Below are 230686 nucleotides of genomic sequence, written 5' to 3' on the forward strand. Positions count from 1 at the left end.
GGAAAGATCATGCTGTTTGCCGCCAGCATAATGACAGAGATGGCCGTAAGCATCCAAAAGATCCCTTCGTACCCGGCTGCTCCGCCGATCAATCCCCCGAGGACAGGTGCGATAGCCGGCGCGGCGGAAAGGAGCATTTGATACGTTCCCATGGCACTTCCGCGTTCCCTGCCTGTAAAAAGCTGTCCGATCGTAGTGGCAGCAATAAGAGGCAGTGCTGCGGACCCGGCTGCCTGTATCATTCTGAATATCAGAAACAAAGTAAAGTCAGTGGTCACCGCACAGCCGATGCTGGCGGCTGCCGTTGCCAGAATACCGGCAATCAATACAAACCGCGCGCCTTTAAAATCGATGATAGTCCCTAATATAATTTGCATAATCGCTGTCACAATCATAAAGACTGAGACTGACAGATTGACCATTGCTGCGGAAACGTGGAACGATTCTTTAATAATCGGGATAATAGGTGAATAAATGTTTTGGCTTAAAGACGCAAAAAATGCGCTGAAGCAAACAATATATAAGATCAATACCGCCTTTGATTTCGTTTGAGCCATTGTGTACACCGCCTTTTTGTTTACTTTACAGGTTTATCCGGAGCCTCGTTGGTTTGTTCTGCTTCAAGTGAAGACGTCAGGTTCTCTAAAAATTTCAATACAGCATTTTGCTCATCTTGTGAGAATGAATCGAGGAATTGGTAAAAAGCCAGTTCCTTTTTTTTATGCAGTTTCTCATGCAAGTCGAAAATCCGTCTGCCTTTACGAGTTAACTTGAAATACACTTCTTTCTTGTTATCTGTCAGCTGATAGCTGTTAATGAATTCTTCCTTAATCAGTTTTGTGCTGATTTTCGTTACATTTGCCTTCGATAAATTCATTTTTCTGGCGATTCCTGCGTTGTTAATGGGTTCATGCCGGCCGATACAGTCAATGACATGAATGCTTGTCATGTTTTTAGGAACATCCATCACATCCTTTTCTGCGGCCTCCTTAAAAAACTGCTGAAGTGAAGTGTTCGCTTTTTGTTCATTAAGGTGCAGCAGCCTCACGTATATGTCGTATATCATCTGCTTTGTCAAATTAGACATAGGCAACCTTCTTTCTTAGAAATTATAGTTTACAAAGAAATAATAATAATATTGTTTACTGGTGAACTATTCAATTTTATCTTTTCTTGTTTTCGTTGTCAATTGCTGGTGTTTAAACTTTATTTGCTGTTAGTCATGCTGAATATAAGTGTAAAAAGTGTGTGAAAAATGTGACATTAACATTTATTTTCAATTGTTTGGGTACTGATCGTATTGACGAAAGGAAAAATAAGGGATAAAATAACTAATGTTTACTAGTAAACATTTATTAGGCGTACATTGTAATGAATCCAAAAAGAAGTTGAAATCTGAACAAAATTCATTTGGAAACTTTAAGTGCTGCCTGCCATTCGTCTTGTTCAGTTGTACCAGTTGTTCCATCCCATGTTTGAGGGTGAAGACTTAAAGCGGGATAAGTTTTTTAGGGGTGAATGAGATGACTGAAATGGTGACGGAAAAAAAGCCTGTGTATTTTACTGCTGAGTCTCTGACACAAAACTGCAGAGAAATATTTGAACGGCGCCGGCATGTTTTAGTGGGTATCAGCCCGTTTAACAGCAGATTTTCTGAGGATTATATTTACAGATTGATTGGTTGGGCAACCGCTGAATTTAAGAGTGTTTCTGTTTTGCTTGCGGGGCATGAGGCGGCTAATCTTCTTGAAGCGCTCGGAACTCCCAGAGGCAAGGCGGAACGAAAAGTAAGGAAAGAGGTATCGCGAAACAGAAGGTTTGCAGAAAGGGCTCTTGCAGCTCATGGCGGGGACCCGAAGGCGATTCATACATTTTCTGATTTCACGGAAAACAAAGCCTACCAGCTGATGAGACAAGAAGTTGAACATGCGTTTTTTGAACAGCCTCATTTTCGGCAAGCTTGTTTGGACATGTCTCGTGAGGCGATGATCGGGCGTGCGCGCGGCATCAGCTTGATGATGGAAGAAGTCAGTGAGGATATGCTGAATCTTGCTGTGGAATATGTCATAGCAGAGATGCCGTTTTTTATTGGAGCACCGGATATTTTAGAGGTGGAAGAGACGCTCCTTGCTTATCATCGTCCGTGGAAGCTGGGTGAGCAGATCAGTAATCATGAATTTTCTATTCGTATGCGGCCGAACCAAGGATATCTCATTGTGCAGGAAATGGAGCAGATGCTTTCTGAATCACGGATCACATCTGAAGGATGACAGGGGGAGTAAACATGAGTCAATCCATTAAATTGTTTAGTGTGCTTTCTGATCAATTTCAAGAAAATCCATATGCTTATTTTTCACAGCTGCGGGAGGAAGATCCTGTTCATTATGAAGAGTCGATAGACAGCTATTTTATCAGCCGCTATCACGATGTCCGCTATATCCTTCAGCATCCGGATATCTTTACGACAAAATCACTTGTTGAGCGTGCTGAACCGGTCATGCGCGGCCCTGTGCTCGCCCAAATGCATGGAAAAGAACACTCCGCAAAAAGAAGAATTGTAGTGAGAAGCTTTGTCGGGGACGCATTGGATCATCTGTCTCCATTGATTAAACAAAATGCAGAAAACTTGTTAGCTCCTTATCTTGAAAAAGGGAGAATCGATCTCGTCAATGATTTTGGAAAGACGTTTGCGGTGTGTGTCACGATGGACATGCTCGGGCTGGATAAAAGAGATCATGAAAAAATCGCCGAGTGGCACAGCGGAGTTGCCGATTTTATTACGAGTATCTCTCAGACTCCTGAAGCGCGGGCGCATTCTTTATGGTGCAGCGAACAGCTTTCCCAATACTTGATGCCTGTCATCGAAGAACGCCGCCTCAATCCGGGATCAGATTTAATTTCTATCCTATGTACTTCTGAATATGAAGGCATGGCGATGTCGGACAAGGATATACTGGCCCTGATTCTCAATGTGCTGTTAGCCGCAACGGAACCGGCGGATAAGACGCTGGCGCTGATGATCTATCATTTGCTCAACAATCCTGAGCAGATGAATGATGTTTTGGCTGACCGTTCGTTAGTGTCAAGAGCCATTGCGGAGACGTTGCGTTATAAACCGCCGGTTCAGCTGATTCCGCGGCAGCTGTCCCAAGAAACGGCGGTCGGCGGTATAGAAATCAAAAAAGATACGATTGTTTTTTGTATGATCGGAGCAGCTAACCGGGACCCTGAAGCGTTTGAACATCCTGACGTATTTAATATTCATCGGGAAGACCTCGGTATCAAGAGCGCTTTTAGCGGCGCCGCCCGGCATCTCGCTTTCGGATCCGGCATCCATAACTGTGTAGGAGCAGCTTTTGCCAAAACCGAAATCGAGATTGTAGCCAATATTGTACTGGATAACATGCGGAATATCCGATTAGAGGAAGGTTTTCGTTATGCTGAGTCCGGTTTGTATACACGCGGACCCGTTTCACTTCATATTACGTTTGACAGAGTTTAATAAGATTCAAAGGTCTCTCCCATGCGGGCGAGGCTTTTTTACATATGTTTTACCCATAAGTTGAAAAACGCAGTCACTGTTTTTAAATCATCAATCGAAAATTCATTGAAGAGCCGCTTGTACTGCTCCTTAGCTTTTTCATGAAGCTGGTCATGGAATGCCGCCAGTCCTCTGCCGCTTTCAGTTAACGTATAAAAAGTTTCTTTTTTATTGCCGGGCTTTTTTTTCACTGTGACGATATTGTGTTTCAACAAAGCTTGAACCGCTTTTGAAACAGCTGCTTTTGAGATATGTAAGCGGGATGCCAGAAAGCTGTTATTCACATTTTGGCTGGTGTGTATGCAGGAAACAATATGAAGCTGGGTCAATGTCCAGTCTTTTTTGAGGTGACCAAGATGTTCTGAGGACATATCGCTGGACGGTATTTGCACCTTTTGCAAGACGCGTTTATCCCTTTTAAATGCGAATTGTTGTATCGCTTGAAATAATTCATCATGAATGCTGTTGTTCATCAATCTGCCTCTCTGATTTAATTGTTAACTGGTTAACTATCCTTAGTTTACTGGGTAATAGTGGGATTTTCAAGAGGCAGATGCTTTTTTGTTCTTTTTGCACAAAAATGAACTCATAAGCTTCCCTGTTCAGACGCAAAATACATGAAAAGGGAGGTGCTTTGATGAGGAAATACACAGTTATCGCTTCTTTATTCTTGTCTTTTCTTTCAGTTTTGTCTGGCGGCCATCATGAACCGAAAGTTTTCCCTGTTACAAAACAGGAACCATTCCAAACGCCTCATTACATACCCTTGCTTGAAAATCCTCCTCAAATCGATGTGAAAGCTGAAATGAAAAGCAATCTGATGATTGAGGCTCAAGTGCGTGACAATGAGTATCAAGCATTTTCTGCCTTTCTTTTTTATAAACAAAGTAATGAGCTGGGCTACAAAATGGTGCCGATGGACCCGACACCCGGAGCGATTCACAAGTTTTTGACGCAAATTCCAAAACGATTGATTTGGAACAGCGAGCTTGAGTATTACATTGTGATTTCGAATGGGAAGCAGCGGGCCGAGTCGGGAACGAAAAAACTGAAGCTTGAAGGCTATCAAGCGGATCTTGCCCATATTCCGGAGCTTCTGATTACAGAGCTGGCGGTTGATACGAAGAATACGGGACGTGCAGATGGTTATGAATTTATTGAGATTTACAATACGACTGACAGAACGATTGATTTTAAAGACTATCATATCCGTTACCGCTATCCGAAAGAAGGGCCTGATTCGGATCTGATTTGGAGACCTGAAGAAAGGATCACGATTCCATCCGGTGAAACGTTTGTGGTTTGGCTGAAGCCTGCCGGTCATCCAGAATTGACGGCGGGGGATTTCAATCGATATTACCAGACACAATTAACGGAAGGGAAAAATCTGGCGGTGATAGAAGAGACAGAGGGCATGGCCAATACCAGGCCGCGGGCAGTTGTGATATCAACGAATACAGGAAAAGATATCTCAGTTGCGCATTATCGGAAACATGCGCTTCGCCGGCTCTCGTCTGTGCTTTACAAATATCCTCTGGACGGAACCGCAGAACTTCTCAATATTTCAATCGGAGAAAAGAATCCGTCTCCGGGAACCGTATTACAGGCGCAGGTGCCTGAGCAGAAACGAAAAATCAAGCTTGATAAAGAAAAGCCGGTTATTGAGGATTTGACTGACCGTAAGCCTGTCCGTCCTGCTGAAAGCATTGAGCTGCGGGCTGACATACGGGATCGCAATCTTGTGAAAACTGCGGCCTTTTACTATCGAACAGATGAAAACAAACCGTTTAAGCGCATTCTCGCTGAAAAAGACCGCAACGACAATCTCTACCATTATATTGTGTATTCGCCTGAACTGATCGGGAAGGATCAGCTTGAGTATTACGTGGCGGCTGGGGACGGGAGCAATGAAGCGAAAACGCCGGTCAAAATGATTGATATTAAACAAACAAGCAAATCGCACGGTTTGCGTATGAACATTGAAAACAGAGACACGCTGTCGAGAACCCAGTTCCTCAAAGCGACAACAGACGGGCACACTGACAGCATTAAGCTATGGATTGACGGAAAAAAACAAGTGCCAGAGCCTGCTATGGAAAAAGAAGTGTATTTTGCGTTCGATACGAGAAAAACAAATCTCTACTTTAAAAACGCGGTCACAATGGAAGGCAAAGTGCTAAAGGTGTTTGATGATACGACAAATAAATACCGCACCTATTCTGTTCCATTGCCAGAAACGCTGCTTCGGAAAGGAAAGCAGCTGCAGCGTATTACCATACGTTCAGGTTCGAAGGTGTCTCCATTTGATACGGCTGAAAACCGTGATGATTTCTTAGTCAAAAACGCCCGATTGGTGTTATCGGATGGGACGGTTATCAGGGATCCGAGGGTTTCTCCCGAAAAGGAACTCTTTATTGGAGATAATCAGCGCTCGAAAAAAAGCTGGCAATTTCAATTCAATCTGCCTGACGGCCTGTTTACGTCACAGCTGCTGGAGTGGGATACATCAAAACTTTCTGAAGGTGCTCACCATATTCAAGCAAGCGACGGCAAGGAAAATGTAAGTTTGGTTGTGCGGGTGGATAATTCAGGGCCTCACATTGAGCCGAATGTCACCGAGGGACAAACGTATAAAGGAAATCTTATCTTGCAGGCGGATATCTATGATAAATGGAGCAAAATTGAGGAAGTGGAGGCGTCTTTAGATGGCGAAAGCATTACACTCCCATATCATACGTCATCTTCTGAACTATCGCCGGGAAAACATTCTCTAAAAGTGACAGCAACGGACCTCGCGGGCAATAAAACGGTCATAGAGCGCACGTTTAAAACAGAACGGGAGCATCCGGATCAGCCGGAGGTCATAGACAGTGAAGCCGATACACATAGGGCAAAGCTTTCTGTACGGGTGAAGGACCCGACGAATGACGCCATGAATGTCGCTTTTTATAGAGGATTTCAATATACAGCGCGAAACAATGTGAAGATATTCAAGCACGCGTCACTGACTGAACCGCCGAAAAGCTTTGTGCCGGAAAGTGAGACCCCGTTTACGAATCAAGAATTGGAGCGGGTATCAGCCGCTGACGGAAAAACAGTATCGACAGAAAAGAAGGAGCTTTTCCCTTATCATCGCTTTGAAGTGACGGTTGATCCGTCAGTTGATGAGAATGACTTGGCGGAAGCGGTCTGGCAGGGGAGTTCTTTATCGGGGAGAAAGGTGACGATGTATGCTTGGAATTACCGGACAAACGAGTGGCAGACGGTTGACAGCTGCGTTGCCAAAGATGACAAACCGTTTACGCTGAAGGCGTCTGTGATCGTCTCAGATTTTGTACGGCAGTCGAAGATGAATGTGATTGTCCAGGATGAAATTCCTCCAGCGAAGGATATGTATACATTTGTCTGGATGTCTGATACACAGTATTACGCCGAAAGCTACCCGCATATTTTTGATAAACAGACCGCATGGATCAAAAATAATCAAAAGCGGCTCAATGTCAAATATGTGTTTCACACGGGTGATATTGTAGATGATTCTGCCGATATCAGACAGTGGAAAAACGCTGATCGGTCAATGTCTGTTCTGGATAAGAACGGAATTCCATACGGCGTGCTGGCTGGCAACCACGATGTCGGGCATAAGGACGGCTCCTATAGGGCGTTTGGCAAATACTTTGGCAGCCACCGTTTTGATAAAAAATTGCATTATGGCGGTTCCTATAAAAATAACCGCGGACATTATGACTTGATTTCGAGCAACGGCAATGATTATATCATGCTGTACATGGGGTGGGGCATTACCGATGAAGACATCGCGTGGATGAATCAGGTACTGAAGAAGCACCCTGACCGGATGGCTGTGTTAGCTTTTCATGAGTATTTGCTGGTCAGCGGAAACAGAAGCCCGATCGGAGAGAAAATATTCAAAAAAGTGGTTAAGGCGAATCCGAATGTCGTGATGGTGTTGAGCGGGCATTATCATAGTGCGATGAGAAAAACAGATGAGCTTGATGATGATGGTGATGGAAAGCCGGATCGCCTCGTGCATCAAATGCTGGCCGATTATCAGGGCGGACCGGAAGGCGGACAAGGATATTTGCGTTTGCTGCAATTTGACCAGGCGAATGATATGGTGCATGTGTCGACGTACTCTCCGTATTTACATGATAAGAACTACTATGATACGGATACCTACGGAAACAAGGATGAGTTTTCTCTTTCACTTGATTTGAAGCCGAGGATCAAAAAGGTGGAAACCGATTATTTTGAATGTAATGTATATACCAATGAAGAGCTCGGAAAACGGGAGCAAGTGAAGAGCGGGGATACTGCTGAGTTCCGCTGGGATCATCTTGAGCCGCACTCTGTTTATTATTGGTACACCATTGTGGAAGACAGTTTTAACGGCAAAACGAAATCACCGATCTGGAAGTTCAAGACGAAAAAAGAGACCTATCGTCCCGCGCCAGACCAGTTTGATTTACGCCATGTCTCCAATCCTTAAAAAGGGTTGGAGATTTTTTTATGAAAGCCGATCCATGTAATGGACAAATGTATAACGGTCGCCCCTGTATACAGATTTTGCATGTTCAAAAGCAGTTCCGTTCTGTAAATACGTTGTTCGTTTGATTAAGAGGACAGGCGCCCCCTTTTGAATGCCGAGAATGCTTGCTTCATCAGATGTTGCAGCGCTTGGTTCAAGCTCCTGTTTTGCGCGGGAAATCGGTATGCGGTTGTACTTTTCAATATGCTCGTAAATCGACGACTGAAAATGCGATTCGTTTAACTCACCCGCAAGCTCAAACGGAATATGCGAGGATTCAATCGCCATCGGAATATCATTTGCCAGCCGCACCCGAGTGATTTTATGGATAAGGGAGGGGTGCCCGCAGCCTAATATAGCGGCGAGCTCCTCCGTTGAATCAATAAGCTGATAATGAAGGAGCCTGCTGCCGGATGTCATCCCGCGGCTTTTCATATCCTCGGTAAAGCTTGTCAGACCTTGTAGTGCTTGTTCCATTTTTGGCTTGCTGACAAAGGTGCCCCGGCCTTTGAGGCGATAGAGAAAGCCTTCATTGACTAAATTAGAAAGCGCCTGTCGAACCGTCATCCGGCTGATTCCAAATTGTTCGGCATATTCACGCTCGGAGGGAAGAGGCATATCCGGCTGCAGCTCTCCGCTCTTCATTTGGGCTTTTAATTGCTCCATAATTTGATAATAAATCGGAATGGGCGATTGTTTATCGATATTCATAAGTCAGCATGTTCCTTTCAAGATCTTAATGCCGCTGCTTCACGATCTATTAAAACCGTAACATCAGAATGCAGGTGCAAAGCAGATGCGGGGAAATCTTCGCTTATGTCTCCTACTAACAGCTTTTTCACGGCAGCTGCCTTGCTTTCGCCGGAAATAAGCAGCAGAATGCGTTTGCTTGAGAGAATCGTCTGTATGCCCATTGTGAGCGCTTTTTTCGGCACACTGTCTATTGAAGAAAAATATCTGGCATTCGCCCGACGGGTTTGTTCATTTAATGTCACAATGTGTGTTCGCGACTTGAAAGGCGTTCCTGGTTCGTTAAAGCCGATATGTCCGTTCCGGCCGATGCCGAGAAGCTGAATGTCAGTGCCGCCGAGACATTCGATTAATTGTTCGTACCGCCCGCATTCGGCTTCCAGATCGTCTGCATTTCCATTGGGAATAAAATGCCGGCTTGGCTGACTGTCAATATGCTGAAAAAAACGATGATTCATATAGAAGTGATAGCTGTTCGGGTCATCACTTGAAAGTCCGGCGTATTCATCCAAATTAACCGTAGTGACGTTTTGAAATGAGAGGTTCTCAGTTTGGTGCAGGCGGATCAGCTCGCGATACGTGCCTTCAGGTGTGCCGCCTGTCGCTAAACCGAGAACGGCGCCTGGTTTTTGCGTGATCGTGTCTGCCGTTATTTTGGCTGCTTTTTGGCTTAGCTCTTCATATGTTTGACATTCCATTAGTTTCATATCTGGTCAGCCTCCTTGGATATAAATGCAATGTTTCCGCGGCAGATGGTGAGAATGACCTCGCAATCGCTGCTGACAACCACAAGATCCGCATCTTTTCCCTCTGTCACACTGCCTTTACGGTCAAAGATGCCCAGCTGTTTGGCCGCGTTTGCAGAAGTTATATTAGCTATATCCGTCCAAGAACAATTTGTAAACTCACGCATATGCCGTGCGCCTTCGTTCATTTTGAGGATTGAACCGGCAAGTGTTCCGTCTGAAAGAAGAGCTGTTTTTCCTCTTACCGTCACACTTTGGCCGCCGAACTCATATACACCGTCTTTCAGGCCTTTCGCCCTCATTGAATCAGTAATTAAAATGAGCTTGCTGCTGCCTTTTGCCAAAAAAGCCAGCTTTGCCGCTAAAGGATGGGAGTGGATGCCGTCGGCAATAAGCTCTGTCACAAACCCATCATGGGCAAGCGCCGTTCCGATCACTCCGGGCTCTCGGTGATGAAACGGGCTCATCGCGTTGTAAAGATGAGTCATATGGCTCGCGCCTGTTTTCGCAGCCTCCGACAGTAATGCGGAGTCGGCATCTGTGTGCCCCATCGACGCGATAATCGATTCGTCTTTCAAATAGCGGATCAGTTCAAAATGCCGATCCTCTTCAGGCGCAAGTGTGACAATTTTGATCAGTCCGCCCGCCTCCTGCTGCCACTTTTTGAAAAGGGCAACATCCGTAGGCCTGATCCATTCCTTTGGCTGCGCTCCGGCTCTTTTAGGTGAAACAAAGGGTCCCTCTAAATGAATGCCGAGCAGTTCCGCACCTAATAAAGAGGATTCTTCAGCTGCTTTCCAATCTCTTGCATTCACCAAAGCTCGAGATATGTGCCCGTGTTCCTGGGTAATGGTTGTTGCTAAAAAGCTCGTCGTTCCTTCTTCGGGCAGTCTCGACGACATGGTGTCGAGGGCGGATAAGTTTGCATCCATCGTATCTGCGCCATAGCCGCCGTGAATATGAATGTCAATCATGCCGGGAAGCAAAACGGAATCTGCCGGTGCTTGAATCTCTTTTGAATAAGACTCTTTAGGCCGTTCTGTTGTGACTGTGCTGATCTTTCCGTCATTGATTCCGACATAGCCTTTTTTGATTCCTTCATTTTCTGTCACGATCGCGACGTCTTTGATAAGAAGACTTTCTGCCATAGGTCATCCGCCTTTCTGGAATATGAATACACTTATTTTACTCCTTTTCAGACTAGTGATCTAGACCAGCTGAGGTGTTTTCCTGTCTTTTATAAAATCTGTTTTGGGTTCAAGTCCGAAAGTGATAAAATGAAAGTATTGTGAGCAAGCTCGGGGCAGCCCGGAACAGGAGGAACAGATCGTGGCAAAAGTTCGCACAAAAGACGTAATGGAACAGTTCAATTTGGAACTAATCAGCGGAGAAGAAGGGGTTAACCGCCCGATTACCATGAGTGACTTATCAAGACCAGGCATTGAAATTGCCGGATATTTTACATATTACCCGAGAGAACGCGTGCAGCTTCTCGGAAAAACAGAGCTTTCTTTCTTTGAGCAGCTGCCGGAAGAGGATAAAAAGCAGCGAATGGAATCTCTGTGTACGGATGTAACACCAGCTATTATTCTTTCTAGAGATATGCCTATCCCGCAGGAGCTGATTGACGCTTCCGAGAAAAACGGTGTGCCTGTCCTCAGATCGCCTCTGAAAACGACTAGGCTGTCAAGCCGTTTAACCAACTTTCTAGAGAGCCGGCTGGCGCCTACCACGGCGATTCATGGCGTTCTTGTTGATATATACGGTGTCGGCGTGCTGATCACAGGAAAAAGCGGTGTCGGGAAAAGTGAAACCGCGCTGGAGCTTGTGAAAAGGGGACATCGCCTCGTTGCCGATGATTGCGTTGAAATTCGGCAGGAGGATCAGGATACCCTTGTCGGAAACGCTCCGGAATTAATTGAGCATCTTCTGGAAATCAGGGGGCTCGGCATTATCAACGTGATGACGCTGTTTGGTGCCGGCGCTGTCAGAAGCAATAAACGAATCACGATTGTCATGAATCTTGAACTCTGGGAGCAGGGCAAGCAATACGACCGTCTCGGACTTGAGGAAGAAACCATGAAAATCATTGATACGGAAGTGACAAAACTGACGATTCCCGTCCGTCCGGGCCGAAATCTCGCAGTTATTATTGAAGTGGCAGCAATGAACTTCAGATTGAAACGGATGGGTCTGAATGCCGCTGAGCAATTTACCACTAAGCTGGCGGACGTCATTGAAGACGGTGAACAAGACGAATAGGAGTTGGCGTTAAATGAATGAAGCGATAGAACCACTCAATCCAATAGCTTTTCAGCTGGGGCCGTTAGCCGTCCATTGGTACGGAATCATTATCGGTCTCGGTGCTTTGCTTGGACTTTGGATTGCGATGAGGGAAAGTGAGAAACTGGGGCTGCAGAAAGATACGTTTATCGATCTTGTCCTGTTTGCCATTCCGATTGCGATTATTTGTGCCCGAATTTATTACGTTGCATTTGAATGGGATTATTATGCGGCGCATCCGGGAGAAATCATTAAGATTTGGAAGGGCGGCATTGCCATTCACGGCGGGTTAATCGGGGCCATTTTAACAGGTTATGTGTTTTCAAGAGTAAAAAACCTTTCGTTCTGGAAGCTTGCGGATATTGCCGCGCCAAGCATTTTACTCGGACAGGCGATCGGCCGCTGGGGAAACTTCATGAATCAGGAAGCACACGGCGAGGCAGTCAGCAGAGCCTTTTTGGAAAGCCTGCATCTGCCTGACTTTATCATCAATCAAATGTACATCGACGGACAATATTATCACCCTACTTTTTTATATGAATCACTATGGAGCTTTGTCGGCGTCATTGTTTTGCTGTTCCTGCGCAAAGCCAACTTGCGGAGAGGCGAGATGTTCTTGATCTATATCATCTGGTATTCAATCGGAAGATACTTTATTGAAGGAATGCGGACGGACAGCTTAATGCTGACTGATGCGCTTCGCATCGCTCAGGTGATTTCAATCGTATTGATTGTTTTGGCTGTGGCAGCCATCATTTTCAGACGTGTCAAAGGATACTCGAAGGAGCGGTACACGGAGTAGACGCCAACAAAGGGGGATGAGGGATGAAGAAGATCTTTCTGGCCGGTCTAGCGGCAGGTCTTCAAACAACATGGACACTCGGTAAAGTCATTTTCCCGGTAACACTACTGGTTACATTGCTTCAGCATACGCCTGTCATGGATTGGCTGGTACGGCTGATCACACCGGTTATGGGCCTGTTCGGGCTTTCTGGTGAAGCGGCCATTCCGCTTGTGCTGGGGAATATACTGAATCTGTATGCTGGAATTGCCGGGATTTTACCATTGGATTTATCTGTGAAGGAAGTCTTTATTTTAGCTGTGATGCTTTCATTCTGTCATAACTTGATTATCGAATCGACAGTCGCCGCAAAGGTTGGCATCAGAATTGGCGTCATTTTGGCGGTGCGCATCGGTTTGGCCGCTGTGTCAGCAATTGTCATCAATCTCATTTGGCATGGCGGACAGGAAACGGCGCAGTACGGTTTTATCGCTGCGAAGAGCACGGCGCCTGACGGCTGGCTGGCAATGCTGGCCGAGGCTTTAATGAAAGCCGGACTTGGTGTTTTGCAACTGGCGGCCATTGTGATCCCGCTGATGATCATCATTCAGTTTTTAAGAGATTTAGGCTGGCTGCATCGGTTTTCGAGGTGGCTGTCTCCGTTTACGCAGCTGCTTGGCATGAATAAAAATACGTCCATGACGATGGTGGCGGGACTGACGATCGGTCTGGCCTACGGAGCGGGTGTCATGATCAAAGCTGTCGAGGATGACAGCGTGAGCAGACGGGATATGACATTGGCATTTATTTTTCTCGTCGCCTGCCACGCGGTCGTGGAAGATACGCTCGTCTTTATTCCGCTCGGCATACCGGTTTGGCCTCTTCTTCTGATACGTGTCACTACAGCAGTGCTGCTGACAATTGTCATTGCGCGCACATGGAAAAAATGGAAACCCTCAGCGGTTGGAAAGGAAGCAATATGAGTCACAAACAAGTAACGACGATTCTATTTGATTTAGACGGAACTCTAATTAATACGAATGAATTAATTATCGCGTCCTTTTTACATACACTGGAGCATTATTACCCGAGCAAGTATAAACGAGAAGATGTGCTCGCGTTTATCGGACCGTCTCTTTTTGACACATTCTCTTCGATGGACGCTGATAAATGCGATGATATGATCGCCATGTACAGAGCGTACAATCATGACATGCATGATTCACTTGTGACTGAATATGAAACCGTGTATGAAACCCTGGATGCATTGAAAAAAGCCGGGTTTAGATTAGGGATTGTAACAACGAAATTAAGAGATACTGTCAATATGGGCCTCAAGCTGACGGGAATCGGCGAGTTCTTTGAAACGGTCGTCACCCTCGATGATGTGACAAATGCAAAGCCTGATCCCGAGCCGGTTCTGTTAGCGCTGAAACAGCTTGGAAGCGAGCCTGCGGAAGCCATTATGGTCGGAGATAATTACCACGATGTGCTGTCGGGGAAAAACGCCGGAACAAAAACGGCCGGAGTCGCATGGACGATTAAAGGGCCGGAAATGCTGGCGAAGCATGAGCCAGATTATATGCTTGAGAAAATGAGTGATCTATTACAAATCGTTGGAGTGAATTAATCTGTGAGAAAAACAGATCGTCATCCGGTCTCAGGGGCTAACTCACTATGGCATGTCTATCAAACGGTGCCTTTTTTAAAAGTTGTCAAAAATTTCATTGTCATTCAAATGGCGAGATATACACCGTTTATAGGGATGAAAAACTGGCTGTACCGTACGTTTCTGCGGATGAAGGTTGGGAAGCAGACATCCTTTGCCCTGATGGTGATGCCGGATATTATGTTTCCGGAAAAGATCTCAGTAGGAGCAAATTCAATCATCGGGTACAATACGACCATTTTGGCCCATGAATATTTGATTCAGGAATACCGGACCGGCAAAGTCCTGATCGGAGACGAAGTGATGATCGGTGCCAACACGACCATTTTGCCCGGGGTGGAAATAGGGGATGGCGCAGTTGTGTCCGCCGGAACGCTTGTCCATAAGGATGTGCCTGCCGGCGCATTTGTCGGCGGAAACCCGATGCGGATCATCTATACGAAGGAAGAAATGAAAGAAAGATTGAAAAGGCCCGCTGAATAAACATCAGCGGACTTTTTTATATTAAAATTGAGTATTGTTATTTTCATAAATATGCTGAACGCCAATCCATTTCTGGCCGACATTGGAGTAGCGTGTATTTGTCATTCCGACCGTACTTGTTTTGCTGTCGGTCCGGAATATCGCTTCTTTCATATTCGTGATGGTGCACTTGTCGATGATCACATCAACGTGGAAGGTTGAACCGCCAAGCTGTCTTATGAATTTACCGCCATTGTCCGCCGTGAAATTTTTCACTGTAAATGTGCTGGCTTTATTGATCTGAAAAATTTTATCAGACGCTTTTTGGGCAGAGCCGCCATCGATGGTCACTTTTCCTTCCTTCTTTACTGTTAACGCATCCTCCCCAACATCTTCCCACTTCACATTCTGAATGTTAACGTTTCCATAAGTGTGCACGCCATCAGCAGCAGGTGCGCCGAGCACCACGTTTTTTAGAGTTGCGCCATCCTCTACACGAAAAACAGGTTTTTGGTTTTCGGACTGGCTTCCGTCACCTAATTCTTTCCCTGCTGCAAACCGCTGTCCCTTCCCGTCATATGTTGTATTTTTGGGTACGATAATTGTTTCGTGAACCACTTTGTCAGCTGCGAAAGCAGTTGATGTTTGAAACTGGCTGAAACCGATAACCAAACTGAACATAAATAGGATAGACACGATTTTTTTCAAAGATAAAATCCTCCCCGGATATCTATGATTTTTGTAAGAGAAGCCTCAGCGTCTTGCTCCGGCTTCTCTCACATAGATCGGGGCAAGGCTGAATCTGCTTTAATCATAAAAACAGACAGCCTGAAAGTAAAGACAATTTTGGATGATAAATGGAAAATGAATCGATATGACCGATTGAAACAAAAAACATGAATATTGTCGTATTTGCTCAAGATAGAACATAGGCACTGGGAAGGCGGGAGGTACCAGCTGTTTACTTTTGAATAACGATGGCCTGGCTGCCCATTTGTTCCCACGCTTTTTCGAAACTGGTTCTGTCGGTTTTTCTGTTTTTATAGCCATAAGGATCATTGAGATACACGTATTTTTCATCATATCCCGTAACGGCGACACTGTGTACACTGTACGTGATATCGATCGTTCCGTTTGGCGTTTTCCACGTCTGCATGTTGTCAACTGGCGTAAAGTTGGCAGTTGTAATGACCCAAACAGGATTGCCTTTCTCAAGCTGTTCATAAACAGAAGAAATGTTTTTTCCAGTCAGGTCAGACACTTTGTCTCCGGCATAGGTTTTCGCCAATTGATAGATCGGTCCGTGATAGACACCGAGACCCGGGCCATTCGCCATATCCCCGACAAACCCATCATTCGGATCCCCTTTTAATCCGCTGCTGTACGTCAAAGGCACTGTGGCAAGCTGGTTTGCCAGTGTGTTTTTTGTCACGTTGTATCCCGCGTAATTCAGCACCATCGCAAGACTTGTTACTTCACAGCCGTTATAGAGCCGAGGTGCGTCCATCTGATTGTAAAGGACGACATCCAGCGGTTTTGCGCTTCCTTTCAGCTCGTTTGTGCTGTTTGCGGCTGTTGATTCTTTTTCAGCCTCTCTTTTATCGCTATTGAAAAAAGGGATATCTATATCTTTTGCATATATCTTAAGTCCGAAAAAAACGACGCCTGAAAGAATAATCATGACACATAGAGTTCGCAGTGTTTTCATCTTTATCTCCTTGTTCTCTATTTGATTTGTATTATAGCATGCCAACCATAAGAATTTGAGATATGACGCACCTTTAATGATTTGTTCATGATTTTTTCATAATTAGGAGGAGGACAACTGAGATAACATATCCTGACTAAAGTTAAGCATTGATTTTCACTCTTTCATCTGCTAACATATTATCATATTAGCGAACTAAAGGATTCGGAATTTTCCTTCAAACGATGGCAACGGAGGTGCACGGGTTGATGTTTATGTTTGAAAAACCGCACGGCATGAGAGATACACTGCCCGGTTTATACGAAACGAAAAAAAAGGTGAGACAATCGTTAACCGATTTGATCGATAAATGGGGATACCGATTTATGGAAACACCGACATTGGAGTTTTACGATACCGTTGGTGTGCAGTCAGCGATTGAAGAGCAGCAGCTGTTCAAGCTTCTTGATCAGGACGGCAAAACATTGGTGCTTCGCCCGGATATGACAGGGCCCATTGCAAGGGTGGCGGCATCCAAGCTTCTGAAACACGATCATCCGCTCAGAGTCGGCTATGCGGCAAATGTCTTCAGGGCTCAGGAACGCGAAGGCGGACGTCCCGCCGAATTCGAGCAGGTCGGAGTGGAATTAATCGGTGACGGCACGACAAGCGCGGATGCGGAGGTCATTGCCTTAGTCGTCGGCGCCTTAAAGAGCGCGGGGCTGGCTTCCTTTAAAATTGCCATCGGCCATGCCGGCATTGCGGATGCTTTGTTTGTTGAAGTGCTCGGAAACGTTGAACGTGCCGATGTGCTGCGGAGGTTTTTGTACGAGAAGAACTACGTCGGCTACAGAGAACATGTCAAGTCTCTCCCGCTTTCCTCCATTGATAAAAGCAGGCTGCTTGAGCTTCTTGAGTTGCGGGGCGGCATAGAAGTATGCGGACGTGCTGAGGAAATCGTCGATTCCGCGCAAGGAAAAAGCGTTGTTGATGAGCTGAAGGCGCTGTGGGACATTCTTGAGGATTATGGATGTACGGAAAATGTCCGTCTGGATCTGAATATGGTCAGCCACATGAGCTATTACACGGGGATTTTATTTGAAGTGTACGCCGAAAATGTCGGCTTTGTCATTGGAAGCGGGGGCCGTTATAACAAGCTCTTCGGCTATTTTGATTCACCCGCGCCGGCGACAGGCTTCGGGCTTCGGGTCGACCGGCTGATTGAAGCGCTCCATATGAAAGACGAAGCTTGTGAAATAGACGCTGTTATTTTCAGCAAAGAGCAGCGGGCACAAGCCATCGCTTATGCGAATGAAGAACGGATGAAAGGGAACAAAGTGGTTCTTCAGGATTTATCGGGAATCGAAAATATCGATCAGATGACAAAATCTTTTGCACACGTCACCTATTTTATCGGTGCCAGAAAGGAAGAGCAAAATGGGTAAGTTACTCACAATGGCGATGCCGAAGGGCCGGATATTTGAAGAAGCGGCAGGGCTGCTTCGTCAGGCGGGCTATAAGCTCCCTGAGGAGTTTGAAGATTCAAGAAAACTGATCATCGATGTGCCGGAGGAAAATCTCCGTTTTATATTAGCTAAGCCGATGGACGTGACCACATATGTGGAGCATGGCGTGGCCGATGTCGGAATTGCGGGCAAGGATGTCATGCTGGAGGAGGAACGCGATGTGTATGAGGTGCTGGATTTGAAGATCAGCAAATGCCACTTAGCGGTCGCCGGACTTCCGAATACAGACTGGAGCGGCGTAGCCCCGAGAATCGCGACAAAGTATCCGAATGTGGCTTCCAGCTATTTTAGAGAGCAGGGAGAACAAGTCGAGATCATCAAGCTCAACGGTTCAATTGAGTTGGCCCCGCTCATTGGGCTCGCAGACCGGATTGTGGATATCGTTTCCACAGGGCAGACGCTGAAAGAAAACGGGCTTGTTGAAACGGAGCACATTTGTGACATTACTTCCCGCTTTATCGTGAATCCGGTAAGCTATCGCATGAAAGACGATGTGATAGACGAAATGGCATCCCGCTTATCCCTTGTTGTGGAAGGAGAAACGGCAAAATGAAGATCAAATCCATCAGCGGCACAGAACGGCTTTCTCTCAAACGGTCCATAGATGCCGGAACGGAAGAGCAAAGAAAAGCGGTTCGATCCATTATTGAAGATGTCAAAGCAAACGGTGATCAGGCGGTCCGCAGCTACACGGCGAGATTTGACGGCATCGAAATAGACAGCCCGCTGGTCACAAAAGAAGAAATTGAGGAAGCATACACCTTGCTGGATTCACAGCTGCTTCAGGTGATGAGGCAGGCAATTGAAAATATAAAGGAATATCACGAAAGACAGCTGCAATCCTCCTGGTTTTATCACAGAAAGGATGGCACAATGCTGGGGCAGAAAGTGACGGCGTTAGATTCCGCGGGCGTATATGTGCCGGGGGGGACAGCGGCATATCCTTCATCTGTTTTGATGAATGTCATTCCGGCGCTGACAGCCGGTGTGGAAAGAATCGTTCTTGTGACGCCTCCGGGGAAAGACGGGCGGCTGTCTTCAGGGGTTTTAGTCGCTGCTGCCGAGCTAGGGATAAAAGACATTTACAAAATGGGCGGCGCTCAGGCGATTGCGGCGCTGGCGTACGGAACAGAGACAATTGAGCCGGTGGATAAAATCACAGGTCCGGGAAATATTTATGTCGCGCTTGCCAAACGAGAGGTGTTCGGTGATGTCGATATTGACATGATTGCCGGACCGAGTGAAATCGTCGTGCTGGCTGATGAAACTGCGATTCCGAGCGAAATCGCAGCCGATCTTCTGTCACAGGCGGAACACGATAAACTCAGCTCATGTGTGTGTGTCACAGATTCCGTGGCGCTGGCCGAGGCGGTTTCAGCAGAGGTGAACGAGCAGCTGAAAACCTTGCCGCGAAGAGAAATAGCGGAAGCTTCAGTGAACGATTACGGTTGTATCTATGTGGCGGAAACAATGGATGAAGCGATTGATACTGTCAATACGCTCGCACCGGAGCATTTAGAAATTATCACACAGTCTCCCGAAGCTCTGCTTGGCAGCATCAAACATGCGGGTGCGATCTTCTTAGGCAGATACAGCCCTGAGCCTGTCGGAGATTATTTTGCCGGGCCGAACCATGTGCTTCCGACAAACGGAACAGCCAGATTTTCAAGTCCATTAAACGTAACGGATTTTCAAAAGAAATCGAGCATTATTTCTTACAGTCAAACAGCCTTTGAAGAATATGCCGAAAGCATCGCGGCTTTTGCCAGACTTGAAGGGTTAGACGCCCATGCCAGATCAATCGAAGCGAGAGAACGGAGGAATTCAAAATGAGAAAAGCGGAACGCGCCAGAAAAACAAACGAAACAGATATTGAGCTGGCATTTGCAATAGACGGCGAGGGAAAAGCTGATATCAAAACAGACGTGCCGTTTATGACGCATATGCTGGATTTATTCACGAAACACGGGCAATTCGATCTCTCCATTCACGCAAAAGGCGATGTTGATATAGATGATCACCACACGACTGAAGATATCGGCATCTGTCTAGGGCAGGCGCTGCTCGAAGCCTTGGGCGATAAAAAAGGAATCAAACGCTACGGATCGGCGTTTGTGCCGATGGATGAGGCGCTTGCCCAAGTCGTCATCGATTTAAGCAACCGGCCGCACTTGGAAATGCGCGCGGATTTCCCTGCGGCTAAAGTCGGAACATTCGATACGGAGCTTGTACATGAATTTTTGTGGAAGCTGGCGCTTGAAGCTCGGATGAACCTGCACGTCATCGTTCATTACGGGACAAACACCCACCACATGATAGAAGCCGTTTTTAAAGCGCTTGGACGTGCGCTTGATGAAGCGACAATGATCGATCCGCGTGTTAAAGGAATCCCATCAACGAAAGGGATGCTGTAAATGATCGGCGTAATAGATTACGGAATGGGCAATTTATACAGTGTCTCAAAGGCGCTTGAGCGCGTCGGCGTCCCGTACTTTGTTTCTGAAAAGCCGGAGGAGCTGAAAGAAGTTGATGCCTTTATTTTGCCGGGCGTCGGTTCATTTGGAGACGCGATGGACAATTTGCGCAACGCGAAGCTTGATCAATTGATTCATGATATGGTCTCAGAGGGGCGATTGCTGCTCGGGATCTGCCTCGGCATGCAGCTTTTATTTGATGAAAGCGAAGAAAACGGCACCGCGTCAGGCCTTGGGCTGTTAAAAGGAAAAGCAGTCAGGCTGAAAGCAGAAGATGAGGAAGGAAACAAGCTGAAGGTTCCGCATATGGGCTGGAATCGCCTTTCCTTTCATACTGAATCTCCGCTGCTGGCTGAAACAGAAGAAGGCTACGCTTATTTTGTGCATTCGTATTACATTGACGGGATGGAGGAGGATGCGCTTCTGGCAAGCGCTGATTATAGTGTGCGAGTGCCTGCTGTCGTCGGAAAAGGAAATGTCTTCGGCGCCCAATTTCATCCGGAAAAAAGCAGCACGGTCGGAATGTCTATCTTAACCCAATTCACGAAAATGGCAGCAGAACAGAAGGTGAAAAAATGAGTGCTTTTACATTATATCCGGCAATTGATATGAGAAACGGCAAATGTGTCCGTCTTGTTCAAGGAGATTATAGTCAGGAAACGATATACGGCGATTCACCGTACGACATGGCCGCGTTATTTGCGCGTGAGGGTGCCGAATGGATCCATCTTGTTGATCTTGATGGTGCCAAAGAAGGAAAAAGAGTAAATCACCGCCACGTGATCGAAATTGCGCAAAAGCTAGAGCTGAAGGTGGAAATCGGCGGCGGGATCCGTTCCGAAAGTGACGTCTATGAATACTTATCGGCAGGAGTCGATCGGGTGATCCTCGGAAGCTCAGCTGTTTCTAACCCCCCGTTTGTCAAAAAAATGCTGAAACAATATGGGGGAAAAATTGCAATCGGCCTGGACGCGAGAAACGGTTTTGTTTCAACTGAAGGATGGCTGGAAACATCAAGCCTTAGAGCAACTGAACTCGGCAAAGAGCTTGCCAATGAAGGAGCGGAGGTCTTTATTTTTACAGACATCTCGACAGACGGAATGCTGTCAGGCCCTAATATTGCAAGCACGGTCGAGCTTGCAAAGGAAACGGGGAAATCTGTGATTGCTTCCGGCGGCGTCAGCTCGGTGGAGGATCTCGAAGCCCTCGCCCGCTATCAGGCGGATGGCGTTTCTGGAGCGATCATCGGAAAAGCGCTATATACCAATCAGTTTACACTGAGCGAGGCGCTTGAAAGGGTGAAACGCAAATGATCACAAAACGGATTATTCCATGTCTTGATGTCAAAGAAGGACGCGTTGTCAAAGGAATTCAATTTCTCGAATTAAAGGATGCCGGTGACCCTGTTGAACTGGCGGAAGTGTACGACCAGGAAGGCGCGGATGAACTGGTTTTTCTTGATATCTCCGCCTCGTACGAAGGCCGAAAAACGATGGTTGACGTTGTGGAGCAGGTTGCCGCGAAGCTTGCGATTCCGTTTACAGTCGGCGGCGGCATCAATCAGCTCAGCGATATGAAAACGATTCTGCGTGCCGGCGCGGATAAAGTTTCAGTGAACACGGCAGCTGTTCTCCGCCCTGAGCTGATTACAGAAGGAGCCGAGTTTTTCGGTTCTCAATGCATCGTACTTGCCATTGATGCCAAGTATGACCAGGAATCTGCCGCATATAAGGTCTACACGCACGGCGGCAGAAAGAAAACAGACTGGGAAGTCACCGCATGGGCAAAAGAAGGCGTCAAACGCGGAGCAGGAGAAATATTGCTGACAAGCATGGACTCTGACGGTGAGAAAAAAGGTTTTGACCACAGGCTGACAAAGCTAGTTTCTGAAGCTGTTCCCGTACCTGTTATCGCCTCGGGAGGAGCGGGAAACGCGCAGCATATGCTTGAGGCTTTTACAAAAGGAGAAGCCGACGCCGCGCTGGCCGCTTCTATTTTTCATTATAAAGAAACGTCGATTAAAGAAGTGAAATCATACTTGAAAGAGCACGGGGTGAATGTGAGATGAAACAGGCAGATGAACTGCGTTTTAACGAGAATGGATTAATTCCCGCCATCGTGCAGGATGCGGCAAGCAAAGAAGTGCTAACACTTGCCTATATGAACAAGGAATCATACGAAAAAACATTGGAAACGAAAGAAACATGGTTCTACAGCCGCTCGCGCCAAGAGTTATGGCATAAAGGAGAAACCTCAGGCAACACGCAAGCCGTTAAGGGCATCCGGTATGACTGTGACCAAGACGCGTTGATCGTACTCGTAGAGCCGTCAGGTCCGGCATGCCACACTGGCAGCTACAGCTGTTTTACAAAGGAACAAACAGAAGAGCAGGCTGCGGGCCGATTTGACATCATGAACGAGCTGGAGCGCGTGATCGCGGAACGCCAAGCGGAAATGCCTGAAGGAGCTTACACCACTTATCTTTTCCGTGAAGGTGTCGATAAGATTTTGAAAAAAGTCGGTGAAGAAGCATCCGAAGTGATCATTGCCGCGAAAAACCAAGACCGCGAGGAACTCAAATGGGAAGCGGCAGACCTGCTGTATCACCTGCTTGTCCTGCTCAGAGAACAAGCTCTGCCGCTGGATGATGTGCTTGACGTTTTGAAAAAACGACATTCTGACAAGTAAGAGGATTGGAGCTGTACATATGGCAGCTCCTTTTTTATGCATCTTTTCGCCTGATCCATTTGTCGTGTTCCAGTAAATGAAATGAAAAAAAGCAATGTTCACATAAAAATTACATAAAAAAACCAATCGAATTCCCTATTCATCGAAAATTTTCCATGATGTAACATAACTAAGGATGAAAATCCCTGTTGGATAGCAGGTCTTTAGCATGATTTTGTGGAAACTGGTAAGGAGAGTAAAAAAAGGCATATCATGAAAAAGCAAGTAAATTCGAAAATGGGGAGAGAATGGTGAACGATAAAATTGATGAACTGAACAAAAGAGTTGGACGTTTGGAACAAGAACTGGCCAATGTCAAAAAAGAGATCGCATATCTCATGGCAGGCGCGCAGGAACAAACTATAGTCAAAACGGAAGAGCATTCAAAAATCAGCAAAGAAACCGAAGTGCCAAAACAGGCACCGGCTCCGTCAAAGGAAGAGAAACGAACTTTAGAAAACATGGCAGGAAATTGGCTTCCAAAAATCTTTATTTTTGTTTTTCTTCTTGGTATGATTTGGGCGTTTACAGCGGCTGCTGAAAAAGGTTGGATCAATACATATATGAGGGTGGCGGCAGGACTCATGGTCTCCATTGTGCTATATGTTCTCGGCAGCAGGCAATATAAGAAAAATGCCAGTGTGCTGGGCGTTTCATTATTGGCGGGCAGTAATATTGTCTACATCGTTTCCTTATTTGCGGGGAACATGCTATACGAGATTATCCCGACCCCGCTTACAGTGATCCTTCTTGCTGCAGGCGTTGCGGGCGGTGTGTACATATCAAGAAAATATCGGTCACAAACACTAATTGCGATTATCGGCGCAGGTGTTTACCTGTATCCGTTTTTATTTGGCGGGGAACAAGGAAACGAATACATCTTTTATATATATGAGTCATTGGTTTTCTCAGGCTTAATGTATGAGACAGTCAAACAAAAGTACAGTGTGGCATGGAATATAGCAAACTATGCGTTCATATTAGCGATTTTTGCTTTCTTATCATTTACCGATGCACAGGTATCGGTTTGGACACTTGCTGTATTTACGATGCAGCAGGCGATCATGATCTTCTCGGCTTTACGATCGCACAGCCCATTTAAAAAAGCCGTCTATCTCACAGCCGTTTCAATCGGAGCTTTTGTCGTTTTCATCACAGGGTTAGTCCTGTATCTAAAAAACGATACGGCGTTATACGCCTTTTATACTGCTGCTTTTGTGTTGTACCTGTTGTTAAGCTTATGGAAAAGAAAAGAATTTGCCGAAATCAAACATACGTTTTTTCTCACTTCTATGATTTATTTCAATATATTAGCAGCGGATGTATTAGATGAAAATGAGATTTTGCTGTACATCATATTCACGTTACAAGGAATCATGATGTGTTACGTGTCATACCGCAAAAAAAGCTGGCTGATCGGCATTGCCGGGGCGATTGTAGTACTACAGGCATCGTGCGGCCTCATGCAATACCCGGCACGCTCATTACACATTCTCAGCATTGTCTCTTGGCTGCTGCTGATCAGCTCACTTTTTGCCGCCTATCTGTATTCGAAAAAAATACAATATAAACAAGTCAAGATTGTTGTTTCATACACCGTTTCATTCCTGATGCTTGTATTCTTCAGCAAATTATCCATTTGGATGACGGCTAAGATTGACGGCCTATCCAGTAATGTCGGGGTATCTCTGTCTTGGTTTATATTTGTCATCGTGATGTACGCTGTTTATTACGCAACCAAAGACAAGACATGGAACCGAATCGGGCTGATATTTTTATTCATTACACTGGCCAAAATGATTTTAATAGATTCTGCTTCGATTGATATTGTTTGGAGAGCGGTCTTATTCATCTTGTTAGGGGTCATTGGACTGTTTATCTCCAGAATATTTTATTCGAAAAAAGAGAAACCATAATGCCTGGCCAAGACTGCCGAGAGAACTCGGCGGTTTTTTGTTCGTTTGATTCTATCAGTTAACGATATGGAGGTTCGTCATGAAAAAAATCATCTTGATCAGCTTCAGCTTATTACTAGCCCTAACAGGCGGATGCAGTACGAACGACAATGAAACCAACAGCACAGAGGACTATAAAACAAAAGCCGTAAAACCAAAAGACATGGATCCAAAAGACCTGCCGCAAGTTCCCGCGTTTCAGGACGAGAAAACGAGAGAGTACATGGTGTCAACGAAAGAAGAGGAGCCGGGGTATTATTTGCTGGAGTCTAAGCTGAAAGGGTTTAGGATGTTGTTTCCGGAGGATGCGAAATATCTATCAAGAAGATCCTCGTTGACTGGGAAAAATAAAGAAAGTATTGGATTTAATAGTTATGAGAAAGACACCAATGTAATGTTTGATGGTCATGTAACATATTACAAAGAAGAAAGTTTTGTGAATGAACCTGAAACAATGCTAGATATTGTAAGTGGAAAAAATGATTATAAAGGTGAATACAAGAAAAGTAGTAACAAGAACACGGATATCTATTTTGGTAAGAAAAAAGACATCTTTGAAAATATTGATAGAAAATATAATGATTCATACAGTTACTTTGGATATGTGAAATCTCTAGAAGAAGATAACCTAGGAGTTGAATACGCCTTTACTTTCGGATGCAAAAATGAAAATCGACCATGCTCCCTAGAAGAAGAAAAGGCTAAAAATAAAGTTGAGAAATTAATACATTCTATCAGCTTTTTAATAGATAAAAAGGACAAATAAGATGAAATGAGGATGAGGGCGTAAAGTTACGGATAATTGATTTAGAATATGACTATTAACAACAGTTTGCCTCAATGAATGCAAGGAAATGATAGAAACCCAATAAGGTGATTGTATTATTCGGGTAAACAACGAAAATCTGCGGAGGTTCGTCATGAAAAAAACCATCTTGATCAGCATCAGCTTATTATTTGCCCTGACAGGCGGTTGCAGTATAAACGACTATGAAAAAAACAGTACAATTGACAATAAAACAGAAGCCGTAAAACCAAAAGACATGGATCCAAAAGACCTGCCGCAAGTTCCTGCGTTTCAGGACGAGAAAACGAGAGAGTACATGGTGTCAACAAAAGAAGAAGAGCCGGGGTATTATTTGCTGGAGTCTAAGTTGAAAGGGTTTAGGATGTTGTTTCCGGAGGATGCGGAGTTCTCAAGCTATTTGTCTAGCCGTGATGAAAACGAAGAAATCATTCCATTTGATAGTTATGATGAAACAAAAAATAAAATGCTAAATGCGCATATAGAATATTATCAAGGAACATCTTTTATTAACAATCCTGAGACAATGTTAGATCAAGTTAGTAGTGAAAATGGTTATAAAGGCAGTTTTGAAAAGCTAAAGAACGAAGATAAAGATATTTATATTGCTCATAAGAAAAATCATTTTCAAAACGATAAAAATAAATACAGCTTTTCATACAGATATTTCGGCTATATCAAGTCACCCGAGAAAAAACAAGCAGGTATCGTATTTTCGTTTATGTTTAGATGTCCAAATAATGAGAAGCCTTGTACGTTAGATAAAGACAATTTAGGAGATAAGGTTAAAAAGCACGTAAAATCCATCACCTTTTTAAATCATTAACAGGAGAAATAACACGAAAAACAAAAATATATTGGAAGATGAGAATGTAAAATTAAGAATAAAAATCACTTTGTAATAAGGTCATAAAATGATTTAGGTAAATTAGCCGAAAACCCATGGAGGTTCGTCATGAAAAGAATCATCTTGATTTGCATCAGCTTATTACTTGCCCTGACAGGCGGATGCAGTATAAATGACAATGATAAAAATACGGCAAATGACAATAAAACAGAAGCCGTAAAACCAAAAGACATGGATCCAAAAGACTTGCCCCAAGTTCCTGCGTTTCAGGACGAAAAAACGAGAGAGTACATGGTGTCAACGAAAGAAGAGAAGCCCGGGTATTATTTGCTTGAATCTAAGCTGAAAGGGTTTAGGATGTGGTTTCCGGAGGATGGGGAGTACTCAGACTCTGAAACTTCAAAGAAAAACGAGTCACTATTTTTTGACAGTATGAATAAAGAAACGAATATAGTAATGAATGCTTCAGTAAAGTTTTATCAAAATGAATCATTTATAAACGATCCGGAGACTATGTTGGATATCGTTAGCGGTAAAAGTGAATACAAAGGTAATTTTGAAAAATTAGAAGCAAAGGATAAGGATATTTATTTTGCTTTAAAACAAGAAAACTTTGACAACGAAGAAAAACCATCTTATATCTATCTTGGTTATATAAAATCAAAAAAACAAGATTATTTAGGGATGGAATACTCTTTTATGTTTAGCTGTTCTGCAAATGCTCAGGCCTGTAAACAAAATTCAAAAGACAATGAAGAAAAGGTTAGAAAAATATTAAACTCTGTTATCTTTTGCGATGTGTAAAAAAATACAAACACTGATGTATTAAATATTAGAAGATAGTTGAAGATTCCCGATATGCGCGTGTTCACCTACCCGAAACTTTTTTCGATAGTATTAGGGTAACTACAAAAGGGGCTAAAACAGTTTTGTCGTGGCTGTTCCATTGTGATTGTTTTGTGATCCTGTTAGTGGTCAAAGGTTTGTTTATCTCAAAGATGTTTTTGAAAAAAGGACAGTAATGACTGTCTAAGATTGCCGAGGGAAAACAGTGGTCTTTTGGTATGTGAGTTATTTAGCCTATTTCTTAAGTCCTCCCTTATGTTTATTAGTGTAAACCAAGTCCAATTCCCTATTTATCAAATTTATTCCATGTTGTAACATGAACAAGGATAAAATAATCACTTTTTGACAGGGTCATTAGTATGATTTTGATAAATCAGCTTAAAAATCCGTGGAGGTTCGTAATGAAAAAGATCCTATTTATTTGTTTTAGCTTATTACTTGCTCTGACAGGAGGATGCAGTATGAACGACAATGAAAAAAACAGCACAAATGATAATAAAACGGAAGTCGTAAAACCAAAAGACATGGATCCAAAAGACTTGCCGCAAGTTCCGGCATTTCAGGACGAAAAAACGAGAGAGTACATGGTGTCAACGAAAGAAGAGGAGCCAGGGTATTATTTGCTTGAGTCAAAGCTGAAAGGATTTAGGATGTTGTTTCCGGAGGATGGGGAGTACGCACCTGATCTTTCGAGTACAGGAGAAAATGAAGAAACAATAGTATTTGATAGTTTTAATAAAAAAACTGACATTCAATATGATGGTCAACTGGATTATCATCAAGACAAAAGTTTTGCAAATGACAAGGATACAATGCTGGATATTGTAAGCGGTAGAAATAGTTATAAAGGAAAATACGAAGAAAGAGAGCTATCTGACAAAATTGTATATTCTGCTCAAAAGAAAAGTGTTTTTGATGATGTAGAGGGAAAGAATAATTTTTCTTATAGATTTTTTGGTTATGTTAAATCGACAAAAGAGGATTATCTGGGGATAGAGTATTCTTTTCGATTTGCCTGCTATAAAGATAAAGAGTCTTGTTCACTAAAAGAAGAAGATGCCAGAAAAAAAGTTCAAAAAATAATAGACTCTATTACCTTTTTAAAAGTTAAAAAGGAGAAATAGAAGAAATGGAACATAAGAATATATTTGAAAATGAAAATGTAAAACTGCGTTTAATTAACTTAGAGTACGATTATAAAGAAAGATTTGCTTCTGATAAAGAAAGTGAAATAAAGAAAGCTAAAACAGATTTTGAAGCCGATGTGCGCCGAATATACAAAGAAGAAACACATAAAGATCTTCCAAAAAATGTGGAAATATACACATCTAATGAACTTATTAAAAAAAATTCAAAAGTAGATACATCAATTAGAGAGTCCGGATATGATGGTACAGCTATTTATATTAAGGACGATAAACAACACATTAATCAGCTTCATATTATTTCAGAGGGCAGTGCTGATAACGAGGACTGGTCATACAATTTTTTTGGTCTCTTTTTAGGGATGGATGACAGCCAGTATCAAGCGACAAAAGAGTTTACAAGAAATGCAAAAAAAGAAACAAATGACTCTAATGATTTAAAGACCTTTGCTATGGGTCACTCACTGGCTAATAATAATCAGGTGATGGTTCAATTAATTGATGGAGAATTTGATGAAGTATATGGAGTTAACGGAGCTCAAATAAGCGTTGATCACCTTTTAGCAACTGATTTAAATTTGAGAGATACGATAATGCATAAATTTCATATTAGACGCTTAAAAGATATTAATGAGATCCCACCAGAAAAGCTAAAAAAAGAGATCCAAAAATACTACAAAGACAAAGGCGTAACAGCAAATATCACTCAGCGCATCTCAAAAGATGACCCGCTGTACGGTGCGAGCGGCAAGGCGGACTTCATTACATTCGGCGATGTGAAGATGGCAGATACAAATACAAGTGTAGAAGGCATCCGAAACATTATGGATGGGATCCCTGATGAAGACGTGAGAGCGATTCAAGAATTCCTTCAAAAATATAAGGGTGACTATAAAAAAGACGGCTTGAACGGTTTTGTAAAGGCTGCAAGCGGGATTGACATAGAGCTGATAGATAAAGTGAAGTACACAGATGGTGCTTTAGCGAAAGCGAGTGTCATTTATGAAAACTTTGATGACGTTAAGCAAATGTATGGCCGAATTAAAGAGAATTTGCCAGCGTTTTTAGGTTTTCTCCATACCTTATTGGGAAACAGCGGACCGGTCGTAGATCAGCTAGCTGAAAATGGGTATATTGATGAAACGCAAAAGAAAGTGATCAAAAAAGAATTATCGAATATTAATGCGAGTATGCGAGGCATAGAATCACGGTATGAACATTTTATTGATCATCTAAAGCATGGTCAATTTACGCACGCTTTAAAAGATGTTGGTGAAATAGTAGATTACGTAAAGTCAATTTTGTCCTCTATAGAAACACTCGACACAGAAACAAAAGACGCGTTAAAACTCATCGTCGACGGCCACAGCATCGTGCAAATGCTGAACGCATTATCAAAGGAAAAAGGCTTCAGCTATAAAGGCTCCGATATTTACTTTACAGGGAAGAGCGGCTCGGGAGAAACGATTAAAGTTAATATCTCATCTGCTGTCAGAATCTATCAAAACGGTATGAGGATCGTTGAAGATATGGAAGATGCGATTTCTAAGTACCAGAAGGTTTACAGCCAGGAAATCAATGAAGACTTTATAGACAAAAAACAGGCGATCATCACGGCTATTCATCACATGGAAGAAAATCCTTCGCATTATGCCTTCGATCTTCAATTCCGGCTTGCGGCCGGTTTCAGTCACACATTTGATAAATTGGAGAAAATCTCAGTTCATGAATCGTTCCACACAGGTGCGCTCCCTGCTAACGATGGGATTGTTGCTGAATTAAAAAAACAGGCAACAGAAAAAAGAGATTTCAGCAAAAACATCCGCGAGAGTATTGAAAAGCTGTTTGAAAAAGAAGAAATGATTTCTCAGTTATTTGATTTTCAGCTTTAGGAGGAATATGAAGAGTGACTTCCTTATTTTCAGAAAGTGAAACAGAAATTGTATCAACCACCTATATGTTTCTTACCCAGGACGAAATGAAGGGGAAAGCAGGCAGCCTCAATCAACCGATCAACGACATCCTCAGCCTGACAAAGAAATTTGAGTCTTCGCTAAAAGAAGAAATCAAAGGACAAAAAGGATTGATTGTCAAAAAAATAAAAGAAGAGCTTGAATCAAAAAGTGAAAAACAAAAAGCCGCACTTCAAATGATAAAAGAAGAACATACAGCAAAAGTGGATCGGTACAAAATGATAGTTGAAGACCTGCGAAAGCAGGATGTGACATTGACTTACAGGAAAAAGAAGCCTGTTAAGGATGTATAAGACCATACCTCTCCTATTCAAATCATGAGTGGGAGATTTTTATTTTTATTATGGCAAAAATATACTGAAAAAGTCTCTCTCCATTGATATGATTGAGAAAGAGTAAAAAACATCCTTTTGATACGACATTTCACCTTTCTGAACGCTGAAACAGGAGGAAAAAGTATATGCCAACCCAGCAACAAAAATCGAAAAGTAAATTAAAACCCTTTTTTACATTAGTGAAGCAGACCAATCCTTCTTATGGAAAGCTTGCTTTTGCGCTGGTTCTCAGTATTGTGACCACACTGGTCAGCCTGCTCATTCCATTATTAACGAAACAATTAGTCGATGGCTTTTCCATGTCAGCTCTTTCAGGGACACAAATCGGGCTCATCGCGCTTGTTTTTTTCGTTCAGGCCGCTTTGAGCGCTTATGCCACCTACGCGCTTAACTATAATGGGCAAAAAATCATCTCCGGGCTGCGGGATTTATTGTGGAAGAAATTAATTAAGCTCCCTGTCCCTTATTTCGATACAAACGCTTCCGGAGAAACCGTCAGCCGTGTGACAAATGATACGATGGTGGTCAAAGAACTGATCACAACCCATATTAGCGGGTTTATTACAGGCATCATTTCGGTCATTGGATCACTGACAATCTTGTTTATTATGAATTGGAAGCTGACACTGCTTGTATTAGTTGTTGTACCGCTTGCCGCTCTAATCTTAATCCCGATTGGGCGAAAGATGTTCACCATTTCCCGCGAAACGCAAGATGAAACAGCCCGTTTTACCGGCCTGCTGAATCAAATTCTTCCGGAAATCAGACTCGTCAAGGCTTCAAATGCGGAGGTTGTCGAATATGGGCGGGGGAAACTGGGGATTTCTTCATTATTTAAACTAGGAGTTCGTGAAGCCAAGGTTCAGTCGCTTGTCAGTCCGCTCATCTCACTTGTATTAATGGCAGCGCTTGTGGCAGTCATCGGATACGGCGGCATGCAGGTCTCATCAGGCGAGCTTACCGCCGGAGCGCTCGTGGCTTTTATTTTATATTTGTTTCAAATTATTATGCCGATGGGCCAGATTACAACGTTTTTCACACAGCTGCAAAAATCAATCGGCGCAACAGAACGGATGATTGAGATTTTGGCAGAAGAAGAGGAAGATACAGTCACAGGAAAACAAATCGAAGACGCGCATTTGCCTATTCAGCTTGATCGCGTGTCTTTTGGATATAAGCCCGATCAGCTGATTTTGAAAGAGATCAGCGCCGTCATTGAAGCAGGGAAAGTAACAGCGATTGTCGGTCCGAGCGGCGGAGGGAAAACAACACTGTTTAAGCTGCTTGAACGTTTTTATTCACCGACTGCGGGGACCATTCGGCTGGGGGAAAAGCCGGTTGATACTTACTCGCTTGAATCGTGGCGGGAGCACATCGGGTATGTATCACAGGAAAGCCCGTTAATGTCAGGAACGATCAGAGAAAATATTTGTTACGGGTTAGAACGTGATGTTACGGATGCCGAGATCGAAAAAGCCGCGGAGATGGCATACGCGCTCAACTTTATAAAGGAGCTTCCGAATCAGCTTGATACAGAGGTGGGCGAACGCGGCATTATGCTGTCAGGCGGACAAAGGCAAAGAATCGCGATTGCGAGAGCGCTTCTCCGAGATCCGAGCATTCTCATGCTTGATGAAGCGACCTCAAGTCTTGATAGCCAATCTGAAAAATCAGTTCAGCAGGCGCTCGAGGTGCTGATGGAGGGCCGCACAACGATTGTCATCGCTCACCGCCTATCTACTGTTGTAGACGCGGACCAGCTTTTGTTTGTTGAAAAAGGAGAAATTACCGGCCGGGGCACACATCATGAATTAATGGCTTCGCATGATCTATATAAAGATTTTGCTGAACAGCAGCTGAAAATGAATTCAGATTTAGAAAACAAAGCCGGGTAAATTTTGGTCGAATCAGCCAGTAAAAAAACGGAGGGATTTTCCCGATCCTTCCTTTTGAACTATTGAGGAGCTGATGATTTATGGTATACTACTGACGGTAACATTGTATAAAACGGAGGGTAGTTGTGGGAAAACACACTTCTGAACATAAAAATCACGCACAAATTGTCCAGCTGCTTCAAGATGGACAATATTTTTTTCATAAAGGCTTGAAAGCGTATAAAGAGCGCAATCTGAAACGGGCAAGCAAACTGATTCAGCGCGCGGTTCATTTGGAGCCGGAGGATTCAGAGATGCTTTCGCAGCTTGCGGTCATTTATTCAGAAATGGGCCAATATCAAGAGTCGAACGATCTTCTTGATTATATTATGGCAAATCTGGAGATCGAAATGCCGGAGTGCCATTACTTTAAAGCGAATAACTTTGCCCACCTGGGGCTCTTTCAAGAAGCTTATAAAGAAGCGGCCGCTTATTCAGATGCGGATCCGGACGGTGAATTCGCTGAAGAAAACGATAGTCTGCTTGAATTGCTAGATTTAGGAGACGGCGGGCCTGAGGATTCTTTGTATGATCAGGATGAATTGCTGGTGAAACAGGATCGGGCAAAGTCCCTCTTGGAAAGCGGCCAGCTTGCTGAAGCTGTGGCGGCGCTTGAGGAAATCACAGCTGAATATCCGGAGCTTTGGTCAGCATACAACAATCTGGCGCTCGCCTATTTCTATTCAGGCAACATCGTTAAAGCAAAGGAAACCGCTTATCAAGTGCTCAGTCATAATGAAGGAAACCTTCACGCCTTATGCAATCTTCTCGTTTTCTACTATTATGAAAGAGAAGACGAAAAAGTGGCGGAATTGAGTGACCGGCTTTCCAATGTGTATCCGATGCTATTGGAACAGCGATACAAACTGGGAGCTACTTTGGCGCTTGTCGGCCGCTATGAGCTCGGATATAAATGGCTCAAATCATTATATAAAAGCGGCTTTGAAGGTGACGATACATTCTTTTACTGGCTCTCGTGCTCCGCTTATTTTACAGGGCATACTGAATTTGCCGAGACGATCTGGAGAAAAGCCGAGTCGCAATATCCCGGAGAGGACCGCCCGGCTCCCTGGGTTGAGCGGAGGGAAGCACTTCCTTCATCCGTAGAACAACGTCTCGCAGCCTATTATATCAGCAGCACAAAGGGTGAAACGGAGCATCTAGAAGCGGTGATACACTCGAAGAGAATGACCGCTCCTTTCGAAAATCATTTTGTGCAGCTGCTCTTGAATGGAGATTCCGCGGCTGCTGACGTATCAGAGGATGCACTTTTCGCTTATCAAACCGTCAAATTATTAGAGCAAGCTGAAAAAGAAGAGATGAAAACAGAAGTCATGAGCTGTTGGGTGTTCCATGTCATCCAGCAAATCCGCGCAGCCGCTCCGTTGAAAAATGAGAAAGGCTGGGCAGCCGCGATTTGTTATATTTGGAAAGAAGCGCACGGCAAACATGATACGAAAAAAGACACAGCAGCTCGATTCGGCATCTCTCCGGCAACATTGACGAAATATATGAAATATATTGATGATATTCTAGAATAGAATATTTTAAAGAGTTGATTCTTAGAATCGACTCTTTTTTTGGTTTGATAGATTATATTAAGAAAATAATATCGACAGTTTTTTTACTCGTTTAAGAAAAATGACAAATGATGAACGACTTGACATCTGTTTGAAACACAAATGTAATAAAATTTATCGCTAATTTGTCGAAACTTGATGGTATAATGATTCTCGTACATAAGGAATTAGTGTTTTTTACATATGATGTGAAATAAACGCTATACAGCCAGAATAAGAGATGCGCAGAATAATTAACCATAAACAACCATCATTCCTCGTAGAGTATGAGGAACGAAACTTGATGTTTAAAATACGATTCCACATGAGAACAGGTTCACAGTAAAGGGAGGATATAAAAAGTGAGAAAGAGTTTATTGACACTTGGTTTGGCTTCCGTCATCGGTACAAGCAGTTTTTTGATCCCATTTACAAGTAAAACTGCATCGGCGGAAACATTAGATGAAAAGAAAGAAAATATCGAAAGCAAGCAATCTGAGGTTGCTTCCAGCATCGAAGCGAAGGAAAAAGAATTAACTGAGCTTCAGCAAAATCAATCAAAGATTGAAAAAGAACTGAAAGACATTAACGATAAGGCGCTTGATACAAGCAACAAGATCGAAGATAAAAAAGAAGAAAACGATAAAACAAAAGAAGAAATCAAAAAACTGAAAAAAGAGATTAAAGAGACAGAAGCCCGCATTGAAAAGCGCAACGAAATCTTGAAAAAACGCGTTCGTTCTTTACAGGAAAGCGGCGGATCTCAAGGGTACATAGATGTCCTTTTAGGATCAACTAGCTTTGGTGACTTTATCTCTCGCGCGACTGCGGTTTCATCTATTGTGGATGCAGACAAAGATTTAATCAAGCAGCAAGAGCAGGATAAAGCGAAGCTTGAAGATTCTGAAGCGGATTTGAATAACAAGCTGAAAGAAGTTCAAGCTGCATTGGCTAAATTAGAAACCATGCAAAAAGACCTTGATAAACAGCTTGATGATAAAGACAAGCTGTTTGAAGAAGCAAAAGCAAGCCAGAAGAAAACGGCTGACGCGATTTCTGAATTAAAATCAGAAGCGTCTGAGCTTGCTAACCAAAAAGCAGATACCGAAGCAGAACAAGCACGCATCAAAAAAGAACAAGAAGCAGCGGCTGCTTTGATCAAAAAGCAGGAAGAAGCGCAAAAAGCATCTGATGAGACACAAACAGCTACAACTGAAACAGCAACAGCAAGCTCATCTCATGATGATTCTTCAAACAATTCTTCTAAGGGTTCATCAAACAGTTCGTCTAACGGCTCATCTTCTAAGAAGAGCAGCGGTTCAAACAGCAATTCAGGCGGCACTGTCATCAGTAACTCAGGCGGAATTGAAGGCGCGATCAGCGTTGGTTCAAGCATTGTCGGAAGATCTCCGTACAAATTTGGCGGCGGACGCTCTCAGTCTGATATCAACAACCGTATTTTTGACTGCTCATCATTCGTACGCTGGGCATACGCTTCTGCAGGTGTCAACCTTGGACCTGTCGGCGGAACAACAACTGACACGTTAGTTGGAAGAGGAAAAGCTGTCAGCGCGTCAGAAATGAAGCGCGGAGACTTAGTTTTCTTTGACACATACAAAACGAACGGTCACGTAGGAATCTACTTAGGAAACGGTACTTTCCTTAATGACAATTCATCTCATGGTGTATCAGTTGACTCTATGAGCAATAGTTATTGGAAAGATGCATTCAAAGGCGTTGTAAGACGTGTTGTTCAATAATAAATAAGACAAGGGCCTTCTTGAACAGAAGGCTCTTTCTTTATTAATACATATACCCCTAAAAAAAACATTTAATCATGATCAGAAAAAAATGAGCAAAAAAATAGCGTATCACCGTGAGATTTTATAGGATATGGGTAAGGAATACGTTAGATGGGGACTCTTATCATATAAAGAAGCGCCCCAACTTGAAAAAGACGTGTTAAGGAGTGAATAGTGTGTCAGAAGAAAAAGTATATGACGTGATTATTATCGGCGCGGGTCCAGCTGGGATGACGGCCGCTGTATACACATCAAGAGCAAATTTATCGACATTAATGATTGAAAGAGGAATTCCTGGCGGGCAAATGGCAAATACGGAAGATGTAGAAAACTATCCTGGGTTTGAAAGCATTCTCGGACCTGAGCTTTCCAACAAAATGTTTGAACACGCGAAAAAATTTGGTGCTGAATACGCTTATGGCGATATTAAAGAAGTCGTTGACGGCAAAGAGTACAAAGTGGTGAAAGCCGGTTCAAAAGAATATAAAGCACGTGCAGTCATCATTTCCGCGGGTGCGGAGTATAAGAAAATAGGCGTGCCTGGCGAAAAAGAATTAGGCGGCCGCGGTGTTTCTTATTGTGCAGTATGTGACGGCGCTTTCTTTAAAGGCAAAGAGCTTGTCGTTGTTGGCGGGGGAGATTCCGCGGTGGAAGAAGGCGTGTATCTGACACGTTTCGCTTCAAAAGTAACGATTGTTCACAGACGTGATAAACTCCGTGCGCAAAGCATTCTCCAAGCGAGAGCATTTGATAATGAAAAAATTGATTTCCTATGGAACAAAACTGTGAAGGAAATTCATGAAGAAAACGGCAAAGTCGGTAACGTAACGCTTGTCGATACGGTAACCGGTGAAGAAAGTGAATTCAAAACAGACGGCGTATTCATTTACATCGGCATGCTTCCTCTGTCTAAACCGTTTGAAAATCTGGGCATTACGAATGAAGAGGGCTACATCGAAACAAACGACCGGATGGAAACAAAGGTTGAAGGGATTTTCGCTGCCGGAGACATTCGCGAAAAATCACTGCGCCAAATCGTAACAGCTACAGGAGACGGAAGTATTGCGGCACAAAGCGTCCAGCATTATGTCGAAGAGCTCCAAGAAACGCTGAAAACCTTAAAATAAAAAGGCTGTCATACGAGTTTCATATTACGTTACTGGGTTTTAATTCCGCTGTAACACATGTGTAATGCTTTTCGGTTATGATTAATAACGTAATTGACCCCCTTTTTATAATGAATACACTTTTTTGGCACGGATTCTCCAGTTATCCGTGTCCTTTTTTTGTGTGAAAATAAAGGCGGATGCCTGTTACAGCAAAATCACCTGAGCTCAGAAATGAATATACTGTAAAATAGAAGGAAAGATTGTCAATGTCTCTTCATTGTGGGAGGCATCTTGAAGCGGTATAATAAAGAGACGATGACAGGACGAGAAGGTTAGGTGAACGTACTTGCAAAGAGTGACAAATTGTGTGCTTCAGACGGATGACAAAGTCCTTCTGCTTCAAAAGCCGAGACGCGGCTGGTGGGTCGCGCCGGGAGGCAAAATGGAGAGCGGGGAATCAGTCAGAGACTCCGTCATCAGAGAGTACAGAGAAGAGACTGGTATCTATATCATAAACCCTCAGTTAAAAGGCGTTTTTACCTTTATCATTAAAGAAGGTGACCAGATAGTTTCTGAGTGGATGATGTTTACGTTTGTCGCTGATTCTTATACCGGACAAAATGTATCTGAATCAGAGGAAGGCAAATTGCAGTGGCACAATGTCGAGGAGATTCAAAACCTCCCAATGGCCCCGGGAGACGGCCATATTCTTGATTTTATGATGAAGGGACAAGGGCTGCTGCACGGTACATTTACGTATACACCGGACTTTAAGCTGCTCAGTTATCGTTTAGACCCGCAGCATATTAAATAGAAAGTACAAGTCAGGGGGGAGTTAGATGAGTGTTAGTGAATCACATGATATTCAGCTTGTCATTATAACCGGAATGTCGGGAGCGGGAAAAACTGTCGCCATTCAAAGCTTTGAAGATCTCGGCTATTTCTGCGTCGATAATCTTCCGCCTTCATTACTTCCGAAATTTTTAGAGCTGATGAAGGAATCAAATTCGAAAATGAGCAAGGTTGCGCTTGTGATGGATTTGCGAGGACGTGAATTTTTTGACCGAATGATTGAAGCGCTGGATGAAATGGCGGAAAATCCGTGGATTACACCGCGAATTTTATTCTTGGACGCGAAGGATTCCATTCTCGTCACGAGATATAAAGAAACGAGACGTTCACATCCGCTGGCATCGACTGGCCTTCCGCTTGAAGGCATCGGCCTGGAACGTGAACTGCTTGAGGAATTAAAAGGCCGCTCTCAAATGATTTATGATACGTCAGACATGAAGCCGCGTGATTTGCGTGAAAAAATCGTAAATCACTTTGCGTCAAACCAAGGAGAAACATTTACTGTGAATGTCATGTCATTTGGTTTTAAATACGGTATCCCGATTGACGCAGACCTCGTCTTTGATGTCAGATTTTTGCCGAATCCTTATTATATCGAAAGCATGCGGCCGCTGACTGGCAAGGATGAAGAGGTTTCCTCTTACGTCATGAAGTGGAATGAAACGCAGAAGTTCAATGAAAAATTGATCGATCTGCTGAGCTTTATGCTTCCATCTTACAAAAGAGAAGGAAAAAGCCAGGTCGTCATTGCGATCGGCTGCACAGGGGGCCAGCACCGCTCTGTGACACTTGCCGAACATTTAGCTGATTATTTCAAGAAGGATTACTATACTCATGTTACTCACCGGGACATTGAAAAGAGAAGCCGGAAATAAGATGGGACAAAAACCGAAAATCGCAATCTTTGGCGGGGGTACGGGTCTTTCTGTATTGCTTCGAGGCTTAAAGCATAAACCAGTTGACATTACGGCCATTGTGACAGTTGCCGATGATGGGGGGAGCTCTGGCCGTCTGCGGAATGAACTGAAAATTCCGCCTCCCGGAGACATCAGAAATGTGCTTGCCGCTTTATCCGATGTGGAGCCGCTTGTTGAAGATCTCTTTCAGCACCGCTTCAATAAGGGGAATGACTTAACAGGCCATTCTCTCGGGAATTTGATTTTGGCAGCGATGACAAATATAACCGGTGATTTTTTTCACGCTGTCACAGAAATGAGCAAGGTGCTGAATGTAAGAGGAAAAGTTTTGCCGGCTGCCAATGCCAGTGTTGTTCTGCATGCTCAGATGGAAGACGGCCGCGTGGTTTCAGGCGAGTCCACGATTCCGGCTTACGGACAGCGCATTAAGCGTGTTTTTCTCACGCCTGAACATATTGACCCGCTGCCGGAAACGATAGACGTAATCAGGGAAGCGGATTTGATTATCATCGGCCCGGGAAGCCTCTATACAAGCATTCTTCCCAATTTGCTCGTCCCAAAAATCGGGGAAGAAGTGATAAAGGCGCAGGCGAAAAAGGTATACATTTGCAACGTGATGACTCAGCCCGGCGAAACGCTTCATTACACCGCTGCTGATCACGTGAAAGCGCTCAATCAGCATATGGGCTGCGGTTTTATTGATACGATATTAGTGAACAGCGAAGACATTCCTGACGAAATCAAACGTAAGTACGAAATGGAATCGGCGCGCCCTGTTGATTTTGATATCGAAGAGCTGAAAGCGATGGAGCTGGAAGTCATCAGAGATCAAATCGTAACGTATAAAAATGACGTAATTCGTCACGATACACATAAAGTGGCTTCTCTTCTTGTCGATTTACTGAAAGAATGAAGCCTTGAAATGAGGTGGCTATATGTCATTTGCATCGGAAACAAAAAAAGAATTAACGAATCTGGAAGTGAAAGACTGCTGCATTAACGCAGAGCTGTCTGCTCTTATCCGGATGAATGGAGCATTATCATTTACAAACCGCCATCTCGTACTTGATGTTCAAACCGAAAATGCGGCGATTGCCCGCCGCATCTATACATTGCTGAAAAAACAATATGATGTGTCGGTCGAGCTTCTGGTCAGAAAGAAAATGCGGCTGAAAAAGAATAACGTCTATATTGTGCGTTTTTCCGAAAATGCAAAAGCGATTTTAGAGGATTTAAAAATACTTGAGAAGAATTTTGTGTTTGAACGAAGTATTTCGGAAGAGCTGGTCAAAAAGAGATGCTGCAAACGCTCTTATATGAGAGGGGCATTTTTGGCGGGAGGTTCGGTCAATAACCCGGAAACCTCCTCGTATCATTTAGAAATCTTCTCTCTTTATAAGGAGCATAACGATTCATTATGCGACCTGTTAAATGAGTTTCAGTTAAACAGCAAAACGCTCGAACGTAAAAAAGGCTATATCACCTATTTAAAAGAGGCTGAAAAGATTACCGAATTTCTTAACGTAATCGGCGCCCACAATTCGCTTCTGCGATTTGAGGATGTCAGAATCGTCAGGGATATGAGAAATTCGGTCAATCGCCTCGTTAATTGTGAAACAGCCAACTTAAACAAAACGATCGGCGCTTCGCTCAGACAGGTGGAAAATATTAAATACATCGATGAACGGATCGGCCTTGATGCACTTCCTGAAAAACTTCGGGAAATCGCGCAGCTGCGGATTGATTATCAGGAAGTGACGCTGAAAGAACTAGGGGAAATGGTAACAAGCGGAAAAATCAGCAAATCAGGGATCAATCACAGGCTGAGAAAACTTGATGAAATCGCGGAACAGCTGCGGACAGGGCAAACCGTCACTTTAAAATAACCGTAAAGAAAAGGGGAGATCTTATGGTTCAACAGAAAGTGGAAGTTCGATTAAAGACAGGACTGCAGGCGCGTCCTGCTGCTTTGTTTGTGCAAGAAGCAAACCGTTTTACGTCAGATGTGTTTCTTGAGAAGGATGGGAAAAAAGTAAACGCAAAAAGCATCATGGGACTGATGAGCCTTGCGGTAAGCACAGGCACTGAGGTGACCTTGATTGCCCAGGGAGAAGACGAACAAGAGGCGCTGGAAAAGCTGGCTGCTTATGTTCAAGAAGAAGTTTAGGTGATAAAGATGAGTGACTTTCTAAATGACTGCTTTCAGAAAATCGGCTGGGAGAAAGACCATGTCAGCTTCGGCGATCTCCCCCTTTTTCTCGAAGCAATGGCATACCGTTTCCCATTTGAAAATCGTGCCGTACTCGCAAATGAGGATTATAAGGTAACAAAAGAAGAGCTATGGCGCCGTCTGGTCAAAGAACAGCGCGGCGGTCTGTGCTACGATTTAAATGGTTTCCTTTATTTTGTCCTGCGGGAGGCCGGGTTTCAAGTGAAGCTCATTCGGGGGACGGTTTATGCAGGACATCAAGAAGAGTGGGCGTTAGACGGAACGCATGCCGCTGTATTGCTTTCTGCGGAAAAAGGTGATTATATCTTAGATATCGGCTTCGGCATCAACCTGGCGCTCCAGCCGATACCGCTTTCCGGAGAAACGGCACAATCACCTGTCGGGTCATTCCGAATCATAGAAGAAGAGACAGAAAAGGGCAGTCATGTGCTGTGGATGGATAAAGGCGAAGGTTGGCAAATCGGTTACGCTTTTACCCTTGATGAGAGCGATGCCGGTGATTTAGATGACATGAAGGACATGATTCATTCTCATGAAAAATCTCCTTTTAACAAATCACTGCTCGCTTCAAAGCTGACATCGAACGGACGGATGGTCATGTCTGACCGCCATTTGACGATTCAGGAAAACGGCGGAGAGAGCCAAAAAAGTGATATTGTCTCTTCAGAGTTTGAAGAGAAATTAAATACTTATTTTTTGTAACATGAAAAGCTTGCAGACATACTGCAAGCTTTTTCTTATGAACAAGTATTGATAACTACATCAAATGCATCTTCCGGGATATACAGTTTCCCTTTTTCATATTGATAAGGAATTTGATGCTCTTTAAAGCACTCTTTTTCGTATTCAGTTAGTGAATCCCCAATTTCTATGTATTTCCCGGTATAGTTCGGCTGACATGCTGAAAGAATTGACGTAATGGTGACAAAGAGCATGATTTTCTTCATAATGACACCTACTTATCAAGAAGTTTTTTCCTTTTTTTATTCTACCATAACGAATAGAAAAAGACCGATTTACGATCCCGACACATGCTATAATGAATTTTGGAATCTTCTAGAAAAGTCATCACGAAATACATGTAAGGGGGGATAAACGTGTATCGGATTTTGCTTGTGGAAGATGATGAACGCATTGCTTCTTTGCTGGGCGGTCATCTTCAAAAATACGGATATGAAGTGAAAATTGCTGAACAGCTGAATGATATAAAATTGGAATTTATAGAAATGAAGCCGGATCTTGTGCTGCTTGATATTAATCTTCCTTTTTTTGACGGGTTTTATTGGTGCAGGCAAATCCGTACCATTTCCAATGCGCCGATTATCTTTATATCGGCACGAACCGATGAGATGAATCAGGTGATGGCGATTGAAAATGGCGGCGATGATTATATCACGAAGCCATTCCATTTAGAGGTAGTGGTGGCCAAAATCAAAAGCGTCCTGCGCCGCACATATGGTGAATACTCGCCCTCTTTGTCACAGGAATCAAGAATAATGGAGCTGGGCGGGCTCACGATTTATCCGGAACAGAACGAGGCGGAGTGGAACAGCACCCGCATTTTGTTTTCACAAAAAGAATTTCAGCTCCTATCCATTTTCGTGAAAAAACATAAAAAAATTGTCTCTCGTGATGAATTATTGGAGGCGTTGTGGGATGACGTTGATTTTGTCGATGATAATACGTTAACGGTCAATGTCAATCGGCTGCGGAGAAAACTGGAGAATGCAGGACTGAAAGATTGCATTTCAACGATAAGGGGACAAGGTTATCAATTTCAAGTCAATCGGAAGGATGAACCGGAGTGTTAAAGACGTATCTCATTGACCGCTTAGCCATAATTTTATTTTCATTATTAGGGATAGGGACGGCTATGCTGATTGCGTATTTAAGCATCATAGAGAGCGGCGCAGAACCTCCCGCAGAAAATATGATGTACATATGGGTTTTGCCCGGTGTTCTTTTAGCCGCCGGTTTTGCTGCTGATTATGTTCGGCAATTTTCCTTTCTGACTTATGTCAAAAAGCTTGCAGAACGAGCGCCTTCTTCGAATGACATCGGACAGGCTTTGAAAGCCCGAAACCCAAGAACTCGAGAGCAGGCGCTTTGGACGAAAATGATCAACACACTCGGGCAGCAATACGAAGGCAGGCTCTTACAATATATGAATCAGCAAAAACAGCATTATACTTTCACCAATCAGTGGGTCCACCATATGAAAACACCGGTTTCTGTTATTTCCTTAATGATTCAAGAAGGAAAAAACGGAGCCTCTTCTTCTTTTTCGACGTTTTTAGAGGAGCTTGAGGATGAAAATGAGAGATTTCGCCACGGTCTTGATATGATGCTGCAAACAGCCCGGCTGGAGGAATTTGCATTTGATGTAAAGCCGCAAACCTTTGATTTGGCCGAGCTGGTCCGTTCACTTATTAATCAGGAAAAACGGCAGTTTATCAAACGGCGCCTTTTTCCAACATTACATGTGCCGCCAAACGCCGTTCAGATTTCCAGTGATCAAAAATGGCTTTCCTTTGTCGTCGAGCAAATCCTTTTCAATGCCTTGAAATACTCAAAGCAAGGGGTGGGAGACCATATTACAATCCGGATAGAAACGCAGGGGCGTGAGACGCGTCTGTCGGTTGCTGATGAAGGCATCGGCATACCGCCGCAGGATCTGCCGCGGATTTTTGACGCGTTTTTTACCGGAGAAAACGGACGAAGCATGAAAGAGGCAACGGGAATGGGTCTTTATTTAGCAAAACAGGTATGCAGCCGGCTTGGCCACCACCTGTATGCGGAATCAAAAGAAGGGGCTGGCACGGTGATGACCATCGTGTTTTCAAGTGACACCCTAGTGAATGTGACAGCATTGTAAGGTTGGAGCGCGGAATTGCAAGAAAGTTCGATGGGAGGCTGCTGACTTCCTTTTTATAATAAAGAAAAAGGAGGAGCAGAACATGAACGTGTTACAAACAACGAACCTGTCGAAAACGTACTATTCAAATAAAGGAACGATATCATATCAAGCGCTCAGCGACTTTGACCTCAGTGTGGCAAAAGGAGAATTTGTCGGCATTATGGGGCCGTCGGGAAGCGGAAAAACCACGCTTCTGAATTTGCTGGCCACCATTGATAAGCCGACCCAGGGTGAGTTGATGATTAACGGCATTCAGCCGAAAGCGTTAAAGGACCAGGAGCTGGCTCTGTTTCGCAGAAGAGAACTCGGCTTCGTCTTTCAGGATTTTAATCTGCTTGATACGCTGACGGTTCGGGAAAATATTCTGCTGCCGCTCGCACTGGATAAAGTAAAGCTGAGAGAAATGGAAGCCCGTCTGGATGAATTGGCCAATGCATTGCAAATCAAGCATATTCTCGATCACCGGACATACGAGGTGTCCGGCGGGCAGCAGCAGCGGGCCGCTTGCGCCAGAGCTATTATTCACAATCCGGCGCTCATTCTAGCTGATGAACCGACAGGAAATCTTGATTCAAAATAGGCAAAGCAAGTGATGAACACGCTGGCTCAGCTGAATGAAGAAAAGGAAGCGACGATATTATTGGTCACGCATGATGCGACAGCGGCGAGCTTCTGTAAACGGATTGTTTTTATTAAGGATGGCCGTTTCTTTTCAGAGATTCACAGAGGGACAAATCAACAGGTGTTTTATCAAAGTATATTGGATACCTTGAGTGTGTTGGGAGGCGATTTTCATGAATTTGAGAACCATCGCCCGTAAAAACATTCTTGGGAATCTGCAACGGTATGTCGCCTACTTTTTAAGTTGTGTGTTTGCCGTTTCCGTGTTTTTTGTCTTCACATCTTTCATTTTTCATCCGGATGTCAATGAAGACAATATATATGGCGGAAGCCTTGTCAAAACGTGCTTAAGCGCAGCCCTTGTCGTCATTATTGTGTTTTGTCTATTTTTTATCTCATATTCGAATTCGGCGTTTTTGCAGGCGAGAAAGAAAGAGTTTGGGCTGCTGACACTGTTCGGAACATCAAAGCAGCAGCTCCGCAAGATGATTTATTATGAGCAGTCTCTGATCTCTCTTGCGGCGATTGCGGCAGGTATTGGAGCAGGGCTGTTATTTTCAAAGCTGTTTTTTATGATCATGACATGGATGCTCAGCGTGAAGGTGCCGATTTCGTTTGTCATTGTGCCGAAAGCGTTTGAGCTGACGGCTGCGGGCTTTCTCATCCTGTTTCAGACGCTGCTCATTTTATCGCTGGGGCGGATTCGCAAGCTGGAAATCATTGAGTTGATGAAATCGGCTCAAAAGCCGAAAAGCTTGCCGGCCTATTCGAAATGGCTCACTGTGCTGTCATTGCTGTGCCTCGGCGGAGGTTATTATCTCGCTGCGACTGCAAATGTGATCGACATGGTGTTTCGGGTCTTTCCGATTCTGATTTTAGTGTTAATTGGCACGTATTTCTTTTTTACCCAAAGCAGTGTGGCGTTTTTCCGGATGCTGTACAGAAAAAAACACAGCTTCTATAAAGGCACCAATATCATTGTGCGTTCCAATATGATCTTCCGACTCAAGGATCACGCCAGCATGCTGTTTTTAACCTCTATCATTACAGCGGTTATACTCACAGCTACAGGTGTCATCTATATGTTTTATGCCGATTTGCAAAGGCAGGAGGAGCAAAGCATTCCTCAGTCTGTTGCATGGGTGGAAAAAGACGCTTCCCGTTTTCAGGTGATGGAGCCTGCGAGAGCGGAGAGCACACTGAGAAAAGCAGATGCTGAGATTAAGTATAAGGTGAATGCCACAGGGATTCCTGTCACTTTTCAATCAGACCTGCCGTATGGAAACAAGAAAACGGAAGCGGAAGCCTTGCTGATTTCAGAGAAAATCTATAATCAAGTCGCAAAGGAAAAAGGTTACCCTGTTATTCATTTACAAGAAAATGAAGCGTTTATCAATGTTCCTTTTCAGATGATGGTGAAAGATACATTTGGAGAAGGGGAAACAGCAGCATTTCATATGAAGTCAGAAAAAACACTTTCCTATGTCATGAAAAAGCAGCAAAACAAAGGGGTATTGATGTCAGTCGGAGGAGTCAGCCGTTTATTGGTCGTCAGCGAAAAAAGCTTTGACAGCCTGACACGGGATGTGCCGCTGAAGGAACAGATGAGAGTGGTAGGTTACGAGCTCGAGCATTGGCAGGAGACGGTGGATGTCTCTGAAAAACTTGAAAACATGGTGCCGAAAGAACATACATCTGATTTTCAAACACGTGCTCCAAGTTATCAGATTGTAAAGCAGGCCGTGGCATTAACGCTGTTTATAGGAATGTTTGTCAGCGTGTTGTTTTTTATCGTGCAAGGAAGCATGCTGTATTTGCGGATGTTTACGGAAATAGAGGATACGAGATTGCAGGTGTTAGCGTTAAAGAGGATAGGGATTACGGACAAAGAAATTCACTCCATCCTTGGAAAACAAATTGGATTTTTATTCTTCATCCCGTTTATCGCGGGTACCATTCATGCAGGCTTTGCGTATGCAGCGTTAAGCAATATGCTGCATTCCAACTTATTTCTGGAGGCTGTACTGGTCATCATCATTTATTTTGTGTTTCAGGCAGTATACTATCTTGTCACCCGCTACATCTATAAGCGTGCTGTTCTGCAGCATATCACATTTTAACATCAGTCTGTTTCAGACCGGATGTTTCAGCGTGTCGACAAACCCTCGCATTCGTTGTCAGGCCTGCGCGTCGGTGCTCACGACTTACGAAAGGAACGGCGGCTAAATGCTTAGGCGTCCTGCCTAAACGCCGCCGTCATCACATCCTATGAAAGTCTGCTCCGATGCTCGTCCTTCCTAGACTTCAAGGGTTTTCAATCACGCTGAAAAGATGACAAAGACCTAAAACGAAAACCGTTTTAGGTCTTTGTCAACAATCTGTAACACCCGGTCTGTATCAGACCGGCTGTTTTTTTATTATTGAAATTCTCTTGTGAGATTTTTCGGCGTTTGTCCTTGGATGGCTGCGATCATGTTTTCGGCAGCCTGTTTGCACATGTTGAAGCGCACTTTTGCTGTTGCTGAACCGATGTGCGGGAGCAGTGTCACGTTATCCAGCTGTAAGAGCGGGTTATCTTGTGTGACAGGTTCTTTTTCGTATACATCTAAGCCGGCTCCTCTGATCCAGCCTTCTTGCAGGGCGCGAATCAGCGCTTTTTCATCAACTGTCTTTCCCCGTGAAATATTGACGAAAATTGCTGAATCCTTCATCATCTTAAATTCGCGTTCCCCTATCATGTGATACGTTTCATCAGTCAGCGGCGTAATGAGCAGAATAAAGTCAGATTGTTTGAGCAATGTATCGAGCTCAGCGTACTCGACGCCGATGCTGTTTTCAGTTTCTTGTTTGCGATGGCGGTTATGATAAAGCACTTCCATATCGAAACCGAATTTGGCGCGTCTTGCGGCTTGTTCGCCAATTCTGCCCATGCCGATAATGCCTAACATTTGATGATGAACGTCAATGCCGAAAAGCGCTTCTTCTTCAACGGTTCCCCATTTTCCGGCTCTGACGAAACGGTCCAGTTCGGCAACACGTCTGGCGGAAGATAGAATGAGAGAAAAGGCCAGATCCGCGACGGTATCATCCAGTGTATAAGGCGTATGAGTGCCGGCGACTCCACTTTCTTTCATCGCTTCTATATCGAAGTTATCATAGCCGACGGATTGGTTGCTGACCACTTTGAGCTTTGGCGCATGTTCAAGCAGTTCACGATTGATGGACGGTCCGGACGTTCCTGTAGTTAAAAGCCCTTCCGCATCTTTTAATTTCTCAAATAGCACATCACTCGGAAGCGTATCTTCCTGCCATATTTCATAACGGCAATGTTCATCGATGAATGATTCAATCTCTTCAGGAATCGGTTTTGTGATGAATACAAATGGTTTCAACAAGGCTCCCCCTTTATGGCTGTTGTCTTTTTTATTATATCGGAAATAAATAGATGTTAAAAATATAGCTATGTTCATTTTGGTTTCTGGTTCTTTTGAACTTAAAATGGATATGAAAATCGGATGAACAGCTAAATTGGCTTAAATAAGTTTTTTAATTATCTGAATTCACCTATATTTTTTGTCAGACAAATCATCCATATCGAGTTGAAGCCAGATTATAGGGATCAATAAATATAAATTTTATTATCTTTGAAAGATATAAATGTTTCTGTTTTTATTCTACAGTTCAATTATAGTGTCTTTTTGTGAAAGCCTTTTCGAGGCGTATTCCTATGCTATAATTCCTTACTGTAAGCTGGGTAAGAAGGCTTGCGAAATCATATGGATGGGAGATGAATCAAATGGTTTCTTTAACATCAATTTTGGAACACAATCAGCGGTTTGTCAGAGAGAAGAAGTACGAACCGTACAAAACGACAAAATTTCCTTCAAAAAAGCTCGTCATTGTCACCTGTATGGATACAAGGCTCACCGAACTTCTTCCGCAAGCAATGGGGCTTAAAAACGGCGATGCTAAAATTGTTAAAAACGCGGGAGCCATCGTTTCCCACCCATTTGGAAGCGTGATGCGCAGCATACTGGTCGCGATTTATGAATTGCAGGCTGAAGAGGTGTGCATTGTCGGCCACCATGAATGCGGGATGTCGGGACTGAATGCGTCCTCGATTCTCGAGAAAGCAAAGGAACGCGGAGTGGAAGAAAGCTGCCTGAACTTGCTGGCTAGCGCCGGACTTGATTTGAAAACATGGCTGACTGGTTTTCACAGCGTAGAAGAAAGCGTTTCCCATAGTGTGAATTTGATCAAGCATCATCCGCTGCTGCCGAAAAAGGTGCCGGTTCACGGACTTGTCATTCACCCTGAAACAGGAAAACTTGATGTCGTCATTAACGGTTATGAAACTGAGCTCATAAACACTCAATCATAAGGGAGGTTATAGCAAAATATGCGATTCTCAGGGAGATTCAAGTCCTATAATTTACAGAAATTTCAGAAAGACTTGATTGCAGGTATCGTAGTAGGTGTCGTGGCAATTCCTTTAGGGATGGCGTTTGCCATTGCTTCGGGAGTTCAGCCTGAATACGGGCTGTACACTGTTGTTGTGGCGGGGATTTGTATTTCTTTGTTTGGGGGCTCCAAATATCAAATTGGCGGTCCGACAGGCGCCTTTGTCCCGATTCTATTTGGCATTGTGATGCAGTACGGCTTTGAGAACCTGTTGATTGCAGGGTTTATGGCAGGAGTCATGCTGGTGCTGTTCGGGCTGTTTAAGCTCGGAAAGATCATGAAATTCGTGCCGAAACCTGTTATCGTCGGTTTTACAGCCGGGATTGCCGTGCTGATCTTTACAGAGCAAATCGCTAATTTTCTTGGTTTAAGTAATATTGAGAAACATGAGAATTTTCATCACAACATGTTTGAAATTGCACAGAATCTCGGCACCTTCAATGTGTATGCCATTTTGACAGCGGTGATCGGGCTCGTCATTTTGCTTGTATCCGCCAAGGTGATGCCTAAAGTACCTGGCGCTTTATTGGCGCTTCTTATTTCGACATTGGTCGCGGTTGTCTTTTTCCCTGACCGTATGGCAACGATCGGGTCAACATATGGAGAAATTCCCCGCCATTTGCCTGAATTTCAGTTTCCTGAGCTTACATTCGATAAAATGGTCATGCTGTTTCCGGCAGCCCTTGTCATCGCGCTTCTTGGCGGCCTTGAGTCGATTTTGTCCGCGATGGTCGCTGATAATATGAAGGGCTCAAAGCATGACAGCAACAAGGAGCTTGTCGGCCAGGGAATTGCGAATATGGCTGCGCCGCTGTTCGGCGGAATCCCGGCAACAGGAGCGATCGCCAGAACGGCGACCAATATTAAAAACGGAGCGGTGTCTCCTGTTTCAGGCGTTGTTCACGGTGTAGTCGTTCTTCTTGTCCTGCTCGTATTCGCGCCTTATGCATCCCATGTGCCGCTTGCCAGTATGGCGCCGATCCTCATGGTTGTCGCATGGAATATGAGTGAGCGCAAGGAAGTCGCAAACATGCTGAGACTGAAAACCGCTGATTCCTTTATTTTGGCAGCAACCTTTGCGCTAACCGTTCTGTTTGACTTAATCGTCGGTGTGGGAATTGGCTTGCTGCTCGCATTTGTGTTCTTCATCAGAAGAATGAGTGAAGCAACCCGCATCCACAATCAGGAATCGCATCCTTTTTTGGCGAAGACAACAAAGAGAGAAGACCCATCTGTCAGCATGTATGCCATAGAAGGACCGTTGTTTTTCGGGTCAATTGATTCGCTTGAATCTTCACTGCTGGAGCATGTACAGAAAAAGCCAAAGACCCTTATTCTGCTCATGAATAAGGTGCACTACATGGACACGTCGGCCGAAGCTGTGCTTGGGAACATTATGAACCGAATTAAACGCCACAACGGAAAGCTGATGATTGTAGGACTGCAATCGCAGCCGAAGGAACTGCTGCATAAAACAGGCCTATTTCACAAAATAGGGAAACAGCATTTCTTTGATCACCACGATGAAATCAGAGGTTAAAAAAAAAGCGGTCGTTGCGGCCGCTTTTTTATGCATGCTCAAATCGTTTTGTCAGTTTTTCTTGGTGTGCCTTCATCACCTCTTCTAAGGATACACCGTACATGTCAGCAAGAATGGCGATATTTCCGATGACATCTCCCATTTCCTCAATCAATTCTTGTTTTTGCTCAGCTCGTGATGATTCTTTCTCATCCGGCCGGTCTCTGCCGATTTCATATGCTCTGACAGCCCGTGCCAGCTCTCCTGCTTCCTCCATTAAAAAGCTCACCCGAATAAACGGTCCGTACTCTGTCCAGCCTCTTTTTTCGTAAAAATCTTTCATCCATTTCTCTGCATCAGTCAGCTGCAACATTATCACTCCTGCATTCTTTATGTATTTCATATTGATATTATCACATGAAGGTGGGACAATATATAGTGTGTTTTTTGAACATTTGATACGATATATAGATGCGGAGATGAAAAAATGAAAACAATATGTGTATTTGCGGGATCAAACCCGGGGGGAAATGAAGCGTATAAAACAAAAGCGGCAGAGCTAGGCGCATACATGGCTGAGCAGGGAATCGGCCTTGTCTATGGGGGCTCCCGCGTAGGTTTGATGGGCGCGATTGCCGACGCGATAATGGAAAACGGCGGAACTGCGATCGGGGTCATGCCGAGCGGTTTGTTCAGCGGGGAGGTCGTCCATCAAAACCTGACTGAGCTGATTGAAGTAAACGGCATGCATGAACGAAAAGCCAAAATGAGCGAGCTGGCGGACGGCTTTATCGCCATGCCGGGCGGCTTCGGTACATATGAAGAATTATTTGAAGTGCTTTGCTGGGCGCAGATCGGCATTCACCAAAAGTCGATCGGACTGTACAATGTGAATGGATATTTTGAACCGATGATGAAAATGATCAAATACAGCATTCAGGAAGGGTTTTCTAACGACTCGCACCTTAAACTGATCCACAGCTCTTCACGGCCGGATGAGTTAATTGAGCAAATGCAAAACTACTCGTATCCGATTTTAGAGAAAAAGTGGACGGAAATTTAAAAACCTTCAAGTGAGCCACCTGCCGTATTTGGTCTGAGTCTGGCCGTGCATCCACGGCCTTGATCCTCTATTCTATGGGAGTATTTCAGGTGGAAAATGAACTGAAAATCGAGTTTTTTCAACAAAGGAGGTTTCCTGAAGGAAATCTCCTTTTTTCTATTCTTTTTGCTGCTAGTCTATTCAGTTGTAAATAAAGGACTTTTTCACTAGTTTGGATAATATGCACAGGTAAGGAGGGGATGAAAATGGCAACATTGTCAGATGTGGCGAAAAAAGCAAATGTTTCGAAAATGACGGTATCACGAGTGATAAACCATCCTGAGACGGTGACAGATGAATTGAAAAAGCTTGTTCATTCTGCGATGAAAGAGCTGAATTACATCCCTAATTATGCGGCAAGAGCGCTCGTGCAAAACAGAACACAGGTTGTCAAACTGTTGATTCTTGAGGAAATGGATACGACAGAACCATATTACATGAACCTGCTGACCGGAATCAGCCGGGAGCTGGATCGCAATCATTATGCTCTGCAGCTTGTGACAAGAAACTCTCTCAATATTGGCCAATGCGACGGCATTATTGCCACCGGCTTGAGAAAGACTGATTTTGAAGGTGTGATCAAAGCTTTTGAGAAGCCGCTGGTCGTATTTGGACAAAATGAAATGGGCTATGACTTTATCGATGTAAATAACGAGAAAGGAACTTTTATGGCAACACGTCATGTGATGGGGCTGGGGGAGCGGGAAATTGTCTTTATTGGTATTGATTTAGATGAGCCTTTTGAACGTTCAAGAGAACAGGGATACATTCGGGCAATGAATGAAAGCTTTAGAAAAACGAAAATATTTCGGATCGACAACAGTTCTAAGAAAAGTGAATGCCTTGCAAGCGAAGTGCTGAAATCTCTGGATCATCAGGCCGCGTTTGTCTGCGCATCCGATCGGATCGCGCTCGGCGTCATTCGTGCCGTGCAGTCGCTTGGAAAACGAATACCGGAAGACGTCGCGGTGACCGGGAATGACGGTGTTTTTCTTGATCGCATCTCCTCGCCCCGGTTGACTACGGTCAGACAGCCTGTTGTTGAAATGGGGGAAGCCTGTGCGAGAATGTTACTGAAAAAAATGAATGAAGACGGTGCCGCTCAAGGAAATCTATTTTTTGAGCCGGAGTTGATTGTACGGGAATCAACACTGTAAGCGGATTATTCTGTTATCGGTAACAAGGTGAAAAGGATTGTTCCTGATATTTCATCATGATACTTTCAAGCTAAGAGCCGGCCTAATGAAAACGGAATTCAAAGGGGGAGACATGATGGAATATGCAGCGATTCATCATCAGCCGTTCAGTTCTGATGCTTATTCTTATGACGGGCGGACGGTGCATATCAAGATTCGGACAAAAAAAGGTGATGCAGATCACATTCGATTCATTTGGGGTGATCCTTATGAGTACAACGGCGGCAGGTGGTCGGCAAACGAGCAGCCGATGAGGAAAATTGCCGCAACAGACATGCATGATTATTGGTTTGCTGAAGTGGTGCCGCCATTTAGGCGTCTGCAATATGCGTTTGTTGTTTCAGACCGTCATGAAGACATCTTTTTCGGAAGTTCAGGTGTATGCCCTTATAACGAAAAAACGCTGGAGACGATCCATTATTATTTTAAATTTCCATTTGTTCACGAAGCTGATACATTCCAAGCGCCTCAGTGGGCCAAATCAACGGTTTGGTATCAAATTTTTCCCGAGCGTTTTGCGAATGGAAGAGAAGACTTGTCACCGGAGAATGCATTGCCGTGGGGAAGCAAGGATCCGGACGTCAATGATTTTTTTGGAGGAGATTTGCAGGGGATTATTGACAAGCTTGATTATTTAGAGGATTTAGGGGTGAACGGGATTTATTTAACGCCGATCTTTTCCGCGCCTTCTAATCACAAATACGACACGCTGGATTACTATTCTATTGATCCGCATTTTGGAGATCCGGAGCTTTTTCGCACATTGGTCAGCCAGCTTCATCAGCGGGGGATGAGAATGATGCTTGATGCTGTTTTTAACCATATAGGAAGCGCTTCTCCGCAGTGGCAGGATGTCGTGAAAAACGGAGCTCAATCACGCTATAAAGACTGGTTTCATATTCACTCCTTTCCTGTCAAAGAAGACAATTATGATAGGTTTGCGTTTACACCCGATATGCCGAAGCTAAATACGGCTAATCCCGAAGTACAGAGATACTTGCTAGATATTGCTTTGTACTGGATTCGCGAATTTGACATTGACGGCTGGCGTTTGGATGTGGCAAATGAAGTGGATCACGTTTTTTGGAAGACATTCAGGCAAGCTGTATCAGCGGAAAAGCCGGATGTTTATATTGTAGGAGAGATTTGGCATTCCGCCGAACCTTGGCTTAGAGGAGATGAATTTCACGCGGTGATGAACTATCCCTTTACAGAGCCTATGATTGAATATTTTGCTGATGGGACGATTCCAGCCTCGCGTATGGCCCACCGTGTAAATGCCCATTTGATGAATGGAATGAAGCAGGTCAATGAGGTGATGTTTAATGTACTGGATAGCCATGATACAAAACGCCTTTTGACCAGATGCCGCAATGACGAGAAAAAAGCACGCGCTTTGCTGGCCTTTATGTTTGCCCAGATAGGTTCACCATGCATCTATTACGGAACGGAAATCGGGCTGGACGGCGAAAATGATCCATTATGCCGGAAATGTATGGTTTGGGAAAAAGAGAAGCAGAACCAAGACATGCTGCGATTTATGAAACGGTTAATTGCTTTGCGCAAACAGGAAAACACTTTATTGACTGAGGGACATCTTGAGTGGAATCTGCTGGATGACCAAAACCATTTTATTCGTTTTTCGCGGACTCTTGAGGAAAAAACACTGATTTATTTCTTTAACCAGGGGGACGCGGCTCGACATGTCAGTTTGCGAGATTTGGATATTGAAAGGAATAAGAAAATCTACGATGTATGGACAGATCAGCCGCTTCATCATCACGATGTCATTGCCGTTCAGCCGGGAGAATTTTTTATTTTGGGTGCTGCCGTTCCTGTTTAAATTCTGTTATCGGTAACAAGTTAAAATATGTTGTAACCGCTTTCTGGAGAACCATACAATTGTTGTAGATTCATAAATAAAGGGGGAAAAGGGATGATACTTGTTAAAAAGGGGTTCGTCTTATTGGCGGCATCAGTCCTGACATTCGGCCTTGCCGCCTGCTCAAGTTCAAAAGATCCGGCAAGCTCTGACGGCAAAAAGGTACTGACTGTATCTGTTGAAGAAACCTATAAAGATTACATTGAAAGCATCAAAGCAACATTCGAAAAGGAGAATGATGTCACAATAAAAATGGTTGAAAAGCAAATGTTTGAGCAGTTGGAAGCGCTTCCTCTTGATGGCCCGGCGGGGAATGCACCTGATGTGATGCTCGCTGCCTACGACCGGATAGGCGGTTTGGGCCAGCAAGGACATTTGCTTGATATTAAGCCATCTCACACAAAAAGTTTTGGAGATAAAGAGATGCAGCAAGTAACGGTTGACGGCAAGGTGTATGGAATGCCGCTAGTGATTGAAACACTTGTTTTGTATTACAACAAAGATCTCTTACAAACAGCACCAAAAACATTTAAAGATCTTGAAACATTAACAGAGGATTCCCGGTTTGCGTTTGCTTCGGAAAAAGGGAGATCAACCGGATTTTTGGCAAAATGGACTGACTTTTATATGTCGTACGGTTTGTTGGCCGGTTACGGCGGATATGTATTTGGAAAAAACGGCACAGATTCCGGGGACATCGGCCTAAACAATAAAGGGGCTGTAGAAGCGGTGAAATATGCGGAGAAATGGTTTAAAACCTATTGGCCAAAAGGCATGCAGGACAATTCAAGCGCAGACGATTTTATTCAGCAGATGTTTTTAGATGGCAAAGCGGCTGCGATCATCGGCGGACCTTGGTCAGCTGCCAACTATAAAGAGGCTGAATTAAACTACGGAGCGGCTCCCATTCCGACATTGCCAAATGGAGAAGAATATGCCCCTTTTGCCGGCGGGAAGGGATGGGTTGCATCAAAATATACAAAAGAACCCGAACTGGCTGAAAAATGGCTTGAGTATGCTGCAAATGATGCCAATGCTTACGCTTTTTATGAGAATACAAACGAAGTTCCGGCCAACACAGCTGCGAGAAAGAAAGCGGATGAGCAAAAAAATGAGCTGGCGTCAGCTGTGATTAAACAATATGAAACAGCGACACCGACTCCGAATATTCCTGAAATGGCTGAGGTATGGACAGGAGCGGAAAGTTTGATTTTTGATGCGGCTTCAGGAAAAAAAGCGGCGCAAACGTCAGCGAATGATGCTGTAAACGTCATAAAGGAAAATATCAAAGAAAAATATGTGAAATAAACGGCGGGACAGCGTCCGGAAGAATAGAGGGCGAAAAAATGAATAAACACTACACACTTGCAAAGCAAAAACGAAAGGCAGGGCTTTTATCAATCATTCCAGGACTTGGGCAGATTGCGAATCAGCAGTTTTTAAAGGGGATCTTGTTTCTTGCCGTCACAGGCTTGTTTGCTTTTGAATTACACGTTTTCGGTATTCAGGCGCTCACCGGATTGATTACATTGGGAAGTGTTCCCGGTGTTGACCACTCACTGTTTATGCTGATTGAAGGCACGCTGCAATTGATCGTGACAGTGATTTTCCTCATGTTCTATATCTTTACTATTTATGATTCGCGTAAGATCGCCGCTATGAAAGCGGCGGGTTTGGAAGTCAATACAACGGCCAAGGATATGATCTGTCATGCGGGTGATAAAGGGTTTCCATATTTTTTTACACTGCCGGCGTATATCATGATGGTGTTTGTGATTATTTTTCCGGTTTTGGTGACTCTGTTTATTGCATGTACAAACTATGATTTTTATCATATCCCGCCTAACAGTCTGATTGACTGGGTCGGTTTTAAAAATTTCTTGAATATTTTTTTCCTCGGCTCCTATCGTGAAACATTTCTGAATGTACTTGGCTGGACGATCATCTGGACAATCTGTGCGACAACGCTGCAAATCATTTTGGGGATCGTGACGGCACTTTTCGTTAATCAGGATTTTATAAAAGGAAAGCGGATATTTCGAATGATTTTCTTATTGCCATGGGCTGTTCCGGCTTTTATTACAATCATGAGTTTTTCCAACATATTTAACGACAGCATAGGGGCGGTGAATGCACAGGTGATTCCTTTATTAAATTACCTGCCGTTTGTAGAGCTGCCTGCGATCGCGTGGAAGACTGATCCTTTCTGGACAAAGACAGCCCTCATTATGATTCAGACCTGGCTTGGCTTTCCCTATATTTATGTCATGGTAACGGGAGTGCTTCAGGCGATTCCAGGTGAACTGTATGAAGCGGCAAAGATTGACGGGTCCACTTTTATCCAGCGTTTTCAACATATTACATTGCCAATGATTTTATTTGCGACAGCACCCGTGATGATTACCCAGTATACGTTTAATTTTAATAATTTCTCGATTATCTACTTATTTAATGAGGGAGGACCGGGCAGCGCGGGAGCCGGGGCTGGGTCGACCGATATCTTAATTTCGTGGATTTATAAACTGACAACAGGCACATCACCGCAATATTCCGTTGCGGCGGCTGTTACACTGTTAATTTCTTTCATTGTCATTGGAATTTCCCTGATTGCTTTCAAAAAATCGAATGCTTTTGGCAATGAGGAGGTTATGTAAGTGAACGCGGGAACGGCCAGAATGCTGAATAGAATCTGTACTTATTTATTTTTGACGCTGTTAAGTATAGTCATTATATATCCATTGCTGATTACGGCATCATCCGCTTTCCGTGTGGGAAATGCGGCGGCTTTTCAGCTTGATTTTTCGGGTTCGTGGACTTTAGATCATTTTAGGCGGCTATTTGACGAGACGCTTTACCTTCATTGGTACAGTAATACACTTATCATCGCGTTATCGGTCATGGTCTTGCAGGTTACGATCGTGACGCTTGCCGGATATACGTACAGCCGCTATCGGTTTGCAGGCCGAAAAAAGAGCCTGGTCTTCTTTCTCATCATTCAAATGGTGCCGACGATGGCAGCGCTTACTGCTTTTTATGTCCTAGCGATGCTGATAGGCGCACTCGATCAGTACTGGTTTTTGACAGCGATCTATATCGGCGGCGGAATTCCGATGAACACGTGGCTGATGAAAGGTTATTTTGATACTGTGCCGAGAGAAATTGATGAAGCGGCGCGAATTGATGGAGCGGGACATCTGAGGATTTTCGCATCAATTGTTCTCCCGCTTGTTAAGCCGATGCTTGCAGTACAAGCGCTTTGGGCGTTCATGGCGCCGTTCGGCGACTATTTGCTGGCGAAGTTTTTGCTCCGCTCACCGGAAAGGCTGACCATCGCTGTAGGATTGCAGTCCTTTATTTCAAATCCGCAGCAGCAAAAAGTCGCCCTGTTTGCAGCCGGAGCTATACTGGCCGCATTGCCGATATGCGTCTTATTCTTTTTTCTCCAAAAGAACTTTGTGTCCGGGCTGACAGCCGGCGGAACAAAGGGGTAATTCGATGAAGAATCTACAAAAAGAAAGTTTTATGATCCGCTGTCTAAAAGCGGCTGCGTCTCCATCAGGTGTATGCCGTTACGGGAATACATTCAGCTGGCTGCAGCTCTGTTTTCTCTTTATGTTTTTAACGGCCTGCTTGATGGCGCCGATTACGGTTTCGTTTATGAAAATGGATCGCTTCAGTGTTACATCTTTCATGCCGTCAGCGATTCAAAAGCTTAATCATCAATTTGCTGATCAATTACAAGGTTATCAAATCAGAAACGGAAAACTGACGGGGGGGAAAAGCTCTGATCGAATTGAAGAGGGAGAGAGTTTGCTGGCGATTGATATGAAGCATCAATATCAGACAAGCGGTGAAAATGGGCGATTGAAAGTAACCGGATATGATAACGCCATCGTCTTTCAATCCGATCAACTGGTGATCACCGATCAAAACGGAACGGGGTTTTCTGTTGGCTATGCGAAAATGGACGCTGAATTTAAGAAACCGAACGTCCATGATATAGAGGCTTTGATCGATACATTGTGGCTGGCACAGTATAAGCCGATGATCATGATGCTGGCATACGCGGTGATTTTTGTGATTCAGCTATTTGTAACGGCTGTTCTTGCGGGGGGCCTCTGGATCACAAAAATATCAAACATGATCTCTATTGCGTCATACAAGGAAGCGGCATCTGCGGCGGTTTGCGCATCCGCACTGCCGGCATTTGCCGCAGCTGTTATCGGTATGGTTCATTTTAACTTGATCACTGTATTGATGATCCATTCGTGCGGCGTCACTTTGATGATCTCTTTTGCGTTTAGATATTTGACGAAAACCCGCCGTGATCATGGAAACTTACATTCGGGAGGAAATTATGACAAATCAGCGGTTATTTGAGATTGATGAATGGAAAGTCAAAACAAATACATTTCGAAAGGAACATACACGGCTGCAGGAGAGCCTGACTTCTCTTGCCAACGGCTATATGGGAGTCAGAGGGAATTTTGAAGAAGGCTATTCAGGCGACAGTCACCAAGGCACATATATTGCAGGCGTGTGGTTCCCTGACAAAACGCGAGTAGGCTGGTGGAAAAACGGGTATCCTGAATATTTCGGAAAAGTGATCAATGCGATGAACTTTATAGGCATAGGTTTATATATTGATGGTGAAAAAGTTGACCTTTACCAAAACCCAATCGAATCATTTGAGTTAGAACTTAATATGAAAGAGGGGATACTGCGGAGAAGCGCTGTTGTCCGTATTCAGGATAAAGCCGTTAGAATCAGAGCGGAGCGATTTATTAGCCTTGCACTAAAAGAGCTTTGCGCAATTCATTATGAAGCGGAGTGCCTGACAGAAGATGCTGTCATTACACTTGTTCCTTACTTGGACGGAAATGTCGCAAATGAAGATTCGAACTACCAAGAACAATTTTGGCAGGAAGAAGCGAAAGGGGCTGATTCCCACCGTGGCCATTTAGCGGCAAAAACGATCGAAAATCCATTTGAAACACCGCGCTTTACCGTTTCAGCCGCAATGGCAAACGTAACAGAGGGGTTTGTCAATGAAAGCTATAAAACAGCTGAAATGTATGTCGAGAACCGCTACAGTTATCAAACGAAGGCTTCTTTGAAAAAGTTTATTATTGTCACGACTTCCCGTGATTGTCGTGAGGCAGAGCTTTTAGCGAAAGCCAAGGAGCTTTTGGCGGGTGTACTTGAGAACGGATATGAAGAAGCAAAACGAAGGCACATTGAACAATGGAAGGAAAGGTGGGCAAAAGCGGACATAGAGATTAAAGGGGATGAGGAACTTCAGCAAGGAATCCGCTACAATATCTTTCAGTTATTCTCGACATATTACGGCGGCGATGCCCGTTTGAATATCGGGCCGAAAGGATTTACTGGCGAAAAATACGGAGGCGCCGCCTATTGGGATACGGAGGCGTACGCGGTTCCGATGTATTTGGCGACAGCCGAACCAGAGGTCACGAAAAACCTGCTTTTGTACCGCTATCATCATTTGGAGGCAGCGAAACGGAATGCCGCCAAACTGGGGATGAAAGGGGCACTTTACCCGATGGTGACCTTTACAGGCGATGAATGCCACAATGAATGGGAGATCACCTTTGAAGAAATTCACCGCAATGGCGCGATCTGCTATGCGATCTGCAATTACGTCCAATATACAGGTGACCATGACTATATAAAGGAATACGGGATAGACGTTCTTGTGGAAGTCAGCAGGTTTTGGGCAGACCGCGTTCACTTCTCGAAACGAAAAAACAAGTATATGATCCACGGCGTCACAGGGCCGAATGAATACGAAAACAATGTCAACAACAATTGGTATACAAATGTCATTGCGGCTTGGACGTTGGAATATACATTGGAAAATCTCGAAAGGGTTTCAGCGGAAAAACGCCGCCTGCTTGATGTGCAGGAAGAAGAACTGAACGTCTGGAGAAAAATCATCCAGCACATGTACTATCCGTATAGTGATGAACTGCAAATTTTCATTCAGCATGACACATTCTTGGACAAAGACCTGCGATCAGCGGATGAATTAGATCCAGCTGAGCGGCCTCTTTATCAGAATTGGTCCTGGGACAAGATTCTCCGCTCCAATTTTATTAAACAGGCAGATGTGCTTCAAGGCATTTATCTTTTTCATGACCGTTTTACAATGGAAGAAAAACGGCGAAACTTTGAATTTTATGAACCAATGACTGTTCATGAATCAAGCCTGTCGCCCTCTGTCCATGCCGTTCTCGCAGCCGAACTTAAGATGGAAAAGAAAGCGCTTGAATTATATAAGCGTACAGCAAGGCTTGATCTTGACAATTATAATCATGACACGGAGGAAGGTCTGCACATCACATCAATGACGGGAAGCTGGCTCGCGATCGTTCAGGGCTTTGCAGGCATGCGCATCGCGAATGAGGCGCTGTCATTTGCCCCGTTTTTGCCGAAAGAGTGGGACAGATATTCGTTCAAAATCAATTATCGAAACAGGTTAATCAATATTACGGTTGATGAACTGAGCGCCGTCTTTGAGCTTGTAAAAGGCGAGCCGCTGCACATGAAAGTGTATGAGGAACCAGTTGTCCTAAATGGACGATGTGAAAGGAGCACGCCTGATGAATGAATGGTGGAAAGAAGCTGTCGTTTATCAAATTTACCCGCGCAGTTTTTATGATGCCAATGGAGATGGATTTGGGGATTTGCAAGGTGTGATTCAAAAGCTGGATTACATCAAACATCTCGGGGCGGATGTGATCTGGCTCTCCCCGGTGTTTGATTCCCCGCAGGATGACAACGGCTATGATATCAGCGACTACAGAAACATGTACGAAAAATTTGGGACAAATGAAGATATGTTTCAGCTGATTGATGAAGTGCACCAACGCGGAATGAAAATCATCATGGATTTGGTTGTGAACCACACGTCGGATGAACATGCCTGGTTTGCTGAAAGCCGCAAGTCGAAGGACAATCCTTACCGGGATTATTATTTTTGGAAAGATCCGAAACCGGACGGCTCAGAGCCGAATAATTGGGGGTCGATCTTCTCAGGCCCGGCGTGGACAATTGATGAAGGGACAGGGCAGTATTATTTGCACTACTTTTCAAAAAAGCAGCCTGATTTAAATTGGGAAAATGAAGCGGTGCGCCGGGAAGTTTATGATGTGATGAGATTTTGGATGGATAAAGGCGTTGACGGCTGGCGGATGGATGTGATCGGCTCTATTTCCAAGTATACTGATTTTCCGAACTACGAAACAGATAACAGCCGCAGCTATATCGTCGGCCGTTATCATTCGAATGGCCCCCGCCTTCATGAATTTATTCAGGAGATGAACAAGGAAGTGCTTTCTCATTACGACTGCATGACGGTCGGAGAGGCAAACGGCTCTGATATTGAAGAGGCGAAGAAGTACACGGATGCAAGCAGGCAAGAGCTGAATATGATTTTCACATTTGAACATATGGATATTGATACAGAACAAAACTCGCCAAACGGAAAATGGCAGATCAAGCCGTTTGATTTGATTGCTTTAAAAAAGACGATGACAAGATGGCAGACCGGGTTAATGAATGTCGGCTGGAATACCCTATATTTTGAAAACCATGATCAGCCGAGGGTTACATCCCGCTGGGGCAATGACGGCAAGCTGCGAAAGCAGTGTGCAAAAGCATTTGCAACGGTTCTCCATGGCATGAAAGGAACGCCGTTTATTTATCAGGGAGAAGAAATCGGCATGGTCAACAGTGATATGCCGCTGGAGATGTATGATGATCTTGAAATAAAAAATGCGTATCGTGAACTAGTCGTCGAAAACAAAACGATGCCGGAAAAAGAATTTTTACAAGCCGTGATGAAAAAAGGAAGGGATCATGCCAGAACACCGATGCAATGGGATGGCGAAAAACATGCGGGATTCACAGCCGGAGACCCTTGGATAGCAGTAAATTCCCGCTATCAAGAGATAAATGTGAAGGAGTCCTTGGAAGACCAAGATTCGATTTTCTATTACTATCAGAAACTCATTCAATTACGAAAGCAATACAAGACCATCATATATGGAGATTATCAGCTGCTGAATGAGAATGATCCGCAAGTCTTTTCTTATCTCCGTGAATACCAAGGAGAAAAGCTTCTCGTCGTTGTGAATTTGTCGGAAGATAAGGCTCTGTTCGAAGCGCCTCCTGAACTGGCCCGTGAGCATTGGAAAGTGCTGATTTCCAACTATCCGGAGGAGCGGGCTGACTTAAAACGCATTTGCCTCGAACCTTATGAAGCTGTGATGGGCATTCGCATATGAAAGCGGCCATTTTTGATTTAGACGGTGTGATAACAGATACCGCTGAATATCATTATCTCGCTTGGAAGCATATCGCGGAACAAATCGATATTCCCTTTAACAGAAGTGTGAATGAAAGCCTAAAAGGAATCAGCAGAGCAGAGTCACTTGAAAGCATGCTTATCATTGGCGGTGCGCAAACAAAGTATACAAATGCGGAGAAACAAGCACTTATGGATCAAAAAAACCAATACTATCAAATGTTGATCAGCAAATTGACGCCGGAAGATCTTTTGCCGGGAATCGGCAGGTTTCTTTGTGAATTAAAAGGTGAAAATATAAAAATCGGGTTAGCGTCTTCAAGCCGTAATGCTCCTGCGATTTTAAAACGTTTGGAGATTATGGATGATTTTCATGCTATTGTTGACCCGACAGCTCTCGCGAAGGGAAAACCTGATCCCGAAATCTTTCTGACAGCCGCAGCGCTGCTCGGCGTTTCCCCTGCTGATTGTGCGGCAATAGAAGACGCTGAAGCAGGGATTTCCGCAATTAAATCTGCCGGGATGTTTGCGGTGGGAGTCGGTCATGAACAGTCAATGCTTGATGCCGATCTGATTGTGAGACAAACCAGTGATTTGACGCTTGAACTGTTGAACGAAGAATGGGTGCAGTATGGAATAAGAAAGATTAAAGAATGAATTCATAAATGAAAAAACCTGCAAGAGACATAGCTCTTGCAGGTTACAGTATTACTTTTGCTCTTCTGTGTTGCGAGTCAGAATTTTATCAATCAGGCCGTATTCAAGCGCTTCTTCAGCAGACTTGAAGTTATCGCGGTCTGTGTCGCGTTCGATTACTTCAAGCGGCTGGCCGGTACGTTCAGCAAGAACTTTGTTTAATTTGTCACGAAGCAAGAGAATGCGTTTCGCGGCAATTTCAATTTCTGTCGCCTGGCCTTGCGCACCGCCAAGCGGCTGGTGAATCATGACTTCACTGTTTGGAAGCGCATAGCGTTTGCCTTTTTCGCCGGCAGCAAGCAGGAACGCGCCCATTGATGCAGCCATACCGATACAAATGGTAGATACTTTCGGCTTAATAAACTGCATGGTATCATAGATCGCCATACCGGCTGTAATAGAGCCGCCCGGGCTGTTGATGTAAATAGAAATATCTTTTTCAGGGTCTTCCGCTTCTAAGAATAAAAGCTGTGACACGATGGAGTTCGCAACGTTGTCATCAATCGCAGATCCAAGCATGATGATACGATCCTTTAATAGACGAGAATAAATGTCATACGCTCTTTCCCCGCGGTTCGTTTGTTCAATGACTGTAGGTATTAAATTCATAATGCTCCTCCTTCACCTTTTAGGTAAGTATGTAGTTACATGATACATTTTTGGTCAATAAAGGTCAAACAAAAAGCTGGCTTGACACGCAAAGTCTTCTCTTTTTCCCATTTTCCCCAAATTTATATGGGTTCAAACCATCGTATGTCAGATTGCCAAATAAGATGATGTGTTAGATGTGAAAAACGGCCTCTTGAAATAGAGGGTTGTTATTTGAAGGGAATTATCGTATAATGAGTTGTGCTGACGTTCTCATCACGCAGTGAATATGCGCTCGTAGCTCAGTTGGATAGAGCGGTGGTTTCCGGTACCACGTCTGTCGGGGGTTCGAATCCCTCCGAGCGCGTCCAATAGAACAACAGGAAAGACAAGGGTTTGGCACTTTGCCGCTCTTGTCTTTTTTGTTTTATGTTAAAAATCTTTTCTCATCGGAACATAAATTTTCCTCCTGCCGGGCACTTTATGAAATGTGCGATATTGAATTTACAAGGAGGATGAAATTGGGTATTTTAAGCGGAAATCCGCAAGAGGAACCGATGCATTACGGTGAGGTTTTCAGCTTGTGGAGTTATGTAATGGCAGGCAATAAAATGGTCGGCAATTACCAGATGTTATTGCATCATGTCGGTGATGACGATTTGAAAAAGCTGCTTCATGAGGCCATTGAGAAGTGCCAGGATGAAATGAAACAAGTCAGCAGCATCCTGAAGGAAAACGGTGTGGCGCTCCCGCCGGCTTCTCCTGAACCGCCGGCAGCGGATCTTAAAGATATTCCGACGGGTGCGCGGTTTCTCGATCCGGATGTGGCGGTCTCTGCGGCAGCGCAAAATGCTGCAGGCCTTATGGCATGCAGCAAAATTATGGGTGAGTCAATTCGTGAGGATATTGCCATGATGTTTGGGCAATTCCATTTATCGAAAGCGGCAATGGGAGCAAAATACTTAAGGCTGCTAAAAAACAAAGGCTGGCTCATCCCGCCGCCGCTTCATCTTCACAACCATCAAGACGAAGCTTAATGGCAAGGGCATATACAGCTGTATGTGCCCTTATCTTATGATGAAGCCGTAAGACGCAGGCCGATGACGCCAGCGAGGATAAGGCAAAGAGAAATCACTTGTGAAAGCTGAAACCGCTCCTTAAACCAGACAAAGCCGACCGCCGAAACGCCAATGCTGCCAATGCCGGTCCAGACGGCATAAGCGACGCCGGCAGGCAGGATCAGCATCGCTTGTGAAAGGCAGTAAAAGGATAAGCCAAATCCAACAGTCATCACAATAATCGGCCATTTTTTTCTTGTTCCGTCAATATATTTCATGGCAACGGCAGCTATAATTTCTTCTATGCCGGCAATCACTAATAAAAACCATGCCATTACGAGTCACCTCCCGATTGCGTTTTGCTTTCTTTCGTGAATAGCTTCATTCCTAAAATGCCGGCCAGCAATAAAGCTAAAAAGAACATTTGGGCTGCTGAGAAGGATTCGCCCAAAACAATTCCGGTGATATATGTTCCGACGGTTCCGATTCCGACAAATACAGTGTACGCCGCGGCCATCGGGATTTTTTGGTAAGAGCGGATTAACAGGATAAAGCTGACCGCGATCAAAATAAAAATAATGATCCAATCCAAAAGCGAATCGGCATGTTTGAGGGAAGAGGCCCAAACAACTTCTAAAAGCCCTGCAATGAAAACAAGCACCCAATTCAAATGAAACACCTCTCTATTTTTATGAATGAACGTCAGTCATTTTTGAGGCGTTAAAAAATGAGCGGTTTTACCCAGTCATTTTTTACGCTGCAGCTAAGCTTCGTTTTAAGAAAGTAAAGATTTCTTTTTTATACACTTCAACATTTTCATCTTGTTCAAACCCGATATAGAATCGTTCTGCTGTGTTCTCGACCAAGTTAATAATCGTTCTGGCCGTCCATTTTGCTTTGATTTCTTCAGTTACCTCGCGGCTTTCAATCGCCTTATGAATGATTTTTTCGAGCCAGGAATAATAAGGCTGATAAATCGTCTCCCATTTTTCCATGGAGTGGTCGATCGCAAGCCCGGAGTAACAGAGGACGATAATATCCTTATGGCGTTCTGTAATGAGAAATGTCTCATCAATTAATATATCTAAAACGGTCCAAAAACCTTCGTCTCCATGCAGTCTTCCTTTGATTTGATCCAGCGTATGGGTAAGCAGATTTTCTGCGATTGCCGGAATCAGGGCGTTTTTAGATGAGAAGTACAAATAGAACGTTCCTTGTGCAGTGCCGGCCTTTTTGACAATATCAGAAATAGAGGCTTTGTCGAGACCTTTTTCAGATATAACGTCAATGGCAGCGTGCAGAATTTTTTCATATTTGCCCGAAGTTTGTTTTGGCATAAGGAATACCTCCTGTAATGACTGACTATCATTCATTTTATCTCGGGTATGTGCGTTTGTAAAGAATAAAGAAGCAAGAAAACCTCTTGCTTCTTTATTTATCATAATCAATAGCGGCTTTCGGGAGCCCGGTATACTTTGCCCAGTAGTAAATCGCAAGTGAGCCGATGGCGACCAAAATAAGGTCGACGGGATTGCTGATGATGCCTAAACCATGTCCGAAAGAACCGATGTAGGAAAAGACCAGCATCATGATATAAAACCCGATAAGCCACCAAGCTGATTTCAGCTGCTGGGCCAGACTGACATCTTCTTGAGGCGCATATTTGCTGAAACAGAGATAGACCAAAAACATGATGAGCTGTGAACCGAGCAGCCAGGAAACGGTCGTCCATCCTGACCAGTAAACGATAAACGCCGTGAAAATAAAGGAAAGCGGCCCGATAATACCCATCCCTTTTAAATAAAACGGCCTGTTTAAATCCTTCGCATTGACCCTCAGCGCTGCTGAACAAATGGGTGCAATCGCATAAGAAAGGATGAGCGCTACAGAACAGACATTGACGAGTGCGTTCCACGAAGGGAAGGGGAGCGTCCAGAAAATGGACAAGGCAAATGAAAGCCAGAGTGAAGCACGGGGGGTTCCCGTTTCTTTATTGACCTTTGAAAATATGCCAAATAATGTGCCGTTCCGCGCCCAGGCGTAGACGAGGCGAGATGTCGTATTCATAAAAATATTCCCGTTTCCTCCCGGAGACAGAATGGCGTCTAAAATGACAAGCGTTGCAAGCCAGCCTAAACCGAGCATGACCGCAATATCTTTAAACGGCAATGAGAACTCCCGTCCGATTGCGGGCCAGCCATTTTTAAGCGTTTCTGTCGGAATTGCACCAATAAAGGTGACTTGCAAAACAGTGTAAATGATGGTGGAAACAATGATGCAAACGATTAAAGCGATCGGGATGTTGCGTTTTGGATTTCGCACTTCGCCTGCAACAGCCACAATCGGGTGCAGGCCAAGATATGCAAACATTACGCCGCCTGTCGATATCGCAGCCTGAATACCTGTAAAACCGAACGGCGCAAATCCTTCAACAGATAAATTCTGCGGGTTAAAATGAAAGATCAGCACGATAATGATGGTAATCGGTACAATATATTTAAAAATCGATATGATGAAATTTGCCTTAGCGAATGTTTTGACGCTCCAATAATTCAGCAGGAAAAACAAGCAGAGCAAGGCAAACTGTAAGAGCCAGCCGGCAATGGTCGGTGAATCAGAGCCTTCTTTGGTCAGGCCGGGAAACCAATAGGCCACGTATTGCCGGACTGCCGTGACTTCAATCGAAATCAGGCTTGTGTAAGCGACGATTGTGACAAATGAAATTAAATAGCCGACAAGGTGCCCATGTGAATAAACGGGGTATCGAATGATGCCTCCGGTACGGGGCAGGGCAGCTCCAAGCTCCGCGTACACGAGCCCAATTAACAGAATGATGGCTCCGCCGATGATCCAGGAAAAAGCGCCGGAGGGTCCCGCTTTAGATGCGACATTACTGACAGCGAACAGCCACGCTGATCCAAAGATGGCTCCCATCCCAATCAGAATCAGATCAAACAGCGACATTGATTTTTGAAAATTTCCTTGTTTAGACATCCGCTTCCTCCTTAGCAACCAGCCTTATATTCCTTACAATGCCCAATATGCAACAGAGAATACCGCTCTAATAAAAAACAGATGCAGCCTGCGCTGCATCTGTTTTTTATTCATGAATCGTATCGAAGTGTTTCACCGTTATATTTTTAAATGAGGCTGTGCCGCCTTCAGAATAAAGGGTAATGCCTTTATCTTCGGGTTTTGGAAACACTTGATTTGAAAAAACGGTTTTCCCGTCGCCGACAAATACTTCTATCGTTGTTTTATCGGCGAGAATTTTCAAATGGGCCTTCTGTTTGCTTACATCGAAGGGAGCCTTGCTTTCAACATAGGTGTTGCTTTTGTCAGGCTGATTTGTAGCCGCTCTGTTGACATATGCATAGCCGTCTTCGGCGAAAATGCCGACATCAATATGGCGTTTTTGGTCTTTCGATTCTCTCAGTCTGACGCCTGCGTTCTTTAGCTCTGACCAAGAAAGATCCATATCAAGCTGGTACGTATCACCAGTGATCGACAGTGTTTTTGATCCGCTCACATCTTGATCCTCTACTTTGTCAGTTGAAACGGTCAGCTGCTCCAAAGCTTCGGTCGGCTGTGAGACGAGGCTGTATGTGCCGTCCTGCTCCTGCAGCCGGAGTTCGCGTATGACAGAATCTGTGCCGTTAAAGCCGTTCTTCATTGTCGGTGTGTTGTTGGCGTAATCCCAATTGTTCATCCAGGCAAGTGCATACCGCTTTTCTAATGGATCTGTGCTTTTGCCGTCTTCGAACGTCACGCCGCCGTACCAGTCAAAGCCGTAGTCAAGCCATTGGGCTTCGGTTTGATCCGCTGTAAATTCTTTTCCGTCAAAGCTTCCGGTCCAGTAGGCGTACGTATTTGGTTTGCCCCACGGTTTGCCGTTCGCGCTCGCGCCGAGAACCCATTTAGTCGTTCCATCGCTTGCCCGCATCATGTAGAGGTCAGGACATTCCACAATTCCCGCCTGCTCCGTTAAGAATCCGCTTGTGTAATGCCAGTCCTTTAGATTATCGGATTCATAAAAGCCGATTTTTGTTCCTTCAGCCATGGCTATGACCCATTTGTTATTCTGGTCATCCCATATGACTTTCGGGTCTCTGAAATCGTCTGTGCCGGGATTAGGCATAACGGGATTATCACTATAGGACTTAAATGATTTTCCTTTGTCTGTGCTGTACCACAAATGTTGCTCCTGTTTTTTATCTTTGGCTGAAGGCTGGGTCACGATTGCGACGAGCGCGTTTCTCCCGAATCCGGCTGTGTTTTCTTTATCGAGCACGACAGAACCGGTCCAAATGTCCCCGTCTGGGTTTGTGTATTTCGGGATCGCCACGCCTTCATCGGTCCAGTGCACCAAGTCCTCTGATACGGCATGGCGCCATTCTGTGCCGTTCCCGTTTGGGTAATCCCGGTTATAAAGGTAGAAATAATGATACTTGCCCTCAAAATAGACCGGTTTTTGGGGATCATTTTTCCATTTATCCGGCGTCGTAAAATGATAGGCCGCCCGGTAGTCCGGCTTCTGTGTTGATTTTGTTTTGTTGACAGGTTCTTCGTTTGGCAATAGGTTGATAAACAGCAATATTCCTAAAAAGCTCAGGATTACTGTTAGCCATTTGCCTGTTTTTTTATAGTTCATCTGGGATTCACCTTTATGATGTTGATAAGAAATAAAAGAAAATGCCAATAAGATATCGGCATTTTCTTTTGCGTCTTTATTTGTTAACTGTTAATTGCCCTTGTTCAAGGATGCTGTCTTTTACAACAGATGTTTTCTTGCCTTTGATGTTTAATAGGAAGCTTGGCGCAAACGTTGCTTTTTTGTCTGCAAAGAAGCCTCTGTTTGTCATGTAGCTTGTAATGACGACATTGTTTCCTTTAGCTTGAGGCACAGCGAAGTGTGAATAAGTAAAGGTCACATCGTTAGGATCAAGATCCATTTTTAACACAAGGCCTGTTTTGTTCAGCGGCTTGTATGGGCCGGTTAAGGAATTAGAAACATAACCGAGCATGTAAATGTCATTAGATGTAATGCCGTCAATTGTCATTTTTGATCCGCGGGAGTCAGTGAATAGGTACCATTTTCCATTCATTTTAAAGACATTCGCGCGTTCAATTTCATCTGTAACTGTGTTAGATGCAAGCAGTGGTTTCATCACTTTTTTCAGTGTGTAGTCATCGTTTAGCTCGATCATGCCGAGTGCGCCGTTCGCTAATTCAGCCGTGCGTTTTTTATCGCTTTGCAGAAGCTTTTTGCTTTCTTGACGGAAGAATGATGTGCTTTTGCCGTAGTATGCTTTATTAAATAAAGATTCTTCGCCTTGGTAGCCGTTTTCAGTACCAGTGTTCGCTTCAAATACTAAGTATTTGCGGCCTTTATCTTCTACGTAGTGAGGATCTCTCAGCGTGTGGTTATCGCCGGAGCTGTAGTTGCCTTCATCGATGAACTGCTGTACATTTTGATACGTTTTGCCGTCACCATCAAAGATTGATTTATAATCCTCTACACCGTCGATGTTCAGAGAGCTGTCTGACGTTGATACGTTAACCTGTGCCGTTGTCAGGGTTTGTTTGCCGTAATGTTTACCGGAGAAATCAGTGTAGAACAAACGAATGTGACCGTCAGATGTGAATGTCGCTGAACCTGACCATTCTTGTGTTTGGTCTTTCAGGATAGAATCATTTGCATCGAATTTGTCGCTGTCTTTAAAGACGCGGCCCGCGTTTTTCCAGCTGTCGATAGACGTTTCGCCGACTTTTTGATAGAACATGTAAATGGATGTGTCATCCGCATTTTTAGGGTCTCCGGCTAATGCAAAGACGATGTGGTAGCCGTGATAGTTTGCGACTGTGCCGTCAGCGTTTTGCAATGGCCAGCTGTCCCAAACGTCCAGGCCTTTTGCAGAAGAGATATTTTTAATTGTGGATGGATCGAATTCAGGCACTTGATATTTTTCATTTTTTTGCTGTTCAGGGATTTTCAGCATATCATGGCGTGTAATATGGGTAATGCCGTACGTTTCCTTATGCGGTTTATGGTTCGTTTCTTTCGCAAACGCTTGAGTCGCGCCTCCTGCCAGCAGTGCAGTTGTAAAGGTTAATGCTGTCGCTTGTTTTGCAAACTTTTTGATGTTCATCGTTCATGTCTCCTTTTTTATGTACTGTGTTAGCGGTTTGCTTCTCCCGGCCCTCCTGTTTGAAGATGGCAAGTCAGTTACGCACAATAAAAAAAGACCTAAAATATGTAAGGGGTGACGCCAAAGAATATACTTTGCCCTTTACACATTTTAGGTCTTGCCTGCTTTATCAGTAACAAACCTGCGTGATTTACTTTTCGACATCATTCTATTAAACTCTCGTTTAGATTACAACGGGTCTATTTTCCTCTTTTGTTTGATAGAAAATGAAAAAAGACCTTCGCGGATATGAGTCGAATAGACTAATGGGTGTTACGGAAAGTCAGGGGGATTCTCTATAACAATGTGGTGAAAGCTCTTTTCTTTTCTGGGAGATCGGCTGTTTTAGAGACTGGTCGCACGGGTCAGATGTCAAAGGGTCTTTTCGCAACCGTTGAATTCGGGGGCTTCGACTTCAGGGTTTGCGGAAGCGATTGTGAAACGGATTCAGGATACAGGCCATTATCACTCTTTCTCTCATATTTTTCAAATTTTTGAAACATAGAAGGGTAAATATCGTAGGTATTAAGGGAGGTGTAAAAATGAAGCAAGAAAAAAGGAAACATCTTGGCACATTATTCTCTGTGTTGGCGGAAAAACAACAGTTCAACGGGACGGTTCTGGCTGCGGAGGATGGCGATATTTTATATCATCACTCTTTCGGTTATGCGGAACTGGCGGAAAAAAGCCCTTTGCAAACCAGCTCTTTGTTTGAGTTAGCGTCTCTGTCAAAGCCTTTTACAGCTTTAGGGATCATATTGCTCGAGGAGAAAGGAATTCTTGGATATGAAGACAAAGTCGAGCGCTGGCTGCCGGGTTTTCCATATCAGGGCGTCACGATTCGACATTTATTGAACCATACGTCAGGGCTGCCTGATTATTTTGAATGGTTTCTTGCCAATTGGGACAAACACAAGATTGCGGTGAATCAGGATATTGTGGATATGCTGATGAATGAGGGGCTGCCTGGTTATTTTGAGCCGAACGAAGGCTGGCAGTACAGCAATACGGGGTATGTGCTGTTGGCGGTTATCATGGAAAAAGCCTCCGGCATGAGCTATTCGGATTTTATGAAAACACATATTTTTTCACCGGTCGGCATGAATGAAACGAAAGTGCATAATAGGAGGCTTCGGCCTGAGCACATGGATCATTATGCATATGGATACGTGTATGATGTACATTCCGAAACGTACGTCCTTCCTGATGATCTGGAAGAAACGAACTATGTTGTGTACCTCGATGGCATACAGGGAGACGGTACGGTGAACTCTGTCACAAGCGATTTGTTTCGATTTGATCAGGCTCTATATCAGGACGATTTAATTAGTAACACTTCTAAGGAGGCCGCATTTTCTCCGGTGCGGCTGAACAATGGTGAAACGTTCGATTACGGCTTTGGCTGGGTGCTGCAACACAGTCCTGAAAAAGGGAAGATTGTCAGCCACAGCGGTGGGTGGCCAGGTTATTTGACGATGATGATCCGGTATATAGATCTGCGTAAAACGCTGATCTATTTGAGTAACAAGGAAGAGGATGCGGAATATGAACAAGCGATTCTGAAGGCGGCGGAACATATTTTATTTGGCCAGCCGTATGAGATCCCGGAACGTCCTGCTGATAAAAAGAAAAAAGAAGTTGATCCGGCGATATACAGCCGCTATGTTGGCAGCTACTCGTTTCAGGATGGGACGGCTGCACGGGTGACAGCCGAGAATGAAAAGCTTTATTTGCAGATCATAGGACAGATGAGGCTTGAATTATTTCCTTCCTCGGAAACCCGTTTCTTTTTGCGGTCATTGTCTGTTGAAATCGAATTTTTGTTAGGCGATGATGTTGCGAAAAGCTTTATCCTCTATGAAGATGGCACAGAAGAAGTAGTAGTCCGTACGAATTAGAAAGAGAAAGGAATGAACGTGATGATCGGAATATTAGCCGGAATGGGGCCGAAATCAACCTCGCCGTTTATTGATAAGGTGATTGATTACTGTCAGAAGCTGTATGGGGCTTCAAATGATATCGACTTTCCACACATGATGATTTATTCGTGCCCGACCCCATTCTATGCAGATCGTCCCATCGATCATGACGGGATGAAAAGAGCGATTATCGATGGCGCGGTAAAGCTTGAAAAGACAGGCGTTGATTTTATCGCTCTTCCTTGTAATACGGCACATGTGTATTATGAAGAGATTCAGCAGGCGTTGGCGGTTCCTTTGTTACATATCATAAAGGAAACGGTAAAGGAAATTCCGCATACTGCAAAAAAAGCGGCTGTTTTAGGAACAGATTCAACCATCCAATCGGGCATCTACCAAAAAGGGCTGAAGGCAAACGGGCAAGAAGTTGTTCACAAGGATCATTGGCAGCAGGCTGTGAATCAGCTCATCGCCGCTATCAAACAGCCGAACAATATGATGCATACACATGCATTGTGGCAGAAGCTATATACCGAAATCAGCCAGCATGCAGACATCATCATTTCAGCCTGCACGGATTTAAATGCGGTGTTAGATCATGTTCAAAGCGAGATTCCGATTATAGATTCCTCTGAGTGTCTGGCGAAAAGCACTGTCAGCATATATCTTGCCAATCAAAGCTAGCTTCAAACAAGGACTGTCTTCAACCAGTCCTTTTTTTATGTTCCTATTGTTTGACAGTTGTAAGAAACAGTGTTAAATTTAACATGTAAATAGTTACATGATTTTCTGGATGTGAGGTGGTGCTCATGAAGAAGCCGATTTTAACATTATTCGCCTCTTTAGAAATCAAGGTAGAGCCGCCTATCACCATTGGTGAGACAGGCCTGGGAATGAGACGATGGATTCCGATTCGTTCGGGAACAATAACAGGGAAAGTAAAAGGGCGTATTTTGCCGGGCGGTGCCGATTCACAAATCATTCGCGCTGACGGCAGAACAGATTTATCTGCCAGGTATGCCATCGAAACAGCCGATCATGAACTGATTTACATTGAAAACAATGGAATACGGCAAGTCAGCGAGCCGTTTCGAAAACAAGCCGCAGCCGGGGACATCATTGATCCGGCACATGTTTATTTCCGTACGGTGCCGACATTTGAAACAGGTAGTGAAGCTTATCAATGGCTGCATGACCGCTTGTTTATCGGTTCCGCAGAAAGAACCCCTGATTGCGTTCGACTAGACATTTATGAAGTACAGTAAAGACTAAGGAGAGTGTGAAAGATGGAAGACTTTATCGGAAGCCACATGATTTATACTTATGAAAACGGATGGGAATACGAGATCTATATAAAAAACGATCATACCATCGATTATAGAATTCATAGCGGAATGGTTGCCGGACGCTGGGTTCGGGATCAGGAAGTCAATATTGTTAAACTGACAGAAGGCGTATATAAAGTGTCTTGGACAGAACCGACAGGCACAGATGTTTCATTAAATTTTATGCCGAATGAAAAACGCATGCACGGCATTATTTTCTTCCCGAAATGGGTGCATGAACACCCTGAAATTACGGTCTGCTATCAAAATGACCACATTGATCTTATGAAAGAATCCCGCGAAAAATATGAAACGTATCCGAAATACGTTGTACCTGAATTTGCGGAGATTACATTTCTGAAAAATGAGGGAGCCGACAATGAAGAAGTGATTTCGAAAGCTCCTTATGAAGGAATGACAGACGATATTCGCGCCGGAAAATTGTAAAAAACAAAAACCCGGGAAAGAGAGAAATTACTTCTCTTTTCCGGGTTTTCTTTTTGCTGCGTATGCCGGAACCATTACAATTCCCGTAAAAAACAGTATGATTCCAGTCCAGCGGAAGGGATCGTAATAGGCTGTGCCCCGCAATAATACGACTGCCGACGAAATGATGATGCAAGCTGCCACAACGATGACAGCACCAATGTACCCTGTTTTCCCCATGTTTATTCTCCTTTTGGAAGGAATAGTTTTTGCCTTTTATCAGATTCAGGATCGTTTTCAATCGTAATCTCTGAATCTAAAATCAGCGTCTTTCTTGTTTCTTCATGATACGCCGGCCATTTTACATCCTCAGTGCTTGGGTTTCCTGTTTTGGCGAACGTGATCCATGCTGATTGTATGGTGTGAGAAAGTTGTTTCACCTCATCCGTAATCTCCGCTTTTGCCATTTGTTCTAAGCCGCCCAGATTTCCGAAAACAAAAGGAAGCTCTAATGCGTGAAACGCTTTATTGTACGGCGGCTTATTCGAGTGCCAGTCGAATCGGTACATCCAGACAGGCGCGAAATGGGACTGGGCGGCGGCATAGGCGACGGCCGGGCGCCAAAATAATAAATCAGTCATCATATGGATTTGGCTTTCAAGCGAACGCGGATACAGATCGGCGGCTTTCTCCGCCAGCGGCTGTCCTAATAAGTACTCGAGCGCGGCATCAAACGTTTCCTGAGAATGAACATCTGAATCCGGGGTGAAAAATAAATATCCTTCATCGCGATTTGTTCCGATTAACAGTGGAATGCCGGCCGCAGCACCTTCTGCGATCGCTTTTTCTGGTTCAGCAGGCAGCGTTTTCGGATCAAGGGCGGGCTGGAAGAACAGCTGAAAGATATTTTCATTTTCTGCTTTCCGAAGCTGATCGGCCGCTTTAAGCAAATCTTCCGCCGATAGCGTATGCAATCTGTCCAATTGACTCTCATCAATCTCAAGGACCTGTAAAAAGGCTGCCGCGGTGCTTGCCGCTTTCTCTTTCGTCATCGTTCGGGAAGCGCCGCTTTCCATAATCGCTTTCTGGAACAGGCCTTTTGCCGCAGGCATAGCGAGCAGCGCGGCAATGCTCATGCCGCCTGCGGATTCTCCAAATACCGTTACGTTCTCCGGATCACCGCCAAACGCTGAGATATTGTCTCGCACCCATTTCAGCGCGGTGGCTTGGTCCAAAAGCCCGAGGTTATCGGAATACGCCTCATCAAACGAAGACAAATGTAAAAATCCAAACGGCCCCAGCCGGTAATTCAATGTAACGACAATGACGTCTCCCTGCGCCGCAAGGCTTGATCCATCGTATAATGGCTCACTGCCCGCTCCGAGATAAAAAGCGCCGCCGTGAATCCACACCATGACAGGCAGGTTTTGATTCTCAGTGTCAGGCGCGAATACATTGAGATACAGACAATCCTCAGACTGGCGGGGAGGCTCAGCATACGAAAGTGACATTAAATCCGGCGGCTGCGGGCAAATCGGGCCGTACGCTGTTGTGTCCAATTCGTCCTTCCACGCATCCGGGGGCTCCGGTGCTTTAAAACGCAACTGTCCGACAGGCTGCTTGGCATAGGGGATGCCTCTCCATATATGTACGCCGTTTTCTGTTGTGCCTTTTACTTTCCCGTATGAAGTTGTTACTGTTGTATGTGACATCGCTCTCTCTCCCTTTTTACCCCATTATAAACAGATTTACCCTGATCATGCGAACGTCAGCCCTTAGCCGATATTCATCTTCCCATCGTTTTGAAAAAGGATTTGACTTCCTGCACGGTCAAGCCGATTTCTCTTGCTTCCTCCATCAGCGTTTTCCATTCCTCTATATTGGATTCCGTCAGTTTACGATTTCGGTAGGAAGCGGTTTCAGGCTGTTCTTTCTTTAGTATGTTCGTAAAAGTGAACAGTTCTTCCTTTTCCATTCCGGCTTGTACGGCTTGCACAAGATGCACGCGCCATTCTTCTTCACCGCCGCTGATTTTCTCGTACATCATCGTTTCCGCGTCGAACAATTCTGTTAATTCCACCTCCAGCGTGACGGAAATTTTCTTTAAAAATTGAACGGACGGATTCGTATGAACGCCTCTTTCAATCTTGCTTAAATAGGATTTAGATACACCTGACTCAACGGCCAGCTGATTTATAGAATAGCCTTTTCTTTTGCGGTACAAACGGATAATTCTTCCAATCATAATTAAAATTCTCCTCTATTCCTGTCGTTATTTCGTTCATTATAAGGAATTGTTCGTTCTTTATAAAATTTAAAATAATAAGGGAAGTGCAGTAAATAAGAGGAAAATCATGAATTTGTTCTCTAAAGAGAACTTATTGGCTTATTTTGCAATTTTTAAATAATATCTTTTTCTTTTATAATCCAATCATTAACAGAAAGGGGCGCGGGAAGCCAGCCGAAGGCTATGAATACATGAATGAGAATATGAGTTTTAAAGAATTATATGCGATTGTCAGACACAGATTCGTGCTGATCCTGCTCATCACAATCGGCGTCACCCTTATGACGGGTTTTATGCAATTTAAGGTCGTTTCACCGACCTATCAGGCGTCGACGCAAGTGCTGATTCATGAATCAGATGGTGAAAAAAACTCGAATCTCAGTGACATCCAGCGAAATCTTCAGTACAGCAACACGTTCCAAGCGATCATGAAAAGCACGGCCTTGATGGAAGAGGTCAAGGAGGAATTGCATCTTTCTGAATCGGCTTCCTCGCTGAAAGGAAAAGTGATAACCAGCAGTGAAAATGAATCAGAAATTATCACCGTTGCCGTCCGGGACCACGATCCGGCGGAAGCGGCTGAGATTGCGAACACGTTAGTGAACAAGTTTGAAAAAGAAGTAGATAAAAGATTGAACATACAAGGCGTACATATTTTATCAGAGGCAAAGGCTTCTGAAAGCCCAATGATAAAGCCGGCCCGGCTGCGAAATATGGTCATGGCTTTTGGCGCTGCTGTCATGGGCGGCATTACACTGGCATTTTTTCTGCATTTTCTCGATGATACGTGCAAAAGCGCACGGCAGCTCAGCGAGAGAACCGGATTGCCATGCTTAGGCTCCGTCCCTGATGTCCAAAAAGGGCGGAATCGCGGGATAAAACACTTCGGGGAGTGAAGCGAGTGATCTTTAGAAAAAAGAAAGCAAGGCGTGGTTTGGCTCAAATATCCGTTTTACACAATAAATCAATTGTTGCGGAACAATATCGCACCATTCGGACAAACATTGAGTTTTCATCCGTTCAGACCAACTTGCGGTCTATCCTCGTCACCTCCTCTGTGCCTGGAGAAGGTAAATCGTTCAGTGCGGCAAATCTTGCGGCTGTCTTTGCGCAGCAGCAGGAAAAGAAAGTGCTGCTGGTGGATGCCGATTTAAGAAAGCCGACCATCAATCAGACGTTTCAGGTTGGGAATGTAACCGGGCTGACAAATGTGCTGGTCGGTAATGCTTCACTCAGTGAGACGGTGCAAAAGACGCCGATCGATAACTTATATGTGCTGACAAGCGGACCGACCCCGCCGAATCCGGCTGAACTGCTGTCTTCAAAAGCGATGGGAGATTTAATATCTGAGATCTATAAACAATACAGCCTTGTCATCTTTGATTCTCCTCCGCTTTTGGCTGTTGCGGATGCTCAGATTTTAGCAAACCAGACAGACGGCAGCGTGCTCGTCGTTTTAAGCGGAAAAACAAAAACCGATACCATCCTAAAAGCGAAGGATGCACTGGAACAATCCAACGCAAAGCTGTTAGGCGCTCTTTTAAACAAAAAGAAAATGAAAAAATCGGAACACTATTCCTACTAAATAGATGGTAAAGGTGATGTCTCCTGACCTGTATCAATGGAGGCACTCGGCTCTGCTGTGGGCAGCTGGTGTTGCTGCCTTAGATGCTGGTCGTCACTGGCGGGGCGTGAGGATGGGTTAAATGCCCACTTATTTGATATATACATAGGACGTGTTGTCGGTTTAGCTGCTGCCGATGTTTTGGAGGACGAAAGCCGCCGCAGCTAAACCGATAAAAGAATTAGGGGGGAAAAGGTTGAGTTACCGGAGAAGACTGTCAATGATTATTGCGCTGGACACTTATCTCGTTTTAAATTCAGTTATTGCAGGATATCAATTTTTAAAAGATTCCTATCAATTTTATGACTCCGGAGCATTATTGCTTACCGCTGTCAGCTTGCTCCTCAGCTATCATGTATGTGCTTTTCTGTTCCATCAGTATAAACAGGTGTGGACATACACCGGAATCGGCGAGCTGATCGTCCTGCTTAAGGGCATCACGCTTTCGGCCGCTGTGACCGGCTTCATTCAGTATGCTGTGTATCATACGATGTTCTTCCGTCTGTTAATCGCGTGCTGGGTGCTGCAGCTTTTGTCCATCGGAGGAACCCGTGTTTTGTCGAGAGTGTTAAAAGAAAGCATCAGAAAAAACCGCAGCGCCTCATCCCGCGCGCTGATTATCGGGGCGGGCTCAGGCGGGACTCTGATGGTCAGACAGCTGCTTTCAAAAGATGATCCTGACATCACGCCTGTCGCTTTTATTGATGATGACCAGACAAAACATAAATTAGAAATGATGGGGCTGCCCGTGATCGGCGGAAAAGAAAGTATCATGCCTGCGGTGCAAAAGCTCAAAATTAACTATATTATTATTGCGATTCCTTCACTCCACACCCATGAGCTTCAGGTTTTATATAAAGAATGTGTGCGGACTGGAGTCAACATCAAAATTATGCCTCACTTTGATGAAATGCTGCTCGGCACACGAACTGCCGGGCAAATCAGAGATGTAAAAGCTGAGGATTTGCTTGGCAGAAAGCCGGTAACCCTCGACACAAGCGAAATTTCGAACCGCATCAAAGGAAAAACAGTTCTCGTCACGGGAGCGGGCGGATCAATCGGCTCGGAAATCTGCCGGCAGATCAGCGCGTTTCAGCCTAAAGAAATCATTCTGCTCGGCCATGGAGAAAACAGCATTCATTCGATTTATACAGAGCTGAACGGGCGATTCGGCAAACACATAGTGTTCCATACGGAAATTGCGGATGTGCAGGATCGCGATAAAATGTTTACCTTGATGAAAAAGTACGAGCCGCACGTGGTCTACCATGCAGCTGCCCATAAACATGTGCCTTTAATGGAGCACAATCCCGAAGAGGCTGTCAAAAACAACATCATCGGAACAAAAAATGTCGCGGAAGCAGCCGATATGTCGGGGACAGAGACGTTTGTGCTGATTTCATCGGACAAAGCGGTGAACCCGGCCAATATAATGGGGGCGACAAAACGATTCGCCGAGATGATTATTATGAATCTTGGTAAAATGAGCAGAACCAAATTTGTCGCTGTCCGCTTCGGCAATGTACTCGGGAGCCGCGGCAGCGTCATTCCGATTTTTAAAAAGCAGATTGAAAAAGGCGGACCGGTGACGGTCACACACCCGGCGATGACCCGCTATTTCATGACGATTCCCGAGGCCTCAAGGCTTGTCATTCAGGCCGGGGCACTTGCGAAAGGGCGCCAGATTTTCGTTCTCGACATGGGAGAGCCCGTAAAGATTGTGGACCTTGCCAAAAATCTCATTCATCTGTCCGGCTATACGACTGAGCAGATTCCAATCGAATTCACAGGCATTCGTCCCGGTGAAAAAATGTATGAGGAATTGCTGAACCAAAATGAAGTACACGCTGAACAAATCTTTCCGAAAATTCATATCGGCAAAGCGGTTGACGGCGATTGGCCAGTGCTGATGCGCTTTATCGAGGATTTTCATGAGATGCCGGAAGACGATCTGAGAGCGAGGCTGTTTGCGGCGATTGATACATCAGACAAAATGACGGCTGCCAGTGTTCAATAGGGGGAGTGAAGATGACGAAAAAGATCTTGTTTTGTGCGACTGTTGATTATCATTTTAAGGCCTTTCATCTTCCTTACTTTAAATGGTTTAAACGAATGGGCTGGGAGGTTCATGTCGCGGCGAGCGGACAAACCAAACTGCCGTATGTGGACGAGAAATATTCCATTGCGATTCGCAGGTCACCCTTTCATCCTCAGAATCTGGCCGTTTACAGACAGCTGAAGGAAGTGATTGACACCAATCAATACGACATTGTCCATTGCCATACGCCGGTTGGCGGCGTGCTTGCCAGACTAGCGGCGAGGCAAGCGAGGCGGCATGGAACAAAGGTGCTGTACACCGCGCACGGATTTCACTTCTGCAGCGGAGCGCCGGTCAAAAATTGGCTTCTTTACTATCCGGTTGAGAAATGGCTCTCGGCCTATACGGACTGTCTGATTACGATCAATGAAGAGGATTACATACGGGCGAAAGGACTTCAAAGGCCGGGCGGCATGACGCGGAAAATTCACGGCATCGGGGTGAATACAGAGCGGTTTCGGCCTGTCAGCCTGCAAGAGAAGCAAAGCCTCAGAGAAAAACACGGATTCAGCGAAGACGATTTTATATTGGTTTATCCGGCTGAGCTTAATTTCAACAAAAATCAGAAGCTGTTAATTGAAGCCGCGGCCTTGCTGAAAGAAAAAATACCGTCGCTTCGCCTTGTTTTTGCCGGAGAAGGGGCGATGGAACAAACGTATCGAACGTTAGCTGAAAAGCTTGGCGCTTCCGGCAATGTCTGCTTTTACGGCTTTTGCCGAGACATTCACGAGCTGATTCAGCTTGCAGATGTATCTGTGGCATCCAGCATGAGAGAAGGCCTCGGCATGAATGTGCTTGAGGGGATGGCCGCGGAAAAACCGGCGATTGCCACGGATAACCGCGGGCACCGGGAAATCATCCGGGACGGAGAAAACGGTTTTCTGATCAAAGTCGGTGATAGTGCCGCGTTTGCCCGCCGGATCGAACAGCTTTACCGTAAACCGGAACTCTGCATAAATTTGGGGCAGGAAGGCCGAAAAACAGCCTTGCGCTTTTCGGAGGCGCGCACGGTAGAAGAAATGGCAGATATTTATTCCGCGTACATGGATATGGATACAAAGGAGAAAAGCGTATGAACTCAGGACCGAAAGTTTCTGTCATTATGGGTATTTATAATTGTGAACGCACTTTGGCGGAAAGTATTGAATCCATACTCAGCCAATCTTATAAAAATTGGGAGCTGATTATGTGCGATGATGCGTCAACAGACGGCACGCTCCGCATCGCGAAGCAGTATGCCGCTCATTACAGCGACCGCATCAAGGTGATTCAAAACAAAACAAACAAGCGGCTTGCCGCTTCATTAAATCATTGTCTTTCAAATGCCACAGGCGAGTATATCGCCCGCCAGGACGGAGACGATCTTTCGTTTCCGCGCCGTCTGGAAAAGCAGGTCGCATTTTTAGAAAAGCACCGCCACTATCAGGTGGTTGGCACCGGCATGCTTGTATTTGATGAATGTGGCGTAAGGGGCACACGCATCCTGCCTTCTGTTCCGGAGCCGGGCATCATGGCAAAAGGGACCCCGTTTTGCCACGGAACGATTATGATGAGAGCGAGCGCCTACCGCACGCTGAAAGGCTACCGTTCGGTGCGGCGGACGAGACGGATGGAGGATATTGATTTATGGCTTCGCTTTTTTGAAGAGGGCTTCAGGGGCTACAATCTCCAGGAAGCCTTGTATAAAGTAAGGGAAGACAGCGATGCTTTCAAACGGCGGTCATTTACGTATTCCATTGACAATGCCATCCTTGTCTATCAGGCATGCAGACGCTTGAAGCTTCCATTATCTGATTACCTATATATCGCAAAACCGTTAATCCGCGCGCTTATGCCTCCAGCCGTGATGAATCGCTACCACAAAAAAAGAGTGATGAACCAAAAGGAAGGGCTTGTCAAACATGAATAGCAGCCAAAAACGCGTGCTCCATGTTCTCAGCGGCATGAACAGGGGCGGCGCGGAGACCATGGTGATGAATTTATATCGGAAAATGGACAGAAGCAAAGTACAATTTGATTTTTTAACGTATCGAAATGATCCGTGCGCTTTTGATGAAGAAATTTTATCTTTAGGCGGGCGGCTTTTTTATGTCCCGAGCATCGGGCAAAGCAATCCTCTTACATTTGTGAGGAATGTAAGACATACGATAACAGAAAACGGGCCGTTCAGCGCGGTTCATGCGCACACGGATTTCCAAACGGGCTTTATCGCCCTTGCGGCAAGGCTAGCCGGAGTGCCGGTCAGGGTATGTCATTCCCATAATACGTCGTGGAAGACCGGCTTCAATTGGAAGGATCGCCTGCAGCTGATGGTGTTCAGGCGGCTGATTTTGGCGAACGCGACAGCACTGTGTGCCTGCGGAGAGGATGCGGGCAAGTTTTTATTCGGACCGTCCAACATGGAGCGTGTTCATCTCCTTCCAAACGGGATTGATCTTGATTTGTTCGCCCCAAATGTGCAGTGGGATGATGAAGAAAAAACAGCACGCGGCATTGCAGTTGACCGTCTCATTATTGGCCATGTGGCCCGGTTTCATGAAGTGAAAAACCATGCGTTTCTGCTGAAGCTTGCCGCACATCTCAAAGACCGCGGGGTTCGCTTTCAGCTCGTACTTGCAGGAGACGGGCCGCTGCGCGAGAAAATGGAAGAGGAGGCGCGGCGGCAGAACTTGCTTTCAGATGTCCTCTTTTTAGGCACTGAAGACAACATTCATGAATTGATGCGCACATTTGATGTGTTTGTCATGCCGTCTCTGTACGAAGGCTTGCCGGTTGTGCTGGTGGAAGCGCAGGCATCGGGGCTTCCATGCATCATTTCAGACACCATCACAGAAAAAGTCGATGCCGGTCTAGGACTTGTGACAAGATTGAATCTTTCTGAGCCGATCGGCATCTGGGCTGAAACCATTGCAAGGGCGGCCGCCGCAGGCAGGCCGAAGCGGGAGCTTATCAAAGAAACACTCGCCGAACTTGGCTACGATGCACAGCAAAATGTAGGAGCGCTGCTGAATGTATATAACATTAGCAGCGGAAAAGGACAATAAACGATGATTGTATATGCCGTCAATATGGGAATTGTATATATTTGGTCTTGGTTTGCCAAAATGTGCGGCGGCCGTGACGATTCGCTCGCTACGGGGTATCGGCCGAATAAGCTGTTAATCTGGATTCCGCTAGTGTCACTTGTGCTTGTGTCGGGTCTCCGTTACAGAGTCGGCACGGATTTTCAGACGTACACGCTGCTGTATGAATTGGCGGGCGATTATCAAAATGTGTGGCAGATATTCGGTTTCGGCACAGCGAAAATGGCGACGGATCCGGGCTTTACCGCACTCCTTTGGCTGATGAATGTCATCACGGCAGATCCGCAAATCATGTATATAACAGTTGCGGCCGTGACCTACAGTTTGGTTATGAAGACACTCGCTGATTACGGAAGGCCGTTTGAGCTGAGTGTCTTTTTATTTTTAGGAACCTTTCATTATTACGCGTCTTTTAACGGCATCAGGCAATACATGGTGGCAGCCGGTTTGTTTTGGGCGATTCGTTACATCATTAGCGGGAACTGGAAGCGATATTTTCTGATCGTGCTGATCAGCTCGCTCTTTCATTCCTCGGCGCTGATTATGATTCCAGTATATTTTATTGTCAGAAGAAAAGCCTGGTCACCGGCGATATTCGGGCTATCCGTTTTATTTCTTGGCATGACGTTTTTATATCAAAAATTCATTTCCGTGTTTGTTGTTGTGCTTGAAAACAGCTCATACAGCCATTATGAGAAATGGCTGATGACGAACACAAATGGAATGAATGTGATCAAAATCGCTGTCTTGGTTCTGCCGCTGTTTCTCGCCTTTTGCTACAGGGCGCGTCTGCGGAAGCTGTGGCCGCAAATCGACATCGTCGTCAATCTGTGTCTGCTCGGTTTTTTATTCGGGCTTTTGGCCACAAAAGACGTGATCTTTGCCAGATTCAATATTTATTTCGGCCTGTATCAATTGATCCTAGTCCCTTATTTCGTCAGGATATTTGATGAAAAATCGAATGCCCTTATCTATATCGCGATCGTTGTTTGTTATTTTCTTTACAGTTATTTGCTTATGCCGGTTGATTCGTCCGTTCTGCCTTACAGAACGATTTTTTCCCGGTAATTTACGCAAGAGGAGCCGGTCATTATGGAAATACCTGCGGTTAGTCTGCTAGTCGCTGTTTATAACACAGAAACATATATCAAAACGTGCCTCGAATCGCTGCGGAACCAGACGGTGGACAATATTGAAATCATCATCGTCAATGACGGTTCGGCAGACGCCAGCCCGGATATCGCGGAGGAATACGCCAAAAAGGATCACAGGTTCAGGGTGATTCATCAGGAGAACAAGGGTCTCGGCGCGGTTCGGAATAAAGGGATCGAGGCGGCACGCGGCGAATTTATCGCGTTTATCGATTCAGACGATTGGATCGAGCCTGATTATTGCGAGCGGATGCTCCAAGCAGCGGGCGATGAAACTGATCTGGTCATTTGCAATTACGCCGCGGAGTTTGAGGACACTGGAAAAACCATGATCTCTGACATTGCGGAAACCTACCAGGATCAGCCGAAAGAGCACTATATTAAGGCGTTATTCGAAGGGAAGGTCAGAGGGTTTTCGTGGAACAAACTGTACAGAAGAAGCATGATTAAAGCACATCGGCTGTCGTTTCCGCTCCGAGGCGAGCTGGAGCATGTCGAGGATCAGTTTTTCAGCTTCAGGACTCATTTTTTCGCCCGTACAGTATCCTATGTCAAAGCGCCGCTCTATCATTACCGCATTCACCTATCATCCATCGTGCAGCGCTATCAGAAAAAACTGTTTGAATCGGGGCTTGCGCTGTATGAGGCGAATGCGGCGTTTTTACAGGAGAACAACAAACTGGAGGAGTACGGTAAGGAGCTTGATACCTTTATCGTGCTTCACAGCAGCATCTGTATGCTGAATGAATGGAAAACAAGCGGCAGCTGCCGGCTGTTTGACAAGTTTAGAAATGTCGGCGTGATTTGCGGGGATCCCATATTTCAAGAGAGCCTCTCAAAAACGGGTACCGCGCCTTTTGACGCAAAACGGTCATGCCTGCTTCTGATGGCGAAATACAGAATGATCCCGTTCGTCGCTATGGCGTCGGCCGTGTATCAGCGGGTAATCGAGTACAAAATGAGAAACAGAGGGTGAGGACATGTCGTTACAATCGTTGAAAATCAATCTTGCAGAATGGCTGCTGCTTAAGGTCAAATACCCGTCCCAATATTGGCTGGGTGCGGCCGATCAGCCGGTCAAGGCCGCAGCACATCAGAAAAAAATCATACTGACCCTGCTGCCGTCCCATGACAATTTGGGGGATCACGCGATTGCTTATGCCAGCAAGGCATTTCTTGAGCAGGAATACCCCGATTTTAACATCGTCGAGGTTGATATGAAGGACATTTATAAATCAGCAAAAGCGCTGTTCCGCTCGCGCCATCCGGCGGACATGGTCTTTATCATCGGAGGCGGAAACATGGGGGACTTATACCGTTATGAGGAGTGGACGCGCCGCTTCATCATTAAAACATTTCACGACTATCCAGTTGTCCAGCTTCCCGCAACGGCTCATTTTTCTGACACGAAAAAGGGACGCAAAGAGCTGAAACGGGCGCAAAAAATTTATAACGCGCACCCCGGCCTATTGCTGATGGCCAGGGATGAAACAACGTATCAATTTATGAAACAGCATTTTCAAGAAAAAATGATTTTGAAGCAGCCGGACATGGTGCTGTACTTAGACAGAAGCAAGACCCCCGCAGAGCGCGAAGGGGTTTATATGTGTTTGCGCGAGGATCAGGAAAGCGTGCTTCAAGAAGATGAGAGAAACAATGTGAAGGCTGCGCTATTTGAAGAATTCGGCGACATTAAAGCCTTTACGACAACGGTCGGGCGCCGGGTCAGCCGCGATTCCCGGGAGCGGGAGCTTGAAGCGCTGTGGTCTAAGCTGCAAAGTGCAGAAGCTGTTGTCACTGACAGGCTTCATGGCATGATTTTTTGCGCGCTGACAGGAACGCCGTGTGTCGTCATCCGCTCCTTTGACCATAAGGTGATGGAAGGCTATCAATGGCTCAAAGACATCCCATACATGAAGCTGATTGAACATCCGGACCCGGAGCGCGTGACAGTCGCAGTAAAAGAGCTGTTAACAAAAGAAACAATCCGTTCCGGCTTTCCGAGAGACGTGTATTTTAAAGGGCTGCGTGACAAAATCAGCGGTGAAGCGCAATGACCCCGCTCGTCAGCATTATTGTCCCGATGTATAACGTTGAACCATTTATAGAAGAGTGCATTGACTCACTGCTTCGCCAAACGCTTTCTGATATGGAAGTCATCCTTGTGAATGACGGATCGCCGGATCGTTCTGGCGAGATTGCAGAGGATTATGCAAAACGGGATGCGAGAATCCGGGTCGTTCATCAGAAAAACGGCGGGTTGAGTTCAGCGCGTAATACGGGAATAAAGGCCGCCCGGGGGACTTACATCGGCTTTGTGGACGGTGACGATTATGTATCTTCCGCCATGTTCCAAAGGTTGATTGAAGAAGCGGAACAGCACCGGCTCGACATCGTTGGCTGCGGTTTTTACAAGCAGTCAGCGGACAGGCGGACTTATGTGCCGCCGCAGCTTGACACAAACCGCGTGCTGACAAAATTTGAAATGGCTGAATGGCTCAAATATGCTCACGAAACGAGATTTATCTGGTATGTATGGCGTTATGTTTATCGCCGTGAGCTTTTGGAGAGAGCCAATCTGATGTTTGATGAAGACATCCGTTTTGCTGAAGACTCTCCCTTCAATTTGTCCGCTTTTTGCGAAGCGGAGCGGGTGAAAATGCTGGATGAAGGCTTGTACGTCTATCGCGAAAACCCGAACAGCCTGACAGAAGTCCCTTATAAGCCGGCGATGGATGAACATATTCAAAAGCAATATCAGGCGAAAATCGCATTCTACAATCATTACGGTATAGCAGGCGCATGCAAAGAAGATTTGAATGTGTACATTTGCAAGCACCAGCTTCCGATGCTTCTGGCAAACGCCTGTGCTTCTCCAAATTCGCCGAAAGACATTAAAAAGCAGATCAAACACATTTTATCCTATGAGATGGTGCGGCAGGCCGTCAGACATACACCGTTTCAGCATGAGAAATTATTAAGAGGCGAGCGTTTGGTATTAGGACTGTGCAAATTGCGGCTCATTTTTCTCATCAAGCTGTTTTTCGAGCAGCGGGGAACGATGAAAGGCAGTGCGAAGCAGGCATGAAATTCACGATCAACTTCAGCGCAAATCTCACGGCTTTTCTCTTGTCCGTTTTCTTGTCGGTCTGGATGACGCCTTTTATTGTCAAAACGCTTGGTGTGGAAGCGTTCGGTTTTGTTCATTTGACCCAAAACGTGATTAATTACTTTTCAATCATCACCGTCGCGCTCAGCTCGGTTGTCGTGCGTTTTTTTTCTGTCGCCGCACACCGGGGGGAGCGGGATAAAGCAAATGCGTATATCAGCAATTATTTGGCGGCTTCTGTTCTGATATCATTGCTTCTTTTGCTGCCTCTTGCGGGTTCAGCTTTCTATATTGACCGGGTCATGAACGTGCCGCAGGCGATTTTGGCTGATGTGCGTTTGTCGATTTTGATCGGTAGTGTACTGTTTATTTTAACGTTTCTGATGGCGGGTTTCGGCGCTGCCCCATTTTATGCCAACCGCCTTTACATCACCAGCTCCATTCAGGCGGTGCAAATGCTTGTACGCGTGCTGTCTGTGCTGCTCTTGTTTGCATGCTTCACACCGAAAATCTGGCAGATCCAACTTGCCGCTTTAGCTGGTGCTGTCATCGCGGCTGTGCTGTCTTTCTATTTCTTCAAAAAGCTGATTCCGTGGTTTACGTTTCGGGTGAAGGATCTTTCATTCCGCATAAGCAAAGAGCTGTTTCAGGCGGGCACATGGAGCTCCGTCAATCAAATCGGCGTCCTGCTTTTTTTGCAGATTGATCTATTAACCGCCAATTTGGTGCTGGGAGCGTCTGAAGCCGGAAAATACGCGGCGATTATCCAGTTTCCGCTGCTGCTGCGCAGCTTGGCTGGAACGGTCGCATCTCTGTTTGCGCCTCTCATGACGTCGTATTATTCAAAAGGCGATATGGACGGATTGGTGAATTACGCCAACAAGGCAGTAAGGCTGAACGGTCTTCTGCTTGCGCTTCCTGCTGCCTTATTGGGCGGGCTGGCTGGGCCTTTTCTGACGATCTGGCTCGGACCGTCCTTTTCGTCTATCGCACCGATTTTATATATTCATGCCGGATACTTGGTGGTCAGCCTCGCCTTTATGCCGCTGTTTTATATCTGGACCGCCTTTAATAAACAAAAAACACCGGCGATCATTACCCTGCTGTTAGGCGTGTTAAATGTAGTGCTGGCCGTCACACTGAGCGGGCCGGCTCATCTCGGTCTGTACGGCATTACGTTGGCCGGAGCGATTTCTCTTATTTTGAAAAACGCCATTTTTACGCCGCTTTACGTATCCCGCATGACCGGCTACAAAAAGCACGTGTTTTTTAAAGGCATAATCGGGCCTCTTTCAGCGGCTGTGTTTGCCTGGGTGGTCTGTGAGGCAATCAGGTTCGCTGTGAAGATTGACGACTGGACATCATTGATTGCGACGGGAATAACAGTCAGCTGCTGCTACGCCATTTTCGCGTTTGCGCTCGTTTGTACGAAAGAGGAAAGACAGTTGGTACTGAAACGATTTCGAAAAACGAAAGGGGCTGTGAATCTTTGATCCTGAAACGACTTTTTGATCTGACGGCCGCCATTTTTTTATTGTGCTGTACAAGTGTCATCATTCTATTCACCATCGCCGTTGTCAGGCTGAAAATAGGATCACCTGTCTTCTTTAAGCAAGTAAGGCCGGGCCTGAACGGCAAGCCGTTCACCCTTTATAAGTTCCGAACGATGACGGATCAAAGGGACAGTGAAGGAAATCTGCTGCCTGATGAAGTTCGGCTGACGAAAACGGGCAGGCTGATCAGAAAACTGAGCATTGATGAGCTTCCGCAGCTGCTGAATGTCCTAAAAGGCGACTTGAGCCTTGTCGGCCCGCGCCCGCTTTTGATGGACTATCTGCCTCTTTATACAGAAAAGCAGGCCCGGCGCCATGAGGTGAAGCCGGGCATCACAGGCTGGGCGCAAATCAACGGCCGGAACGCGATTTCTTGGGAAAAGAAATTTGAATTAGATGTGTGGTACGTTGACAACCGGTCATTTTTTCTCGATTTGAAAATTTTGTGTTTGACGGTGCGAAAAGTGCTTGTTTCAGAAGGGGTTCAGCAAACCAATCATGTGACCGCGGAACGGTTTACAGGAAGCGGAGATGTGTCCTCATGAGAAACGTTGCCATTGTGGGTGACGGCGGGCACGGAAAGGTGATCAGAGAGCTGATAAACGCCCGGTCAGATACGCGCTTAGCCGCGGTGCTGGATGATAAATTCCGAACATTTGAAGCCGGAAAAGAGTGGTACACAGGCCCGCTGGAAGCCATTTCTGAAGTACGCAGGCTGGTTCCCGACGTGTTGTTTCTGATCGCCATTGGAAACAACAGTGTCAGAAAACACCTGGCGGAGCGGCTGGGACTGAAAAAAGAAGATTTTATTACATTGATTCACCCGTCAGCCATCGTCAGCAAGTCCGCTGTCATCGGGGAAGGGACAGTCATTATGGCGGGCGCGATCATTCAGGCGGATGCGCGGATCGGCGCCCACTGCATCATCAATACGGGCGCAGTGGCAGAGCACGACAATCAACTCAGCGATTATGTTCATCTTTCCCCGCGTGTCACGCTGTCAGGAGCGGTTGCCGTTCAGGAAGGCGCTCACATCGGAACCGGCGCAAATGTCATACCGCAGCTCACAATCGGATCTTGGAGCGTTGTCGGCGCCGGCTCGGCGGTGATCCGTTCCATACCGGACAGGGTAACGGCGGCCGGTGCCCCGGCGCGCATTATTTCTCCCATTCAAACATAAAACAAAGGATGATTATATGCATAAAAGAATCTATTTATCTCCCCCTCACATGAGCGGCAGAGAGCAGCACTATATTTCAGAAGCCTTTCGCTCAAATTGGATTGCGCCGCTTGGGCCTCTCGTGAATTCATTTGAAGAGCAATTGGCTGAACGTGTCGGCGTAAAAGGGGCGGCGGCGGTCAGCTCAGGAACAGCGGCGATTCATCTGGCGCTGCGTTTGCTTGAGATAAAAGAAGGAGACAGCGTGTTTTGCCAGTCCTTCACATTTGTGGCGACCGCCAATCCGATTTTATATGAAAAAGCGGTGCCCGTCTTTATTGATTCCGAGCCTGATACGTGGAATATGTCGCCGCAAGCCCTAGAAAGAGCGCTGGAGGAAGCGAAAAGAAACGGAAAGCTGCCTAAAGCGGTTATTGCCGTCAATCTATATGGGCAAAGCGCGAAAATGGATGAAATTGTAAGCCTGTGTGATGCATATGGAGTTCCTGTCATTGAGGACGCAGCCGAATCTCTCGGCACAGTTTATAAAGGGAAGCAAAGCGGGACATTCGGGCGCTTCGGCATTTTTTCATTTAACGGGAACAAAATCATCACCACATCAGGCGGCGGGATGCTCGTTTCAGATGATGAAGCAGCTATTGAAAAAGCAAGATTTCTCGCTTCACAGGCACGTGAGCCGGCTGTACATTATCAGCATAGCGAAATCGGGCACAATTACAGGCTGAGCAATATCTTGGCCGGCGTCGGCATTGCCCAGCTTGAGGTGCTGGATGAACGGGTGGAGAAAAGAAGGGCCATTTTCACGAGATACAAGAATGCACTCGGTCACATAAACGGAGTCCGCTTTATGCCGGAACATGCAGCAGGTGTATCCAATCGCTGGCTCACCACACTTACACTTGATAACGGGCTGAGCCCGTATGACGCGGTTCAGCGTCTTGCGGAAGAAAACATTGAAGCGCGCCCGCTGTGGAAGCCGCTCCATACCCAGCCGCTGTTTGAGCCGTCTTTATTTTATGCTCATGAAGATACAGGAAGCATATGCGAAGATCTTTTCAAGCGGGGAATCTGTCTCCCATCAGGGTCAAATCTGACGGAAGAAGAGCAAGACCGGGTTATTGATGTACTCGTACACTTATTCCAAACTGGAGAGGTGAAGAAATGGACAGCAAGCATTCGATGATCAGCCTGAAACAGAAACTGTCCGGGCTGCTCGACGTCATTCCGAAACAATCCGAGATCATCTATGCCGATTATCCTCTATACGGAAATGTAGGGGATTTATTTATTATGAAGGGAACAGAAGCTTTCTTTAAAGAACATGGGATTCAGGTCAGAAAACGCTGGAATCCCGACAACTTTCCAGTCGGTCGAACGCTGGACCCGAATCTCATCATCGTCTGCCAGGGAGGCGGCAACTTCGGAGATTTGTATCCGTATTACCAAGGCTTTAGAGAGAAAATCGTCCAAACCTATCCGAACCATAAAATCGTGATCCTGCCGCAATCGATTTATTTTCAAAACGAAGACAATCTTAAACGGACGGCGGAGATATTTTCTGCACATGCGAATCTCCATATCATCACAAGGGAAAAAGCCTCCTATGCTACGGCGCAGGCTTATTTTACAAGCAATCACATTAAGCTTCTGCCTGATATGGCTCATCAGCTGTTTCCCGTCGTTCCCACGCAGCAGCCGTTCAATAAAAAGCTGAGATTTATCAGAACAGATCACGAAGCGAATAAGGAGCTTCAGGAACACGCTAAAGCGGAAAGCTACGACTGGCGTACGGTGCTGTCAGCTTCAGACCGCCGGACAATCGCTTTTCTGCAAACGCTGAACGTCCTGAACAAAAAAGCGGGCAATCCTCTGCCCATCGCGTATATATGGGAAAAATACTCGGATTATATCGTCAAAAAAGCGATTCGGTTCTTCAGCCGTTACGAATCGGTGGAAACGTCAAGGCTGCACGGCCACATCTTTTCATCTCTTCTTCAAAAAGAAAACACGGTTATTGATAATTCCTATGGGAAAAACGCCAATTACTATCACACCTGGATGGAAGAAGTACCGAACACCCGACTCATCCAGAACGCCTCAAAGAAGGAAAACCTTCCTGCTCACATGTGAGCGGAAGGTTTATTTTGTTTCTCCCCGTTTGACTTTATTGTACGCTTCATCTAAATGCTGAATCCGTTTCAAGACAACCGCGTTTTTCGTCAGCTGGTCCTGAACAAGCGTTGAGACGACGGAACGGTAGTAGCTGTTCATCGCATGGATTTTATCCTCAGACGGATTCATTTCAATATGCTGTTTTAAATTCTCAATAAAATAAGGGACGGAAAAAAGTTCAGACATTCTTTTGGCAGCTCCTTTTTCATAAATGTATACGGTGTGATCTCAATCATGTACAATGAAGAAAGGGGAGTGAGCAAGATGGATATGAAACTTCAGCAAGTACAAGTATTAAAGCCTCAACTGACACAGGAGCTCAGGCAGGCCATCACGCTGCTTGGCTATCATTCGGCAGAACTCGCCGAATACATTGATGAGCTCTCACTGGAAAACCCTCTTATTGAACGAAAGGAAACAGACACACCGCCACTATCTTACCATAAAACAAATAAAAACAGGATGAATCCACAGGAAGCAGGCCTTCAATTAAGTGATCCGCAAAAAACATTGCAGGATGTGTTAAAACAGCAGTCACTCGATATGAATCTGACAAACTCCGAAAAAAAGATTTTCAATTATCTGATTCATTCGCTTGATTCAAACGGGTACTTGGAAGAAGAGGTGGAGGAGGCAGCCCGGCGCCTATCTGTTTCGGCCAAGGAAGCGGAAGCTGTTTTGGCAAAACTCCAGTCGTTAGAGCCAGCTGGAATCGGCGCAAGATCTCTGAAGGAATGTATCCTTCTTCAATTACAGCGGCTGCCGGACAGAAATGAGCAAGCGGAAATGCTTGTTTCAGCTCATTTTGATGCTTTTGCGCAAAAAAAGTGGAAAGCGCTTTCAAATGAGACCGGGATTCCGCTTCATACCATTCAAGATATCTCTGATGACATCGCGGCTCTTCATCCGAGACCAGGCCTTCTGTTTGCCCGGCCAGAGCAAGATATGTATATCGAGCCTGACATTTTTATCTCTGTGAAAAACGGGCACATCGCAGCGGAGCTGAATACCCGCTCGTTTCCGGAAATAGAACTGCATTCGCAGTACAGACCGCTTTTATCGTCGGGCTCCTGTCAGGATACCGCCTCTTATTTATCCGCGAAATATCAGGAATGGCGCTGGCTGAGCCGCGCGCTGCGACAGCGAAAACAGACGATCACAAGAATTGTCAATGAGCTGATCACACGGCAAAGGGAGTTCTTTCTGAAAGGGAGAAGCGCAATGAAGCCGCTGACCCTCAGAGAGGTAGCCGACTGCCTAAGCCTTCATGAATCAACTGTAAGCCGGGCAATCAAAGGAAAAACGCTACAAACGCCGTACGGACTATTTGAGATGAAACTCTTTTTCTCAGCAAAAGCCGAGGCATCAGGAGATGGAGATGCGTCTAACTATGCAGTCAAAACACAGCTTGAAGACTTGATCAATCAAGAGGACAAAACAAAACCGCTCTCAGATCAAAAGATTGCCGATTTGCTATATGAACAGCACGGCATTCAAATCTCCAGACGCACCGTGGCAAAGTACCGCGATCAAATGAGCATTCCGTCATCGGCAGCGAGAAAACGGTATAAATAAAATCCTCCCGAAAAGGGAGGATTTTTATTGCGTAATTGCGGTGCTACATTCACAAATTGTAAAGCAAGCTTTACGTTATAATGAATTTATTGTACAATTAATGGAAAAAGAGGTAATCCCTTTGAAAAATAGGTTAATAGAATACAGAAAGAAATATGGATATTCCCAAGATACATTAGCTGAGCTACTAAACGTTAGCAGACAAACGGTTATATCAATTGAGAAAGGAAAATATAATCCTTCTTTGCCGCTGGCATTAGCAATCGCGAAAACGTTTCATACAACTGTCGAAAACATGTTTTATGAAGATGAGAACGAGAGGTGAAAATCATGGCATTACGAAAAGTTTACTTCATCATTGGCGCTTTATTCACAATGATTTTACTGATGAAAGCTTTTTTTCAAATTGTGACTCATTCTGTTTCCATTACTGAATTATTAATGTGGGGAGCACTGTCTTATTTAAGTTTTGCTGCGGGCTATATTTATCCGCATTTCAAAGAAAAAGATGAAAGAGCAAACTTGATTAAGCAAAAAGGAATGCAGTACGCACTTTATTCTGTATTGATTTATTGCGTAATAACCTTGTTCAGTATTCAGTTCAGCGCAGTGGCGTTATCGGCAGTTGAAATCATGAGGATTTTAATATCCTTAACAATCATTACAACCTTCACTTCGTGGGTGATATTATCAAAAAAATATTAAGAAATAAAACTGGCAGAACATCAATCTGCCAGTTTTGTTTTTATTTCTTGATAATCTTGACTGTTCATACTGCATCATCCTGCTGGAATCATCCAGCTGAACACGTGATGCTGTAAAAAAGTGATGATACAAACGAGCAGCAGTAAAAACAAGCTGTGCTTAATCGTAAAGCGGAAAAGATCCGACTCTTTCCCGGCGAGCCCTACCGCGGCGCACGCGACCGCGATCGACTGCGGCGAGATCATTTTTCCTGTGACACCGCCTGATGAATTGGCGGCGACAGACAGAACAGGGTCCATGCCGACTGATAACGCGGTGACTTTCTGCAGGTTGCCGAACAGCAGGTTGGCAGACGTATCCGAGCCGGTAATGAAGACGCCGAGCCAGCCGAGAACAGGCGAAAAGAAGGTAAACATCGAACCTGTCAGCGCAAGTGTCATCCCGAGGGTCGTGCTCATCCCCGAAGAGTTGGTGACATAGGCAAAACCAACGACAGAAGCGATGGTCAAAATCGGAAACTTCAACTCTTGGATCGTTTCTTTAAAAACAGCTCCCCAGTCTTTCCATGCAATCGCCGTGATGAACTTTGACAGCACGGCCGCAATCAATATCGCTGTGCCGGCCGAACCAAGCACCTCAAGCTTGTAAACCGCTTCAATCGGCGTACCGTCAGCATTGACAATTTGATTGTTCAAAAAAGGCACACCAGGGGCGAAAGTCAGTTTTTCTCCAATACCATTCAGCCACTTCAAGAAAACAGAAGCGCCTTCATAATGCCCGGTCAGCGCGGATTTGACAGAGGGAATGCCCCATATAGAAATCATCACCGTCAGCAGCAAAAATGGCGACCAGGCCTTAAAAATCTGTCCCCCGCTGTATGCAGGCGCTGCCTGACTCGTTTTCGCCGTTTCAATCGCTGCGGCCGATTCCTGTTCACCGGCAAACCGGAATGTTGTTTTCGGTTTCCACCATTTCAAAAACACAGCAAGCGCTGCCATCGAAACAAGCGCTGACAAAACATCCGGCAGCTCAGGCCCTAAAAAATTGGAGCTAAGATATTGAACGACAGCAAAGGAAACACCGGAAACGAGAATGGCCGGCCAGACCTCAAAGGCTTTCCTGAACCCGCTCATGATGATGAGTAAATAAAGAGGAATAAATACGGATAAAAACGGCAGCTGCCGCCCGACCATTTGCGAAATCTCCATCGCCGGAATTCCTGTTGGCCCTTCTACGGCTGTAATCGGAATCCCAATCGCGCCAAAGGCGACCGGCGCCGTATTGGCGATCAAACAGATTCCCGCCGCATAAAGAGGATTAAAGCCGAGGCCGACCAGCAGCGCGGCTGAAATGGCGACCGGCGCTCCGAAGCCCGCCGCTCCTTCTAAAAAAGCCCCGAATGAGAAAGCGATCAGGAGCGCCTGAAGCCGGCGGTCATCCGTAATCGAGAGAACAGAACTGCGAATGATATCAAATTGTCCCGTTTTCACAGTGATTTTATACAAAAAAACAGACGTCACAATGATCCAGCCGATCGGCAAAATCCCGTATACGGCTCCTTGTGTCGCGGACATCAGCGCTTTTTCCGCCGGCATCCGATAAACCAATACAGCGATGAAAAGTGCGATCCCCAATGTGGACAAGCCCGCTGTATACCCCTTCATCCGTTTAATCGCGAGTGCCCAAAAAAAGAAAATAATCGGTACAAGTGCCGCAAGCGCTGATAAAAGCAAATTTCCCCCTATAGGCGTATATGCCTGTGTCCATTGCATCCCAAACCCCTCCTAGAAACATAAACTGGCGTTGTGTGTAAGCGTTTTCTATAGATGGTAGTATGATCATCTGATGACTGGGTAATAAGACCAGTTACCTAGCATTATATTTTGAAAAAAAACAAAGTACAAGACTTTTTGACAAAATTGTCAAAATCTTTTGGCTTCCCCAAAAACAGAGTATAATAGATCGTAAACAGCCAGACCTACAAGTTACGGGGTGAATTGCATTGAAATACAAACAAATTAAAACAAAGAAAATATATGAAGAAGTGGCGGACGCACTATTAGACATGATCAAAAACGGCGAATTGAAGCCGGGAGATAAACTGGACTCCGTTCAAGCGCTTTCCGAAAGCTTTCAAGTCAGCCGCTCAGCGGTTCGCGAAGCACTTTCCGCGCTAAAAGCGATGGGGCTTGTCGAAATGAAACAGGGAGAAGGCACATACCTAAAGGAATTTGAGCTCAATCAAATTTCTCAGCCGCTCTCAGCCGCCCTTCTTATGAAAAAAGAGGACGTCAAGCAGCTGCTCGAGGTTAGAAAACTGCTTGAAATCGGCGTGGCTTCATTAGCTGCTGAAAAAAGAACAGAAGAGAATCTCGAAAGAATAAATGCCGCGTTAAAGGAAATGGGCAGCATTGAAGCCGACGGAGAGCTTGGAGAGAAAGCAGACTTCGCGTTTCATCTGGCGCTGGCTGACGCTTCCCAAAACGATCTTCTCAAACATCTGATGAACCACGTTTCATCATTGCTGCTGGAAACGATGAGAGAAACACGGAAAATCTGGCTGTTTTCCAAGAAGACCTCAGTTCAGCGGCTTTATGAAGAGCATGAACGGATTTACAATGCCGTGGCTGCACAGGATGGAGCGCAGGCGGAGGCTGCTATGCTGGCGCATTTAACGAATGTGGAAGATGTGCTTTCGGGATATTTCGAGGAAAATGTGCAATAACCAACTCATTTCCCGGGCAATTCTGCCGGTGCCGAATGAAAAACCGAGACTGAGCCGGAAATGGTTCAGTCTTTTTGCTTGCAGCAGCACTTGACATTTGCGAAAAACAAAGTAAAATATTTTACTAAAATGAATATGAGCTGAATAATGGAGGCAGATGCAATGGCGACAATTAAAGATATCGCGCAGGAAGCGGGATTTTCGATTTCAACTGTTTCCCGCGTTTTAAATAACGATGAAAGCCTTTCTGTTCCTGATGAGACACGGGAGAAAATCTATGAAGCCGCGGAAAAACTCAATTACCGCAAGAAAACAGTAAGGCCGCTAGTGAAACATATTGCGTTTTTATATTGGCTGACAGATAAAGAAGAATTAGAAGATGTCTATTTTAAAACGATGAGATTAGAAGTAGAGAAACTGGCGAGAGCATTCAATGTCGACATGACCACTTATAAAATATCGGATGGAATCGAAAGCATTCCTGCACATTTAGAAGGGTTTATTGCCGTCGGAACATTTTCTGATGAAGAGCTGGCTTTTCTCAGAAATCTCACTGAAAACGGTGTGTTTATCGATTCAACTCCTGATCCCGATTATTTTGACTCGGTAAGGCCCGATTTAGCTCAAATGACAAGGAAGACGGTAAATATCCTGAGCGGGAAAGGGCATAAGAGCATCGGTTTTATCGGCGGCACATACAAAAATCCGAACACCAATCAGGACGAAATGGACATCCGTGAACAAACCTTTAGATCTTATATGAGGGAAAAAGACTTGCTGGACGAGTGCTATATTTTCTGTCATCGCGGGTTCTCTGTAGAAAACGGCTATCGTCTGATGACAGCAGCGATCGACACATTAGGCGATCGGCTTCCAACGGCTTTTTTGATCGCGGCGGACCCGATTGCAGTTGGCTGTCTGCAAGCCCTGAACGAAAAAGGAATTGCCATACCGAACAGGGTAAGCATTGTGAGCATCAACAACATCAGCTTTGCAAAGTATGTCTCACCCCCTCTGACAACGTTTCATATTGATATACATGAATTATGCAAAAATGCTGTTGAAATGCTGCTTGAACAAGTGCAGGACAAGAGAAGAACGGTAAAAACATTATATGTGGGCGCGGAATTAATCGTCAGAAAGAGTATGAATTAAGAATGGCTTAGGACACTAAGCTGTTTTTTATTGGTAAAAAAATTTACTGATAGAAGTAAATAGTTTGTTTACATATTTTCTCATCCGTGCTATATTATTTTTTAAAGCGCTTTCATTACTGGCGAAAGGGTGACAAACAATGAAAATGGCGAAAAAGTGTTCCGCACTCATGCTCTGTGCGGCTGTCAGTTTATCCTTGGCGGCTTGCGGCCCAAAGGAAAGCGGCAGCACCAAACCAAGCTCAAAAGGGGCAAAGCTTGTCGTGTGGGAGGATAAAGAAAAGAGCATCGGCATTAAAGGTGCCGTTGCCGCGTTTGAAAAAGAGCATGATGTGAAGGTCAAAGTCGTTGAAAAACCGTATGCCAAGCAGATTGAAGATTTGCGAATGGACGGACCGGCCGGCACGGGTCCTGACGTGTTAACCATGCCGGGTGACCAAATCGGAACGGCTGTCACGGAGGGATTACTCAAGGAATTACATGTTGAAAAGGACGTGCAATCGCTTTACACTGACACTTCCATCCAATCTCAAATGGTAGATCAAAAGCTTTATGGGCTGCCTAAAGCGGTCGAAACGACAGTGCTTTTTTACAACAAAGATCTTATTTCAGAGAAGGAATTGCCGCAAACGCTGGGGGAGTGGTACGACTATTCCAAAAAGACTGCTGACGGCAGCAAATTTGGCTTTTTAGCGTTATTTGATCAAATTTATTACGCGGAAAGTGTGATGAGCGGTTACGGCGGATATATTTTCGGAAAAGACAAAGATGGCAGCTATAACCCGTCAGACATCGGGATCAATAATGAAGGCGCTGTCAAAGGTGCGGCGCAGATTCAAAAGTTTTACAAGGATGGTTTATTCCCGGCAGGCATTATTGGAGAACAAGGGATAAACGTGCTGGAATCACTGTTCACAGAAGGAAAAGCCGCAGCGATTATCTCGGGCCCATGGAATGTAGACGCCTTTTCGAAAGCAGGAATCAATTATGGCATAACGAAACTGCCGGAACTGGAAAAGGGGAAAAACATGAGTTCCTTTATCGGCGTCAAAAGCTACAATGTCAGTGCGTTTTCAAAGAATGCGGAGCTGGCGCAGGAATTAGCCATTTTTCTTGCAAACGAAAAAAATGCTAAAACACGCTATGAAAAAACGAAAGAAGTTCCTGCTGTGAAATCCTTAGCCAATGATCCGGCTATTATGAAAAGCGAGGCGGCACGGGCTGTTACGGAACAAACCCGCTTCGCAGAGCTGACACCAAATATTCCGGAAATGAATGAAATATGGACGCCGGCTGATTCAGCATTACAGACGATTGCAACAGGAAAAGCAGATCCGAAACAAGCATTGGATCAAGCGGCTGAAACGGCTAAAGGACAAATCAAGGCAAAGCACAGCGGAAAATAAAGAGAAAGCTAGATTTGTATTGTGAGAGAGGTGAAAACGGTGCAGCATCGTCAAATCGCTTTGTTGCTGTCTATCATCCCGGGGTTCGGGCAATTTTATAACAAGCAATGGATAAAAGGTTTGGTCTTTCTTTTCCTAGGCGTATCGTTTTTTGCGGTCTTTGGAGATCTGCTCAATATGGGGTTTTGGGGAATTTTCACGTTGGGAACAGAGGTGCCGCGGGATCATTCCGTGTTTCTGCTGGCGGAAGGGATTATCGCTGTAATCGTGACCTGCTTTGGCCTTGCGGTGTATTATGTGAATCTTCGCGATGCGTTTCAAAGCGGAAAACAGCGCGATGAAAACAAGCCATTGAGCTCTCTCAAGGAACAATACCAACATATCATTTCTCATGGCTACCCTTATGTCGTCAGCGGACCATCTTTGTTTATTTTAATTTTCGCCGTCATTTTCCCCATCTTATTCAGCTTTGCACTAGCCTTTACGAACTATGATTTATATCATTCGCCTCCTGCTAAATTAATTGATTGGGTCGGTTTTCAAACCTTCTCAAACATTTTCACAGTTGATATTTGGAGGTCGACTTTTTTTGATGTGCTGGCTTGGACGGTGGTTTGGACACTTGCTGCATCCACACTGCAAGTCAGTTTGGGGATTTTTCTCGCGATTATTGTCAATCAGAAAGACATTCGTTTTAAACGTTTTTTCCGGACGATTTTGATTTTGCCATGGGCTGTTCCCGGTTTTGTGACGATTTTAATTTTTGCAGGGCTGTTTAATGATAGCTTCGGTGCGATGAATCATGATATCTTGGCTTTCTTCGGCATAGAGCCTCTTCCATGGATGACAGATGCCAATTGGTCGAGGCTTGCGCTGATTCTTATGCAGGGCTGGCTCGGGTTTCCGTACATCTTTCTCGTCTCAACAGGCGTCTTGCAGTCCATTCCGGACGATCTGTATGAAGCAGCCACGATTGATGGCGCTTCTGTTTTCTCGAAGCTGAGATACATCACGCTTCCGATGGTGTTCATTGCTATGGCTCCGATTATCATTACTCAGTTTACGTTTAATTTTAATAACTTTAATATTATCTATCTATTCAATGGCGGCGGTCCGGCGGTAACCGGGTCAACAGCCGGCGGGACAGATATCCTTGTTTCGTGGATTTACAAATTGACAATGCAGTCCAGTCAATATTCACTCGCCGCGGCTTTAACGATTTTATTATCTGTGTTTGTCATCTCTATCGCATTGTGGCAGTTCAGACGGACGAAGTCTTTTAAAGAGGAGGCATGAGGCATGCTGGCAGATATGAAGGTCAGAAAATGTATTCGTCTCCTTTTGTCTTACTTGTTGTTAGCCTGTATGGCGGCCATCATTGTTTATCCTCTCCTTTGGACGGCAGGCGCAAGCTTTAACCCCGGCAACAGCTTAATCAGCACATCCATCATTCCGAAGCATCCGACATTCGATCATTACAAGGAGTTATTTGCGGGCGAAGAAAGCCTTCAATATGTGCAGTGGTATCTCAACTCAATGAAGATCAGCCTGTTTACGATGGCGGGATCTTTGATCTGTGTGACGTTTACCGCCTATGCATTTTCGCGCTTTCGATTTAAAGGAAGGAAATACGCTTTAACCCTCTTTTTATTGCTGCAAATGATTCCTCAGTTTTCGGCTTTAATCGCCTTGTTTGTGCTGGCGCAAATCTTGGGGATGATCAATAGCCACTGGCTGTTAATCTTGCTTTATATCGGCGGCCTGATCCCGATGAATACGTATTTGATGAAAGGATACATGGATTCCATTCCGATGGATTTAGACGAAAGCGCCAAGATTGACGGGGCCGGCAGCACAAGAATCTTCTTCCAGATCATTCTGCCATTATCAAAACCGATGGCGGCAGTAGTCGCCATGAACGGCTTTACCGGCCCGCTCGGAGATTTTGTGCTGTCCTCAACGATATTGAGAACGCCAGAATCATATACATTGCCCGTAGGTCTATTCAATTTAGTGAATGATGTTATGGGAGCCAGCTATACAACATTTGCAGCCGGAGCCCTGCTTATCAGCATACCGGTTGCCATCATCTTTATCATGCTGCAAAAGCATTTTGTGTCCGGATTAACCGCTGGGGGAACAAAAGGGTAAGAGAATAAGGGGGAGAAAATAATGGCAAAGCTTGAAAAAACGTACGTTACTAAAGCGAAGTTTATGCTCCACGGAGGAGACTACAATCCTGATCAGTGGCTGGATCGGCCTGATATTTTAGCCGATGATATTAAGCTGATGAAGCTTTCTCATACGAATACGTTTTCTGTCGGCATTTTTGCATGGAGCGCGCTTGAGCCGGAAGAGGGCGTATATCAATTTGAATGGCTTGATGATATTTTTGAACGGATTCACAGCATAGGCGGCCGGGTCATATTAGCAACGCCAAGCGGAGCCCGTCCTGCCTGGCTGTCACAAACCTATCCTGAAGTGCTGCGGGTCAATGCCTCCCGCGTCAAACAGCTGCACGGCGGAAGGCACAACCACTGCCTTACATCTAAAGTCTACCGTGAAAAAACACGTCACATCAACCGGTTATTAGCAGAACGATACGGCAATCATCCGGCGCTGTTAATGTGGCATATTTCCAACGAATACGGAGGAGAGTGCCACTGCGACCAATGCCAGCATGCTTTCAGGGTGTGGCTGAAATCGAAATATGACAACAGCCTCAAGGCATTGAACCATGCGTGGTGGACTCCTTTTTGGAGCCATACATTTAATGATTGGTCACAAATTGAAAGCCCTTCGCCGATCGGTGAAAATGGCTTGCACGGTTTGAACTTAGACTGGCGCCGGTTCGTCACTGATCAAACGATTTCGTTTTATGAAAATGAAATCATCCCGCTGAAAGAACTGACGCCTGATATCCCTATCACAACGAACTTTATGGCTGACACACCGGATTTGATTCCGTATCAGGGCCTCGACTACAGCAAATTTGCGAAGCATGTCGATGTCATCAGCTGGGACGCTTATCCGGTCTGGCACAATGACTGGGAAAGCACAGCCGATTTGGCGATGAAGGCCGGCTTTATCAATGACATGTACCGCAGCCTAAAGCAGCAGCCTTTCTTATTAATGGAGTGTACGCCAAGCGCGGTCAATTGGCATAACGTCAATAAGGCGAAGCGCCCGGGCATGAATCTGCTGTCGTCTATGCAAATGATTGCCCACGGTTCAGACAGCGTACTCTATTTCCAATACCGTAAATCGCGCGGATCATCAGAAAAATTGCACGGGGCGATTGTTGATCATGATAATAGCCCGAAGAACCGGGTCTTTCAAGAAGTGGCCAAAGTCGGCGAAACATTAGAACAGCTTTCCGCGATTGTCGGAACGAATCGGCCCGCTGAAACTGCTATTTTATATGACTGGGAAAATCATTGGGCGCTCGAGGATGCTCAGGGTTTTGCGAAGGCGACAAAACGTTATGCGCAAACGCTTCAGCAGCATTACCGCACGTTCTGGGAACACGATATCCCTGTCGACGTCATCACAAAAGAACAAGATTTTTTATCATATAAACTGCTGATCGTCCCGATGCTTTATTTAATCAGCGAAGACACCATTTCCCGTTTAAAAGCGTTTACGGCTAATGGCGGCACCTTAGTCATGACATATATCAGCGGAATTGTGAACGAACATGACTTAACGTACACAGGCGGATGGCATCCGGATTTGCAAGCCATTTTCGGAATGGAGCCTCTTGAAACCGATACGCTGTACCCAAAGGATCGAAATGCTGTCAGTTATCGCAGCCAATCATATGAAATGAAGGATTATGCAACGGTGATTGATGTAAAGACGGCGTCTGCAGAAGCTTTGTATCAAGAAGATTTTTATGCGCGTACGCCAGCGGTGACAAGCCATCAATATCAGCGGGGCAAGGCGTATTTTATCGGTGCGCGTTTGGAGGATCAATTTCATCGGGATTTCTATGAAGGGCTGATCACAGACCTGTCTCTTTCTCCTGTTTTTCCGGTTCGGCACGGAAAAGGCGTCTCCGTACAAGCGAGGCAGGATCAGGATAATGATTACATTTTTGTAATGAATTTCACGGAAGAAAAACAGCTGGTCACGTTTAATCAGAGTGTGAAAGATATGATGACCGGAGAGATAGTATCTGGCGACCTGACGATGGAAAAATATGAAGTGAGAATCGTCGTAAACACACATTAGGCTGATGCCTCCGCTCGATATGGGCGGATTCTTTTTTATTGTATTTTGAAAGCGTTTACCAAGGAGTGAGAAGTGTCATGAAATGCAGCGTGAAAATGTTCTTTGCAGCTGCCATCGTGTGGAGTGTATTCAGTTCTACGGGATATGCCGCTGCCATTGGGGAGGAGAAACATGTGCCGAAGCCTCGGACAGAGGATCTTTTCGTTAAAAAAGTAGAGGGCATGAACAAGGACTTTATCAAAGGGGCAGATGTGTCCAGTGTTATTGCTTTAGAAAACAGCGGAGTCACCTTTTACAATACAAGCGGAAAACGCCAGGACATCTTTACAACCCTAAAACAAGCCGGCGTCAACTATGTTCGCGTCCGCATTTGGAATGATCCGTATGATTCACATGGCAGTGGATATGGAGGGGGAAACAATGATGTTCAAAAAGCCATTGAGATCGGAAAAAGAGCGACAGCGAATGGAATGAAGGTGCTGGCCGACTTTCATTATTCTGATTTCTGGGCCGATCCTGCGAAACAGAAGGCCCCCAAAGCTTGGGCGAATTTAAGCTTTGAAGCTAAAAAAACAAAGCTCTATGAGTATACGAAACAAAGCCTGCAAAAAATGATCAAGGAAGGCGTCGACATCGGCATGGTTCAGGTCGGAAATGAAACAACAGGGGCATTTGCGGGCGAAACCGATTGGGCGAAGATGAGTCAATTATTTAATGAAGGAAGCCGGGCGGTCAGAGAAACAGACCCAGGCATCTTGGTCGCGCTGCATTTTACCAATCCTGAAACAACTGGAAGGTATTCATTTATTGCAGAAACACTCCGCAAAAACAAAGTGGATTATGATGTGTTTGCCAGTTCTTATTATCCTTTCTGGCACGGCACATTGCAGAATTTGACCTCTGTGCTGAAGGCAGTTGCCGGGACGTACGGCAAAAAAGTCATGGTGGCGGAGACATCGTACACTTATACCGCTGAGGACGGTGATGGGCATGAAAATACAACGCCAAAAAGCGGGCAGACGCTGCCATATCCTATTTCCGTTCAAGGCCAGGCGAATGTGATAAGAGATGTGATGCAGGCCGTAGCGAATACAGGAACGGCGGGACTTGGCGTGTTCTATTGGGAGCCTGCGTGGATTCCAGTCGGGCCGAAAACACAGGTGGAGAAAAACAAAGTGTTATGGGAAACATTCGGTTCAGGATGGGCCTCGAGCTATGCCGCTGAATATGACCCAGAAGATGCCGGGAAGTGGTATGGGGGAAGTGCTGTGGATAACCAAGCTTTGTTTGATTTTAACGGACACCCGCTGCCTTCCTTGCAGGTATTTCAATATGCGGAGTCAGGCCATATTCCGAAAAAACGTTAAACAGAAAATCCTGAGATGTAACAAATCATTGTTGCGTCTCAGGGATCATTTTATGTCAAATCAACTAATATAAAACATTCGTCATCACTTTTATGATGGGCTTCCTTATGATCATGCAGGGATGTAAGAATTTGCTCTTTCAAGTCAGCGATAGGCAAATCGGGATGGTCCTTTAATAAATCAAATAAATAACATGACGCTGTAGGGTCCATCACGCCATCTGTATACAGCAGGAGCCTTCCGCCCTCCGTGTATGAAAGACTGCTTGACTGAAAGACTGTATCTTCAAACATCCCGATCGGAGGCGCGGTTGTATGCAGCGGATTTTGGGTTCCGCCGGCGCCCTGCCATAATGCCGGCGGATGCCCTGCATTGACATAATCAATTTTTTGCCGGGCTGTATCAATCTCGAGATAAATGGCTGTGCAATAATGTCTTGCTTCCTCATCATTTTGGAACAAGCTGTGAAGGTGGCGGTCTAATTCCTTCATGACTTTGCCGGGACTGAGACCTTGCGTGATCTGGCGCTGGAACAAAGGATGCAGAGACATCGTAATCAATGCAGATGAAATCCCATGCCCCATCACATCAAGAATAATAATGCCGTATCGATGTTCATCGATTTGATAAAATCCGTATAGATCACCCGATAATTCACTGGATGCTTTGTAATAAGCGTCAATCTGGATCTGGTCGTTTACAATCGGTTCAGTCAACGAGTTTTCCTGTGTTTTTCTGGCAAGCTCGAGCTCTCTTTTAGTGTTTAGTTTAAATTGCTGATTTTGTTTGTTGATCTCAAGAAGTTCTTCTTGTTTTGCCTTCAGCGCTTCCAAGGCCATTTCTAGCTCCGCATTGGCTTTCTGTTTGGCAAGCAAAGCTTCCTGAGCCGTGTTTCTGGCCATCAGCAGCTCATTTTCATATTCATTTCGCTTTCGCATCGGTATCAGAACACACTCGGTGACAGATAATCCGCCATCAGCTCTTGCAACAGCATTGACAAGGACGGGAATTTCTTTTCCATCTCTAGTTTGCAGAGAAATGTAGATTTCTTCAATGTGCTGCTCCAGTTTTAAAAGCGGCTCAAAATAGAGCTGGCAGAAAAGCTGTGCGGGAATTGTCAGGATCATATTCATATGCCGGCCGACAATCTCTTTCGGCTCATAATTCAGAATCTTGAGCAGGGTGCGGTTGACAGCTATGATTGAACCCTCTTCTGACAAAGTGAGGAAACCGCATGGTGCATCATTCAATTGTTTGTCCATTAAGAGGGTCACCTCTATCTCTTTCGTTCCTATATCACGAGCGCTTTCAAATAATCGCTGATCAGCTGGATCGTCTCTTCAGGATGGCTCATGTGGGGGCAATGCCCGCGAGCCTCCATTTGTTTCAGTGTACTATAAGGAAGATGCTTATGCATATACTCGCCTACTGCGGCCGGTGCGATGATATCGTCCGCGCATTGGAGAATCAGAGAGGGAACCGTTACCTTCGAAAGATTCTCCCGGTGATCAGAAAAAAACGCGGCTTTCGCGAATTGGCGGGCAATTACAGGGTCAGTAGAACAAAAACGGTTTTCAAGCTCTTCCCTGATTTCAGGCCGATCTGGCTGATTCAGAACGGTTGCTGCGAATACAGTTGCCCAGCCTATGTAATTTTTCTCCATCATCTCCAGCAAACCACGGAGCTGTTCCTCCTCAAATCCTCCGTAATACTCAGGCGGATCATTCAAATAGCAAGGAGAAGGCCCCACCATCACCAGATGGGAAAAAAGCGCCGGACGGCGGATGGAAGCAAGCATCCCAATCACAGCCCCGACAGAGTGCCCCACAAACACGGTGTCTTCCAGATCTAAAGCTTCACAAACATCAAGAACATCTTGGGCATAGCCTTCAAGTGTCTGGTAACGATCCGGGTCATATGCGTGCAAGTCTGAATGTCCCGAACCGACGTAATCAAATAAAATGACCCGATGATCTTCTTCGAAGGCCGGGGCCACGGCATTCCACACACTTTGATCACATCCAAAACCAGGTGCGAAAATGATAGATGTTTTGCCGCTTCCCTTCATCTTCACATCATTTCGAGACAAAATCGCATCGTTCATGATTGGCTCCTTTCAGCTGGAAAGTAAAATAAATTTCAATATGTATATCATAACACTCACGGTTTGAAGAGTGTGTCTTTCTATGAAAGTATATAGCAGTTTAAAAGAAAGAGGACATCCGGCATAGGCGAGCTGGAAAAATTGGAAGATGTAGAGGAGGGATGACCTAGACTTGAGAAAGAATATGACATTTGTCACCCACCATCATGACACCTCATACTAACATCATCTTCTCCGTCATTTTACAATCATTATAAGCTATCAGGAGGTGTTCATGTGATGAATGAGGCAGTATCAGTAAGCAATGTGACAAAACAATTCCAGCAAAAAACAGCTGTAAACAACATCAGCTTCAGCATTAAAAAAGGAGAAATTGCAGCCATTCTCGGGCCGAATGGGGCAGGGAAGACGACCGTTATCTCCATGATATTAGGATTGCTGAAACCAAGCGAGGGAGACATCAAACTATTTAACCGGGTTCCCGGTGATCAACAGGTGCGGGAAAAAATAGGGGTGATGCTGCAGGAAGTGAGCGTCATGCCTGGACTGAAGGTGTATGAAATCCTCGAGCTCTTCCGAAGCTATTATCCAAATCCATTATCTATGAAAGAACTCGTTTCGTTAACAGCACTCACAAAAGAAGACTTGAAAACGAGGGCAGAAAAATTATCCGGCGGACAAAAACGCCGTTTGAGCTTTGCTTTGGCTCTTGCCGGGAACCCCGAGCTGCTCATATTCGATGAACCGACAGTCGGAATGGACACATCATCAAGACATCGATTCTGGCAGACCATTCATGGGCTCGCGGACCAAGGAAAAACAATTATTTTTTCAACCCATTATTTACAGGAAGCAGATGATGCCGCGCGGCGAATCTTATTTTTTGCTGACGGACGGCTTGTGGCGGACGACTCGCCAATGCAAATCCGCTCAAGGATTCAAAAACAGTCTGTTTCCTTTACGCTGCATTCAGATGAATCATTGGAAAAGCTGTCTCGTCATCCGATCGTAGAGCGAGTGATCCAAAAGCAACAGAGAACCATCATCCAAACATCAAATACAGACAAAGTGTTAGCACTGATTTTTCAAGAAAACATACAAGCATGCGATATTCGAATTGAGCAAGGAACGCTCGATGAGGCATTTCGCCAGCTGGCTGACGGAAATAGGGAGGCGATGTGAGTGAATATGCTGCAAAAGCAAAGCGCAGCCGAAATGAAAAGGGTGCTTCGGAATAAGTATTTTGTGTTTTGGTCTCTGATGATGCCGATTGCCTTTTATTATCTCTTTACTAATGTAGTGAATACGGGCGCCTCTGATCAACGTGCATGGGACGCTCATTACTTAATGTCAATGACAGTCTTCAGCGTAATGGGATCCTCTATCATGACGCTTGGAATCCGTATGGTTCAAGAACGGTCGCAAGGCTGGACTGCCTTTATCCGCATTACGCCTCTTCCGGATCATATCTATTTATCAGCTCAGATGATCGGTCAAAGTGTGATTCACATCTTATCTATTACCGTCATTTTTCTTTGCGGCGCAATTATCAATGACATCGACTTGTCCCCGTTTGAATGGATCATGAGCGGACTGTGGATTTTGTTTGGCGCATTGCCGTTTTTAGCATTAGGCACACTAATCGGCCTTATGAGAAAAGTAGAAACAGCAGCTGGAATCAGTAATGTGCTTTACATGCTGCTGGCTTTAGGCGGAGGCATGTGGATGCCGTTTGAGGTTATGCCTGACATGATGCAGAATATTGGCCGGTGGCTTCCGTCTTATCATTTCGGGAACGGAGCGTGGGAACTTGTCCGGGGCGGGGGCCCATCATGGGAAAATATTCTGATACTAATCGCTTATTTGATGCTCTTCATGCTACTATCTAAGTATATAAGAAGAAAACAAGAAGCGGTGTAATACATGAAAATCTTAAGAACTATATTCCCTAAGCAATTCGGGTTTTTCCCTTATATCTTTCTGGTGTATACCATCATGCCGTTTCTTTCTTTATTGAGAGAAACAGGCGTCAAACAGGTGATTGGATATGGCATGCTGCTCTTTTTTGTCATGGCATATCGCCAGTTGTTCTGCAGCGCGGGCAGAGATTCATTTACGTATTGGCTTCTCGTGCAAATGGCGGTTATTTTCATCTATAGTGTGTTTTACAATATCACCTATATCTATTTAGGTTTTTTTCCGGCAAACTTTGTTGGTTATTACAAAGAGAAAACAAAGTTTAACCGTGCGTTCTGCGGTTTAATCTTTATGTTGCTTTTTCCGTGTTTTTATCAATTTCTCGCGAATTCGGTTTCGCTCCGGGAGCTTTTTTCTGTTCTCCCGTTTCTCGTCATCATGCTCATTTCTCCATTCGGCATCCGTTCTATGTTTCGGAGAATTGAACTTGAAACCCAACTTGCCCAAGCCAACGAACAGATAAAAGAACTCTCCAAAAGGGAGGAGCGTGTTCGAATCGCCCGTGATCTTCACGATACCCTCGGCCATACCCTGTCGCTCCTTACGTTAAAAAGCCAGCTGATTCAGCGGCTGGCAACATCTGATTCAGAACGGACCCGGCTTGAAGCAAAAGAAATGGAAATCAGTTCACGCGCCGCACTCAAGCAGGTTCGTGAGCTTGTTTCTGATATGAGAACGGCCACGATGGCGGAGGAACTCGCCAACATTCAGCACATATTAAGAACGGGGAACATTACCTTTCAATATGAAGGTGACGAAGACTTTTCAGCAATATCTCCCGTCACGCAAAATATTATCAGCATGTGTATGCGGGAAGCAGTGACCAATATCATCAAGCACAGCAAAGCAACCCACTGCGCCATCACCATTTCTCGGTTTGCTGACAAAATGAGAGTTGTGATACGGGATGACGGAAAGGGAGCGGCAAAGGAGAATACGTTTGGGAATGGCCTGCGGGGAATGGAAGAACGGCTGATGCTCATTGAAGGAGGATTAACGCTTTCAGCACAGAACGGAACGGTTTTGACACTGACGATTCCGCTTATTAAAAAAGCAGATTGATAGGAGGACGAAAAGAATGATTCGTCTGTTTATTGCTGAGGACCAGCGAATGCTTTTAGGCGCTCTGGGATCTCTGCTGGATTTAGAAGAGGATATGGAAGTCATCGGACAAGCACTAAACGGGGAAGAAGCGTTAAAAGCCATTCTGAAGCTGGAACCGGATGTATGCATCATGGACATTGAAATGCCGGTTCGAAGCGGGCTGGATGTGGCAGAGGAATTAATGCAAAAAGGCTGCGGCAGCAAGGTCATTATTTTAACCACTTTTGCCCGTCCCGGATATTTTGAACGCGCCGTCAAAGCCGGCGTACATGGCTATCTGCTGAAAGACGGCGAAATTGACGATTTGGCCGACGCCATCCGAAAGTGTGTAAAGGGAAAACGGGTCTTCAGCCCGGAGCTGACGTTTAATATGATGCGAGACGAAAATCCGCTCACCGTAAGAGAACAAGAAATTCTGCGGCTGGCGGCTTTAGGCAAGACAACAAAAGATATTACGCTCGAACTCTATTTATCACAAGGCACAGTCCGAAATTACATTTCAGAAATCATCCAAAAGCTCAATGCGAAAAATCGGACAGAAGCCGCCAGCATCGCTGAGGAAAAGGGCTGGATTTAACCATATGTTTTCAGCATCATGGCACTCCTGAGGGATCAGGGGTGTTTTTATAAGCCTGCAAATGAAATTATACCCAGAAAACCCTTTCCTTCCTTTGTCAGAATAGTGTACGATATTGATAGAAGTTGTTATGTTCAGGTCATCAGATGACCAGATCACATATTGGGGATGAAAGAGGGGTTCATCATGAAAGTCTCACTTTTTGTCACTTGTCTTGTTGATATGTTTCAAACAAATGTCGGAAAAGCAACGGTGGAACTGCTGGAGCGCCTTGGATGTGAGGTGGATTTTCCGGAGGGGCAGATCTGCTGCGGGCAGCCGGCTTATAACAGCGGCTATGTGAATGACGCCAAAAAAGCAATGAAACGGATGATCGAAACGTTTCAGGATTCAGAATATGTCGTCAGCCCTTCCGGTTCCTGCACCACGATGTTCAGGGAGTATCCGCACCTGTTTCAGAATGATCCGAAATGGGCCGACAAAGCGCAAAAGCTCGCGGATAAAACGTATGAACTGACTGATTTTATCGTGAACGTCCTTGGGATCGAAGATGTCGGCGCAAGCCTTCATACTAGAGCGACCTTACATACGTCGTGCCATATGACAAGGCTGCTCGGAGTTCGGGAGGAGCCGATGAAGCTTCTCAGCCATGTGAAGGGCTTAGAGTTCACAGCGCTTCCGGGGAAACACAACTGCTGCGGATTCGGAGGAACGTTCTCCGTCAAAATGGCGCAGATCTCTGAGCAGATGGTCGATGAAAAAGTCGCATGCGTGGAGGATACGGGAGCAGAGGTGCTGATCGGCGCTGACTGCGGCTGTTTGATGAATATCGGGGGGCGGCTTGACCGAAAAGACAAGAATGTCAAAGTGATGCACATCGCCGAAGTGCTCAACAGCAGATAAAACTGGATTCAGAGGGGGAAAGGATCATGGCGATGAAAATCGGTACTGACGCTTTCAATGAGCGGGTATCACAGGGGATCGATAATGAATTTATGAGGGGCGCTGTTTCAGGAGCGCAGGAACGTCTGCGGACACGGCGCCTTGAAGCAGCCGAAGAGCTGGGAAACTGGGAAGACTGGCGCTCGTTGTCAGAGGAAATCAGGAAGCATGTCCTTGAAAACCTCGATTTCTATCTCGGACAGCTTGCCGAAAATGTGGCGAAACGAGGCGGGCATGTTTATTTCGCGGAAACATCGGAAGAGGCGTCTTCTTATATCCGCGATGTCATTCAAAAGAAGAACGGGAAGAAAATCGTTAAATCAAAATCAATGGTTACAGAGGAAATCAATCTGAATGAGGTGCTGGAACAGGAAGGCTGTGAAGTCGTCGAAACCGACCTCGGCGAATATATTTTACAGATTGATGATCACGATCCGCCGTCACATATCGTAGCGCCCGCCCTTCATAAAAATAAAGAGCAAATACGCGATGTGTTTAAAGAAAGGCTGGATTATCAACATACAGAAAAACCGGAAGAGCTTGTGATGCATGCGCGCGCCATCCTCCGGGAAAAGTTTCTGGAAGCCGATATCGGCATTACCGGCTGTAACTTCGCCATCGCTGACTCGGGTTCTGTCAGCCTCGTGACCAATGAAGGAAATGGACGGCTTGTGAGCACCTTGCCGAAAACACAAATCACCGTGATGGGAATGGAGCGGATTGTCCCGTCATTTTCTGAATTTGAAGTGCTTGTCAGCATGCTGACAAGAAGTGCTGTCGGGCAGCGGCTGACAAGTTATATTACAGCACTGACAGGCCCGAAGCTGGAAGGGGAGGTGGACGGGCCGGAGGAATTCCATCTTGTCATTGTTGATAATGGCCGGTCCAACATTCTCGGAACGGAATTCCAGTCTGTGCTGCAATGTATCCGCTGTGCCGCCTGTATCAATGTCTGCCCCGTGTACCGCCATGTCGGCGGACACTCTTACGGCTCAATCTATTCGGGGCCGATCGGAGCGGTTTTATCGCCGCTGCTTGGCGGTTATGACGATTATAAGGAGCTGCCGTACGCATCTACACTTTGCGCGGCTTGTTCAGAAGCCTGCCCGGTCAAAATTCCGCTTCATGAGCTGCTCCTCAAGCATCGCCAGAACATCGTCGAAAAAGAAGGCAGGGCGCCGATCAGTGAAAAGCTTGCGATGAAAGCATTTGGGCTTGGCGCATCCTCTTTGCCGCTTTATAAAATGGGCTCAAAATGGGCGCCGGCCGCGATGACGCCTTTTACAGAGGGTGAAAAAATGTCGAAAGGACCCGGCCCGCTCAAAAGCTGGACACAGATCCGCGATTTCCCGGCACCGCATAAATCGAGATTCAGAGACTGGTTTACAGACAGAGAAACAAGTGAACGCACGAAGGAGGAACAGTGATGACGAAGGGAACCGTTCAGAATCAGGAGAGCTTTTTAAACCGGATCGCATCACGCCTTGGCCGTGAAAGAAGAACAGGAGGCGTGGCAGTCCCAGAGTGGGCGCATCAGCCGCAATATCAAACACTTGAAGGATACTCAGCGGATGACTTGGTCACAGTGCTCAAAAACCATTGCGTCAAAATCCATACAGAGCTGATTGAAACCGATTCAACCGGTCTCTGCGATGCCCTGCGCGAGCAAGTCAGCCGGTTTTCCGGAGGTCCTGTTATCCTTCCAAAGGACCCCCGCTTTGAAGCATACGGGCTAAAAAGCTTGCTCACCAAAGACTGGCCGAGCGATGGAACGCCGGTCTGGGAGTGGGATGCTGACAAAGGCGAAGAAAATATCAAAAAAGCGGAGCAAGCCAATGTAGGAATTACATTCAGTGAAATCACACTGGCCGAGTCGGGGACGGTTGTCCTCTTCTCCTCAAAAGATATCGGCCGGTCTGTCAGCCTTCTGCCGACGACCTATATTGCGATTGTGCCAAAGTCAAGCATTGTGCCGAGAATGACGCAAGCCAGTGATATCATCCGCCAAAATATTGCGGACGGCGTTACTGTTCCCTCCTGCATCAACTACATTACCGGACCGAGCAACTCAGCCGATATCGAAATGGATTTGGTCGTCGGGGTGCACGGACCTGTAAAAGCAGCATACATTCTCGTCTCTGACCGCTAACCTCAAAAGCCCGGCATATGCCGGGCTTTCAGCGTGTCGACAAACCCTCGCATTCGTTGTCAGGCAGCGTCCTGCTCAAACGCCTCTGTCACCGCATCCTGCGGAAGTCTGATTCAATGCTCATTCTTCCTAGACTTCAAAGGTTTTCAATCACGCTGAAAAAACTTCAACTTCCAATTGTTTGGCCGATGAGAAGAGTATGACTTGAAAAAGGAGGAAATGCGATGAAAAAATGGCTGATCGCAGCTGTTTCACTGGCGATTGCGATCATTCTGTTTATGTATTCAAACGCAGAAGCGAAAGCCGCTGGCATGACAGTAGGCTACACAACTCGGGATACGGACTCATACAATTCTCTTGTGAAATATCATACATACATGAATTCGATCGCCACAGATACGTTTGCGTTTGAAAAAAACGGACACATCATTGGCGATGCCCCAAGCAAGCAGCTGACTTATGCGAAAAAGAATAAAATCAAGACATGGGCTGTGATTTCAAATTATAATGACGCCATTTATGATTTTGACGGTGATTTAGCGAGCCGGGTCATGAGTAATAAAACAGCGAAAAAACGATTCACAGATCAGCTGATAGCACTGGCTAAAAAGCACTTATACTACGGTATCAATATCGATTTTGAAGCGGTGAATCCAGAAGACCGGTCCAAATATTCACGCTTCATTCAAGATGTCTCACAGGCGCTGAAAAAGAAACAGATCAAAACAATGGTTTCCGTTCCGGCCAAAAGCGCCGATGATCAAAACGATGACTGGAGCTGGCCGTATGATTATGCGAAAATCGGTCAATATGCCGATTATGTGCAAGTCATGACTTACGACGAACACGGCATTTGGGGCGAGCCGGGATCGGTGGCGAGCACAGGCTGGATCAAAAGCTCCCTGCAGTTTTCAGTTAAAAAGATCAAAGCCAATAAAGTCATCATGGGAATCCCTGCGTACGGCTATGACTGGGATGTGAAAGACGGAAGCGGCAGCACAATGAGAGCATGGAATGAACTCAAGCCCCTGATCAAAAAGCAGAAAGTAAAGCCGATATTCAACAAAAAATCAGGTTCGATGACGTTTTCTTACGTTGACAAAAAGCAGCATAAACATGTCGTGTGGTATGAAAATGAAAAAACCGTCCAAACGAAAAGCCATCTGGCAAAGCAATACAAAATAGCAGGTGTCTCAGTCTATGCATTAGGAAACGAGTCAGAATCCTTTTGGAAAGCCATTCAAAAAGGGGTAAAATAACCATTTCTTTTTTCTCTGAGGTTATTGACAGGGAAAAAAGAAGCACGTATATTATGTTAGTATATTCAGAACATAAAATTTCAGTTTTTCAGAAAACGAAAACACATAGATTGGGAGCAGTAAAAGAAGTAATCAGAAAAGAGAGCTGCGGGGCGGTGTGACGCAGCCTGATTTTTCTTTGAACTCGCCCGGGAGTGGTAAGACGAAACGGAATAGATTGAATATTCCCCATGTTTTAACGGCTAACCTTCGTTACAGGTCAAAAGCTGGATTCTTCATAAGAATCAACAAGAGTGGTACCGCGGTCAGCCTAAGGCTCGTCGTCTCTTTATCTATTAGATAAGAGGCGGCGGGCTTTTTTGTTTTTGAAAACGAGAAGGAGAGGTAGTAGAGGATGAAAAAAGACAATCAGACGTTAAAGCGCACGATGACGTCCCGCCATATTATGATGATGGCGCTGGGCGGAGCAATCGGCGCAGGTTTATTTAAAGGGAGCAGTTCGGCGATCGATGTGGCGGGGCCATCTGTCATTATCGCATACCTGCTCGGCGGTATTATTTTGCTGTTTATTATGCAGGGGCTCGCGGAAATGGCTGTGCGCAACCGAAACGCAAGAACCTTCCGGGATCTTGTCCAGCAGGTATTAGGAAATTACGCTGCTTATTTCTTGGACTGGATATACTGGAAAATGTGGGTGCTCAACATTGCGGCTGAAGCTGTTGTCGCTGCGATCTTTATTCAATATTGGCTGCCGGGCTGCCCGATTTGGGTCCTGGCATTAGGGATATCTCTTATTGTCACGGTTGTGAATTTGCTTTCTGTTAAAATCTTCGCCGAAACCGAATATTGGCTGGCGATGATCAAGATTACCGTTATTATTATTTTTATTATATTAGGATTGTTGCTCTTATTTGTATCATTCGGTGATCATACAGCTGCCGGGTTCTCAAACCTGACAGAGCACGGCGGATTTTTCCCGAACGGAGGCACAGGGCTGATTACGGCGATGCTAGTCGTGATCTACTCTTACGGCGGTACAGAAATTATTGGTGTAACGCTTGCTGAGACAAAAAATCCTGAAAAGGTTGTCCCGAAAGCTGTCCGCAGCACTCTAACACGGATTGTCACGTTCTATCTGCTGCCGTTTTTTATCATTGTCAGCCTGATTCCATGGAATCAAGTCAACTCCGTTCCGGAAAGTCCTTTCGTCATGGTCTTTAAAATGGTAGGCATTCCGGGTGCGGATCATATCATGAACGCAGTCATCCTGCTTGCGATCATTTCTTCAATGAATTCAGGTTTATACGGGTCGTCCCGCATTTTGTATACACAGGCAAGTGACGGAAGGCTCCCGAAAATCTTTTCGAAACTTTCATCGAAAAACGTACCGATGTTTGCGATTCTGATGTGCACTTCCTCCCTATATATTGGCGTATTGATTTCTCTGTTCGCGGGAAGCCAAACGTTTAATTACTTAATGGGGTCATTGGGATATACCGTATTATTCATCTGGCTGATCATCGGATTCGCCCATTTGAAATCAAGAAAATACCAAACAGAAACACCGGCTTATTATGTAAAGTTGTTCCCATACACGACATGGTTTGCGATTCTGGCATTACTCGCTATTCTGATTGGAGTCATTATGACAACGTCAATTGTGATGACCAGCATTACTGCGGCGATCTATCTTTTGATTACGATTGTGTATTTGATCAAAGGACGTAAGCATCAGTAAATAAGAAACCTCTTGTCACATCCGACAAGAGGTTTTTACTATTGTGCAGCCTTCTCTTTTACACCAATCGCCGCCGCTTTCTGTGCTTTTGATTTTGAATTCACGAGGCAGATACTCGTTACAATCAGCAGCAGCCCTGCCAAGAGGCTTAAGGTCAGCGGTTCATGCAGGAAAATGGAGCTGGCCACGATCGAAATGAGCGGAATCAAAAAAGTGTAGGAAGCGACCTTGCTTGCTTCCCCTGAACCGACAAGCGTAAAAAAGACAAGCCAGCCGAGTGCGATAACGAAGACAGAGATGAACAGCAGGCTGGTGATAAACGGAACTGTCCATTGTATCGCCGAAAAGCTTTCTGTCGAAAATCCGGATAAAAGCAGAAACACGCTTCCGATCGTCAGCTGCAAAGCGACCATCCAGATGGAATCGACGCGGCTGCCTGTTTTTTTCATAAATACTGTTCCTAACGCCCAGCTGAGTGCGGAGCCGAGGGCCAGCAGAACCCCAATGACAGAAATATGCCCGCCAAAACCCGCGGCGCTGATGACAGCTACTCCCGCAAAACCGAGGATCAGCCCGATCACTTTCATTGCAAACATCGATTCACCGAGCCACAGCCAAGAAAACACGCCCATCAGCACCGGCTGAAAGAAGACGATTGCGGAAAACAGACCGGCCGGAAGGTAATTCAGCCCGATCGTTTGCAGGCCATAGAATAACGTAATATTTAAAAATGCAGAAACAAGATAAATCGGCCACGTTTCTTTAAAACGCAATTTATGAATACGCGGCAGTGCGACAATGACTAATAAAATCCCGCCAATCAGCGTCCGGATGCCCGCGAACAATAGCGGCGGCGAATAGGAGAGCGCTGCTTTGGACAGCGGCCAATTGATGCCCCACATGATGACGAGAAAGGCGAGCAGGAGCGCTGTCCGCGTTTTTGAGAGCTGTTTCACTATTTCAATCACTCCTTGTAGAACTTTTCCATTATGATACTGTAGAATATAAGATAAATAAAATGAATCTTTTTTATAAGGAGCATAAGTAAATTGTTATGACTATTACACAATTAAGGGTTTTCGTGAAAATAGCTGAAACGGGAAGCTTTACAAAAGCGGGGCAGGCGCTGAACATGACACAGCCGGCTGTCAGCCATGCGATTTCTGCGATTGAAGCTGAACTTGACGTAAAGCTGATCATCCGTGACCGCCGGAATGGCCTGATGCTGACCGAGACAGGTAAAAAGATCTTAGTCCACATCAGAGAAGTCTTGAAAGGCGTTGAAAAAGTTGAGCAAGTCGCAGCCGCGGAAAAAGGGCTAGAACTGGGAACGGTCCATATCGGCACATTCTCAACTGCCTCGGCTTATTTTATGCCGAAGCTGATCAGTGAGTTTAAACAAAAATACCCGAAACTGGAACTCGTGCTGCACGAAGGAACTGTAAATGAAGTCAAGGAGTGGCTTCACACGCGAATGATAGATGTCGGCATTCTTCTGTATCCAACGGAGGAGATGGAGTACATTCATCTGAAAAAAGACAAAATGGCCGTCGTGCTCAGGGATGATCACCCGCTTTGCAGCCGTCCAGCCATTACGCTGAAAGATCTTGATCATGAACCGATAATCGTCTGTGACGGCGGCTATGAATCGCCTTTTAACCAGATGTTCAGGCAGGCGGGTGCTACGCTGAACGCCGCTTTCACAGTCTATAACATGAACACCTCGATCAGTATGGTCAGAGAGGGACTGGGCCTGGCGATTTTATCAGAAATGTCCATGTCGGGCATGCCGCTGCCGGAGCATGTGGTGACGCGGGATCTGGACCCGCAGGTGTACCGTGATGTGCAGCTCGCTGTTCCGTCGCTAAAGGACGCTTCTCTAGCGGCTAAACTATTCATTGATATGGCCCAGAACCTGTTTGGGGCAGAATAACGGGGCAAACCGTTCGTTTTAAATTGTTCGAATTTCATCGAATCAAATTCTTTTATTCCTGAAAGCAGTTGTGTTATGGTGTGAGAGAAGTCCTTTCATTCATACTTGACAGCTTGAGGCTGTTTACTGATAACACATTTGCAAAGGAGAACAATATGTCTAACAACCAACGCAAAGATACCTTGCTTTCTGTCTTGAATTTATCTCCGGTTGTTCAGGGAGGAACGGTTGCTGAATCATTCCGAAACAGCATGGACTTGGCGCGCCGTGCGGAGGAATGGGGCTATCATCGCTACTGGCTCGCTGAGCATCATAATATAGAAGGTGTCGCAAGCTCTGCCACCGCGGTTCTGATCGGCCATATTGCCGGCGGCACAAAGAAAATCCGTGTCGGTTCCGGCGGCATTATGCTGCCGAACCACTCTTCTCTAGTAATTGCCGAGCAATTCGGCACACTGGAAACGCTGTATCCCGGGCGGATTGATCTGGGGCTCGGACGTGCTCCGGGAACAGACCAATTGACAGCAAGAGCGCTTCGCAGAAACATCAACAGCGGTGAAGATTTCCCGGAACAATTAGAGGAACTGCGCAATTACTTTAAACCATCAGGAAATGTGCGGAATCAAGTCCGCGCTATTCCGGGAGAGGGCATAGATGTGCCGATTTGGCTGCTGGGCTCAAGCGGCTTCAGTGCCCGTCTCGCAGGCGAACTAGGCCTTCCGTTTGCATTCGCCGCTCATTTCTCGCCGGCGAATACAGTTCCAGCTTTAGAGCTGTACCGCAATTCGTTTACGCCGTCAGACGTGCTTGATGAACCGTATGCAATGGTAGGCGTCACCATTATCGCGGCAGATACAAACGAGAAAGCGCAGCACCTTGCGACTTCACATTATCAAAGATTTCTTGATCTCGTCCGCGGCACGCCGAACCAGTTGAAGCCGCCTGTAGAAGACATGGATCAAATCTGGAGTCCGTATGAAAAAGCGATGGTCAATGAACAGCTGAGCTCGACGATTGTCGGCGGTCCGGAAGAAGTGAAGGCGAAGCTTGAAGACTTTGTCAGAACGACACAGGCGGACGAAATAATGGTCAACTCAGAAACCTATGAACACGCAGACAGAATGCGTTCGTTTGAAATCATCGCAGACGTTTGGAAAAACAGATAACAGCCATAAAAAAAGCAATGCAGCGGGGAGACCCGTACATTGCTTTTTTATTCATTCCGTTTTCTGGCCGACTGGCGAATGACCAGCTCAGGCTCAAATATGACATCCTCTTGCTTCGGCTTTTTATGCTCTAAGCAGTCAATGACATATTTCGCAGCCGCTTTTCCTAGCACGGATTTTGGATGCTTCACAGAGGTTAATTTCACCTCGGAGATTTGCGCGAAATGGGAATCATCATATCCGACGATGGACATGTCCTCCGGCACCTTGATATCCATTTCCCGAAGCATATCAATCACTTTCAGTGCAATTTCATCATTATAGCAAAGAATAGCAGTCGGCATGTTTTTGCTGTTTTTCTCCAGCGTCTCTTTCACTTTCTCCAGCAGCTTCGATTCCTTTTCCTCGGTCGTAAATGTCACGATCATATCCGGTGAAGGGAATAACTCACGCTCCCGGTGCGCCTGTATAAACCCGTTCATCCGCTTCACACCTTGTGTGTCATCAGCTTTGAAAATACCCATCATATGCGTGTGGCCCAGAGAAAGCAAGTGCTCCGCCGCCATCATGCCGCCTTTCACATCATCCAAGGTAAAACTCGGTGCGGCAAGCTCGGCGTATGACGCGTTAATCATCGCAAAAGGAATGCCGTTTTTCTCTAAATTCAGATAGTAGCCGATATTGGGGGTTTGCAGGGCGCTTTTTGTCGGTTCCACAATAAGTCCGTCAATATGCTGTGACAGCAGATTTTCTAATCCTCTTCGTTCATTGTCCGGATTGTTGTTTGTGCTTGTCAAAAGCATAGAATATCCTTGCTCGCTTAAATAAGACTCGATTCCTCTAATGATGCTCGGGAAAATATAGTCTGATATGTAGGTTGTCAGAACGCCAATCGTTTTATTGGAATGCAGCGCTGACTTAGCAGAGCGTGAAGCGACAAAGGTTCCTCCGCCTTGCACGCTGTACAGCAGACCTTGTGATACGAGGTCTCCGATCGCTTTGCGAATGGTGTGCCGGCTGACGCCGAATTGCTGCATTAATTCGTTTTCGGTAGGGATCTTTTCATCGGGCAGAATTTTGCCTTGATTAATCCATGAACTGATTTCTTCTTTTACTTGGGCGTATTTTGGTAACATATCTATTCCTCCAAAATGTATACGGACAAATTTTAGTATATCACAGCGTTCTTTGTAATAAAACATTGACAGAAAATACAAACAGGATTATTCTATATTTGTACGTACTAATTAAATGAAATTTTCGTTAAATTTTAATAGAAGTACGTACAATTACAGAAGTAAATGTAAACGCTTTACTTAACATTCGGGAGGGCAGGGAAATGAAGAATACTCCAACTCAATTAGAACCAAATGCTCCTGTAACAAGAGGCCATTCAATGGGATTTGTCATTTTAATCTCATGCGCGGCGGGACTTGGCGGCTTACTGTACGGCTATGACACGGCAGTGATTTCAGGCGCCATCGGTTTTCTGAAAGATTTATACAGCCTCACTCCGTTTATGGAAGGACTCGTGATTTCCAGCATTATGATCGGAGGAGTTGCGGGCGTCGGGATATCCGGATTTTTAAGCGACAGGTTCGGCCGAAGAAAAATTTTAATGACAGCTGCTTTGTTATTTGCGATATCAGCCATCGTTTCAGCGTTATCACAAGACGTATCGACCTTAATCATTGCAAGGGTTATCGGAGGCCTCGGAATAGGGATGGGCTCATCACTCTCTGTTACGTATATTACAGAAGCGGCGCCGCCTGCCATACGCGGAAGCCTTTCTTCCTTATATCAGCTCTTTACGATATTGGGTATATCCGCTACGTACTTTATTAATCTCGCTGTGCAGCGGTCCGGAACATACGAATGGGGCGTGCACACCGGTTGGAGATGGATGCTCGCTTATGGAATGGTGCCGTCCGTGATCTTTTTCCTCGTATTGCTCGTCGTGCCGGAAAGCCCGAGATGGCTGGCGAAAGCGGGCAAAACAACAGAAGCGTTAAAGATACTGACACGTATTAATGGAGAAACAGTCGCAAAAGAAGAATTAAAGAACATTGAGAACTCTTTAAAAATAGAACAAATGGGGTCGCTGTCCCAGCTGTTCAAGCCGGGTCTCAGAAAGGCGCTTGTCATTGGAATCCTGCTGGCGTTGTTTAACCAAGTCATCGGCATGAACGCGATTACTTACTACGGGCCGGAAATCTTTAAAATGATGGGATACGGTCAAAACGCCGGATTTGTGGCAACCTGTATCGTCGGTGTTGTAGAAGTTATTTTTACCGTTATTGCGGTGTTGTTGATTGATAAAGTCGGACGAAAAAAATTGATGTCCATCGGATCTGCTTTTATGGCTATTTTTATGATCTTAATCGGAACGTCGTTCTACTTTCAGTTAACAAGCGGACTTATGCTGATCTTCTTTATTTTAGGTTTTGTGGCGGCATTTTGTGTATCTGTAGGGCCGATCACATGGATTATGATTTCTGAAATCTTCCCGAACCATCTGCGTGCGCGGGCCGCAGGCATTGCGACCATCTTTTTATGGGGAGCAAACTGGGCGATCGGACAGTTTGTACCGATGATGATCGACTCATTCGGACTCGCCTATACATTCTGGATTTTTGCGGTGATTAACATCCTTTGCTTCCTGTTTGTCGTTACGATCTGCCCGGAAACGAAGAACAAATCGCTCGAAGAAATTGAAAAGCTCTGGATAAAATGAAAACGCTTTAAAGGATCAGGCCCTTTCGATTGGAAGGGCTGTTTATGTTGGGATGCACCTTTTGGCGTTTTCTGTATAAGATAAAGATATATAGGAAAAAATATAGCTGGATAAACACCGCTGCATGAAAACTCTGCGAATATTGTCGATGAATTAGCTCTTAACAGTTGAATAAACAATTTCACCCTGTTAAAATAATTAAAGAAAGCAGAAGTAATTTTTTTTGGCTATGATGGGACGTTTTTTGTCATAGCGGGACATATAATGTCCAGCAAAAAAAGGAAGGAACGTTTGAGTCATGAACCAGTTAATACAAGCTCAAAAAAAATTATTGCCTGATCTTCTGCTCGTTATGCAAAAGAGGTTTGAAATCTTGCAGTATATCAGGCTGACGGAACCCATCGGGCGAAGAAGCCTGTCTGCCAGTCTCGAGATCAGCGAGCGTGTGTTGAGGGGCGAGGTTCAGTTTTTAAAGGAACAGAACCTGGTCGATATTAAAACAAACGGCATGACCTTGACAGAAGAGGGCTATGAACTGCTTTCGGTTTTGGAAGATACGATGAAAGATGTTTTAGGTTTGACTCTTTTGGAAAAGACATTAAAAGAACGTTTAAATCTAAAGGATGCCATTATCGTGTCCGGAGACAGTGATCAATCCCCATGGGTCAAAAAAGAAATGGGAAGAGCAGCTGTCGCATGTATGAAAAAAAGATTTTCAGGCAAAAATATCGTCGCTGTAACTGGCGGTACGACAATTGAAGCTGTGGCTGAAATGATGACGCCGGATTCTAAAAACCGCGAGCTTTTGTTTGTGCCTGCAAGAGGCGGTTTAGGCGAAGACGTGAAAAATCAGGCGAACACCATATGCGCGCATATGGCGGAAAAGGCTTCAGGCACTTACCGGCTTTTGTTTGTTCCGGGACAGCTGTCACAAGGCGCCTATTCATCTATTATTGAAGAGCCTTCTGTCAAAGAGGTGCTGAACACGATCAAATCGGCGAGTATGCTGGTTCACGGAATCGGTGAAGCTAAAACGATGGCTCAGCGGAGAAACACACCTTTAGAAGACTTAAAGAAAATAGATGATAATGACGCTGTCACAGAAGCGTTTGGCTACTATTTTAACGCGGACGGCGAAGTGGTCCACAAAGTGCATTCTGTCGGAATGCAGCTGGATGACATAGACGCCATCCCCGATATTATTGCGGTAGCGGGCGGATCATCAAAAGCCGGGGCGATCGAGGCTTACTTTAAAAAGCCCCGCGACACGGTTCTCGTCACAGACGAAGGGGCCGCAAAGAAGTTATTAAGGGATGAATAATCCCTCAATATAAATATCTCTCACTTATTTAAAGGAGGAAACAAATCATGGCAGTAAAAGTCGGTATTAACGGTTTTGGTCGTATTGGACGTAACGTATTCCGCGCAGCATTAAAAAATCCTGAAGTTGAGGTAGTAGCGGTTAACGATTTAACAGATGCTAACATGCTGGCTCACCTTTTACAATATGATTCTGTACACGGAAAATTAGACGCTGAAGTTTCAGTTGACGGTAACAACCTTGTTGTTAACGGCAAAACAATTGAAGTTTCTGCAGAACGCGATCCTGCTAAACTTAGCTGGGGCAAACAAGGCGTTGAAATCGTAGTTGAATCTACTGGTTTCTTCACAAAACGCGCAGACGCTGCGAAACACTTAGAAGCTGGAGCGAAAAAAGTAATCATCTCTGCTCCTGCTAACGAAGAAGATATCACAATCGTTATGGGTGTTAACGAAGATAAATACGATGCGGCTAACCACGATGTTATCTCTAACGCATCTTGCACAACAAACTGCCTAGCGCCGTTTGCAAAAGTACTTAACGATAAATTCGGCATCAAACGCGGTATGATGACAACTGTTCACTCTTACACGAACGATCAGCAAATCCTTGATCTTCCGCACAAAGACTACCGTCGTGCGCGTGCAGCAGCTGAAAACATCATCCCAACATCAACTGGTGCTGCTAAAGCAGTTTCTCTAGTTCTTCCTGAACTAAAAGGCAAACTGAACGGTGGAGCAATGCGTGTTCCAACTCCAAACGTTTCTCTAGTTGACTTGGTTGCTGAACTGAACCAAGAAGTAACAGCTGAAGATGTAAACGCAGCTCTTAAAGAAGCGGCTGAAGGAGATCTTAAAGGAATCCTTGGCTACAGCGAAGAGCCATTAGTTTCTGGCGACTACAACGGAAACAAAAACTCTTCTACAATCGATGCCCTTTCTACAATGGTTATGGAAGGCAGCATGGTAAAAGTAATCTCTTGGTACGATAACGAAAGCGGCTACTCTAACCGCGTTGTTGACCTTGCAGCTTACATCGCAAAAAAAGGTCTTTAATTTATAGCTGAAAAAAGGACCTGACTTGGTTCTTTTGAATAGAAGCGCTATAATGAAAGCGGACAAGGGAAGGGGACGGACTCCCTTTCCCTTTTTCCATGAAGACCGGCTTTCAGAAAACGCTCTGTGACAGAGAAACGGCCGCGTTTTTTGCAGCTTTGCCGGCGCTTTCGCCTAAGGCCGCTGCCCTGGCTTTTAGACGAACTGCCCTGTGCCGAAAAAGACTGTGATCTGCCCTAGCGGCGTTATCGCTTGACCAGACGGTTTCACGTTTTTCGTGCTGTATGCAAACCACTTTGAAGGAGGATCTCCTAGGCATGAATAAGAAAACTCTCAAAGACATCGACGTAAAAGGCAAAGTTGTATTCTGCCGCGTTGACTTTAACGTTCCAATGAAAGACGGGGAAGTAACAGACGATACACGTATCCGTGCTGCGCTTCCAACAATCAAACACCTTGCAGACCAAGGCGCGAAAGTCCTTCTCGCGAGCCACTTAGGCCGCCCGAAAGGCGAAGTGGTTGAGGAGCTTCGTTTAACTCCTGTCGCTGCACGTCTCGGCGAACTGCTTGGCAAAGAAGTGAAAAAAGCGGATGAAGCTTACGGCGATGCTGTAAAAGCACAAGTTTCCGACATGACGGACGGAGACGTTCTTGTATTGGAAAACGTACGCTTCTACCCTGGTGAAGAGAAAAATGATCCTGAGCTTGCAAAAGCATTTGCTGAGCTTGCAGATGTATATGTAAATGACGCATTTGGTGCTGCCCACCGTGCTCACGCATCTACAGCTGGAATTGCCGAGCATCTGCCAGCAGTTGCAGGTTTCTTAATGGAAAAAGAGCTTGATGTACTCGGAAAAGCGGTTTCTAACCCTGACCGCCCGTTCACGGCGATCATCGGCGGAGCGAAAGTAAAAGACAAAATTGGAGTGATCGAAAGTCTTCTTGATAAAGTGGACAACCTGATCATCGGCGGAGGTCTTGCTTATACATTCGTAAAAGCGCTTGGCTATGAAGTCGGTAATTCTCTTCTTGAAGAGGATAAAATCGAGCTTGCGAAGTCATTTATGGACCGCGCGAAAGAAAAAGGCGTGAACTTCTACATGCCTGAAGATGTACTCGTTGCAGATGATTTCTCTAACGATGCAAACGTGAAAATGGTGCCGATCTCTGAAATCCCTAGTGATTTAGAAGCAATCGACATCGGTACGAAAACACGCGAAACGTATGCTGACGTCATTAAAAACAGCAAACTTGTCGTGTGGAACGGACCGATGGGCGTATTCGAAATCGACTTGTTCGCACAAGGAACAAAAGCGGTTGCGGAAGCATTGGCAGAGGCGAAAGATACATACTCTGTCATCGGCGGAGGAGACTCAGCGGCAGCGGTTGAAAAATTCGGCCTTGCTGACAAAATGAGCCACATCTCAACAGGCGGCGGCGCGTCCCTTGAGTTTATGGAAGGCAAAGAGCTTCCAGGGGTAGCTGCACTGAACGATAAATAATCTTAAAACTGCTATAAGGAAGTGGAACAGATGAGAAAACCAATTATCGCCGGTAACTGGAAAATGAACAAAACACTCGGCGAAGCTGTCAGCTTCGTTGAAGAAGTAAAATCTTCCATTCCAGCAGCAGACAAAGCGGAAGCTGTTGTTTGCGCGCCAGCGCTTTTCTTAGAAAAGCTTACTTCTGCTGTTAAAGGCACTGACCTTAAAGTCGGCGCTCAAAACATGCACTTCGAGGAAAGCGGCGCGTTCACAGGCGAAATCAGCCCGGTTGCTCTAAAAGACCTTGGCGTTGACTACTGCGTCATCGGCCACTCTGAGCGCCGTGAAATGTTCGCTGAAACTGATGAAACAGTTAACAAAAAAGCACACGCTGCTTTCAAACACGGCATTGTGCCGATCATCTGTGTGGGTGAAACGCTTGAAGAGCGCGAAGCCGGAAAAACAAATGATCTTGTTGCTGACCAAGTGAAAAAAGGCCTTGCTGGTCTTTCTCAAGAACAAGTTGCTGCTTCTGTTATTGCGTATGAGCCAATCTGGGCAATCGGAACGGGCAAATCTTCTACAGCGAAAGATGCAAACGACGTGTGTGCGCACATCCGTAAAACCGTCGCTGAAAGCTTCAGCCAAGAAATTGCAGACCAGCTTCGCATCCAATATGGCGGAAGCGTAAAGCCTGCAAACATTAAAGAATATATGGCAGAGTCCGATATTGACGGTGCTTTGGTCGGCGGCGCGAGCCTTGAGCCACAGTCATTCGTTCAATTATTGGAGGAAGGTCAATATGAGTAAAAAACCAGCTGCACTCATCATTCTTGATGGGTTCGGATTACGAAACGAAACAGTAGGGAACGCAGTCGCTTTAGCGAAAAAACCGAATTTTGACCGCTACTGGAATCAGTATCCTCATCAAACATTGATTGCTTCAGGCGAGGCTGTAGGCCTTCCTGAAGGACAGATGGGGAACTCCGAAGTGGGTCACTTAAATATCGGCGCGGGCCGTATTGTGTATCAAAGCTTAACACGCGTAAATGTTGCCATTCGTGAGGGAGAGTTCGAACGCAACCAAACATTCCTTGACGCGATTAACAACGCGAAAGAAAACAACAAAGCCCTGCACCTGTTCGGCCTTTTATCAGACGGCGGCGTGCACAGCCACATCAATCATTTGTTCGCATTGTTAAAGCTTGCGAAAAATGAAGGGCTGACAAAGGTTTACATCCATGGTTTCCTTGATGGCCGTGATGTTGGTCCGCAAACAGCGAAGACGTACATTAAGCAGCTGAACGAACAAATCGAGGAAATCGGTGTCGGAGAAATCGCCAGCATTTCCGGGCGCTACTACTCAATGGACCGCGACAAACGCTGGGACCGTGTAGAAAAAGCGTACCGCGTAATGGCATACGGCGAAGGCCCGACCTACCGCAGTGCAATGGATGTTGTTGATGATTCATATGCGAACGGAATCTATGATGAATTCGTGATTCCATCCGTTATCACAAAAGAAAACGGTGAGCCTGTTGCGACAATCCAAGACGGCGATTCTGTGATTTTCTATAATTTCAGACCGGACCGCGCCATCCAGATTTCCAACACGTTCACAAACAAAGACTTCCGTGACTTCGATCGCGGCGAGAATTATCCGAAGAACCTGCATTTCGTCTGCCTGACTCACTTCAGTGAAACAGTTGACGGATATGTAGCGTTTAAACCGATAAATCTTGATAACACAGTCGGAGAAGTATTATCTCAACATGGATTAAAACAGCTTCGAATTGCAGAGACTGAAAAGTATCCGCATGTCACGTTCTTTATGAGCGGCGGCCGTGAAGCTGAATTCCCGGGTGAAGAGCGCATTCTCATCAACTCGCCGAAAGTTGCCACATATGACTTAAAGCCAGAAATGAGTGCGTATGAAGTGAAGGACGCGCTTGTCAAAGAAATTGAAGATGACAAGCATGACGCGATTATCCTTAACTTCGCAAACCCTGATATGGTCGGCCACTCCGGAATGGTTGAACCAACAATTAAAGCAATTGAAGCAGTGGACGAATGCTTAGGCGAAGTCGTTGACGCGATTATCGCTAAAGGCGGACACGCGATCATTACCGCTGATCACGGTAATGCTGACATTCTGATTACAGAATCAGGCGATCCGCACACTGCGCATACGACAAACCCAGTCCCTGTCATTGTGACGAAAGAAGGCATCACGCTGCGTGAAGGCGGAATCCTAGGCGACCTTGCACCAACGTTATTAGACCTTCTCGATGTTGAAAAACCGAAAGAAATGACAGGAACATCGTTAATTCAAAAATAATTTGAAATCAAAAGGAGAGACAAAACTCATGCCATACATTGTTGATGTTTATGCACGCGAAGTATTAGACTCCCGCGGCAACCCAACAGTTGAAGTTGAAGTATATACAGAAACAGGAGCTTTTGGCCGCGCATTAGTGCCAAGCGGAGCTTCTACAGGTGAATACGAAGCAGTTGAGCTTCGTGACGGCGACAAAGACCGTTACCTTGGAAAAGGCGTGTTAACAGCTGTTAACAACGTAAACGAAATCATTTCTCCAGAGCTTCTTGGCTTTGATGTAACTGAACAAAACGCTATTGATCAGCTTTTAATCGAGCTTGACGGTACTGAAAACAAAGGCAAACTTGGTGCGAACGCGATCCTTGGCGTATCTATGGCTTGTGCGCGCGCAGCTGCTGATTTCTTACAGATTCCTCTTTACCAATACCTTGGAGGATTCAACTCAAAAACGCTTCCTGTACCGATGATGAACATCGTCAACGGCGGAGAGCATGCTGACAACAACGTGGATATTCAAGAATTCATGATCATGCCTGTAGGTGCTCCTAACTTCCGTGAAGCACTTCGCATGGGCGCTCAAATCTTCCACAGCCTGAAATCAGTTCTTTCTGCTAAAGGAATGAACACAGCTGTAGGTGATGAAGGCGGATTTGCTCCAAACCTTGGTTCTAACGAAGAAGCGCTTCAAACAATCGTTGAAGCAATCGAAAAAGCCGGCTTCAAACCTGGCGAAGAAGTGAAGCTTGCAATGGATGCTGCATCTTCTGAGTTCTACAACAAAGAAGACGGCAAATACCATCTGTCTGGCGAAGGCGTTGTGAAAACGTCTGCTGAAATGGTTGACTGGTACGAAGAAATGGTTTCTAAATACCCAATCATCTCTATCGAAGACGGACTTGACGAAAACGACTGGGAAGGCCACAAGCTTCTTACTGAGCGTCTTGGCAACAAAGTTCAGCTTGTTGGTGACGATCTCTTCGTTACAAACACGAAAAAATTGGCTGAAGGCATCAAAAACGGCGTAGGCAACTCTATCCTGATCAAAGTAAACCAAATCGGTACATTGACTGAAACATTCGATGCGATCGAAATGGCGAAACGCGCAGGCTACACAGCTGTTATCTCTCACCGTTCTGGTGAAACAGAAGACAGCACAATCGCTGACATCGCTGTGGCAACAAATGCAGGACAAATCAAAACAGGTGCTCCGTCTCGTACGGACCGTGTTGCGAAATACAACCAGCTTCTTCGCATCGAAGATCAGTTGGCTGAAACTGCTCAATATCACGGTATTAACACTTTCTACAACTTGAACAAGTAATAAAATGACCGCCGAGATATCTCTCGGCGGCTTTTTTGTGCTTTTAGAGATCCAAATAAAGCCTCACCATATCACGGCATTGAATGCCGTTTTCAAAGATCTCCTCATCATAATGTCTGATAAAAAAATCATGGTCGATCGCCTGCAGGCGAAATCCGCATTTTTGATAAAGAGAAAGCTGATGGATGCTGGAATTTCCCGTGCCAATCTCAATCACCTTTGCCCCCATATGTTTTGCTTTTTCGATGGCATCGCGGATAAGCTGCTTGCCAATGCCCTGTTTTTGCATTGATTGTTTTACTGCGATGTTAACGATTTCTACGGTTTGCGGTCTAGTTGTGATCATCACGTATACACCAGCTAATTTACCCGATATATAAGCGGTGTAGCATTCTCCTCTGGCTAGGTATTCATCAACAATTTCTTTTGACGGATCGGCGAGCAGCAGAAGCTCGTACAGCGCATGATCATAGTTTTTCGCTTTTTGAATGGTGAGCTGTTGCATCATCATTCCACCTTTTCACATGTTTATAGAGATATTTTCATGATTTCCTCCAATTTCATACCATTCTATTATAAAATATGTAACATAGGAAATATGTACAAAATAGTGGATCATAAATAGGAGGAACGTCACATGTTTTGTAAGGAATGCGGTCAAAAAAATAAAGAAGGAGCCAAGTATTGTAAAGAATGCGGCACCCCGATCGGAGGGAGCAGCAGACAGGCACATAAAGAAACAGCAAGCGCTGCTGAAACGAGGCAGGCTCCGCGAAAACCAATCCCTAAGAAAACCATCGTGTTATGGAGCAGCATTGCCGCTGCGTGCGTTATATTATTCGCCGCCTATAAAACCGGAGCGTACTTTACTTCAAAGGATAGATTAGTCGACAAGTTTGAACAGGCTGTAAAGGATGAGGATCAAGATCAAATCGCGTCCCTCCTTACGCCGGTAAATGACAAGCTTAAACTGACTAAAAAGAATGTAGAACCGTTTCTTGCGTATTTGAAGGACCATCCTGACAAAAAAGATGAGCTTTTTGCATCGCTGCGTGCTGAAACAGTTCAAAAAGATATCGTATACGCGGAGAAAGACGGGAGAAGCTTGCTCGTATTTGACCATTATGATTTAAAGATAGCACCTGTTTACTTTGAAGTGACCAGCAATTATAAAAATGCCGATCTATATGTGAATAAAGAGGATGCCGGAACGGTAAAGAAAGCGGATCAAGCACAAACCCTCGGGCCGTACATTCCCGGCGAATATACCGTCTCTGCCAAACTGAAAAACGATGTCGTCGATCTCGTGAAAAAGGAAGACATTCAGGCTGTTGGCGATAACAGCTTTCGTGTTGATCTCTCATTGGAAGCAGACGATGTGACATTCAGCTTAGCGGATGACATCAAGAGCGGGAAGGGAGACTTGCTGATTAACGGCAAGTCGATTCATAAAGACCCGTTCAAATCCGTCACATACGGCCCTCTTCTGACAGACGGGTCCATGACGGCTGCGGTCGAAGCAGAGTTTCCGTGGGGAAAAACCAAAACAGCGGGCGTGCCAATCGACCATAAAGAAATGGAGATCACGTTAATTCCTGATCAAGACACACAGGAAACGATTATGAACACGATTGTCAAAACAACTAAACAGTATTCCAAAGCGCTATCAGATGGGAATACAGCCCAGATGACAGAGGCGAGCGCCAAATGGAAGGCACAGGCGAAGGATACCGTCGATTCTATGAAATACACGAATTCTTACTTAAAAGATAAATATTTAGAAACTGATTTTAATCTGGATACATTCGCTCTTTCTCAGAAAAACGACGGGACGTGGCAGGTATCAGTAAAAGGAAAAGAACTGCACCAGTCTTCTTCGTATAACGACTATACAAAATCCGAAATGACTGATGACAGTCCGAGTTACGAATATCTCCTTTCATATGATAAAAAACAGAAAAAGTGGATTTTTGAAGAAGCAGAATCAACATTCGAATCGGCCGGAACAAATATAAAGAAAATCAAAAATGATAAGCCGGAGACGTACGCGTCCGCCTGGGAAGGCTCGAAAAACAAAGACAGTGAAAGCTCTGCAAGCGGTAATGTGACAGATGAACAAGTGACATTATTTATGGGCAGTTATTTGCAAAGCCAGGCAGATGCGGTAAATCAAAATCAATTCTCGCTGATGGAAGACAGCCTTGAAAAAGGCAGTTCTCTTTATTCCGACCAGCAGCATCTCGTAACAAAATTAAATAAAGAGGGGACAACGGAAGACTTTAATAACTATGAAGTGAAAAGCTGGAGTCAAAATGGATCCGCGATCACGATTAAGACATATGAAGAATTCTATATCACAAAATCAGGCGGCAGTCCCAAACTGAGAACCTATAACTGGACCTACACAGGCACAGTGAAGAACGGAAGAATTTACTTAACGTCTATTCAATAAAAACAACCCCCATCACCAGCAGGTGATGGGGTTGTTTTTTAAAAGAATATGTAACGGAAAATCTCTTTCATATAGTGTTCGATCATAAGCTGGAATGTAACGCAGGTGATCAGATAAATCACAATCGTTGAGTAAATGATATCAATCTTTCCTTTATATGAATGCTGGTAACTGCTCAGCATCGCAGGAGGAATGGCGAAGAATGCGCCAATTAAACCAACGGCTAATATGGTAAAGCAAATGTCTGTATGCAATAAAAAGAATAAAAGGGCAAGAACCAAAATAGCTGTAAACGGAATGAGAAACGCGCCAAATCTGGAAAATGAATCTTTGAAAGATACTTGGTTTCCCGCGATTTTCAAGGCGAAAAAGATCAATGCATGCAAAAAGAAAAGAAACAGGGCAAAATAAATGGTTGGCTCTAAAAAGATTGCTGTAAAGCTTACGCTGCCGGGACCGTCTGAAAAAAGAATATAAAACATCAAAGGGGTCAGCAAACTGAACAGAACCATCGTAATAATCGCGCTGACCAGCTGTTCGCCGCCCGTTGTTTTACATTCCTGATAAGGGCGTTTCAGGACGGCCAAAACAAATGAACCGAACTGTTTTGCCGCTTGCTTTGCAGCGGCTCCAGTTTGAGCTGCCTGCTGCTGGCCTGACTGACCGGGGAGCGGTGATCCGCATTTCTCACAAAACTTTCCGCCATCTGTTTGATGGCCGCATTGAGGACAATACATAAAATAACTCCTTTACCTGTAATATAGGGAAAATAGACTAATAGTTTTATTATAAAAGAAAAATGTAGTAAAGTAACCAGTATTCATACAAAAATGCCACAAAAAAGACACGAGCCTAATAGAAGCCGTGTCTTTTTTATGCTAGTTATTAATATATTTCTCAAATACATCTCCAAAATCCTTAATATGATACTGCGAGCGAACGGATGTCAGCCAAGTGAAACCGAATTCGGTCAGCTCTTTATATTGCGTTTCAAGATTGACGTGTTCGGGGCGGGTGTGGTGAAGAATTGTCACGGCTTTATCCAAGCTTTGTTCCGCCTGATTGATTAAAATATCATTTTCATAAGTTGTTTCAGCAATCCGAAGCAGTGCTTTATATAGATCTTTTAACTTTTCAATTTGGTCTTTGTGCACATCGATGTCGAATTTTTCCGCGCCCAGTTTAAATTTAATCTCAACATCTAGATCGACTTTTCCCGCGGTTTCCAGAAAGACATCAGAAATTTTGAATTGAGAGTAAGGATAGCGTTTTAACGTTCGTTTTGAGGAAGTGGCGCGTTCGCCGTCTACATGGATCAGAGCTAGATTCGTAAAGCAGTATTCGTCTGCTTTCGTTTTAATCAAGAAATATATTTTTTCATTGTCTTCATGCATGACATAGTCATCAGCATCTGTCTTGTCATAATCCTGAGGTTCGATAATTTTTCCGATATCAGATAAGCCCAGTGCATCTGCTGCAATTTTTTTGAACATCTGTATACGTCCTTCCTAGTCAATTTGTCACTTCATTGTAGCATGGAGTGTTTCTGGCAGGCTACAAACGTTTTATACGTAACGGGCGGCATATTTCATTAATTATCTATTGAATGTCTCTCCTCATGATAAACATAAGGAAAGCAAGGGAAAAGCGGATAGGTCAGTCGCGCCTCTATCTAATCCGATTATCGCAGATGCCGTCACGAGTGTGCGTCATGATCCATAGCGCCAGGCTTAGCAACGTTATTCTTGATCTCGTTGTGATGGTCGGCATAGCCCCTTTTTTCACTATTCTTCTTTCATTGAATAGCAAACTCGGGAAAATAGAGATGAATGTCATTACCAGACTGATGGGATTCATCTTAGCGGAAGTGATGATCGGTGCAGGGCTGAAAGACATGTTTTCGATACATTCAAAAAGCAGTTCCCTTACTTGCGGGAGCTGCTTTCTATTGCTTTCGGCACGTATTGAAACACTTCTTCACTTTCAAAAAAATCAATTAAGCGGCTCACCCAGTCATAGTAATTGAGCCATTCTCTTAATTCATGTAATAGCTGGTTGACTTTCTCCTCAGTCTCAGGGGTAAGCCCGTCCTTTTGCAAAAGATCAGTCAGCTCCCGGTTTAATTTTTTATACAGTACTTTGTTTTTACTCACGACCTTAGTCCAGTTCGCCGCAAATAAAGAAATGAAGGTTTGATAATAATCCTGCTCAACGTCGTAAAGATCTTTTCTTACCCCTTTTTCAAACACCTTTTCGGCAATATTGGCATCAATCATTTCACGGACCACTTGGCTCATCCGTGTTTTGCTCATGCCTGTTGCCTCTGACAGCTCGCTTAACGTCATCGGTTTTCGATTCATATAAATAATCCCAAGCACACGTCCGACAGTGGAAGGCATGCCAAACGTCTGCATATTTTCGGCAATCTTCTCAATGAGATGCTCTTCAGCATGTTCAATGATGTCGAGAGCAGTTTTTTCCACAGCTGATCATCCCTTCAAATGGCAATTGATGGAGTCAATATATCATATTTCTGCCAGTTGTTGAAAATAGCTGAATGCAGAGAAAGAGGGAGGTATCCGGCGTAATTGTAAGAACTCCCTTTACGCCTTCGTCATAACAATAAATAATCTGTAAATAACATATAATTTCAACACATTATAAACTTTTTATTTTATAAAGTTCAAACTATAATAAAGGTTATACTTTTCAGAAAATTTATAAGGAACCTGCGGAGGTGCACGGATTGCTGAAATTGGAACAAGTGTCAAAAGTATATAAGGGCGGCAAAAAAGCTGTGAACTGCGTTGATTTAGATATTGCCAAAGGTGAGTTTGTCTGTTTTATCGGCCCGAGCGGCTGCGGAAAAACGACGACGATGAAAATGATCAACAGATTGATAGAGCCATCGTCAGGAAAGATCTTTATCGATGGAGAAAATATGATGGAACAGGACCCGGTAGAACTGAGGAGAAAAATCGGCTATGTCATTCAGCAGATTGGTTTGTTCCCTCACATGACCATCCAGCAGAATATCTCACTCGTGCCGAAACTGCTGAAATGGCCTGAAGAAAAACGGAAAGAACGGGCGAGAGAGCTGTTAAAGCTTGTGGATATGGGCCCGGAATATTTAGACCGTTATCCCCATGAGCTCAGCGGCGGACAGCAGCAAAGAATCGGAGTGCTGCGCGCACTGGCTGCGGAACCCCCTCTCATTTTAATGGATGAACCGTTCGGAGCGCTTGATCCGATTACACGTGATTCCCTTCAGGAAGAATTCAAAAAACTGCAGAGAACCTTAAACAAAACGATTGTGTTTGTCACACACGATATGGATGAAGCGATTAAGCTTGCTGACAGGATCGTGATTTTAAAAGCGGGCGAAATCGTTCAAGTCGGTACGCCTGATGAGATTCTCCGAAACCCGGCCAATGAATTTGTTGAAGAGTTTATCGGGAAAGAACGCCTGATCCAGTCAAGGCCGGATATCGAGCGGGTGGAGCAAATGATGAACAGAACGCCTGTGACGATATCAGCTGACAAAACGCTTTCCCAGGCGATTCAGCTGATGAGAGAAAAACGTGTCGATTCGCTGCTTGTTGTAGACAAACAAAATGTGCTGAAGGGCTATGTTGATGTGGAAATGATTGATCAAAACCGCAAAAAAGCGAGCGTCGTTGGCGAAGTATACCGCTCGGATATGTATACCGTACAAAAAGGGGCGCTTCTGCGCGATACGGTCCGTAAGATCCTGAAGCAGGGAATTAAATATGTTCCGGTGGTGGATGAACAGAACCATTTAGCTGGCATTGTGACAAGAGCGAGCCTTGTTGATATCGTGTACGATTCCATATGGGGCGAGGAAGACCAGCTCATGACGATCTGACCAGGGAAGGAGCTCTTTTAAGATGAATCAAATGATGACTTTTTTGCAAACGAATGGCGGAGAGCTGCTGTATAAAACAGGAGAGCATATATATATTTCACTCATTGCTGTTGTATTGGGAATTATCGTTGCGGTGCCGCTCGGCGTTGCACTTACTAGAATGAAAAAAGGCGCAGGCGCGATTATAGGTGTCGTCAACATTGTGCAAACCCTGCCGAGTTTGGCGATTTTAGCCTTTTTTATTCCGCTTCTCGGTGTAGGGAAAGTGCCTGCGATTGTCGCTTTATTTTTCTATTCGGTGCTGCCGATCCTGCGCAATACGTATACAGGCATCAAAGGTGTAAACAAAAATCTGCTGGAATCGGGAAAGGGGATCGGCATGACCGGCTGGGAGCAGATTCGGCTCGTCGAAATCCCGCTGGCGATTCCGATCATTATGGCGGGAATCCGTACGTCAACGATCTACTTAATCGGCTGGGCGACACTTGCGTCGTTTATCGGGGGCGGCGGTCTCGGTGACTACATTTTTATCGGCCTGAACCTGTATCAGCCTGAATATATCATTGGCGGCGCCGTCCCGGTCACGATCCTGGCGATTATCATTGATTATGTGCTGGCTGTGACAGAACGGAAGGTGACGCCGAAAGGACTGCAAGGGATGAAGGAAGTTTCGTAAGGAGTTGGCTCTGTTGAAAACGAAAAAAATCAAATGGCTAGGCGCGTTCGCTCTCGCCTTTGTCCTGCTGCTTGGCGGCTGTTCTCTGCCGGGACTTGGCGGCGCTTCAGACGATACGATCAAAATCGGGGCGCAAAGCATGACAGAATCAGAAATTTTAGCGAATATGATCGCGCAGCTTATTGAACATGATACCGATTTGAATACCGCTTTAGTGAAAAACCTCGGGTCCAACTATGTTCAGCACCAAGCGATGCTCGGCGGTGATGTTGATATTTCTGCCACGCGCTATTCCGGGACGGATTTAACAAGCACCCTCGGCAAGGAAGCGGAGAAAGACCCGGAAAAAGCGCTGAACATCGTGCAGAACGAATTTGAAAAGCGCTTTTCCTATAAATGGTTTGATTCCTATGGGTTTGAAAACACATATGCTTTTACCGTGACAAAAACGTTTGCGGAAAAGGAGCATCTCAACACCGTGTCTGACCTGAAAAAAAATGCTTCCCAATATAAACTGGGCGTCGACAATGCCTGGCTGAAACGAAAAGGCGACGGATATAAAGGCTTTGTCAGCACGTATGGCTTTGAATTCGGCACAACCTATCCGATGCAGATCGGGCTTGTCTATGACGCGGTGAAAAACGGGAAAATGGATGCTGTTCTTGCCTATTCAACGGATGGACGGATTAAAGCCTATGACCTGAAAATCTTAACAGACGATAAGCGGTTTTTCCCGCCGTATGACTGTTCACCGGTGATTCCGGAAAAGGTGCTCAAGGAGCATCCGGAGCTTGAAGGTGTGATCAATAAGCTGATTGGGCAAATCGATACGGAAACGATGCAGGAGCTTAACTATGAAGTGGATGGCAAGCTGAAGGAGCCGTCTGTCGTAGCAAAGGAATTTTTAGAGAAACATCATTATTTTGAATAAGAAAAGAGGCGGATCATATGGAAGTACTACAGCAGCTTGGCACCTACTATTCGCAAAACGGCGGTTACGTGCTGCAGGAGTTTTACCGCCATTTTCTGATGTCGGTGTACGGCGTTTTGTTTGCGGCCATTGTTGGAATTCCGCTCGGCATCCTGATCGCCAGATACAGAATGTTAAGCGGGTGGATTTTTGCGGTGACGAACGTCATTCAGACGATCCCGGCCCTCGCCATGCTGGCCGTGCTGATGCTTGTCATGGGACTGGGCGCTAATACGGTGATATTGTCATTATTTCTGTATTCTCTTTTGCCGATTATCAGGAATACGTATACAGGGATTATCAGCATTGAACACGCCTATCTTGAATCCGGAAAAGCGATGGGAATGACGAAATTTCAAGTGCTGCGGATGGTCGAGCTTCCGCTTGCGCTTTCTGTCATTATGGCCGGCCTCCGCACCGCGCTTGTCATCGCCATCGGCATTACGGCCATCGGGACATTTGTCGGTGCAGGCGGACTCGGGGACATCATCGTCAGGGGATCAAACGCAACAAACGGTACCGCGATTATATTGGCGGGCGCGATCCCCACGGCTCTGATGGCGGTGATTGCCGATTTGGTCATGGGCTGGCTTGAACGCGCGTTAAGCCCGATTAAAAAGAAGAAAAAACTGGCCGGCGCCGCATAAGAAAAAACGCCTTGTGGAAAAAACAGGGCGTTTTTTACGGCTTCGGCACATATTTAAAAATCTCTTCGCTCTCAAAAAACTCAATCAAACGGCCGAGCCAATGATAATAATCGAGCCATTCCTTTAATTCCTTCAGCAGCTCATTCACTTTTTCTTCCGCTTCAGGGGTAAGCTCTTCGTCCAAGATGCTGAGCAGCTCCCGATTGAGTTTTTTATGCATCATTTTATTTTTGCTGACGACTTTGCTCCAAGTGGCTGTAAACAGCGTGATAAACGTTTGGTAGTAATCTTGCTCCACCTCATATAAATCTTTTCGCACGCCCTTTTCAAATACCTTCTCGGCAATGTTGGCATCAAGCATTTCCCGCACAACCTGGCTCATGCGAGTTTTGCTCATGCCGGTCGCTTCAGACAATTCGGTCAGCGTCATCGGTTTTCGATTCATATAAATAATGCCCAGCACACGTCCGACCGTAGAGGGCATTCCAAATGCATGCATGTTTTCCGCGATTCTTTCTACTAAATGGTCTTCAGCTTGTTCAATGATCGTTAACGGATCTTTCTCCAACGGTTTCAATCCTTTCAGCTAACAATTCCGATGTCAATATACCACATTTTTGATACGGCGGAAATGCTGTAACAAGAGAATTTGGCAGGAAATTGGAGCAATAAGGAGATCATTGCAGGTCAATGGGGGTAAATCAGCATTTATACATACTTTATAAACAATATGAACAAATTGTAAACTTTTTATTTTATAAACTTTATTCTATAATGGGAAGCATTCAATTGTCTGAAAAATTAAATATAAACTGAACGAATTGAATAAATTTAATTTTGGAGGTGCGATGTTTGCTGACATTAGAAAATGTCTCGAAAACATACAAGGGCGGCAAAAAAGCCGTGAATAACGTGAATCTTAAGATTGCAAAAGGCGAATTTATCTGTTTCATCGGCCCGAGCGGCTGCGGAAAAACGACAACAATGAAAATGATTAACCGATTAATTGAGCCTTCCGCCGGCAAGATTTTCATTGACGGCGAAAACATCATGGAACAGGACCCTGTCGAGCTTAGGCGTAAGATCGGCTATGTCATTCAGCAGATCGGCCTGTTTCCGCATATGACCATTCAGCAGAACATCTCACTTGTTCCTAAACTGCTGAAATGGCCTGAACAGCAGCGGAAAGAGCGGGCGCGTGAACTTCTGAAATTGGTCGATATGGGACCGGAATATTTGGACCGTTACCCTCATGAATTAAGCGGGGGACAGCAGCAGCGAATTGGTGTATTACGGGCACTTGCCGCGGAGCCGCCGCTTATCTTAATGGATGAACCGTTTGGGGCGCTCGACCCGATTACGAGGGATTCCCTTCAGGAAGAATTTAAAAAACTGCAAAAAACCTTACATAAAACCATCGTATTTGTTACCCACGATATGGATGAAGCGATTAAACTGGCAGACCGGATTGTGATTTTGAGAGCGGGAGAAATCGTTCAAGTTGGAACGCCCGATGACATTTTGAGAAATCCGGCTGATGAATTTGTTGAAGAATTTATCGGCAAGGAGCGGCTGATCCAGTCATCCAGCCCTGATGTTGAACGGGTTGACCAGATTATGAACACGCAGCCCGTGACGATCACCGCGGATAAAACGCTTTCTGAATCGATTCAGCTGATGAGGCAGAAGCGTGTCGATTCTTTGCTTGTCGTCGATGACGGGCATGTTCTCCAAGGCTATGTGGATGTTGAAATCATTGATCAATGCCGGAAAAAAGCCAATCTTGTAGGAGAGGTTTTACATGAAGACCTTTACACCGTATTGGGCGGCACATTGCTGCGCGACACGGTCCGCAAAATTTTAAAACGGGGTGTCAAATATGTCCCTGTTGTGGATGAAGACCGGCGCTTAATCGGAATTGTGACGAGAGCGAGTCTGGTCGACATTGTGTATGACTCCCTTTGGGGAGAAGAAAAGCAGCTCACGGTGTTGTCATAGGGAGGCGATAAGTCATGCATCATATTGTTCAATTTTTGCAAACCAACGGGGGAGAGCTCCTTTATAAAACATATGAGCATATCACGATATCGCTCATTGCTGTCATCTTAGGCGTAATCGTTGCCGTACCCCTCGGGGTTGTGCTTACCAGAATGAAGAAGGGGGCCGGCGCGATTATCGGTATTGTCAATATCATTCAAACGCTGCCGAGTCTGGCGATTCTCGCTTTTTTTATTCCGCTCTTAGGTGTCGGGAAAGTTCCGGCTATTGTGGCCTTGTTTTTCTATTCCGTTCTGCCGATTCTGCGCAACACGTATACCGGCATTCGCGGCGTCAACAAAAATCTGCTCGAGTCTGGTAAAGGCATCGGAATGACGCCGGCTGAACAAGTCCGTTTGGTGGAACTGCCGCTTGCCGCACCTGTCATCATGGCGGGAATCAGAACATCGACGATTTACTTAATCGGCTGGGCTACGCTTGCTTCCTTTATCGGAGGCGGCGGATTGGGGGATTACATTTTTATCGGACTGAATTTATATCAGCCGGAATATATCATTGGCGGCGCGGTGCCCGTCACAATATTGGCGATTGTGATAGATTATGTGCTGGCGGTGGCTGAACGAAAACTGACACCTGCCGGCATGCAGAGATTGAAGGAAGTTTCATAAGGAGGCGGCTCATGAAAAGAAAATATCTTAAATGGATGATCGGTTTAACGCTCGCAGCAATGATGACGTTGAGCGGCTGTTCGCTTCCGGGCCTCAGCGCCGCTTCAGACCAGACCATTAAGATCGGCGCGCAAAGCATGAGCGAATCAGAAATCATCGCCAGCATGCTTGGCCAGATGATCGAACACTATACTGATCTGAAAACAACAACCATTAAAAATCTCGGTTCCAACGCGGTGCAGCAGCAGGCCTTAATGAACGGGGAAATTGACATCGCGGCCACAAGATATACCGGAGACGCGCTGACAGGCACGCTGAGAATGGAACCGGAAAAAGATCCGGACAAAGCGCTGGCGCTGACACAGCGGGAGTTTAAAAAAAGATACGATTTAAAATGGTATGATTCCTACGGGTTTGATAATACGTACGTCTTTACGGTCAGCCAACAGCTTGCGGATCAATATCACTTAGAAACCGTATCAGACGTTAAAAAATGGGCGCCGCAATTAAAGCTGGGCGTTGATAACTATTGGATGAAGCTGAAGGGGAACGGCTATAAGGATTTTACAAAAACCTACGGCATGGCATTCGGCGGCACGTATCCCATGCAGATCGGGCTTGTGTATGATGCGGCGAAAAACGGAAAAATGGACATTGTGCTTGCATATTCCACGGACGGAAGAATCAAGTCCTATGGGCTCAAAATGCTAAAGGATGATAAACAATTTTTCCCTCCGTACGACTGCTCTCCGGTTGTTCCGGAACATGTCCTGAAAGAACATCCTGAACTAGAAGGCATCATCCAGAAAATGATCGGGAAAATCGGCACAGCCACGATGCAGGAGCTTAACTACGAAGTCGACGGCAATCTAAAAGAACCGTCTGTTGTTGCCAAGGAATATTTAGAAAAGCATCACTACTTCGAATCGTGAAAGGGGGACGAAGCCAATGAACGTGCTTGAACAGTTAATGACGTACTATGCGCAAAACGGCAGCTACGTCATGGAAGAATTCGGCCGACACTTTCTCATGTCGGCTTACGGCGTCTTGTTTGCCGCTGCCGTCGGAGTTCCGGCCGGAATCCTTATTGCGCATTTTCGCCGCTTGTCAGCTTGGGTGTTTGCCGTAACAAACGTTATTCAGACAATCCCGGCGCTTGCCATGCTGGCCGTCTTGATGCTTGTTATGGGGCTCGGCGCAAACACCGTGATTGTATCATTATTTCTGTATTCCCTCCTGCCGATTATCCGAAACACGTACACAGGCATTGTCAGCATTGAACACGCCTACTTAGAATCGGGAAAAGCGATGGGCATGACGAAATTTCAGGTTCTCCGGATGGTTGAGCTCCCGCTGGCGCTTTCTGTCATTATGGCAGGCTTGCGCACGGCTCTCGTCATTGCCATCGGGATTACAGCGATCGGCACATTTGTCGGCGCCGGGGGTCTCGGGGATATGATCGTCCGCGGATCAAACGCGACAAACGGAACTGCGATTATTCTCGCCGGCGCGATCCCGACTGCGGTGATGGCGGTAGGAGCAGATTTGATAATGGCCTGGCTGGAGCGGGCATTAAGTCCGGTCAAGAAAAAAAGAACCAGAGCGAAACGCGTTCAAACAGCGGCATAGAATAGAAAAAGAGGCTTGGATGACTCCAGCCTCTTTTTTTATTTAAATTGTAAACTGATCCATTTTCTCATTAAGCTTCTTCGCCAGCTGCTCAAGCTCTTCGGCATTCTGGAGCACTTGATCCATGGAGTGGGCGGATTGCTCGGTAATCGAAAATGTTTCTTCAATCCCTGCGGCCGACTCTTCAGATACAGAAGCGATATTTTCAATCGATTGGTTGATGGTAATTGATTGGTTTGTTAACTGCTTCAGGCCATCTGTTACTTCTTTAATGCTGTCTGCAACGTGAGTGACGGATTGTTTGATATGCTGCATAGCCTGGCCGGTGTCTGTCAGGTTCGCTGTTCCTCTTTCGACTTCTGTAAAGCTGCTTTCTAAGTATTCAATGACGATGTGGATTTCCTGCTGTGTGCCGCCTACAATCCGGGTAATATCCTGCACGGAATCAGAAACGCCGTCAGCCAGCTTTCTGACCTCTTCTGCCACAACGGCGAAGCCTTTGCCGCTTTCTCCCGCGCGGGCAGCTTCAATGGCGGCGTTAAGTGAAAGCAAATTCGTTTGCTCGGCAATGCCGTTGATGACCTGAACGAGCTTGTTGATATCCTGAGAATGCTGCTCCAGCGACTTCACTTTATGAACGGCTTCCTGAACGATATGATGGATGGTTTTCATTTGCTGCAATGACGTATCCATATTTGTGTTTCCGCTTACCGCGAGTTCGAGAACGTTTTGAGACGTATCGCTGATGGTCATGCCATGATTATAGGCTTTATCAATGCTTTCGGTGAATTCATTCATCGACTCGGCAATCGTCACGGCGTCTTGGGCCTGCTGTTCAGAGCCCTCAGCCATTTCGTTCATCGTTTCGGTAATATGTTTACTGCCGGATCTCGTTTCATTTGTTGCGTTTGCCAGTACTTGTGAAGAAGAAAGAACCCGGCTTGAGATTTCTTTGGAGTATCCGACAATATCTCTCAGATTAACGACCATTTTTTGCAGCGCTTCGTTCAGATCGCCCAGCTCGTCTTTTGAGTTGAGCGGCTCCATGTCATTCGACAGATCTCCCTCGGCAATATGATTGGCAGACTCCTTCATGCGAATGATAGGCTTTACAATGTTTCGAGTGATATAAAGCCAGATGACAATACTGATAATAATCGAAGCTGCCAGAAGCAAAGCAGTGTAAATAAGTCCTTTATGATAGACGTCCTTCGTTTCTTTTACAGCTGTGTTGCTGCCTTCTTTATTAAAGTCAACAAGCTGAGTGAGTGATTTTTTCATCTCCTCAAAGCTGGCTTCAGTCTGAACCAATAAACCTCTTGCTTTGTCCATATCATTCGTGCGGCCGCTTTCTATAATTTGCGCATGAATATCAGTATAGGTGTTCACTTCAGTTTGAAGCTGCTCGAACAGCTTTTGCTCTTTATCATTTGAAATCGTTTTTTCGTAGCTGTCTAGCTTATGTTTGATGTCTTCAAGAATCTGATTCATTTCTTGATCAAGCGTATCCATTTTGCTTTTTTCTGTGTAAATCAGAAAATCCTTTTCTTTAGAAGATAGGTGTTCGGTCAAATAATTAACCGATGTAATTTCCTTGATGCCGTCAATCCATTTTGTGTTGATTTCATCTGTCTTTTGAATGATATGCTGCATATTAAAAGCGCCTATTCCGCCTACAAGTAAGTTGATCAGGATCAGTGTCAAAAATACCAGGCTGAATTTGCGGGAAATCGTCAGTCGCATATAGTGGTCTCCTTTAAAAACGTAATGTGTGGTTGTACTATATATCGGCTGAGAAATCGTTTTTTCACCTGAAAATGAAAAATAAAAAAACGGTCCTTCTCTCGTCTTTGAGATCAGAACCGTTTTAGCAATTAGTCAAGAAAGGAAGGGTCAATCCAATCCGTCGCCCATTTTGAAATCTCACCCAAAATGGGGGCTAACGCCTTTCCTTTATCGGTCAATGAATATTCGATGCGAACCGGAGTTTCCGGGATGACATCCCGCTTCACTACTCCTTCAAGCTCAAGTTCTTTCAGCCGTTCTGACAGAACTCTGCCGCTTAGATTTGGAAGTGCTGCTTCAATTTCGCTAAATCGCTGCGACCCGTTCAAGAGCTGAAATACGATCAAAGCGACCCAGCGTTTACTCAAGATGTCGACTGCTTTTTCAAATCTAGGACACATTTCTGATTGGTTCATACTTTTCACCTCGTCTGTCACTATTATAACGCAAATAACGAGGGAAGGTATGCAAGCGTGATTGATAAAATGCATGAAGAGAGAAACAGGGGATTATGAAGAGGAGGCGCGCTTTTTCGCTTCCGAAGCTAAAAAATCAAAGTACTTGCTGAGATTTTCAATATCCTGCTTTGAGAGAAGTTCCCATTTTTTGCTGTTGAAAATCGGGAGGTGCTCCGCTCCGCGAGTGACAGCCGTCTGGTAAATGTCATAAACGGACTGATAGCTTTCCGAAGCTTCGCGGATTTCTTCTGGAAAGGCCCGTATATGGCCTGCGGCAGCCATCAGGTTTTCGTAGGGCACTTTCAGTACGGCCGCCAGTTTTTTTATGGTTGCAGGTTTTGGCGTGCCCCGCTTGCCGTTTTCAATTTTTGAAATGGTGGCCGAGCTGATGCCTGAGTACACCGCAAGCTGATTCACTGTCAGTTTGCGGGCGCGGCGCAGCTCCCGTAATTGCTGTCCGAATGGTGACATGGTGATCGCCTCGCATTTCTATCAAGAGTTAGTCATCAGCTGACCGTTTTTTGGCTTCGTCTGAAATAAACGAAAAATAATGATCCAGCATGAGCAGGTCTTCTTTATTGAGATACTGCCACTTTTCAGTCTCAAGAAGAGCAAGGTTTTTCAAGTCATAGGCCTCTGCTTTTTCAAGCAGCTTGCACTTCGTTTCATAAGGAGCCCTTGCTTCATGTGCTTCTTCGATGTAACCAGCCTTATACATAAGCCCTTCATAAGGAATTTTTAAAGCCTCCGCCAGCTTTTTGATAGTGGCGGGTTTTGGAACGCCCCGTTTGCCGTTTTCGATTCTGGAGATGCCGGCCGCGCTTACGCCTGAATAAGTTGCCAGCTGGTTGACTGTTAATTTTCTCTCTTCACGCAATGCCCGCAATTGTTCGCCAAAGTTTTCCATATGTCTCACCCCGTCCCTCACTGTTACTCATATTTTAGTATGTTTATTGACTAAAGGGAATAGGTAGGCTGGAAATGTATTGACAAAAGTTAACATAAGCCGTAATGTAAAAGTATAGAAAAAAGTATTTTCAAGAACGGAAGGTGAGGAAAGTGCCAGTAGAAAAGATACAGATTAGACGTGATTATGTCTTGCAGTATATGGTCAATAACAATTATTCCCTTAACCAGCTTGCGCTGGAAATCGGAGTCTCACCCGCCACACTGAGTCGCGTGCTGAATGGAGAAAGACGGCCGGGACAGCTAGTGATCGGTAAAATGCTTCACTATTTTAATTTGAAATTCGAGGATCTTTTTTACTATGATTTTGTTGACAAAAGTCAATAGAAGGTAGGAAACACAAGGAGATACCGAGCGTTTTCTATCCTAAGAATGATGTGTCAGCACAAACCCTGTCACCAGTTCGTTGCATGTTTTCCATTGTTTTGTCGGCAGCTGATGCCCCTGATATTCCAATCTGAAAAATTCGGCATGGCTGCAAGCTTTGCGGTAATAGCCTGAGGCGGGGAAGGTCCAGTCCCGCAGGCCGCCAAACATAAACAGCATCGGCATGTGTAAATGAGGCAGCTGTTCAATGCAGTTGTAACGGAGTGAATCCTGATAATATTGATGCCAATGAGCCAGGTCTGCTTTTTTCATATGGCCTGTCAATATGGCTCGAAGCTCTTTGTTTTTTGTGTGGCTTGCGGCGAGGATGCGAATGAGTAAACCGGCGTTTTTCTCGAGCAGATACATCCCAGTCTTGTGAATTTTCTCCCCGATTACGTTATGAACAGCAGGATAAGCGCCGGACAGAACAAGATGCGACACTTTGTCCGGGCGGGTAAAGCCGATGTGCTGCGCGATTAAGCCGCCGGCGGAATACCCGAATAACACAGCCTTATCAATGTGCAGAGCATCCATGAATTGCACGATCTCGTTTGCGTAATAAGAAATAGAAGCTGGCTGATTCGCATGATCGCTGTCACCGTGGCCGCTTAAATCGGGAAAAATCACCCTGAAATGCTCGGAGAGAAGGCGCTGATAATAAAAAACCTTGCGTCCCATGCCTGGCGGGTGGATAAAAATGATCGGAATTCCCTGTCCATATTCCTCATAATAAAGATGTTTTCTGCTGGCTATGCTGATAAGGGGCATTATTTTTCTCCTTTTGACTTTTTATATGAATAGGGTAACCAAGATAAAACGCCTTATCCCGTCTTTTGGCGTCTGATACAGCGTGACATGCCAACCCTTTTCATGTAAAATAGAAGTAATGTAGGCCAGTGAGTCTGGAGGTGTATGGGATGCACGCGGTTTTGATTACCTTATTGGTTATCGTCAGCATTGCACTTATTATTGTCGTTTTGCTTCAATCCAGTAAAAGCGCCGGATTGTCTGGTGCGATTTCAGGCGGAGCGGAGCAGCTCTTCGGGAAACAAAAAGCAAGAGGTCTTGATTTGATTTTGCACCGCATCACGGTTGTGCTGGCAGTCTTGTTTTTCGTGTTAACGATTGCGCTTGCTTATATCCTATAGGGCAATGTTTGTATAAGGTCTGATGTGAAGTCAGGCCTTTTTCACGTTTCTGGCTGATAAATTCAGAGCGTTTTTTTCTGATCAAACTGTGGAAAACTAAAATGATCGTGCAGATAGAAAGGGAGACATGAGCATGAAAGTTGTGACACCAAAACCATTTACATTTAAAGGCGGAGACAAAGCGGTGCTGTTGCTGCATGGCTTTACAGGAAATACAGCGGATGTCAGAATGCTGGGACGTTACTTGAATGAACGGGGCTATACGTGCCACGCGCCTCAATATGAAGGACATGGCGTACCTCCTGAAGAACTTGTACATACGGGGCCTGAAGACTGGTGGAAAAACGTCATGGACGGCTATGAATACTTAAAATCTGAAGGCTATGAGAGCATTGCTGCCTGCGGACTGTCGCTTGGCGGGGTTTTTTCGCTAAAATTGGGTTACACTGTACCCATAAAGGGAATTGTCCCAATGTGCGCGCCAATGCATATTAAGAGTGAAGAGGTCATGTACCAGGGCGTCCTTTCATACGCTCGCAATTACAAAAAATTCGAGGGGAAAAGCCCGGAGCAAATTGAAGAGGAAATGCAGGAATTCGAAAAAACGCCGATGAACACGCTCAAGGCGTTGCAAGAATTAATTGCCGATGTACGGAACAATGTCGATATGATTTATTCACCGACATTTGTGGTACAGGCCCGACATGATCACATGATTAATACAGATAGCGCCAATATGATTTACAACGAAGTGGAAACCGATGATAAACAGCTGAAATGGTACGAGGAATCAGGCCATGTCATTACGCTGGACAAAGAACGTGACCTCGTCCATCAGGATGTGTATGAATTTTTAGAGAAGATCGATTGGTAATGAACAGGAGGTTGGATAATGGGAAAAGAAGCATTTATGGATAAGCTTCTCTCGTTTATGAAGGAAGAGGCGTACAAGCCTCTGACCGTTCAAGAACTTGAGGAGATGTTAAATATTACGGAAGCCGAGGAGTTTAAAGAGCTCGTTAAAGCGTTAGTCGCCTTGGAAGACAAAGGGCTTATCGTACGAACGAGAAGCGACCGCTACGGCATTCCGGAGAAGATGAATTTAATAAAAGGAAAGATTTCAGCGCATGCAAAAGGATTCGCCTTTTTGCTGCCTGAGGATACATCGTTAAGCGATGTGTTTATTCCGCCTAATGAGCTGAATACAGCAATGAACGGCGATATCGTCATGGTTCGGCTAAATTCACAGTCAAACGGCTCCAGACAGGAAGGAACCGTCATCCGCATTTTAGAAAGAGCGATTCAGCGGGTTGTCGGTACGTATACAGAAACAAGAAACTTCGGCTTTGTCATTCCGGACGACAAAAAAATTACGAGTGACATCTTTATCCCGAAAAATGGGAAAAACGGAGCAGCGGAGGGGCATAAGGTTGTTGTCAAGCTGACAAGCTATCCAGAAGGCCGCATGAACGCAGAGGGCGAGGTTGAAACCATTCTCGGCCATAAAAATGATCCGGGCATTGATATTTTATCGGTCATTCATAAGCACGGCCTGCCGGGAGAATTTCCTGCCGACGCCATGGAACAGGCATCAAGTACGCCTGACACCATTGACGAAAAAGATCTGAAAGATCGCCGTGATCTTCGTGACCAGGTGATTGTCACCATTGACGGGGCGGACGCGAAGGATTTGGATGATGCGGTTACCGTGACGAAGCTTGATGACGGAAGCTATAAGCTTGGCGTTCACATTGCCGATGTCAGCCATTACGTAACCGAAAACTCGCCGATTGACAAAGAAGCGCTTGAAAGAGGGACGAGTGTGTATTTGGTTGACCGTGTCATCCCGATGATTCCGCACAGACTGTCAAACGGCATCTGTTCCTTAAATCCAAAGGTTGACCGCTTGACACTTTCTTGTGAAATGACCATTAACAGCCAAGGGCAGGTCACGGAGCATGAGATCTTCCAAAGTGTCATCAAAACAACGGAAAGAATGACGTATTCAGATGTGAATCAAATTCTTGTTGACGATGATGAAGAGCTGAAACAAAAATACGAGCCTCTTGTTCCAATGTTTAAAGACATGGAGCGCCTGGCTCAAATTCTGCGCGATAAGCGGATGAACCGCGGCGCCGTTGATTTTGATTTCAAAGAAGCAAAGGTGCTTGTCGATGACGAAGGAGCGGTTAAAGACGTTGTCATCAGAGAACGCTCAGTCGCGGAGAAGCTGATTGAAGAATTTATGCTTGTGGCGAACGAAACGGTAGCGGAGCATTTCCATTGGATGAACGTACCGTTTATATATCGGATCCACGAAGAGCCGAACGCTGAAAAGCTGCAAAAGTTTTTGGAATTCGTGACGACATTTGGCTATGTCGTGAAAGGAACGGCGGGAGATATTCATCCGCGCGCGCTGCAAAGCGTTCTGGACGCTGTGCGTGACAAACCTGAAGAAACAGTGATATCCACTGTCATGCTCCGTTCGATGAAACAGGCGAAATACGACCCGCAAAGCTTAGGGCACTTCGGTCTGTCAACGGAATTCTATACACATTTCACATCGCCGATCCGCCGTTACCCGGACTTAATCGTCCACCGTCTGATCAGAACGTACTTAATCAACGGCAAAGTCGATGAAGCGACACAGGAAAAGTGGGCTGAACGCCTGCCGGATATCGCCGAACATACATCAACAATGGAGCGCCGGGCTGTTGACGCCGAGCGTGAAACGGATGATCTGAAAAAAGCGGAATACATGCTGGATAAAATCGGTGAAGAGTTTGACGGCATGATCAGCTCTGTAACAAACTTCGGAATGTTCGTCGAGCTGCCGAATACAATCGAAGGACTCGTGCATGTCAGCTTTATGACAGATGACTACTACCGCTTTGACGAGCAGCATTTTGCAATGATCGGCGAGCGGACAGGCAACGTCTTCCGCATTGGAGATGAAATCACGGTCAAGGTGGTCGATGTCAATAAAGACGAGCGCAATATTGATTTTGAAATCGTCGGCATGAAAGGCTCTCCGCGTCGTCCAAGGGAACTGGACAGCAGCCAGAGCAGAAAACGCGGAAAGCCTGCCAGAAAACGCGTCCAAAGCACCAATTCACCTGTTTCTCCAGCTCCATCTGAGGAAAAAGGGGAATGGTTCACGAAGCCGAAGCCGAAAAAGAAAAAACGCGGCTTTCAAAACGCGCCGAAACAGAAACGGAAAAAGAAGAAATAACAGCTCAACCAGCAAATAGGGCCGCTGCGCTCTATTTGCTTTCTTTCGGAAACAGCTTTTCATTGTAGAGGTACGTGACATTTGGTAAAATAGAGCGTATCGCAAAAGGTGAACAGTTTTTCCTTAGAGAGAGGAGGTTCTGGCATGCCAAAAGGGTCAGGAAAAGTATTATCTCAAAATAAGAAAGCCAATCACGATTATTTTATAGAAGAAACCTATGAAACAGGTATCGCATTGCAAGGAACCGAAATCAAATCGATTCGCGCCGGCCGCGTAAACCTTAAGGATTCCTTCGCCAAAATCGAACGGGGAGAAGTGTTTCTCCACAATATGCACGTCAGCCCGTATGAGCAGGGAAACCGTTATAACCACGATCCGCTTCGGACGAGAAAGCTGTTAATGCACCGCAAGGAGATTAATAAGCTGATCGGGCTAACAAAGGAAAAAGGCTATTCTCTCGTTCCGCTGAAGCTGTATTTAAAAAACGGCTTTGCCAAAGTGCTTCTCGGCCTTGGAAAAGGGAAGAAGAACTATGACAAACGGGAAGACCTGAAGCGGAAGGACGCGAAGCGGGAAATCGAAAGAGCGTTCAGAGACAGTCAAAAAGGCTTCTAAAGGCATCATGCTTGATTCAAAAATCAGGCCTGTGCTATACTGTGTACACGATCAGACCACAGCGCTATTCATTTGAAGGATTTGACAATTGAAAAGAGCCGTGATCATGTTATAATAAGACTGTAGCCAGTTTGAGTGAGAGCTTGATTATTTCTCCCGTATTTCCCTTATACCAAGGGGACGTTACGGATTCGACAGGGATGGATCGAGCTTGAGCTGCGAGCCGAGAGGCGATCTCGTAAACACGCACCTAAATATAACTGGCAAAACTAACAGTTTTAACCAAAACGTAGCATTAGCTGCCTAATAAGCGCAGCGAGCTCTTCCTGACATTGCCTATGTGTCTGTGAAGAGCACATCCAAGTAGGCTACGCTTGCGTTCCTGTCTGAGAACGTAAGAAGAGATGAACAGACTAGCTCTCGGAAGGCCCGCCCGCAGGCAAGAAGATGAGTGAAACCATAAATATGCAGGCTACGCTCGTAGACGCTTAAGTAATCGATGTTTCTGGACGTGGGTTCGACTCCCACCGTCTCCATACATACTTTGAAACCGCAGTGCTATCAAGGCTTTTAAAGCTTTCGAGGGCACTGCGGTTTTTTCGTACATTCAGTCAATTATACTGGTCGTTATGCTAAAAAGAACCAAAAACCCTAGCAGGAGTTTTATCATGAAACGCTTCAAAAAATTTGGTGCGTATAACTGGGCACTCCGTGATCAGGAGTAACCACAAATATCCTAAATTCCGAAACAAACTCAAACTTATTCCCTGTGTTTGGCTTTGCTAAAAAGAAAAAAGCCATCCTTCGCGGATGCCCTTTTTCTTGAAGACCGTGGACGCCGTCCACCACCTGTAAGGGGAACTCTTCTCCTTAACCCCATCATACAAACTCTCCCAGCCCCGGATCTGAAATCATCTCGGTTTGCCCAGACACTTTTTAAAATCTTGCTTATAATGACAAATTAGTTAAGTCTTTAACGGGCATTCAGCAGGAGTTTTAATAATGTGATAATCAATCGTATATTACATTTTTTCCTTCTTCACTTAACTTTTGTAAAGATGTAAGCATATGATTTATTTCTTCATCGGAATGCCTTTCCCATGAACCTAATTCAGCTACTATTTTCAAAGGAGATTTAGATCTATAAGAACGTGTTGGGTTTCCAGGGAATTTTTTGTCAGTTAAATTCGGATCATTTTCAAAATCGCCTAATGGTTCTACAATATAAATTCTCTCTTTTGAATTAGATCTTGCTAATTCAGCCCCCCATTTAGCAGCGTTTAATGTTCCAGTAAAATAGATATGGTTAGATTTTTTATCCTGATAATTGGATAAATACAACGGTTCGAGCAGGTCTCCAATTTTCAGTTCTGCTTTAGTGCCATGAAAAAACGGACCAGGATCTAAGACATTTTTTTTGTCATTCATATAGCCACATCCCTTATACTTTTAGACTTGCGTATAACAGTATAAGGCAGGACAAGAGCGAAAAAACAGTCTATAAATAATCCTTAGATAGGGTTATAATGTAAGTAGAGACTAAGATGTATTGGTTTGTGGTAACACTTTGGTAACAAAATCATAAAAAATTTTCACCATACTGAAAAAACTTCTATATCAACGTTTTGTAATGATTTTAAAACATAACCATATCAAGGCGATAGACTGCCACCGTCTCCATACATACTGACAATAAAGCAGAACCTCTCCCAAAAGGAGAGGTTTTTTATATATGATTGATTTCCATAAATTTCTGACGTATAATTTCGGTACCGATAAAGTTTTTTTGGTACCGAAGGCGAGGGGATTAATGTGGAAAAAAGGATTCTTGAGGAAACCATCCGGCTGATCAGGCAGAAAGGATTTTCATTTACGATGAATGATTTGGCAACAATGCTGGGAACGAGCAAGCGGACGCTCTATGCTCATTTTTCATCAAAAGACAAGCTTGCGGAAGCGGTTGTCGAGCAATTTATCGCAGAGATGAAGCAAATGGAAAGAGAAATCTATGAAAATGAAAGTTTAGACGTGCTTCAAAAAGTGAAAAAAATGCTGATCGGTCTTCCGCAGGGGATGGAAATGCTGAATATGGGATTATTAAGTGAACTGAAGAAATATCATTACGATGCGTGGCTTACATTAGACACGTTTATTAAGGAAGAATGGACGGTTGTCCTTGAATTATTAAATGAGTGCAAACAGCAAAAAAGAATCAGTAACATCAATCCGGACTTGTTTGTTCACATGTATATAGGGAGTATCAATCAAGTGTATGACCCCGAATATCCGCTCAAACACCAATTTTCGACAGGAGAGGTTCTTGAATCGATTGTAGATGTATTGTTTAACGGCATAACAGCTGATGGGGAGGCTGATGCTACGTGAATTGGGTGTTTCTATGCTTAGCGATTCTGTTTGAAGTTGCCGGGACGGTCAGCATGAAGCTATCGTCGGGATTTACAAAGCTTACTCCCAGTGTGCTGTTGATTTTCTTTTATGGCGGCAGTCTTTTCTTTCTGACGCTTACGCTAAAATCCATTAATGTATCTGTTGCTTATGCTGTATGGTCAGGGATGGGAATTGTCCTGATTACAGTCGTTGGTTTTTTATTTTTTCAAGAGAATGTTAGCGTCATGAAACTCATTTCAATCGGATTGATTATCGCTGGTGTTGTGTCTTTAAACCTGATCGAGCAAAGTGCCAAGTCTGAGCCGATACATAAAAGCGGGCAGTGCAAATGAGATATATGAAACTGTTTTTTCTCGTGACTGATATCGGTTTTATCTTGTACTGGCTGTCAGCAGGGTTTGCGCTGATACCGGAAAGCTTGGCTTTTAAACATCATGAAAATCCGTTTATGATCGCCTGGAACTGGTCCTTTTTTCCGCTGGATATTCTAATCTCTATCACAGGATTGTACAGCTTGTACTTGCAACGGAAGAACAGTACTGACTGGAAGTTGATGGCGCTGATTTCTCTTGTGCTGACCTGTTGTTCAGGCCTGCAGGCGATTTCATTCTGGACTTTCAGCCTGGACTTCGATCTTGTTTGGTGGGTGTTTAATGGGTATCTATTGATTTATCCTTTATTTTTTATTCATCTTCTCTTAAAGGAGGGTCATACAACAAAGCAGTGCTGACAGGCGCTGTTTTTATTTTGCAAAACCATTGTTTTCAGAAAAGTGAAACGATATAATATATAATATATTGCATATCAATTACCTGTCAGGAGGATGGACGTTGGCGACTCAAAAACAACGGATGTACGGTTTTTTTATGGTCATTGTCGGAGCTGCCTTTTGGGGATTGTCGGGAACGGCTGCCCAGCATTTGTTTGAAACAAGTGATGTGTCGGTGGAGTGGCTTGTCACCGTACGTTTGCTTTTATCAGGTCTGCTTCTGCTGATCATCATATCTGCCGGTAACAACAGACGTGCGGTGTGGGCGATATGGAAGGATCAAAAATCGGCTATCCAGCTGATTGTTTTCGGGATTGCAGGCATGCTGGGCGTTCAGTATACATTTTTAGCTTCAATCGGAACCGGAAATGCTGCTGTGGCTACGCTGCTACAGTATTTGGCGCCCGTTTTGATTATGATGTTTTTGCTTGTGACCAGAAAGAATTCCTTTCAGTTAGCGGATATTTGCGCGCTTGTGCTGGCTTTGGGAGGCACTTTTTTACTGCTGACCAATGGCAGCGTCAATCATTTAACCGTTTCGTCCTTGTCTATTATATGGGGGCTGCTTTCTGCCGCGGCTTTGGCCTTTTATACGCTTTACTCCAGCTCTCTTTTGAAAAACTGGGGATCTGCTCTCGTGATTGGCTGGGGAATGCTGATCGGAGGCATTGGCATGAGCTTTATCCATCCCCCATGGGACGTTGATATGCAGGGATGGACAGTGTCTGCGAGCTTATTAGTCGGTTTTATTGTGATCTTCGGAACGCTATTGGGTTTTTATATGTATTTGACCAGTTTGAAATATTTATTTCCGCAAGAAGCGAGCATGCTTGGGTGTACTGAGCCGGTTGCCGCAGTGGCATCCTCTATTCTGTGGCTCGGTGTGTCCTTCGGTTTATACCAAGCGCTAGGGGCGGCGTGTATTTTGGTGATGATTTTTGTTTTATCGCAAAAAAAGAGTGCCGGCAAACCAGCGGCGTTAAAAAAACAAACCAATATTCAGAGGTGATTCTTTTATGCCCATCCCGTCAAATATCTCGAAGCCTGTCAGACAAACTGCTAAAACGATTGCGTTGGAACAAATTCAAAAGTGGATTGTGGAAGGCATTCTTGCTCCCGGAGAAAAAATCAACGACGACGAGTTAGCGAAAGCGCTTGGCGTCAGCAGAACGCCAGTCAGAGAAGCTCTGCAATTATTGGCGGTGCAAGGTTTTGTTGAAATGTCACCGGGAAGAGAAACAAGAATCTCTCAAATTGAAAAAAACGATGTTTTCAAGGTGTATCCGCCAATGGCGGCTCTGCAATCCACCGCTGCCGAACTGGCTATCGAAAACATTCAGTCATCGCACTTGGAGGAGATGGCAGCGATCAATCAACAAATGAAGACGGCGATTGACCGAAATGAAATCTATGAAGCGCTTGAGCTTGATAAAGCGTTCCATGATGTCATGATTGATGCGGCCGATAATGAATATATCCGCAATTTCACATCTGTTCTTCATATGCATATTCTTCGACTCGAATATCTTTTTTTCAAATCGCCGCAAAATTCGATTGAAGAACATGAACAAATGATTCAGGCGTGTAAAGAGAAGGATCGGAAAAAAGCGGCCGAGCTGACATACAGCAACTGGATCAAGCCGATTCAGGATATTGCGGATAAATTGAGGTAAAGCAGGCAGAGACGGTACGGTCTCTGCCTGCTTTACGTTTTTGGGGCATGCTATAGCAGATAAACGAGAAGAGTTCCGTACATTCATAGAAAAAGATTTTAAACTGCTGGGGACAATCAAAGAACCATGCCAAGCATCGCATCTCTTCGGGGTTTCCTGTGCTGATCGGCGCATTGGCGGATCATACGGATTATGGTTTAACTGCAAGCATCGGGGGTTTTGTCATTAATTTATATGAGGACGTTTTTTAAACAAGTTGAGAAATCCGCTTTGATGAAAAGGATGCCGGCGGACAACAAGTGCCGCATGTTCTTATTACCCGAAGATCAGCAAAGAGCTCTCCGCCTGTATTTCAGCTTGCGGACAGCTTTTGAAAAGTAAGCTGTTTAAAAGGGTTAAATAATCTTTAATTCAAGATGTTTTACTTGAAAGTAATTTTCACTATCTCTATAATAAAGACTAAGAGAGACAGAATAATCATAATGCATCTGTATGATAATAATTGATGTGTGATTTTTAAAAACGAAAGGGCTGGTAAATATGGCAAAAGTATTATATATCACTGCTCACCCGCATGATGAAGCAACTTCTTACAGTATGGCAACAGGTCAAGCGTTCATCGAATCTTACAAAGAAGCGAACCCAAATGATGAAGTTGTACATATCGATTTGTACAAAGAAAATATCCCGCACATTGACGCGGATGTATTCAGCGGCTGGGGAAAGCTTCAGTCAGGCACAGGCTTTGAAGAGCTTTCTGAAAGTGAAAAAGCGAAAGTCGGCCGTCTGGGAGAGCTTAGCGATCAATTTGCATCTGCTGATAAGTACGTATTCGTGACTCCTTTATGGAACTTCTCATTCCCGCCAGTGATGAAAGCGTATCTTGATTCTGTAGCGGTTGCAGGAAAATCATTCAAATACACTGAACAAGGACCTATCGGCTTGTTAACTGATAAAAAAGCGATTCATATTCAAGCGCGCGGCGGCTACTATTCAGAGGGCCCTGCGGCTGAAATGGAAATGGGCCACCGTTACATCGGCATCATGATGAATTTCTTCGGCGTTCCATCCTTCGATGGTATTTTTGTAGAGGGACATAATGCCGAGCCTGATAAAGCACAGCAAATTAAAGAAGATGCGATCGCGCGTGCGAAAGAAGCAGGAAAAACATTCTAATGAAAAAGCCTCCCCTGATAAAAGGGGGAGGCTTTTGTTTATTGCTCCAGCATAATGGTCCGTTTTTCATCGCTGCTTTTCATCGCGGCTTCAATGATGCGGATGACATCAATACCTTCTTCAGCAGTGACAGGCAGCACGGCGCCTTCCCGTATGCTTTCCGCTATTTTGCGGTAATAGGTAAGGTAAGAGCCATTTACCGATGGAATGGTTTCTGTTTTTTTGTTCTCGCCATGAATGGTTGTCAGCTGTCCGTATAAAGCGGGGTCATCCGCACCCCAGCTGTCATCCTCCGGTTTGCTTCCCGCTCTGAGTGCGTCTTCCTGTGCATCGATTCCGTATTTGATAAAGCTGGAATGCTGTCCGTGGATTTGATAACGGGGGCCGTTTGCCGGAATGATCGATCCTCCGTAAAGAATGGCTTGGAGCTTGCCGTAATCCATTATCAAATGAAAATAGTCAACGGCTCCGGCGTTTTCACGCTGGGTCATCATGTTTGCCGTAACAGCTTTCGGCATTCCGAACAAATGGAGGGCCTGGTCTATGATGTGAGAGCCGAGATCATACAGCGTACCAGTGGCAACGCCTTCTTTTTCCCGCCACCGTGCTTGAACCTCAGGACTGTAGCGATCATAGGAGACTTGATATGTATTGATATCTTCAAGGGATCCATCAGCGATCAGTTTTTTTATCGTTAAAAAGTCGTTATCCCAGCGCCGATTATGATAGACACTTAACAATACGCCTTTTTCAACGGCAGCCTGCTTTAATTTTTCCCCTTCTTCAGCTGTCGCTGTCATCGGTTTTTCCATTACAACGTGTTTTCCGGCCTGAATGCATGCCATGGCATGCTCATAATGAAGGCCGCTCGGGGTGGTGACAATGACAAGTTCAATGGCCGGATCATTTGTCATTTCCTCAAGCTCATGCACAACTTCTGCATCCGGAAAATCCTGTTTCACTTCTTCTGTCCGCGATGTCATGACTTTACTGATGTGATACTCATCCAGAACAGCAAGCAGCGGCGCGTGAAAAACCGAACCAGACAGCCCGTACCCTAATACCCCAACCTTTATCGTATCCACTTTTCTTCTCTCCTTTAAAAGCGTTTTCATAAAAGGTATATACCCTTCTGATCAAATGGTAAAACCTAACTGATTCATTTTTTTGCCGCGTCAAGCTTAGACAACAGTTTGGACAATCAGTATAATGGGAATGAATATAAGAAACAGGGGTGTGCACATGGAGCATAACGAACATAAAACATTAAACCATAAAAGCTCAAAAGAAAAGGATCAAATTACAAACCGGCTGAAGCGGATAGAAGGCCAAGTCAGAGGTATTCAAAACATGGTGGAAAACGATAGGTATTGTGTAGATATTCTTGTGCAGATATCTGCTGTTCAAGCGGCGATGCAAAAGGTGGCTCTCCACTTGCTTGAGGACCACACCCATCATTGTGTAGCGGATGCCATCAAAAGCGGAGACGGGGACCAAGCCATTTCTGAGCTATTGGACGTATTTAAAAAGTTCACAAAATCATAAAGTCTTTTTATATTGTAATACCCTACGGGGGTATGGTAGCATAAAAATAGAAAGAACAAACAGGAGGAATTCATATGGACCAAAAAACATTGCAAGTTGAAGGAATGTCATGTCAGCACTGCGTCAAAGCAGTAGAAACGAGCGTGGGAGAACTGGATGGGGTCAGTGCTGTGCATGTCAATCTGGAAGCGGGAAAAGTCGATATTTCGTTTGATGCTGACAAAGTATCAGTCAAAGACATTGCGGATGCGATAGAAGATCAGGGCTATGATGTAGCCGATTGATTCAAGGTATCGCGCCTTTATGAAGGCGCGGTATTTCTTTCATTTTTATATACCCCCCTGGTGTATATAAAGGAGTGAGTATGTTGAGTGAACAAAAGGAAATTGCGATGCAGGTATCTGGTATGACCTGTGCGGCATGTGCCTCCAGAATTGAAAAAGGCCTCAAGCGGATGCCGGGTGTCACGGATGCCAATGTCAATATGGCAACGGAAACCTCAAATGTCACCTACGATCCTGCTGAAACAGGAGCTGCAGCGATTCAGGAAAAAATTGAAAAGCTGGGCTATCACGTCATAACAGAAAAAGCTGAATTCGATATTGAAGGCATGACGTGTGCGGCTTGCGCCAATCGGATTGAAAAGCGACTTAACAAAATAGAAGGCGTCACAAATGCTCCTGTAAACTTCGCTTTAGAAACGGTTGCGGTCGAGTACAATCCAAAAGAAGCGTCTGTCAGCGAGTTGAAAGAAGCGATAGATAAACTGGGATATAAGCTTAAGCTGAAAGGCGATGAACAACGGGATTCCGCAGCTTCTAAAAAGAAAGAAGAACGGAAGCAAACGGCGAGACTGATCTTTTCAGCGGTTCTATCGTTTCCGCTACTTTGGGCGATGGTGAGCCATTTTACATTTACCTCGTTCATTTGGGTGCCGGATATATTCCTTAATCCGTGGATGCAGTTTGCGCTGGCGACTCCAGTGCAGTTTCTGATCGGCTGGCCGTTTTATGCGGGTGCGTATAAGGCGCTCAGAAATAAAAGCGCCAATATGGATGTGTTGGTTGCGCTAGGAACGACGGCTGCTTATGCTTATAGCCTTTATATTACGATCCAAAGCCTCGGTTCCCATGGCCATACAGCCGGCCTTTACTATGAAACAAGCGCGATATTGCTGACGCTGATTTTGTTAGGGAAGCTGTTTGAAACAAAAGCAAAGGGCCGTTCTTCGGATGCCATTAAAAAGCTGATGAAGCTTCAAGCGAAAACAGCGACTGTCGTAAGAGACGGACAGGAGCAAATTATTCCGATAGACGAAGTGCTTGTCAATGACATTGTTTACGTCAAACCGGGCGAACGAATTCCTGTCGATGGAGAAGTGATTGAAGGCCGCTCGGCTGTAGATGAATCGATGATTACAGGAGAAAGCCTTCCAGTTGATAAAAATCCGGGTGACAGCGTGACAGGCGCAACCGTTAACTCAAATGGATTTCTGAAAATCAAAGCTGTCAATGTCGGAAAGGATACCGCGCTTTCTCATATCATTAAAATCGTCGAGGAAGCACAAGGGTCAAAAGCGCCGATCCAGCGTCTTGCTGATCAGATATCTGGCATTTTTGTCCCCATTGTATTGGGGATTGCCCTTCTCACTTTCCTCATTTGGTATATCTGGGCGGCTCCCGGTGATTTTGCAGCAGCGATCAGTAAGGTTATTGCAGTGCTCGTCATCGCCTGCCCTTGTGCGCTAGGCCTTGCCACTCCGACGAGCATTATGGCTGGATCTGGCCGCGCGGCTGAATTCGGGATTCTCTTTAAAGGCGGCGAACATTTAGAAAAAACACATCGTCTCGATACGATTGTTCTCGATAAAACCGGAACTGTGACAAACGGGAAGCCGCGATTGACAGATGCCATTCCATTCGGCCATTTTAAAGAAACAGAACTGCTTCAGTTTACGGCGGCAGCTGAAACGGGATCGGAGCATCCGCTCGGCGAAGCGATTGTTGCCGGCGTGAAAGGAAAAGGGCTTGAAATACCGAAGCTGAACAGCTTTGAAGCAAAGGTAGGAGCAGGCGTTTTGGCTGAAGCCGGAGGCAAAACCATTCTCGTCGGCACAAGAAAGTTAATGGAGAGCGAACAGATCGAACATGGGGATCTTCTTGCCCAAATGGAAGAACTTGAGGCAGAAGGGAAAACGGTTATGCTTGTCTCGATTGATGGTGAAGCCGCGGGGCTTGTAGCGGTTGCCGATACGATAAAAGATACGTCACGAGAGGCAGTGGCCCGTCTGAAAGCGTTAGGCTTGGATGTCATCATGATGACAGGTGACAATCGCAGAACTGCAGAAGCCATCGCGAAGGAAGCGGGAATTACGAGTGTCATTGCGGAAGTCCTTCCTGAACAAAAGGCGGCAGAAATTTCCCGCCTGCAAAAAGAAGGGCGCCAGACGGCCATGGTAGGCGACGGAATTAACGATGCGCCGGCGCTAGCTACAGCCGATATCGGCATGGCGATTGGAACAGGCACGGATATTGCCATGGAAACAGCGGACATTACGCTTATACGCGGCGATTTGAATAGCATTGCTGATGCAATCCGCATGAGCAGATTAACGATGAAAAACATTAAACAAAACTTATTCTGGGCGCTTGGCTATAACAGCCTCGGCATCCCGATCGCAGCGCTCGGATTTTTAGCGCCATGGATAGCGGGAGCAGCAATGGCATTCAGCTCCGTTTCCGTTGTTCTGAATGCGTTGCGTCTGCAAAAAGTAAAATAAATATGCCGGTTTTTCAGCTTATCGACAAACCCTCGCATTCGTTGTCAGGCCTGCGCGTTGGTGCTCAATGAAAGAATGGAACGGCGGCTAAATTCCAGACGTCCTGTCTAAAGGCCGCCGTCATCACATCCTGTGAAAGTCTGCTCCAATGCTCGTCCTTTCTAGATTTCAAGGGTGTTCAATCATGTTGTCAACAACCGAAAAACCGGCGATATGCCGGTTTTTGTTTATCATTGACACTTTCTTGGTAAAAGCCATATAATAAATGTAATCAATTATATGATTATATGCTCATATATATAATTTCGTTGCCGACACTCATTGATACGCTTGAAGAGGGAACCCTAAATCGGAAGGTAAGGTGAGACTAGTGAAACAGGAATACATTCTGGACGGTTTGGATTGCAGCAATTGTGCCCAAAAAATTGAAAACGGAGTTAAAGGCATAAAAGGCATTGACGGATGCGCGGTAAATTTTGCGGCAAGCACCTTGACTGTCTCAGCCGGTGGGAAAGAAGAGCAATGGGTCGCCAATAAGGTAGAGAAAAAAGTAAAATCAATCGATCCGCATGTAACAGTTCGCCAAAAGCATAAAAAGAAATCAGCTGAAGACGGCTATCGCAATCGAATGATCAATATGCTGATCAGAATGGCGGTTGCTGTCATTTTAGGAGCAGCGGCATATGTCGTTCATTCCGGAACAATCGAATTTTTCCTTTTCCTCGCTGCCTATTTGATCATCGGCGGTGATATTGTCATCCGGGCAATCAAAAACATCAGCCGCGGTCAGGTGTTTGATGAGCATTTCTTAATGGCCCTTGCCACAATCGGCGCTTTTCTGATTAAGCAATACCCTGAAGGCGTTGCCGTTATGCTGTTTTACCAAATCGGTGAGCTTTTTCAAGGAGCCGCGGTCAGCCGTTCCAGAAAATCAATCAGTGCGTTAATGGACATACGGCCTGATTACGCCAATGTCAAAACAGAGAACGGCATCGAACTGGTTTCTCCGGAGGACGTAAAGATAGGAGACATCATTGTGGTGAATCCCGGAGAAAGCATACCCCTTGACGGTAAGGTCGTACAAGGATCAGCGATGGTTGATACGTCTGCTTTGACAGGTGAGTCTGTTCCAAGAAAAGCTTCAGAAGGACAAGATGTGATGTCAGGCTTTATCAATCAAAACGGCGTTCTGCATATTGGAGTCACAAAGGGCTATCAGGAATCTGCAGTATCAAAAATATTAGATTTGGTTCAAAATGCGAGCAGCCGTAAAGCCCGGACAGAAAACTTTATCACGAAGTTTGCCAAGTATTATACACCTGCTGTCGTGATCATCGCGGTATTGCTGGCCTTTGTCCCGCCGCTGGTTATTCCCGGCGCCGCACTTTCCGATTGGGTGTACCGCGCGCTTATTTTCTTAGTGATTTCTTGTCCATGTGCGCTTGTTGTCTCTATACCGCTCGGTTTCTTCGGCGGAATCGGCGCAGCCTCTAAGGCCGGAGTGCTTGTGAAGGGAAGCAATTATTTAGAAGCCTTGAATCAAGTTAAATACGCGGTGTTTGATAAGACAGGAACATTAACAAAAGGCAGTTTTGAAGTGACAGAAATTAAACCCGCAGAAGGATTTACAAAGGAAAAATTACTTGAAGCGGCGGCATATGCTGAGCTTCATTCCCAGCATCCTATTGCTGAATCTGTGCGTAAAGCTTACGGAAAGACGCTTTCCTCTGACGCGATAGAGTCATATGAGGAAATATCCGGCCACGGCATTTTTGCAAAAGTAAACGGAACAGAAATCCTTGCTGGGAATCAGAAGCTCATGGAAAGAGAACAGATTAAAGGCGTCCCGGATCAAAAAGCAGGAACAATCGTACACATTGCTGTTGATCAACATTATGCCGGAGCAATCATCATAGCGGATGAAGCAAAAGAAGACGCGGCACAGGCGATTGCTGATCTGAAGTCGCTTGGAATCAAACAGACAATTATGCTGACAGGTGATTCAAAACAAACGGGAGAAGCCGTCGGAAAACAGCTTGGCATCGACGAGGTATATGCGGAGCTGCTGCCGCAGGATAAAGTCGCGCGGGTTGAAGCATTAGAAGCCAAGCTTTCGCCAAATGAAAAACTCATTTTTGTCGGTGACGGCATCAATGATACGCCGGTGCTTGCGCGCGCGGATATCGGAGCGGCCATGGGCGGCCTTGGCTCAGACGCCGCGGTAGAAGCAGCAGACGTCGTGCTGATGACAGATCAGCCTTCAAAAATAGCGGAAGCGATTCGGATTGCCAAACGGACACGGCGAATCGTGTGGCAAAACATCGGCTTTGCTTTAGGCGTGAAAGTGATCTTTCTCATTCTCGGAGCATTCGGAATTGCAACTATGTGGGAAGCGGTTTTCTCAGATGTCGGCGTTACGCTGCTCGCTGTGGCAAACGCCATGCGCGTTATGCGTCTCAAAAACAGGTAAATTGTCGGAGAGAATTCATTTTTTCGGGCTTTTCTTATCGGCGCTTGTCTTGTTAAAATAAAGAAGCGGGTCAATTGCGATCCGCTTCTTTTTTATAATTTTAAAACGATGAGGTGTCGGAGTGAAAAAGAAACAGCAGTCTTCTGCGAAATTCGCGGTCATCCTTACGGTTGTGGTTGTTGTCTTGTTAGCAGCCATTGTCATTATTAATAACAAAACGGAACAAGGCAATGAAGCGGTTTCCGGACAGCCGTCTATCAAAGGCCAGCCTGTGCTCGGCAAGGATGATGCACCGGTAACTGTAGTTGAATTCGGAGATTATAAATGTCCGTCTTGTAAAATGTTTAACAGTGACATCTTCCCAAAAATACAGAAAGACTTTATTGATAAGGGCGATGTGAAATTTTCATTCGTGAACGTCATGTTCCATGGAAAAGGTTCAATATTAGCGGCTCTTGCATCAGAAGAAGTATGGAAAGAAGATCCTGACTCTTTCTGGGCATTCCATGAAAAGCTGTTCGACAAACAGCCGGATACAGAACAGGAATGGGTAACCCCGGCCGTTCTCGGTGATGTTGCCAAAAGCACCACGAAGGTCAATCCTGAGACGCTCAAGGACAATCTTGATAAGGAAACATTCGCTTCCCAAGTGGAAAGAGATTCCGAACTTAATCAAAAAATGAACATAAAAGCAACCCCGACGATTTACGTCAATGATAAAGTGATCAAAAAATTTGCGGATTATGATGAAATCAAAGAAACGATAGAAAAAGAGCTGAAAGGGAAGTAAATCATATGAAAAATAGAATTGTATGTTTATATGCTTCTTGGGTTGTCGCTCTTACCGCTATGCTCGGCAGCCTGTATTTCAGTGAAATCAAAAAGTTCATTCCATGTGAACTGTGCTGGTACCAGCGTATCCTCATGTATCCGCTCGTCTTGATTTTAGGAATCGCCACCTTTCAAGGGGACACACGCGTGAAAAAATATGCGCTTCCGATGGCGATTATCGGGGCATTTATTTCGATTATGCATTACTTAGAGCAGAAAGTGCCGGGCTTTTCCGGCATTAAGCCGTGTGTAAGCGGCGTGCCGTGCTCAGGCCAATATATAAACTGGTTCGGTTTTATGACCATTCCATTTCTGGCCCTGATTGCTTTTATCCTGATTATTGTTTTTATGTGTCTGCTGAAAGGCGAAAAATCTGAATAACCAAAAAGCGTCCGCTTATGCCGGGCGTTTTTTTTATCTGTAAATGACAGCTCAATAGCGTTTGGTGTACTCCCTCTAAATTTATCTTTTTTTATCGTGAAAATGTTATTGATTTTACGCTTGAGCGATTATAAAATCTAGAGGTCGTCAGAAAATTTAACAAACATAAAGGGAGTCATCAGAATGGCTTGGGAGCTGCTCAGTGTGATTGGCATCATTGCGTTTGCAGTCAGCGGCGCAATTGTTGCGATGGAAGAGGAATATGATATTTTAGGAGTTTATATATTAGGGATTGTCACAGCTTTTGGAGGAGGAGCGATCCGCAATTTGCTGATCGGTGTTCCGGTGTCGGCATTATGGGAGCAGGGCGCGTACTTTCAAATCGCCCTCCTCTCCATTACGATTGTGTTTCTGTTTCCGAAGCTGCTGCTGAGGCATTGGAACAAGTGGGGCAACTTATCAGATGCGATCGGTCTCGCGGCCTTCGCCATCCAAGGCGCACTGTATGCCGTCAAAATGGGTCATCCGCTTAGTGCCGTTATCGTGGCTGCGGTCCTGACGGGAAGCGGCGGCGGAATCATTCGCGATCTTCTTGCCGGACGCAAACCGCTTGTGCTGAAAGCGGAAATTTATGCGGTCTGGGCGGCTCTCGGCGGTTTAATCGTCGGCTTGGGCTGGCTGGGAAACTCATTTGGCTTGTACGTTCTGTTTTTCGTGCTCGTTGTTTGCCGCGTTTGTTCCTATATGTTTAATTGGAAGCTGCCAAACCGTTCTTTTCGCTTAGATAACTAACATCATAAAAAAACCGATTTCAATTTGAAATCGGTTTTTTTGCATATAAATAACCCAAACCTTGATTGATATTGGGTAAATGTGCTAAGATTAATTGTATTTGCTTGTTTTTATCATATTTATAATATATATCCAATTTTATTTTACAGTATTTCATCTGAATTTGTCAACTATTTTCTGGAGGTGCCGTCCATGAATCAGCAGGATAAGGAATGGAAGGAAGAACAGTCAAGAATAGATGAGGTACTGCAGGAGCTCGGCCGAAAAGAGCGGTTTCTGGAAATGTCTGCAGGCGGGTTAAAGCATGATATTATCGGATTAAGAAAAAGCTTTTGGGAGGATGTTACGGTCAATCTTGATGATACCCATGAAGCGGTTGAAACGATGGCAAGCATTAAGCAGCAGGCGGAGCTGCTGTCTGATCGGGAACGAAATCATCGGCGTATGGATCAGCAGCTCAAACGAATTCATCAATTAAAAGCATCGCCTTATTTCGGCCGGGTTGATTTTATTGAAAACGGAGAGGAACAGGCAGAGCGAATTTATATCGGCTTAGCTTCTTGCATGGATGAGAAGGAAGAACACTTTCTGATCTATGACTGGAGGGCGCCGATATCCAGTATGTACTACAATTATTCCCCAGGAAAAGCGGAGTACGAAGTGCCCGGCGAAACGATAGAAGGCCAAATGGTGCTGAAACGCCAGTTTATCATTAAAAACGGCGCTCTCAAGGCAATGTTTAATACTGATATGACGATCGGTGATGAAATGCTGCAAGAGGTCTTGAGCCATCAATCTGATACCCAAATGAAAAACATCGTGTCTACAATTCAGAAAGAACAAAATCAGATTATCCGTAATGAAAAAAGCAAATTTCTGATCGTGCAGGGAGCAGCTGGCAGCGGGAAAACATCGGCAGCACTCCAGCGCGTCGCTTATTTGTTATACAGGTACCGCGGCGTTATTGATGCCGGACAAATCGTTTTATTTTCTCCAAACTTTTTATTTAACAGCTATGTCTCCTCTGTTTTGCCTGAGTTAGGGGAAGAGAATATGGAACAGGCGACGTTTCAGGAATATATCGAGCACCGGCTTGGCCGCAAGTTCCTATGTGAAAGCCCCTTTGATCAGCTCGAATATTGCCTGAGCGAATCAAAGAAAGGCGGTTTTCCGTCAAGGCTTACGGCAATCACATGGAAGGCGGGCTTATCTTTTCAGGAATTCATTGATGAATACGTAAGCCGGCTGTCCTCCGAAGGGATGATCTTTAAAAATATCGTCTTCCGCGGACAAAAACTGATTACAAAGGAACAAATTCAATCCTATTTTTACTCATTGGATCAACACCAGTCCATTCCGAACCGGATGGAGCAAACGGCAAAGTGGCTGCTGAGTGAACTTAATACATTTGAGAAAAAGGAACGGCGTAAGGATTGGGTCGTTCAGGAAGCTGAGCTGCTCGACAAAGAGGATTACCTGGACGTGTACAAAAAACTCCAGGAAAGGAAACAGTTCAGTGAGAGCACGTTTAACGATTATCAAAGAGAGCAGCAACTGCTTGCCGCCATCATTGTGAAAAAGGCGTTCAATCCGCTCAAACAGGCGGTCAGGCTCTTTGCGTTTCTGGATGTCAAACAGCTGTATTTGCATTTGTTTTCCAGCTGGGGAGGGAAATTTCAGCATGCGGAGACGGCAGCGATAGGAGCGCTGACCCGATCGGCATTTGCGGAAAATAAATTGCTCTATGAGGATGCGGCGCCGTTTCTTTATATGCAGGATTTGATCGAAGGCAGAAAGAAAAATACGAAGATCAAACATCTTTTTATCGACGAAGCTCAGGACTATTCACCGTTTCAGATGGCTTACATGAGAAGCATTTTTCCGGCCGCCAGCATGACAGTGCTCGGTGATATCAATCAGTCCATATACGCCCATACCATACATGGCGCAAAGTATATGGATGCGTGCTTTGAAGGTGAGCCGGCTGAATATATTCGTTTAAAGAGAACGTACAGATCGACAAGGCAGATTGTCGATCTAACAAAAGCGATGCTTCAGGACGGAGGGGACATTGAGCCTTTTAACAGAAACGGGGAAATGCCTCTCGTTTTCAAAACCGAAGGGCGTGAGGACCTTTGTCAAAAGCTCACGAAAGAAATGGAACGGCTCAAGAAGCAAGGGCATGAAACGATCGCCGTCATTTGCAAGACTGCCCAGGAATGCATACAGGCGCACGCTTACATAAGCGAATATATAGATATCCGGCTGATTCATAAAGAAAATCAAACATTTCAAAAGGGAGTTTGTGTCATTCCGGTTTATTTAGCGAAGGGAATTGAGTTTGACGCAGTCCTTGTCTATGATGCATCGGAAGAACATTATCAAACAGAGCACGACCGCAGGCTCTTATACACTGCCTGCACCCGGGCGATGCATATGCTGGCGGTGTTATATACAGGTAAGGCAAGTCCGTTTGTAACGGCCGTGCCGTCTCACTTATATCAGAATGCTGAGTGAAGAGAAGGGGAGCCTTCTCTTTTTAGCGTGCCGACAAACCCTCGCATTTGTTGTCAAGCGTGCGTATTGGTGCTCACTTGAAAAAAACTCAGCGGCTAAATGCTCGAGATCCTGCCCAAACGCCGCTGTCACCCCATCCTGCAGAAGTCTGCCCCAATGTACGTCCTTCCTAGAATTCAAGGGTTAAAGATGACAAAACCCTAAAGCTACGTTTATTTGTGTAGAGAAGGACGTCCTTCTCTTTTTCTATTTAAATGAAAGAAACAAAGCGGTTTTATCATTAGGAATCTTAATAGTTATCATCATGTAAATATATTTTACTTAAACCTAGTATTCCGGTAAAGTTCAATTAGATGCAATTTTCGATCAGTTTATAACTTTGTGAGGTGGATACGTTGCAACTTCAGGTAATGAACAGTCCGTTTAATCAGGAGCAGGCAGAGCTCCTTAACCGTCTTCTGCCAACTTTGACCGAATCTCAGAAAATCTGGCTGAGCGGATATTTATCCGCGCAATCCGTTCCCGCCCAAGAAACCGCGGGGGCCCCTGCGGCTATTGTGTCTGAAGAAGCGGCGGCACCGGTCGTTTCAAAAGAAGTGACCGTTCTTTATGGTTCACAGACGGGAAACGCACAGGGGCTTGCAGAAAATGCCGGCAAGCAGCTTGAGGAGCGCGGTTTTCAAGTCACTGTCTCATCCATGAGCGATTTTAAGCCGAATCAGCTGAAGAAAATCAACAATCTTTTGATCGTCGTCAGCACGCATGGTGAAGGCGAGCCGCCTGATAACGCGCTGTCGTTTCATGAATTTTTGCATGGAAGACGGGCGCCTAAGCTTGAAGACCTTCGTTTTTCAGTTTTGGCGCTTGGTGACAGCTCGTACGAATTTTTCTGCCAGACAGGGAAGGAATTTGATCAGCGCTTAGAAGAAATCGGCGGCAAACGAATTTCTCCGCGCGTTGATTGCGATCTTGACTATGATGAGCCGGCAGCTGAATGGCTTGAGGGTGTATTTGAGGGCTTAAGTGAAGCCGGGGGCGGAAGCGCCGCACCTGCGCAAGGAGCAGCTTCGCCTCAAATCGGTGAGTCTTCTTACTCCAGAACAAACCCGTTTCGGGCTGAAGTGTTAGAAAATTTAAATTTGAACGGCCGAGGATCAAATAAAGAAACACGCCATGTCGAGCTGTCTCTGGAAGGATCTGGCCTGACTTATGAGCCTGGTGACAGCCTCGGCGTCTATCCGGAAAACGATCCGGAGCTTGTTGAGCTGCTGCTTAAGGAAATGAATTGGGACCCCGAAGAAATTGTGACCCTTAATAAGCAAGGTGATGTACGCCCGCTTAAAGAAGCGCTGATTTCTCACTATGAAATCACTGTTCTCACAAAACCGCTTCTTGAACAGGCTGCCCAGCTGTCAGGGAGCGATGAGCTTAGAGAGCTTTTAGCCCCGGGAAATGAGGGGAACGTAAAAGCATATCTTGAAGGACGCGATTTGCTTGATCTCGTTCGTGATTATGGCCCGTTCAGCGTATCGGCGCAGGAGTTTGTTTCGATTCTGCGAAAAATGCCGGCCCGACTCTATTCAATCGCGAGCAGTTTATCCGCTAATCCGGATGAAGTACATGTAACGATCGGCGCAGTCCGCTACGATGCGCACGGCCGTGAACGAAAGGGCGTCTGCTCGATTTTATGCGCGGAGCGTCTGCAACCGGGAGACACACTGCCTGTTTATGTCCAGCATAATCAAAACTTTAAGCTTCCGAAAGATCCTGAAACACCGATTATCATGGTCGGCCCTGGGACAGGCGTCGCGCCGTTCCGTTCCTTTATGCAGGAGCGTGAGGAGACGGGAGTGGAAGGCAAAGCATGGATGTTTTTTGGCGATCAGCATTTTGTCACGGATTTCCTTTATCAGACAGAGTGGCAGAATTGGATCAAAGACGGTGTGCTGACAAAAATGGATGTGGCGTTCTCACGTGATACGGAAGAAAAAGTATATGTGCAGCACCGCATGCTTGAACAGAGTGCAGAATTGTTCGAATGGCTTCAAGAAGGCGCGGCTGTTTACATTTGCGGTGATGAAAAACACATGGCGCATGACGTCCATCACACATTACTTGACATTATCGAGAAAGAAGGCAATATGAGCCGCGAAGAAGCAGAAGCTTATCTTGCCGATATGCAGCAGCAAAAACGCTATCAGCGTGATGTATACTGATTTGACTTGAAAGGAGTTTTTCAACATGGTGACCAAAATCTTAAAAGCACCGGACGGCTCTCCAAGTGATGTTGAACGCATTAAAGAAGAAAGTGATTATTTGCGCGGCACACTGAAAGAAGTGATGCTGGACCGGATCAGTGCCGGAATTCCGGATGATGACAACCGCCTGATGAAACACCACGGCAGTTATTTGCAGGATGACCGTGACCTCCGCAATGAACGCCAAAAGCAAAAACTTGAACCGGCCTATCAGTTCATGCTGCGCGTACGTATGCCAGGAGGCGTCTCAACACCTGAACAATGGCTTGTCATGGATGACCTTTCCCAGAAATACGGGAACGGCACATTAAAACTGACGACACGTGAAACATTCCAAATGCACGGAATTCTGAAATGGAACATGAAGAAAACCATTCAGACGATCCACTCAGCTCTTTTGGATACGATCGCAGCCTGCGGAGACGTAAACCGCAACGTGATGTGCGCATCGAACCCTTATCAGTCTGAAATCCACTCAGAGGTATACGAGTGGTCTAAAAAATTAAGTGACGATCTGCTGCCGCGGACGAGAGCTTATCATGAAATCTGGCTTGATGAGGAAAAAGTGGCCGGCACGCCTGAGGAAGAAGTCGAGCCAATGTACGGCCCGCTCTATCTGCCGCGGAAATTTAAAATCGGTATTGCCGTCCCGCCATCTAATGATATAGACGTCTTTTCACAAGATCTCGGATTCATTGCGATTGTCGAAGATGGCGAACTGATCGGTTTTAACGTGGCAATCGGCGGCGGTATGGGAATGACGCATGGCGACACAGCGACATATCCGCAATTAGCCAAGGTGATCGGGTTCTGCCGTCCTGAGCAAATGTATGACGTTGCTGAAAAAACGATTACGATTCAGCGTGATTACGGAAACCGTTCTGTCCGCAAAAATGCGCGGTTCAAATACACCGTTGACCGCCTCGGTTTAGAAACTGTAAAAGAAGAATTGGAAAACCGTCTCGGCTGGAGCTTGGAAGAAGCAAAGGCGTATCATTTCGATCATAACGGCGACCGCTACGGCTGGGTGGAAGGCATTGAGGATAAATGGCATTTTACGCTGTTTGTCGAAGGCGGCCGTGTGACGGATTACGATCATTATAAACTGATGACAGGCTTGCGGGAAATCGCCAAAGTTCATACAGGCGAGTTCCGTCTGACATCCAATCAGAACTTGATTATTGCGAACGTTTCAAGCGACAAAAAAGATGAAATCAGTGCATTAATTGAGCAATACGGATTAACTGACGGCAAGCACCATTCAGCGCTCCGCCGCAGCTCTATGGCGTGTGTGTCGCTTCCGACCTGCGGATTGGCAATGGCTGAAGCAGAGCGTTATTTGCCGACCCTTTTAAATAAGGTTGAAAAGATCATTGACGAAAACGGCCTTCGTGATCAGGAAATCACCATTCGCATGACCGGGTGCCCGAACGGCTGTGCACGCCATGCACTCGGTGAGATTGGATTTATCGGAAAGGCGCCGGGCAAATATAATATGTATCTTGGTGCTGCATTTGATGGTAGCCGTTTAAGCAAAATGTACCGTGAAAACATCGGTGAAGAAGACATTTTAAGCGAGCTGCGCGTACTTCTTTCACGTTATGCGAAAGAACGCGAGGAAGGCGAGCACTTCGGTGACTTTGTCATTCGCGCAGGCATCATTAAAGCAACAACTGACGGCACGAATTTTCATAACTGATAAAGAAAGACGAGAGGCAGGGGTAGCTCCCTGTCTCTTTTTGCCTGAAATTTGCCCTGCTACAAAAAAAATTCACTATGAGCGTATCGTGAGAAATAATACCCTAAAAAGGGTATTATAAAAGAAGACAAGTGTGGAGGAAACTCGTGCCAACATCACATATCGGATGCAATGCCGTCCCAGCCTCAGCCTCTTTTAGACAAGCAGATCCATCGACTATCTCAGACGAAGGAGGTCATGTATTTGGACATATTTTTAGTTGTTCTCGTTTTATTAACGATTATTGCGATATCCAATATCGTGAACCGGTTTATTCCGTTTATTCCCGTGCCTCTGATTCAGGTGGCGCTTGGGATTCTTGCGGCCTCATTTCCACAGGGGCTTCATTTTGAATTAAACACCGAATTGTTTTTTGTTCTGTTTATCGCGCCTCTTCTATTTAATGATGGGAAGAGAACGCCGCGGGCGGAGCTTTGGAATTTACGCGCTCCGATTTTATTGCTCGCACTCGGCCTTGTATTTGCGACTGTGATTGTAGGTGGATACACGATTCACTGGATGATTCCTGCTATTCCGCTGGCAGCGGCTTTTGGACTTGCGGCCATTCTTTCACCGACTGATGTCGTCGCTGTCAGCGCATTATCAGGAAGAGTGAAAATGCCAAAAGGCATTCTTCGCCTGCTTGAAGGGGAGGGGCTGATGAATGACGCATCAGGTCTGGTGGCCTTTAAGTTTGCGATTGCGGCAGCAGTGACCGGTGCATTTTCATTAGCACAAGCGGCTGTCAGCTTTGTCTTTATTTCTCTTGGAGGCTTGCTGTGCGGGGTTGTCATTTCGTTCTTCATTATTCGATTCCGCCTCTTCCTGCGCCGTCTTGGCATGCAGGATGTCACAATGCATATGCTGATTCAAATTCTGACGCCGTTTGTGATTTATTTGGCAGCGGAAGAAATCGCCGTTTCCGGCATTTTAGCCGTTGTGGCGGGTGGAATCACCCATGCGGTTGAACAGGATCGTCTGGAATCAACGATGGCCAAACTGCAAATCGTCTCCTCGAGTACATGGAACATTATTTTATTTATTTTGAACGGTCTGGTCTTCGTTATTCTCGGAGCACAGATTCCGGACGTCATTTCCGTTATCTTTAATGACACCGCAGTTAGCAACATGAAGGTAATCAGTTATATCCTTGTGATCACATTTACGCTAATGCTCCTCAGATTTCTATGGGTGCTGTTCTTCTGGAACGGAAAATGGTTCTTTAATAAGGACCAGAACATTTATAAACCGGGTCTTCGTTCGACGCTGTTACTTTCGATTTCCGGTGTGCGCGGAGCTGTAACGCTTGCGGGCTCTTTCTCCATTCCGTATTTTCTGGAGGATGGCACACCGTTTCCGGAAAGAAATCTAATTCTCTTTTTGGCAGCCGGCGTCATTTTATGCACACTTGTCATTGCCGCCGTTGTGCTTCCCCTTCTGACTGAAAAGGAAGAAGAAGACGAAAAAAGAAATAAAAAGCTGCTGACGGCGAGACGCAAATTGATTAAAACAGCTCTCCAAACGATTAAAGAGGACATGAACGATACAAACAAAACAGCCTCTCTTGCGGTGATAGGCGAATACAACGAAAAGATGAAAAACCTTCGTTTTCAGCAATATACTTCATCTAATCGTATCAAAAAACAAGAGCGAAAAGTCCGGGCGCAAGCCATTATCGCTGAGCATGAGGCATTGATGAAAATGCTGGAACGGGGAGACATCCCGGAAGAAACAGTAAACGTACTGCAAGAACGGTTTAATGAATTAGAAATTTTGTATGGCAACCCATTTAAAGTCGGATTATCAAAAACAAGGCTCAAGCGGCTGATGTATTGGATTTTCTTCGATGAACATAAAAAGCCGGAGCTGCCGATTTTAAATGAAGCGGGATTGATACAGGCAACGAGAGTGAAAACGGCAAAAGCAGCAATTGAATATCTGGAAAAACATAAGACGGAAGAACATAAAGAAGTGTTTTTATCTGTCATTACGTTTTATAAACAGTTAATTTTCAGGCTGGAACACAGTCATCATGAGCTGAAATCAAGCGCCCAATTTGAAACTCAGAAGCTGGAAGTGAAGCTGAAGGCTGTGCAGGCGATCAGAAATGAAATTCAAACGCTCTTCGAAAAGCGAGAAATTTCTCGGGACATCTCCCATGAACTTCGCCAATACATTAATGATGTGGAAGCCGCCATGCTTGAAGGCGGCGAATAGATGCAGCAAAAAAGCTGGCGTTAGAGCGCCAGCTTTTTTCTATATTAGGGACGATGGAATTCGACAGTGCTGCCATCCCGGTCGAACCAGCCTCTGAAGGCCCAGTTGATCCAGCCGCCATCACCTTTGTTTGTAAAGGTTCCGTCTTCAAATACCCAAATGCCGTACGTAATGCCGTCGTAAACGGCTGAGCCGTAAAATTGCACACCGTTTAAGTGATCTTCATATTCCTGGCTTAAATTAAATACCATGACGTTGTATTTTTGGCCGGACGCGTAGAAGGAAGACTCCATGAGGTTTTTCACAAATCCATCTCGGTTCTGTGCGGATTTAATGGCATCGGCGATTTGGTTGGCAATTCCAAGTACATCCAGGTTGACGTTTAAACCTACCTCAGCGGCAGATGTTCCGGCTGTTGTTGCCTGGGAAATCTGCGCACCGGGATTTTCTTCAGCCGAAGCAAAGGACAAAGGGGCAATGGTCAAAGCGGCACCTAACGCAAGTGTCATCGGGATACGCATACGTTTCAATTTGGTTCCTCCTTTGTTTTGATTTGGTGACACTAATCGCATACCCTGCTTATTCCATTTATAATCTCAATATTGTTAAAATAGGAAAATAATAGTGTCACGCTTTGCCCTGCTGTGAAAAAAGAAGCAAAAAGCGGCTCTTAAGCGTATTATTGGTATCGCCTAAGAGGAGTGTGAGATAATATAGACGCTTACATTTCAGTGAAAGGGTGGATGTTCAAGTGCCAACAAGTTTAAAAGATACTGTAAAACTACATAACGGAGTTGAAATGCCTTGGTTCGGTCTTGGTGTTTTTAAAGTAGAAAACGGAAGTGAAGCGACTGAATCTGTGAAAGCTGCCATTAAAAACGGCTATCGCAGCATTGATACAGCAGCAATCTACAAAAATGAAGAAGGCGTTGGCATCGGGATTAAAGAATCCGGTGTGGCAAGAGAAGAGCTCTTCATTACCTCCAAAGTATGGAATGAAGATCAAGGCTACGAAACAACCCTTGCTGCCTTTGAAAAAAGCTTGGAAAGACTTCAGCTTGATTACTTAGATTTATATTTGATCCACTGGCCTGGCAAGGATAAATATAAAGATACATGGCGCGCGCTTGAAAAGCTGTACAAAGACGGCAAAATCCGCGCAATCGGCGTCAGCAACTTCCAAGTTCATCATTTAGAAGAGCTGTTGAAAGATGCTGAAATCAAACCGATGATCAACCAAGTGGAATATCACCCTCGTTTGACGCAAAAAGAATTAAGAGACTATTGTAAAAAACAAGGCATCCAGCTGGAAGCATGGTCTCCCCTCATGCAGGGACAGCTGCTGGATAACGAAGTGCTCGCACAGATTGCTGAAAAACACAATAAATCTGTGGCTCAAGTGATTTTGCGCTGGGATCTGCAGAATGAGGTTGTCACGATTCCAAAATCCATTAAAGAACACCGTATCATCGAAAACGCTGATATTTTTGATTTCGAATTGTCTCAAGAAGACATGGACAAAATTGACGCGTTAAACAAAGATGAGCGCGTCGGTCCAAATCCTGATGAGCTTCTGTTTTAATAAAAAACTCCCCGTGACGGGGAGTTTTTTAGTGTGGTTTTTTCTGTTGAATGAAAAACAGCATCAAAAAGGAAATGACAACAATACAGACGACCCAGGCCCAGGCAAGGGTGTTGTTCCCGGAATCCAATGCGACATAAATGGCCGTCGGCAGTGTTTGCGTAACACTGGGAATGTTTCCTGCAAACATCAGTGTTGCGCCGAATTCTCCGAGCGCCCGTGCAAGGCTGAGGATGCTTCCGGTCAGCAATGAAGGATAGGCGAGCGGGATGGAAATATGGATAAACACCTTCCATCTGCTGGCGCCGTCTACCATTGCAGCCCCCTGTATATCGGGATCAATGTCACCAAATCCAGTTTTGGCGGATTGATACATAAGCGGAAAGGCCACGACAGCCGAGGCGATCACAGCGGCCCACCAGGTGAAAATGACAGGCTGATGAAAGATCCACTCGATGGCTTGTCCGATGAAACTGTGCTTTCCGAAAATGACGATCAAGATAAAACCGACAACAGTGGGCGGAAGAACGAGCGGAAGCATAAAACATGTTTCGAGCGCCGTTTTTCCGAAAAATGATGCTCGCGACATCCGTGCTCCAGCCAGTGTTCCGAGAATAATGACAACAATTCCGGCAACTGCCGCCACCTGAAAGGAAAGCACAACAGGTGTAAAAAACGCTGAAACGCTTATACTACTCGGCAGTAAAACCATATTTTTCAAATACTTTCATTGCTTCATCAGATTGCAGGTAATCGTAAAATTCCTTCGCTTCCTTACGGTGTTTTGTATCGTTTACAATTCCTAATGGATAGACAATCGGGCTGTGTGTATTTGCTTTTGCCTCGTCAATGATTTTGACCTTTTTCGAGATCAGAGCATCAGTTTTATAAACAACGCCTGCGTCCACATTGCCTGTTTCTACATAAGAAAGGACTTGGCGAACGTCTTTTCCGTAAACGATCTTATCCTTCACATTGTCCCATAGAGAAAGCTTTGTCAGTGATTCTTTCCCGTAAGCTCCCGCCGGCACGGATTCCGGCGTTCCGAGGGCGATTTTTTCTGAATCCGCCAGATTGCTGAAGCTTGTCACAGGTGAATCGCCGTTTTTCGGCACGGCCAACACGATTTCATTGCCGACTAAATCGGTGCTGTCTTTTTTGGCGATATCCCCATCATCTACCAGCTTTTGAAATTTATCCTCAGCAGCTGAGAAGAAAAGATCTGCCCCCGCTCCTTGAGAAATCTGTTTTTGCAAGGCGCCGGATGAGCCATAGTTATCTTGGATTTTAATGTTTTGATGTTCTTTTTCATAGTTTTGTTGGATTTCCTCAAGCGCATCCTGTGCACTGGCGGCAGCTGAGATGGTTAACGTTACATTTTTCTCGCTATCCGATGAAGACTGGTTTGCGGAGCAGCCTGCTGTAAGCAGAATAGCGGTTAAGGCTGCTGTTAACATGGAATACTTTTTAAACATGATTGCACCCCTTATAATTAGTTATATCTAATTATAACTGATTATGTTTGGCTTATGTGGGTTTTTTTACATTCGACGAAAAGGTATAATAAAATAGGAGAGTGATGATGATGAATGAAACCTCTTCCTATACGATAGAAGAAGTTGCAGGTCTGCTGAAGGTATCAAAGCTGACCGTTTATGATTTGATTAAAAAAGGCGTGCTGCCTGCTTACCGTGTCGGAAGGCAGATGCGTGTGGATGAAGAAGATTTAAAGCAATATAAGATGAATATGAGAATGTCGCAGCCCATTTCTGCTGCCGAAGAGCCGAATCAGATGCAGGAGGCTGAGCCGGACTGCAGAAAGAATGTCATGATCAGCGGACAGGACATTTCGATGGATCTGCTCAGCAAGCATTTGGAGAATGTGATTCAGGAGACGCCGCTCCGTAAATACAAAGGAAGCTTAAACAGCCTGATTGATATGTATCAAGGCAAGTGTGACATTGTCAGCCTGCATTTGTATGATGCGGAAACCAGCCAGTATAATGCGCCTTATGTAAAACGGATTTTGTCAGGTGAACCGTTTTGTCTGATCAATGTCGTTCTCCGCAAAGCCGGACTGTATGTTCAAAAAGGGAATCCGAAAAACATTCAAGGCTGGGATGACTTAAGAAGGGCAGATATCCGGATCATCAACAGAGAAAAGGGTTCTGGCGCAAGAGTGCTGCTTGATGAACAGCTTGGCTTGCTCGGTGTGAAACCGGCTGATGTAAAAGGATACGGCGATATCGTGACCGATCATTACGCTGTCGCTTCACAAGTCTCAAGCGGACAGGCTGACGCGGGAATCGGGGCGCAGCACGCGGCACATATGGGCAGTGTTGATTTTATCCCGCTCATCGACGAACAATATGATATCGTCGTTTTGAAAAAACATGAGCAGCTGCTGAAAGCCGTGAAAGACATCTTGAATGCTGAGGAATACAAGGCGAATCTGTCTCATTTGAACGGCTATCAAACAAAACTCACCGGCAAAGTGATGTTGGAAACGTAAAAAATCCCTCAAAGAGGGATTTTTTTATTGAGTAAACCTGAGCAGGTCTCCGTTTAAAATTTTATCAGAGAGAGACAGCTCTTCGGTTGCTTTTTCTTTATATGGGAGGCACGCATCCTGATCTTCCAGCACGTCCCCTGTTTTTTGGCTGTAGCACGTGTTTTTCGTGTATACATAGTCGTTCGTAATAAAACTGCCGTTTCGCAGCACGGTGAATGGAGTGCGGTCGTTTGACAGCAAATCATTGCCAAATTGGATATCGCCTTTTGTCTCAATGCCGAGCAGATGCATCAGTGTCGGCTTGACGTCGACCTGCCCTCCGGCATCAGGGATGATTTCCGGCTTTTGATCTGTGATTCCCGGAATATGTATGATAAACGGCACTCGCTGGAGCTGAACGTTGTCATACGGCGTGATTTCATCTTTTCCTAAAAACTCGGCCATCGCCTCGTTATGGGCTTCAGAAATGCCATAATGATCTCCCATGAATACAATCATCGAATTTTCGTATAAGCCTTCGTCCTTCAGCTTTTTGATAAAACGCTTCAATGCCTCATCTTCATAGCGCACCGTAGTCACATAGCGGTTTAACAGGTCGCTGCTTGAATCGTATTCATCAATCAGCTGATCCTTTTCATCAATTTCAAACGGAAAATGGTTCGTTAACGTGATGAAACTGCTGTAAAACGGCTGCGGCAGGCTATTGAGCTTGCCGGCGGACTGCTCTAAAAATTCCTTATCCTTTAGGCCCCAGCTTGTCGATGTCCCGGGAGTGACGTGGAAATCATCAACATCAAAAAAGCGGTCAATCCCAAATGTATCGTACATCACATCTCGGTTCCAAAATGTTTTATGGTTGGCGTGAAAGACGGCTGAATAATAATCATATTGTTTCAGCGATTTGTACATCGTATGAAATTGATGATCGCTTTTCGTAAAAAAGACGGCCCCGCTAAGGGAGGGATACAGTGAGTTGGCGACGATGAATTCTGAGTCAGATGTTTTGCCTTGTTCTGTTTGCTGATAGAAATGATCGAAAGAATAGCTTTTTTGGATGAAATCATTCATAAACGGGGTGATTTCTTTTCCATTTACCTTTTCATTCAGAACAAAGCTTTGGGTCGATTCAAGCGTTACAAAGATGACGTTGCGCCCCTTTGCCAGCCCGAACTTGCTTTGATCAGGCTTGCTGTAATCAGCCTCTGTATAGTTTTTAATCGCAGTCATGCTGTCTTCATCGGCAAATGCCTTCGCGCTTATATTCACAGTCTGAGAAATCGTATCGTATATATGGAACTGAAACAGACCGATGCTTTTGACGAGCATTTCCCGGTCAAAGGAATGTGCCAAAAGCTTCGGCTGCTGTACTTCTGCAAGTGCCAGAGTACATAGAATCATGCCGCAGGAAGCTGCATAGTACCGTTTAATCGTGCGGGGGGCGGCTTTTGTCTGCGGGTTCTTCTCTTTACGGGCAATCAGCAGCAGACAAACCAAATCCGCAAACAGGGCGATAAACAGAGGGTTGAACAGTTCTTTTACACTGCTGCCCATATCGCTCATGTTACTGGCCTGAAACAAAACCGGAATGGTAATAAAATCGATATAAAAGCCGTAAAAAATCGTATTGGAGATCAAGATGACAGTCAGAACCAAATTGGCAATCAGCAAAAAAACCCGCTGCTTGTTATCTTTTAGAAACAGGCCAATCCCGAATAAAGGAAGGATAAAGCTGAGCGGATTGATCAGCAGTATCAGCTCCTCCGACAGAGAATCAATCTGCAAATCAAACCCGATTTTATAGATTACATACGTTTTGATCCACATGAATACGATCGAAATACATAAAAACCGCTGATTGTGAAAAAGGGTTCCTTTCATTAATATGACTCCTCACGTTTTCTTGATCATCTGCATGAAATGCTTCTTATGTAAAACCTACTAAAAATAGCCCGTTCAGACAAGTGTCAGCACTCACGTTTAAAACATGCGTCCATGAAACAGCATATAAAAGTAGTAACATGATGCAATTGTCAGGCCGGCTAACACAAGCTGCTCAGAAAAACTGCCTGTCTTCATATAAAATGGGAGCCTTACGCGAATCGTTGAAGGGAATAATAATTTAATTCCATTCACCGTCCAAGCGTCAAGAATCAAGTGACTCGCCATTCCGATCATCAGTCCGGTTGATATGTTTTTATCTGGAATATATGTGGCAGTGATAAAAAACATGATGAGCAGAAACAGCAGGCTGTGCGTAAACGTCCGATGGCCAAAAACGGAGCTGACGACTTTCGATAGGATAGGAAATCTTCTCCCGATTTTGCTTTGCGTGTGGCAGATATCGGGAATCAATGCCCCAACCGCGCCGGACGCTGTCATAAGCACAGGATCAAATCCATAATAATAAGCCGCTGCCGTACAAGAAGCGATGCCTCCCATGATGTGTGTTTTTCCTGTCATTTCTCGCTTCTCCTTTTATCTTTTGCAAAAATGTCTGAATTACAAATATATCAAGAGAATGTATGTTTGATCAACAGGACTTTGGACGATAAAAAATTTTTCGCATAATTTTTCAAGGAAAAAGGCATCTTAATCGTGTACCTATTTTCTAAAAGAGGTGATACGAATGGATTTCTTTAATAAAGATAAAGGAAAACGTTCTGAAAAAGAAAAAAACGTAATCCAGGGAGCTCTTGAAGATGCCGGTTCAGCTCTAAAAGATGATCCGCTTCAAGAAGCTGTGCAAAAAAAGAAAAACAATCGATAACCCATGCGGATAGGGCTTGGCTCTATCCGTATTTCCATCTGTTCCCTTTGACAGATCATCCTTTCTTTGATAACCTTCTGGGAGTAACTGAATTATTAAATCCTCACTCTTTCTCAGTGAGGTAGAGGTTGCGCGGATGATGAGTAGCACATGCCAGGCTGACAGGGGCTGTTTAACATGTGTAAAAGGCATCAGCGCCGAAGTGTGGAGAAAGCCGATCCTTCTCTATGCTGGGACTGTATCTGAATAAGTGCAGGACTGCCGCGTGCTTTTTCGCGGAGGGCTATCCGGAGATCAAGGGTGTGTGTTTCTTTAAGCATGGACTTTTGTTCAGGCTTTTTTGCGTTTACATGATCTCGGGGTCTGGTCCGTACAAAGAATCATGGAGGTACTGGAATGGAACAGACGAAAAAATGGGGTTTTTGGTTATTAACGGCGTTTGTCGTTGGAAATATGGTAGGATCGGGAATTTTCTCCTTGCCAAGCTCGCTTGCTTCAATCGCGAGTCCGCTTGGCGCCACGTCCGCTTGGCTTTTGACAGGTGCCGGCGTGCTGATGATTGCACTTGTCTTCGGGCATTTGTCCATCCGCAAGCCTGAACTGAAGGCGGGACCGCAAAGTTATGCAAGGGCGCTGTTCTCTGATCCGAAGAAAGGGAACGCTGCCGGTTTCACAATGGTGTGGGGCTACTGGGTGGCGAGCTGGATCAGTAACGTGGCGATTATCACAAGCCTCGCCGGTTACTTGACTTCGTTTTTCCCGATCTTGGTTGATAAACGTGAAATGTTTTCGCTCGGCGGGCAAGAGGTGACACTCGGCCAATTGCTGACGTTTGCAGTATGTACGATCTTGTTATGGGGCACGCACACGATTCTCGTTACTAGCATTAACGGTGCAAGTAAATTGAACTTTGTCACGACGCTTTCTAAAGTACTAGGTTTTGTTTTCTTTATCGTTGCCGGATTGTTTGTGTTTCAAACGGCATTATTCGATCATTTTTATTTTCCGGTTCAAGGAGAAAACGGCACAAGCATTGGAATTGGCGGCCAGGTGCATAACGCAGCGATTTCTACACTGTGGGCGTTTGTCGGAATTGAATCAGCAGTTATCCTATCCGGCCGTGCGCGCTCTCAGCGTGATGTGAAACGCGCGACAATTACCGGATTGCTGATTGCTTTGAGCATTTATATTATCGTGACTTTAATTACGATGGGTGTTCTGCCGCATGATAAGCTTGTCGGCTCTGAAAAGCCGTTCGTTGATGTGCTGTATGCGATTGTCGGAAACGCGGGAAGCGTGATTATGGCGCTATTGGCTATCCTTTGTTTATTCGGAACGATGCTCGGCTGGATTTTGCTTGGCTCTGAGGTTCCATATCAAGCCGCTAAAGCGGGAGATTTTCCGGCATTCTTTGCAAAAACGAATAAAAAGGGAAGTCCGATTATCGCATTAATGATTACAAACGTCATGTCACAGGTCTTCATCTTCTCGGTTATTTCCCGGACAATAAGTGACGCATTTACGTTTTTAACGACAGCGGCAACACTTGCGTATTTAATTCCGTATTTGGTATCTGCGATTTACAGCTTGAAGCTTGTCATCAAAGGTGAAACGTATGACCAGCTGAGAGGTTCCCGTGTAAAAGACGGATTAATCGCGATATTAGCGTGCGCATACTCATTGTTTGTCATCATAACAGGCACAGCGGATTTAACGACATTTACTCTCGGCATCGGTTTATTCTTTGTCGGCTTGATCGTTTATCCATTTGTTGTTAAAAAGTTCCGGAAAGCATAAACAAAAGACACCTGATTAGTTTCCATCAGGTGTCTTTTTTATAAAATCACAATTTGCCGTGTTAGCAATCCGATCGTTAAAACAGCTGAAAGGAAAGCAGAAATAGAAAGAAAAACCTTCACGGATAATCGAATATGCAAAAAGCGTTTTTTCAGCCTTTCCAGCAAACCAAACAGAACGAGCACTAAGATAAATACAAGAAGCACACTAGAAAAAGGTTTTCCGATATAGAGCCCGTTAAAAAAACTGATCGCGATGATGATGCAGCTAAATATGAATTGCGCAAGAAAATATCCGATGTGGTTCAAAATGAGCCGCTCCTTATAGATGTGCAAAAGAGCCGCGGGCAGGCGGCTCTTTTGTTTATTTTGTTAAGCTTTCCGTAATAAACTTCAGCTGGCCTTCTAATGAAATCGGATCAGAGAAATAGAAGCCAATAGGGTCAATCTTGTAGACACGGTCGTGTTTAACGGCGTCTAGGTTCTTCCAAATGGAGCTGTCAAATACGCCGCCATCGTCGCCGCCTGCTTGCCATGGACCCGCGAAAATATAATCTCCCGCGAAGTCAGGGAGCTTCTCTAATGAAATACTTGTATATCCGGGACCCTGATCAATGGCTTTTTCCTTTGTCAGCTTTGTAGCCTGCAAGCCAAGATCTTTGTAAATGATGCTTCCGCCTCTTCCGAAATCTTTACCGAATACGTAGATGTCTTTTCCATTCGTTTGCATAATGGAGACTGTTTTGTCACCGACAGCTTTTTTGATTTTTGTTTTAGCCGCCGCAACTTTTTTATCCCACTCAGTCAGCCATTTTTCTGCTTTATCTTCAGTTCCTGTCATTTTTGCGAATTCTTTCAGCTGCTCGATATTGTCAAGCTTATCGTATGTTACCGCGACAGTCGGCGCGATTTTTTGAAGCTTTTTAATATCAGCGCCTTGCGTTGTCCAGACGATAATCAAGTCAGGATTCAAATCAATGACTTTTTCAACGGAAGTACCGTCTCCGATGCTTGTAACGCCGTCGGTTTTTCCTTTGTAATAAGGGTTTTTAAATACATTCTCAGGCGCACCGACGACGTTGATGCCGAGTGTTTTGAAGTAGCCGTAGTAGCCGTCAGCCATGACAACCACCCGTTTAGGATGCTTAGGGATTTTCACATTTCCGTTTTCAGCCTTGTATGTAACGGTTTCTTCGTCTTTGGAATCAGAGGAAGAGCCTTTGCTTTCTGTGTTATTCCCGCAGGCTGCCAATGCTGCAATCAATAACACGGCAAAAAACGCGGCTCCGAGTTTCTTATATATAAGGGTCATATCTCATACCTTCTTTCCGAAAAATGGGTGATAAAGAGAATCATTATCAATGTGATTATACCATCGCAAGAGCCAGTTTACACGGTAATTTTGCAATTATATGCTCATTTTTGTTCAAAACGCTCTATTACAACAGCGCAAAAAAATGATATACTTGATCAGTAATTGATAATCATTATCATTATTGGAAAGGAAGTACGGCTGTTGAGTCAAAGTAAAAATATACAGACGATATCAGAAGAAAACCAATGGACGTCAAGGTCATTTGGCGCGGTCATTGTCCTTATTGCAGGGATGTGTTTACTATGCCTTGGCGCGCTTTTATCTATATCTCTCGGTGCTGCGGATATTCATTTGCGCACGGTGTGGGACGCCATCTTTCATTTTCAGCCGACAGAGACATCCCACCAAATCATACACGATCTTCGACTGCCGAGAACGGCTGCCGCCGCGCTTGTCGGCGCTTTGTTAGCAGTCTCGGGAGCGATCATGCAGGGGATGACGAGAAACCCTTTGGCAGAGCCTTCGATTATGGGAGTTACATCAGGCTCTGCGTTTGCCATTTCAATTGCATTTGCCTTTTTTCCCGGGCTTTCGACGATGGGGCTTGTGCTATGGTCCTTTGCAGGAGCGGGGCTGGGGGCATCAACAGTAATGGGGATTGGCATGTTTTCAAGGGGCGGACTTACGCCAGTAAAGTTTGCTCTGGCTGGATCGGCAGTTTCTTATTTCTTTACAGGCATTTCAACCGCCGTTGCAATCCGCTTTGATGTCGCTCAGGATATCAGTTTTTGGTATGCAGGCGGGGTAGCGGGTGTGAAATGGTCAGGTGTTCATCTCTTGCTTCTCGCAGGGGCGGTCGGTTTAACGCTTGCGTTTATCATCGCCCGGTCTGTGACAGTGTTAAGTCTCGGAGACGAGCTGGCGAAAGGGCTTGGACAATATACATCAGCGGTGAAACTGGTTGGCATGCTTGTCGTTGTGATTTTGACGGGAGCTGCGGTTTCCATTGCCGGCACCATCGCATTTATCGGGCTGATCATTCCGCATATTACCCGGTTTTTGGTGGGTGTGGATTATCGGTGGATTATTCCTTGCTCGGCGGTGCTTGGCGCCGTTTTGCTAGTTTTTGCTGACATTGCGGCAAGACTCGTCAACGCGCCCTTTGAAACGCCTGTCGGCGCGCTGACCTCTCTTATCGGTGTTCCCTTTTTCTTTTATTTGGCACGTCGGGAAAGGAGAGGGCTGTAATGAAAACAAAAACGAAAAAACCGCTCGCTGTGATGGTTGTGACCTTTCTGCTCATCGTGCTGGTCTTTTTTATCAGTTTAAATTTGGGCGTCATCAAAATTGCACCGCTTAAAACGCTTCAAGTCTTTTTCGGTCAAGGAACGGCGCGTGATGAACTTGTCTTATTTGAGTTCAGGCTGCCCCGGATCATCCTTTCTTTGCTCGTTGGGGCAGGAATCGCTGTTGCCGGCGCCATTTTGCAAAGCGTTTCTCAAAATGATCTGGCTGAGCCCGGCATTCTTGGAATTAACGCCGGCGGCTCGCTTGCTGTTGTGCTTTTTATATACTTTTTTCAAGGGTCAGCTTCAGATCTCAGCTTTTTCGGAACATTTATGCTGCCGTTCAGTGCTTTGGCTGGCGCATTTCTCGCCGCGCTTCTCATTTATCTTCTGGCTTGGAAAAAAGGCGTGACACCGATTCGGCTGATTTTAGTAGGTATTGGCGTGAATGCTGGTTTTAACGCTCTGTTGCTGATTTTTCAGCTCAAGATGGACCCTCATGATTTTATGCAGGCCGCGGTTTGGATATCCGGCTCGATATGGGGGGCGAACTGGAATATGATTTGGGCGATCCTTCCTTGGATTGTGATCTTGCTTCCGTTTACTTTATATAAGGCACGTTATTTGAACATTTTGCAGCTCGGAGACCAATTAGCGACGGGGCTGGGCACTGCTGTTGAAAGGGAAAGACGGATTCTCCTTCTGGCGGCGGTCACTCTTGCCGCTTCATGCGTGGCAGCTGCAGGGGGCATCGCGTTTCTCGGATTGATTGCGCCCCACGTGGCAAGAAGGCTTACCGGTCCGCGTCACCAGACGCTGATACCGGTCTCCGCCTTCATCGGCGCATTTCTGTTTTTGCTCGCTGATACGCTGGCGAGAAATGTATTGGCACCTTCGGAAATTCCGGTCGGACTTGTCATTTCCGTGCTAGGCGCGCCTTACTTTATTTATTTATTGATGAAAGCGAATTAGAGGAGGGGGCCGAATATGAATTCATTATCAACGGAACAGCTTGGAATCGGTTATGGTGACACGGTGATTGTAGAAGATTTAAATATCTCGATTCCTAAAGGGAAAATCACCACCTTAATTGGCCCGAATGGCTGCGGAAAATCAACAATATTAAAAACAATGTCCAGAATTATGCGTTCACATAAAGGTGCCGTCTATTTAAACGGCAAAGCCATTCATAAAATGTCTACAAAAGACATTGCGAAAGATATGGCGATTCTGCCGCAGACACCTGAAGCGCCAAGCGGTTTAACGGTGTATGAATTGGTGTCGTACGGCAGGTTTCCGCATCAATCAGGATTCGGCCGATTACATGATGAAGATCGCCGGATTATCAAATGGGCGCTTGAAGAAACAGGCATGGCTGAATACGCTGAACGGCCGATTGAGGCACTGTCAGGCGGACAGCGTCAGCGGGTGTGGATAGCCATGGCGCTTGCGCAAGGGACGGAACTGCTGCTGCTGGATGAACCTACAACGTACCTTGATCTCGCACACCAGCTTGAAATTCTGCAGCTGCTTGACAGGCTCAACAAAGAACAGGGGCGGACGATTTTAATGGTCATTCATGATCTGAACCACGCGGCCCGTTTTTCTCATTATATGATCGCGCTCAAAAACGGCACGGTTATCAAGGAGGGCGGCGCACTGGAGGTCATGACACCGGACATTTTGAAGCAGGTATTTCAGATTGATGCCGAAATCGTGACCGATCCCCGTACAAATAAACCTGTATGCTTGACCTATGACCTGATTAAAAATGAAAAAGCGCTTATTTCTGTGTAAGAAAAATCCCGGTTCAGAGCCGGGATTTTTTATTTTCAGCCGTGAAAATACAATTTTTCTATTTGATTCCTTCATTTCAATAAAAAGATTGCAAGTCTTTTTGAATTAATAGATAATATTGGTTATAATGTTTCGAAAATATTACATAGTTTACAGAAAGAGGAGATCGGTGTGTCCAAGAAGAAAAAATGGCTTATTGGCGGTGCGATATGTGCCGGTGTGCTTGTATTAGCTGGGATCGGCGCCGGCGGTGTTTACTTTTTTACCCACATCAACCAAGTTGCCGTATCGTCGGAGCCCTATGCAGAATCGGTAGCGGTATACATGGGAGGAGAGTCAGAATCAGGCCAAACGTTTTCTGGAAAGGTTGAACCTGAGAAGCAGCAGAAAGTATATATCGATTCTGAAAAAGGCAGCATTAAAAAAACATACGTCAAAGAAGGCGATCAGGTCAAAAAGGGCGATAAGCTTTTTGAGTATGAGGACGAGGATCATTCTGACGAAGTTGAACAAGCCAATTTGCAAATCGAAATGACAAACCTGCAAATCAGCCGCTTGCAAAAATCAATAACGGAAACGGAAAAACAGCTGAAAACGGCTGGAAAAGAAGAGAAATCACAGCTTCAAGATGAGCTTGATCAGGCCAATTTCGATTTGAAAACAAGCCAGCTTGAGCTGAAGCAGCATCAAAAAGAGCTGGCTGCCCTGACGAAAAACAAAGGTTCCAATGTCATAACAAGCAAGCATGACGGGATCGTTCAAAGCGTCAATCAGGATATCGCCGCCGGAGCAACGGGCGACCAGGCAGCAGGACCGTATATCCAGATTGTTTCGACGGGCAAATACCTAGTCAAAAGCCAAATCAACGAGCTGTTAATGGACACAATCAAAAAAGGCAGCAAAGTCAGAGTCACGCTGAAAACAGGCGGTGAAGGCGAGTGGAAAGGAAAGGTCACTTCGATCGGCAAGCTTCCAGCGGGAACAGGCGAGGGTGAGGAATCAGAAAGTTTTGCTGAAGAAGAAATGAACCCTCAATCCTCTAACTATCCTTTCACCGTTTTATTAGACAGCCATAAAGGTCTCGAAGTCGGCTATCATGTCAACATCGAAGTGATGAGTGATGAGGCTGACGCGGACACGATTAAGCTGCCTTCCGACATGGTCATTCAGGATGACGGAGAACCGTACGTGTGGAAAGCGGATGAGAAGCAGAAAGCGGTCAAGCAGCCTGTTGAAATCGGAGAGACTGATGAAAATGACATGGTGGAAATTAAGAGCGGCTTGACGCCGGAAGATTATGTGATCTATCCTGATCCCGCGGTCAAGGAAGGAAAGCAGGTTACAGTCAATGCTGACATTGAATAATATTTCGAAATCGTACAAGCTGGGAAAAGAAGAAGTTCCGATCTTAAAACATATTAATCTGACGGTCCAAGCTGGTGAGTTTCTAGCTATTATGGGGCCTTCCGGTTCTGGAAAGTCAACGCTAATGAATATCATCGGCTGTTTGGATAGGCCAACCTCCGGAACCTATACGCTTGATCAGATAGATATATTGAAAGGGAAAGACGGTGCCTTAGCCGAAATCCGCAACGAGTCAATCGGGTTTGTGTTTCAAACCTTTCATTTGCTGCCGCGTCTCACCGCACTGCAAAATGTCGAGCTGCCGATGATCTACAATAAAGTGAAGAAAAAAGAGAGAAGGCAGAGAGCCTATGAAGCGCTGGAAAAGGTCGGGCTGAAAAACAGGGTCTCCTACAAGCCTCCGAAGCTGTCCGGCGGGCAAAAGCAGCGGGTGGCGATAGCGAGAGCCCTAGTCAATCAGCCGAGGTTTATTTTAGCTGATGAACCGACCGGGGCGCTTGATACCAAATCAAGCGAACAAATTTTGTCGCTGTTTTCTGAATTGCATCAAGAAGGCAAGACCATTATTATGATTACCCATGACCCGGACGTTGCAAAAAAAGCTGACAGAACCGTTTTTATCAGAGATGGAGAATTGGTATTAGATGAGAGAGGGGATATCAGCCATGCTTGAACATATTCGAATCTCCTTTCAATCGATTTTCTCTCATAAACTTAGATCCATTCTGACAATGCTCGGTGTCATTATCGGCATAGCGGCAATTATCGCGATTGTATCGATGCTGAAGGGGCAAAGCGAACAATTAAAGCAAAGCATGATCGGCATGGGAAATAACGCGATCAATGTTGTCTACCAGCCGTCGGGCGGAGAAGAGGAGGGCGGCGGCTATCAGGTTTCGTATACGACTGCACCGCCTGTAGCTGACGAAACAGTAAAGGCGATTAAATCTGATCCTATGGTCAAAGGATTATCCTTATATTACTTGTCTGAAGGCGCGAGCGTCTTTCATTTGACAAACGTTTCGTACCCTCAGGTATACGGAGTTGACGGTGACTACTTTGATATGTTCCCAATCCGTATAACCGAAGGGAGAAAGCTGGCGGAAAACGAATTGAACAGCACACACCAAGTGGCGATGATCAATGAAGCTGCCAGAGATGAACTGTTTACAGACGGAGACGCTCTGCATAAAAGCATTGAGATGAATGGTGTGCCGTTTAAGGTCGCCGGTGTTTTCACAGAAAAAAAACAGCAGGAAAGCATGTTTGAAGGCGACTATGCGAACCCGGTTTTGTACATTCCGAAAAAAGTGTGGCCGCTCATTGAAGGATTTGACGCGCCGACACAGATTGCTGTGCAGGCTGATTCTTCTGAGCATATCCAAGAAGCCGGCGTAATGGCTGCTGATCTTTTAAACCAAGGACTGTCAGATGCTGAGTTGGAAAAAGCAGAGTATAGTGTGATGGATCTTCAGGAGATCGCGCAGGAAGTGGAGTCCTTTAATCAGTCATTTGCATTGCTGCTTGGCGGAATCGCCAGTATTTCACTTTTGGTCGGCGGTATCGGCGTCATGAACATCATGCTCGTTTCCGTCACGGAGCGCACGAGGGAAATCGGGATTAAGAAAGCGCTCGGTGCTAAGCGGCGTGTGATTTTATTTCAATTTTTAACTGAGGCGGTCGTGCTGACAAGCATTGGCGGCATACTTGGTGTGCTGGCGGGCTTCGGCATCGCTAAGCTGCTGACGGTCGTTTTTCCAATGCCTTTTATCGTCTCCGTTCCGGCTGTTGTCGGGGCACTCATCTTTTCAATGGCAGTCGGCATTATCTTCGGCTTGCTTCCTTCCATCAAGGCATCTAAGCTTCAGCCTGTAGACGCGCTGCGCTATGAATAAAAAGAACGCATCCATTTGGAATGCGTTCTTTTTTTAGGTGGGAAGGGCCGAATTGCATTTGTCTAAAATCAGAAAAACGGCTGCGACAATCATTTCTTCTGTGGTGGACAGCCAGATGTCGCTGATCATTTCGTCTGTCGTATGAGCAGTCATCCACAAAAACAGCAGCTGTACGATGCCGGCTAGAAGAATGAATAAGTGTTTGTCTGTCTTGAAAAATGTAAAGCTATGTATCATCAGGCGTTCAAATGGTTCTAAGAATAGGCCGAGGACAAGAAATAACAGGGCAAAAAGCAGGACGTGAGCCGCTGAGCGGTAGCTCGTTCCTGCTATGGAAAACAATATATAGATGACGGCAAAATAGGTCAACACCACTGCCGCCGCGGCCAAAAAGTATTTTATAGAGAGCCGCAATAATCGATTTGAAGACATTTGATGTTTCACTGGTTCATCTCCTTATAAAGGCCTGCAGAGAACGAGCGCTCTCTGCAGGCCGGCAGTTTTTTATTTACTGCATTTCTTTTTCACAACCGGATGTTTTTCTTTTGAAAGGATATCGGTAAAGTCTTTGCCTAATTCAAGATGCTGTTGAACAAGTGTCTCAGGAAGCATGGCAAGCCATTGGTTTAAAGATATATCGGCATAATGGTCGTCTTTGAAGATCTCTAAAAAGACTAGCGGTTCATCTCCAGTGTTTTCAACGTAATGCCCCATTGCAAACGGAACATATCCAACATCACCGGCTTGGTAGTCGAACGTTCTCGCATGGCCGTCAGATGCAAAAACGGTCATTCTTGCTTGGCCGGAGATGTAGTATTGCCATTCGTGCGTATTCGGATGCCAGTGCAGCTCTCTCATGGCGCCGGGTTCCACTGTTACGAGAGCGGATGCGATCGTTTTAGACACTTTGAAGTTTGTTGAATCTGCAATGTATACTTTTCCTCCCTCTGATTCAATTGGCTCTTGCTCAAGAAGACGATGGGTAAACGGATAAGGCGCTTCACCGTTCGGCCCTTCTACAATGTCATCTTTCAAATTTCCTGGGACAGGCTCTTCAAATATATATTTCTCTTCGCCTGGCAAATTGGCAATATCTTCTTTTGTTACGCCAAAGTTCGCAGCAATGACTTCCATAGGTGTATGGGCAAGCCAATCTGTCAGCTGGAACGTGCTGTTTTCAGAGAATGATCCATCGTCAAACACGAGCAGGAACTCAGCTCCTTCATCCAGCGCTTGAATAGAGTGCGGCAGGCCTGACGGGAAGTACCAAAGATCTCCTTCGCCTATATCATCAATAAAGCTGCGCCCTTGCTCATCCACAATCGTGACTCTTGCACGTCCGTAAATCATATAAGCCCATTCTGCTTCCTTATGCCAATGCAGCTCGCGAATGGCGCCAGGTTTCAGCCGCATATTGACAGATGCGAGGTTTTCTGAAATCGGCAGCTCACGTACGGTGACTTCACGGGCATATCCGCCTTTTTCTAATCGGTTGTGAGTATCAGAGAACGAAAACTTCATATTGCTTACGGTACCATGATCAGTCTCCGGCGGAACGAGCATATCAGGATTTTGGCGGTCTCTTTCAATATTGCGCGGGATTTTTACTGTTGCTCCTTTGTCTCCTCTGATTGGCTGCGGAATGTCGTTTTGTTTTTTCATGAAATGTTCCTCCCTTAATTTAAATGCGATAGCAGAAAGAGAAGGTGAAAGGCCTTTCGTTTTCCCTTCTGTCTTGTTAAGTGAAAAAAACCAGTGAAAAGTCAACTTCGATTGAAAATTAATTTTTTGCTTTCTGATCTTTTAGTTCTGTCATCAGTTCGATAAGCTGATCAAACTTTTTCTCAAATCGGGTCAGCAGATACATTGCAATCAGTGCAGGGAATCCCAGATTGCCGATCTGTTTTACGACTTCCTCTATAAAAACCTGATCCATGGAAAATACCTCCCTTCTTTTTTTGAAGTCATGTATGTAAGTGAAGGAAATCCAAGAAAACGTAAACTCGCGGCTGGCGTATTTAAGACAAGCGCCAGTCAGAAAGTAGTAGTTTACTTTTTTTTGCTTTCCTTCATTTAATTTAGTAGGGAGGCGGTTTGATGGACTATCAAGGTCTTTTGCGATCAAAATGTAAGGAGATAATGAAGCATCCCATCGTGAAGCATTTTTTGAGCAATCCTCAGCATTACCGTTTGTTCAAAAACGTAATGGAAAGCCCGAACGAAAAAGATGCAAAATCATTGGACGAGCAATTTAAACAATTTTATAAGGAAATCCGCATCGTCAAGTATATGAATTCAATGATTCGCATCTTTTCTATTGATTTTGATAAGCGGGTTCGCAAAAACCAAAAACGGTATCCGCTGACGGTCGATCATCCGGAAACGGGAGATCGGCTTCCTTCCGAAACAGGAAGCGATGCGTTTGAAGCATTTTTAGATATGCAGGATGACTTGAGCCAGCATGTTCATGATTATCAGCTCTACCAAGCGATCCAGAAGCTGACTGACAAACAAAAAAGCGTGCTGACGAAAGTCTATCTTCACGGTGCCACGATGCAAGAGATTGCCGATTCATTAGGGGAGTCACGGCAAAACATCTCCAACATTCATAAAAAAGGGCTTGAGAATATCAGAAAACAGCTAGCGGCTCAAAAAAAGGGGGAAAGTAAGCTGTGAACGGCGAGTTTGAACAAAAGAACCAAAAAGACGATAAATTTGACATTGAACATCTGATTGAATGCTTTTCACCGATGATCAGAAAAAAACTCAGCAATACGTCCTTTCAAGAAAGAGAAGATTTAGAGCAAGAGCTGAAGATCAAAATGTTTGAAAAGGCTGATATGCTTTTGTGCCAGGATGTTCCGGGGTTTTGGGAGTTTATTTTGTATATGGTAGACGAGAACTCATAACCATTTATCATCTGAAAATACGAGAAACGGGAACTGCCACGTTCCCGTTTTTTATTTGTCCTGTCAGGGGAAGACGACTCCTATTCAAAAATGCACCAAAAATAATCGATATAATGATAAGATGGAAAAAACAGTGACAGAAAGGAACATAGAAGTGGAAAATGCGTCAATTTTAATCGTAGACGATGAGAAAGCGATTGTGGATATGATCAAACGCGTTCTCGAAAAAGAAGGTTATCGAAATTTACTGGATGCGGCAAGCGCAGAAGCAGCGATTCCGGTTGTGAAGGCCAATAAGGTAGATTTGATCGTGCTGGATGTCATGATGGGCGGGATGTCCGGTTTTGAAGCCTGCACGCTGATCAGAGAGTATTCAGAGGCTCCGATTTTTTTCCTGACGGCAAGATCATCCGACGCGGACAAATTGTCGGGCTTTGCGGTTGGGGCTGATGACTATATCACAAAACCATTTAATCCGCTGGAATTAGCGGCGCGAATCAGAGCCCACCTCAAGCGCACATATCAGTCGAAAGAAACAAGTTCAAATCAAACCTATACATATGATTATTTTACATTTTCTCCGCAAAATGCCGAGCTGATTGTAGGCGGGAGTGCCGTCGCTTGTTCAGCCCAGCTTTTGCAGCTTTTGCAGTATTTTTGTGAACACCCTAATGTGGTGCTTTCCAAGGATCAAATTTATGAAAAAGTGTGGGGCTATCCTTCCTATGGCGACAACAATACCGTCATGGTTCATATTCGCAAGCTCAGGGAAAAAATTGAGCGCGATCCGAGCAATCCGGAGTATATTGTAACGGTTCGCGGTCTAGGATACCGTTTTATCCCGAATCCTGAAGGCAAGCGGTCATGAGGTTGAGATGGAAATTTTTGTTTCATTTTTTCGGGCAGATGCTGATTGTGATCCTGCTGCTCACGGTTATGCTGGTTGCATCGTTTTTCTATTTAGATTCGCGCTTTAGCGATGCGGAATCCAATTCAGGGCTGACGAAGGCAACGACCGACACACTTGAGGCATATCTCGATGTAAACGAAGACGGGGCATGGGAAGTGGATAATTTTCTGAAGAAATCTGTCGATAAACAGGACGGATGGATGCAAATCATTGATTCCAAAGGGAAAACCGCTTATTCCTACAGTGTGCCTAAAGACGTGCCAAACACCCATACCAAAAAAGAGCTTCTATCTATTTATAAAACCAAAAAGCTTAATCAGTATAAGGTGAATTATTGGGCCATCAATATTGAAGACAAGTCATACCTTTTGTTATCAGGCTGGAAATTAAAGAGCGAACAGCTGCTGGCTTCCATTGGAAAACGTGAACAAAAAATAGACGTTCCAGCACATTATAAGCCGAGTACCATCGACTATATTAAAAAGGAAAAAGGCTCCATTTACCTATTAGACAGCAATGGAAACATCCTTGACAGCGTCAACAGCACAAAAAGTGAAAGAAAAACGATGAACCAGCTGGAGCTGCTCAAATACAGCTCCAAACCTTGGAACTATAAGCGGGAAATTTCCGTTAAGATCCTTGATCAAGACAGATGGATGGTCGCTACGGTGCCGAACCCTGTCTACGTCACCGATCAGGAGTTTAACAAATCATTTCTGAAGGTTGTTCTAAAGGCGATGTTTCTGATCATGGGTGTTCTGTTCCTGTATATCATTTGGATGACAGTTTGGTATATGTTCCGATTCGGGCTGCCGATTTTTCACACGATTAAATGGCTGGTCAACCTATCAAAAGGGAAGCTCGAGGAACCGAAAAACCGGAGCGGCCTTCCTGTCAGCAAAAACAAAAAGGGGAAAATCAAACAGCCGTATCGCTTCTTCGGTGAGATTTTTGAATCCATGGATCAGCTGACTGAAACGCTGAGACGGGATAAGAGAAATAGAGAAAAAATCCAGGCGACAAGGGAAGAATGGATTGCCGGTTTGTCGCACGATTTAAAAACACCGCTCAGCAGCATTTACGGCTACAGCATGATGCTTGAGTCTAAGCAGTATGATTGGTCGCCGGAGGAAGTGAAAGAAATGGGGCAGGTTGTCAGGGAAAAATCTGAATACATGTCCAAGCTGATTGAAGACTTAAATTTAACGTATCGGCTGAAAAATGATGCCCTTCCAATTGAGAGAAATCTGACAAGCCTGATCCCGTTTTTTAAAAACGTTATTGAGGATTTTAAGAAAAATCCGTTTTCTGAAGGGTATGATATCTCCTTTGTATCTAAAGAAGAGCATATTGAATTTGCGCTTGATGAAGGGTGGTTCAGGCGTATATTAGAAAACCTCCTTGGAAATGCGGTGAAACACAACGACAAAGGAACAGAGATTCAGGTCATTCTGGAACGAACTAAAAATCATATTTCGTTGAAGGTTAAGGACAACGGGAAGGGAATGGATGAAGAAACGATCACCCATTTGTTTAACCGTTACTACAGAGGGACGAACACAAAAGATTCATCTGCCGGAACGGGCCTCGGACTCGCCATTGCCAAGGAGCTTGTCCATCTGCATCACGGGACGATTCACGTGAACAGCAGAATGAACATTGGAACGGTCATTACCATCCTTTTTAAAAAGCAATAAACATGTGGTTTGGCCGCCTCTTTGACGGGAATAACAATATATAGTCTTAAGCTAAAGAGGTGTAACACATGGATGCAGTATTGGAAGCGGACACTCGGGCAGTCATTGGTGAAGGCCCGCTATGGGATGAAGAAAACGGCCGTTTATATTGGGTTGATATCTTAGGGAGCGAGCTCCACATCTTCGACTCTGAAGAAAAAATCAACCGGTCGATCAAATTCAAGTCCTTTGTGACGGCGCTTGCGAAATATTCCAAGGATGAACTGATGATGACGATGAAAGATGGATTTTACCTGTATCATCTTCAGGATGACAGCTTGGAAAAGATCAAACAGCCGAACGATATGGATGAGAGCCTGCGTTTTAATGACGCGAAATGTGATCCGTGCGGAAGGCTTTGGGCGGGGACGACGAGCATGGAAGGCGAACAAAAACGGGCCTCGCTATACCGTTTGGATCAAGACGGCAGTCTCGTCAAAATCAAAGATCAAGTCTCCACCTCGAACGGTTTGGATTGGGACCGCGAGCGGAATTTAATGTATTACATCGACACGCCGACTCAGGAAATTGTTCGCTACAGGTTTGATCCTGAAAGCGGAAATGTCTCGAATCCAGAACCTGTCTATCGTTTTGATCAATCAGAAGGATTGCCGGACGGCATGACAATCGACCAAAACGGCATGCTGTGGGTGGCGCTGTTTGGCGGCAGCCGCGTTGTTCACATTGACCCGTTTCAGAAGAAAGAAATCGGTTCAATCACCGTTCCGGCTAAATATGTCACGTGCTGCGCGTTCGGCGGCAGAGACTTAAAAACCCTTTACATCACAACGGCAACGGAACAAATGACAGAAACAGAAAGATACGAGCAGCCTCACGCGGGAGGACTGTTTTCAGCAAAACTGGAAACAGGCGGATACCAGTCCGTTCCATTCGCTGGAGACGTATAAAAAAACGCATCCGAAACATGGATGCGTTTTTTGCATATTAGAGAGAACGGATAATGCCGCCTTCTACACGCTGTGCCGTACCGTTAATGGCGGATGCGGCGCCAGATGCAAGAAATACGATCGTGTTGGCGACTTCTTCTGCTGTCGCGTATCGCTGAATAAGAGAAGTCGGCTCATTGACTTTGAAATAGTCTTTGATGAATGTATCTGTATCCTGGCCGGCTGCCTGTGCGGCGCCCTCCATGTAGGATGCTACGCCCTCTGTCCAAGTAGGTCCCGGAAGCACTGAGTTGACCGTCACATTCGTGCCTTTGGTCATTTCAGCCATTCCTCTTGAAAGGCTGATCAGCGCCGTTTTTGTCATTGAGTACGGAATCATCGTTGGAAGCGGTTTGATGCCTGCTTCACTTGCGATATTTAAAATGCGGCCGCTGTTTTTGGCAAGCATTTTTGGAAGGAAGTGGCGGCTTGTCCGAACCGCGCTCATCACGTTCACTTCAAAATATTGATTCCACTCTTCATCTGTCACATCCGCAAAGTCTTTTACTTCGAAGAAACCAAGGTTGTTGACAAGGATATCGACATCACCGATTTCATTTACTTTTTCAATAAAAGCCGCTGCTTCATCTGTTTTTGACAAATCAGCAGCCGCGCCATGCACCGTTCCGTAGCCAGAAAGCTCTTCAACCGTGCGATTGACAGTCTCCTGTTTGCGTCCGTTGACAATGACTGCCGCACCCTCTTGCAGAAAGCTTTTTGCCGCGGCTTTCCCGATGCCGGACGTCGAGCCGGTGATGATGACAAGTTTGTCTTTTAGCTGTAAATCCATAAGATCATTCCTTTTCATTGATGATGGTATAAAGTATACAAGAACAAATTTAGTGTTTACGAGGATTTTGCTCCCATACACATAGCGGGGAAAAGTCATTCAGGACACATATACAAGCCTATCAGTCATATAGTATAATTACTCCGAAAAAAGGATACGAATGTCAAATAGGTGCCGGTCCGTGAACAACAGCCGGCTTAATAGGGAAACCGGTAAAAGCCGGTGCGGTCCCGCCACTGTAATTGGCCATAGCGCCAAGAGCCAGGATACCTGCCTGTTTGATCAGCACGAAATCTGCGAGGACAGATGATGTGTAAACAATAGGCTTTTTTGTGTTGTTTACAGCATCTTTACCATCGTAGAGATGCTTTTTTTAGTTCACTTAGGAGGAAAGATGATGAAAAAACTAGCCGGAATATGGACTGCGCTTCTGCTGGCTGCCGTTATGATAGCAGGCTGCGGCAATACGGCAGATCAGAAGGATTCCAAGGCAAAACAAAAGACGGAAGCGTTTCCTGTCACCATTGATGATGCGTCAAAGCAAGATGTGACCATCAAAAAGGAGCCGGAAACGATTGTTTCATTAATGCCGAGCAACACAGAAATCACATACGCTCTCGGTCTTGGTGAAAAAGTGGTCGGTGTCACCACAAACGATACATATCCAAAGGAAGTCAAAAAGGTTGAGAAGGTCGGAGATATGAATGTGAACGTTGAGAAAGTCATTTCTCTAAAGCCAGATCTCGTTCTTGCCCATGAGTCTTCCATGTCAGCGTCAGCGGATGCCATTAAACAGCTGAAGGACGCGGGCATAACCGTGCTGACTGTCAATGATGCGCAATCATTTTCCGAGGTCTACAAATCAATTGAAATGATCGGAGAAGCTGCCGGGACAGAGAAAAAAGCTGACCAGCTCGTGAAAAGCATGAAATCAGATTTGCAGGATATTCAAGAAAAAGCGAAAACCATTTCAAAAGACGAGGAGAAAAGCGTATTTATCGAGGTTTCTCCTGCTCCCGACATTTACACAACCGGAAAAGACACGTTTATGAATGAAATGCTCAATGTCATCCATGCTAAAAACGCAGCAGCGGACCAAACAGGCTGGGTGCAAATGACAGACGAGGCGATCGTAAAACTCAATCCTGATGCTATCGTTACAACAGACGGAGTGAAAGCGAAAGCAGTGGAAAAACGCGCTGGCTGGAGCGAAATCAATGCTGTGAAACATCATCGCGTGTATGATGTGGATCCTGATCTCGTGACACGTTCCGGTCCCCGTCTGATCGAAGGGGTCGAAGAACTTGCCGAAAGCATTTATCCGGATACGTTTAAGGAATAATCGTTTTGCCGCATATGTCATCGGTTTTTCATTTTTAGCAGTAAGCATCATCTTGGGAATTTCTTGCGGCAGCCTGCAAATTCCTATTCCCGCTATCCTTCGTGTCTTCTGGCATGAAGGCTTCGGCGGCTCAATCGGCCCTGATGACCCGATGTACACAAATATTATGATGAATATCAGACTGCCGAGAGTTGTGCTGGCCGCCCTTGTGGGGGCGGCTCTTTCTATCGCGGGGGCTGCTTTTCAGGGGCTGTTGAAAAATCCGCTTGCTGATCCCTACACGCTCGGTGTTTCATCCGGTGCTTCAGTCGGAGCGGTTGTGACCCTGTTCCTCGGCCTGCAGCTTCCTGTCATCGGAGGGTTTACACTCCCGGTTGTGAGTGTGGCCGCGGCACTTGCCACGATTGCGGCGGTTCTTTCCTTCAGCCGCCTCGTTCATGCTTCGATGTCTGTCTCCACCCTCATTTTGACCGGTGTCATCATCAACTCATTTTTGGGCGCGTTTATTTCTCTTATCATTGCCCTGACAGGAGACAACCTGCTGCCGATTGTGCATTGGCTGCTAGGCAGCGTCTCGATGAGAGGCTGGGGCTATGTTGTTCTGTTCCTCCCGTTTTTTCTTTTGGGAACCATTTTACTGATCATTAACGGAAGAGAGCTGAATGTGATGACATATGGAGAAGACAAAGCAAAGCTTCTCGGGGTCAGCGTTCAGCGGAGAAAAATGCTGATTTTAATAGCGGGCTCATTTTTGACGGGAAGCGCTGTGGCTGTATCCGGCACGATCGGCTTTGTCGGTCTTGTCATTCCGCATATCACAAGGCTTTTGTGGGGCACGGACCATCGGCATTTACTGCCGCTGTCCGCTTTGCTCGGAGCAGGTTTTCTCGTTTTGGCCGATCTGCTTTCCAGAACGATCATCGAGCCGGTTGAACTGCCGATTGGGATCATTACCTCCCTGGCGGGGGCGCCTGTTTTCGCCCTTATTTTAATTCGGCAGCACCGCGGGGGGAGAAGCTTATGATAAAAGCAGACGGGCTGTCAGGGGGCTATGGAGACACCGAGCTGATCGACAATGTCAGCTTAACAGTGGAGAAGGGTGAATTTCTCGGTATTCTCGGCCCTAATGGAAGCGGAAAAACTACGCTTTTGAACTTGCTGACAGGTACGCTGCGGGCCAAGGAGGGCAGCGTTTATCTGGCTGGCAAACCGCTGGCTGACTATAAACCGAAGGAACTGGCGCAAATGATGGCCGTCCTGCCGCAAAAAACGGATCAAGCCTTTACCTTTACCGTCAAAGAAACTGTAGCCTTCGGCAGATATCCATTTCAAACAGGGCTGTTCAGACAGCAGACTGACAAGGATGAAGCCATTGTACAGGAAGCAATGGAGCAAACAGGAGTGGCCGCTTTTGCGCAAAAATCGATCCGAGAACTAAGCGGAGGGGAACAGCAGCGGGTGTATTTGGCCCAAGCTTTGGCGCAGCAGCCGCGCATTTTATTTCTGGACGAGCCGACAAATTTTCTCGACCTGGCTTATCAAAAAGACCTGCTTGATCTCATCAAACGCCTGACAAGAGAAAATGGATTGGCGGCTGTCAGCGTTTTTCATGATCTGAACACCGCGAGCCTGTACTGTGATGAGCTCTTGTTTATGAAAAACGGTACAGCCATACCTAAGCAAAAACCGGAATATGCTGTCACAGAACATCACATAAAGGCCGTGTACAATACAGATGTCACCACATTGGTCCATCACAGCTCATCTAAACCGATGATTGCGATTCAGCCTGAACAAAACAGCGTGAAGCATAAACCTATCCCATTTGAAGCTTTGCTCCAAGCGGGGTGCGATGACATTTTTCTGCAGACAGAAATTCCGCTTCGTACCCTGTCCTCCGCGCCTGTCGGTGCAGGGTTTTCATGGAGCAGGACGCTGATCCATAAACTGCTGCCGGTTCAGACAGACCCTATAGAAGGGCTTACGGCCTACCTAGCAGAAAACGGTTTTCAGCTGGCGGAAACTTGTGCGATGGCTTCTTCGGGAAGGCTTGGCCGTTTCGTGTATCGAACGTATGAAGATGGAGAACTTTCCATTACGATATGCGTCATGTCCGGCTTTTCGATATGGATTTTGATCAACGGCTATGCGGCAGATCAATTCTTTGTCAAAGCTCTTATGGCTGCCGAAGCAGAACGGGTGAAAGTGTTAGGGGACAGACGGGCAGAGGGGGATATTCTCATCGCTGCGACACAAGCTCGTCAATCTGAAAACATAGATAAGCGGCTCGACCAATTGATACAGATCGGAACAGCTGAATGTGTAAAAGAAGCGGCAGAGCTGTTTGAATAAGTCTGTAAAGGAGACATATTGCATGAAACTATATACAAAAACAGGCGATAAGGGACAAACGAGCCTAGTTGGAGGCAGAACGGACAAGGACAGCCTTCGCGTCGAAAGCTACGGCACGATTGACGAACTGAACAGCTTTGTCGGGCTTGCTTTGGCAGAGCTTTCCGGGCAGCCCGGCTTTGAAGATGTGACAGCCGAGCTGCTCACCATCCAGCATGAGCTGTTTGACTGCGGAGGCGATTTGGCAATCGTCACAAAAAGAAAAGACTATACACTAAATGAAGAATCCGTTTCCTTTTTAGAAACGCGCATTGATGCCTATACAGCAGAAGCGCCAGAATTGAAGAAATTTATTCTTCCGGGCGGATCGAAGGGCGCTTCGCTTCTCCATGCGGCGCGCACCATTACAAGGCGGGCGGAACGCAGAGTGGCGGCGCTGATGAAATCGGAGGAGATCCATGAAACAGTGCTGCGTTATCTCAATCGTCTGTCTGATTATTTTTTTGCCGCCGCACGGGTAGTGAATGTGAGAAGCGGCATTGCCGATGTAGAATATGAAAGAAGTGCTATTGTATTTCGGGACCGAAACAGCAGCGAATCATAAAAAGAGAAAACGAAAGCCGGCGTGTTTCCATACATGCCGGCTTTTTTGTTTTTCATTCTGTCAATTACCCATTTTACGACAAAAAATGAACCTTATGAATTATTGACTGAAAAATGGAAAAGTGAGATATTGAAACAAATAGATGTAAAAAATAGGCAGTAGGGGGCTCTGATAGATGGTGAATTTAATTGAAAGTGATAGCATCTGGAAGAGAAATTTTAATTATCTTTTTTTCTCAAGAATAGTCAAGATATCCGGCGATATGTTCGCATTTAATTCGATATTATGGTTTTTAATTTATGACGGCAAAGGCGCGATCGGCACTGCATTATTGATTGCTGTCACTTTTTTGCCGGAAGCTGTGCTGGCGCCTGTGACGGGCCCTTTCATGAAGCAGAACACGCTGAAATTTTGGATGTACTTTTCAGACCTGACTAGGGCAGTGGTTGTCTTGATTATTCCTCTTTGTCATTTTGCGGGCTTTTCTCCGCTGTGGTTTGTCATGTCGCTTATGATTGTGCATTCTGCTACAGGGGCTGCCTACAATCCCGCCTCCATAGCTTTAATTCCCCAAATTGTAAATGAACAGGGCATTCAAAAAGCAAACGCTGTGCTGCAGTCCTCGGCTCAAATTGTCCGGCTCGGAGCTGTCACGTTATGCGGCGCTTTTCTTACATTTATCAGCCCTTCTTATACAATGCTTATCGCACTTGTTCTCTATTTGGTTTCTGGCTTTCTCGTCCTTTTCATTAAATATACTGCGGTTGAATCTCAATCAGAGTCTGCTGCCGTTACGCAGAGAGGCACATATATGGGCAGGCTGAAACGCGGGTTTACACTCGTCAGAAAACATCAGATTTTATATCCGCTCGCCATTTACTGTATCTTTATGAATTTCGCGGCTGCCCCTTGGGAAGCGCTCTCAGCCGTTTACGTTGCGGAAGATTTAAACGGTCAGCCGATCGTTTACTCGCTTTTAAAGGCCACTACCGCCGCAGGCGCGTTTTTATTGGGATTTGTGCTGGCGAAAGTCAAAGTAAACAGGTACGGTCTGCTATTCGTAACTGCCGGCATTATTGAAGGATTTGCTTTCTTTATTACCGGGATGAATACCTTTTTGCCGCTCGTCTTTCTCGCTGCGTTTACCTTTGGCGCCGCAGTCAGTGCTGTAAATGTTCCTGAGTACACGATTATCCAGACATCTGTGGATAGTGAGGATCAGCCGCAGGTCTACGCCGTTATACATATGATCTCAAATATTTCCATACCTGCCGGAGCTGTCATTTGCGGGTATGCTGCAAACGCCTTTGGTTCAGGACCTGTAATCGCTGTTGGAGGGGTTGTTGAAATTATTGCGGGTATCGGCATTTTGCTTTTTACAAAGCTGGCCAAAGCAGAACAGGCCGACCTGGTCAAAGAAAGGGAAGCAAGTGTTCATCTGTAAAGGGTTTTGAAACGCCATGCCTCGTGCATGGCGTTTTTTTGTGTCCATAGGTCTGGCACGAGATACGACTCCGGTCTTATATCAAAATCAATCTCTGATTCGTTTTGCGCAAATGCTAATTTGTTTAAGATGAAGACAAGGAAAACGAAAGGAGGATCTGCATGAAGATAAACAAGAGAACAATAGGCGGATTCTTATTAATTGTATTTGGGATCTCCGTCTTTTTTGGAGGAGGAAGCTTCGGCTTTATTATCCCGCTCGCCATCGGGAGCTTGATGACATACGCGGGAATCAAAAGGTTTGCTGCAGGAAAAACCATCACAGGAATGATCGTAGGCGGTATCGGAGCGATCATGCTCATCTGCTCACTTCCGTTTGTCGTCGGACTGGCGCTGGCGGCAGCTATGGTGTATTACGGCTGGAAGCTGATGAAAAACGGATCAGCTGATAACGGTGTATCATCTTTTGATCCGGAACCGGCTTCGGCTGCCTATCAATCTCACTTTGATGACGAATGGGAAGAATTTTTGAAGAAAAAATAATATCAGCATATGAGGAGGAATCAGGTATGGTATTAAAAAGAATCAGAGACATGTTTGTTGCGTCAGTTCATGAAGGTCTTGATAAAATGGAGAACCCAAAGGTGATGCTCAATCAATATGTCCGTGATATGGAAAGTGACATCGCAAAAGCAAAACAAACAATTGTAAAACAGCACACGATTGCCTATCAATTTAAGAAAAAATATGAAGAAGCAGCTGAGGTGGCTGGAAAACGCAAAAATCAGGCACAGCTCGCATTTGACGCAGGTGAAGAAGAACTTGCGAAAAAGGCACTGACTGAAATGAAATATTTAGAAGGGAAGGCGGCTGAGCATAAAGTGTCCTATGAACAAGCCAACAGTCAGCTGACGGATCTGAAAGAACAGCTGGCTGCACTTGAAACAAAGCTTCAGGACGTAAAGGATAAAAAACAAGCGCTGATTGCCCGAGCCAATGCCGCGAAAGCAAAAGAGCATATGAATACGACATTTGACAAGATTGACAGCGAAAGCGCGTATCGTGAATTTTTACGCATTGAAAATCGTATTGAGGAAATGGAAATCCGCGCGAATTATTCAAAGTCAGCAGAAGCCGGCACAGAACTCACACGAAAAGAATTCGCAGATGATGTGGAAGCGGAGATTGAAAACATGCGGGCGCTCTCGCTGCAAAAACAAGATCAGACATCACAAGCAGCAAATGAATAAGCGTGACGGGGAAGGATTTGCGGACAAGTCCTTCCCTTCCGCATGTATCAATTCACAGGCTTTTCTTTTATAATAGAATGAATGAGAAGGATGAAATCGAATGAAAAAAATGCTGGGCAAACTGTTGATCATGGCTGGTATTCTTATATTTTTCGGCGTCGTGGTAAAAGACGTGTTTGCAGCGGGCTTGGGGTTCGTAAGCGGCACTGAAGCCGATTCAGCCAGCGCATTGCCGGGGGATATCGACAGCGTGGTCATTCAGTCGGATCACAAGAATGTCCGGATCATAGCGGAAGAACGAAATGACATATCGGCAGGTATCTCAGGAAAATCGGGAAAGTTATTTGTCACTGAAAGCAAAAGGAAACTGGAGCTGACCGCAAAGGAAAAAGAATTTCAATTTTTGAATGGGTTTAACCGTTCTTTCCTTGTCGTCCGGATTCCATATGATTATAAAGGTGATCTGACGGTGCGGACCTCAAGCGGGGACATATCTGTGGACGGGAATCAGCGTCTTGCGCTTACTGAGCTGAACGCAGCATCTGCGAGCGGAGATATGAGAGTGACGGACGTCCGCCTTCAAGACATGAAAGTAAATGGATCGTCCGGCGATGTCACCATTTCCAATACGGTCTCCAAAACAGCCGGCATTGATTTAGCTTCAGGAGACGCGAATCTGGCTGATGTATCAGGCTCTCTTGATGTGAAGCTGACTTCAGGAAACTTAGATGCCGCACTGAAAAAGGTATCAGGTCCTGTATCTGTCACGCTGACAAGCGGTGATGCTGATCTGAGCCTTCCCGAAAACGGCAGCTTTACAGTCAAGGCTAAATCAGCGAGCGGGAGCGTCAGTTCGCCGTATTCATTTGCTGATACAGCACATAAAGATCATCATCACATTACAGGCTCGCAAGGAAGCGGCCGGCATCCAATTGATATCAAAACGGACAGCGGGGATCTAGTGATACGGTAGCACCAGGCAGAAGAAAGGAGGCGGACACCAGGAATGACAAAAAAACAGCTTCTCGGATTGATCATTGCTTTATTCGGCATCAGTATGTTTTTACAAATTATCGGAATAGGCGATCTGCTGTTTTGGCCGCTCTTTTTTCTGATTGCCGGCTATTTTTTGAAAAAATATTCCCGTGATTGGCTCGGCTCCGTCATGTACATCTTTGCCGCGTTTTTATTTTTGAAAAACCTCTTTAGCATCACCTTTAATTTATTCGGTTATGCGTTTGCCGCATTTCTGATTTACGCCGGGTACAGGCTTGTCAAAGGAAAGCCGATATTCGAACCGAATGAGAAACGGGTCGATCTCAATAAAAAAGAACGGCATAAGTCGGCAAAAGATGATAAACATCCCGACATGCGCAGCTTTTTTATCGGAGAGCTGCAAATGATGAAGCAGCCGTTTGACCTGAATGATCTCAATATCTCTGGTTTTATCGGTGATATTAAAATCGACTTGTCTAAAGCGATGATTCCCGAGGGAGAAAGTACAATTGTCATTAGCGGAGTCATTGGAAACGTTGATATTTATGTGCCATCAGACCTTGAAGTGGCTGTCAGCTCGGTCGTTTTTATCGGTGATATCAATCTGATCGGCTCGAAGAAAAGCGGATTAAGCACGAAGGTATATGCCGCGTCATCCGATTTCAGCGAGTCAAAGCGCCGGATCAAAGTGTCCGTTTCCTTATTTATCGGTGATGTGGATGTGAAGTACGTATGAGAAAAAAACTGCTTGCCAGTCTCCAGTGGCGTGCCATCCGTATGACTACGGGTATCAGTCTGTTCCTTTTTGCCTGCATGATCTCCTTTATGATGGTTTATTATCGGCTCGATCCGCTTGTTTTACTGTCGTCAAGCTGGTTTGGAATTCCGTTTATCCTGATATTGCTGCTGATCAGTGTGACGGTTGGCTTTGCCTCAGGGTATATGTACGGCAACCGGATGAAGACAAGGGTTGATACCTTGGTCGAATCGATTTTAACCTTTGAAAACGGCAATTTCGCTTATCGAATACCGCCGCTGGGAGATGATGAAATCGGCCTGGCCGCCGATCAGCTGAATGAAATGGCGAAGCGCGTGGAGCTTCAAGTCGCTTCCTTGCAGAAACTTTCCAATGAACGTGCGGAATGGCAGGCGCAAATGAAGAAGTCAGTCATCTCAGAAGAACGACAGCGATTGGCAAGAGATCTTCATGACGCAGTCAGCCAGCAGCTTTTTGCCATATCGATGATGACATCGGCTGTGTTGGAACACGTCAAAGATGCTGACGGTAAAACAGTCAAGCGGATCAAAATGGTCGAGCATATGGCGGGGGAAGCCCAAAATGAAATGAGGGCCCTGCTGCTCCATTTAAGGCCTGTTACCTTAGAAGGGAAAGGGCTGAAGGAGGGGCTTACGGAGCTTTTGGACGAGTTCCGGAAGAAACAGACGCTTGATATTGAGTGGGATATTCAGGACACCCCGATATCCAAGGGTGTTGAAGACCATTTGTTCAGAATCGTGCAGGAGGCTCTTTCAAATGTATTTAGGCATTCAAAAGCCTCAAAAGTTTCCGTGATTCTCGGCTTAAAGAACAATCAGCTCCGGCTCAAGGTCATTGATAATGGACAAGGCTTTAAAATGAATCAGGTGAAAGCATCCTCATACGGCTTAAACTCTATGAAAGAACGTGCAAGTGAAATCGGCGGGGTCGCCGAAGTGATCTCAGTCGAAGGAAAAGGCACACAAATCGAAGTGAAGGTTCCGATTTTCCCGGAAGAAAAAGGAGAGAACGAACGTGATTCGAGTATTATTGATTGATGATCATGAAATGGTCAGAATGGGGCTCGCGGCTTTTTTGGAGGCGCAGCCCGATATTGAAGTCATCGGCGAAGCGGCTGATGGCAGCGAAGGCGTGCGGCTTGCTGCTGAACTGTCGCCAGATGTCATTTTAATGGATCTTGTCATGGAGGGCATGGATGGCATTGAAGCCACAAAGCGAATTTGCCGGGAGCTCCCAGATCCGAAAATTATTGTGCTCACGAGCTTCATTGATGATGACAAAGTGTACCCGGTCATTGAAGCGGGCGCGCTCAGCTATCTATTGAAAACCTCAAAAGCGGCGGAAATCGCCGATGCCATCCGCGCCGCAAACAAGGGAGAGCCGATGCTGGAATCAAAAGTGGCGGGGAAAGTATTATCCCGGCTGCGCCACTCAGGTGAACACGCGCTCCCGCATGAATCACTGACAAAACGGGAGCTTGAAATTCTCTGCCTGGTCGCAGAAGGAAAAACAAACAAAGAAATTGGCGAGGAACTGTTTATCACCATTAAAACAGTCAAAACCCATATCACCAATATGTTATCAAAGCTCGATGTCAGCGACAGGACGCAAGCGGCCGTTTACGCGCATCGTCATCACCTCGTAAAATAGGTCATTTGTTATTTGCTCGCTCCTTTTGTCCCGAAGTCTCTGATCACCACATTGACCTTGTACTCGATTTCAGCCTTTGCAAAATAGTCATCCCATTTGGTTGAAATCTTTTTCCACTTGTGCGGATAATGGATTCTGACTTCGTTTCCTAAGTCGGTAGGATCGGCTTTTATATCCTTTTGGAGTGTGTTTACAAATCCCGTGACTGTTTTGTGTAACCTTTTAGCGAGGATGTTTTCAATTTCTTTAATATATGAATCCTTAAATGAATCTTCTTTCGGGTTCCAATCTTCAGACAGCCGGCCTTCGATGTTGCGGGTGACAGTGAATTTGAACGTTCCATCTTTGTACGCTGTCTTGATCTTTCGATTGCTTGAATAGACCTCGTAAGAAAAAAAGTAGCCGTCATGCTTCAAGTCGATGACACCGCCTTTGACTGTACCGGTAAATAAGTTCATGTTTTGCACCTGGCCCGGTGTTAGGTCCGCATGCCATAATCGATCTTTGATGATGGATGCCCCGGTAATCGCAAGTTTGCCGTTTTCTTTGCCGACATGAGGAATAGCAAAAGTATCGTCAGAGGTCAAGTGTGCTGAGACCTCTCCTAATGTAACGGGATCCATCATTCTGATCGTCACACTGTTATTCTCTGTCAGCTCATAAATGACATTGGATGCTGGATTTCCCTCATCAGTCATCTTCAGCAGATCTTTCGTTTTGCCGTCAGCGACAAACATATACGAGCTCCTTCTTGTACCATTATCTCTGACAAATTGATTAATGAGCGCGTCCATTCCTGTATGACCGTCAAGCAACTCTTTTGACAGCAGAATAACACGCAAATGCTGAGAAAAAGTAGGGTAGTTTTTCAATGCGGAAGTCCTCAGTATTTGATGAACGGTTTCCCCCTTTGTTGATACGAGTTTAGTCGGATCTGAGGATGAGCCTTCTTTCGTGCTGATTTTTTTAGGAACAAGAATTTGCTGTGTCAGCTCCAAATTCTTATCTTTCGGTTTGTCCAGACCTTCACCGACGATAAGGCTCAATTCCTCAATGTTCCTGCTGTCCCAGCAGCCGGTAAGCAGAAGGGTGCACACGAAAACAATTAGAACGCTTTTTATCATTTTTCTGTTAGCCTCCTTTTGAGCGCAACGATCAAAAACAGTATAAAGGGCAGTAAAAACAGAAAGACGAAAGTGTATCCGAGGTAATCGCTATACATCATGACCTGATTGGTGTCGCGCGGCCACAGGGAAAAATAATAGGTAACCGCACCGACAAGAATCAATCCTTTTTTGATAGATAAGCCAAACGTCTTTTTTAACCCGCTTGCAGCGAAATAACCGTAAATGACGAAGGTTGCGAAAAATTGAATGATCCAAACGATCAGTAAAAATGATTCAAACCGTTCGATGAATATGCCTTTTAGCTCAAAGGACTGAAAGAGAGAAATGGTGGGCCAGATTAACGTTTTAACCTCAGGCACAGTCAAAGCTCCGACAACAATGATGTACGTAATGATATATAAAGTAATCGGAATGAGAAATCCAATCGTCGCGTATCTGAATGTATATTTCCTTTTCTTCATATGCTCAGGAAGAAAAAGCATAATTTCCACCCCTAAAAAGGAGATGGAAACGATAGTAAGTGAATTGGCTATCGGAGCGAAGCCTTCGCCTAGTACAGGACGCAAATTATTGATATCAAAAATTTTAAAGCTGATACCGAATACAATCAGCAAAATAATGATCGTAACCATTAAATAAAACGGAAACAGCCGTGATACATCACTCAGGCCGCCGATCATTAAATAAACCCCGCAGCAGATAAACGTAATAATAATAATTTGAATCGGCGTTCTCTCTAACAAGAAAAATTTAACGATTTCGGCCATTGCCCGGGCTTCAAAGCTGGCCACACCAATAAAATAACAGCAAATCAAAAGGCCGATGATGCTGCCAATCCATTTCCCAAATCCTTCCCGTAAATACTCAAACAGAGAAGGGTAATGATGTTTTTTTTGAATGAGCGTATTTAAATAAATAAAAAAGATAAAAAAGGCACCTTCTAATATCAGCACGATCCAGCCGTCAGGAGTATTCGCCTTAGTGGTCAGCGCTCGCGGCAATGTTAAAAGACCGGCCCCGAGCATCGTATTCGCTATAATTGAAATTCCCTGGAAAGTATTAAGTTTCAGTGGAGTCTGTTTTTGGCTCATTTGGATTATTCGCCTCTTTTGGTTTGTTTTTAATTGGGAGACGGATAATGGAATCATCCGTATTTTTCAAACTGAAGAATCCGTTTGGAGAAAAATACGGAGATCCAAAGCTCGTTTGTCTCGTTAGGTGCGTATAAATCACAAGCATAAATAAAATAATCCCGTACAGCCCGAGCATAGCGGCGGAAAACATCGAAATAAAACGCAGCACCCGGAAAGAAAGCCCCATTCCGTATTGGGGAACGGTAAATGATGAAAGGGCAATGACGCTGACAACGATGACCATAATCGAACTGACGAGATTCGCCTCTACAGCCGCCTGTCCGATGACAACACCCCCGACAAGACCGATCGTTTGGCCAAGCGGATTCGGGAGGCGCAGCCCGGCTTCTCTCAGAAGCTCGATCGTCACTTCCATCAGCAGGGCTTCGAATATCGGCGGAAACGGCACGTTCTCCCTGTTTGCCGAAATCGTGACAGCAAGCGCTGTCGGCAGCAGCCCTTGGTGGAAGGACACGAGTGCGATATAAATCGATGACAAAAACAAGGTGATGAAGATAGAAGCGAAACGCAGCAATCGGATAAGAGATGCTGAGATCCAACGCTCATAGTAGTCATCCGGAGATTGCATCAGTACACCGAGAGAAACCGGGACCAGCAGCACAAATGGTGAACTGTCGACCAAAATGGCCACCCGGCCGTTATATAGGGCAGACGATACCTTGTCAGGTCTTTCCGTATTTTGAATCTGCGGAAACGGCGAATATTTATTATCTTCTATGATCTCCTCAAGCGTTCCGCTGTCCTGGATATCCTCCAGCTGGACATTTTTAAGCCGCGCTTTTACTTCTTTGATGACGGACTTTTTTGCTCTGCCTTCAATGTACATAATGGCCGCAGGCTTCATCTCGTTTTTGCCGATCATGATTTTTTTAGTGGTTAATTTCGGATGAGAGGTTCTTTGTCTGATCAAAGCGAGATTTGTATTGAGATCTTCCACAAACGCAACTTTTGGTCCGCGAACCACTTTTTCAGTTGTCGGCTCTGCCAGGCTTCTTGTTTTTTTCTTTCCTGTAGATAGAATATAGACATGATCCAATCCGTTAATAAATACAGCACAATTGCCGCTAAGAATAGACTTGACCGTTTTTTCCGCGGTTTTAACCGGTCTTGCGTCAAGTTGGTCAAGACGTTTTTTGACCTGATCAAGCGTGAGGGTCTCTTCATCTTTGATTAAGGTTTGCATCGATTCTGAAACCTGCTGCTGATCATTCAGTTCACTAAAATAGAGATAGTAAAAAACAAGCCCGTTGGAGAGCATTTTTTTGTTTTTTACGAGATCATCGTTTTCTTTTAATTTAGGAAGCACCAATGCTAAATTATCGTGTATATATTCCTTAAACTCTGTTTGTTCCAACGAGGTCACCTCTTGTCCAAAACCTTAGTAGAGGTTATCTTTTCCTGTTAAATAAATGATATACTGTGTTACAGTATTTCATGGAAGAAGTTTTTTTATGAAAGCGGAGGATACGAAGTGGCGCAGGTAAGACTCGCAGGAAAACAAGAAGAAATCGAACAGCTCATCAAATCTTTTGAAAAGAATTATGATGTCTCCTATACATCAAAGGAGTACGGCAGGACGAATCCAAAGTACAAATATTCAAAGGATTCCCGTGTATATCTTGAATTAAAATTAAAATCAGCCAAGATCGAAAAATAAAAAGGATTTTTTGTGTCACTGGCGAATTATCATCTATTGAAGCAACCGTTATGGAGGGATACATAAATGGAATACAGAATTGAACGAGACACCATGGGAGAAGTAAAAGTTCCTGCTGATAAATTCTGGGGTGCCCAAACACAGCGAAGCAAGGAGAACTTCAAGATCGGTTTTGAAAAAATGCCGATGCGTGTTGTGAAGGCGTTTGCAATATTAAAACGAAGCACAGCGCTCGCGAATAAACGCCTCGGCAATCTGGATGCGGAAAAAGCGGAAGCGATTGCAGCGGTTTGTGATGATGTGCTCAAAGGCAAATATGATGACAACTTCCCGCTTGTCGTATGGCAGACAGGAAGCGGCACACAAAGCAATATGAACATGAATGAAGTGGTAGCCAACCGTGCGACTGCTCTATTAAAAGAAAAGAATTCAGATCAAACGATTCATCCAAATGATGATGTGAACCGCAGCCAAAGCTCCAACGACACATTCCCGACAGCGATGCATGTGGCCGCTGTTTTGGCTGTTTACGAGCAGCTTGTGCCTGCGCTTGACCAGCTTCGCAATACATTGAATGAAAAAGCGAAAGCATACAACGATATTGTCAAAATCGGGCGCACGCACCTTCAGGATGCTACGCCTCTGACGCTCGGACAGGAAATCAGCGGATGGGTTTACATGCTGGATCGTTCGAAGGAAATGATGTTGGAAGCGACAGAAAAAATGCGTGCGCTGGCAATCGGGGGAACGGCTGTCGGAACGGGAATCAACGCTCACCCAGAGTTTGGAGAGCTTGTCTCAGAAGAGATCACAAAACTGACCGGCCAAACGTTCACCAGCTCGCCGAATAAATTCCACGCGCTGACAAGCCATGACGAAATCACTTATGCACATGGCGCATTAAAAGCGCTTGCGGCTGACTTAATGAAAATCGCGAACGATGTCAGATGGCTTGCGAGCGGACCTCGCTGCGGCATCGGGGAGATTGTCATCCCTGAAAATGAACCGGGCAGCTCCATTATGCCTGGTAAAGTCAACCCGACACAAAGTGAAGCATTGACAATGATCGCAGCGCAAATCATGGGGAACGATGCGACAATCGGCTTTGCGGCGAGTCAGGGGAACTTTGAACTGAACGTGTTTAAGCCTGTGATTATTTACAACTTCCTGCAGTCTGTGCAGCTGCTGAGTGACGGCATGAATTCCTTCCATGATAAATGTGCTGTCGGTATTGAGCCTGACAAAGAAACCATTCAGGAAAACCTGTCAAATTCATTAATGCTCGTTACGGCGCTGAATCCGCATATCGGATATGAAAACGCGGCGAAAATCGCCAAGCTCGCCCATAAAGAGGGATTGACGCTGAAAGAAGCGGCTTTGAAGCTTGAATTGCTGACAGAGGAGCAATTTAACGAAATGGTTAAGCCGGAAGATATGGTAAAACCAAAGGCGTAATAGAAAGAAAAAAACGGCTGCTGTTTAAGCAGCCGTTCTTCTAAATATACTGCTGTTTTAATAGATATTTAAGCTGCTCCGCATCTTTGGCGAGGGTTTCAGACTCCGTCAGATTATGGATCATCCCTTTTATGATCACCAGCTTCGGTGTTTTTTTCTTCATTTCTGCTTCAAGTATGTCCAAGCTCTCCGATAATTCAAGAGAGGAGTTTGTGTTTAAGCTGTTAATTTTGTCACGAAGGCTTTTCACAATCGATTCAGTCAGCGGGTCAGGCCGTCCGTGCGTAAGAGGCCCAAATAAAGAGCTTGCCTCTTCCAATGTGACGAAAGGCTTATCGTTTCGTTCAGACATGCCTTGTACCATATCATCAATTCTATTCATCATGATATCAGCTAATTGGTCAGGCTTCACAGTGTGGCCGAGCAGGATCATGCATTCCAGATAAATCTGGCTGATGCCCTCTATTAAGAAACAAAGCTCTGCAGTATACGGTTCTGCCTTTTTTCCGTAAATGTTCAGCAGGCTGTCGATATGAAATTGAAGTGAGGACTGGCGGACTTTTTTTGCGCATTGCTCCACTTCTGCTGTGTAAGGCAGAGAACCCTCCTTCATCTGCATGCCGATAAAATCCTTGTGTTCAAGGATGTTTTCATAGAGCACGGTCAGCTGTTTGCGGTAAGCTGTTCTGGGGCTGTCACCCTTCGTTTGTATATTTAAAATTCGGGTAAACGTTTTATCGTAATAGTAATTCAGCATAGACAGAAGAAGCGCTTCTTTCGAAGGAAAATAAATATAAAAAGCGCCTTTAGATATTTTGCAAGCTTTTGCGATTTCCTGAACTGATGTTGAGTTGTATCCTTTTTGGGCAAATAGTTTTAAGGCTGTTTCAATAATCAGCTTTTCTTTTTCCTTCAATGGTTCCACCCTTTCGGAGCCCGGAGGCTTGCATAGGATATGACCATATAGTCACATCTTCTGTTATAAAATTAACCTTATTGTAACTTGTTTTTTTATCATGTATTATTTATATTATAAATTGAGATGACCAAACGGTCAAAGCTCAAGCGAAAGGGTGAATCTAAAATGAGAGAATTGGACGAAATGATCAGCCGCTTGCGAAACAGAGGAATTAAAGTGGAAAAAGTCAAATATCCAAAGCAAACTTTGTCAGAGAAAAAATGGGTTCATCAATGTAAACAGCCGCTCAAAACAAAGTACAGAGATTTTAACGGCTATTCTTTCACATGAAAAAATAGACTGCAAAAAACATTTACAGTCTATTTAGGCACTGCTATTCGGTATGTTACACCCGTTTTGTCATTTTCAATTGAGATAGACGCCTGATGAAGAGTTAAAATTCGTTTTACGATGCTGAGACCAATGCCGAATTCGCCTTTCTTCCCCTTATTAAAAGGCTCATAGAGGCTGGAGAGCATCTCATCTTCAATATGCGGACCGTCATTTTTAATGGTGATCACGATATTCCGATCATCTTGTTTCATGCTGATTTCTATTTTTGCCGAAGCATAACGGATTTGATTTTCCAGAATATTCTCGAGAAGTTTATTCCATTGCTCCGGATCGCCCGGCATCAGAATGTCTTCCGCTACATTAATTTCCCACGATAATTCTTTTCGCGCCCACTTGAGTCTTTCAATGACTTCTTCTGTCACTTCCACGATACTGAACATATCGTATTGCACTTTTTGCTTCGCTAAATAATCCAGCTTCGTTAAATATAATAAATCCTTTATTTTTTTCTCCAGCTTAAGGGCTTCGCCTTCAATGACATCTACTGTATTTTCAAGGTCTCCTTTAGGAAAAATCCCATCTTTAATCGATTGCGTATAGCCTCTGATGACCATAACCGGCGTCTTTAAATCGTGAGAGATATTTTGCAATAGGGTTCTTTCTGTTTCGTCCTTTTGCACAAGCTTTTGGCGCATCTCTTCAATGGTATGGCCCAATTTGCCGATCTCATCTTTCCGATCCACTTTCACTGGGTCATCCCAATCCTGTTCGGAAATCCGTTTGACGTGCTTTTCAAATGACACGAGAGGCCTTGATAAATACTTCGCAAGCCAAATGGCCGGAATCCAGCTTAATAAAATGACAACAGCTATAATAAACAGAAGCTGTTTGAATAGGGTATAGGCCAAATCGTCCCGATAAGAATCAAGCGCGTAAGAGAGCATCATAGCTGATTGTCCATTGACGGAAAGCCCCTTTTTGATGACAAAAAATACTTTCTCTCCATTGACGTCTGCGCTGTACCGTTTCTTTTCGTCCTTCTGTTTATCGGCCAGCTTGTACACCTTATGGATAAACGAAGACGACAGAATGCTTAAATCCTTGTCTGAAGAAGATTTTTCATTTTCAGGCAAAAGCACGTGCTGCACGGAGCGGACGGTTGTCGGCGCCGTGGCTTCCTCGCTGTAATAGCGTCTTTCAATTGAACCAGGAAGACGGTACTCCGTCAGAACATGCTGCTCATTTTCAATCGTCGTATACGTTTCATTGGTGAAGAAATCGCGCAGCGTGTTTGAAAATAAAACAAGCAGCAAAATGGATATCGCTAACAGGATGCCGGATATGACAACCCATATTTGAAACGAGAGCGGCTTGTTTTTCATGATGTCATCATCCTGTAGCCGAACCCGTAAATCGTCTCCACCTTCAATTCAGGCATCTTTTTGCGCAGTCTCCGGACGAGGTCATCAACGACCCGGTCTGTTCCAAAGTAGTCATATCCCCATACTTTAACGAGAATATCCTCACGAGAGTATGGGTGTCCTTTATGATGGATAAATAACAGCAGCAGATCAAATTCCTTCGCCGTCAAATTGATGATATTTCCGTTTTCATCATAAACCTCGCGGGCGTCTTCTGAGACCCGATACGAGGAGACGGCGATTTCATGTTTTTGTATAGGCGGAGCGTCCTTATAAACGAGCTCCAGCAGCTTTTGTACACGTATAATCAGCTCCCGCGGCAGGAATGGCTTTGAAATATAGTCGTTGCTGCCAAGCTCTAAGCCAAGCACTCTGTCAATATCTGCATCTCGGGCGGAAATAAAAATAACAGGCACGTCAGGGTCTTTCGCTTTGATTTCTTTTATTAATGTATAGCCGTCGGTATCCGGCAGCATGATATCGAGAATCCACAGATGGGGAGACGGCGTCATTTTCTTTCTGGCGTCTTCACCTTTCGTAAAAGATGTAATGTTCCAGCCCTCATTCTCTAAATACTTCGTCAGCAGTTCATTGAGGTTATCCTCATCTTCAACTAGATAAATGGTGTATGACAAGGCTCTTCACATCCTTTCAACGTCATTATAAACTAGTTTTAACATACGGCAGGCGATTTTCATAATTTCACATATTCTTTTCATTTTTATCCCACAATGTTTGTTTATGATATGTATAAGGGAAGAAAGGAAGAAAAAGAGCGAGGAAGATGCAGGATGATCAAACATATTCTATTTTGGTGCTTTGCTTTTCTCCTCATCATTGGGACAATTGAACTTGTACATGCGATGAATATGTAACGATAAATGAAAAACCGTTAAAGGAGTGTAAGAACATGGATTATCGACGTGATGACCAAAACGATCAACATCAAACAGAATCTTCACATACAGAACATCAGGATACAGAAAACCGGCAGCAGATTAACCATCCTGAACAGGAATTGCTTGACGCGCCTGTTCCGTATGAAGCGGGACGGCAAGAAACGGCTTCCGCTTTAGAAATGGAAAAGACAGAAACGGCTGTGAAAAAAGAAAAGAAACGAAGAGCCGCATGGCTGAGCCCGATTTTAGGCGGGATTATCGGCGGGGGCCTGATGCTCGGGATCGCGCCTTATCTGCCGTCGGATCAAGATCAGACGACCGAGACCGCTTCCGCCAATAAACAGGTGCAGTCAGATAATTTTACAACGACACCAATCACGAACGCTTCAAACGTCGCGGATATGGTAGAGGATTTAGAGCCGACGATTGTCGGAATCTCAAATATCCAAACCTCGCAAAATAACACTTTCGGCACGGGAGGCGGTTCCAGCTCAGAAAGTGAAAGCGGAACCGGGTCAGGTGTTATTTTCAAAAAAGACAGCAATAAAGCGTATATCATTACAAATAACCATGTCGTTGAAGGCGCGAATAAGCTGACTGTCACGTTATACAACGGAGAAACAGAGACTGCCAAGCTTGTCGGCAGCGACGCCATTACTGATTTGGCTGTTCTGGAAATCAGCGGCAAAAACATCAAAAAAGTGGCGAGCTTCGGTGACTCTTCACAGCTTCGTACGGGAGAAAAAGTAATCGCCATCGGAAATCCGCTCGGACAGCAGTTTTCCGGTACGGTGACACAAGGCATCATCAGCGGATTGAACCGGACGATTGATGTGGATACCACACAAGGCACGGTGGAAATGAACGTGCTGCAAACTGACGCAGCGATCAATCCGGGGAACAGCGGAGGCCCATTAATCAATGCAAGCGGCCAGGTCATTGGCATCAACAGTTTGAAGGTGAGCGAAAGCGGCGTAGAGTCACTTGGATTTGCGATCCCGAGCAATGATGTCGAGCCGATTGTTGACAGTCTGCTGGAAAATGGAAAGGTAGATCGTCCGTTTTTAGGCGTGCAAATGATTGACATGTCACAAGTACCGGAAACGTATCAGGAAAATACGCTCGGCCTGTTTGGAGATCAATTGGGCAAAGGTGTTTATGTAAAAGAAGTTCAGGCAAATTCACCAGCGGCAAAAGCAGGTATTAAATCTGAGGATGTCATTGTCAAACTAAACGGTAAAGACGTGGAAAGCAGCGCGGATATCCGTCAGATCCTTTACAAAGACTTGAAAGTCGGAGATAAAACGACAATTCAAGTGCTGCGAAACGGAAAAACGAAAACCTTGAACGTGACACTGACCAAGCAGACAGAAAGCAGCTCAAGCTAGGAATAATCAAAAAGCTGAACCCGAAAAGGGTTCAGCTTTTTTTATCCTAAGTAAGCGGAAAGCATCCACACTTGTTTTTCAACTTCATCAATTAATCCGACAAATAAGTCCGCTGTGGCATTGTCTTGATTCTCTTCAGCCAGGCCGATCACGAATTTAGATTCGCTGCTGATTTGTTTGTAGTCTTTTACCAAGGCTTGTACCATGTCTGACGCTGATGTTTCGTTCCCGCCGTCTGTGATAGACGCATGCTCAGTGTACTCTTTCAATGTGGCAACAGGCTGGCCGCCGATCGCCAGCAGGCGTTCAGCAATGGTATCGAGTGTTTCCGCCGCATGGTCATACAGTTCTTCAAATTTTTCATGTAATGTAAAGAAATGCGGCCCTTTCACATACCAATGGAAACGGTGGAGCTTAGAGTATAAAAGAAACCAGTTTGATAATTGTGTGTTCATTGAATTCTCAACTAATGTTTGATTTGTTTTTGCGTTTTCAGTTTTCATAAGATAACGTCCTCCTTGTGATCTGTTAATTTAATTATACAAAATATTAATTAAAAATCAATACTAAATTATAATTATTATAATTTATATGAACTGAATAGTTTTTTCTTTAGGATAGACTCCCATGCAGACCAAGGAAAAAGCGATCGGAATAACAAGGTGAGCTTGATGCCTTTTCCGATCGGGTATCGCAATTTCTTTAGATGCTGTTTTGTTGCCAATTGATATATGAGGTCGGCAACCTCTTGAGGATCTCCGCTTTCATCTGCGTTTTTTTCAACGTAGGAAAGGATTTTTTTGTAGTATTGATGATAGGCTGAATCGTCAGCAGGCACCGACATATAATGTGATAATGAGGTTGACCAGATCGATGTCTTGTATGAGCCAGGCTCGACCAATACGGTTTGGATACCGAACGGAAGCAGCTCCGCACGCAGGCTCTCAGAAAAACCCTCCAATGCATGCTTGGAAGAGACATAAGGCGACAGCGCGGGGAATCCGGTCAGACCGCTGATGCTGCTCATGTTTATAATCTTTGCTCCGCTATGCTTTCTTATGTAAGGCAGAACGGTTTTTGTCACATGAATTACTCCGAAGACATTCGTTTCAAATTGTTGTTTGAAATGTTCCATCGGGACATCCTCGACAAATCCCCCGTAAGCCGTTCCTGCGTTGTTGACGAGAAGATCAATGGGAGCGTAAGCGCTAACGGCTTTTCCAAATGAGGCGATGGATTGCTCATCTGTGACATCGAGAGCGGTAATATGAATAGAATCAGCCACATTGTGTGCTGCGGCCAATTCCCGAAGCTCTTCTGCTTTCTCAGGCTGTCTTGTTGTGGCAATCACGAAAAATGACTTGGCGAGCTTTACGGCTGCCAGCTGGCCAAAGCCTTTTGACGCTCCTGTTACGATTGCGATTTTTTTATTCATCATAAACCTCCTCATGTAACTGCTACAGCTATTGTACAATCATGAACGGAAAATGACGCTTATAAAAGAATTTTTATACAATAAATCAGAATTATTCTATAATAAAACGAAAGAAGGAAAGGGGTTTTATGTTATGGCGCTGCAAGGGGTAGACCAAAGATGGGATCTTGATTCATTTTTTAAGGGCGGGAGCCAGTCAGAAGAATTCAAGGGATATATCGAAAAACTGTCACAAAGCCTGCGTGCATTTCAAGACATGACTGATGCGTTCCAGGTGCCCGAATCGTCTGAAGAGGCTGAAGCGCTGACGGCAATACTAGATGTATTCGAACAGGTATCCGTCAAGCTTCAGCAGGCCGGCGCTTTTGTCGCTTGTCTTCAGGCTCAAAATATCAGTGATCACAAGGCTAATGAGTATAAATCGCTGATGCATCAGCTTTCTGCAGATTTTCAGTCCTCTCTCGTCACATTAGATCATAAGCTTGTGGACATTGAACAAGACGTGTGGAATGAATTGTTAACAAAACCCGGATTATGCGATGTATCGTACATATTAAATGAAAGAAGACAGAGGGTTGCCGAAAAGCTCGGCCCCGGTAAAGAAAAACTGATTGGAAACCTTGCGGTGGACGGATATCACGCTTGGAGTGACTTATACAATATGGTTGTCGGGAAAATGACGATCCCGTATGAGGAAAATGGCGGGAACAAGCCATTGTCTGTCGGTCAGGCTGAAAATATGCTGGCTCATCAAGACCGTGCTGTCAGAAAAACAGTATATGAACGTTTGCATCAAGCGTGGAAAAGTAAGCAGGATATTTTTAGCAGCACGCTGAATCATTTGGCGGGATTCCGGCTTGAAACCTATCATGCGCGCGGCTGGGAGGATGTCCTGAAGGAGCCGCTGCAAATCAACAGGATGAAAAAAGAAACACTGGATACGATGTGGCAGGTCATCACTGAAAACAAGCAGCCGTTCGTTCAGTTTTTGAACCGCAAAGCATCCATGCTCGGCCTTGAAAAGCTCAGCTGGTACGATGTTGAGGCCCCAATCGGATCTGATGGAAAGGTTTATTCATATGATGAAGCCGCAAATGTCATTGTCAGCCAATTTTCCACGTTTGGCAAAAAACTGTCCGCTTTCACAGAAAAAGCGTTTCGGGACCGCTGGATAGAAGCGGAAGACAGAAGCGGAAAAAGAGTCGGCGGCTTTTGCACGAGCTTTCCGGACAGCGGGGAATCGCGGATTTTCATGACGTTTTCGGGAAGCGCCTCAAATGTATCAACGCTTGCCCATGAGCTCGGGCACGCGTTCCATCAGGAAGCGATGCTCAACGTCAGGCCGTTAAACCGATCCTACGCGATGAACGTAGCGGAAACGGCTTCAACGTTTGCCGAGATGATTGTGGCAGACGCGACTGTTCAGCAGGCGGAGACGAAGGAAGAAAAGCTTGTCCTTCTCGAGGATAAAGTGCAAAGAAGCGTTGCTTTCTTCATGAATATCCATGCCAGATTCCTATTCGAAACGAGGTTTCACGAAGAACGAAAGCGGGGAGCAGTACCGGCAGACCGTCTGAATGAGCTGATGGAGGAGGCGCAAAAAGAGGCATTCTGCAATGCGTTAGGAGAGTATCATCCGCTCTTTTGGGCGTCGAAGCTCCACTTTCATATCACGAGGGTGCCGTTTTACAATTTCCCTTATACGTTCGGTTATCTGTTTTCTCTCGGCATTTATGCGCTGGCGCTTGAAGAAAAAAACGTGTTCGAAGAGAAGTATATCGCGCTATTGCGAGATACGGCTTCTATGACCGTGGAGGATTTGGCGATGAAGCATTTGGGCGCTGACATTACGAAGCGCGATTTTTGGGAGAATGCCATCAAGCTGGCTGTGCGGGACGCGGAAATCTTTTTGCAAATGACTGAATCTTAAAGAAAAGCCGTGGCGTCATACGCCTCGGCTTTTTCAATTCTTCTCTGAATGAGGATTTCATTCTCGGGACATACCTAAAACAAATGGGATCCTACAGGGGGGGAAACATATGCATTTAATCAGAGCAGCCGGGGCTATTTGCCTCGCAGTGGTTCTGATTGCGGGCTGCCGTCTCAATGAAGACCAGCAGCAGGCAAAAGGAGAAAATACAGCCGTCACCCAACTGAAGTCTGTTCCTTACAGCGATTTCTCGCTTCGGGTGAGTTACGGGGATGGAGAGCATGATCGTTATGAAGGTGTATATTCAAAAAATGAAACTCGTGAAATAGCGGAAATACAGGATAAGCTCTCTGGCGTAAACCAGGAGGGGGAAGAAGCATTGGATGAGATGAAAATGATCCTGAGCGAGCTTTCCGTGACAGATCATATGGCTGAATCAGAAGTGATACACAGTGTGCTGGCAGCGTTTAATTTGGACAGCCATTATGACCATATCGACTTAAAACTAAAGCTGAAGAATGGCTCAATAAGAGAAATTAAGAAATAATCCTGTGATAAAAAACCCATAACCCCCAATTATGTCCAAAAAACTAATTGAAAATGATTTTCAAAGTCATTGTTTTCTGCTACAATGAGGGATATATGAGCATATCAAATGGCTGAATATCGAATCACTTGCATTGATGACAATTGACTTAACACGCATGTATATAGAAAACGTGCAATACATAGTGCTGCTAAAAAGCCAGCAAAAAGGAGCGGTTATGGGTATGAGTGCAATTTCTACAGAAACGCTGAGCTTAGGATACGGGGATGCCGTTATTATTGATGAGTTGAATTTAACCATTCCAAAAGGTGAAATTACCGTATTTATTGGCAGTAATGGCTGCGGAAAATCGACACTTTTACGTTCATTAGCGCGTCTGATGAAGCCGAGAGGCGGTTCAGTGCTGCTGGAAGGAAGAGCGATTGCCAAGCTTCCAACGAAGGAAGTCGCAAAAGAACTCGCTATCCTGCCGCAGGGTCCTTCGGCTCCAGAGGGGCTGACGGTGCACCAGCTGGTGAAGCAAGGAAGATATCCTTATCAAAACTGGCTGAAACAGTGGTCAAAAGAGGATGAGGCAGCAGTTGAGAGAGCGCTTAAAGCAACAAAACTTGAGGACATGGCTGACCGCGCCGTCGATTCTTTGTCAGGAGGACAGCGCCAGCGGGCTTGGATCGCAATGACGCTTGCACAGGAAACGGATATTATCCTTCTGGATGAGCCGACGACGTATTTGGACATGACGCACCAAATTGAAATTCTTGATTTGCTGTTTGAGCTGAATGAAAAGGAAGAGCGGACGATTGTTATGGTTCTCCATGACTTAAACTTGGCGTGCCGCTATGCGCATCATCTTGTGGCTATAAAAGATAAACAAATTTATGCTGAAGGCCGTCCGGAAGAAGTCATCACTTGTGATCTTGTGCAAAATGTGTTTTCTATGAACTGTCAGGTCACACAGGACCCGCTGTTCGGAACGCCTCTTTGCATCCCTCATGGCAGGGGCAGATGCATTGTCCGGGAAGCGGCTTTTACATCACATGGATAAATAAACGCCAGCGAAGGAGCTTTCACTTGAGAAAGCTCCTTGCTATTTTTTCGAAAGGAAGATGGAAAATGGAACAAAAACTTAAGGAACAGCTCGATGGATTGCTGGAGAAGTATACGGAGCTTCTGCTTGGTGAATCAAACAATGAGCTAAAAGAAGAAGTGAAGCAATGGATTTTGTACACGCATATAGCCAAAAGCATGCCGCCCCTAGCTAAGCATTGGAATGCGACATATCCTGACGCGAAGCAGGGCATTAAAGATGTCATTCAGCATATTAAGGAATTAAATGAAACGCATCGAAACAAATAATAATTAAAAAGCAGTCTGCCAATCACAGCAGACTGCTTTTTTGTGATGCTGCCGTTTGATCTGCCGCGAAGGAATCCATAAAAGTCCGCAGCGCGCTGCTGATAAACGAATCTTTTCGGACAATAAATTCTGTTTTCATCTGTCTGAGAGCTTCAGGCAGCGGGTACACGCGAATCGACCCTTCAGCCTCGTGTTTTTGCACAACCGTTCTTGGCAGCAACGAGATGCCAAGACCTGCTGTAACCCCGCCGATAATCGCTTCAAGCGTACCAAATTCCATAATAACCGGCTGTGTGACGCCGGCAGCGCGCAGCCATTTTTCAAGTGTTTCCCGATACGAACAGCCTGTGCTGTAAACGAGAATCGGCTTTGTGATGGCTTCCTCTGCATCGGATACGGAAGCTGCTGAAACAACCACTGGTTCTTCCTCAAATGCAGGATAGGACACGAGCTCGGGATGATTGCATTCACATCCGATAAAGGCGCCATCCAATTCATACCGGAGAACTTTATCAATGAGAAATTGTGTATGACCTGTTGTTAAAGACAGCTGGACGTTTGGATGTTCTTCATAATAAGAAGCCAGAAGCTTCGGAAGCCTTACCGCAGCGGTTGTCTGAGTGGAGCCGATCATAAGCGGCCCGCTTGGTTCGAGAGAGGATGAGAGCGCTTTAGATGCCTCATCCAGCAGGCCGATAATTTTATTGGCGTAGTCCAGCAGCAGCTTTCCGCTTGCAGAAAGTGTCATGCCCCGGTTATGGCGCAAAAACAGCATGGTGCCCAGCTCAGCTTCCAATTGCTGAATTCTGGCTGTGACATTCGATTGCACATAGCCAAGCTGCAGGGCTGCTTTCGTAATGGAGCCTTCACGGGCTACCATTTGAAACACACGTAAATCTCCGCTTTCCATTTTGAATTCCTCCGTTTGTTTGTTGCTATCAATCTGAGTGATAGCAAGTATCTTTAACAATCATTATACGTAACACCAAACCTGGATTACAATGGAATCAGCAAGATAATTTCATAAACAGCAAGGAGTGGCGGCAATGAATGTCATGAACAAAATAGCTCTCGTAACAGGGGGCGCAACAGGAATAGGAAGAGCAGCCAGCATAGAATTGGCAAAACGCGGAGCGGTTGTTGCGGTGAATTATTCACGTTCGCAATCCGAAGCGGAGGAAACAGTGGAAATGATTCGAAAAGATGGCGGGCAAGCCTTCTCCATACGAGCAGATGTATCAAAAAACAGCGAAGTGCAGGACATGGTTCACTCGATCGTAAAAACGCACGGCACGATTGATGTTTTAGTCAATAACGCCAGCATTACACGGCATATTCCAATGGATGATCTTGAAGCGGCGACAGAAGATGTCTGGGATGAGCTGTACGCTGTCAACGTGAAAGGGATGTTTTTCTGCGCGCGGGCAGTGGTTCCGTTCATGAAAAAAAGCAAGGCTGGAGCGATCGTGAATGTCGGCAGCATCGCAGGGTTAACCGGGGCGGGTTCATCTATGCCTTATGCAGTGTCAAAATCGGCGGTGCACGGTTTAACGAAATCATTGGCCCACGCCTTAGCGCCCGAAATCAGAGTGAGCGGTGTTGCACCGGGAGCTGTCGCAACGAGATGGTGGGCTGGCCGGGAAGAAAAAATGAAAAGCATGATCGGCGCTTTGCTGCTGCAGCGTATTGCTGAACCGGATGATGTCGCCAAATTGATCTGTTCGCTTGTTGAACAGGAATCACTTACAGGCCAAATCATCACAATTGACAGCGGACAGACGCTGTAAAGAGAGGAGATGCGGGGGATGCCATTTGTACAGATTCATTTACGGGCGGGAAGAAGTGAAGCGTGGCTTCAAAAACTAAGCAGGACCATCCATCAATCGATGATCGAAGAAATCAATGTGCCGGAAGATGACTATTTTCAAGTCATCAGGCAATATGAAAACAGTGAATTTTTTTATGATCCGTCTTATCTGCGGGTCGAGCGTACTGATGAACTGATATACATTCATTTTACGTTGAAAGATTCAAGAACAACTGAACAGAAAAAAGCGCTTTACCACTCAATCGCAAGCCGGATTCAATCCGGGCTTGGTGTAAGAAAAGAAGATGTGTTTATCATACTGGCCGGAAATCAGGATGAGGATTGGTCCTTCGGAAATGGAAGGGCTCAGATGATTGAATAAAAAACCCCGCGGGTTGGACCCGCGGGGCGCTCTATTAATGTGAAGGTGATTCAACGGCTTGTGCCGCTTTCTCTTTTACTTGTTCATCCGTTTTCTTATTCGATAGCTTGATAGGTTTTAAGAATAAGGTAAATACGGCTCCGACTGCGATAAAGATCAGGCCTGTATAAAACACGCTGTGGAGCGAATCCATCAACGATGTTTTTAAAATCGGCATAATATGGGATGAGAAAGCCGCAGGGATTTGTTTCAATGCGTCCGGACTGAACAGTGATTGCAGCAGCCCTTGCGGATTTGTATCAATCATACTCTTTAGCTGGTTGGCAAATGAGCTTGCCTGTGCCGGAAGTGAGTCTAAATATGGCACCAGTTTATCTGTTAATAAGTTTCCTGATCTCGCATTCATTACAGTTCCAAGCATGGTAATGCCGAATGTTCCTCCGATAGAACGGAAGAATTGGCTGGATGATGTGACAACCCCAAGCTCTTCTTTCGAAAAGCTTTCCTGTAAAGCCAGTGTCAGAATCGGCATAACCAGACCCATTCCCAGACCAATAATCGCCATATACGATGTAGCGACAAGCTTGCTCGTATCAAGACCCAAAGTCGTTAACAGCAGGAATCCTCCGGCCATAATCAGCATGCCTGTAATGATTTGCGGTTTAATGCCGATTTTGAAAACCAGCTGGCCGCCGATAATACTTGTAATAATCATTGAGATCATCATCGGTGTCATAATCGTGCCTGATTCAGACGCGCTTACACCGACAATTCCCTGCATAAAGAAAGGAACAAACGTAATTGCACCAAACATGCCGATACTCATAAAGAAACCGATCAAGTTTAAAAATGTAAACGTTCTGTTTTTAAATAGATACATTGGCAGGATCGGCTCTTTTGCTTTTGATTCTACGATAATAAAGCTGACAATGCCGATCAGCGCGAGTGCGAACAAGCCAAGAATCTGCCATGAACCCCACGCGTAATCTTTTCCGCCAAAACTTAAGGCGAGAAGGAGGCTGACAATCCCGACTATCATCGTGAAAATCCCAGCGATATCGAAGTTGATCGGACCAGTCTGCTGGCGGCCCTGCAACCCTCTGGCAATAAAAATAACCGCAATAATTCCGACTGGAAGGTTAATATAGAAAACCCATTTCCAGTTTAGCGAGTCTACAATCCAACCGCCGATTTGCGGTCCAATCACTGAAGCCAGCCCGTAAATCGCGCCAAAGACCCCTTGGAATTTAGCGCGCTGTTTTCCAGTGAACAAGTCACCGATGACAATCATCGCCATCGGCATCATAATGCCTCCGCCGATTCCCTGCAGTCCGCGGAAAATAATCAATTCTGTCATATTGTTGGCCATTCCGCACAAAGCGGAAGCTGCCATAAAAATAATCAAACCTGATACATAGACAATACGCCGTCCCAATAAATCGGCCAGT

At 45.2% G+C, this 230686-nt stretch carries 223 protein-coding genes, 1 tRNA gene, 1 other RNA gene, 4 pseudogenes, 2 riboswitches and 1 other annotated feature (2 of these 232 cut by a window edge); of the genes and pseudogenes, 169 read left to right on the forward strand and 60 right to left on the reverse strand.

Annotated features, from left to right (window positions below; translation table 11 throughout):
* Both V6D44_RS08410 and V6D44_RS08415 read right to left on the reverse strand, forming a co-directional pair.
* Window positions 1-557: the 5' portion of an MFS transporter gene (locus V6D44_RS08410; RefSeq protein ID WP_087991521.1), read on the reverse strand. It extends 655 nt beyond the left edge of the window; only the first 557 of its 1212 coding nucleotides appear in the window; the start codon lies at window positions 555-557; its stop codon lies beyond the left edge, outside the window.
* 20 nt (window positions 558-577) lie between these two features.
* Window positions 578-1087 carry a MarR family transcriptional regulator gene (locus V6D44_RS08415; RefSeq protein WP_087991520.1) on the reverse strand — a complete coding sequence of 170 codons (510 nt, stop codon included), beginning with the start codon at window positions 1085-1087 and terminating at the stop codon, window positions 578-580.
* A 436-nt stretch (window positions 1088-1523) separates the two neighbouring features.
* Between V6D44_RS08415 and pchC the strand changes: the two genes are divergently transcribed.
* Both pchC and cypX read left to right on the forward strand, forming a co-directional pair.
* Entirely contained in the window at window positions 1524-2270 is a 747-nt protein-coding gene (gene pchC / locus V6D44_RS08420; RefSeq protein ID WP_087991519.1) for a cyclo(L-leucyl-L-leucyl) synthase, read from the forward strand.
* A 14-nt stretch (window positions 2271-2284) separates the two neighbouring features.
* Complete coding sequence (gene cypX, locus V6D44_RS08425; RefSeq protein ID WP_087991518.1) at window positions 2285-3502, forward strand: pulcherriminic acid synthase; 1218 nt, start codon at window positions 2285-2287, stop codon at window positions 3500-3502.
* 38 nt (window positions 3503-3540) lie between these two features.
* On the opposite strand, the gene V6D44_RS08430 is transcribed toward cypX, so the two are convergent.
* Window positions 3541-4014: a MarR family transcriptional regulator gene (locus tag V6D44_RS08430; protein ID WP_087991517.1), complete on the reverse strand. Its 474-nt coding sequence runs from the start codon at window positions 4012-4014 to the stop codon at window positions 3541-3543.
* A gap of 164 nt (window positions 4015-4178) precedes the next feature.
* Between V6D44_RS08430 and V6D44_RS08435 the strand changes: the two genes are divergently transcribed.
* Window positions 4179-8048 carry a metallophosphoesterase gene (locus tag V6D44_RS08435; protein WP_087991515.1) on the forward strand — a complete coding sequence of 1290 codons (3870 nt, stop codon included), beginning with the start codon at window positions 4179-4181 and terminating at the stop codon, window positions 8046-8048.
* Between the two features lie 18 nt (window positions 8049-8066).
* On the opposite strand, the gene V6D44_RS08440 is transcribed toward V6D44_RS08435, so the two are convergent.
* From V6D44_RS08440 to nagA, 3 genes are read right to left on the reverse strand one after another with little or no spacing between them, the layout of a single operon-like run.
* On the reverse strand, window positions 8067-8798 hold the full coding sequence (locus tag V6D44_RS08440) for a GntR family transcriptional regulator (protein WP_333516405.1): 732 nt from the start codon (window positions 8796-8798) through the stop codon (window positions 8067-8069).
* 17 nt (window positions 8799-8815) lie between these two features.
* On the reverse strand, window positions 8816-9544 hold the full coding sequence (gene nagB / locus V6D44_RS08445; protein WP_087991513.1) for a glucosamine-6-phosphate deaminase: 729 nt from the start codon (window positions 9542-9544) through the stop codon (window positions 8816-8818).
* A complete protein-coding gene (gene nagA / locus V6D44_RS08450; protein ID WP_087991512.1) occupies window positions 9541-10731 on the reverse strand; it encodes an N-acetylglucosamine-6-phosphate deacetylase in 1191 nt (396 codons plus the stop codon). Before nagA ends, nagB begins: the two co-directional genes overlap by 4 nt.
* Window positions 10732-10912: 181 nt before the next feature.
* On the opposite strand from nagA, the gene hprK reads away from it, so the two are divergent.
* From hprK to hprF, 5 genes are read left to right on the forward strand one after another with little or no spacing between them, the layout of a single operon-like run.
* On the forward strand, window positions 10913-11845 hold the full coding sequence (gene hprK, locus V6D44_RS08455) for an HPr(Ser) kinase/phosphatase (protein WP_010328731.1): 933 nt from the start codon (window positions 10913-10915) through the stop codon (window positions 11843-11845).
* 13 nt (window positions 11846-11858) lie between these two features.
* Window positions 11859-12668 carry a prolipoprotein diacylglyceryl transferase gene (gene lgt / locus V6D44_RS08460; protein WP_202327967.1) on the forward strand — a complete coding sequence of 270 codons (810 nt, stop codon included), beginning with the start codon at window positions 11859-11861 and terminating at the stop codon, window positions 12666-12668.
* 23 nt (window positions 12669-12691) lie between these two features.
* Window positions 12692-13630, forward strand: coding sequence for a nucleoside recognition domain-containing protein (locus tag V6D44_RS08465; RefSeq protein WP_253268593.1), 939 nt, complete (start codon window positions 12692-12694; stop codon window positions 13628-13630).
* Window positions 13627-14277, forward strand: coding sequence for a pyrophosphatase PpaX (ppaX, locus tag V6D44_RS08470; RefSeq protein WP_087991507.1), 651 nt, complete (start codon window positions 13627-13629; stop codon window positions 14275-14277). Before V6D44_RS08465 ends, ppaX begins: the two co-directional genes overlap by 4 nt.
* A gap of 3 nt (window positions 14278-14280) precedes the next feature.
* Entirely contained in the window at window positions 14281-14799 is a 519-nt protein-coding gene (gene hprF, locus V6D44_RS08475; protein ID WP_087991506.1) for a heptaprenylglyceryl phosphate O-acetyltransferase, read from the forward strand.
* A gap of 21 nt (window positions 14800-14820) precedes the next feature.
* Here hprF and pelC read toward each other — a convergent pair whose 3' ends face one another.
* On the reverse strand, window positions 14821-15486 hold the full coding sequence (gene pelC, locus V6D44_RS08480) for a pectate/pectin lyase PelC (protein ID WP_202327969.1): 666 nt from the start codon (window positions 15484-15486) through the stop codon (window positions 14821-14823).
* Window positions 15487-15739: 253 nt separating this feature from the next.
* Complete coding sequence (locus V6D44_RS08485; RefSeq protein WP_087991503.1) at window positions 15740-16486, reverse strand: C39 family peptidase; 747 nt, start codon at window positions 16484-16486, stop codon at window positions 15740-15742.
* A 248-nt stretch (window positions 16487-16734) separates the two neighbouring features.
* On the opposite strand from V6D44_RS08485, the gene V6D44_RS08490 reads away from it, so the two are divergent.
* The 25 genes from V6D44_RS08490 (at window position 16735) to V6D44_RS08610 (ending at window position 42203) form a co-directional block, all read left to right on the forward strand.
* Window positions 16735-17910, forward strand: a complete 1176-nt coding sequence (locus tag V6D44_RS08490; protein ID WP_087991502.1) for an ATP phosphoribosyltransferase regulatory subunit — start codon at window positions 16735-16737, stop codon at window positions 17908-17910.
* Window positions 17903-18544: an ATP phosphoribosyltransferase gene (gene hisG, locus V6D44_RS08495; protein ID WP_003219799.1), complete on the forward strand. Its 642-nt coding sequence runs from the start codon at window positions 17903-17905 to the stop codon at window positions 18542-18544. The genes V6D44_RS08490 and hisG overlap by 8 nt, the downstream gene beginning before the upstream one ends.
* On the forward strand, window positions 18541-19824 hold the full coding sequence (gene hisD, locus V6D44_RS08500; protein ID WP_202327970.1) for a histidinol dehydrogenase: 1284 nt from the start codon (window positions 18541-18543) through the stop codon (window positions 19822-19824). Before hisG ends, hisD begins: the two co-directional genes overlap by 4 nt.
* On the forward strand, window positions 19821-20405 hold the full coding sequence (gene hisB / locus V6D44_RS08505; protein WP_087991499.1) for an imidazoleglycerol-phosphate dehydratase HisB: 585 nt from the start codon (window positions 19821-19823) through the stop codon (window positions 20403-20405). Before hisD ends, hisB begins: the two co-directional genes overlap by 4 nt.
* Window positions 20406-21044 (forward strand): imidazole glycerol phosphate synthase subunit HisH, encoded by a 639-nt coding sequence (gene hisH, locus V6D44_RS08510; protein ID WP_087991498.1) that lies wholly within the window; start codon window positions 20406-20408, stop codon window positions 21042-21044.
* On the forward strand, window positions 21041-21778 hold the full coding sequence (gene hisA, locus V6D44_RS08515) for a 1-(5-phosphoribosyl)-5-[(5-phosphoribosylamino)methylideneamino]imidazole-4-carboxamide isomerase (RefSeq protein WP_202327971.1): 738 nt from the start codon (window positions 21041-21043) through the stop codon (window positions 21776-21778). Before hisH ends, hisA begins: the two co-directional genes overlap by 4 nt.
* Window positions 21775-22533: an imidazole glycerol phosphate synthase subunit HisF gene (gene hisF, locus V6D44_RS08520; protein ID WP_202327972.1), complete on the forward strand. Its 759-nt coding sequence runs from the start codon at window positions 21775-21777 to the stop codon at window positions 22531-22533. Before hisA ends, hisF begins: the two co-directional genes overlap by 4 nt.
* Window positions 22530-23153, forward strand: coding sequence for a bifunctional phosphoribosyl-AMP cyclohydrolase/phosphoribosyl-ATP diphosphatase HisIE (gene hisIE, locus V6D44_RS08525; RefSeq protein ID WP_202327973.1), 624 nt, complete (start codon window positions 22530-22532; stop codon window positions 23151-23153). The genes hisF and hisIE overlap by 4 nt, the downstream gene beginning before the upstream one ends.
* A 287-nt stretch (window positions 23154-23440) precedes the next feature.
* Entirely contained in the window at window positions 23441-25108 is a 1668-nt protein-coding gene (locus V6D44_RS08530) for a DUF2339 domain-containing protein (protein WP_202327974.1), read from the forward strand.
* A gap of 79 nt (window positions 25109-25187) precedes the next feature.
* Entirely contained in the window at window positions 25188-25913 is a 726-nt protein-coding gene (locus V6D44_RS08535; protein ID WP_202327975.1) for a lipoprotein YvcA, read from the forward strand.
* Window positions 25914-26067: 154 nt separating this feature from the next.
* The gene (locus tag V6D44_RS08540) at window positions 26068-26778 is read left to right on the forward strand and encodes a lipoprotein YvcA (protein WP_202327976.1); all 711 of its coding nucleotides are present in this window, start codon (window positions 26068-26070) and stop codon (window positions 26776-26778) included.
* 129 nt (window positions 26779-26907) lie between these two features.
* Window positions 26908-27603 carry a lipoprotein YvcA gene (locus tag V6D44_RS08545; protein ID WP_087993988.1) on the forward strand — a complete coding sequence of 232 codons (696 nt, stop codon included), beginning with the start codon at window positions 26908-26910 and terminating at the stop codon, window positions 27601-27603.
* 443 nt (window positions 27604-28046) lie between these two features.
* Window positions 28047-28769: a lipoprotein YvcA gene (locus V6D44_RS08550; RefSeq protein WP_087993989.1), complete on the forward strand. Its 723-nt coding sequence runs from the start codon at window positions 28047-28049 to the stop codon at window positions 28767-28769.
* Window positions 28770-28774: 5 nt separating this feature from the next.
* A complete protein-coding gene (locus V6D44_RS08555) occupies window positions 28775-30682 on the forward strand; it encodes a DUF6792 domain-containing protein (RefSeq protein WP_333516406.1) in 1908 nt (635 codons plus the stop codon).
* Window positions 30683-30696: 14 nt separating this feature from the next.
* Window positions 30697-31056 (forward strand): hypothetical protein, encoded by a 360-nt coding sequence (locus V6D44_RS08560; protein ID WP_087993769.1) that lies wholly within the window; start codon window positions 30697-30699, stop codon window positions 31054-31056.
* Between the two features lie 167 nt (window positions 31057-31223).
* The gene (gene bmrA, locus V6D44_RS08565) at window positions 31224-32993 is read left to right on the forward strand and encodes a multidrug resistance ABC transporter ATP-binding protein/permease BmrA (RefSeq protein WP_333516407.1); all 1770 of its coding nucleotides are present in this window, start codon (window positions 31224-31226) and stop codon (window positions 32991-32993) included.
* 125 nt (window positions 32994-33118) lie between these two features.
* The gene (locus V6D44_RS08570; RefSeq protein WP_087993771.1) at window positions 33119-34573 is read left to right on the forward strand and encodes a tetratricopeptide repeat protein; all 1455 of its coding nucleotides are present in this window, start codon (window positions 33119-33121) and stop codon (window positions 34571-34573) included.
* Between the two features lie 380 nt (window positions 34574-34953).
* Window positions 34954-36351: a C40 family peptidase gene (locus V6D44_RS08575; RefSeq protein WP_087993772.1), complete on the forward strand. Its 1398-nt coding sequence runs from the start codon at window positions 34954-34956 to the stop codon at window positions 36349-36351.
* A gap of 218 nt (window positions 36352-36569) precedes the next feature.
* On the forward strand, window positions 36570-37520 hold the full coding sequence (gene trxB, locus V6D44_RS08580; RefSeq protein ID WP_087993773.1) for a thioredoxin-disulfide reductase: 951 nt from the start codon (window positions 36570-36572) through the stop codon (window positions 37518-37520).
* A gap of 328 nt (window positions 37521-37848) precedes the next feature.
* Window positions 37849-38316 carry an 8-oxo-dGTP diphosphatase gene (locus V6D44_RS08585; RefSeq protein WP_087993774.1) on the forward strand — a complete coding sequence of 156 codons (468 nt, stop codon included), beginning with the start codon at window positions 37849-37851 and terminating at the stop codon, window positions 38314-38316.
* Between the two features lie 25 nt (window positions 38317-38341).
* Window positions 38342-39229: an RNase adapter RapZ gene (rapZ, locus tag V6D44_RS08590; protein ID WP_087993775.1), complete on the forward strand. Its 888-nt coding sequence runs from the start codon at window positions 38342-38344 to the stop codon at window positions 39227-39229.
* A gap of 1 nt (window position 39230) precedes the next feature.
* Entirely contained in the window at window positions 39231-40184 is a 954-nt protein-coding gene (gene mgfK, locus V6D44_RS08595) for a gluconeogenesis morphogenetic factor (RefSeq protein ID WP_087993798.1), read from the forward strand.
* Between the two features lie 22 nt (window positions 40185-40206).
* Window positions 40207-41157, forward strand: coding sequence for a DNA-binding protein WhiA (whiA, locus tag V6D44_RS08600; protein WP_087993776.1), 951 nt, complete (start codon window positions 40207-40209; stop codon window positions 41155-41157).
* A 23-nt stretch (window positions 41158-41180) separates the two neighbouring features.
* On the forward strand, window positions 41181-41438 hold the full coding sequence (locus tag V6D44_RS08605; protein ID WP_003219835.1) for an HPr family phosphocarrier protein: 258 nt from the start codon (window positions 41181-41183) through the stop codon (window positions 41436-41438).
* Window positions 41439-42203 carry an arylamine N-acetyltransferase family protein gene (locus V6D44_RS08610; protein ID WP_087993777.1) on the forward strand — a complete coding sequence of 255 codons (765 nt, stop codon included), beginning with the start codon at window positions 41439-41441 and terminating at the stop codon, window positions 42201-42203.
* A gap of 35 nt (window positions 42204-42238) precedes the next feature.
* On the opposite strand, the gene V6D44_RS08615 is transcribed toward V6D44_RS08610, so the two are convergent.
* On the reverse strand, window positions 42239-42448 hold the full coding sequence (locus V6D44_RS08615; RefSeq protein ID WP_253268590.1) for a hypothetical protein: 210 nt from the start codon (window positions 42446-42448) through the stop codon (window positions 42239-42241).
* A 150-nt stretch (window positions 42449-42598) separates the two neighbouring features.
* On the opposite strand from V6D44_RS08615, the gene psdR reads away from it, so the two are divergent.
* The 4 genes and pseudogenes from psdR to V6D44_RS08635 all read left to right on the forward strand — a co-directional run bounded on the left by psdR (window position 42599) and on the right by V6D44_RS08635 (window position 47159).
* Entirely contained in the window at window positions 42599-43312 is a 714-nt protein-coding gene (psdR, locus tag V6D44_RS08620) for a two-component system response regulator PsdR (protein ID WP_253268589.1), read from the forward strand.
* Window positions 43306-44376 (forward strand): HAMP domain-containing histidine kinase, encoded by a 1071-nt coding sequence (locus tag V6D44_RS08625; RefSeq protein WP_253268588.1) that lies wholly within the window; start codon window positions 43306-43308, stop codon window positions 44374-44376. The genes psdR and V6D44_RS08625 overlap by 7 nt, the downstream gene beginning before the upstream one ends.
* An 82-nt stretch (window positions 44377-44458) precedes the next feature.
* Window positions 44459-45238 (forward strand): annotated as a pseudogene (gene psdA, locus V6D44_RS08630) (lantibiotic ABC transporter ATP-binding protein PsdA).
* Window positions 45213-47159 carry an ABC transporter permease gene (locus V6D44_RS08635; protein ID WP_087993782.1) on the forward strand — a complete coding sequence of 649 codons (1947 nt, stop codon included), beginning with the start codon at window positions 45213-45215 and terminating at the stop codon, window positions 47157-47159. The pseudogene psdA and the gene V6D44_RS08635 overlap by 26 nt, the downstream one beginning before the upstream one ends.
* Window positions 47160-47456: 297 nt before the next feature.
* Here V6D44_RS08635 and V6D44_RS08640 read toward each other — a convergent pair whose 3' ends face one another.
* Entirely contained in the window at window positions 47457-48434 is a 978-nt protein-coding gene (locus tag V6D44_RS08640; RefSeq protein ID WP_087993783.1) for a 2-hydroxyacid dehydrogenase, read from the reverse strand.
* A gap of 392 nt (window positions 48435-48826) precedes the next feature.
* Between V6D44_RS08640 and V6D44_RS08645 the strand changes: the two genes are divergently transcribed.
* Together V6D44_RS08645 and V6D44_RS08650 are read left to right on the forward strand one after the other, a co-directional pair.
* Complete coding sequence (locus V6D44_RS08645; protein ID WP_087993784.1) at window positions 48827-49420, forward strand: beta-class carbonic anhydrase; 594 nt, start codon at window positions 48827-48829, stop codon at window positions 49418-49420.
* An 18-nt stretch (window positions 49421-49438) separates the two neighbouring features.
* Window positions 49439-51040, forward strand: a complete 1602-nt coding sequence (locus V6D44_RS08650; RefSeq protein WP_087993785.1) for a SulP family inorganic anion transporter — start codon at window positions 49439-49441, stop codon at window positions 51038-51040.
* A gap of 28 nt (window positions 51041-51068) precedes the next feature.
* On the opposite strand, the gene V6D44_RS08655 is transcribed toward V6D44_RS08650, so the two are convergent.
* A complete protein-coding gene (locus V6D44_RS08655) occupies window positions 51069-51389 on the reverse strand; it encodes a MazG nucleotide pyrophosphohydrolase domain-containing protein (protein WP_087993786.1) in 321 nt (106 codons plus the stop codon).
* Window positions 51390-51506: 117 nt separating this feature from the next.
* On the opposite strand from V6D44_RS08655, the gene V6D44_RS08660 reads away from it, so the two are divergent.
* The 10 genes from V6D44_RS08660 (at window position 51507) to pgmB (ending at window position 64185) form a co-directional block, all read left to right on the forward strand.
* Window positions 51507-52082 carry a TIGR00730 family Rossman fold protein gene (locus V6D44_RS08660; protein ID WP_202327981.1) on the forward strand — a complete coding sequence of 192 codons (576 nt, stop codon included), beginning with the start codon at window positions 51507-51509 and terminating at the stop codon, window positions 52080-52082.
* Window positions 52083-52327: 245 nt separating this feature from the next.
* Window positions 52328-53278, forward strand: a complete 951-nt coding sequence (locus V6D44_RS08665) for a LacI family DNA-binding transcriptional regulator (RefSeq protein WP_087993788.1) — start codon at window positions 52328-52330, stop codon at window positions 53276-53278.
* A gap of 112 nt (window positions 53279-53390) precedes the next feature.
* On the forward strand, window positions 53391-55160 hold the full coding sequence (locus V6D44_RS08670; RefSeq protein WP_253268587.1) for a glycoside hydrolase family 13 protein: 1770 nt from the start codon (window positions 53391-53393) through the stop codon (window positions 55158-55160).
* A gap of 93 nt (window positions 55161-55253) precedes the next feature.
* Window positions 55254-56507: an extracellular solute-binding protein gene (locus tag V6D44_RS08675; RefSeq protein WP_087993789.1), complete on the forward strand. Its 1254-nt coding sequence runs from the start codon at window positions 55254-55256 to the stop codon at window positions 56505-56507.
* Between the two features lie 38 nt (window positions 56508-56545).
* On the forward strand, window positions 56546-57853 hold the full coding sequence (gene mdxF, locus V6D44_RS08680) for a maltodextrin ABC transporter permease MdxF (protein ID WP_253268586.1): 1308 nt from the start codon (window positions 56546-56548) through the stop codon (window positions 57851-57853).
* Window positions 57854-58690, forward strand: a complete 837-nt coding sequence (gene mdxG, locus V6D44_RS08685) for a maltodextrin ABC transporter permease MdxG (RefSeq protein ID WP_087993791.1) — start codon at window positions 57854-57856, stop codon at window positions 58688-58690. It abuts the gene before it with no gap.
* 4 nt (window positions 58691-58694) lie between these two features.
* On the forward strand, window positions 58695-59579 hold the full coding sequence (locus V6D44_RS08690; RefSeq protein ID WP_253268585.1) for a DUF1189 domain-containing protein: 885 nt from the start codon (window positions 58695-58697) through the stop codon (window positions 59577-59579).
* On the forward strand, window positions 59557-61830 hold the full coding sequence (locus tag V6D44_RS08695; RefSeq protein ID WP_333516408.1) for a glycoside hydrolase family 65 protein: 2274 nt from the start codon (window positions 59557-59559) through the stop codon (window positions 61828-61830). Before V6D44_RS08690 ends, V6D44_RS08695 begins: the two co-directional genes overlap by 23 nt.
* Window positions 61823-63508, forward strand: coding sequence for a glycoside hydrolase family 13 protein (locus tag V6D44_RS08700; protein ID WP_333516409.1), 1686 nt, complete (start codon window positions 61823-61825; stop codon window positions 63506-63508). The genes V6D44_RS08695 and V6D44_RS08700 overlap by 8 nt, the downstream gene beginning before the upstream one ends.
* Window positions 63505-64185 carry a beta-phosphoglucomutase gene (pgmB, locus tag V6D44_RS08705; RefSeq protein WP_087993795.1) on the forward strand — a complete coding sequence of 227 codons (681 nt, stop codon included), beginning with the start codon at window positions 63505-63507 and terminating at the stop codon, window positions 64183-64185. Before V6D44_RS08700 ends, pgmB begins: the two co-directional genes overlap by 4 nt.
* Window positions 64186-64236: 51 nt before the next feature.
* On the opposite strand, the gene clpP is transcribed toward pgmB, so the two are convergent.
* The gene (gene clpP / locus V6D44_RS08710) at window positions 64237-64833 is read right to left on the reverse strand and encodes an ATP-dependent Clp endopeptidase proteolytic subunit ClpP (RefSeq protein ID WP_003219849.1); all 597 of its coding nucleotides are present in this window, start codon (window positions 64831-64833) and stop codon (window positions 64237-64239) included.
* 270 nt (window positions 64834-65103) lie between these two features.
* Here clpP and V6D44_RS08715 point away from each other — a divergent pair.
* A tRNA-Arg gene (locus tag V6D44_RS08715) sits at window positions 65104-65179 on the forward strand.
* A 154-nt stretch (window positions 65180-65333) separates the two neighbouring features.
* The gene (locus V6D44_RS08720; protein WP_087993529.1) at window positions 65334-65849 is read left to right on the forward strand and encodes a DUF3231 family protein; all 516 of its coding nucleotides are present in this window, start codon (window positions 65334-65336) and stop codon (window positions 65847-65849) included.
* Between the two features lie 35 nt (window positions 65850-65884).
* Here V6D44_RS08720 and V6D44_RS08725 read toward each other — a convergent pair whose 3' ends face one another.
* The 6 genes from V6D44_RS08725 to sacB all read right to left on the reverse strand — a co-directional run bounded on the left by V6D44_RS08725 (window position 65885) and on the right by sacB (window position 72019).
* Complete coding sequence (locus V6D44_RS08725; RefSeq protein ID WP_087993528.1) at window positions 65885-66205, reverse strand: DMT family transporter; 321 nt, start codon at window positions 66203-66205, stop codon at window positions 65885-65887.
* Window positions 66205-66540 (reverse strand): DMT family transporter, encoded by a 336-nt coding sequence (locus V6D44_RS08730; RefSeq protein ID WP_202327993.1) that lies wholly within the window; start codon window positions 66538-66540, stop codon window positions 66205-66207. The genes V6D44_RS08725 and V6D44_RS08730 overlap by 1 nt, the downstream gene beginning before the upstream one ends.
* Window positions 66541-66622: 82 nt before the next feature.
* Window positions 66623-67207, reverse strand: coding sequence for a TetR family transcriptional regulator (locus V6D44_RS08735; protein ID WP_202327994.1), 585 nt, complete (start codon window positions 67205-67207; stop codon window positions 66623-66625).
* A 94-nt stretch (window positions 67208-67301) separates the two neighbouring features.
* Window positions 67302-68864, reverse strand: a complete 1563-nt coding sequence (gene aspP, locus V6D44_RS08740) for an aspartate/proton symporter AspP (RefSeq protein ID WP_087993525.1) — start codon at window positions 68862-68864, stop codon at window positions 67302-67304.
* Window positions 68865-68970: 106 nt separating this feature from the next.
* On the reverse strand, window positions 68971-70521 hold the full coding sequence (locus V6D44_RS08745) for a glycoside hydrolase family 32 protein (protein ID WP_087993524.1): 1551 nt from the start codon (window positions 70519-70521) through the stop codon (window positions 68971-68973).
* 76 nt (window positions 70522-70597) lie between these two features.
* A complete protein-coding gene (sacB, locus tag V6D44_RS08750) occupies window positions 70598-72019 on the reverse strand; it encodes a levansucrase (RefSeq protein ID WP_202327995.1) in 1422 nt (473 codons plus the stop codon).
* Between the two features lie 581 nt (window positions 72020-72600).
* On the opposite strand from sacB, the gene V6D44_RS08755 reads away from it, so the two are divergent.
* The 4 genes from V6D44_RS08755 (at window position 72601) to padC (ending at window position 75749) form a co-directional block, all read left to right on the forward strand.
* The gene (locus V6D44_RS08755) at window positions 72601-73956 is read left to right on the forward strand and encodes a serine hydrolase (RefSeq protein ID WP_202327996.1); all 1356 of its coding nucleotides are present in this window, start codon (window positions 72601-72603) and stop codon (window positions 73954-73956) included.
* Window positions 73957-73977: 21 nt separating this feature from the next.
* Window positions 73978-74661 (forward strand): aspartate/glutamate racemase family protein, encoded by a 684-nt coding sequence (locus V6D44_RS08760; protein ID WP_087993537.1) that lies wholly within the window; start codon window positions 73978-73980, stop codon window positions 74659-74661.
* Window positions 74662-74786: 125 nt separating this feature from the next.
* Window positions 74787-75242 (forward strand): DUF3237 domain-containing protein, encoded by a 456-nt coding sequence (locus V6D44_RS08765; protein ID WP_087993522.1) that lies wholly within the window; start codon window positions 74787-74789, stop codon window positions 75240-75242.
* Between the two features lie 21 nt (window positions 75243-75263).
* Window positions 75264-75749, forward strand: coding sequence for a phenolic acid decarboxylase (padC, locus tag V6D44_RS08770; RefSeq protein ID WP_087993521.1), 486 nt, complete (start codon window positions 75264-75266; stop codon window positions 75747-75749).
* Between the two features lie 27 nt (window positions 75750-75776).
* On the opposite strand, the gene V6D44_RS08775 is transcribed toward padC, so the two are convergent.
* From V6D44_RS08775 to slrR, 3 genes are all read right to left on the reverse strand, one after another.
* Window positions 75777-75968 (reverse strand): hypothetical protein, encoded by a 192-nt coding sequence (locus V6D44_RS08775; RefSeq protein ID WP_087993520.1) that lies wholly within the window; start codon window positions 75966-75968, stop codon window positions 75777-75779.
* A gap of 2 nt (window positions 75969-75970) precedes the next feature.
* Window positions 75971-77440 carry a carboxylesterase/lipase family protein gene (locus V6D44_RS08780; RefSeq protein WP_087993519.1) on the reverse strand — a complete coding sequence of 490 codons (1470 nt, stop codon included), beginning with the start codon at window positions 77438-77440 and terminating at the stop codon, window positions 75971-75973.
* A 74-nt stretch (window positions 77441-77514) separates the two neighbouring features.
* Window positions 77515-77973, reverse strand: a complete 459-nt coding sequence (gene slrR, locus V6D44_RS08785) for an HTH-type transcriptional regulator SlrR (RefSeq protein ID WP_087993518.1) — start codon at window positions 77971-77973, stop codon at window positions 77515-77517.
* Between the two features lie 233 nt (window positions 77974-78206).
* Here slrR and V6D44_RS08790 point away from each other — a divergent pair, with 233 nt between their 5' ends.
* The 16 genes and pseudogenes from V6D44_RS08790 (at window position 78207) to V6D44_RS08865 (ending at window position 93943) form a co-directional block, all read left to right on the forward strand.
* Complete coding sequence (locus V6D44_RS08790) at window positions 78207-78911, forward strand: YveK family protein (protein WP_087993536.1); 705 nt, start codon at window positions 78207-78209, stop codon at window positions 78909-78911.
* Between the two features lie 5 nt (window positions 78912-78916).
* Window positions 78917-79600: a protein tyrosine kinase EpsB gene (gene epsB / locus V6D44_RS08795; protein WP_087993517.1), complete on the forward strand. Its 684-nt coding sequence runs from the start codon at window positions 78917-78919 to the stop codon at window positions 79598-79600.
* A gap of 57 nt (window positions 79601-79657) precedes the next feature.
* A complete protein-coding gene (locus V6D44_RS08800) occupies window positions 79658-79807 on the forward strand; it encodes a hypothetical protein (protein ID WP_176365312.1) in 150 nt (49 codons plus the stop codon).
* A gap of 28 nt (window positions 79808-79835) precedes the next feature.
* On the forward strand, window positions 79836-81656 hold the full coding sequence (locus V6D44_RS08805) for a polysaccharide biosynthesis protein (protein ID WP_187441509.1): 1821 nt from the start codon (window positions 79836-79838) through the stop codon (window positions 81654-81656).
* A gap of 11 nt (window positions 81657-81667) precedes the next feature.
* Window positions 81668-82813: a glycosyltransferase family 4 protein gene (locus tag V6D44_RS08810; protein ID WP_087993516.1), complete on the forward strand. Its 1146-nt coding sequence runs from the start codon at window positions 81668-81670 to the stop codon at window positions 82811-82813.
* Complete coding sequence (gene epsE, locus V6D44_RS08815) at window positions 82810-83646, forward strand: glycosyltransferase EpsE (RefSeq protein WP_087993515.1); 837 nt, start codon at window positions 82810-82812, stop codon at window positions 83644-83646. Before V6D44_RS08810 ends, epsE begins: the two co-directional genes overlap by 4 nt.
* Window positions 83639-84788: pseudogene (locus tag V6D44_RS08820) on the forward strand (glycosyltransferase family 1 protein). Before epsE ends, V6D44_RS08820 begins: the two are co-directional and overlap by 8 nt.
* A complete protein-coding gene (epsG, locus tag V6D44_RS08825; protein WP_087993513.1) occupies window positions 84785-85888 on the forward strand; it encodes a biofilm exopolysaccharide biosynthesis protein EpsG in 1104 nt (367 codons plus the stop codon). Before V6D44_RS08820 ends, epsG begins: the two are co-directional and overlap by 4 nt.
* A gap of 24 nt (window positions 85889-85912) precedes the next feature.
* A complete protein-coding gene (locus V6D44_RS08830; RefSeq protein ID WP_087993512.1) occupies window positions 85913-86947 on the forward strand; it encodes a glycosyltransferase family 2 protein in 1035 nt (344 codons plus the stop codon).
* 4 nt (window positions 86948-86951) lie between these two features.
* The gene (locus V6D44_RS08835; protein ID WP_333516411.1) at window positions 86952-88028 is read left to right on the forward strand and encodes a polysaccharide pyruvyl transferase family protein; all 1077 of its coding nucleotides are present in this window, start codon (window positions 86952-86954) and stop codon (window positions 88026-88028) included.
* Complete coding sequence (locus tag V6D44_RS08840) at window positions 88025-89059, forward strand: glycosyltransferase (RefSeq protein ID WP_087993510.1); 1035 nt, start codon at window positions 88025-88027, stop codon at window positions 89057-89059. Before V6D44_RS08835 ends, V6D44_RS08840 begins: the two co-directional genes overlap by 4 nt.
* Complete coding sequence (locus V6D44_RS08845) at window positions 89056-90573, forward strand: MATE family efflux transporter (RefSeq protein WP_333516412.1); 1518 nt, start codon at window positions 89056-89058, stop codon at window positions 90571-90573. Before V6D44_RS08840 ends, V6D44_RS08845 begins: the two co-directional genes overlap by 4 nt.
* Window positions 90570-91178, forward strand: a complete 609-nt coding sequence (locus V6D44_RS08850) for a sugar transferase (protein WP_289348262.1) — start codon at window positions 90570-90572, stop codon at window positions 91176-91178. Before V6D44_RS08845 ends, V6D44_RS08850 begins: the two co-directional genes overlap by 4 nt.
* A complete protein-coding gene (locus tag V6D44_RS08855; RefSeq protein WP_087993507.1) occupies window positions 91175-91813 on the forward strand; it encodes an acetyltransferase in 639 nt (212 codons plus the stop codon). Before V6D44_RS08850 ends, V6D44_RS08855 begins: the two co-directional genes overlap by 4 nt.
* A 16-nt stretch (window positions 91814-91829) precedes the next feature.
* Entirely contained in the window at window positions 91830-92996 is a 1167-nt protein-coding gene (locus tag V6D44_RS08860; protein ID WP_202328000.1) for a DegT/DnrJ/EryC1/StrS family aminotransferase, read from the forward strand.
* Window positions 92975-93943, forward strand: a complete 969-nt coding sequence (locus tag V6D44_RS08865) for a polysaccharide pyruvyl transferase family protein (protein ID WP_087993505.1) — start codon at window positions 92975-92977, stop codon at window positions 93941-93943. The genes V6D44_RS08860 and V6D44_RS08865 overlap by 22 nt, the downstream gene beginning before the upstream one ends.
* Before the next feature lie 9 nt (window positions 93944-93952).
* On the opposite strand, the gene yvfG is transcribed toward V6D44_RS08865, so the two are convergent.
* Window positions 93953-94171, reverse strand: a complete 219-nt coding sequence (gene yvfG, locus V6D44_RS08870; protein ID WP_202328001.1) for a protein YvfG — start codon at window positions 94169-94171, stop codon at window positions 93953-93955.
* Window positions 94172-94249: 78 nt separating this feature from the next.
* On the opposite strand from yvfG, the gene rpoN reads away from it, so the two are divergent.
* The 3 genes from rpoN to V6D44_RS08885 all read left to right on the forward strand — a co-directional run bounded on the left by rpoN (window position 94250) and on the right by V6D44_RS08885 (window position 96265).
* Window positions 94250-95560 carry an RNA polymerase factor sigma-54 gene (gene rpoN / locus V6D44_RS08875; protein ID WP_087993503.1) on the forward strand — a complete coding sequence of 437 codons (1311 nt, stop codon included), beginning with the start codon at window positions 94250-94252 and terminating at the stop codon, window positions 95558-95560.
* A gap of 121 nt (window positions 95561-95681) precedes the next feature.
* On the forward strand, window positions 95682-95885 hold the full coding sequence (locus V6D44_RS08880; RefSeq protein ID WP_087993534.1) for a helix-turn-helix transcriptional regulator: 204 nt from the start codon (window positions 95682-95684) through the stop codon (window positions 95883-95885).
* Between the two features lie 5 nt (window positions 95886-95890).
* Window positions 95891-96265 (forward strand): hypothetical protein, encoded by a 375-nt coding sequence (locus V6D44_RS08885; RefSeq protein ID WP_207194128.1) that lies wholly within the window; start codon window positions 95891-95893, stop codon window positions 96263-96265.
* Between the two features lie 74 nt (window positions 96266-96339).
* Here the strand turns inward: V6D44_RS08885 and lutP are convergent, their stop codons facing one another.
* The gene (gene lutP, locus V6D44_RS08890; protein WP_087993501.1) at window positions 96340-98037 is read right to left on the reverse strand and encodes an L-lactate permease LutP; all 1698 of its coding nucleotides are present in this window, start codon (window positions 98035-98037) and stop codon (window positions 96340-96342) included.
* A gap of 230 nt (window positions 98038-98267) precedes the next feature.
* Here lutP and lutR point away from each other — a divergent pair, with 230 nt between their 5' ends.
* The 7 genes from lutR to V6D44_RS08925 all read left to right on the forward strand — a co-directional run bounded on the left by lutR (window position 98268) and on the right by V6D44_RS08925 (window position 107150).
* A complete protein-coding gene (gene lutR, locus V6D44_RS08895; RefSeq protein WP_202328002.1) occupies window positions 98268-98990 on the forward strand; it encodes an L-lactate utilization/bacilysin biosynthesis transcriptional regulator LutR in 723 nt (240 codons plus the stop codon).
* Window positions 98991-99152: 162 nt separating this feature from the next.
* Window positions 99153-100145: a galactan degradation operon transcriptional regulator GanR gene (ganR, locus tag V6D44_RS08900; RefSeq protein WP_333516413.1), complete on the forward strand. Its 993-nt coding sequence runs from the start codon at window positions 99153-99155 to the stop codon at window positions 100143-100145.
* Window positions 100146-100284: 139 nt separating this feature from the next.
* A complete protein-coding gene (locus V6D44_RS08905; RefSeq protein WP_253268581.1) occupies window positions 100285-101550 on the forward strand; it encodes a sugar ABC transporter substrate-binding protein in 1266 nt (421 codons plus the stop codon).
* Window positions 101551-101589: 39 nt separating this feature from the next.
* The gene (gene ganP / locus V6D44_RS08910) at window positions 101590-102846 is read left to right on the forward strand and encodes an arabinogalactan oligomer ABC transporter permease GanP (RefSeq protein ID WP_087993497.1); all 1257 of its coding nucleotides are present in this window, start codon (window positions 101590-101592) and stop codon (window positions 102844-102846) included.
* 3 nt (window positions 102847-102849) lie between these two features.
* The gene (gene ganQ, locus V6D44_RS08915; protein ID WP_087993496.1) at window positions 102850-103701 is read left to right on the forward strand and encodes an arabinogalactan oligomer ABC transporter permease GanQ; all 852 of its coding nucleotides are present in this window, start codon (window positions 102850-102852) and stop codon (window positions 103699-103701) included.
* Between the two features lie 18 nt (window positions 103702-103719).
* Entirely contained in the window at window positions 103720-105783 is a 2064-nt protein-coding gene (gene ganA / locus V6D44_RS08920; protein ID WP_202328234.1) for a beta-galactosidase GanA, read from the forward strand.
* Between the two features lie 77 nt (window positions 105784-105860).
* Entirely contained in the window at window positions 105861-107150 is a 1290-nt protein-coding gene (locus V6D44_RS08925; protein WP_202328006.1) for an arabinogalactan endo-1,4-beta-galactosidase, read from the forward strand.
* 50 nt (window positions 107151-107200) lie between these two features.
* Here V6D44_RS08925 and V6D44_RS08930 read toward each other — a convergent pair whose 3' ends face one another.
* Both V6D44_RS08930 and V6D44_RS08935 read right to left on the reverse strand, forming a co-directional pair.
* The gene (locus V6D44_RS08930) at window positions 107201-108412 is read right to left on the reverse strand and encodes a PP2C family protein-serine/threonine phosphatase (RefSeq protein WP_333516414.1); all 1212 of its coding nucleotides are present in this window, start codon (window positions 108410-108412) and stop codon (window positions 107201-107203) included.
* A gap of 29 nt (window positions 108413-108441) precedes the next feature.
* Window positions 108442-109254 carry an alpha/beta fold hydrolase gene (locus V6D44_RS08935; RefSeq protein ID WP_087993493.1) on the reverse strand — a complete coding sequence of 271 codons (813 nt, stop codon included), beginning with the start codon at window positions 109252-109254 and terminating at the stop codon, window positions 108442-108444.
* A gap of 276 nt (window positions 109255-109530) precedes the next feature.
* On the opposite strand from V6D44_RS08935, the gene V6D44_RS08940 reads away from it, so the two are divergent.
* From V6D44_RS08940 to V6D44_RS08980, 9 genes are all read left to right on the forward strand, one after another.
* The gene (locus tag V6D44_RS08940) at window positions 109531-110436 is read left to right on the forward strand and encodes an ABC transporter ATP-binding protein (protein ID WP_087993492.1); all 906 of its coding nucleotides are present in this window, start codon (window positions 109531-109533) and stop codon (window positions 110434-110436) included.
* Window positions 110437-111174 carry an ABC transporter permease gene (locus tag V6D44_RS08945; RefSeq protein ID WP_087993491.1) on the forward strand — a complete coding sequence of 246 codons (738 nt, stop codon included), beginning with the start codon at window positions 110437-110439 and terminating at the stop codon, window positions 111172-111174.
* A 3-nt stretch (window positions 111175-111177) separates the two neighbouring features.
* Window positions 111178-112293: a sensor histidine kinase gene (locus V6D44_RS08950; protein WP_141113429.1), complete on the forward strand. Its 1116-nt coding sequence runs from the start codon at window positions 111178-111180 to the stop codon at window positions 112291-112293.
* Between the two features lie 16 nt (window positions 112294-112309).
* Window positions 112310-112912 (forward strand): two-component system response regulator YvfU, encoded by a 603-nt coding sequence (gene yvfU / locus V6D44_RS08955; protein WP_087993490.1) that lies wholly within the window; start codon window positions 112310-112312, stop codon window positions 112910-112912.
* Window positions 112913-113098: 186 nt separating this feature from the next.
* The gene (gene lutA / locus V6D44_RS08960; RefSeq protein ID WP_087993489.1) at window positions 113099-113815 is read left to right on the forward strand and encodes a lactate utilization iron-sulfur protein LutA; all 717 of its coding nucleotides are present in this window, start codon (window positions 113099-113101) and stop codon (window positions 113813-113815) included.
* A 26-nt stretch (window positions 113816-113841) separates the two neighbouring features.
* Window positions 113842-115281, forward strand: a complete 1440-nt coding sequence (gene lutB / locus V6D44_RS08965) for a lactate utilization iron-sulfur protein LutB (protein WP_087993488.1) — start codon at window positions 113842-113844, stop codon at window positions 115279-115281.
* Entirely contained in the window at window positions 115281-116003 is a 723-nt protein-coding gene (lutC, locus tag V6D44_RS08970; RefSeq protein WP_333516415.1) for a lactate utilization protein LutC, read from the forward strand. The genes lutB and lutC overlap by 1 nt, the downstream gene beginning before the upstream one ends.
* Before the next feature lie 224 nt (window positions 116004-116227).
* Entirely contained in the window at window positions 116228-117262 is a 1035-nt protein-coding gene (locus V6D44_RS08975; protein WP_202328009.1) for a glycosyl hydrolase family 18 protein, read from the forward strand.
* 97 nt (window positions 117263-117359) lie between these two features.
* Window positions 117360-117593: a binding site (T-box leader), on the forward strand.
* Between the two features lie 63 nt (window positions 117594-117656).
* Entirely contained in the window at window positions 117657-119000 is a 1344-nt protein-coding gene (locus V6D44_RS08980; RefSeq protein ID WP_087993484.1) for an amino acid permease, read from the forward strand.
* Between the two features lie 38 nt (window positions 119001-119038).
* On the opposite strand, the gene V6D44_RS08985 is transcribed toward V6D44_RS08980, so the two are convergent.
* Window positions 119039-119956, reverse strand: coding sequence for a DMT family transporter (locus tag V6D44_RS08985; protein ID WP_333516416.1), 918 nt, complete (start codon window positions 119954-119956; stop codon window positions 119039-119041).
* 98 nt (window positions 119957-120054) lie between these two features.
* Here V6D44_RS08985 and V6D44_RS08990 point away from each other — a divergent pair, with 98 nt between their 5' ends.
* Window positions 120055-120933: a LysR family transcriptional regulator gene (locus V6D44_RS08990; RefSeq protein ID WP_333516417.1), complete on the forward strand. Its 879-nt coding sequence runs from the start codon at window positions 120055-120057 to the stop codon at window positions 120931-120933.
* Window positions 120934-121088: 155 nt separating this feature from the next.
* Window positions 121089-122099, forward strand: a complete 1011-nt coding sequence (locus V6D44_RS08995) for an LLM class flavin-dependent oxidoreductase (RefSeq protein WP_289348223.1) — start codon at window positions 121089-121091, stop codon at window positions 122097-122099.
* A 47-nt stretch (window positions 122100-122146) separates the two neighbouring features.
* Here the strand turns inward: V6D44_RS08995 and araR are convergent, their stop codons facing one another.
* Window positions 122147-123235, reverse strand: a complete 1089-nt coding sequence (gene araR, locus V6D44_RS09000) for an arabinose utilization transcriptional regulator AraR (RefSeq protein ID WP_141113428.1) — start codon at window positions 123233-123235, stop codon at window positions 122147-122149.
* Between the two features lie 203 nt (window positions 123236-123438).
* Between araR and araE the strand changes: the two genes are divergently transcribed.
* The 7 genes from araE (at window position 123439) to eno (ending at window position 132352) form a co-directional block, all read left to right on the forward strand.
* Window positions 123439-124833, forward strand: coding sequence for an arabinose-proton symporter AraE (araE, locus tag V6D44_RS09005; protein WP_087993480.1), 1395 nt, complete (start codon window positions 123439-123441; stop codon window positions 124831-124833).
* Window positions 124834-125131: 298 nt separating this feature from the next.
* On the forward strand, window positions 125132-126154 hold the full coding sequence (gene cggR, locus V6D44_RS09010) for a gapA transcriptional regulator CggR (RefSeq protein ID WP_202328012.1): 1023 nt from the start codon (window positions 125132-125134) through the stop codon (window positions 126152-126154).
* 47 nt (window positions 126155-126201) lie between these two features.
* Entirely contained in the window at window positions 126202-127209 is a 1008-nt protein-coding gene (gene gap, locus V6D44_RS09015) for a type I glyceraldehyde-3-phosphate dehydrogenase (protein WP_087993478.1), read from the forward strand.
* Between the two features lie 317 nt (window positions 127210-127526).
* Window positions 127527-128711, forward strand: coding sequence for a phosphoglycerate kinase (locus V6D44_RS09020; RefSeq protein ID WP_148962756.1), 1185 nt, complete (start codon window positions 127527-127529; stop codon window positions 128709-128711).
* A gap of 30 nt (window positions 128712-128741) precedes the next feature.
* Window positions 128742-129503, forward strand: coding sequence for a triose-phosphate isomerase (tpiA, locus tag V6D44_RS09025; protein WP_289348219.1), 762 nt, complete (start codon window positions 128742-128744; stop codon window positions 129501-129503).
* Window positions 129496-131031: a 2,3-bisphosphoglycerate-independent phosphoglycerate mutase gene (gene gpmI / locus V6D44_RS09030; RefSeq protein ID WP_333516418.1), complete on the forward strand. Its 1536-nt coding sequence runs from the start codon at window positions 129496-129498 to the stop codon at window positions 131029-131031. Before tpiA ends, gpmI begins: the two co-directional genes overlap by 8 nt.
* Window positions 131032-131059: 28 nt before the next feature.
* The gene (eno, locus tag V6D44_RS09035) at window positions 131060-132352 is read left to right on the forward strand and encodes a phosphopyruvate hydratase (RefSeq protein ID WP_289348218.1); all 1293 of its coding nucleotides are present in this window, start codon (window positions 131060-131062) and stop codon (window positions 132350-132352) included.
* A 43-nt stretch (window positions 132353-132395) separates the two neighbouring features.
* Here eno and V6D44_RS09040 read toward each other — a convergent pair whose 3' ends face one another.
* Window positions 132396-132863, reverse strand: coding sequence for a GNAT family N-acetyltransferase (locus tag V6D44_RS09040; RefSeq protein ID WP_202328015.1), 468 nt, complete (start codon window positions 132861-132863; stop codon window positions 132396-132398).
* A gap of 126 nt (window positions 132864-132989) precedes the next feature.
* Here V6D44_RS09040 and V6D44_RS09045 point away from each other — a divergent pair, with 126 nt between their 5' ends.
* Window positions 132990-134804, forward strand: coding sequence for a zinc ribbon domain-containing protein (locus V6D44_RS09045; RefSeq protein WP_202328016.1), 1815 nt, complete (start codon window positions 132990-132992; stop codon window positions 134802-134804).
* A 38-nt stretch (window positions 134805-134842) separates the two neighbouring features.
* Here the strand turns inward: V6D44_RS09045 and V6D44_RS09050 are convergent, their stop codons facing one another.
* A complete protein-coding gene (locus V6D44_RS09050; protein ID WP_087991165.1) occupies window positions 134843-135541 on the reverse strand; it encodes a zinc ribbon domain-containing protein in 699 nt (232 codons plus the stop codon).
* A gap of 141 nt (window positions 135542-135682) precedes the next feature.
* Window positions 135683-136297, reverse strand: coding sequence for a PH domain-containing protein (locus V6D44_RS09055; protein ID WP_087991164.1), 615 nt, complete (start codon window positions 136295-136297; stop codon window positions 135683-135685).
* A 124-nt stretch (window positions 136298-136421) separates the two neighbouring features.
* Here V6D44_RS09055 and V6D44_RS21085 point away from each other — a divergent pair.
* A pseudogene (locus tag V6D44_RS21085) lies at window positions 136422-136710 on the forward strand (MarC family protein); the annotation flags it as partial.
* 19 nt (window positions 136711-136729) lie between these two features.
* On the opposite strand, the gene V6D44_RS09060 reads toward V6D44_RS21085, so the two are convergent.
* Window positions 136730-137287 (reverse strand): GbsR/MarR family transcriptional regulator, encoded by a 558-nt coding sequence (locus tag V6D44_RS09060; RefSeq protein WP_087991163.1) that lies wholly within the window; start codon window positions 137285-137287, stop codon window positions 136730-136732.
* A gap of 263 nt (window positions 137288-137550) precedes the next feature.
* Between V6D44_RS09060 and opuCA the strand changes: the two genes are divergently transcribed.
* From opuCA to opuCD, 4 genes are read left to right on the forward strand one after another with little or no spacing between them, the layout of a single operon-like run.
* Entirely contained in the window at window positions 137551-138690 is a 1140-nt protein-coding gene (gene opuCA / locus V6D44_RS09065; RefSeq protein ID WP_202328017.1) for an osmoprotectant ABC transporter ATP-binding protein OpuCA, read from the forward strand.
* 22 nt (window positions 138691-138712) lie between these two features.
* The gene (gene opuCB, locus V6D44_RS09070) at window positions 138713-139366 is read left to right on the forward strand and encodes a glycine betaine/carnitine/choline/choline sulfate ABC transporter permease OpuCB (protein WP_087991162.1); all 654 of its coding nucleotides are present in this window, start codon (window positions 138713-138715) and stop codon (window positions 139364-139366) included.
* 13 nt (window positions 139367-139379) lie between these two features.
* On the forward strand, window positions 139380-140297 hold the full coding sequence (gene opuCC / locus V6D44_RS09075; protein ID WP_202328018.1) for an osmoprotectant ABC transporter substrate-binding lipoprotein OpuCC: 918 nt from the start codon (window positions 139380-139382) through the stop codon (window positions 140295-140297).
* Window positions 140298-140314: 17 nt separating this feature from the next.
* On the forward strand, window positions 140315-140983 hold the full coding sequence (gene opuCD, locus V6D44_RS09080) for a glycine betaine/carnitine/choline/choline sulfate ABC transporter permease OpuCD (RefSeq protein ID WP_087991160.1): 669 nt from the start codon (window positions 140315-140317) through the stop codon (window positions 140981-140983).
* 34 nt (window positions 140984-141017) lie between these two features.
* On the opposite strand, the gene V6D44_RS09085 is transcribed toward opuCD, so the two are convergent.
* Window positions 141018-141551, reverse strand: a complete 534-nt coding sequence (locus V6D44_RS09085) for a GbsR/MarR family transcriptional regulator (protein ID WP_087991159.1) — start codon at window positions 141549-141551, stop codon at window positions 141018-141020.
* Between the two features lie 284 nt (window positions 141552-141835).
* Between V6D44_RS09085 and opuBA the strand changes: the two genes are divergently transcribed.
* Genes opuBA through opuBD form a run of 4 tightly spaced genes read left to right on the forward strand, consistent with a single transcriptional unit; the run spans window position 141836 to window position 145278 of the window.
* Complete coding sequence (gene opuBA / locus V6D44_RS09090; RefSeq protein ID WP_202328021.1) at window positions 141836-142981, forward strand: choline ABC transporter ATP-binding protein OpuBA; 1146 nt, start codon at window positions 141836-141838, stop codon at window positions 142979-142981.
* 14 nt (window positions 142982-142995) lie between these two features.
* Complete coding sequence (gene opuBB / locus V6D44_RS09095) at window positions 142996-143649, forward strand: choline ABC transporter permease OpuBB (protein WP_148962770.1); 654 nt, start codon at window positions 142996-142998, stop codon at window positions 143647-143649.
* 11 nt (window positions 143650-143660) lie between these two features.
* A complete protein-coding gene (opuBC, locus tag V6D44_RS09100; protein ID WP_087991156.1) occupies window positions 143661-144581 on the forward strand; it encodes a choline ABC transporter substrate-binding lipoprotein OpuBC in 921 nt (306 codons plus the stop codon).
* 16 nt (window positions 144582-144597) lie between these two features.
* On the forward strand, window positions 144598-145278 hold the full coding sequence (opuBD, locus tag V6D44_RS09105) for a choline ABC transporter permease OpuBD (RefSeq protein WP_087991155.1): 681 nt from the start codon (window positions 144598-144600) through the stop codon (window positions 145276-145278).
* Between the two features lie 42 nt (window positions 145279-145320).
* Here opuBD and V6D44_RS09110 read toward each other — a convergent pair whose 3' ends face one another.
* The 4 genes from V6D44_RS09110 to rghR all read right to left on the reverse strand — a co-directional run bounded on the left by V6D44_RS09110 (window position 145321) and on the right by rghR (window position 148428).
* Window positions 145321-147021, reverse strand: coding sequence for a methyl-accepting chemotaxis protein (locus tag V6D44_RS09110; RefSeq protein ID WP_202328022.1), 1701 nt, complete (start codon window positions 147019-147021; stop codon window positions 145321-145323).
* A gap of 131 nt (window positions 147022-147152) precedes the next feature.
* Window positions 147153-147479 carry a catDE operon transcriptional regulator CatR gene (gene catR / locus V6D44_RS09115; RefSeq protein ID WP_003220037.1) on the reverse strand — a complete coding sequence of 109 codons (327 nt, stop codon included), beginning with the start codon at window positions 147477-147479 and terminating at the stop codon, window positions 147153-147155.
* A gap of 93 nt (window positions 147480-147572) precedes the next feature.
* Entirely contained in the window at window positions 147573-147992 is a 420-nt protein-coding gene (locus tag V6D44_RS09120) for a helix-turn-helix domain-containing protein (RefSeq protein ID WP_148962775.1), read from the reverse strand.
* Between the two features lie 28 nt (window positions 147993-148020).
* Window positions 148021-148428 (reverse strand): transcriptional repressor RghR, encoded by a 408-nt coding sequence (gene rghR / locus V6D44_RS09125; protein WP_087991152.1) that lies wholly within the window; start codon window positions 148426-148428, stop codon window positions 148021-148023.
* Between the two features lie 152 nt (window positions 148429-148580).
* On the opposite strand from rghR, the gene V6D44_RS09130 reads away from it, so the two are divergent.
* A complete protein-coding gene (locus V6D44_RS09130; protein ID WP_213398640.1) occupies window positions 148581-148814 on the forward strand; it encodes a helix-turn-helix domain-containing protein in 234 nt (77 codons plus the stop codon).
* A gap of 39 nt (window positions 148815-148853) precedes the next feature.
* On the opposite strand, the gene V6D44_RS09135 is transcribed toward V6D44_RS09130, so the two are convergent.
* Window positions 148854-149624 (reverse strand): alpha/beta fold hydrolase, encoded by a 771-nt coding sequence (locus V6D44_RS09135; RefSeq protein WP_333516419.1) that lies wholly within the window; start codon window positions 149622-149624, stop codon window positions 148854-148856.
* Between the two features lie 149 nt (window positions 149625-149773).
* On the opposite strand from V6D44_RS09135, the gene secG reads away from it, so the two are divergent.
* The 5 genes from secG to ssrA all read left to right on the forward strand — a co-directional run bounded on the left by secG (window position 149774) and on the right by ssrA (window position 154390).
* A complete protein-coding gene (secG, locus tag V6D44_RS09140; protein WP_003220028.1) occupies window positions 149774-150004 on the forward strand; it encodes a preprotein translocase subunit SecG in 231 nt (76 codons plus the stop codon).
* A gap of 133 nt (window positions 150005-150137) precedes the next feature.
* Window positions 150138-150878 carry an alpha/beta hydrolase gene (locus V6D44_RS09145; protein ID WP_141113388.1) on the forward strand — a complete coding sequence of 247 codons (741 nt, stop codon included), beginning with the start codon at window positions 150138-150140 and terminating at the stop codon, window positions 150876-150878.
* 18 nt (window positions 150879-150896) lie between these two features.
* Entirely contained in the window at window positions 150897-153236 is a 2340-nt protein-coding gene (gene rnr, locus V6D44_RS09150) for a ribonuclease R (protein WP_333516420.1), read from the forward strand.
* A 144-nt stretch (window positions 153237-153380) separates the two neighbouring features.
* Window positions 153381-153851: an SsrA-binding protein gene (smpB, locus tag V6D44_RS09155; RefSeq protein ID WP_087991147.1), complete on the forward strand. Its 471-nt coding sequence runs from the start codon at window positions 153381-153383 to the stop codon at window positions 153849-153851.
* A 176-nt stretch (window positions 153852-154027) separates the two neighbouring features.
* Window positions 154028-154390: a transfer-messenger RNA gene (gene ssrA / locus V6D44_RS09160) on the forward strand.
* A 472-nt stretch (window positions 154391-154862) separates the two neighbouring features.
* Here ssrA and arr read toward each other — a convergent pair.
* Complete coding sequence (arr, locus tag V6D44_RS09165; RefSeq protein WP_087991146.1) at window positions 154863-155279, reverse strand: NAD(+)--rifampin ADP-ribosyltransferase; 417 nt, start codon at window positions 155277-155279, stop codon at window positions 154863-154865.
* Window positions 155280-155663: 384 nt separating this feature from the next.
* Between arr and V6D44_RS09170 the strand changes: the two genes are divergently transcribed.
* From V6D44_RS09170 to azoRB, 7 genes and pseudogenes are all read left to right on the forward strand, one after another.
* Window positions 155664-156236 carry a TetR/AcrR family transcriptional regulator gene (locus tag V6D44_RS09170; protein WP_087991145.1) on the forward strand — a complete coding sequence of 191 codons (573 nt, stop codon included), beginning with the start codon at window positions 155664-155666 and terminating at the stop codon, window positions 156234-156236.
* Window positions 156233-156592 carry a DMT family transporter gene (locus tag V6D44_RS09175; protein ID WP_087991144.1) on the forward strand — a complete coding sequence of 120 codons (360 nt, stop codon included), beginning with the start codon at window positions 156233-156235 and terminating at the stop codon, window positions 156590-156592. Before V6D44_RS09170 ends, V6D44_RS09175 begins: the two co-directional genes overlap by 4 nt.
* Window positions 156589-156990, forward strand: a complete 402-nt coding sequence (locus V6D44_RS09180) for a YvaD family protein (protein WP_333516421.1) — start codon at window positions 156589-156591, stop codon at window positions 156988-156990. Before V6D44_RS09175 ends, V6D44_RS09180 begins: the two co-directional genes overlap by 4 nt.
* A 100-nt stretch (window positions 156991-157090) precedes the next feature.
* Window positions 157091-158038, forward strand: coding sequence for an EamA family transporter (locus V6D44_RS09185; RefSeq protein ID WP_087991142.1), 948 nt, complete (start codon window positions 157091-157093; stop codon window positions 158036-158038).
* A gap of 7 nt (window positions 158039-158045) precedes the next feature.
* A complete protein-coding gene (locus tag V6D44_RS09190; RefSeq protein WP_087991141.1) occupies window positions 158046-158702 on the forward strand; it encodes a GntR family transcriptional regulator in 657 nt (218 codons plus the stop codon).
* Window positions 158703-158936: 234 nt separating this feature from the next.
* Window positions 158937-159083 (forward strand): annotated as a pseudogene (locus V6D44_RS21090) (hypothetical protein); the annotation flags it as partial.
* 159 nt (window positions 159084-159242) lie between these two features.
* Window positions 159243-159878, forward strand: coding sequence for an FMN-dependent NADH-azoreductase AzoRB (gene azoRB, locus V6D44_RS09195; protein ID WP_333516422.1), 636 nt, complete (start codon window positions 159243-159245; stop codon window positions 159876-159878).
* Window positions 159879-159916: 38 nt separating this feature from the next.
* Here azoRB and V6D44_RS09200 read toward each other — a convergent pair whose 3' ends face one another.
* A complete protein-coding gene (locus tag V6D44_RS09200; protein WP_087991140.1) occupies window positions 159917-160993 on the reverse strand; it encodes an oxidoreductase in 1077 nt (358 codons plus the stop codon).
* A gap of 127 nt (window positions 160994-161120) precedes the next feature.
* Between V6D44_RS09200 and csoR the strand changes: the two genes are divergently transcribed.
* The 11 genes from csoR (at window position 161121) to V6D44_RS09255 (ending at window position 177406) form a co-directional block, all read left to right on the forward strand.
* Window positions 161121-161423: a copper-sensing transcriptional repressor CsoR gene (gene csoR / locus V6D44_RS09205; protein ID WP_087991139.1), complete on the forward strand. Its 303-nt coding sequence runs from the start codon at window positions 161121-161123 to the stop codon at window positions 161421-161423.
* A 74-nt stretch (window positions 161424-161497) separates the two neighbouring features.
* A complete protein-coding gene (copZ, locus tag V6D44_RS09210) occupies window positions 161498-161707 on the forward strand; it encodes a copper chaperone CopZ (RefSeq protein WP_087991138.1) in 210 nt (69 codons plus the stop codon).
* Window positions 161708-161790: 83 nt separating this feature from the next.
* The gene (gene copA / locus V6D44_RS09215) at window positions 161791-164202 is read left to right on the forward strand and encodes a copper-exporting P-type ATPase CopA (protein WP_333516488.1); all 2412 of its coding nucleotides are present in this window, start codon (window positions 161791-161793) and stop codon (window positions 164200-164202) included.
* Between the two features lie 361 nt (window positions 164203-164563).
* Window positions 164564-166672: a heavy metal translocating P-type ATPase gene (locus V6D44_RS09220; RefSeq protein WP_333516423.1), complete on the forward strand. Its 2109-nt coding sequence runs from the start codon at window positions 164564-164566 to the stop codon at window positions 166670-166672.
* Between the two features lie 121 nt (window positions 166673-166793).
* On the forward strand, window positions 166794-167462 hold the full coding sequence (locus V6D44_RS09225; RefSeq protein WP_253268577.1) for a DsbA family protein: 669 nt from the start codon (window positions 166794-166796) through the stop codon (window positions 167460-167462).
* A gap of 5 nt (window positions 167463-167467) precedes the next feature.
* Window positions 167468-167884, forward strand: a complete 417-nt coding sequence (locus V6D44_RS09230) for a disulfide oxidoreductase (RefSeq protein WP_087991134.1) — start codon at window positions 167468-167470, stop codon at window positions 167882-167884.
* Window positions 167885-168067: 183 nt separating this feature from the next.
* Window positions 168068-168676, forward strand: a complete 609-nt coding sequence (locus tag V6D44_RS09235) for a trimeric intracellular cation channel family protein (protein WP_087991133.1) — start codon at window positions 168068-168070, stop codon at window positions 168674-168676.
* Window positions 168677-168868: 192 nt separating this feature from the next.
* Complete coding sequence (gene helD, locus V6D44_RS09240; RefSeq protein WP_087991132.1) at window positions 168869-171193, forward strand: RNA polymerase recycling motor HelD; 2325 nt, start codon at window positions 168869-168871, stop codon at window positions 171191-171193.
* Between the two features lie 395 nt (window positions 171194-171588).
* The gene (locus V6D44_RS09245; protein WP_087991131.1) at window positions 171589-173409 is read left to right on the forward strand and encodes an assimilatory sulfite reductase (NADPH) flavoprotein subunit; all 1821 of its coding nucleotides are present in this window, start codon (window positions 171589-171591) and stop codon (window positions 173407-173409) included.
* 25 nt (window positions 173410-173434) lie between these two features.
* Entirely contained in the window at window positions 173435-175150 is a 1716-nt protein-coding gene (gene cysI, locus V6D44_RS09250) for an assimilatory sulfite reductase (NADPH) hemoprotein subunit (RefSeq protein WP_087991130.1), read from the forward strand.
* A 243-nt stretch (window positions 175151-175393) separates the two neighbouring features.
* Window positions 175394-177406 carry a Na+/H+ antiporter gene (locus tag V6D44_RS09255; RefSeq protein WP_087991129.1) on the forward strand — a complete coding sequence of 671 codons (2013 nt, stop codon included), beginning with the start codon at window positions 175394-175396 and terminating at the stop codon, window positions 177404-177406.
* 44 nt (window positions 177407-177450) lie between these two features.
* Here V6D44_RS09255 and yvgO read toward each other — a convergent pair whose 3' ends face one another.
* Window positions 177451-177936, reverse strand: coding sequence for a stress response protein YvgO (gene yvgO, locus V6D44_RS09260; protein ID WP_087991128.1), 486 nt, complete (start codon window positions 177934-177936; stop codon window positions 177451-177453).
* 221 nt (window positions 177937-178157) lie between these two features.
* Between yvgO and pgoN the strand changes: the two genes are divergently transcribed.
* On the forward strand, window positions 178158-178988 hold the full coding sequence (gene pgoN / locus V6D44_RS09265; protein WP_087991127.1) for a glyoxal/methylglyoxal reductase: 831 nt from the start codon (window positions 178158-178160) through the stop codon (window positions 178986-178988).
* 28 nt (window positions 178989-179016) lie between these two features.
* Here the strand turns inward: pgoN and modB are convergent, their stop codons facing one another.
* Window positions 179017-179709 carry a molybdate ABC transporter permease subunit gene (gene modB / locus V6D44_RS09270; RefSeq protein ID WP_141113386.1) on the reverse strand — a complete coding sequence of 231 codons (693 nt, stop codon included), beginning with the start codon at window positions 179707-179709 and terminating at the stop codon, window positions 179017-179019.
* Complete coding sequence (modA, locus tag V6D44_RS09275) at window positions 179681-180463, reverse strand: molybdate ABC transporter substrate-binding protein (protein WP_087991126.1); 783 nt, start codon at window positions 180461-180463, stop codon at window positions 179681-179683. Before modA ends, modB begins: the two co-directional genes overlap by 29 nt.
* Before the next feature lie 110 nt (window positions 180464-180573).
* Here modA and V6D44_RS09280 point away from each other — a divergent pair, with 110 nt between their 5' ends.
* Window positions 180574-181500 carry a substrate-binding domain-containing protein gene (locus V6D44_RS09280; protein ID WP_087991175.1) on the forward strand — a complete coding sequence of 309 codons (927 nt, stop codon included), beginning with the start codon at window positions 180574-180576 and terminating at the stop codon, window positions 181498-181500.
* A gap of 24 nt (window positions 181501-181524) precedes the next feature.
* Here V6D44_RS09280 and V6D44_RS09285 read toward each other — a convergent pair whose 3' ends face one another.
* Window positions 181525-183378, reverse strand: a complete 1854-nt coding sequence (locus tag V6D44_RS09285; protein WP_333516425.1) for an LTA synthase family protein — start codon at window positions 183376-183378, stop codon at window positions 181525-181527.
* Window positions 183379-183477: 99 nt separating this feature from the next.
* The gene (locus tag V6D44_RS09290) at window positions 183478-183960 is read right to left on the reverse strand and encodes a metal-dependent hydrolase (protein WP_253268571.1); all 483 of its coding nucleotides are present in this window, start codon (window positions 183958-183960) and stop codon (window positions 183478-183480) included.
* Between the two features lie 166 nt (window positions 183961-184126).
* Between V6D44_RS09290 and sspJ the strand changes: the two genes are divergently transcribed.
* Complete coding sequence (gene sspJ / locus V6D44_RS09295; protein ID WP_010330072.1) at window positions 184127-184267, forward strand: small acid-soluble spore protein SspJ; 141 nt, start codon at window positions 184127-184129, stop codon at window positions 184265-184267.
* A 114-nt stretch (window positions 184268-184381) separates the two neighbouring features.
* Window positions 184382-184561, forward strand: a riboswitch (Lysine riboswitch).
* Window positions 184562-184663: 102 nt separating this feature from the next.
* Window positions 184664-186064 carry an amino acid permease gene (locus V6D44_RS09300; protein WP_202328040.1) on the forward strand — a complete coding sequence of 467 codons (1401 nt, stop codon included), beginning with the start codon at window positions 184664-184666 and terminating at the stop codon, window positions 186062-186064.
* A gap of 38 nt (window positions 186065-186102) precedes the next feature.
* Here V6D44_RS09300 and V6D44_RS09305 read toward each other — a convergent pair whose 3' ends face one another.
* The gene (locus V6D44_RS09305) at window positions 186103-186372 is read right to left on the reverse strand and encodes a hypothetical protein (RefSeq protein WP_176365275.1); all 270 of its coding nucleotides are present in this window, start codon (window positions 186370-186372) and stop codon (window positions 186103-186105) included.
* Between the two features lie 55 nt (window positions 186373-186427).
* On the reverse strand, window positions 186428-187375 hold the full coding sequence (locus tag V6D44_RS09310; protein WP_202328041.1) for an iron-hydroxamate ABC transporter substrate-binding protein: 948 nt from the start codon (window positions 187373-187375) through the stop codon (window positions 186428-186430).
* 204 nt (window positions 187376-187579) lie between these two features.
* Here V6D44_RS09310 and V6D44_RS09315 point away from each other — a divergent pair, with 204 nt between their 5' ends.
* From V6D44_RS09315 to V6D44_RS09340, 6 genes are all read left to right on the forward strand, one after another.
* Entirely contained in the window at window positions 187580-188626 is a 1047-nt protein-coding gene (locus tag V6D44_RS09315; RefSeq protein ID WP_087991122.1) for a FecCD family ABC transporter permease, read from the forward strand.
* Window positions 188626-189636 (forward strand): FecCD family ABC transporter permease, encoded by a 1011-nt coding sequence (locus tag V6D44_RS09320; RefSeq protein WP_087991121.1) that lies wholly within the window; start codon window positions 188626-188628, stop codon window positions 189634-189636. The genes V6D44_RS09315 and V6D44_RS09320 overlap by 1 nt, the downstream gene beginning before the upstream one ends.
* A 15-nt stretch (window positions 189637-189651) precedes the next feature.
* Window positions 189652-190461 carry an ABC transporter ATP-binding protein gene (locus tag V6D44_RS09325; RefSeq protein ID WP_202328042.1) on the forward strand — a complete coding sequence of 270 codons (810 nt, stop codon included), beginning with the start codon at window positions 189652-189654 and terminating at the stop codon, window positions 190459-190461.
* Between the two features lie 171 nt (window positions 190462-190632).
* Window positions 190633-191826: an efflux RND transporter periplasmic adaptor subunit gene (locus V6D44_RS09330; protein WP_333516428.1), complete on the forward strand. Its 1194-nt coding sequence runs from the start codon at window positions 190633-190635 to the stop codon at window positions 191824-191826.
* Window positions 191810-192499 carry an ABC transporter ATP-binding protein gene (locus tag V6D44_RS09335; RefSeq protein WP_087991119.1) on the forward strand — a complete coding sequence of 230 codons (690 nt, stop codon included), beginning with the start codon at window positions 191810-191812 and terminating at the stop codon, window positions 192497-192499. Before V6D44_RS09330 ends, V6D44_RS09335 begins: the two co-directional genes overlap by 17 nt.
* The gene (locus V6D44_RS09340; RefSeq protein WP_202328043.1) at window positions 192492-193721 is read left to right on the forward strand and encodes an ABC transporter permease; all 1230 of its coding nucleotides are present in this window, start codon (window positions 192492-192494) and stop codon (window positions 193719-193721) included. Before V6D44_RS09335 ends, V6D44_RS09340 begins: the two co-directional genes overlap by 8 nt.
* Before the next feature lie 33 nt (window positions 193722-193754).
* Here V6D44_RS09340 and V6D44_RS09345 read toward each other — a convergent pair whose 3' ends face one another.
* From V6D44_RS09345 to V6D44_RS09355, 3 genes are all read right to left on the reverse strand, one after another.
* Window positions 193755-194165 carry a regulatory YrvL family protein gene (locus V6D44_RS09345; RefSeq protein WP_087991117.1) on the reverse strand — a complete coding sequence of 137 codons (411 nt, stop codon included), beginning with the start codon at window positions 194163-194165 and terminating at the stop codon, window positions 193755-193757.
* Between the two features lie 60 nt (window positions 194166-194225).
* A complete protein-coding gene (oxdC, locus tag V6D44_RS09350; RefSeq protein WP_087991116.1) occupies window positions 194226-195383 on the reverse strand; it encodes an oxalate decarboxylase in 1158 nt (385 codons plus the stop codon).
* Between the two features lie 118 nt (window positions 195384-195501).
* The gene (locus tag V6D44_RS09355) at window positions 195502-195657 is read right to left on the reverse strand and encodes a YvrJ family protein (protein ID WP_003221632.1); all 156 of its coding nucleotides are present in this window, start codon (window positions 195655-195657) and stop codon (window positions 195502-195504) included.
* Window positions 195658-195860: 203 nt separating this feature from the next.
* Between V6D44_RS09355 and sigO the strand changes: the two genes are divergently transcribed.
* The 5 genes from sigO (at window position 195861) to V6D44_RS09380 (ending at window position 200184) form a co-directional block, all read left to right on the forward strand.
* Window positions 195861-196397, forward strand: a complete 537-nt coding sequence (gene sigO / locus V6D44_RS09360) for an RNA polymerase sigma factor SigO (RefSeq protein WP_202328044.1) — start codon at window positions 195861-195863, stop codon at window positions 196395-196397.
* Window positions 196394-196630, forward strand: a complete 237-nt coding sequence (gene rsoA, locus V6D44_RS09365; RefSeq protein WP_087991115.1) for a sigma-O factor regulator RsoA — start codon at window positions 196394-196396, stop codon at window positions 196628-196630. Before sigO ends, rsoA begins: the two co-directional genes overlap by 4 nt.
* A gap of 154 nt (window positions 196631-196784) precedes the next feature.
* Window positions 196785-197498 (forward strand): two-component system response regulator YvrH, encoded by a 714-nt coding sequence (yvrH, locus tag V6D44_RS09370; RefSeq protein WP_087991174.1) that lies wholly within the window; start codon window positions 196785-196787, stop codon window positions 197496-197498.
* On the forward strand, window positions 197495-199237 hold the full coding sequence (locus tag V6D44_RS09375) for an ATP-binding response regulator (RefSeq protein ID WP_202328045.1): 1743 nt from the start codon (window positions 197495-197497) through the stop codon (window positions 199235-199237). Before yvrH ends, V6D44_RS09375 begins: the two co-directional genes overlap by 4 nt.
* A 68-nt stretch (window positions 199238-199305) precedes the next feature.
* Window positions 199306-200184, forward strand: a complete 879-nt coding sequence (locus V6D44_RS09380) for an SMP-30/gluconolactonase/LRE family protein (RefSeq protein WP_202328046.1) — start codon at window positions 199306-199308, stop codon at window positions 200182-200184.
* A gap of 37 nt (window positions 200185-200221) precedes the next feature.
* On the opposite strand, the gene V6D44_RS09385 is transcribed toward V6D44_RS09380, so the two are convergent.
* Window positions 200222-201013, reverse strand: a complete 792-nt coding sequence (locus V6D44_RS09385; RefSeq protein WP_087991112.1) for an SDR family NAD(P)-dependent oxidoreductase — start codon at window positions 201011-201013, stop codon at window positions 200222-200224.
* A 152-nt stretch (window positions 201014-201165) separates the two neighbouring features.
* Window positions 201166-201305: riboswitch (cobalamin riboswitch) on the forward strand.
* A 105-nt stretch (window positions 201306-201410) separates the two neighbouring features.
* On the opposite strand from V6D44_RS09385, the gene V6D44_RS09390 reads away from it, so the two are divergent.
* From V6D44_RS09390 to liaR, 11 genes are all read left to right on the forward strand, one after another.
* Window positions 201411-202355, forward strand: coding sequence for an ABC transporter substrate-binding protein (locus tag V6D44_RS09390; RefSeq protein ID WP_087991111.1), 945 nt, complete (start codon window positions 201411-201413; stop codon window positions 202353-202355).
* Window positions 202318-203379 carry a FecCD family ABC transporter permease gene (locus V6D44_RS09395; RefSeq protein WP_087991110.1) on the forward strand — a complete coding sequence of 354 codons (1062 nt, stop codon included), beginning with the start codon at window positions 202318-202320 and terminating at the stop codon, window positions 203377-203379. Before V6D44_RS09390 ends, V6D44_RS09395 begins: the two co-directional genes overlap by 38 nt.
* Entirely contained in the window at window positions 203379-204707 is a 1329-nt protein-coding gene (locus V6D44_RS09400) for a heme ABC transporter ATP-binding protein (RefSeq protein ID WP_087991172.1), read from the forward strand. Before V6D44_RS09395 ends, V6D44_RS09400 begins: the two co-directional genes overlap by 1 nt.
* 22 nt (window positions 204708-204729) lie before the next feature.
* Complete coding sequence (locus tag V6D44_RS09405; protein ID WP_333516429.1) at window positions 204730-205311, forward strand: cob(I)yrinic acid a,c-diamide adenosyltransferase; 582 nt, start codon at window positions 204730-204732, stop codon at window positions 205309-205311.
* 175 nt (window positions 205312-205486) lie between these two features.
* Window positions 205487-206755 (forward strand): MFS transporter, encoded by a 1269-nt coding sequence (locus tag V6D44_RS09410; RefSeq protein ID WP_202328050.1) that lies wholly within the window; start codon window positions 205487-205489, stop codon window positions 206753-206755.
* Between the two features lie 161 nt (window positions 206756-206916).
* Window positions 206917-207297 carry a cell envelope stress-induced membrane anchor protein LiaI gene (gene liaI / locus V6D44_RS09415; protein ID WP_202328051.1) on the forward strand — a complete coding sequence of 127 codons (381 nt, stop codon included), beginning with the start codon at window positions 206917-206919 and terminating at the stop codon, window positions 207295-207297.
* 26 nt (window positions 207298-207323) lie between these two features.
* Window positions 207324-208004, forward strand: coding sequence for a stress responsive protein LiaH (liaH, locus tag V6D44_RS09420; protein ID WP_087991106.1), 681 nt, complete (start codon window positions 207324-207326; stop codon window positions 208002-208004).
* 100 nt (window positions 208005-208104) lie between these two features.
* Entirely contained in the window at window positions 208105-208977 is an 873-nt protein-coding gene (gene liaG / locus V6D44_RS09425; RefSeq protein ID WP_202328052.1) for a LiaG family protein, read from the forward strand.
* Window positions 208978-209010: 33 nt separating this feature from the next.
* Window positions 209011-209736: a LiaRS two-component regulatory system accessory protein LiaF gene (liaF, locus tag V6D44_RS09430; RefSeq protein ID WP_333516430.1), complete on the forward strand. Its 726-nt coding sequence runs from the start codon at window positions 209011-209013 to the stop codon at window positions 209734-209736.
* Entirely contained in the window at window positions 209733-210815 is a 1083-nt protein-coding gene (liaS, locus tag V6D44_RS09435; protein ID WP_202328054.1) for a two-component system sensor histidine kinase LiaS, read from the forward strand. Before liaF ends, liaS begins: the two co-directional genes overlap by 4 nt.
* On the forward strand, window positions 210793-211428 hold the full coding sequence (liaR, locus tag V6D44_RS09440; RefSeq protein ID WP_202328055.1) for a two-component system response regulator LiaR: 636 nt from the start codon (window positions 210793-210795) through the stop codon (window positions 211426-211428). The genes liaS and liaR overlap by 23 nt, the downstream gene beginning before the upstream one ends.
* An 8-nt stretch (window positions 211429-211436) precedes the next feature.
* Here the strand turns inward: liaR and V6D44_RS09445 are convergent, their stop codons facing one another.
* The 3 genes from V6D44_RS09445 to V6D44_RS09455 are packed head-to-tail and all read right to left on the reverse strand — an operon-like array spanning window position 211437 to window position 215063.
* Entirely contained in the window at window positions 211437-212552 is a 1116-nt protein-coding gene (locus tag V6D44_RS09445) for a Ger(x)C family spore germination protein (protein ID WP_333516431.1), read from the reverse strand.
* Window positions 212549-213646: a spore germination protein gene (locus V6D44_RS09450; RefSeq protein ID WP_202328057.1), complete on the reverse strand. Its 1098-nt coding sequence runs from the start codon at window positions 213644-213646 to the stop codon at window positions 212549-212551. The genes V6D44_RS09445 and V6D44_RS09450 overlap by 4 nt, the downstream gene beginning before the upstream one ends.
* Complete coding sequence (locus tag V6D44_RS09455) at window positions 213615-215063, reverse strand: spore germination protein (RefSeq protein ID WP_087991099.1); 1449 nt, start codon at window positions 215061-215063, stop codon at window positions 213615-213617. The genes V6D44_RS09450 and V6D44_RS09455 overlap by 32 nt, the downstream gene beginning before the upstream one ends.
* 117 nt (window positions 215064-215180) lie before the next feature.
* Between V6D44_RS09455 and V6D44_RS09460 the strand changes: the two genes are divergently transcribed.
* Together V6D44_RS09460 and fumC are read left to right on the forward strand one after the other, a co-directional pair.
* On the forward strand, window positions 215181-215366 hold the full coding sequence (locus V6D44_RS09460) for a YvzF family protein (protein WP_087991098.1): 186 nt from the start codon (window positions 215181-215183) through the stop codon (window positions 215364-215366).
* Between the two features lie 66 nt (window positions 215367-215432).
* Window positions 215433-216821: a class II fumarate hydratase gene (fumC, locus tag V6D44_RS09465; protein WP_087991097.1), complete on the forward strand. Its 1389-nt coding sequence runs from the start codon at window positions 215433-215435 to the stop codon at window positions 216819-216821.
* 40 nt (window positions 216822-216861) lie between these two features.
* Here fumC and V6D44_RS09470 read toward each other — a convergent pair whose 3' ends face one another.
* Window positions 216862-217737 carry a TetR/AcrR family transcriptional regulator gene (locus V6D44_RS09470; RefSeq protein ID WP_087991096.1) on the reverse strand — a complete coding sequence of 292 codons (876 nt, stop codon included), beginning with the start codon at window positions 217735-217737 and terminating at the stop codon, window positions 216862-216864.
* A gap of 168 nt (window positions 217738-217905) precedes the next feature.
* Between V6D44_RS09470 and spxO the strand changes: the two genes are divergently transcribed.
* On the forward strand, window positions 217906-218070 hold the full coding sequence (spxO, locus tag V6D44_RS09475) for an anti-adapter protein SpxO (protein ID WP_087991095.1): 165 nt from the start codon (window positions 217906-217908) through the stop codon (window positions 218068-218070).
* 29 nt (window positions 218071-218099) lie between these two features.
* On the opposite strand, the gene cssS is transcribed toward spxO, so the two are convergent.
* Entirely contained in the window at window positions 218100-219455 is a 1356-nt protein-coding gene (cssS, locus tag V6D44_RS09480) for a secretion stress-responsive two-component system sensor histidine kinase CssS (RefSeq protein WP_202328059.1), read from the reverse strand.
* Window positions 219452-220129, reverse strand: coding sequence for a secretion stress-responsive two-component system response regulator CssR (gene cssR / locus V6D44_RS09485; protein ID WP_087991093.1), 678 nt, complete (start codon window positions 220127-220129; stop codon window positions 219452-219454). Before cssR ends, cssS begins: the two co-directional genes overlap by 4 nt.
* 275 nt (window positions 220130-220404) lie before the next feature.
* On the opposite strand from cssR, the gene htrB reads away from it, so the two are divergent.
* Entirely contained in the window at window positions 220405-221781 is a 1377-nt protein-coding gene (gene htrB, locus V6D44_RS09490) for a serine protease Do-like protein HtrB (protein ID WP_087991092.1), read from the forward strand.
* 41 nt (window positions 221782-221822) lie between these two features.
* Here the strand turns inward: htrB and mrgA are convergent, their stop codons facing one another.
* Both mrgA and V6D44_RS09500 read right to left on the reverse strand, forming a co-directional pair.
* The gene (mrgA, locus tag V6D44_RS09495; RefSeq protein WP_087991091.1) at window positions 221823-222284 is read right to left on the reverse strand and encodes a metalloregulation DNA-binding stress protein MgrA; all 462 of its coding nucleotides are present in this window, start codon (window positions 222282-222284) and stop codon (window positions 221823-221825) included.
* Between the two features lie 77 nt (window positions 222285-222361).
* On the reverse strand, window positions 222362-223216 hold the full coding sequence (locus tag V6D44_RS09500) for an oxidoreductase (RefSeq protein WP_333516489.1): 855 nt from the start codon (window positions 223214-223216) through the stop codon (window positions 222362-222364).
* 133 nt (window positions 223217-223349) lie between these two features.
* On the opposite strand from V6D44_RS09500, the gene V6D44_RS09505 reads away from it, so the two are divergent.
* The 4 genes from V6D44_RS09505 to V6D44_RS09520 all read left to right on the forward strand — a co-directional run bounded on the left by V6D44_RS09505 (window position 223350) and on the right by V6D44_RS09520 (window position 227049).
* The gene (locus tag V6D44_RS09505) at window positions 223350-225146 is read left to right on the forward strand and encodes a M3 family oligoendopeptidase (protein ID WP_087991171.1); all 1797 of its coding nucleotides are present in this window, start codon (window positions 223350-223352) and stop codon (window positions 225144-225146) included.
* 109 nt (window positions 225147-225255) lie between these two features.
* Window positions 225256-225693, forward strand: coding sequence for a YusW family protein (locus tag V6D44_RS09510; RefSeq protein WP_087991089.1), 438 nt, complete (start codon window positions 225256-225258; stop codon window positions 225691-225693).
* A 217-nt stretch (window positions 225694-225910) separates the two neighbouring features.
* A complete protein-coding gene (locus tag V6D44_RS09515) occupies window positions 225911-226738 on the forward strand; it encodes an ABC transporter ATP-binding protein (protein WP_148964060.1) in 828 nt (275 codons plus the stop codon).
* Window positions 226739-226764: 26 nt separating this feature from the next.
* Window positions 226765-227049, forward strand: a complete 285-nt coding sequence (locus V6D44_RS09520; protein ID WP_087991087.1) for a YusU family protein — start codon at window positions 226765-226767, stop codon at window positions 227047-227049.
* A gap of 22 nt (window positions 227050-227071) precedes the next feature.
* Here V6D44_RS09520 and V6D44_RS09525 read toward each other — a convergent pair whose 3' ends face one another.
* Window positions 227072-227959, reverse strand: coding sequence for a LysR family transcriptional regulator (locus tag V6D44_RS09525; RefSeq protein WP_087991086.1), 888 nt, complete (start codon window positions 227957-227959; stop codon window positions 227072-227074).
* Between the two features lie 136 nt (window positions 227960-228095).
* Here V6D44_RS09525 and V6D44_RS09530 point away from each other — a divergent pair, with 136 nt between their 5' ends.
* The gene (locus V6D44_RS09530; RefSeq protein ID WP_087991085.1) at window positions 228096-228836 is read left to right on the forward strand and encodes an SDR family NAD(P)-dependent oxidoreductase; all 741 of its coding nucleotides are present in this window, start codon (window positions 228096-228098) and stop codon (window positions 228834-228836) included.
* An 18-nt stretch (window positions 228837-228854) separates the two neighbouring features.
* Complete coding sequence (locus tag V6D44_RS09535; protein WP_202328063.1) at window positions 228855-229238, forward strand: tautomerase family protein; 384 nt, start codon at window positions 228855-228857, stop codon at window positions 229236-229238.
* 34 nt (window positions 229239-229272) lie between these two features.
* On the opposite strand, the gene mdtP is transcribed toward V6D44_RS09535, so the two are convergent.
* Window positions 229273-230686, reverse strand: partial view of a multidrug efflux MFS transporter MdtP gene (gene mdtP, locus V6D44_RS09540; protein ID WP_087991083.1) — the 3' portion only. 203 nt of this gene lie beyond the right edge of the window; only the last 1414 of its 1617 coding nucleotides appear in the window; the start codon falls outside the window, past its right edge; the stop codon is at window positions 229273-229275.

It is taken from the genome of Bacillus sp. 0209A (assembly GCF_036765095.1).
Lineage (GTDB): Bacteria > Bacillota > Bacilli > Bacillales > Bacillaceae > Bacillus > Bacillus subtilis_G.

Bases quoted from the DNA above. Each gene is read 5' to 3' on its own strand.
- V6D44_RS08980 (WP_087993484.1), top strand. From the start codon at position 117,657: ATGAAAAAAGACAATCAGACGTTAAAGCGCACGATGACGTCCCGCCAT.
- V6D44_RS09120 (WP_148962775.1), bottom strand. From the start codon at position 147,992: ATGTCACCATTCGGACAGCAATTACGGGAGCTGCGCCGCGCCCGCAAA.
- V6D44_RS09530 (WP_087991085.1), top strand. From the start codon at position 228,096: ATGAATGTCATGAACAAAATAGCTCTCGTAACAGGGGGCGCAACAGGA.
- V6D44_RS08605 (WP_003219835.1), top strand. From the start codon at position 41,181: ATGGTTCAACAGAAAGTGGAAGTTCGATTAAAGACAGGACTGCAGGCG.
- hisA (WP_202327971.1), top strand. From the start codon at position 21,041: ATGAGTGCTTTTACATTATATCCGGCAATTGATATGAGAAACGGCAAA.
- yvfG (WP_202328001.1), bottom strand. From the start codon at position 94,171: ATGTCTGAACTTTTTTCCGTCCCTTATTTTATTGAGAATTTAAAACAG.
- V6D44_RS08535 (WP_202327975.1), top strand. From the start codon at position 25,188: ATGAAAAAAATCATCTTGATCAGCTTCAGCTTATTACTAGCCCTAACA.
- V6D44_RS09355 (WP_003221632.1), bottom strand. From the start codon at position 195,657: ATGGATCAGGTTTTTATAGAGGAAGTCGTAAAACAGATCGGCAATCTG.
- V6D44_RS08690 (WP_253268585.1), top strand. From the start codon at position 58,695: ATGAAGAATCTACAAAAAGAAAGTTTTATGATCCGCTGTCTAAAAGCG.
- V6D44_RS08415 (WP_087991520.1), bottom strand. From the start codon at position 1,087: ATGTCTAATTTGACAAAGCAGATGATATACGACATATACGTGAGGCTG.
- V6D44_RS08760 (WP_087993537.1), top strand. From the start codon at position 73,978: ATGATCGGAATATTAGCCGGAATGGGGCCGAAATCAACCTCGCCGTTT.
- fumC (WP_087991097.1), top strand. From the start codon at position 215,433: ATGGAATACAGAATTGAACGAGACACCATGGGAGAAGTAAAAGTTCCT.
- aspP (WP_087993525.1), bottom strand. From the start codon at position 68,864: ATGTCTAAACAAGGAAATTTTCAAAAATCAATGTCGCTGTTTGATCTG.
- V6D44_RS08725 (WP_087993528.1), bottom strand. From the start codon at position 66,205: ATGGCATGGTTTTTATTAGTGATTGCCGGCATAGAAGAAATTATAGCT.
- cssS (WP_202328059.1), bottom strand. From the start codon at position 219,455: ATGAAAAACAAGCCGCTCTCGTTTCAAATATGGGTTGTCATATCCGGC.
- ganQ (WP_087993496.1), top strand. From the start codon at position 102,850: ATGCTGGCAGATATGAAGGTCAGAAAATGTATTCGTCTCCTTTTGTCT.
- V6D44_RS08765 (WP_087993522.1), top strand. From the start codon at position 74,787: ATGAAGAAGCCGATTTTAACATTATTCGCCTCTTTAGAAATCAAGGTA.
- V6D44_RS08485 (WP_087991503.1), bottom strand. From the start codon at position 16,486: ATGAAAACACTGCGAACTCTATGTGTCATGATTATTCTTTCAGGCGTC.
- V6D44_RS09055 (WP_087991164.1), bottom strand. From the start codon at position 136,297: ATGTTCAAAAAAATTGCAGCAGATGCACTGGGCTTATCTGATATCGGA.
- sspJ (WP_010330072.1), top strand. From the start codon at position 184,127: ATGGATTTCTTTAATAAAGATAAAGGAAAACGTTCTGAAAAAGAAAAA.
- sacB (WP_202327995.1), bottom strand. From the start codon at position 72,019: ATGAACATCAAAAAGTTTGCAAAACAAGCGACAGCATTAACCTTTACA.
- whiA (WP_087993776.1), top strand. From the start codon at position 40,207: ATGTCATTTGCATCGGAAACAAAAAAAGAATTAACGAATCTGGAAGTG.
- V6D44_RS09190 (WP_087991141.1), top strand. From the start codon at position 158,046: ATGCCCATCCCGTCAAATATCTCGAAGCCTGTCAGACAAACTGCTAAA.
- V6D44_RS08465 (WP_253268593.1), top strand. From the start codon at position 12,692: ATGAAGAAGATCTTTCTGGCCGGTCTAGCGGCAGGTCTTCAAACAACA.
- V6D44_RS08675 (WP_087993789.1), top strand. From the start codon at position 55,254: ATGATACTTGTTAAAAAGGGGTTCGTCTTATTGGCGGCATCAGTCCTG.
- hisB (WP_087991499.1), top strand. From the start codon at position 19,821: ATGAGAAAAGCGGAACGCGCCAGAAAAACAAACGAAACAGATATTGAG.
- V6D44_RS09040 (WP_202328015.1), bottom strand. From the start codon at position 132,863: ATGATGATGCAACAGCTCACCATTCAAAAAGCGAAAAACTATGATCAT.
- liaF (WP_333516430.1), top strand. From the start codon at position 209,011: ATGACAAAAAAACAGCTTCTCGGATTGATCATTGCTTTATTCGGCATC.
- V6D44_RS09390 (WP_087991111.1), top strand. From the start codon at position 201,411: ATGAAAAAACTAGCCGGAATATGGACTGCGCTTCTGCTGGCTGCCGTT.
- opuCB (WP_087991162.1), top strand. From the start codon at position 138,713: ATGAATCAAATGATGACTTTTTTGCAAACGAATGGCGGAGAGCTGCTG.
- padC (WP_087993521.1), top strand. From the start codon at position 75,264: ATGGAAGACTTTATCGGAAGCCACATGATTTATACTTATGAAAACGGA.
- araR (WP_141113428.1), bottom strand. From the start codon at position 123,235: ATGTTACCAAAATACGCCCAAGTAAAAGAAGAAATCAGTTCATGGATT.
- lutC (WP_333516415.1), top strand. From the start codon at position 115,281: ATGACGAAGGGAACCGTTCAGAATCAGGAGAGCTTTTTAAACCGGATC.
- helD (WP_087991132.1), top strand. From the start codon at position 168,869: ATGAATCAGCAGGATAAGGAATGGAAGGAAGAACAGTCAAGAATAGAT.
- V6D44_RS09200 (WP_087991140.1), bottom strand. From the start codon at position 160,993: ATGAAAACGCTTTTAAAGGAGAGAAGAAAAGTGGATACGATAAAGGTT.
- cysI (WP_087991130.1), top strand. From the start codon at position 173,435: ATGGTGACCAAAATCTTAAAAGCACCGGACGGCTCTCCAAGTGATGTT.
- V6D44_RS08540 (WP_202327976.1), top strand. From the start codon at position 26,068: ATGAAAAAAACCATCTTGATCAGCATCAGCTTATTATTTGCCCTGACA.
- V6D44_RS08845 (WP_333516412.1), top strand. From the start codon at position 89,056: ATGAAATTCACGATCAACTTCAGCGCAAATCTCACGGCTTTTCTCTTG.
- tpiA (WP_289348219.1), top strand. From the start codon at position 128,742: ATGAGAAAACCAATTATCGCCGGTAACTGGAAAATGAACAAAACACTC.
- V6D44_RS09325 (WP_202328042.1), top strand. From the start codon at position 189,652: ATGAATTCATTATCAACGGAACAGCTTGGAATCGGTTATGGTGACACG.
- V6D44_RS09320 (WP_087991121.1), top strand. From the start codon at position 188,626: ATGAAAACAAAAACGAAAAAACCGCTCGCTGTGATGGTTGTGACCTTT.
- V6D44_RS08555 (WP_333516406.1), top strand. From the start codon at position 28,775: ATGGAACATAAGAATATATTTGAAAATGAAAATGTAAAACTGCGTTTA.
- V6D44_RS09145 (WP_141113388.1), top strand. From the start codon at position 150,138: ATGAAAGTTGTGACACCAAAACCATTTACATTTAAAGGCGGAGACAAA.
- V6D44_RS09180 (WP_333516421.1), top strand. From the start codon at position 156,589: ATGAGATATATGAAACTGTTTTTTCTCGTGACTGATATCGGTTTTATC.
- epsE (WP_087993515.1), top strand. From the start codon at position 82,810: ATGAACTCAGGACCGAAAGTTTCTGTCATTATGGGTATTTATAATTGT.
- V6D44_RS09135 (WP_333516419.1), bottom strand. From the start codon at position 149,624: ATGCCCCTTATCAGCATAGCCAGCAGAAAACATCTTTATTATGAGGAA.
- nagA (WP_087991512.1), bottom strand. From the start codon at position 10,731: ATGGCAGAAAGTCTTCTTATCAAAGACGTCGCGATCGTGACAGAAAAT.
- V6D44_RS08700 (WP_333516409.1), top strand. From the start codon at position 61,823: ATGAATGAATGGTGGAAAGAAGCTGTCGTTTATCAAATTTACCCGCGC.
- V6D44_RS08935 (WP_087993493.1), bottom strand. From the start codon at position 109,254: ATGAACGATGCGATTTTGTCTCGAAATGATGTGAAGATGAAGGGAAGC.
- nagB (WP_087991513.1), bottom strand. From the start codon at position 9,544: ATGAAACTAATGGAATGTCAAACATATGAAGAGCTAAGCCAAAAAGCA.
- V6D44_RS08780 (WP_087993519.1), bottom strand. From the start codon at position 77,440: ATGTCACATACAACAGTAACAACTTCATACGGGAAAGTAAAAGGCACA.
- V6D44_RS09450 (WP_202328057.1), bottom strand. From the start codon at position 213,646: ATGAGCCAAAAACAGACTCCACTGAAACTTAATACTTTCCAGGGAATT.
- arr (WP_087991146.1), bottom strand. From the start codon at position 155,279: ATGAATGACAAAAAAAATGTCTTAGATCCTGGTCCGTTTTTTCATGGC.
- V6D44_RS09235 (WP_087991133.1), top strand. From the start codon at position 168,068: ATGGCTTGGGAGCTGCTCAGTGTGATTGGCATCATTGCGTTTGCAGTC.
- V6D44_RS09445 (WP_333516431.1), bottom strand. From the start codon at position 212,552: ATGATAAAAAGCGTTCTAATTGTTTTCGTGTGCACCCTTCTGCTTACC.
- V6D44_RS08645 (WP_087993784.1), top strand. From the start codon at position 48,827: ATGAATCAAATGGTTTCTTTAACATCAATTTTGGAACACAATCAGCGG.
- sigO (WP_202328044.1), top strand. From the start codon at position 195,861: ATGAAGCATCCCATCGTGAAGCATTTTTTGAGCAATCCTCAGCATTAC.
- V6D44_RS09045 (WP_202328016.1), top strand. From the start codon at position 132,990: ATGTTTTGTAAGGAATGCGGTCAAAAAAATAAAGAAGGAGCCAAGTAT.
- V6D44_RS08490 (WP_087991502.1), top strand. From the start codon at position 16,735: ATGTTTATGTTTGAAAAACCGCACGGCATGAGAGATACACTGCCCGGT.
- V6D44_RS09375 (WP_202328045.1), top strand. From the start codon at position 197,495: ATGAGGTTGAGATGGAAATTTTTGTTTCATTTTTTCGGGCAGATGCTG.
- V6D44_RS09535 (WP_202328063.1), top strand. From the start codon at position 228,855: ATGCCATTTGTACAGATTCATTTACGGGCGGGAAGAAGTGAAGCGTGG.
- V6D44_RS08835 (WP_333516411.1), top strand. From the start codon at position 86,952: ATGTCGTTACAATCGTTGAAAATCAATCTTGCAGAATGGCTGCTGCTT.
- csoR (WP_087991139.1), top strand. From the start codon at position 161,121: ATGGAGCATAACGAACATAAAACATTAAACCATAAAAGCTCAAAAGAA.
- V6D44_RS08435 (WP_087991515.1), top strand. From the start codon at position 4,179: ATGAGGAAATACACAGTTATCGCTTCTTTATTCTTGTCTTTTCTTTCA.
- gpmI (WP_333516418.1), top strand. From the start codon at position 129,496: ATGAGTAAAAAACCAGCTGCACTCATCATTCTTGATGGGTTCGGATTA.
- bmrA (WP_333516407.1), top strand. From the start codon at position 31,224: ATGCCAACCCAGCAACAAAAATCGAAAAGTAAATTAAAACCCTTTTTT.
- liaI (WP_202328051.1), top strand. From the start codon at position 206,917: ATGAAGATAAACAAGAGAACAATAGGCGGATTCTTATTAATTGTATTT.
- V6D44_RS08975 (WP_202328009.1), top strand. From the start codon at position 116,228: ATGAAAAAATGGCTGATCGCAGCTGTTTCACTGGCGATTGCGATCATT.
- V6D44_RS08545 (WP_087993988.1), top strand. From the start codon at position 26,908: ATGAAAAGAATCATCTTGATTTGCATCAGCTTATTACTTGCCCTGACA.
- opuBD (WP_087991155.1), top strand. From the start codon at position 144,598: ATGAACGTGCTTGAACAGTTAATGACGTACTATGCGCAAAACGGCAGC.
- liaS (WP_202328054.1), top strand. From the start codon at position 209,733: ATGAGAAAAAAACTGCTTGCCAGTCTCCAGTGGCGTGCCATCCGTATG.
- clpP (WP_003219849.1), bottom strand. From the start codon at position 64,833: ATGAATTTAATACCTACAGTCATTGAACAAACGAACCGCGGGGAAAGA.
- lutB (WP_087993488.1), top strand. From the start codon at position 113,842: ATGGCGATGAAAATCGGTACTGACGCTTTCAATGAGCGGGTATCACAG.
- V6D44_RS09380 (WP_202328046.1), top strand. From the start codon at position 199,306: ATGGATGCAGTATTGGAAGCGGACACTCGGGCAGTCATTGGTGAAGGC.
- yvfU (WP_087993490.1), top strand. From the start codon at position 112,310: ATGATTCGTCTGTTTATTGCTGAGGACCAGCGAATGCTTTTAGGCGCT.
- V6D44_RS08650 (WP_087993785.1), top strand. From the start codon at position 49,439: ATGCGATTCTCAGGGAGATTCAAGTCCTATAATTTACAGAAATTTCAG.
- V6D44_RS08775 (WP_087993520.1), bottom strand. From the start codon at position 75,968: ATGGGGAAAACAGGGTACATTGGTGCTGTCATCGTTGTGGCAGCTTGC.
- secG (WP_003220028.1), top strand. From the start codon at position 149,774: ATGCACGCGGTTTTGATTACCTTATTGGTTATCGTCAGCATTGCACTT.
- V6D44_RS09515 (WP_148964060.1), top strand. From the start codon at position 225,911: ATGGGTATGAGTGCAATTTCTACAGAAACGCTGAGCTTAGGATACGGG.
- V6D44_RS09290 (WP_253268571.1), bottom strand. From the start codon at position 183,960: ATGACAGGAAAAACACACATCATGGGAGGCATCGCTTCTTGTACGGCA.
- V6D44_RS08790 (WP_087993536.1), top strand. From the start codon at position 78,207: ATGAATGAGAATATGAGTTTTAAAGAATTATATGCGATTGTCAGACAC.
- copZ (WP_087991138.1), top strand. From the start codon at position 161,498: ATGGACCAAAAAACATTGCAAGTTGAAGGAATGTCATGTCAGCACTGC.
- V6D44_RS08695 (WP_333516408.1), top strand. From the start codon at position 59,557: ATGACAAATCAGCGGTTATTTGAGATTGATGAATGGAAAGTCAAAACA.
- V6D44_RS09335 (WP_087991119.1), top strand. From the start codon at position 191,810: ATGCTGACATTGAATAATATTTCGAAATCGTACAAGCTGGGAAAAGAA.
- mgfK (WP_087993798.1), top strand. From the start codon at position 39,231: ATGGGACAAAAACCGAAAATCGCAATCTTTGGCGGGGGTACGGGTCTT.
- cypX (WP_087991518.1), top strand. From the start codon at position 2,285: ATGAGTCAATCCATTAAATTGTTTAGTGTGCTTTCTGATCAATTTCAA.
- hisH (WP_087991498.1), top strand. From the start codon at position 20,406: ATGATCGGCGTAATAGATTACGGAATGGGCAATTTATACAGTGTCTCA.
- V6D44_RS08925 (WP_202328006.1), top strand. From the start codon at position 105,861: ATGAAATGCAGCGTGAAAATGTTCTTTGCAGCTGCCATCGTGTGGAGT.
- V6D44_RS08810 (WP_087993516.1), top strand. From the start codon at position 81,668: ATGACGAAAAAGATCTTGTTTTGTGCGACTGTTGATTATCATTTTAAG.
- V6D44_RS08665 (WP_087993788.1), top strand. From the start codon at position 52,328: ATGGCAACATTGTCAGATGTGGCGAAAAAAGCAAATGTTTCGAAAATG.
- V6D44_RS08885 (WP_207194128.1), top strand. From the start codon at position 95,891: ATGGCATTACGAAAAGTTTACTTCATCATTGGCGCTTTATTCACAATG.
- V6D44_RS09050 (WP_087991165.1), bottom strand. From the start codon at position 135,541: ATGTATTGTCCTCAATGCGGCCATCAAACAGATGGCGGAAAGTTTTGT.
- pchC (WP_087991519.1), top strand. From the start codon at position 1,524: ATGACTGAAATGGTGACGGAAAAAAAGCCTGTGTATTTTACTGCTGAG.
- V6D44_RS08440 (WP_333516405.1), bottom strand. From the start codon at position 8,798: ATGAATATCGATAAACAATCGCCCATTCCGATTTATTATCAAATTATG.
- araE (WP_087993480.1), top strand. From the start codon at position 123,439: ATGAAGAATACTCCAACTCAATTAGAACCAAATGCTCCTGTAACAAGA.
- V6D44_RS08615 (WP_253268590.1), bottom strand. From the start codon at position 42,448: ATGAAGAAAATCATGCTCTTTGTCACCATTACGTCAATTCTTTCAGCA.
- V6D44_RS08430 (WP_087991517.1), bottom strand. From the start codon at position 4,014: ATGAACAACAGCATTCATGATGAATTATTTCAAGCGATACAACAATTC.
- V6D44_RS09300 (WP_202328040.1), top strand. From the start codon at position 184,664: ATGGAACAGACGAAAAAATGGGGTTTTTGGTTATTAACGGCGTTTGTC.
- V6D44_RS09505 (WP_087991171.1), top strand. From the start codon at position 223,350: ATGGCGCTGCAAGGGGTAGACCAAAGATGGGATCTTGATTCATTTTTT.
- pgmB (WP_087993795.1), top strand. From the start codon at position 63,505: ATGAAAGCGGCCATTTTTGATTTAGACGGTGTGATAACAGATACCGCT.
- lutA (WP_087993489.1), top strand. From the start codon at position 113,099: ATGAAAGTCTCACTTTTTGTCACTTGTCTTGTTGATATGTTTCAAACA.
- eno (WP_289348218.1), top strand. From the start codon at position 131,060: ATGCCATACATTGTTGATGTTTATGCACGCGAAGTATTAGACTCCCGC.
- V6D44_RS09405 (WP_333516429.1), top strand. From the start codon at position 204,730: ATGAAACTATATACAAAAACAGGCGATAAGGGACAAACGAGCCTAGTT.
- V6D44_RS09230 (WP_087991134.1), top strand. From the start codon at position 167,468: ATGAAAAATAGAATTGTATGTTTATATGCTTCTTGGGTTGTCGCTCTT.
- rapZ (WP_087993775.1), top strand. From the start codon at position 38,342: ATGAGTGTTAGTGAATCACATGATATTCAGCTTGTCATTATAACCGGA.
- V6D44_RS08735 (WP_202327994.1), bottom strand. From the start codon at position 67,207: ATGCCAAAACAAACTTCGGGCAAATATGAAAAAATTCTGCACGCTGCC.
- V6D44_RS08550 (WP_087993989.1), top strand. From the start codon at position 28,047: ATGAAAAAGATCCTATTTATTTGTTTTAGCTTATTACTTGCTCTGACA.
- mrgA (WP_087991091.1), bottom strand. From the start codon at position 222,284: ATGAAAACTGAAAACGCAAAAACAAATCAAACATTAGTTGAGAATTCA.
- hisG (WP_003219799.1), top strand. From the start codon at position 17,903: ATGGGTAAGTTACTCACAATGGCGATGCCGAAGGGCCGGATATTTGAA.
- V6D44_RS09285 (WP_333516425.1), bottom strand. From the start codon at position 183,378: ATGAAAGGAACCCTTTTTCACAATCAGCGGTTTTTATGTATTTCGATC.
- opuBC (WP_087991156.1), top strand. From the start codon at position 143,661: ATGAAAAGAAAATATCTTAAATGGATGATCGGTTTAACGCTCGCAGCA.
- hisD (WP_202327970.1), top strand. From the start codon at position 18,541: ATGAAGATCAAATCCATCAGCGGCACAGAACGGCTTTCTCTCAAACGG.
- lutP (WP_087993501.1), bottom strand. From the start codon at position 98,037: ATGCAATGGACACAGGCATATACGCCTATAGGGGGAAATTTGCTTTTA.
- V6D44_RS09110 (WP_202328022.1), bottom strand. From the start codon at position 147,021: ATGCGACTGACGATTTCCCGCAAATTCAGCCTGGTATTTTTGACACTG.
- slrR (WP_087993518.1), bottom strand. From the start codon at position 77,973: ATGATTGGAAGAATTATCCGTTTGTACCGCAAAAGAAAAGGCTATTCT.
- V6D44_RS08755 (WP_202327996.1), top strand. From the start codon at position 72,601: ATGAAGCAAGAAAAAAGGAAACATCTTGGCACATTATTCTCTGTGTTG.
- ganR (WP_333516413.1), top strand. From the start codon at position 99,153: ATGGCGACAATTAAAGATATCGCGCAGGAAGCGGGATTTTCGATTTCA.
- oxdC (WP_087991116.1), bottom strand. From the start codon at position 195,383: ATGAAAAAACAAAACGACATTCCGCAGCCAATCAGAGGAGACAAAGGA.
- liaG (WP_202328052.1), top strand. From the start codon at position 208,105: ATGAAAAAAATGCTGGGCAAACTGTTGATCATGGCTGGTATTCTTATA.
- spxO (WP_087991095.1), top strand. From the start codon at position 217,906: ATGAGAGAATTGGACGAAATGATCAGCCGCTTGCGAAACAGAGGAATT.
- V6D44_RS08990 (WP_333516417.1), top strand. From the start codon at position 120,055: ATGACTATTACACAATTAAGGGTTTTCGTGAAAATAGCTGAAACGGGA.
- azoRB (WP_333516422.1), top strand. From the start codon at position 159,243: ATGGCAAAAGTATTATATATCACTGCTCACCCGCATGATGAAGCAACT.
- V6D44_RS08635 (WP_087993782.1), top strand. From the start codon at position 45,213: ATGAATTTGAGAACCATCGCCCGTAAAAACATTCTTGGGAATCTGCAA.
- V6D44_RS08660 (WP_202327981.1), top strand. From the start codon at position 51,507: ATGAAAACAATATGTGTATTTGCGGGATCAAACCCGGGGGGAAATGAA.
- V6D44_RS08905 (WP_253268581.1), top strand. From the start codon at position 100,285: ATGAAAATGGCGAAAAAGTGTTCCGCACTCATGCTCTGTGCGGCTGTC.
- epsG (WP_087993513.1), top strand. From the start codon at position 84,785: ATGATTGTATATGCCGTCAATATGGGAATTGTATATATTTGGTCTTGG.
- liaH (WP_087991106.1), top strand. From the start codon at position 207,324: ATGGTATTAAAAAGAATCAGAGACATGTTTGTTGCGTCAGTTCATGAA.
- V6D44_RS08930 (WP_333516414.1), bottom strand. From the start codon at position 108,412: ATGGACAAACAATTGAATGATGCACCATGCGGTTTCCTCACTTTGTCA.
- htrB (WP_087991092.1), top strand. From the start codon at position 220,405: ATGGATTATCGACGTGATGACCAAAACGATCAACATCAAACAGAATCT.
- V6D44_RS08840 (WP_087993510.1), top strand. From the start codon at position 88,025: ATGACCCCGCTCGTCAGCATTATTGTCCCGATGTATAACGTTGAACCA.
- modA (WP_087991126.1), bottom strand. From the start codon at position 180,463: ATGTTTAAAAAGTATTCCATGTTAACAGCAGCCTTAACCGCTATTCTG.
- rnr (WP_333516420.1), top strand. From the start codon at position 150,897: ATGGGAAAAGAAGCATTTATGGATAAGCTTCTCTCGTTTATGAAGGAA.
- V6D44_RS08670 (WP_253268587.1), top strand. From the start codon at position 53,391: ATGATGGAATATGCAGCGATTCATCATCAGCCGTTCAGTTCTGATGCT.
- V6D44_RS09280 (WP_087991175.1), top strand. From the start codon at position 180,574: ATGAATGAAACCTCTTCCTATACGATAGAAGAAGTTGCAGGTCTGCTG.
- hisF (WP_202327972.1), top strand. From the start codon at position 21,775: ATGATCACAAAACGGATTATTCCATGTCTTGATGTCAAAGAAGGACGC.
- ppaX (WP_087991507.1), top strand. From the start codon at position 13,627: ATGAGTCACAAACAAGTAACGACGATTCTATTTGATTTAGACGGAACT.
- V6D44_RS08530 (WP_202327974.1), top strand. From the start codon at position 23,441: ATGGTGAACGATAAAATTGATGAACTGAACAAAAGAGTTGGACGTTTG.
- V6D44_RS09310 (WP_202328041.1), bottom strand. From the start codon at position 187,375: ATGACCCTTATATATAAGAAACTCGGAGCCGCGTTTTTTGCCGTGTTA.
- V6D44_RS09500 (WP_333516489.1), bottom strand. From the start codon at position 223,216: ATGAATAAAAAAATCGCAATCGTAACAGGAGCGTCAAAAGGCTTTGGC.
- mdxF (WP_253268586.1), top strand. From the start codon at position 56,546: ATGAATAAACACTACACACTTGCAAAGCAAAAACGAAAGGCAGGGCTT.
- V6D44_RS09385 (WP_087991112.1), bottom strand. From the start codon at position 201,013: ATGGATTTACAGCTAAAAGACAAACTTGTCATCATCACCGGCTCGACG.
- V6D44_RS08855 (WP_087993507.1), top strand. From the start codon at position 91,175: ATGAGAAACGTTGCCATTGTGGGTGACGGCGGGCACGGAAAGGTGATC.
- rpoN (WP_087993503.1), top strand. From the start codon at position 94,250: ATGGATATGAAACTTCAGCAAGTACAAGTATTAAAGCCTCAACTGACA.
- V6D44_RS09410 (WP_202328050.1), top strand. From the start codon at position 205,487: ATGGTGAATTTAATTGAAAGTGATAGCATCTGGAAGAGAAATTTTAAT.
- cggR (WP_202328012.1), top strand. From the start codon at position 125,132: ATGAACCAGTTAATACAAGCTCAAAAAAAATTATTGCCTGATCTTCTG.
- V6D44_RS09340 (WP_202328043.1), top strand. From the start codon at position 192,492: ATGCTTGAACATATTCGAATCTCCTTTCAATCGATTTTCTCTCATAAA.
- V6D44_RS09020 (WP_148962756.1), top strand. From the start codon at position 127,527: ATGAATAAGAAAACTCTCAAAGACATCGACGTAAAAGGCAAAGTTGTA.
- lgt (WP_202327967.1), top strand. From the start codon at position 11,859: ATGAATGAAGCGATAGAACCACTCAATCCAATAGCTTTTCAGCTGGGG.
- hisIE (WP_202327973.1), top strand. From the start codon at position 22,530: ATGAAACAGGCAGATGAACTGCGTTTTAACGAGAATGGATTAATTCCC.
- V6D44_RS08830 (WP_087993512.1), top strand. From the start codon at position 85,913: ATGGAAATACCTGCGGTTAGTCTGCTAGTCGCTGTTTATAACACAGAA.
- V6D44_RS08865 (WP_087993505.1), top strand. From the start codon at position 92,975: ATGGACAGCAAGCATTCGATGATCAGCCTGAAACAGAAACTGTCCGGG.
- opuBB (WP_148962770.1), top strand. From the start codon at position 142,996: ATGCATCATATTGTTCAATTTTTGCAAACCAACGGGGGAGAGCTCCTT.
- V6D44_RS08745 (WP_087993524.1), bottom strand. From the start codon at position 70,521: ATGAACTATAAAAAAACAGGCAAATGGCTAACAGTAATCCTGAGCTTT.
- rghR (WP_087991152.1), bottom strand. From the start codon at position 148,428: ATGGAAAACTTTGGCGAACAATTGCGGGCATTGCGTGAAGAGAGAAAA.
- V6D44_RS09525 (WP_087991086.1), bottom strand. From the start codon at position 227,959: ATGGAAAGCGGAGATTTACGTGTGTTTCAAATGGTAGCCCGTGAAGGC.
- catR (WP_003220037.1), bottom strand. From the start codon at position 147,479: ATGAACCAATCAGAAATGTGTCCTAGATTTGAAAAAGCAGTCGACATC.
- V6D44_RS08950 (WP_141113429.1), top strand. From the start codon at position 111,178: ATGAAAATCTTAAGAACTATATTCCCTAAGCAATTCGGGTTTTTCCCT.
- V6D44_RS08860 (WP_202328000.1), top strand. From the start codon at position 91,830: ATGCATAAAAGAATCTATTTATCTCCCCCTCACATGAGCGGCAGAGAG.
- gap (WP_087993478.1), top strand. From the start codon at position 126,202: ATGGCAGTAAAAGTCGGTATTAACGGTTTTGGTCGTATTGGACGTAAC.
- smpB (WP_087991147.1), top strand. From the start codon at position 153,381: ATGCCAAAAGGGTCAGGAAAAGTATTATCTCAAAATAAGAAAGCCAAT.
- V6D44_RS08995 (WP_289348223.1), top strand. From the start codon at position 121,089: ATGTCTAACAACCAACGCAAAGATACCTTGCTTTCTGTCTTGAATTTA.
- opuCD (WP_087991160.1), top strand. From the start codon at position 140,315: ATGGAAGTACTACAGCAGCTTGGCACCTACTATTCGCAAAACGGCGGT.
- V6D44_RS09510 (WP_087991089.1), top strand. From the start codon at position 225,256: ATGCATTTAATCAGAGCAGCCGGGGCTATTTGCCTCGCAGTGGTTCTG.